Origin of the sequence: Paenibacillus sp. FSL H3-0457 (genome assembly GCF_037981725.1) — a bacterium.
GTDB lineage: Bacteria > Bacillota > Bacilli > Paenibacillales > Paenibacillaceae > Paenibacillus > Paenibacillus amylolyticus.
In genome coordinates, this window is sequence record NZ_CP150283.1 from 3460291 (window position 1) to 3690976 (window position 230686).

The 230686-nt window shown below is 43.4% G+C and carries 184 protein-coding genes, 2 pseudogenes and 1 riboswitch (2 of these 187 running past the window's edge); of the genes and pseudogenes, 135 read left to right on the forward strand and 51 right to left on the reverse strand.

All coding sequences use genetic code 11. From position 1 onward, the window contains the following. Positions 1–129, reverse strand: the 5' portion of a protein-coding gene (locus MHH25_RS15380) for a GNAT family N-acetyltransferase (RefSeq protein ID WP_340020410.1). 501 nt of this gene lie to the left of the window's left edge; 129 of the gene's 630 nt are visible here — the first part of the coding sequence; its start codon is at positions 127–129; the stop codon falls past the left edge of the window. Positions 130–302: 173 nt separating this feature from the next. On the opposite strand from MHH25_RS15380, the gene MHH25_RS15385 reads away from it, so the two are divergent. The 3 genes from MHH25_RS15385 to MHH25_RS15395 all read left to right on the forward strand — a co-directional run bounded on the left by MHH25_RS15385 (position 303) and on the right by MHH25_RS15395 (position 3906). Continuing rightward, the gene (locus MHH25_RS15385) at positions 303–1610 is read left to right on the forward strand and encodes an AraC family transcriptional regulator (protein ID WP_339199807.1); all 1308 of its coding nucleotides are present in this window, start codon (positions 303–305) and stop codon (positions 1608–1610) included. A gap of 146 nt (positions 1611–1756) precedes the next feature. Further along, positions 1757–2497, forward strand: coding sequence for a type I methionyl aminopeptidase (map, locus tag MHH25_RS15390; protein WP_036615705.1), 741 nt, complete (start codon positions 1757–1759; stop codon positions 2495–2497). A gap of 170 nt (positions 2498–2667) precedes the next feature. Further along, positions 2668–3906 carry a DUF418 domain-containing protein gene (locus tag MHH25_RS15395; RefSeq protein ID WP_340020411.1) on the forward strand — a complete coding sequence of 413 codons (1239 nt, stop codon included), beginning with the start codon at positions 2668–2670 and terminating at the stop codon, positions 3904–3906. Positions 3907–5137: 1231 nt separating this feature from the next. Here MHH25_RS15395 and MHH25_RS15400 read toward each other — a convergent pair. After that, positions 5138–5995 carry a LysR family transcriptional regulator gene (locus MHH25_RS15400; RefSeq protein WP_036615694.1) on the reverse strand — a complete coding sequence of 286 codons (858 nt, stop codon included), beginning with the start codon at positions 5993–5995 and terminating at the stop codon, positions 5138–5140. A 138-nt stretch (positions 5996–6133) separates the two neighbouring features. Here MHH25_RS15400 and MHH25_RS15405 point away from each other — a divergent pair, with 138 nt between their 5' ends. The 3 genes from MHH25_RS15405 (at position 6134) to MHH25_RS15415 (ending at position 9573) form a co-directional block, all read left to right on the forward strand. Next, complete coding sequence (locus MHH25_RS15405; protein ID WP_340020412.1) at positions 6134–7231, forward strand: NADH:flavin oxidoreductase; 1098 nt, start codon at positions 6134–6136, stop codon at positions 7229–7231. A gap of 432 nt (positions 7232–7663) precedes the next feature. Then, complete coding sequence (locus tag MHH25_RS15410) at positions 7664–8551, forward strand: arginase family protein (protein WP_036671243.1); 888 nt, start codon at positions 7664–7666, stop codon at positions 8549–8551. Between the two features lie 170 nt (positions 8552–8721). Next, on the forward strand, positions 8722–9573 hold the full coding sequence (locus MHH25_RS15415) for an arginase family protein (RefSeq protein ID WP_036616104.1): 852 nt from the start codon (positions 8722–8724) through the stop codon (positions 9571–9573). Between the two features lie 386 nt (positions 9574–9959). On the opposite strand, the gene MHH25_RS15420 is transcribed toward MHH25_RS15415, so the two are convergent. Both MHH25_RS15420 and MHH25_RS15425 read right to left on the reverse strand, forming a co-directional pair. Then, positions 9960–11843, reverse strand: coding sequence for a beta-glucoside-specific PTS transporter subunit IIABC (locus tag MHH25_RS15420; RefSeq protein ID WP_340020413.1), 1884 nt, complete (start codon positions 11841–11843; stop codon positions 9960–9962). A 227-nt stretch (positions 11844–12070) separates the two neighbouring features. Then, positions 12071–12913, reverse strand: coding sequence for a PRD domain-containing protein (locus MHH25_RS15425; RefSeq protein ID WP_036671246.1), 843 nt, complete (start codon positions 12911–12913; stop codon positions 12071–12073). Between the two features lie 272 nt (positions 12914–13185). Between MHH25_RS15425 and MHH25_RS15430 the strand changes: the two genes are divergently transcribed. Next, on the forward strand, positions 13186–14508 hold the full coding sequence (locus MHH25_RS15430; protein WP_340020414.1) for a 6-phospho-beta-glucosidase: 1323 nt from the start codon (positions 13186–13188) through the stop codon (positions 14506–14508). Between the two features lie 150 nt (positions 14509–14658). Here MHH25_RS15430 and MHH25_RS15435 read toward each other — a convergent pair whose 3' ends face one another. Together MHH25_RS15435 and MHH25_RS15440 are read right to left on the reverse strand one after the other, a co-directional pair. After that, the gene (locus MHH25_RS15435) at positions 14659–15624 is read right to left on the reverse strand and encodes a LacI family DNA-binding transcriptional regulator (RefSeq protein WP_036615679.1); all 966 of its coding nucleotides are present in this window, start codon (positions 15622–15624) and stop codon (positions 14659–14661) included. A 232-nt stretch (positions 15625–15856) separates the two neighbouring features. Further along, on the reverse strand, positions 15857–16300 hold the full coding sequence (locus MHH25_RS15440) for a MarR family transcriptional regulator (protein WP_076253214.1): 444 nt from the start codon (positions 16298–16300) through the stop codon (positions 15857–15859). Positions 16301–16416: 116 nt separating this feature from the next. Here MHH25_RS15440 and MHH25_RS15445 point away from each other — a divergent pair, with 116 nt between their 5' ends. The 8 genes from MHH25_RS15445 (at position 16417) to MHH25_RS15480 (ending at position 22998) form a co-directional block, all read left to right on the forward strand. Next, positions 16417–17169, forward strand: coding sequence for an SDR family NAD(P)-dependent oxidoreductase (locus MHH25_RS15445; protein WP_036615677.1), 753 nt, complete (start codon positions 16417–16419; stop codon positions 17167–17169). A gap of 45 nt (positions 17170–17214) precedes the next feature. Further along, complete coding sequence (locus MHH25_RS15450) at positions 17215–18030, forward strand: SDR family oxidoreductase (protein ID WP_340020511.1); 816 nt, start codon at positions 17215–17217, stop codon at positions 18028–18030. Between the two features lie 202 nt (positions 18031–18232). Next, on the forward strand, positions 18233–18625 hold the full coding sequence (locus tag MHH25_RS15455) for a metalloregulator ArsR/SmtB family transcription factor (protein WP_047843023.1): 393 nt from the start codon (positions 18233–18235) through the stop codon (positions 18623–18625). Further along, complete coding sequence (locus MHH25_RS15460; RefSeq protein ID WP_076317853.1) at positions 18622–19488, forward strand: aldo/keto reductase; 867 nt, start codon at positions 18622–18624, stop codon at positions 19486–19488. The genes MHH25_RS15455 and MHH25_RS15460 overlap by 4 nt, the downstream gene beginning before the upstream one ends. A gap of 576 nt (positions 19489–20064) precedes the next feature. Next, positions 20065–20301 carry a ribbon-helix-helix protein, CopG family gene (locus MHH25_RS15465; protein WP_076317852.1) on the forward strand — a complete coding sequence of 79 codons (237 nt, stop codon included), beginning with the start codon at positions 20065–20067 and terminating at the stop codon, positions 20299–20301. A 27-nt stretch (positions 20302–20328) separates the two neighbouring features. Beyond that, positions 20329–21453, forward strand: coding sequence for a DNA polymerase III subunit beta (dnaN, locus tag MHH25_RS15470; RefSeq protein ID WP_076317851.1), 1125 nt, complete (start codon positions 20329–20331; stop codon positions 21451–21453). A gap of 337 nt (positions 21454–21790) precedes the next feature. Beyond that, positions 21791–22414, forward strand: coding sequence for an effector binding domain-containing protein (locus MHH25_RS15475; protein ID WP_340020415.1), 624 nt, complete (start codon positions 21791–21793; stop codon positions 22412–22414). Between the two features lie 137 nt (positions 22415–22551). Continuing rightward, the gene (locus MHH25_RS15480) at positions 22552–22998 is read left to right on the forward strand and encodes a GNAT family N-acetyltransferase (protein WP_340020416.1); all 447 of its coding nucleotides are present in this window, start codon (positions 22552–22554) and stop codon (positions 22996–22998) included. A gap of 103 nt (positions 22999–23101) precedes the next feature. Here MHH25_RS15480 and MHH25_RS15485 read toward each other — a convergent pair whose 3' ends face one another. Beyond that, complete coding sequence (locus tag MHH25_RS15485; protein WP_076253112.1) at positions 23102–24451, reverse strand: response regulator; 1350 nt, start codon at positions 24449–24451, stop codon at positions 23102–23104. Next, complete coding sequence (locus tag MHH25_RS15490) at positions 24451–26160, reverse strand: histidine kinase (RefSeq protein WP_340020417.1); 1710 nt, start codon at positions 26158–26160, stop codon at positions 24451–24453. The genes MHH25_RS15485 and MHH25_RS15490 overlap by 1 nt, the downstream gene beginning before the upstream one ends. A gap of 317 nt (positions 26161–26477) precedes the next feature. On the opposite strand from MHH25_RS15490, the gene MHH25_RS15495 reads away from it, so the two are divergent. The 5 genes from MHH25_RS15495 to MHH25_RS15515 all read left to right on the forward strand — a co-directional run bounded on the left by MHH25_RS15495 (position 26478) and on the right by MHH25_RS15515 (position 32953). Further along, positions 26478–27362 carry an ABC transporter permease subunit gene (locus MHH25_RS15495; protein ID WP_036616097.1) on the forward strand — a complete coding sequence of 295 codons (885 nt, stop codon included), beginning with the start codon at positions 26478–26480 and terminating at the stop codon, positions 27360–27362. An 18-nt stretch (positions 27363–27380) separates the two neighbouring features. Then, complete coding sequence (locus MHH25_RS15500) at positions 27381–28250, forward strand: carbohydrate ABC transporter permease (RefSeq protein ID WP_315935497.1); 870 nt, start codon at positions 27381–27383, stop codon at positions 28248–28250. 255 nt (positions 28251–28505) lie between these two features. Continuing rightward, positions 28506–30191: a hypothetical protein gene (locus tag MHH25_RS15505; protein WP_340020418.1), complete on the forward strand. Its 1686-nt coding sequence runs from the start codon at positions 28506–28508 to the stop codon at positions 30189–30191. A 71-nt stretch (positions 30192–30262) separates the two neighbouring features. Beyond that, the gene (locus tag MHH25_RS15510) at positions 30263–31981 is read left to right on the forward strand and encodes a discoidin domain-containing protein (protein ID WP_340020419.1); all 1719 of its coding nucleotides are present in this window, start codon (positions 30263–30265) and stop codon (positions 31979–31981) included. Between the two features lie 30 nt (positions 31982–32011). Then, on the forward strand, positions 32012–32953 hold the full coding sequence (locus tag MHH25_RS15515; RefSeq protein WP_340020420.1) for a family 43 glycosylhydrolase: 942 nt from the start codon (positions 32012–32014) through the stop codon (positions 32951–32953). A gap of 78 nt (positions 32954–33031) precedes the next feature. Here MHH25_RS15515 and MHH25_RS15520 read toward each other — a convergent pair whose 3' ends face one another. From MHH25_RS15520 to MHH25_RS15530, 3 genes are all read right to left on the reverse strand, one after another. Further along, positions 33032–33559: a DinB family protein gene (locus tag MHH25_RS15520; protein ID WP_340020421.1), complete on the reverse strand. Its 528-nt coding sequence runs from the start codon at positions 33557–33559 to the stop codon at positions 33032–33034. Between the two features lie 146 nt (positions 33560–33705). Then, positions 33706–35727: an ATP-dependent DNA helicase gene (locus MHH25_RS15525; protein WP_340020422.1), complete on the reverse strand. Its 2022-nt coding sequence runs from the start codon at positions 35725–35727 to the stop codon at positions 33706–33708. Between the two features lie 60 nt (positions 35728–35787). After that, positions 35788–37278 carry a PLP-dependent aminotransferase family protein gene (locus MHH25_RS15530; protein ID WP_340020423.1) on the reverse strand — a complete coding sequence of 497 codons (1491 nt, stop codon included), beginning with the start codon at positions 37276–37278 and terminating at the stop codon, positions 35788–35790. A 147-nt stretch (positions 37279–37425) separates the two neighbouring features. On the opposite strand from MHH25_RS15530, the gene pdxS reads away from it, so the two are divergent. The 4 genes from pdxS to MHH25_RS15550 all read left to right on the forward strand — a co-directional run bounded on the left by pdxS (position 37426) and on the right by MHH25_RS15550 (position 41635). Further along, positions 37426–38310: a pyridoxal 5'-phosphate synthase lyase subunit PdxS gene (gene pdxS, locus MHH25_RS15535; RefSeq protein ID WP_340020512.1), complete on the forward strand. Its 885-nt coding sequence runs from the start codon at positions 37426–37428 to the stop codon at positions 38308–38310. Between the two features lie 249 nt (positions 38311–38559). After that, the gene (locus MHH25_RS15540; protein WP_340020424.1) at positions 38560–39630 is read left to right on the forward strand and encodes an ABC transporter substrate-binding protein; all 1071 of its coding nucleotides are present in this window, start codon (positions 38560–38562) and stop codon (positions 39628–39630) included. A 212-nt stretch (positions 39631–39842) separates the two neighbouring features. Further along, complete coding sequence (locus tag MHH25_RS15545; RefSeq protein ID WP_340020425.1) at positions 39843–40502, forward strand: TetR/AcrR family transcriptional regulator; 660 nt, start codon at positions 39843–39845, stop codon at positions 40500–40502. Continuing rightward, entirely contained in the window at positions 40499–41635 is a 1137-nt protein-coding gene (locus MHH25_RS15550) for a choline esterase (RefSeq protein WP_340020426.1), read from the forward strand. Before MHH25_RS15545 ends, MHH25_RS15550 begins: the two co-directional genes overlap by 4 nt. 144 nt (positions 41636–41779) lie before the next feature. Here the strand turns inward: MHH25_RS15550 and MHH25_RS15555 are convergent, their stop codons facing one another. Continuing rightward, on the reverse strand, positions 41780–42118 hold the full coding sequence (locus MHH25_RS15555) for a cupin domain-containing protein (RefSeq protein ID WP_074095159.1): 339 nt from the start codon (positions 42116–42118) through the stop codon (positions 41780–41782). A gap of 79 nt (positions 42119–42197) precedes the next feature. Further along, the gene (locus MHH25_RS15560) at positions 42198–43025 is read right to left on the reverse strand and encodes an AraC family transcriptional regulator (protein ID WP_340020427.1); all 828 of its coding nucleotides are present in this window, start codon (positions 43023–43025) and stop codon (positions 42198–42200) included. Positions 43026–43228: 203 nt separating this feature from the next. Here MHH25_RS15560 and MHH25_RS15565 point away from each other — a divergent pair, with 203 nt between their 5' ends. The 6 genes from MHH25_RS15565 (at position 43229) to MHH25_RS15590 (ending at position 50640) form a co-directional block, all read left to right on the forward strand. Then, positions 43229–44698 carry a HAMP domain-containing sensor histidine kinase gene (locus tag MHH25_RS15565; protein ID WP_340020428.1) on the forward strand — a complete coding sequence of 490 codons (1470 nt, stop codon included), beginning with the start codon at positions 43229–43231 and terminating at the stop codon, positions 44696–44698. A 6-nt stretch (positions 44699–44704) separates the two neighbouring features. Then, positions 44705–45397 (forward strand): response regulator transcription factor, encoded by a 693-nt coding sequence (locus tag MHH25_RS15570; protein ID WP_340017463.1) that lies wholly within the window; start codon positions 44705–44707, stop codon positions 45395–45397. Positions 45398–45516: 119 nt separating this feature from the next. Further along, the gene (locus MHH25_RS15575) at positions 45517–47025 is read left to right on the forward strand and encodes an S-layer homology domain-containing protein (protein WP_340017464.1); all 1509 of its coding nucleotides are present in this window, start codon (positions 45517–45519) and stop codon (positions 47023–47025) included. A gap of 10 nt (positions 47026–47035) precedes the next feature. Continuing rightward, positions 47036–47740, forward strand: a complete 705-nt coding sequence (locus MHH25_RS15580; RefSeq protein WP_340017465.1) for an ankyrin repeat domain-containing protein — start codon at positions 47036–47038, stop codon at positions 47738–47740. A 312-nt stretch (positions 47741–48052) separates the two neighbouring features. Continuing rightward, positions 48053–48766, forward strand: a complete 714-nt coding sequence (locus tag MHH25_RS15585) for a glycoside hydrolase family 16 protein (RefSeq protein WP_036615630.1) — start codon at positions 48053–48055, stop codon at positions 48764–48766. Between the two features lie 188 nt (positions 48767–48954). Beyond that, positions 48955–50640 carry an extracellular solute-binding protein gene (locus MHH25_RS15590; protein ID WP_036615629.1) on the forward strand — a complete coding sequence of 562 codons (1686 nt, stop codon included), beginning with the start codon at positions 48955–48957 and terminating at the stop codon, positions 50638–50640. Between the two features lie 157 nt (positions 50641–50797). On the opposite strand, the gene MHH25_RS15595 is transcribed toward MHH25_RS15590, so the two are convergent. Further along, positions 50798–52438, reverse strand: coding sequence for a response regulator (locus MHH25_RS15595; protein ID WP_017688357.1), 1641 nt, complete (start codon positions 52436–52438; stop codon positions 50798–50800). 11 nt (positions 52439–52449) lie between these two features. Beyond that, positions 52450–54159: a sensor histidine kinase gene (locus MHH25_RS15600; RefSeq protein ID WP_340017466.1), complete on the reverse strand. Its 1710-nt coding sequence runs from the start codon at positions 54157–54159 to the stop codon at positions 52450–52452. Positions 54160–54371: 212 nt separating this feature from the next. On the opposite strand from MHH25_RS15600, the gene MHH25_RS15605 reads away from it, so the two are divergent. The 9 genes from MHH25_RS15605 (at position 54372) to MHH25_RS15645 (ending at position 66295) form a co-directional block, all read left to right on the forward strand. Further along, on the forward strand, positions 54372–55256 hold the full coding sequence (locus tag MHH25_RS15605) for an ABC transporter permease subunit (protein WP_100527900.1): 885 nt from the start codon (positions 54372–54374) through the stop codon (positions 55254–55256). Positions 55257–55271: 15 nt separating this feature from the next. Then, positions 55272–56150 (forward strand): carbohydrate ABC transporter permease, encoded by an 879-nt coding sequence (locus MHH25_RS15610; RefSeq protein WP_017688354.1) that lies wholly within the window; start codon positions 55272–55274, stop codon positions 56148–56150. Between the two features lie 43 nt (positions 56151–56193). Next, complete coding sequence (locus MHH25_RS15615) at positions 56194–60651, forward strand: carbohydrate binding domain-containing protein (protein ID WP_340017467.1); 4458 nt, start codon at positions 56194–56196, stop codon at positions 60649–60651. A gap of 135 nt (positions 60652–60786) precedes the next feature. Beyond that, complete coding sequence (locus MHH25_RS15620) at positions 60787–60915, forward strand: DUF6254 family protein (protein WP_219845137.1); 129 nt, start codon at positions 60787–60789, stop codon at positions 60913–60915. Between the two features lie 364 nt (positions 60916–61279). Further along, entirely contained in the window at positions 61280–62578 is a 1299-nt protein-coding gene (locus MHH25_RS15625) for an NCS2 family permease (RefSeq protein WP_340017468.1), read from the forward strand. Positions 62579–62742: 164 nt separating this feature from the next. Further along, positions 62743–63720, forward strand: coding sequence for an alpha/beta hydrolase (locus MHH25_RS15630; protein ID WP_340017469.1), 978 nt, complete (start codon positions 62743–62745; stop codon positions 63718–63720). A 141-nt stretch (positions 63721–63861) separates the two neighbouring features. After that, positions 63862–64629 (forward strand): MerR family transcriptional regulator, encoded by a 768-nt coding sequence (locus MHH25_RS15635; protein ID WP_152683053.1) that lies wholly within the window; start codon positions 63862–63864, stop codon positions 64627–64629. Positions 64630–64641: 12 nt separating this feature from the next. Then, positions 64642–65286 (forward strand): GNAT family N-acetyltransferase, encoded by a 645-nt coding sequence (locus tag MHH25_RS15640; RefSeq protein ID WP_340017470.1) that lies wholly within the window; start codon positions 64642–64644, stop codon positions 65284–65286. Beyond that, positions 65279–66295: a CocE/NonD family hydrolase gene (locus MHH25_RS15645; protein WP_340017471.1), complete on the forward strand. Its 1017-nt coding sequence runs from the start codon at positions 65279–65281 to the stop codon at positions 66293–66295. The genes MHH25_RS15640 and MHH25_RS15645 overlap by 8 nt, the downstream gene beginning before the upstream one ends. Before the next feature lie 110 nt (positions 66296–66405). Here MHH25_RS15645 and MHH25_RS15650 read toward each other — a convergent pair whose 3' ends face one another. Continuing rightward, complete coding sequence (locus MHH25_RS15650; protein WP_340017472.1) at positions 66406–67758, reverse strand: MATE family efflux transporter; 1353 nt, start codon at positions 67756–67758, stop codon at positions 66406–66408. A gap of 136 nt (positions 67759–67894) precedes the next feature. Here MHH25_RS15650 and MHH25_RS15655 point away from each other — a divergent pair, with 136 nt between their 5' ends. Then, complete coding sequence (locus tag MHH25_RS15655; protein ID WP_036671320.1) at positions 67895–68578, forward strand: TetR/AcrR family transcriptional regulator C-terminal domain-containing protein; 684 nt, start codon at positions 67895–67897, stop codon at positions 68576–68578. Between the two features lie 46 nt (positions 68579–68624). Here the strand turns inward: MHH25_RS15655 and MHH25_RS15660 are convergent, their stop codons facing one another. Beyond that, entirely contained in the window at positions 68625–69512 is an 888-nt protein-coding gene (locus MHH25_RS15660; protein WP_100527888.1) for a LysR family transcriptional regulator, read from the reverse strand. Positions 69513–69669: 157 nt separating this feature from the next. On the opposite strand from MHH25_RS15660, the gene MHH25_RS15665 reads away from it, so the two are divergent. Continuing rightward, positions 69670–69834, forward strand: a complete 165-nt coding sequence (locus tag MHH25_RS15665) for a hypothetical protein (protein WP_156946122.1) — start codon at positions 69670–69672, stop codon at positions 69832–69834. Beyond that, complete coding sequence (locus tag MHH25_RS15670) at positions 69824–71002, forward strand: MFS transporter (protein WP_340017473.1); 1179 nt, start codon at positions 69824–69826, stop codon at positions 71000–71002. Before MHH25_RS15665 ends, MHH25_RS15670 begins: the two co-directional genes overlap by 11 nt. Before the next feature lie 29 nt (positions 71003–71031). Here MHH25_RS15670 and MHH25_RS15675 read toward each other — a convergent pair whose 3' ends face one another. Continuing rightward, entirely contained in the window at positions 71032–71433 is a 402-nt protein-coding gene (locus tag MHH25_RS15675; protein ID WP_336757993.1) for an extradiol dioxygenase, read from the reverse strand. 121 nt (positions 71434–71554) lie between these two features. After that, complete coding sequence (locus MHH25_RS15680) at positions 71555–72214, reverse strand: metalloregulator ArsR/SmtB family transcription factor (protein ID WP_340017474.1); 660 nt, start codon at positions 72212–72214, stop codon at positions 71555–71557. A gap of 165 nt (positions 72215–72379) precedes the next feature. Here MHH25_RS15680 and MHH25_RS15685 point away from each other — a divergent pair, with 165 nt between their 5' ends. The 6 genes from MHH25_RS15685 (at position 72380) to MHH25_RS15710 (ending at position 78979) form a co-directional block, all read left to right on the forward strand. Continuing rightward, a complete protein-coding gene (locus tag MHH25_RS15685) occupies positions 72380–73738 on the forward strand; it encodes an MFS transporter (RefSeq protein WP_340017475.1) in 1359 nt (452 codons plus the stop codon). A gap of 349 nt (positions 73739–74087) precedes the next feature. Then, positions 74088–74447, forward strand: coding sequence for an iron-sulfur cluster assembly accessory protein (locus MHH25_RS15690; RefSeq protein ID WP_017688344.1), 360 nt, complete (start codon positions 74088–74090; stop codon positions 74445–74447). A 21-nt stretch (positions 74448–74468) separates the two neighbouring features. Beyond that, positions 74469–74756: a Fe-S cluster assembly protein HesB gene (locus MHH25_RS15695; protein WP_339176703.1), complete on the forward strand. Its 288-nt coding sequence runs from the start codon at positions 74469–74471 to the stop codon at positions 74754–74756. 122 nt (positions 74757–74878) lie between these two features. Further along, on the forward strand, positions 74879–76318 hold the full coding sequence (locus tag MHH25_RS15700) for an MFS transporter (RefSeq protein WP_340017476.1): 1440 nt from the start codon (positions 74879–74881) through the stop codon (positions 76316–76318). 70 nt (positions 76319–76388) lie between these two features. Continuing rightward, a complete protein-coding gene (locus tag MHH25_RS15705) occupies positions 76389–77612 on the forward strand; it encodes a macrolide family glycosyltransferase (RefSeq protein ID WP_076327546.1) in 1224 nt (407 codons plus the stop codon). Between the two features lie 137 nt (positions 77613–77749). After that, positions 77750–78979 carry a multidrug effflux MFS transporter gene (locus tag MHH25_RS15710; RefSeq protein ID WP_340017477.1) on the forward strand — a complete coding sequence of 410 codons (1230 nt, stop codon included), beginning with the start codon at positions 77750–77752 and terminating at the stop codon, positions 78977–78979. Between the two features lie 165 nt (positions 78980–79144). On the opposite strand, the gene MHH25_RS15715 is transcribed toward MHH25_RS15710, so the two are convergent. After that, entirely contained in the window at positions 79145–80119 is a 975-nt protein-coding gene (locus MHH25_RS15715) for an HTH domain-containing protein (protein WP_340017478.1), read from the reverse strand. Positions 80120–80224: 105 nt separating this feature from the next. On the opposite strand from MHH25_RS15715, the gene MHH25_RS15720 reads away from it, so the two are divergent. The 4 genes from MHH25_RS15720 to cls all read left to right on the forward strand — a co-directional run bounded on the left by MHH25_RS15720 (position 80225) and on the right by cls (position 83310). Continuing rightward, a complete protein-coding gene (locus MHH25_RS15720; RefSeq protein WP_036671335.1) occupies positions 80225–80704 on the forward strand; it encodes a GyrI-like domain-containing protein in 480 nt (159 codons plus the stop codon). 177 nt (positions 80705–80881) lie between these two features. Then, entirely contained in the window at positions 80882–81229 is a 348-nt protein-coding gene (locus tag MHH25_RS15725) for an S-Ena type endospore appendage (RefSeq protein WP_156946123.1), read from the forward strand. Between the two features lie 84 nt (positions 81230–81313). Further along, positions 81314–81658, forward strand: a complete 345-nt coding sequence (locus MHH25_RS15730; RefSeq protein WP_036671336.1) for an S-Ena type endospore appendage — start codon at positions 81314–81316, stop codon at positions 81656–81658. Between the two features lie 212 nt (positions 81659–81870). Beyond that, positions 81871–83310, forward strand: coding sequence for a cardiolipin synthase (cls, locus tag MHH25_RS15735; protein WP_253508632.1), 1440 nt, complete (start codon positions 81871–81873; stop codon positions 83308–83310). A 163-nt stretch (positions 83311–83473) separates the two neighbouring features. Here the strand turns inward: cls and MHH25_RS15740 are convergent, their stop codons facing one another. The 3 genes from MHH25_RS15740 to MHH25_RS15750 are packed head-to-tail and all read right to left on the reverse strand — an operon-like array spanning position 83474 to position 87136. Beyond that, positions 83474–84595, reverse strand: coding sequence for a Ger(x)C family spore germination protein (locus MHH25_RS15740; RefSeq protein ID WP_340017479.1), 1122 nt, complete (start codon positions 84593–84595; stop codon positions 83474–83476). Then, positions 84592–85680: an endospore germination permease gene (locus MHH25_RS15745; protein WP_340017480.1), complete on the reverse strand. Its 1089-nt coding sequence runs from the start codon at positions 85678–85680 to the stop codon at positions 84592–84594. Before MHH25_RS15745 ends, MHH25_RS15740 begins: the two co-directional genes overlap by 4 nt. Continuing rightward, positions 85673–87136, reverse strand: a complete 1464-nt coding sequence (locus tag MHH25_RS15750) for a spore germination protein (RefSeq protein ID WP_340017481.1) — start codon at positions 87134–87136, stop codon at positions 85673–85675. Before MHH25_RS15750 ends, MHH25_RS15745 begins: the two co-directional genes overlap by 8 nt. A 232-nt stretch (positions 87137–87368) precedes the next feature. Between MHH25_RS15750 and MHH25_RS15755 the strand changes: the two genes are divergently transcribed. The 11 genes from MHH25_RS15755 (at position 87369) to MHH25_RS15805 (ending at position 109346) form a co-directional block, all read left to right on the forward strand. Then, a complete protein-coding gene (locus MHH25_RS15755; RefSeq protein WP_340017482.1) occupies positions 87369–89669 on the forward strand; it encodes a stalk domain-containing protein in 2301 nt (766 codons plus the stop codon). A 116-nt stretch (positions 89670–89785) separates the two neighbouring features. Further along, positions 89786–92071: a DEAD/DEAH box helicase gene (locus MHH25_RS15760; RefSeq protein WP_340017483.1), complete on the forward strand. Its 2286-nt coding sequence runs from the start codon at positions 89786–89788 to the stop codon at positions 92069–92071. A 276-nt stretch (positions 92072–92347) separates the two neighbouring features. Beyond that, positions 92348–93295, forward strand: coding sequence for an ABC transporter permease subunit (locus MHH25_RS15765; protein WP_211083411.1), 948 nt, complete (start codon positions 92348–92350; stop codon positions 93293–93295). Between the two features lie 13 nt (positions 93296–93308). After that, a complete protein-coding gene (locus MHH25_RS15770; RefSeq protein WP_036615551.1) occupies positions 93309–94178 on the forward strand; it encodes a carbohydrate ABC transporter permease in 870 nt (289 codons plus the stop codon). 65 nt (positions 94179–94243) lie between these two features. Continuing rightward, positions 94244–95830: an extracellular solute-binding protein gene (locus tag MHH25_RS15775; protein ID WP_340017484.1), complete on the forward strand. Its 1587-nt coding sequence runs from the start codon at positions 94244–94246 to the stop codon at positions 95828–95830. A gap of 93 nt (positions 95831–95923) precedes the next feature. After that, the gene (locus MHH25_RS15780) at positions 95924–97663 is read left to right on the forward strand and encodes a histidine kinase (protein ID WP_340017485.1); all 1740 of its coding nucleotides are present in this window, start codon (positions 95924–95926) and stop codon (positions 97661–97663) included. Further along, complete coding sequence (locus MHH25_RS15785; protein WP_340017486.1) at positions 97663–99273, forward strand: response regulator; 1611 nt, start codon at positions 97663–97665, stop codon at positions 99271–99273. Before MHH25_RS15780 ends, MHH25_RS15785 begins: the two co-directional genes overlap by 1 nt. Before the next feature lie 97 nt (positions 99274–99370). Beyond that, positions 99371–101602 carry an FAD-dependent oxidoreductase gene (locus MHH25_RS15790; RefSeq protein WP_340017487.1) on the forward strand — a complete coding sequence of 744 codons (2232 nt, stop codon included), beginning with the start codon at positions 99371–99373 and terminating at the stop codon, positions 101600–101602. Positions 101603–101619: 17 nt separating this feature from the next. Continuing rightward, positions 101620–102828: a GDSL-type esterase/lipase family protein gene (locus MHH25_RS15795; RefSeq protein ID WP_340020513.1), complete on the forward strand. Its 1209-nt coding sequence runs from the start codon at positions 101620–101622 to the stop codon at positions 102826–102828. A 228-nt stretch (positions 102829–103056) separates the two neighbouring features. Beyond that, positions 103057–108120, forward strand: a complete 5064-nt coding sequence (locus MHH25_RS15800) for a hypothetical protein (protein ID WP_340017488.1) — start codon at positions 103057–103059, stop codon at positions 108118–108120. Positions 108121–108458: 338 nt separating this feature from the next. Then, complete coding sequence (locus MHH25_RS15805) at positions 108459–109346, forward strand: cation diffusion facilitator family transporter (protein WP_076327531.1); 888 nt, start codon at positions 108459–108461, stop codon at positions 109344–109346. A 126-nt stretch (positions 109347–109472) separates the two neighbouring features. Here the strand turns inward: MHH25_RS15805 and MHH25_RS15810 are convergent, their stop codons facing one another. The 4 genes from MHH25_RS15810 to MHH25_RS15825 form a co-directional block, all read right to left on the reverse strand. Continuing rightward, positions 109473–109943, reverse strand: coding sequence for a ferritin-like domain-containing protein (locus MHH25_RS15810; RefSeq protein ID WP_036671366.1), 471 nt, complete (start codon positions 109941–109943; stop codon positions 109473–109475). 106 nt (positions 109944–110049) lie between these two features. Then, positions 110050–110490: a CBO0543 family protein gene (locus MHH25_RS15815; protein WP_047843083.1), complete on the reverse strand. Its 441-nt coding sequence runs from the start codon at positions 110488–110490 to the stop codon at positions 110050–110052. A gap of 250 nt (positions 110491–110740) precedes the next feature. Further along, positions 110741–112117 (reverse strand): MmgE/PrpD family protein, encoded by a 1377-nt coding sequence (locus tag MHH25_RS15820; protein WP_340020514.1) that lies wholly within the window; start codon positions 112115–112117, stop codon positions 110741–110743. A 163-nt stretch (positions 112118–112280) separates the two neighbouring features. Continuing rightward, positions 112281–113240, reverse strand: a complete 960-nt coding sequence (locus tag MHH25_RS15825) for a LysR family transcriptional regulator (protein WP_340017489.1) — start codon at positions 113238–113240, stop codon at positions 112281–112283. A 232-nt stretch (positions 113241–113472) separates the two neighbouring features. On the opposite strand from MHH25_RS15825, the gene MHH25_RS15830 reads away from it, so the two are divergent. Genes MHH25_RS15830 through MHH25_RS15845 form a run of 4 tightly spaced genes read left to right on the forward strand, consistent with a single transcriptional unit; the run spans position 113473 to position 117953 of the window. Then, positions 113473–114030, forward strand: coding sequence for a DJ-1 family glyoxalase III (locus MHH25_RS15830; RefSeq protein ID WP_340017490.1), 558 nt, complete (start codon positions 113473–113475; stop codon positions 114028–114030). A 12-nt stretch (positions 114031–114042) separates the two neighbouring features. Beyond that, positions 114043–114597 carry a DJ-1 family glyoxalase III gene (locus MHH25_RS15835; RefSeq protein WP_036615521.1) on the forward strand — a complete coding sequence of 185 codons (555 nt, stop codon included), beginning with the start codon at positions 114043–114045 and terminating at the stop codon, positions 114595–114597. Positions 114598–114624: 27 nt separating this feature from the next. Beyond that, positions 114625–116526: a glucose PTS transporter subunit IIA gene (locus MHH25_RS15840; protein ID WP_340017491.1), complete on the forward strand. Its 1902-nt coding sequence runs from the start codon at positions 114625–114627 to the stop codon at positions 116524–116526. 11 nt (positions 116527–116537) lie between these two features. Further along, complete coding sequence (locus tag MHH25_RS15845; protein ID WP_340017492.1) at positions 116538–117953, forward strand: 6-phospho-beta-glucosidase; 1416 nt, start codon at positions 116538–116540, stop codon at positions 117951–117953. A 114-nt stretch (positions 117954–118067) separates the two neighbouring features. Here the strand turns inward: MHH25_RS15845 and MHH25_RS15850 are convergent, their stop codons facing one another. Further along, complete coding sequence (locus tag MHH25_RS15850) at positions 118068–119429, reverse strand: alkaline phosphatase (RefSeq protein WP_036615516.1); 1362 nt, start codon at positions 119427–119429, stop codon at positions 118068–118070. A 355-nt stretch (positions 119430–119784) separates the two neighbouring features. Between MHH25_RS15850 and MHH25_RS15855 the strand changes: the two genes are divergently transcribed. The 12 genes and pseudogenes from MHH25_RS15855 to MHH25_RS15910 all read left to right on the forward strand — a co-directional run bounded on the left by MHH25_RS15855 (position 119785) and on the right by MHH25_RS15910 (position 133112). Further along, the gene (locus MHH25_RS15855) at positions 119785–121599 is read left to right on the forward strand and encodes a family 43 glycosylhydrolase (RefSeq protein WP_340017493.1); all 1815 of its coding nucleotides are present in this window, start codon (positions 119785–119787) and stop codon (positions 121597–121599) included. 231 nt (positions 121600–121830) lie between these two features. Beyond that, on the forward strand, positions 121831–122145 hold the full coding sequence (locus MHH25_RS15860; protein ID WP_036615511.1) for a metalloregulator ArsR/SmtB family transcription factor: 315 nt from the start codon (positions 121831–121833) through the stop codon (positions 122143–122145). Further along, positions 122142–124610, forward strand: coding sequence for an FAD-dependent oxidoreductase (locus tag MHH25_RS15865; RefSeq protein WP_340017494.1), 2469 nt, complete (start codon positions 122142–122144; stop codon positions 124608–124610). Before MHH25_RS15860 ends, MHH25_RS15865 begins: the two co-directional genes overlap by 4 nt. A 144-nt stretch (positions 124611–124754) precedes the next feature. Further along, complete coding sequence (locus MHH25_RS15870) at positions 124755–125081, forward strand: metalloregulator ArsR/SmtB family transcription factor (RefSeq protein ID WP_340017495.1); 327 nt, start codon at positions 124755–124757, stop codon at positions 125079–125081. 77 nt (positions 125082–125158) lie between these two features. Beyond that, positions 125159–126453 (forward strand): annotated as a pseudogene (locus MHH25_RS15875) (arsenic transporter). 38 nt (positions 126454–126491) lie between these two features. Further along, positions 126492–126911, forward strand: a complete 420-nt coding sequence (gene arsC / locus MHH25_RS15880) for an arsenate reductase (thioredoxin) (RefSeq protein ID WP_340017496.1) — start codon at positions 126492–126494, stop codon at positions 126909–126911. Positions 126912–127162: 251 nt separating this feature from the next. Then, on the forward strand, positions 127163–127981 hold the full coding sequence (locus MHH25_RS15885) for a helix-turn-helix domain-containing protein (RefSeq protein WP_340020515.1): 819 nt from the start codon (positions 127163–127165) through the stop codon (positions 127979–127981). A 24-nt stretch (positions 127982–128005) separates the two neighbouring features. After that, positions 128006–129178, forward strand: coding sequence for an MFS transporter (locus tag MHH25_RS15890; protein WP_076210591.1), 1173 nt, complete (start codon positions 128006–128008; stop codon positions 129176–129178). Positions 129179–129408: 230 nt separating this feature from the next. Next, on the forward strand, positions 129409–129993 hold the full coding sequence (locus MHH25_RS15895; RefSeq protein ID WP_243391313.1) for a TetR/AcrR family transcriptional regulator: 585 nt from the start codon (positions 129409–129411) through the stop codon (positions 129991–129993). A gap of 158 nt (positions 129994–130151) precedes the next feature. After that, entirely contained in the window at positions 130152–131021 is an 870-nt protein-coding gene (locus MHH25_RS15900; RefSeq protein ID WP_340017497.1) for an NAD(P)-dependent oxidoreductase, read from the forward strand. 28 nt (positions 131022–131049) lie between these two features. Further along, on the forward strand, positions 131050–132102 hold the full coding sequence (locus MHH25_RS15905) for an LLM class flavin-dependent oxidoreductase (RefSeq protein ID WP_340017498.1): 1053 nt from the start codon (positions 131050–131052) through the stop codon (positions 132100–132102). A 56-nt stretch (positions 132103–132158) separates the two neighbouring features. Next, complete coding sequence (locus MHH25_RS15910) at positions 132159–133112, forward strand: alpha/beta hydrolase (protein ID WP_340017499.1); 954 nt, start codon at positions 132159–132161, stop codon at positions 133110–133112. Between the two features lie 399 nt (positions 133113–133511). Here the strand turns inward: MHH25_RS15910 and MHH25_RS15915 are convergent, their stop codons facing one another. Beyond that, positions 133512–134321, reverse strand: coding sequence for an AraC family transcriptional regulator (locus MHH25_RS15915; RefSeq protein WP_282321317.1), 810 nt, complete (start codon positions 134319–134321; stop codon positions 133512–133514). Positions 134322–134456: 135 nt separating this feature from the next. On the opposite strand from MHH25_RS15915, the gene MHH25_RS15920 reads away from it, so the two are divergent. Next, a complete protein-coding gene (locus tag MHH25_RS15920; RefSeq protein WP_076317792.1) occupies positions 134457–135878 on the forward strand; it encodes a family 43 glycosylhydrolase in 1422 nt (473 codons plus the stop codon). Between the two features lie 123 nt (positions 135879–136001). Here MHH25_RS15920 and MHH25_RS15925 read toward each other — a convergent pair whose 3' ends face one another. Continuing rightward, the gene (locus MHH25_RS15925; RefSeq protein WP_076317791.1) at positions 136002–136916 is read right to left on the reverse strand and encodes an AraC family transcriptional regulator; all 915 of its coding nucleotides are present in this window, start codon (positions 136914–136916) and stop codon (positions 136002–136004) included. A gap of 216 nt (positions 136917–137132) precedes the next feature. Between MHH25_RS15925 and MHH25_RS15930 the strand changes: the two genes are divergently transcribed. From MHH25_RS15930 to MHH25_RS15960, 7 genes are all read left to right on the forward strand, one after another. Further along, positions 137133–138008, forward strand: a complete 876-nt coding sequence (locus MHH25_RS15930; protein WP_076317790.1) for a fumarylacetoacetate hydrolase family protein — start codon at positions 137133–137135, stop codon at positions 138006–138008. 21 nt (positions 138009–138029) lie between these two features. After that, positions 138030–139496, forward strand: a complete 1467-nt coding sequence (gucD, locus tag MHH25_RS15935; protein WP_036671416.1) for an alpha-ketoglutaric semialdehyde dehydrogenase GucD — start codon at positions 138030–138032, stop codon at positions 139494–139496. A gap of 16 nt (positions 139497–139512) precedes the next feature. After that, positions 139513–141489: a YjhG/YagF family D-xylonate dehydratase gene (locus MHH25_RS15940; RefSeq protein ID WP_339187126.1), complete on the forward strand. Its 1977-nt coding sequence runs from the start codon at positions 139513–139515 to the stop codon at positions 141487–141489. 62 nt (positions 141490–141551) lie between these two features. Continuing rightward, positions 141552–143168: a glycoside hydrolase family 43 protein gene (locus tag MHH25_RS15945; protein WP_340017500.1), complete on the forward strand. Its 1617-nt coding sequence runs from the start codon at positions 141552–141554 to the stop codon at positions 143166–143168. A gap of 313 nt (positions 143169–143481) precedes the next feature. Further along, positions 143482–144705, forward strand: a complete 1224-nt coding sequence (locus MHH25_RS15950) for a sensor histidine kinase (protein ID WP_340017501.1) — start codon at positions 143482–143484, stop codon at positions 144703–144705. Further along, positions 144702–145349 carry a response regulator transcription factor gene (locus MHH25_RS15955; protein ID WP_036615473.1) on the forward strand — a complete coding sequence of 216 codons (648 nt, stop codon included), beginning with the start codon at positions 144702–144704 and terminating at the stop codon, positions 145347–145349. Before MHH25_RS15950 ends, MHH25_RS15955 begins: the two co-directional genes overlap by 4 nt. A gap of 112 nt (positions 145350–145461) precedes the next feature. Then, the gene (locus MHH25_RS15960; RefSeq protein ID WP_340017502.1) at positions 145462–146736 is read left to right on the forward strand and encodes a choline esterase; all 1275 of its coding nucleotides are present in this window, start codon (positions 145462–145464) and stop codon (positions 146734–146736) included. A 220-nt stretch (positions 146737–146956) separates the two neighbouring features. Here the strand turns inward: MHH25_RS15960 and MHH25_RS15965 are convergent, their stop codons facing one another. Continuing rightward, complete coding sequence (locus tag MHH25_RS15965; protein ID WP_340017503.1) at positions 146957–147316, reverse strand: DUF3221 domain-containing protein; 360 nt, start codon at positions 147314–147316, stop codon at positions 146957–146959. Positions 147317–147489: 173 nt separating this feature from the next. Between MHH25_RS15965 and MHH25_RS15970 the strand changes: the two genes are divergently transcribed. Both MHH25_RS15970 and MHH25_RS15975 read left to right on the forward strand, forming a co-directional pair. Continuing rightward, positions 147490–147792, forward strand: coding sequence for an immunity 53 family protein (locus tag MHH25_RS15970; RefSeq protein WP_340017504.1), 303 nt, complete (start codon positions 147490–147492; stop codon positions 147790–147792). 41 nt (positions 147793–147833) lie between these two features. Next, positions 147834–148205, forward strand: coding sequence for a hypothetical protein (locus MHH25_RS15975; RefSeq protein ID WP_340017505.1), 372 nt, complete (start codon positions 147834–147836; stop codon positions 148203–148205). Between the two features lie 285 nt (positions 148206–148490). Here MHH25_RS15975 and MHH25_RS15980 read toward each other — a convergent pair whose 3' ends face one another. Then, positions 148491–149105, reverse strand: a complete 615-nt coding sequence (locus MHH25_RS15980) for a TetR/AcrR family transcriptional regulator (protein ID WP_036615461.1) — start codon at positions 149103–149105, stop codon at positions 148491–148493. A gap of 176 nt (positions 149106–149281) precedes the next feature. Here MHH25_RS15980 and MHH25_RS15985 point away from each other — a divergent pair, with 176 nt between their 5' ends. Beyond that, positions 149282–150019, forward strand: a complete 738-nt coding sequence (locus MHH25_RS15985) for an SDR family NAD(P)-dependent oxidoreductase (RefSeq protein ID WP_036615458.1) — start codon at positions 149282–149284, stop codon at positions 150017–150019. Positions 150020–150147: 128 nt separating this feature from the next. Here MHH25_RS15985 and MHH25_RS15990 read toward each other — a convergent pair whose 3' ends face one another. After that, on the reverse strand, positions 150148–151020 hold the full coding sequence (locus MHH25_RS15990; RefSeq protein WP_340017506.1) for an AraC family transcriptional regulator: 873 nt from the start codon (positions 151018–151020) through the stop codon (positions 150148–150150). A 208-nt stretch (positions 151021–151228) separates the two neighbouring features. On the opposite strand from MHH25_RS15990, the gene MHH25_RS15995 reads away from it, so the two are divergent. The 8 genes from MHH25_RS15995 (at position 151229) to MHH25_RS16030 (ending at position 168245) form a co-directional block, all read left to right on the forward strand. Continuing rightward, a complete protein-coding gene (locus MHH25_RS15995; RefSeq protein WP_340017507.1) occupies positions 151229–157612 on the forward strand; it encodes a GDSL-type esterase/lipase family protein in 6384 nt (2127 codons plus the stop codon). A gap of 275 nt (positions 157613–157887) precedes the next feature. Beyond that, the gene (locus tag MHH25_RS16000) at positions 157888–159600 is read left to right on the forward strand and encodes a histidine kinase (RefSeq protein WP_340017508.1); all 1713 of its coding nucleotides are present in this window, start codon (positions 157888–157890) and stop codon (positions 159598–159600) included. After that, on the forward strand, positions 159597–161003 hold the full coding sequence (locus MHH25_RS16005) for a response regulator (protein WP_340017509.1): 1407 nt from the start codon (positions 159597–159599) through the stop codon (positions 161001–161003). Before MHH25_RS16000 ends, MHH25_RS16005 begins: the two co-directional genes overlap by 4 nt. Before the next feature lie 251 nt (positions 161004–161254). After that, positions 161255–162991 (forward strand): sugar ABC transporter substrate-binding protein, encoded by a 1737-nt coding sequence (locus MHH25_RS16010; protein WP_340017510.1) that lies wholly within the window; start codon positions 161255–161257, stop codon positions 162989–162991. 61 nt (positions 162992–163052) lie between these two features. Then, a complete protein-coding gene (locus MHH25_RS16015; RefSeq protein ID WP_253508706.1) occupies positions 163053–163967 on the forward strand; it encodes an ABC transporter permease subunit in 915 nt (304 codons plus the stop codon). A 13-nt stretch (positions 163968–163980) separates the two neighbouring features. Then, positions 163981–164874, forward strand: coding sequence for a carbohydrate ABC transporter permease (locus MHH25_RS16020; RefSeq protein WP_100527586.1), 894 nt, complete (start codon positions 163981–163983; stop codon positions 164872–164874). 22 nt (positions 164875–164896) lie between these two features. Then, positions 164897–166525 (forward strand): alpha-glucosidase, encoded by a 1629-nt coding sequence (locus MHH25_RS16025; protein ID WP_340017511.1) that lies wholly within the window; start codon positions 164897–164899, stop codon positions 166523–166525. Between the two features lie 52 nt (positions 166526–166577). Further along, the gene (locus MHH25_RS16030; RefSeq protein WP_340017512.1) at positions 166578–168245 is read left to right on the forward strand and encodes an alpha-glucosidase; all 1668 of its coding nucleotides are present in this window, start codon (positions 166578–166580) and stop codon (positions 168243–168245) included. 94 nt (positions 168246–168339) lie between these two features. Here the strand turns inward: MHH25_RS16030 and MHH25_RS16035 are convergent, their stop codons facing one another. The 4 genes from MHH25_RS16035 to MHH25_RS16050 form a co-directional block, all read right to left on the reverse strand. Further along, the gene (locus MHH25_RS16035; RefSeq protein WP_340017513.1) at positions 168340–168621 is read right to left on the reverse strand and encodes a GNAT family N-acetyltransferase; all 282 of its coding nucleotides are present in this window, start codon (positions 168619–168621) and stop codon (positions 168340–168342) included. Further along, positions 168614–168865 (reverse strand): (4Fe-4S)-binding protein, encoded by a 252-nt coding sequence (locus MHH25_RS16040; RefSeq protein ID WP_036616061.1) that lies wholly within the window; start codon positions 168863–168865, stop codon positions 168614–168616. Before MHH25_RS16040 ends, MHH25_RS16035 begins: the two co-directional genes overlap by 8 nt. A 270-nt stretch (positions 168866–169135) precedes the next feature. After that, the gene (locus tag MHH25_RS16045; RefSeq protein ID WP_282321295.1) at positions 169136–170890 is read right to left on the reverse strand and encodes a methyl-accepting chemotaxis protein; all 1755 of its coding nucleotides are present in this window, start codon (positions 170888–170890) and stop codon (positions 169136–169138) included. Positions 170891–171132: 242 nt separating this feature from the next. Then, a complete protein-coding gene (locus MHH25_RS16050; protein WP_340017515.1) occupies positions 171133–171972 on the reverse strand; it encodes an alpha/beta hydrolase in 840 nt (279 codons plus the stop codon). A gap of 151 nt (positions 171973–172123) precedes the next feature. On the opposite strand from MHH25_RS16050, the gene MHH25_RS16055 reads away from it, so the two are divergent. Then, positions 172124–172987, forward strand: a complete 864-nt coding sequence (locus tag MHH25_RS16055) for a LysR family transcriptional regulator (protein ID WP_083657022.1) — start codon at positions 172124–172126, stop codon at positions 172985–172987. A gap of 18 nt (positions 172988–173005) precedes the next feature. Here the strand turns inward: MHH25_RS16055 and MHH25_RS16060 are convergent, their stop codons facing one another. Beyond that, positions 173006–173410 carry a VOC family protein gene (locus MHH25_RS16060; protein WP_340017516.1) on the reverse strand — a complete coding sequence of 135 codons (405 nt, stop codon included), beginning with the start codon at positions 173408–173410 and terminating at the stop codon, positions 173006–173008. Between the two features lie 307 nt (positions 173411–173717). Between MHH25_RS16060 and MHH25_RS16065 the strand changes: the two genes are divergently transcribed. Further along, positions 173718–175457, forward strand: coding sequence for an ATP-binding cassette domain-containing protein (locus MHH25_RS16065; protein ID WP_036615424.1), 1740 nt, complete (start codon positions 173718–173720; stop codon positions 175455–175457). Positions 175458–175527: 70 nt separating this feature from the next. Here MHH25_RS16065 and MHH25_RS16070 read toward each other — a convergent pair whose 3' ends face one another. Then, the gene (locus MHH25_RS16070) at positions 175528–175914 is read right to left on the reverse strand and encodes a hypothetical protein (protein WP_036615422.1); all 387 of its coding nucleotides are present in this window, start codon (positions 175912–175914) and stop codon (positions 175528–175530) included. A gap of 335 nt (positions 175915–176249) precedes the next feature. On the opposite strand from MHH25_RS16070, the gene MHH25_RS16075 reads away from it, so the two are divergent. The 5 genes from MHH25_RS16075 (at position 176250) to tenA (ending at position 184641) form a co-directional block, all read left to right on the forward strand. Beyond that, complete coding sequence (locus tag MHH25_RS16075) at positions 176250–178208, forward strand: beta-glucoside-specific PTS transporter subunit IIABC (protein ID WP_340017517.1); 1959 nt, start codon at positions 176250–176252, stop codon at positions 178206–178208. A 72-nt stretch (positions 178209–178280) separates the two neighbouring features. Continuing rightward, entirely contained in the window at positions 178281–179723 is a 1443-nt protein-coding gene (locus MHH25_RS16080) for a glycoside hydrolase family 1 protein (protein WP_036615418.1), read from the forward strand. A gap of 17 nt (positions 179724–179740) precedes the next feature. Next, on the forward strand, positions 179741–180592 hold the full coding sequence (locus MHH25_RS16085; protein ID WP_076318155.1) for a PRD domain-containing protein: 852 nt from the start codon (positions 179741–179743) through the stop codon (positions 180590–180592). Between the two features lie 296 nt (positions 180593–180888). Then, positions 180889–183561 carry an endo-1,4-beta-xylanase gene (locus MHH25_RS16090; RefSeq protein WP_036615417.1) on the forward strand — a complete coding sequence of 891 codons (2673 nt, stop codon included), beginning with the start codon at positions 180889–180891 and terminating at the stop codon, positions 183559–183561. Between the two features lie 206 nt (positions 183562–183767). Next, positions 183768–183865: riboswitch (TPP riboswitch) on the forward strand. 113 nt (positions 183866–183978) lie between these two features. Next, the gene (gene tenA / locus MHH25_RS16095) at positions 183979–184641 is read left to right on the forward strand and encodes a thiaminase II (RefSeq protein ID WP_083669638.1); all 663 of its coding nucleotides are present in this window, start codon (positions 183979–183981) and stop codon (positions 184639–184641) included. 210 nt (positions 184642–184851) lie between these two features. Here the strand turns inward: tenA and MHH25_RS16100 are convergent, their stop codons facing one another. Genes MHH25_RS16100 through MHH25_RS16120 form a run of 5 tightly spaced genes read right to left on the reverse strand, consistent with a single transcriptional unit; the run spans position 184852 to position 187165 of the window. After that, positions 184852–185148, reverse strand: a complete 297-nt coding sequence (locus tag MHH25_RS16100) for a spore coat protein (RefSeq protein WP_036615415.1) — start codon at positions 185146–185148, stop codon at positions 184852–184854. An 11-nt stretch (positions 185149–185159) separates the two neighbouring features. After that, positions 185160–185360 (reverse strand): hypothetical protein, encoded by a 201-nt coding sequence (locus MHH25_RS16105; protein ID WP_076210515.1) that lies wholly within the window; start codon positions 185358–185360, stop codon positions 185160–185162. Positions 185361–185391: 31 nt separating this feature from the next. Continuing rightward, positions 185392–186528: a zinc-dependent alcohol dehydrogenase gene (locus MHH25_RS16110; RefSeq protein WP_036615410.1), complete on the reverse strand. Its 1137-nt coding sequence runs from the start codon at positions 186526–186528 to the stop codon at positions 185392–185394. Beyond that, positions 186525–186911, reverse strand: a complete 387-nt coding sequence (locus tag MHH25_RS16115; RefSeq protein WP_036615408.1) for a spore coat protein — start codon at positions 186909–186911, stop codon at positions 186525–186527. Before MHH25_RS16115 ends, MHH25_RS16110 begins: the two co-directional genes overlap by 4 nt. 11 nt (positions 186912–186922) lie before the next feature. Next, positions 186923–187165 carry a hypothetical protein gene (locus MHH25_RS16120; RefSeq protein ID WP_036615405.1) on the reverse strand — a complete coding sequence of 81 codons (243 nt, stop codon included), beginning with the start codon at positions 187163–187165 and terminating at the stop codon, positions 186923–186925. Between the two features lie 188 nt (positions 187166–187353). On the opposite strand from MHH25_RS16120, the gene MHH25_RS16125 reads away from it, so the two are divergent. The 5 genes from MHH25_RS16125 to MHH25_RS16145 all read left to right on the forward strand — a co-directional run bounded on the left by MHH25_RS16125 (position 187354) and on the right by MHH25_RS16145 (position 192991). Then, entirely contained in the window at positions 187354–187638 is a 285-nt protein-coding gene (locus MHH25_RS16125) for a hypothetical protein (RefSeq protein ID WP_036615403.1), read from the forward strand. A 253-nt stretch (positions 187639–187891) separates the two neighbouring features. Further along, entirely contained in the window at positions 187892–188977 is a 1086-nt protein-coding gene (locus MHH25_RS16130; RefSeq protein WP_174806471.1) for an L-dopachrome tautomerase-related protein, read from the forward strand. Between the two features lie 344 nt (positions 188978–189321). Continuing rightward, on the forward strand, positions 189322–190782 hold the full coding sequence (locus MHH25_RS16135) for a spore germination protein (protein ID WP_036615397.1): 1461 nt from the start codon (positions 189322–189324) through the stop codon (positions 190780–190782). Next, positions 190779–191894: a GerAB/ArcD/ProY family transporter gene (locus MHH25_RS16140; protein WP_076253194.1), complete on the forward strand. Its 1116-nt coding sequence runs from the start codon at positions 190779–190781 to the stop codon at positions 191892–191894. Before MHH25_RS16135 ends, MHH25_RS16140 begins: the two co-directional genes overlap by 4 nt. Positions 191895–191896: 2 nt before the next feature. Next, positions 191897–192991: a Ger(x)C family spore germination C-terminal domain-containing protein gene (locus tag MHH25_RS16145; RefSeq protein WP_339193460.1), complete on the forward strand. Its 1095-nt coding sequence runs from the start codon at positions 191897–191899 to the stop codon at positions 192989–192991. Positions 192992–193109: 118 nt separating this feature from the next. Here MHH25_RS16145 and MHH25_RS16150 read toward each other — a convergent pair whose 3' ends face one another. Together MHH25_RS16150 and MHH25_RS16155 are read right to left on the reverse strand one after the other, a co-directional pair. Next, positions 193110–193451, reverse strand: coding sequence for a nuclear transport factor 2 family protein (locus tag MHH25_RS16150; RefSeq protein ID WP_036615388.1), 342 nt, complete (start codon positions 193449–193451; stop codon positions 193110–193112). Between the two features lie 28 nt (positions 193452–193479). Next, positions 193480–194274, reverse strand: a complete 795-nt coding sequence (locus MHH25_RS16155) for an SDR family oxidoreductase (protein WP_339193463.1) — start codon at positions 194272–194274, stop codon at positions 193480–193482. A 176-nt stretch (positions 194275–194450) separates the two neighbouring features. Between MHH25_RS16155 and MHH25_RS16160 the strand changes: the two genes are divergently transcribed. From MHH25_RS16160 to MHH25_RS16175, 4 genes are all read left to right on the forward strand, one after another. Then, entirely contained in the window at positions 194451–195332 is an 882-nt protein-coding gene (locus MHH25_RS16160) for a LysR family transcriptional regulator (RefSeq protein ID WP_339193464.1), read from the forward strand. A gap of 228 nt (positions 195333–195560) precedes the next feature. After that, on the forward strand, positions 195561–195710 hold the full coding sequence (locus MHH25_RS16165) for a hypothetical protein (RefSeq protein WP_164783315.1): 150 nt from the start codon (positions 195561–195563) through the stop codon (positions 195708–195710). A 397-nt stretch (positions 195711–196107) separates the two neighbouring features. Next, positions 196108–197700, forward strand: coding sequence for a glycoside hydrolase family 32 protein (locus MHH25_RS16170; protein ID WP_340017518.1), 1593 nt, complete (start codon positions 196108–196110; stop codon positions 197698–197700). A gap of 66 nt (positions 197701–197766) precedes the next feature. Continuing rightward, positions 197767–201570, forward strand: a complete 3804-nt coding sequence (locus MHH25_RS16175; RefSeq protein ID WP_340017519.1) for a GH32 C-terminal domain-containing protein — start codon at positions 197767–197769, stop codon at positions 201568–201570. A gap of 134 nt (positions 201571–201704) precedes the next feature. On the opposite strand, the gene MHH25_RS16180 is transcribed toward MHH25_RS16175, so the two are convergent. Continuing rightward, positions 201705–203363, reverse strand: coding sequence for a PucR family transcriptional regulator (locus MHH25_RS16180; RefSeq protein ID WP_076317772.1), 1659 nt, complete (start codon positions 203361–203363; stop codon positions 201705–201707). 202 nt (positions 203364–203565) lie between these two features. Here MHH25_RS16180 and MHH25_RS16185 point away from each other — a divergent pair, with 202 nt between their 5' ends. The 6 genes from MHH25_RS16185 (at position 203566) to MHH25_RS16210 (ending at position 210763) form a co-directional block, all read left to right on the forward strand. Further along, complete coding sequence (locus MHH25_RS16185) at positions 203566–204825, forward strand: amidohydrolase family protein (RefSeq protein ID WP_083669634.1); 1260 nt, start codon at positions 203566–203568, stop codon at positions 204823–204825. A gap of 23 nt (positions 204826–204848) precedes the next feature. Further along, the gene (locus tag MHH25_RS16190; RefSeq protein WP_076317771.1) at positions 204849–206069 is read left to right on the forward strand and encodes an amidohydrolase family protein; all 1221 of its coding nucleotides are present in this window, start codon (positions 204849–204851) and stop codon (positions 206067–206069) included. A 333-nt stretch (positions 206070–206402) separates the two neighbouring features. After that, the gene (locus tag MHH25_RS16195) at positions 206403–207335 is read left to right on the forward strand and encodes an ABC transporter permease subunit (RefSeq protein ID WP_036615375.1); all 933 of its coding nucleotides are present in this window, start codon (positions 206403–206405) and stop codon (positions 207333–207335) included. A gap of 17 nt (positions 207336–207352) precedes the next feature. Continuing rightward, complete coding sequence (locus MHH25_RS16200) at positions 207353–208234, forward strand: carbohydrate ABC transporter permease (protein ID WP_076317770.1); 882 nt, start codon at positions 207353–207355, stop codon at positions 208232–208234. A gap of 56 nt (positions 208235–208290) precedes the next feature. Then, the gene (locus MHH25_RS16205; RefSeq protein ID WP_340017520.1) at positions 208291–209784 is read left to right on the forward strand and encodes an ABC transporter substrate-binding protein; all 1494 of its coding nucleotides are present in this window, start codon (positions 208291–208293) and stop codon (positions 209782–209784) included. A gap of 16 nt (positions 209785–209800) precedes the next feature. Then, positions 209801–210763, forward strand: coding sequence for an amidohydrolase family protein (locus MHH25_RS16210; protein WP_076317768.1), 963 nt, complete (start codon positions 209801–209803; stop codon positions 210761–210763). 736 nt (positions 210764–211499) lie between these two features. Here MHH25_RS16210 and MHH25_RS16215 read toward each other — a convergent pair. Next, positions 211500–211880: a hypothetical protein gene (locus MHH25_RS16215; RefSeq protein ID WP_051447390.1), complete on the reverse strand. Its 381-nt coding sequence runs from the start codon at positions 211878–211880 to the stop codon at positions 211500–211502. 367 nt (positions 211881–212247) lie between these two features. Here MHH25_RS16215 and MHH25_RS16220 point away from each other — a divergent pair, with 367 nt between their 5' ends. The 11 genes from MHH25_RS16220 (at position 212248) to MHH25_RS16270 (ending at position 223526) form a co-directional block, all read left to right on the forward strand. After that, the gene (locus MHH25_RS16220) at positions 212248–212397 is read left to right on the forward strand and encodes a hypothetical protein (RefSeq protein WP_179086457.1); all 150 of its coding nucleotides are present in this window, start codon (positions 212248–212250) and stop codon (positions 212395–212397) included. Positions 212398–212975: 578 nt separating this feature from the next. Further along, positions 212976–213143 (forward strand): hypothetical protein, encoded by a 168-nt coding sequence (locus MHH25_RS16225; protein ID WP_155985137.1) that lies wholly within the window; start codon positions 212976–212978, stop codon positions 213141–213143. 21 nt (positions 213144–213164) lie between these two features. Further along, a complete protein-coding gene (locus MHH25_RS16230; RefSeq protein WP_076317767.1) occupies positions 213165–213689 on the forward strand; it encodes a DUF3841 domain-containing protein in 525 nt (174 codons plus the stop codon). A 329-nt stretch (positions 213690–214018) separates the two neighbouring features. Beyond that, on the forward strand, positions 214019–214501 hold the full coding sequence (locus MHH25_RS16235; protein ID WP_017688279.1) for a MarR family transcriptional regulator: 483 nt from the start codon (positions 214019–214021) through the stop codon (positions 214499–214501). Positions 214502–214521: 20 nt separating this feature from the next. Continuing rightward, a complete protein-coding gene (locus MHH25_RS16240; RefSeq protein WP_338706116.1) occupies positions 214522–215097 on the forward strand; it encodes a nitroreductase in 576 nt (191 codons plus the stop codon). A gap of 17 nt (positions 215098–215114) precedes the next feature. Then, positions 215115–215600: a nitroreductase family protein gene (locus MHH25_RS16245; RefSeq protein WP_036615363.1), complete on the forward strand. Its 486-nt coding sequence runs from the start codon at positions 215115–215117 to the stop codon at positions 215598–215600. 590 nt (positions 215601–216190) lie between these two features. Next, positions 216191–217057: a sugar ABC transporter permease gene (locus tag MHH25_RS16250; protein ID WP_338706117.1), complete on the forward strand. Its 867-nt coding sequence runs from the start codon at positions 216191–216193 to the stop codon at positions 217055–217057. Between the two features lie 17 nt (positions 217058–217074). Then, positions 217075–217953, forward strand: a complete 879-nt coding sequence (locus tag MHH25_RS16255; protein WP_338706118.1) for a carbohydrate ABC transporter permease — start codon at positions 217075–217077, stop codon at positions 217951–217953. A gap of 36 nt (positions 217954–217989) precedes the next feature. Then, positions 217990–219147: an RND transporter gene (locus MHH25_RS16260; protein WP_340017521.1), complete on the forward strand. Its 1158-nt coding sequence runs from the start codon at positions 217990–217992 to the stop codon at positions 219145–219147. Positions 219148–219187: 40 nt separating this feature from the next. Next, complete coding sequence (locus MHH25_RS16265; RefSeq protein WP_340017522.1) at positions 219188–220519, forward strand: extracellular solute-binding protein; 1332 nt, start codon at positions 219188–219190, stop codon at positions 220517–220519. Between the two features lie 94 nt (positions 220520–220613). Next, a complete protein-coding gene (locus MHH25_RS16270) occupies positions 220614–223526 on the forward strand; it encodes a hypothetical protein (RefSeq protein WP_340017523.1) in 2913 nt (970 codons plus the stop codon). A 168-nt stretch (positions 223527–223694) separates the two neighbouring features. Here MHH25_RS16270 and MHH25_RS16275 read toward each other — a convergent pair whose 3' ends face one another. After that, positions 223695–224639: an NAD(P)-dependent oxidoreductase gene (locus MHH25_RS16275; RefSeq protein ID WP_340017524.1), complete on the reverse strand. Its 945-nt coding sequence runs from the start codon at positions 224637–224639 to the stop codon at positions 223695–223697. Positions 224640–225009: 370 nt separating this feature from the next. On the opposite strand from MHH25_RS16275, the gene MHH25_RS16280 reads away from it, so the two are divergent. From MHH25_RS16280 to MHH25_RS16290, 3 genes are read left to right on the forward strand one after another with little or no spacing between them, the layout of a single operon-like run. Next, complete coding sequence (locus MHH25_RS16280) at positions 225010–225165, forward strand: hypothetical protein (RefSeq protein WP_179086456.1); 156 nt, start codon at positions 225010–225012, stop codon at positions 225163–225165. After that, positions 225125–225871, forward strand: a complete 747-nt coding sequence (locus tag MHH25_RS16285; RefSeq protein WP_340017525.1) for an ABC transporter ATP-binding protein — start codon at positions 225125–225127, stop codon at positions 225869–225871. The genes MHH25_RS16280 and MHH25_RS16285 overlap by 41 nt, the downstream gene beginning before the upstream one ends. Continuing rightward, positions 225855–227483, forward strand: a complete 1629-nt coding sequence (locus tag MHH25_RS16290; protein WP_340017526.1) for a hypothetical protein — start codon at positions 225855–225857, stop codon at positions 227481–227483. The genes MHH25_RS16285 and MHH25_RS16290 overlap by 17 nt, the downstream gene beginning before the upstream one ends. Positions 227484–227748: 265 nt before the next feature. Here the strand turns inward: MHH25_RS16290 and MHH25_RS16295 are convergent, their stop codons facing one another. Next, positions 227749–229305, reverse strand: a complete 1557-nt coding sequence (locus MHH25_RS16295) for a BCCT family transporter (protein ID WP_036671491.1) — start codon at positions 229303–229305, stop codon at positions 227749–227751. A 336-nt stretch (positions 229306–229641) separates the two neighbouring features. Further along, positions 229642–229782 (reverse strand): annotated as a pseudogene (locus MHH25_RS16300) (nitroreductase family protein); the annotation flags it as partial. Positions 229783–229924: 142 nt separating this feature from the next. On the opposite strand from MHH25_RS16300, the gene MHH25_RS16305 reads away from it, so the two are divergent. Beyond that, on the forward strand, positions 229925–230686 hold the 5' portion of the coding sequence (locus MHH25_RS16305; RefSeq protein ID WP_076327475.1) for an NADP-dependent oxidoreductase. The gene runs 174 nt beyond the window's last position; 762 of the gene's 936 nt are visible here — the first part of the coding sequence; the start codon lies at positions 229925–229927; its stop codon lies beyond the right edge, outside the window.

Sequence of the window (230686 nt, forward strand, 5' to 3'; positions counted from 1 at the left end):
TGCTTGTTTTTTCGTTTTTGCATAAAACCAACGATGTGTTACTTTCAATGGAAAAGCTTCGTAAAATAAATGAGCAACTTGTTCTTGTTGTTGTGCATTAAGTTGCTGTGTGATTTGAATTTGGTTCATTCATATCTCCCCAATCCTTCATTTAAGATTTTGTTGATGTTCTATCATTTATTTTCCTAAAATGCAGAAGCGTGGACAATTCACATTTCTTTGAGTTGTGGGTTCATTTCTTAGATTTCCTTTGTATGTTGCTTGCGACTCGTTGGATTGGAGTGGAAGGAGGAGATCACAAGATGAGTGGTAGGGGTTATTTCACCGACAGTTCTCCCATGAACGTACAGTTTCTAAATTTCAAAGATGAACCGTTCCGATGGCATAATTCCATTGAAGTGGTGATTATATTGGAAGGTAGCATTCATGTTGCCATTGCAGATGAGAAAAAAACATTAGGTGCTGGTACAATAGAAATTTTCAATATCAATCAAGTTCACCGTCTATGGCAGACCGATGAAAACAATGTCGTCCTCCAAATAAATATCGATGCTGCATTTGCAAAGGAATATTACCCTGATTTATCCTATGTCTGGTTTGCGCATGAATTTAGCCCTGGAGCATATCTAGGTTTAGAACGAGCAGAAGGAATCATTGAGGCCATATGCATGTTAATAACTCCAATTGTAACTAAGAGTGAGATGCCATTTTTCACGTTAAAGAATACAGTCGAACAGTTATTGGACCTGCTTATTATGAATTTTGATGCGAAAAGAATGTTCGAAGGGAACCCAACCAAGCTGCAACGAATAGGAAGAATATATGATTACTTATTCAATAATAGGGGGTTTATTAACAAGGCATCTTTGAATGATATCGCCAAGCACACAGAGGAATATTTGAATTTGGATTATTTATCATCACAATTCAAGTTATTAATAGGAGATACGCTGCAAAACTTGCTTCATTACTTGCGCATTGAGCACGCAATCAAACAATTATTGACGACAGATCGAAGTCTGGTAGAAATATCAATTGAGAGTGGTTTTTCTTCACCCAGATATTTTTATCAACGATTTAATAAGATTTTCCCGGAAGGACCGAAAGCATTTCGTGAACAACATAAAAAGAAACAGGAGATGAAAGATCACTGTAGGGAAATCATCGATCCAGCATTAGTTTTTGCAAGACATCGTAGATTATTTGAAATTCCTGAGACGATAAACAGCGAACTAAATAAATGGATTCACATCGATATATTTGGACATGATGAACAAAATTCAACTTCTCCATATTTGATCAAGCTATCTGAATTAGTAAAAGGTGATTCACATGCGTATCTTAAGAAGATCCTTCAGGAAAATAACGTAAGCCCCAACAACATTTTTCGATTTGAAGAAACTTTGGATAATGCAAACCGTGACGATTTTCAAGTTTTGACATGGCTGCTCAACCAATTCAGGGAAAACGATATCTTGCCTGTATTTATCGTCAGGACTAGTAGTAACTCTATTCTAGAACAGATAACCACCATACAAGGACTACTTCAAAACTATACGCTCACTTATGGCGCAGAATATATGAAGGGATGGAGAATTGAACTTCAATAATACGAAGGTACAAGAGAATAACCACACTCATAATGTTGATAAAAAAGTTGCGAAGCTTTGCTGCTTTGGATATGATTATCTAATGTGCAATCAAAGATAACACTTATGTAATCAATTAATGATAAAAGATAGTGAGGTAAGAAAAAATGATCGCAAGAACAGAAGAAGATTTTAATGGCTTGAAGGAAATTGGCAAAATTGTAGCTTCTATTCGAGATGAATTGGTTCAAAGAACCATCCCAGGCATAACGACTAAAGAACTTGATGATTTGGCAGGAGAGCTTTTTGAGAAAGCTGGCGCAGTTTCTGCTCCAAAAAGTGAATATAATTTCCCGGGATTTACTTGTATTAGTGTTAATGAAGAAGTGGCACATGGTATTCCGGGAGATCGGGTTATTCAAGAAGGGGACATCGTCAATATTGATGTGTCGGGCTCCAAGAACAGTTATTTTGCAGATACGGGACTCTCGTTTGTCGTAGGCGAAGGTGCAGAAGTGTTAACGAAAATATGCGACGTTGTTAAATTGGCATTTGAAGCAGGTCTAAAAAAAGCAAAACCAGGCTCCAAAAAAAGCGGAATCGGGAAAGCCGTATTCCAAACTGCTAGACAGCATGAATTAACGGTTATCAAAAACCTTACAGGACATGGTGTTGGACGTGGAATACACGAAGCACCTGACCACATCTATAATTATAATGATCCATCGGATGATGAATTGTTAAAAGAAGGTATGGTTATCGCATTCGAGCCATTTATTTCAACTTCAGAAGAAGAAGTAGTCCAAACTGGAGATGGCTGGACCTTTGTTACTAAAAACAGCTATGTAGCTCAAATAGAACATACCATTATTCTTACTAAAAATGGTCCGATTATTGTCACTCTTTAAGGTGTTCAAACTGAAAGTCGCTAAATTTAGCGACTTTTTTTGTTTTTGTTTTATTGGTACGTCAAAGTAAATCAAAATATAAACGTTCGCTTATTAATTTATGTTGAAATTATGGAAGGATTTAACGTATATTTAGATCTGATCTTTATGTTATAGACAGAGGTGATTGATTGAGCACATCAAAAAAGCGCGTTCAAGTCATTGATGGACTGCGTGGATTCAGTTTGGTCGGCATTGTGCTGGCGAATATGCTGGCTTTCCAATATGGAATGTATGGCCAGAGCAAACCCCAACTGTTCGGGATTGGCGGAGCAGATCAGGCTTTCCTCTCATTCCTGCTGATCACTGTGGTGGGAAGTTTTATGCCGATTTTTGCATTTATGTTTGGCTTTGGAATGGTTAAGCTCTCGGAAAGCCTAAAATCACGAGATTTACGACCAAAGTGTCATCTGGCACGCCGTTTTCTACTACTGTTTGGAATCGGATTACTGCACATCATCTATCTGTGGGAAGGGGATATCCTTACATTTTATGGTGTACTCGGTTTCTTCTTGCTCATGTTCCTTAATCGGAAGCCCAAAACGCTGCTCATATGGGCGGTACTGCTACTCATGGGAGCGGGCATACTTGGTCTCCCGGCATCTAATCCGATGAACCCGCTGGCGATTGAGTCCATTCATATGGAGAACTACATCATTCAAAGTCAGGATGTATACGGCAACGGCACATACGCGGAAATCAGGAATTTCAGTAATAACGGCGATCCATTCGGCGGGGATTTGGAGCTGTCATTTGCCCTGATAGCCCTGATGTTAGCACCACTCATGACGGTGCCGATGTTCCTGCTCGGCATGCACGCTGCCAGAATAGGCACGTTTAGCGATCCCCAAACGATGCGAGCTATATATCTTCGCCGGGCATCATTATTGATTCCGGTAGGTCTGATACTCAAAGCATATGGTGTATTGGCGCCACAATTGGGTGCGGAAGGTTGGCTCGGAATCGGAATCGGGGGGACGCTTGGAGGAGCGTTGCTTGCACTCGGATACATATACGCATTCGCGCTGTTGTATGCTGGAAACCGCCGTTTCAGCCTGATGGGCAGGTTCGAGGCGGTCGGCCGTCTCTCGTTGACGAATTATCTGATGCAGAGCGTAATCTGTACAACAATTTTCTATGGATATGGCCTGGGACTGTTTGGAAGTGCTGGCGTGTTTATCGGAGCAATTATTGCATTTGCAGTCTACGGCATTCAATTGTGGCTCAGTCCGCTATATCTTAAGAAATTTAGCAATGGACCTGTCGAGTATATCCTACGGATTTGGACTTATCTGTCCTGGAAAGGGCAGCCAAGAAAGAAGAAAAGATCAAATTTAACTACGAATGAAAACGCGCCTGGTGTCCAGTAAGCATAAAGTGTTATCGTGAAACGCAAAAAGAAGCTCGTTCCACCAAAAGAAAGGGCTTCTTTATGCCGTAACGATCATCTTCCTAATGTTTCCTGTTATAATTAGTAATTATTTATAGATTCAACATATCAACCCTAATACATAAGCTAACTAATATAGTGCGGGCAGTGGTAAGTTAATGCGAAATGAAAGATGAAGCATATACATTCAACTGTTTCCACTCAAGCTTGAAAGGATCATTATTGTGCTAAAAATAATTAATTTTCTTCTTTTCTTGCTGATCATTTGGGTAGTCATCTTTTATCCTTTTCGTTTTGCTTGGTTTGAAGGTTTGAAACAGATTCCTGCAGATCTTCATGTTATTTATTTACTTTTCTTGTTCTTTGGGTATCTGATCTGTTCATCGGCTATGGGACTTATGGTTGGCAAGATGTTTTTTAAACGAAAAGAACAGTGAGTATGTGTAAGTATGGAGGTTGGAGAATTATGAAGTTACATACTAAAAGACTTTCTCAAGAAATAGAAGATCTGCACTCAGGGAAATATTTTTCATAGGATACTCTGCTGGAGATTAGGTATTCAAGAGTTTAAATCGTTGGTTTTATAATATCATTCAAAGTCGCTAAAGCAGCGGCTTTTTTTGTTTATTCATGTAATTGCCTATCTAAAAGGTTGAGGGGAAAGAACTTATTACAATGATCGATTAGATAATTTTTGCTTTGAATAGGTCTCCATTCGCATCCACTAGTGGGGTGGAAGCAATGAAGGAGTTTGCTACATTACAGCCTTACGCCTGTCCTGCCCAGATTATTGACTTGGGTAGTGACTAAGCGAATCTGGAAAAGATTATGGATGCGAGACCTGATGTCATCGTAACCTTTAATGGTTCGGTCGATACCATATACTATGAGTTGATGTCGAGGGACAAGAACATTGTGTCATTTCGGATTAGATTGAAGCGTGGTTGACCACTTTCTTGAATATGCCTTGGATGATTTTATGATTTGTATATTTGTTCCTATTAGATAAGTTGATACATTTACCTGAGGATTTGAGCCCCAGCGCTAATAAATGTTCTATCGTCGTTGATATTTAACAAAAATGTGAAAGATGAAACACTTATTTTTAGTAGATATCCCAAGATTTTTTGAGTAAGGAGTTTCTATTATGCACATAATAATAAGCCAGCTATTATATTTAATAGCTGACTTTCTTTTTATTCAAAAGTGAGCTATTCCCAATTAGCTGCGTGTTTTTGAATTAGATTAATCATCTGTTTCATTGCAGGTGAAATCCACTTATCTTTGTGATATGCCAAATATGTGGATATTGTAGGGCGGTCAGACCCAACTTCTTCGCCTTGAAATTTTTTGGATTTTAATTCTTCTTTGACAGAAAAGTAAGGAACCATCGAAATGCCTAGTCCGTTTTTCACACATTGCTTAATCGCTTCGATACTTTGGAACTCTATACTGTTCATAACATCGACTTTTTTATAATTGATGTAATCCTTGAATACAGATTTGTAACTGCAGCTACGTTCCGTATATAACACAGTTCCTTTTGCATGGTTTTTCTCATGAGGGGGACTAATAAGGACCATTTTTTCTCTCACCAAACGTTCGCAGTGTAGTTCGGGAGCCCCCCATCCCTCTTTTTCTAAGGCAACAAGAAGGTCAATCTCACCATTTTGAACAGCTTGAGAGACATCTTGGTAGTCAAGTGATTTGAGCGAAAGGTTAACTTGCGGATATTTCTCACCATACTCAACCAATAAAGAAGGGATGCGACAGATCATTAAGGATTCCGAAATACCTAGTGTCAAATTTCCCGAGGGCTCATCATTTGAAGTAAGTGCTTGCGTATACAACTCAATAATTTTATGAGCATACGGCAGAAATTGATGTCCGTATTGTGTGAGCACAACTTGTTTACCTAAGCGATCAAAAATAGGCTTACCGAACTCTTCCTCCAATTCTTTAATATGTGTCGTGACAGAAGATTGAGCATAACCGAGATGTTCAGCTGCTTTCTTAAATCCTCCTTTTTCAACAATAGTTTTTAATGTAATCAAATGGCGGAGTTCCATAGATACCCTCCTAAAGTGAGTTCATTTTTAATGAACTAAAGATTCAATAACATCAATTTTACTGTTCATTTCATTCATTTTATAATGTTCATATTCTGAAAGATATATAAACATAATTGTTAAAGGTGGATGGTTAACTTGGTACCAAAAAATAAATTGTTTGAACCTGTCAACGTTGGTTATAACTTTCTAAAAAATCGTGTAGGAGTAGCTCCAATGACTCGTACGAGTGCTACTCCGGAAGGTCTTGCCACGGAGCAGATGGCTGAATATTATGCGTCTTTTGCTCGTGGAGGTTTTGGATTTGTCATTACAGAAGGAACATACACAGATCAATTGTACAGTCAATGTTACTTTAACCAACCTGGCTTGATAAATGAAGAACAAGCTATTGCTTGGAAAAAAGTCGTGGATACTGTACATGAAGCGGATGCTGCAATTATAGTTCAGCTTGAGCATGCAGGAGCACTTTCTCAAGGAAATCGCTTCAGTTCCCATAACCTAGCTCCTTCAGAAGTGCAACCTAAAGGAGATCCTTTGGCGTTCTATGGTGGAGTTGATAAATTTCCTACTCCGATAGCTGCAACAAAGCAAGATATCGAACAAGTGATTCAGGGATTTGTGGAATCAGCAATCCGGGCAAAAGCAGTAGGGTTTGATGGTGTTGAAATTCATGGAGCCAATGGTTACTTGCTTGATCAATTCTTGACCGACTACACTAATGAACGATCAGATGAGTATGGCGGTTCGACCGAAAATCGGGTACGGCTTTTAATTGAAGTTTCATCTGCAGTCCGTAAAGCCGTTGGACCGAATTTTACAGTAGGTATTCGAATTTCTCAAGCCAAAGTCAATGACTATATCCATAAATGGGGTGGAGGTGAAGCAGATGCTAAAGTCATTTTCGGTGGATTAGGGCAAACCGGGCTTGATTACATTCATGTGACTGAATATAAGGCATGGAAGCCTGCTTTCGAAGAGAACGGGCCTTCATTGGTACAACTAGCTAAAAGATTTTCAGGTAAAATTGTCATTGCCAACGGTCAACTTGAAGATCCATTAAAAGCATCTGAAATCATCACTGATGATAAGGCTGATCTCGTGACATTAGGAAAGGGAGCTCTAGCTAACCACGATTGGGTTACTAAAGTTAAAGAAGGTAAGCTACTAGCTGAGATGAGAGAGGATAAGATACTGCGACCAGATGCAACGATCAAAAATTTTGAAATCCTTTAATGGGAACAGACAAAAGTATTTTACTCAATTATTTCAAACTGAGGATGTCATACTATCTGTGTAGAGCTCTCAATCAGTGGTATGCATTCTTGACACCAAATAAATGGCTTTCAGAACTTATTGAGCAATAATAGTATTGCCATAGGTCGTTTTAAACGGATGACCTGTGGCAATTAAGGTAGAAAACAGACATTCAATTAGTGGGTTGCAATTATATACTAATTAATATTGGGAAATATCCATTTCAAAGTGATTTTAACGTTCTTATTCAGATAACAACGAAAGATGCCTGAATCTTTGATACCGCCTGTGGAATTCATCTATAAGTTACACACTATCTTTTTGGAAAGTACCTATCATAAAAGTGCGTACTATTCATAATATGTGACTCATGTATACTAAATTGTACCTCGATGTAAAGGAGAAAAGATCATGAAAAGCAAAGAAAATTCGACAACGTTGCGTATGTTAATGCCTCAATGGCAAGGGGGAGATAATCCTAATTACTCCTTTGGAGCTGAGCTTCTTGAATGGCTCGCTCCAGAGAATAACAAGCATATAACCGTTAAAGTACCTGTTTCAATGAGCGATGATACCCCCTTGGAAAAAGAGGAAGGTATTATAGGTGATATTGTGGGAAAAGAGCAATTATTAAATCAACTTGATGCGGCAAATCATTTAATCAAAGCATATCAACCAGACCGAATTGTCATGTTTGGGGGAGACTGTTTAGTGGAGCAAGCCCCATTCGCTTATTTAAACGAACGTTACAGTGGTGAGTTGGGATTACTTTGGATTGATGCGCATCCTGATATAACAACACCAAAAGAATACTACAATGGTCATACTTATGTATTGGGTAATCTATTAGGTGAGGGAGCTCCTGAATTCGCTGCTAAAGTAGATAAGCCTTTTCGTCCAGAGAACGTAATGATCGCGGGAATAGATCAACCGACTGGCCAAGAATCGGAACTAATTTCAAGATTATCAATTAAATCAGCGTCCAGTTCTCAATTAAAAGAAAGTAGCAAAACTGTGCTGGATTGGATCGAAACGAATAGGATTAAATATTTGGTGATTCATTTGGATCTGGACGTTCTTGACCCGAAAATTTTCAGATCATTGCTCTTTGCAAATCCGTTATCAGACTTAGAGATTGATTTTCCTATGGGCAAAATGCAACTTTTTGAGGTAGCAAAATTGATCAATGAAGTTAGTGATGTCACTGATGTAGTTGGTCTCGGGATAACCGAACATCTTCCATGGGATGCAATAAACTTAAAACAACTACTTCAGAAAATGCCTATCCTTAACGATTAAGATGCTAATGCTTCAAAAGTATGCGCTTAATGAAAGGGACCATCGATATTAAGGAACAGAAGCACTTTCTTCATATAGTTAGTCTCCTTAGTAGCATTCATAAGAACTACATCTGTATTAGATAGGAGAACAAACAAGTGACTGATAATAAAACTGTTAAAACGTTACGCATGCTAATGCCCCAGTGGCAGGGAGGAAACAAACCAAGTTATATTCTTGGAGCTGAGCTCCTAGCATGGTTAGCTCCAGAAAACAATAATCATACGACAGTTAAAGTACCTGTATCCTACAGTGAAGATATGACTCTCCACACAGAGGAAGGTATTTTAGGAGGAATCGTAGGTAAGAACCAATTGTTGAATCAACTGGATGCAGCAACTCATCTAATTGAAGCTTATAAACCCGATCGAATTGTTATGTTTGGCGGGGATTGTTTGGTTGAACAAGCGCCATTCGCCTATTTAAATGAGCGTTATAATAGTGAAGTTGGACTATTATGGATCGATGCACATCCTGACGTGGCAACCCCAGAGGTGACGCCCAACGGGCATGCTCATATATTAGGAAATCTGTTAGGTGAGGGAGCGCCAGAATTTTCTCAAAAGGTTAAAAAGCCTTTCTTACCGAAGAACGTTATGTTAGCGGGACTTGTTCAAACAACTGAACATGAATCGGAACTTATTTCTAGGTTATCTATTAGTTCAGCAACTAGCGCCGAATTAAAGGATAATAATAAACCAATATTGGACTGGATTTCAGAAAATCAAATCAAATACGTAGTAATTCATTTGGATTTGGATGTACTTGATCCGAAGATTTTCAGGTCATTGTCATTTGCTAAGCCGCTGTCTGACAAAATTCATACTCGTATGGGTACGATGCAACTTACAGAGCTGATAACTTTAATACAAGAAGTTAGCTTGTTAACTACGGTTGTTGGACTAGGTATCACAGAACATCTTCCATGGGATGCTATAAACTTAAAAAATTTACTTAAGGATATGCCAATTCTAAAAAACTAAAAGAGAGTTTTTGAAAATTGGTAGATGTACTGATGATTATATATACTTGAGCAATTTTAGCTAATCGCTCATATAGATTAGAAATGTAAAAATCACAACAAAACTGCTTCGTCTTCATGAAACAAGGCGTTTGGTATTATCTAGTTAAGCGTGGAGTCAGAGATGCCTACTGGTCCAAGAGTTTCATCCGACATCGTGATTGGCAAACCGAAAACTTCCATGGGAATTTACAATTGTAGCTGATAAATAAACGGAAAGTGCTATCCAGAGAAAAACCACTCCTTTGCCGGAGTGGCTTCTTTGGATCATACGGAATAAGTGATTTAGTAGACAGTTATATAACCCGAAAATAGTTCGATTACCGACAGGTAATCCATCTCCAATCGTTAGACTACCGCCGACATTAGATAATCGCCTTGCTTCACTTCCTGTTCGGTAGTTTTTAACACGTCCAAGTAGTTGGCAGAGTTGGTAACGATGACTGAGGTGGCAGTGATGTAACCCGCTGTCCGGATTTGCTCCGCGTCAAACTCTACAAGCAGTTGCCCGCAAGAAACCCGATCGCCCTCTTTAACTTTTTTCTCAAAAAATTGTCCTTTTAGCTTTACCGTATTCACTCCAATATGGATCAGAAGCTCCATGCCACTGTCCGTGGTCAGACCGAGCGCATGACCGGTAGGGAATACGGTGGTTACGACACCATTGATTGGCGATACCAAAATTCCATCAGTGGGTTCAATGACAAGCCCCTGTCCCATGGCACCTGAAGAGAAGGCGGGATCGGGCAAATCTTCAAGTAGCTGAACACTGCCTTTAAGCGGACTCACAATGATTTCCTTGTTTAACCGAGATTCACTTGGCTCAATCGCTTGTTTTTCCTGTCCAGAAGTTTCAATCTGCGGCTCCTCAACAGTAGCCTCAAGATCCTTGAATCCAAGCAGCAACGTGAGTAGAAAAGCCAGGACAAAAGATACGGAAACACCGATCACAACCGAGGCGAACCCCGTTGTCACGTAAGTAGGAAAAGCGAGCAGGCTGGGAAGTGAGTAAGCGACTGCCCGACCACCCCCGACTCCGATAATTGCGCCCCCGATCGCTGCGGAAATACATGCGTAAATGAACGGTTTTTTCAATCGTAAAGTAACTCCGTAAATGCCTGGTTCCGTAATTCCGAAAATCGCAGTAATCGTAGCAGATCCGGAAAGGGTTTTAAGCTGTGAATTGCGGGTTTTCAGCATAACGGCGAGCAAAGCACCGGCTTGAGCCAGCACGGCTGCGGTCAACATCGGGCGCATTAAATCATAGCCTATTGTCGCCAGATTATTAAGTGTAATTGGAAGAAAAGCCCAGTGGAGTCCAAAGATAACAATGACCTGCCAGAAACCACCAGTGACTGCTCCTGCCAACATTGGGCTGAATTGCATGAGTGAGGTAAAACCGCTAGCTAACCCCTGACTAACACTGTTGCCGATCGGTCCAAAAGCAAGAATGGTAAGCGGGACGACAATTAGAAGCGACAGCATCGGCACAAGAATATTGCGGATAGACTGGTGAATAATCGAGTTGAACCATTTTTCTATATGAGATTGAACCCACACCGCCAGAAGGATTGGAAACACGGTGGAAGTGTACATCACAAGCACAATGGGGATGCCTAAGAAATCATAAGTTTGACCGCTATTAAACGCAGCGGAAATGGTCGGAAAGACCAGGGCTCCTGCAATAGCCAAGGATACGTTCATATTAGCTTTGAATTTCCTTGCGGCAGTAACTGCCAAAAATATGGGCAAAAAGGTGAATACACTGCTTGATGCCGCGTTTAAAATTAGATAAGTTCCTGAGGTGTCATCTAGCCAGCCGAGCGCCACAGACAAAACAACCAGACCTTTGAGCAATCCAGCTCCAGCTAGCGCACTGAGCAGCGGGGAAAAAACACTGGAAATAAGATCTACGGTTTTTCCGAATATTCCTGTTTTTTCTGCATTCTCTTTAGTATCCGTTTTGCTGCCGCCATCTTGAAGGTTGGTGTGCTCCATGATTCCTTCATAAACTTTGGACACGTTGTTGCCGATGACGACTTGAAATTGACCGCCGCTTTTCACAACGGTGATGACTCCAGCTGTATTTTTCAACGCCTGTTCATTCGCTTTTGTATGATCTTTCAGTGTGAATCTAAGCCTGGTTGCACAGTGATATACATCATTCACATTAGATTCACCTCCAACAAGTTCAATAACACGTATGGACAGTTCTTTGTCTTTATTACTCATAGCATATTGCCTCCTTCATGATGGGTAATTGATCTCAGGTTGTGAGCTGTTCGTTCCTGATGTGCCGGCTTACATCGTTTCACTTCCAAAAAGCAGCAAAACCTGAACTCGTGGCAAAATAAAAAGAAAAATCATTTTGCCATCAGTCCAGGTTTTGCCTGCTTTACCAGTCACAATCCTTTATCCTAATGTGTTGTATATGAAGTTTTAGCTTGAAAGAAATAGGGCTATAAAGTGCTTCGTTCAGTAAGCCGCTGGATATGAATGGTTAAGTAAACGAATTCATCTTTGTTTAAGGACTGTACATACGTTTTTTCTAAGTACTCGTTGATCTTGCAAGTGCAAGAAAAGGCTCTGACATAAGTCTTTTTCACCTGCTGATATAAAAAATCTTCGCCGCTTTGGTGAATCTCGTGGCGCAATAAGCGCATGGCGAAATATTGAAGGTGTGTTAAGAAACGCGAATAATTTAAGCTCGATTCATCAAGAACGGTGCCGTAATGGTACGTGACGATTTTCAAAATCTCGTTGACAATTTCAGTCATCTTTATCGTCAATTTCATTTCAGTGCCGTCAAGTCGGGCATTGACGACATGTAAGGCGATAAACCCAGCCTCATCTTCCCCGAGCGAAACCCCAATCATGTCGCTGATTAACTGCAGAGCATCCAATCCGATACTGAATTCCGTTTTATAGAAACGTTTAATTTCGAACAGCATGGCATTTTTAATCTCCATACCTTTGTTCTTACGTTGGATGGCAAAACTAATATGGTCGGTTAACGACAGATAAATATTGTCGCTGAGTTCAGTACCAAGTACATGGTTGGCGTGTTTTACGATCTCGTTCACAACTTCGAAATGAACGGCGGGTAATTCATGTATCAGTTCAGCCATTTTTACAGCAAATGCATGCTCGGCTAAATGGAAGATTTTATCGATCTTGTGTTCATCGACCTCATCACCTGCACTTTTTTGGAAGGAGATGCCTTTACCCATAACGATGACTTCCTTCCCCTTTGTATTGCGGGTCAGCAGAAGGTTATTGTTTAATACTTTTTCAATAATCATGTGCATCGGCTCCTTGTTTTCTGCAATATGCATAAAAAAAACCTAAGATAGTTCAAACGCCGCCAATTGGTTAACGGCATTCAAACTTTCTTAGGTATTGCCCGAATCAACGGTCACAATCCTTATTTGAGGTAACTATAGCACAAGTGATAAAGCGGTTTCAAGTTACAAATCAATCCCATTTAATTCCACTAAAAAAGTTCTTGACATGTAATGCATTACACAAGATAGAGTCCAAATTGAGAACACAATAGAACAAGGAGGACTTCAAAATGAAAAAGGGATTAAAAATTGTGACGATTGGCGGCGGATCGAGTTACACCCCAGAATTGATCGAAGGTTTTATCAAACGGCATCATGAACTTCCAATACGTGAATTGTGGCTTGTAGATATTGAAGCAGGAAGAGAGAAACTTGAAATTGTAGGAGCTATGGCTAAACGGATGGTAAAAGCGGCGGGAATCGACTGTGATATTCACTTGACGCTTAATCGAAGAGAAGCGTTGGCCGATGCCGATTTTGTCACCACCCAATTCCGGGTCGGCCTTTTGGAAGCTCGTATTAAGGACGAAACGATTCCGATTAGCCATGGGATGATTGGTCAGGAAACCAACGGAGCAGGTGGGATGTTCAAAGCATTCCGTACCATTCCGGTCGTTCTTGGAATTGTTGAGGACATGAAGGAACTTTGCCCAGATGCTTGGTTAATCAATTTCACGAACCCTGCGGGAATGGTAACGGAAGCTGTGCTCCAATATGGTAAATGGGAGAAGGTCATTGGTTTGTGCAATGTTCCGATTATTTCCTCCAAGAATGAAGCTGCTGTTCTGGAAAAAAATGAAGAGGAACTGTTCTTCAAATTTGCCGGTATTAATCACCTTCACTGGCACAAAATTCATGACCGAGATGGTAAAGAGCTAACTAAACAGGCCATCGAAAAGCTCTACGGTCCTGATGCCGAGCCAGAAAAAATGGTAGAAAATATAAAAAGTATGCGTTTCTTGTATGAGCAAATTCTCCAACTGGGTATGCTGCCTTGTCCTTATCACCGGTACTATTACATGACCGACAGCATGCTTGAAGAGGAAGTAGAAGCGGTCAATGGCGAAGGAACTCGTGGGCAGGTTGTGAAACGCCTGGAGGAAAGTTTGTTTGAACTTTATAAAGATCCTAACCTGAATTACAAGCCTAAGGAATTGGAAAAACGCGGAGGTGCTTATTACAGCGACGCAGCTTGTGAAGTTATTAATTCCGTATATAACAACAAGGGAACGCATATGGTAGTCAACACACAGAACCGCGGAGCAATTAGCGATCTACCATATAACAGTGCCATCGAAGTTACAAGTATCATTACAGCCCATGGTGCAGAGCCTGTTCACTTTGGCGCATTCCCGTCCGCCCAAAAAGGGCTATTGCAGGTGATGAAGGCAATGGAGGAACTGACGATCGAAGCAGCGGTCACAGGAGATTATGCAACCGCTCTACAAGCATTCACACTTAATCCGCTCGTTACCAGCGGTGACATTGCTAAGGTAGTTTTAGATGAAATGTTGGAAGCGCATAAAGAACATCTTCCGCAATTTCACAAATAATTTATTTAGAGATTGAAGTCATTCAGGCCTGTCCCTCATATAGGGACAGGCCTGAATGTTGTTCGTTCATGAAGTTTAACGGGATGGAAGAGAAAAGAACTCATGATCTCAAATGGGCTCTTTTCTTCGTTTACAAGGATGGATGTTGTTTTATGTAGATTTTCGTTCAATCAGTCTAAACTGAAGAGGATGAAGATTGGATGCCGAATTTTCCAGCATATTCATAATAATATTAAAGGCATTCTCTGCTTGTTTATCCACGGGGTAATGGATCGTTGTCAGATCCAGCAGGTGAGCGCTGTCTGTATTATCAAATCCCATGATTCCCACATCATCCGGAACCGAAAACCCCGAGCGTTGAATCTCCGTTAAAATACCTGCTGCTACCTCATCAGTCGAACAGGAAATGGCATCCGGCTTGTCCGTTTGTTCTATCCACCATCGCGCTATTTCCTCACCATCATGAATGGTGACTTTATTATGAAATTGCGGAAAGCCAGTGTTCTTCAACCCATGCTTCTGTACAAAATCCTCATAAGCTCTTATTCGCTCCAAGGTATTCTGTCCTTTGGACGAATACACGTTCAAAATTTTACGATAACCTCTGGCATACAGATATTCGAGACCCAGCGTATAACCTTGATATTGGTCCATAAATACGGACGGTATGGTGTCGCTGGTAAGACGCTGCCATGTTACAATTGGCCCATATTTCGTATAGGATTCGATGATATCCCACTCAATCGTCCGTACCAGACAAAGAAGGGCATCCACCTGTTTACTGCGTAACATTTCAAGCGCTACAAGCTCCTTATCACGATCTCCGTCTGTCATAAAAAGCATAATGTTGAATCCGTATTTTTGGGATATCATGTGGAATGAACGGACAAGTGACATCAAAAGGGGATTGTAAGTAACACCCATAACACCGATGACTTTTGTCGCTCCATTTTTTAAGGACTTTGCATTCGAATTAGGGACATAATCCAATTGCTCAATGATGTTCAAGACTTTTTCTCTTGTTAAATCGCTTACATAAGGATGTCGATTAATTACCCTTGAAACGGTTGCTGTAGAAACGCCTGCAAGACGTGCAATCTCTTGAATATTTGCCATCTGATCCACCTCATCATAAGGATAGCACGATTTTAATTGTTTACAAGGTAGAGGCCATCATCTCGATTTGTGACCAGGTAATGGCATGTTAGATGTTGAGAACAAAAACTTAAATCCTCACAAAGTGACACGTATTTTTCATATACCTTCTACGTTGGTTGACAAACCAAAACCACGTTTGTTAGAAGCTCGCCTTTAACAAACGTGATCGAGACGGCGGCTAGATAAGACGCTAAGAGCTTGAGTTTGTCCTTTCCGCCAGTTTAGTAATCAACTCGATATCTTGTTCGGTTAATTGTTCAAAAAAATGTTTGCGTATTGCCTTGGAGAGGTAGGGACGGGCATCATCTAACATTGATTTTCCAGAAGAAGTGATACTGACTTGTACTCCACGATCGTTGTCTAATGGTTTCTTCATCACGAGTCCACGTTTTTCCATACGCTTCAGATGATGAGATAATCGACTTTTATCCCAGTCCATAGAGTCGGCTAATTCCTGTTGGCGAAGGCTACCATCCCCAAAAAGGACTAATCGGTCCAATACTCCAAAATCACCCTCTGACAATCCTGAGTGATCGGCCATATCTTTGACGATACGACCGAAGATGGTTTGAAAGGAACCTTTCCACATATGCCATATTCGCATTTCTTCTTCGTTAAGTTCATTTTTATCCATAGGAGCATAATAACATGGTTGACGCGTCAACTTCAATGTGCTAAATTTGATCCAAGGTTGACGCGTCAACTTAGTTCATATGGACCCACCAATCACAAAAAAAGGAGATTATAACTATGCAAGATAAACCTGTCGCTCTGGTCACCGGGGCTAATAAAGGTATCGGCCTTCAAATTGCGAAGGATCTCACGAAACAGGGATTCACCGTGCTCGTTGGATCTCGCAGCCTCGAGAATGGAGAAACTGCCTCAAAAAGCATCGGTTCAGATTCACACGCTCTCCAGCTCGACGTTACAGATGAAAACTCCATCGCTGCTGCTGCAGAACGTATTCGGGACGAATTTGGTCGTCTCGATGTACTCGTGAACAATGCGGGGATCTCGCACGCAGGCAGATCGGGTGAACCATTTCCAAACGGTGGCGCAGCGAGTGGTCTTTTGACCGTTGCTTCGCTTGAAGATATTCGTACAGTTTATGAGACTAATGTTTTTGGTGTTATTGCTGTCACGCAGGCGATGTTGCCACTTTTGCGGGAGGCCCCGGCAGCACGTATCGTCAACATAGGCAGTACCGGGGGGTCTCTTAGCTGGAACTCTATTCCGGAAAACTCGCATCGTGCGATGTTTGGTGCCTATTCGGCATCAAAATCAGCTGTTCATGCGGTGACACTTGCCTTTGCATTTGCCCTTGAATCAACAAACATCAAGGTCAATGCGGCATGTCCTGGCTTCACATCCACTGCGCTTAATAATTTTGCTGGTACTCGTAGTGTTGAACAAGGGGCTAGTGAAGCGGTCCGGCTGGCGATGATTGGAGCGGATGGCCCAACAGGAACATTCTCAGATGAGGATGGACCCATTGCTTGGTGATCATAGTTATACAATGAGGGTGAGTAACTTAAGGAGGATTTCATGATGCGCGTTTTCGTAACAGGAGCAACAGGCTACATCGGTTCCGCTGTCACCAGCGAACTTATTGAAAGGGGGCATCAGGTCATCGGTCTCGTGCGTTCAGACAGTAGTGCAGCGAAACTAAAAGAGTCCGGGGCCGAAGTACACCGCGGTGACATCAACGATCTTGACAGCCTCCGTAGTGGTGCAGCTGCTGCGGATGGCGTCATTCATCTGGCATTCCATCACGACTTCTCGAACTTCGCTGGAGCACTCACAACAGATCTGCATGCCGTAGAAGCGATGGGGGCGGCACTTGAAGGATCTGGCAAGCCGTTCGTAATCACCACACATGTGAATGGAGTGGCAACGGAGAACATGGTGTTAGCGCTGGCAGGGCGTGGAGTGCGTACATCGATTGTAGAGCTTTGTCCATCGGTACACGGTGAGGGTGACACAGGATTTGTGCCGAGCCTGATCAATATTGCCAAGATTAAGGGCTTCTCAGCCTATGTGGGAGAGGGGAACAACCGCTGGCCGGCTGTGGCGCATCTATATTGTCTGGCGTTAGAAAAGGCACCCGCTGGTTCACGACTAGATGGGGTCGCAGATGAAGGAGTGCCATTTTGCGACATCGCGAGTGCTATTGGTGAGCAGCTGAACGTACCTGTAGTCAGCATTTCACGCGAAGAGGCAGATGCCCATTTTGGCTTTCTCAGCACACTCGCATCGCTCGATATCCCGAGATCAAGCATTGCAACTCAGGAACTTATGGGATGGCGGCCAGTGCAACCTGCACTGATTCCCGACCTTAAACAGTCTCATTACTTCAACAACTGATTGGAATTTTCACGCCTTTTTAAAAAAATAACAACCATTAATAGAAGACACTCCATTCGTCAGGGGTGGCTTCTTCTTTTGCTAATGTATTCTTAAGACGTGGAAAAAATAGGTTCTTGAATTTCTTTCCCGATGTACAGCCGAATCCGAGATTGTGATAGGCTGTATCTACAAAAGTATTACACATTCTAAATGGGAGGGGATGATTTACCTGGATCAGGAACTTGCGACCACGATTGCTATCGAATTTAAGAACAATCAGAAGGTGTTGAATGCGATCGGTGACGAAACCCGGCAAGCCATCCTCATAGCCTTGATTCAAGGGCCGCAAAAACCCGGCATGCGCGTAGGAGAGATCAGGATGAAAACTCATCTTTCCCGACCGACCGTATCACATCATCTGAAAATATTGAAAGAATCACAGATAATAAGTGTTCGTAAAGAAGGAACTCTCAACTATTACAGCCTTGACTCCGGTAGCAAGTTGAAATTGTTGAAAAACCTGGTGAACGAGATAGAAAAGTTGCTAACGCAATGTGAAGAACAAGCATCGGAACAACAATTAGAAAAAACGGGGAGGGGGAGTTGCGAATGAATCAGACAGTCGCAGCGGCAAACGGAGTGGACATTCCTCAACTCGGGTTCGGCCTATATAAGATCAAAGACGGGGGGACCTTCGAAAGGACTGTCGAGGAGGCTATTCGAATGGGTTATCGCCATTTCGATACGGCCAAAATTTACGGTAATGAAGCGGCGCTAGGTCGGGTCATCCAAAACAGCGGCATTCCCAGGGAGGAGTTCTTCATTACCTCCAAGGTATGGACGACAGACCTGGGGTACCGTGCGACGAAAAAGGCGTTCGAGCAGACTTGCCAGAAGCTGAACGTAACATATCTCGATATGTATTTGATTCATTTTGCCGGTCCTCAATACGTGAACGCCTGGAAGGCGATGGAAGAGTTATACGACGCAGGTAAAATCAAAGTTATAGGTGTAGCCAATTTCGAGATCCGGCATCTGGAGCATCTGAAGAAACATTCCCGGATTTCGCCGATGGTAAATCAGATCGAGACCCATCCGGAATTTCCGCAACACGAATTGCATGATTATATGGTTCGACATCGGATTCTGCATGAGGCTTGGGGACCGTTGGGGCAGGGAAGCAAAGCGCTGCTGGAGCATCCGGAGCTGGTGGCAATTGCCCTTTGCCACCAGAAATCGGTTGCGCAAGTCATTTTGCGCTGGCATCTGCAACGCGGAATTATTGTCATCCCCAAATCATCGAATCCTCAACGGATAAAAGAGAACAAAGAAACATTCGACTTTGAGTTGAATGAGAAGGAAATGGAACAAATACGACGGTTGGACACGGGTAAGAGATATTCCGTAAGTCCAAATGGCTACATGGTCAACCCGTTTTATATCAATTTGATGAAATTATTTATTCGTTCTCATTGATGGATCATAATTCGATTTTGAACAACAACCGGATACTCAAATCTGGTGGTCATTCCCCAAAAGCTTCTTTCTTCCCGAACATGAAGCGACACTTCGATTCCCGAAGTTCAGTTGAGTATATAAAAAGGTGTCTATACGTAATTATTTTCTTGGGGCTGTCCTGTGAGTCATGAGCATGACCGGGTACAGCCCTTTGTCAGGATTATACAGTTCTAACGGACCTAGCACACGCTATTTGCTCTCATTTGCATAGGTTTGAATTCTAACGAATCATAGAGACGTTATTTCATCGAGTTGGTCCATTTATTTGATGTTTAGGCGGTTTACGATGGAATTAAGTTAATGAGGTTCGTTACATGCTGCGTTCCTTAAAAATCCGCCGTTTAAAGTGTGGTAGGTTCGTTAGCGCTTGAAGCGAAGGGAATTCCTTTTGAGATAGTCCCAGCTTTACATTCGATGAGTTGTTCTTCAGCAATCGCTTTTGAAATATTGTAAATCCATGTAGAGACATGATAATATGAGAAGAGATCCATTTGAATGAGGTTACCTAAATCAAAATGAAGGAGCGTCATTATATTGAACAATAATAAGGTTAAAGTTGGTGTCGCTAATAAAGAAGGGCAGTTAGGTTTTGTCTTTTCGAGAGGTGGTCTGCGAGAAGGTTCCGGGAGAAAGAGTATAGGTGTGACTAAAAAAATATCTTTAACTCTAACAGAGGACATGTGGGGGGAAATCGAAAACCATTGCACAGAGCATAAACTTTCTCGTTCGGAGGCTATTCGTAACATCATTGAGTCCTTCTATACAAAATAATTTTTTTATTCGAGGTAGGTGAGGTCTTTGCTGGTAGAGATAACAAAAAATTCTCTTATGAATGCCATACAATATGTGATAAAGGCAGTAGCAGCGAATAGTCCAATACCTATTCTTCAAGGAATACATATTCAAGCAGGTGCAGATGGCGTTACTTTTACGGCAAGTAATACAAGTATGACGATACAGTCTATGATTGTTCAAGATGATGTTTCTCTGACTGTAAAAAGAACAGGGGCTATCGTTATACCATCGCGTTATTTTCACGATATTATTCGTAAATTTAATGATGACAAAGTTATACTTGAAATTAAAGAGCCAATGATTCTTTCGATTGTATCCGGTCATTCTCAATTACGTTTATGCGGGATGGACCCTACAGAATTCCCTTCCATTGATGATGGAGAGGCGTTCCCTTCTACTAAACTACGCATTAATACTTCCTTACTTCGTTCGACTATTAAACAGCTAGCAATCGTAGCATCAACGTCCGAGACCAGCCCCATATTAACAGGAGTTTCTTTGGAATGCAGTAATGATTGTCTTAACTTAATTGCTACAGATGGAGTGCGGCTTGCATACCGCGCTTTGCATTTAGAAGACGCTACCCACAACAGTTTGAACGCTATTATTCCAGCGAAAAATCTATATGAATTATCGAAAATATTAAACAAAACAGATGACACAACTGAAATTGAAGTGAGTAATAATCGAGTTAAATTCGTGACAACTGGACTGAAAGTGGAGTCTGCTCTTATTGAAGGAACGTTCCCATCCATAAAGAATGTAATCCCTCAATCTTATTTGTGTGAAATCGCAGTTGATACAGCATGTTTGTTGAGAGCAGTTGAATGCGTAACTGTAATGGCTAGTGAACAAGTGATTAGATTAGTAGCTAATGCAGATACATTAAAACTATTGTCCAAAACAGCCGATGTTGGAGATATTCACAATGAAATTCCACTATTAGAGATGTGTGGGGAAGAATTTGTGATATCACTAAATGGAAAGTTTTTTATCGATATACTTCGTAACATAGATTGCGAGAGTATCCGATTAAGATATGCAGGAAAAACGAGTCCCATCGTCGTACTTCCAGATGATTCGCTCATGTCTACTCTGTTCTTGATTACTCCAGTGATGACCCGGTGAAGCGTATCATCCATAGAGCAAGTTTTTTACTGACTTTTTCGTGCAGAAATTGCAAGGTATTCATTATTTATTTCCCATAAAATCACCTTGAAGGGAGGGAGTAGGATGGATTGGTTGGTCAGGATGAATAGTGCCATGGAATATATCGAAACAAATTTAGCGGACACTATTTCATATGAGGAAATAGCACATAGAGCCTGTTGCTCTACCTATCATTTTCAAAGAATGTTTCCATTTATTACTGGCGTAACGTTATCGGAATACATTCGACGTCGACGGTTGACATTGGCGGCATTCCGAACTGCAGACAACAGGCTCAAAGGTTATTGATGTAGCTATGAAATATGGATATGATTCGCCGGAGGCGTTTGCACGCGCCTTTAAGAATCTTCATGGTATTATGCCTATATCCGCGCGTGATACAGGCGTTTCTCTAAAAGCCTATCCTCGAATGTCCTTTCATATTTCAATAAAAGGGGATGTCGAAATGAATTACCGTATTGAGCAAAGAGATTCTTTTGAGATGTTTGGAGTATATGGAATTATAAATGCAGACCAGAAAACAGCGTTCTCTGAAGTTCCTCTATTCCGTATAAAATGTGATGATGATGGCAGCGTTGATATGATGAACGACTTACTGGGACGTTTTGGTGACACCATGTTACACGCCGCCCTTTATGATCACACTAAAGAATCTTTCAAATACATGATCTGTTATCATGTACCTAAGGGGCTTGAGATTCCGGAGAGATTCACAAAACTTGCTATCCCAACATTAACGTGGGCGGTATTCCCGGAGCCGCAGTGTGATATGCAAAAACTATGGGAACGAATCTATTCTGAGTGGTTTCCGACATCTGAATACGAACAGGTTGAGGGCCCTACTTTCGAAATGTATTATGGAATGGCACGGCATGGGAATGGTTCAGGAGAAATCTGGATACCGGTGAAGAAAAAATAACCCTCTTATGAGAGCGAATTGCAGGCGTTAACGAAGATGTAAACTGAACAAATCTAGATTAATAAAGGTCATCCCCACAAAGGATGGCCCTATAACTTGCCGTTGCAAATAGCGCGGAGAACCTTAACACAAATAGTATGGATATTAAAATTCGAGAAATTATATCAGATGATTATGCTGAAGTTGTTCTTTTATGGAATGATGTACTTGAAATTCGTAATGTTAATGATGCAAACTTCCTAGTGACTATGGAAGAGATGAATAAGGCCGGGAATTACAAAACATTTGTCGCATTGATAGAAAATAATGTGGTCGGTTTTGTAACTATTGTACAGTCATTATCTGTAGGAGTTCCAATTGGTTATCTACATATTCAGGCGCTTGCTGTTAAAAGGGAGTTGCAAAATAGAGGGATAGGTACAAAACTACTAAGACAGACTGAAAATTATGCTAAAGAACGGGGAATATCAAGTATTATTTTATGCAGCGGAATGAAGCGAACCGACGCCCATGCTTTTTATGAGCATAACGGCTATGACAAAGATTCATATTGCTTTGATAAGGTGATCGACCTAACCCATTAATTGTACTAAAAAGACCCAACTCACTCTGTAAACACAAGAGTGGAAGTTGGGCTTTTTCGGTAATGCATTGGACATATCCATTATGTAACATATTCAACCGAAGTCATTGATGGATCATATTTCTGCGGTACTGGTAGGGCGTAACTCCATATTCCACTTTGAACAACTGGATAAAATATTGATTTTTTCGGTAACCAACCATCTGGGCTATATCGGCTACACGGAGTTCCGAATCTTGAAGCAGTTGAGAAGCCTTCTCCAACCTCTTCCTGGAGATGTAGTTTGACACATTTTCGCCCGTTTCTTGTTTAAACAGTTTGGAGAAGTAAACGGGATGGAGATGTGCAACTTTCCCCAGTTCGTCCAGGCTAAGGCCATGTGACAGATGGTCTTCGATATACGTTTGTACTTTGTCAACGATGGTTTGAATGGACATCTGTTTGTTGTTTCTGATCCGACTGACCCGATCCATGAGAGTTGAGGATAGTTCATCAGGATACCGTAACTGGTTGAATATCCACTCCACGGTTTCAGAGGGATCGCGATCCTTATCCGTTAGATATACATATAGAATGGTCTCCATGAGAAAGATTATTTTTTGTTTATGGAGATGGAAGTGATCATATTTTTTAATGATATTTCCCGCGGACTCCCAATCACCGCATGACGGAGAATGGTTGAATATGCCATTGAAGTCGTCTGAGTATACGTCCTCATTAAGAAAGAACCTGTAGAACATCTGTCGGGTCAAATTTCGATCAGTCAACAAAAATGGAGGAGACGCGACCGATTGCTCCAGTTTGATGGTCAGTTCTGCAGCAGCTTCTTCCGGAACCAGACCGAACAGTCCCGTTCCCGCAGCCCACACGAGACGATCCAATTTGTCTCCGACAGCATGTTTTATAGCATCCTCATGTTCCTGTGTGAAACCCTCCAGCTTGAAGCAGCACATACGACGATGACCTAAAAATTCAGTATACGCATCATATTGCTTCCTTAATGTCTCATTGTGAACAAGCAAGGAAAGCAGATACTCCAATCCATCGAAGTTCTCCCATGCAACAGATTGAGCGGGCTTAGTCTTTGTAATATTGTTGATGGCTTTGGACATGGCTTTCTCCACATCATCTTTGTCGACAGGTTTGAGCAAGTAGTCCAGCGCACCTAAACGGATTCCTTGTTGCGCATATTCGAACTCGGAGTAGCCAGAAAGGATGATCACTTTGGTTGGCAAGTTATGTTGGTGGATATGTTGAAGCAGATCAATACCGGAAACCTCAGGCATTCGTATGTCAGTGATCAGAATATCGATGTGGTTTTGAGTCAACATCTCTCGGGCTTCAATCGAATTGGTCATCGTCTCGATCTGATCAATGCCAAAGGTGTTCCAATCGAGCAAGTGCTTCATATACTCAACGACATAATGTCCGTCATCCACAATTAATAATCGCATTAGTTATCTCCTTTCACCACGGGAATGCTGATGAGCAGCAGAACGGACAAGCCGCCCCAATCATTAGTAGTAAAATGTAACCCGCTATGTTCGCCGTACGTATTTTTCAGACGTTGATTTACATTCCAGAGCCCTACGCCTTTAATTCCTTCAGGCGGGGTATCACTCTCAAGCCGGGCCTCCAGGCTACGGATATCATCCAGTGAAAGACCTTTGCCATCATCGGAGACCTTGATCGTTATCGCAACCTCCGTCTGTTTTACTTCAATCGTCACCCGATGGGCACCTTGTTGTCCTTCAATGCCATGTTGAATCGCATTTTCAACCACTGGCTGGATGATCAGCGGCATGAGGGGCAGGGAGGACAGTTCTGGCGGCAAATCAATGCTGTACTCCATTTTTTTGCTAAGAGCCATAATGATCAAGAAATGTTCCGCAAACTGAAGCTCGCTTTCCAGCGTGACTTCATGCCGGTCCAACTTGGTTAAATAACGATAATATTCAGCTAGATGTTTGCTCATGCGCATGACAGAATCAGGTGAGAATTGAGCCACCGACATGATGAAAAACAAACTGTTGTACAAAAAATGGGGATTGATCTGAGCCTGGAGTTGTTGAAGTTCCGCACTTCGTCTTAGTTCCGTTTCAGTCTTCAAGGATACGAACAGATCCTGGATCTCGGTAACCATATGATTAAAACTTCTGAACAGGCTGTAAAACTCTCTATCCGTATTTTCGGTAATACGAGTATTATGATTGCCTTGTTCGACCTGTGAAAACTTCCGCTCCAACAAACGAATATTACGGTAGTAGTTCCGATAAAACGTAAAGATCACAACCAGACCAAGCGTGAAAACGGCTAAAATGCTAGCAAAAAAAACTTTACGGTTGCGGTCAATCGGTTGCAGAAAATCATTCGTCTGTGTATATGTAATCAGGTAGGCGTCGATTGATTCAATATATCGGGAAAGAACATAATAGTCGTCCGACTTGGTGTGATAATCATATTTCAAAGTGATCTCCGGCTGTGGAGAAATCATTTCAGTAACCGCTTTCAATAGATCGTTGTCGACTTCTTTCTCACTCCATAACTGATGGGAATTAAACCAAAAAAAAGCGTTTGAGCTGTCGTTGTTCACAGCCTTTTTCAGCAGATTTTTCAAATAATCGGTATTCAGCTTTACACCAACGACGTACTGAGTCGGTTCATTTTGTCCGGATTTTTGGATGTAAGGGTAGAGGGCAAAGTAATACAAGCTATTGCCGACGATCTGCCATCCCCGTTGATGAACATCCTTGAACGGAAGTCTCGCCTCCGGCGTACTGTTGGTGGACAGAAACGTTTCTTCAGACTTCCAGTAAATGCCGATCGATTCAATCGATCGACTGGATAGGAGCGTTTGCCGCAAGCGATCAACAATATCGTTTTTCTTCATTTGGGAATCGTAATTGCTCAGTTCGATAACATGCCTCTGATAAAATCGGACATCACTGTCAGCTGCATATTGAACTCCGTACATGTTAGCCTCGTATATAATCCCGTCCAGAATGCCTTTCACATAATCAAGCTGGTTTTTGGAAGCGCCAATCAGATTTTCTTCAAGTGTCTTGGAGCTTAATCGGTTCATCACGAAAAACAAACTTAACGTCAGCAGCAGAAAAAAAACAAAGAAATAGATGAATCGCTTCATATACATTTTTCTGATCATATGTGTTTCCTTTCATATCGCCAAACGCAGAAGTGTAAAATCCAGATCGGATTAACTTTAATATAAGCCAAACCTTCGAAAAGCGGAAGAGCAGCAAGAGTGATAAATGAAAGCGGTTTTAAAGTGCTTCAGGGTGGGGTGATGATCTTGAAATTTTGGCATTTTGGAGTGAGAGCGCTTTTGTTAAGCTTATCTTCAAGGATCGCTTTCAAAAAGCCATCATAGAGGAGGTATGCAACATTAACGAGATTGTACCCGCCAGATCTGCGAAAAAAACAAAAACAAAGCTATCCCAGCGGACTTCATTCAAAAAGGAAATTAAGAAAAGCTGGCCTTTGTACGTACTGTGTATTCCCGCATTTGTGTTTGTCTGCATCTTTTCTTATGGCCCGATGGTAGGTTTGCTCATGGCATTTCAGGACTACAAACCATGGCTGGGCATCACAGGTTCACGGTGGATCGGGTTAGATAATTTCGAACGAATTTTCCAGTACAAAGAAGCCACACAAGCGATCGTTAATACGTTAATTATCGCCGTTTCTAAAATTATCGTTGGTATTATCGTTCCGATCGTCATGGCTATTCTACTGAGCGAGATCCGAAATATGGGCATTAAGAAAAGTGTACAGACACTGGTGTATCTGCCGCATTTCTTGTCCTGGGTTACTGTGGCAGGGTTGATGATTGACATTCTGGGATTAGACGGAGGAATCAATCACATCTTGACACGTATTTTCGGGAACGATCCCATTTACTTCTTGGGTGATCCTGATCTGTTTCGATTTACGGTTGTGATCAGCGATGTGTGGAAGAGCTTTGGCTTTGGCATGATTGTTTATCTGGCGACCATTGCGGGAATTAATCCATCTTATTACGAAGCGGCCGAGATCGATGGTGCCACACGCCGGCAGCAAATTCGATACGTAACTTTGCCTAGCATGTTGCCCATGATTATCGTCATTTCTACGCTGAGTCTGGGCAATATTCTGGACGCGGGCTTTGATCAGGTTTTCAATCTGTACAATCCACTTGTCTACAGTACGGGAGATATCATTGACACCTATGTCTACCGTTCATCCTTGTTAAACGGGCAATACGGCTTCGGGACCGCTGTAGGACTGTTCAAATCGGGAATTAGCTTGATCTTGATCGTTGTCTCTTACAGGCTGGCCTATAAGTATGCCAATTACAAAATATTCTAACAAGGAGGGAGAGGGATTATGTACCATAAAACGACAGGTTATAGAGTATTCTCCTATTTTAATTACGTGTTTATGATACTGGCGGGGCTGGCGTGTTTCCTACCACTGCTTCATCTATTGGCGCAATCGCTCAGCAGCAAAGCGGCCATTAGCGGTAATATGGTTTCATTTTGGCCGGTGGGGTTCAATGTGGACGCCTATGTAAAAACGTTCAACAATTCTAATTTCAACGGTGCCATGCTAACATCCATCACTCGAACCGTATTGGGTACAACCATCAGCATGTTTATTCTTACCTGTGCAGGATATGCCCTGTCCAAGGAATTCCGGGGACGCAATGTGCTCATGTGGTTTTTTATCTTTACCATGCTCTTCTCGGGGGGATTGATACCTTCTTACATATTGATCACAGCCCTTGGATTAAAGGATACCATCTGGGCGCTTGTGTTACCGGGCGCTTTTGGTGCTTATAATTTGATTCTTCTCGTCAATTTTTTCAAAACGATTCCCAAAGCCCTGGAAGAAGCAGCTTTCATTGACGGAGCGTCCTTCTTCGTAATTCTCAGCAAAATATATTTACCATTATCTCTGCCTGGCATCGCGACCGTATCCTTGTTCATTATGGTAGGGCACTGGAACTCCTGGTTTGACGGGATTTTGTACATGTCGGATGCAAGTAAGTACCCGTTGGCTTCGTTTTTACAGACGGTCGTCGTGCAGAGCAATATGCAGAATATGGCGATGAGCCAGTCTGAGGTTGCCGCAATGTCTGAACAGAGCATCAAGGCAGCCCAAATTTTTGTAAGCACGCTACCGATCATTTTGGTCTATCCTTTTTTACAACGATATTTCGTGAAGGGAATTGTACTAGGAGCCGTCAAAGAATAGTTAGGATGACGAAAAATTGGATCGCTATATATGTTCAACTAAAATTTACACGATAACGGAGAGGACAGAAGAGACCTGAAGAAGCGGAGCGTTCGCCTTTATTACCAGAATTTCACCTTTGTAAAAGTGAATCAAAAATTCTGGGAATAACAGCGATCGGAAGGTTGTTCTGTCATCGGAGTGCCAGTGTAAATATGCAATTAGTTGAACTTATATAGAAAACAAATTGAGTATGAGTGAAGGGGGCATGTTTCCATGAAGAAAAGAACTGATTTATGGAAAATGGTAAGTATGGTTATGCTGTCGGCTGTTCTTATGGCTGGCTGTAGCAAAGGGGAGAGTGCTTCCGAGACCGCACCGGCATCGGTGCTTAAAGACGGAAAATATGATCCACCGTTTACAATCACCATCGCCAAACAACAGGATGAAAATGCTGGAAAGTACATCAACGGTGAGACGTTGAATGACAATGTATTGACTCGCTGGGGCGAACAAAATCTGGGTATCAAAATCCAAACCACCCTGCTGGGAGGTGATGCTTCACAATATAATACCAAGCTGCGGCTGGCGTTGACGGGTTCCGAGAAACTACCAGACGTTCTGCCTGTCTATGATACCATGCTGGTCAATGATCTGATCGAGTCGGGGCAGGTCAAGGAGATTACAGAAGACATCTCAACCTACATGCCTGACCGGATAAAAGAAATATACAAACAATACCCAACCACCTTCAATCCAGTGGTTAGGGAGGGTAAGGTCTACGGGATGGCGATTGCGCCGAATCTGACGGAAGGCGAAGTCATGTTGATCCGCCAGGACTGGTTGGACAGGTTGAATTTGAAAGCGCCAACAACGATTGATGAGTTTGAACAAGTCATCGCGGCGTTCACCAATGAGGACCCAGATGGGAACGGCAAGAAAGACACATACGGCTTTACTTTTTCAGGTAAAGATTCCTACAATACGGGCTGGGTCAGCGATCCGGTCATGATTTTCAGCGCATACACGGGCAAACATCTTCCAAGGCAATGGCATAACGACAATGGCAAACTCACCTATGGATCTGTGGCTCCTGGCAACAAAGAGGCACTTGCCAAGTTACGCGATTGGTATGTAAAAGGGTACTTGAACAAAGAATTGGCCACCCAAGGGGCCTGGGATGCTCTGTCCGATTTTACGGAGGGGAAAGCTGGTATCATCATTGGTCGTCCTTGGCTTTACGACAGTGTGAAGGACGTGGAGAAAAATGTGGAGGGTGCAAAAATTAGTGCTTATCCGACCATTCAAGGCGTGAACGGTGATAAGACCTATCAATCCGCCCAGTTGAACGATGGTGTGTTCATGTTTAACAAGGATTTTCAGAACATGGAAGCCTTCTTCTTGTACTACGATAAAATGTACGATGCGGCGTTCAGCACCGGGGATTTCAAGTACGGGTACGCTCAAGGATACGATTACGATATCGTTAACGATGAAGTCACTTTTGATCCAACGAAATTCAATGCACCATTAGAGGCTGTACAAGGCGTTGGAAAAATGGCATTTACCAAAAATACACCGAGTGTTGATGGTCCCGGCCAATCCTACTACGATCTGGCGAATGGAGTTAAAGCCGACACGGGTGTCCTCATTCAGAGCGCCTCGAAGGATCAAACAACACAGGATGGATATCGGATTTCGTATGAAAACAGAGATGTTTTACTGCCAAATGAGTTTAACGGTCCGCCAACGCCAACGATGCAAAATGTGTGGGAACAGTTGACCACCATGGAACAGGAGACGTTCACCAAAATCATATATGGCAATGAGCCACTTGAAGCATTTGATACCTTTGTGAAACAGTGGCATGAAAAAGGCGGAGACACCGTGATCGAAGAAGTTAACGAATGGTACAACCAAGCCAGCGAGACGGATGTAATGACACTGATGAATTTGAAATAAAGTCAAGTTTCACCTGGATCAGCCTTCCTACAACAGGAAGGTTGGTCTTCTAAAAAAGGAGATGATGAGACATGATCAAAGGTAAATCGTGGATGGCTATCGTCATTGCATTGATGTTGTTAACAGTGCATTTCACGTCCTCAGCTCAAACCGTTCACGCTGCTGCTGGTGAAGAGACCAAGATCGCCGCAACACTGTTTGTCCTGAAGAATGAATCCGAAGTATCCAATGCCAAAATTCATTGGGCACCTGTCCAGGGAGCGACTGCATACGAGTTATACAGATCAGAGAACAATGCGCCTTATACGTTATTACAGACCTTAACAGGTACAACGACGGATGATTATGAACTCAATATAGGTAACACATACAAGTATCAAGTGAAGGCATATGGCGGAACTTCCTTGTTAACCTCTGCTGTCTCGCCAGAATATACCCCTTACAGCCTTCCAGAGGACCTCACAACTTTTGATAACACAACGCAATCAACGCTTATGCTCCCGAATGAACTTAAAGTTGGAGACACCTACTACAGATTTAATTTCGTGCAAAAGTCATCAGGCGGTTTTGGCGAAATGATTCAACAGACATCAACGGATGACATCACATACGGTAACGACAAAGTGGTCCTGTCCTACACGGATCATCCCGATCTGGCGAATTCAAAATTTGAGGGGATCAATATCCTCTACCATGCGCCAACGAACAAGTTTGTTTTTTGGGCTCACTATGAAAACAGTACAGACTACACGCTTGCCAGAGTATCGGTGGCTTCAGCCACGCCTGGAGAAGACTTTACATTTCACAAAAGCTTTCGGCCGGAAGGGAACCAATCCCGGGATATCTCCATTTTCAAAGATGATGATGATTCGGCGTATCTAATCTCTACGGCCAATAATAATTCGGACACCATCTTATATAAGTTAACCTCCGATTGGTTGGATGTGGATCATCAAGTTTCTGTTATTTATCAAAATCAACACAGGGAACTGCCCAAGATGATCAAAAAAGATGGTATTTATTATTTGTTCTCTTCCCAAGCGGCAGGTTGGTATCCGAGTATACCCCTGTATTCATCAGCAACAAACATAGACGGAGATTGGTCTGAATTACGGACGATTGGTAACACGTCAACCTTCTCGGCGCAGTCGGGTTCCGTCATGCGGGTGAAGCCAGATACGGGTAACAACGTGGTCATGGTTGCGTATCGCTGGATGTTCGGCTGGGCAGGTACGCAAAATGGAACAACAGAGGAACGACTGCTTCCCGTTTGGTTCTCTGATGGTTACGCATTTTATGATTATTTTGATCAAGTCCTGTACAACACAAGCGATGATGTTGTCGTTCCCGTTCAGAATGGAAAACTACTGTCACAAGGCAAACCGGCAACAGCCCAAACGGCTACTGGAACAAACCCGGCAAGTTATGCTAATGATGGTAACTATCAAACCGAATGGGTAGGCACAGGCAGTTCCTGGCCACATTGGTGGAAGGTCGACCTCGGCTCCGTTCAACAGTTGAATAATGTGCAAATCTCCTGGTGGATGCAAAAAGGCTCCGAAGGTTATTACAAATACAAAATCGAGACCAGTACGGATAATGTAAACTGGACCGTGGCATTGGATCGAACCAATAATACATCTTACGGTTTCACATCAGATACGCTATCGAGCACTGCTGCCAGGTATGTACGAATTAATATGCAAAATGCGGCACTTCATAACAACCCCAACAATTGGTACACGCCAAGACTTTGGGAAGTGAAGGTATTTGGATCGGAGACCAATTAACGATGTTCTTAAAAGAAGAGAGGTAACGGTGTGAATAATCAATTAACCAATGGTGGCATCTGGAATGATTCAAGCGGTAATCCAATCCATGCTCATGGTGGACATATGTTATTCCATGATGACTATTATTACTGGTATGGCGAAGATCGGAGAGACGATATATATGTGAGTTGTTACCGTTCCAAAGATCTATTCAACTGGGAGTTTCGAAACCATATCTTGACCACCTCTACACCAGCTGCACCCATTCGAGTTCGGACAAATCTGGCATTAGTGAACGATAAAGGTGGAAAAGTAAATCTCGAACGGCCTAAAGTGCTTTTCAACGCGGTGACCAAAAAGTTTGTACTCTGGGCTCACTATGAGAATGGTAACCATTACAACGATGCCGCATGCGCCATTGCCACATCGGATTCTCCGGATAGTCATTTCGTGTATCATGGCAGCTTTAATCCGTACGGGTATATGTCGCGTGACTGCACGCTCTTTCAGGACGAAGACGGGGCAGCGTATTTTATTTCAGCTGCCAGAGACAATGCAGACCTGCACATCTATCGTCTGCAGGAAGATTACCTTAATGTCGAAAGTCTTGTCGGAAAGCTGTGGCAGGGGGAATATCGGGAGGCGCCAGCTGTCTTCAAACGGAAAGGGAAGTATTATATGGTGACCTCATTTTGCACGGGTTGGGCTCCAAATCAAGGGAAATACGCGATGGCTAATACGATGGATGGACCATGGGGGATGCTCAGCGATTTTGGCGATGAAACGACGTACCAAACGCAACCAGCGTTTGTGCTGAAACGATCAGAGGAGGAGTACCTGTACTTTTCGGATCGCTGGAACGGATCGGATTATTTTCAATCTAGCTATGTGGTACTGCCCATTGAATTCAATGGGGACATTCCGATTCTGAATGATTATTCCACGTTATCTTTGCGAGAAGACGCACATCTGATTCATTTTGAACGATAATTTGAACGATAAAACGACTGATGAGAAAAGACTTTGTTCCTACAGCGAATGTAGGTTCAAAGTCTTTTTGAATGAATTTTATAATTTCAAATCCAACGAATAACGATCGCGAAGTACTGAACAATGGTGGAGCTCATGTCCAGCCATAACAAATGCAATCGATCGAGCTGAAGCAGGATTATCACTGACAATCCCTCTACAGAGCCATGCTTCCGGGGTGAGGCGACGAAGCATAAGAATGGTTGAGCGGCGTATGACGGCATATTCTTCGCTCAAATCTGCCAGGGTATACGCATTGAAAGGGTGGGTCTGCATAAGCACGTCCTGATCGTAGCCGGGATGATTCGCTTGCTCACCTCTGGCTATGCGAAGCAATCGGCTGCTCATGATGCGTTCGTTATCCAAAAGGTGACCGATGACCTCTTTCACGCTCCATTTGCCTTCGGCGTAGCGATAATTTGCTTGCTCCTCTGTCAATGAAGAGAGCAAAGTTGGTATGATATTGGCTTGCAGCTCTAAGCGTTCGATGATGTTCCCTTCAGGAACAAGCTGGATGTACCCTTCATAATAAGCTGCATATTCCTCTGTAGTTGGTCTTTCAACCATGGTAATGCCTCCTTTGGAATTCGTAAATCTGGAATATATTGTAGCATAAATCTTACTTCCAGCATTAAAATTGGCCCTTCCGCTTGATAGGTGGAAGGGCCGTTTTATGTGATTTGAACAGTTTATAGCGTTTGGGTGTACCACTTCTAATCCGTACGTCGTATCCTTTTATTTTGGACAAACTTCTCCAAAACCGCAAAATCTTCCGTCACTTTTTTGAACGGCAACGTGTCCAGCACCTGTTCCCGATAACTCTTTTTACCCGCTGTGCTGAGACGGGAGTCAAGTATGCTGAGTATGCCAAGGTCCGTTTCACTACGAATCAAGCGTCCCGTTCCTTGCCGTAACCGCAGAAGCATGTCCGGTACAAACACCTTCATGAACGGATTCTCTGATACAGATGCCTTATATTCATAAACAGGATCTGAAGGAACAGGGAAGGGCAGCCGGAAAATAATGACCTGTGACAGGTCAGACCCCTCGATATTCACACCTTCCCAGAATACACCAGTACCCAGGAGTACACCTTTACTTTTCCTGAAATCGGCGATGACACTGTCCTGGGAAGATCCTTCTTTTTGAACATGGACTGCCCATGTGTATTCATTAGCCTTTGAGATCAACTTTTTGTGAATGTACTTCATGTCCTCTTTTGCTGAAAAAAGGACGATTGTTCTTCCTTGAGTTAGATTACAGAGTTGAACCAATTCCTTATAAGCTGCTTCAAGATAGATTTCCCGCTGGTCATGTTGGTAATAGGGAACTTTGTTCGAAATATACATCATGGCATGGTTGGTGTAGTCAAAAGGGGAGGGTTGGCGCTCTAGGAAATCTCCCTTATAACCGAGGGAGTCCGTCATATAAGAATATTGTTCCTCCAGCGTATCCCCGCCTTGGCACAGCGTTGCTGATGTTAGGATTACAGGTACCTTGCCATTAAATAAAGCGTATTTCAGAAATTGGCTTATATCTTTGGGACAGATGCTGATTGTGGTTACTCTAAGGGGACTGCTTGCCCATAAAAGATAGTTGTCCTCAAATTCAGATAAGACACTAATAAGGGTAATTAGCCCGTTGATGGCTTCAAAAGCGTCATCGATCTCCCGCTCGTGGCGTGAGGTCAAAATGGAAAGGCGCAGACTGAGATCTTTTAAATCGTTTAAGACTTGGTTTAACGGTATTCCTTTGATTTCCGACACTTTGATTCGGTCGTTATCCTGCTTGGCATGGTGGAGCAGATCCGCGTTTACCTGTTTGAAGATGCGCTCAGCGCAGTTTTTGATGAACTTGGATTGTGAGAAGAGACTTTTATCCCCGGACTGCTTCGTGAGAAGCTGCACCGTGGTATCCAGAATGCGGCAGATTCTCCGATAAGTGAACTCAAGTGTTCTGGCATCCCGAACTTTTGTTTCCAGATTATGCGCTTCATCAATGACGATCAGAGCAGGCTGTTCCGAGATGATGCTTTTAGTTCCTTCTTTTTTCTTCATCAAATCCCGTATGAGCAAGTCCTGGTTTACGATAATAAAATCAATCTCGTGAGCTTTTGCATTTAATTTCGCTCTCATATCGTAAAACAAACATGCAGTTTTATGATGACAACGTTCAAATTTGCAATCATTCACGGAAACGTGGGACCATTCGGCATCACTAACACCAGCTTTAATATCGGCTCTTTCATCAATTTCATAATCTAATATGCGCTGCGCAAGGGTAGACACGGAGGAGTTAGCATCATCAAGACTGATCCATTCAGTTGCTCTACTTCGGCAGGCATACTGCCCCATGCCTTTTCCCACCACGGAGCGAACCGTTGAGAATCCCAACCGGCTACCAATAATCCTTAAATCTTTATGTATCTGTTCCGAGAGCTGAATGGAGGATGTCGCTATAATGACTGGTTTCTGAGACATTTGATTCGTGAGCAGACTTGGGATCAGGTACGCAAAAGACTTACCGATTCCGACACCAGCTTCAATCATGGCGTTATGCCCATGGATATAAGCATCGGCGATATCGAGAGACATTTCTTGTTGTCCGATTCGTTCTCTAAGGCCGATTCGGGGGAACCGGTCATAAATTCGGAAGATGGCGTTCACCAAAGAACGTTCGATTTCCTTGTCTGGTTCTTGCTTATTTATTTTATAAAGTTCATTTAACCAATTCATAACGATCGCCCCTCTTCCGAATGATGATCTTCTTGTACTACATTTTGGAGACGATTTACCTCACAATGCAGTTGTAACGGCATTTTTTAATCTGGATACGCCTTCCTGTAATTGTTCATCTGACAAATGTGCAAAAGATAAATAGATACCATACTTCATACCAACAGCCGTTGAACTGCTGACTTCTGAGTATACCACACCTTGTGACCGAGCTGATTCCCGAAAGGCCTCATAAGTGGACACATTACCTCGCCACCAGCCAAACACGTGGAGACCCGCTTCATTCTCCACCCAATCAAACCATGTAGAGAGGTGTTTGTTCAAAAGTTTGAGTAACAGATGGAATTTACGACTGTATAATCGATTCATTCTGCGCAGATGACGCTCATATTGACCGCTTGTCATGAATGCAGCTAATGCCCGTTGTTCGATCAGGTTGACGGGTCTTGGCTCGTATAATGCCTGTGCCTTTCTAAAGGTGTCAGCCAACGTAGGGGGAAGAACCACATAACCAAGTCGTACTTCTAAAGGCAAGGTTTTGGTAAAGCTACCCAGGTAGATTACACGTCCTGCTTTATCAAGTGTTTTCAGTGGTTCAACATGCATTCCGCGATATCGGAATTCACTATCATAATCATCCTCAACAATCATGGCATCATTTCGCTGTGCCCAGTCTAGCAAGGTTTGTCTGCGTTCCAGACTGAGCATTTCACCAGTAGGAAATTGTCGTGACGGCGTGACAAACAACATACGTGCTTCCCAGTCCTGGGGCACAACGCCCTGACCATCGAGATTAGCTTCAATCAACTTAGCACCCGCAGCCAATATGGCTTTAGAAATCCCGACATAACAAGGACTCTCTGTCACTACATAATCCCCAGGATCTGCAAGTAATTGAGTGAGTAGAGCTATAGCTTGCATGGAGCCTGCAGTTACTGCAATATGATCCGGATCAACTTGAATGCCCCGCATCCTCCGCAGATAGGCAGCAATGGCTTCTCTCAATTTTGGATCCCCGGTTGAACTAACCATAGCAGAGGTTGTTATCAGGTGATGCTCACGCTGCCTTATCTCTGCATACAATCGATTATTCCATTCATCGTAAGGAAACTTGGAGAAATCAGGTTGATATTTGCTAAAGTCGATCACTTCGTCGCTATTCATTCTGGAATCATGTGTATGAGCATTGGCTGGTGTATTTCTTTGAGTCGTCTGCTGTTCAAACTGCTGAATACGATTTCCCCAGGCGGATAAGTGATGCGTACAAGCTTTCTCGGTGGACGCATTATTGTTCAAATCCAACTGGTAAGCTACAAAGGTTCCTCTTCCATGCTCTGAATGAATGTAACCTTGAGCAGTCAACGTATCATAGACCTGATTCACGGTCCCTCTGGAAATGTGATACGTCGCGGCTAACTCTCGAGTAGAGGGTAACTTCTCGCCATGTATAAGATTACCTTCATGAATTGCATCACGAATGGCATGATAGAGAGCCTTCATCTTCGTATATTTTCGATTCAAATATGAACTGTAAGCTACATGAAATTGCATAGGACCTCCAGATTTATAAATGAAGTGGTACAATAAAAACAAAAAATATTGGATCTTTTTATATGACCATTCTCATTCTATACTAAATCATAGATTAGAGCGATGCCTTTATTGAAAACCACCCAAAAGTTACTTAGGAGGATTACAATCATGCAAACAGGTACAGATCGTGTAAAAAGAGGAATGGCTGAGATGCAAAAAGGTGGCGTCATCATGGACGTTATGAATGCAGAGCAAGCTAAAATTGCTGAGGCGGCAGGGGCAACAGCTGTTATGGCTCTTGAACGGGTACCTTCCGATATTCGCGCTGCTGGCGGTGTAGCTCGTATGGCAGATCCAACCATCGTTGAAGAGGTTATGAAGGTTGTATCTATCCCAGTTATGGCCAAAGCACGTATCGGTCATTACATAGAAGCCAAAGTGCTTGAATCCCTAGGTGTGGACTATCTCGATGAAAGTGAAGTTCTTACGCCTGCAGACGAAGTGTTCCATATCGATAAACATGAGTTTACTATACCATTTGTATGTGGAGCCAAAGATTTGGGAGAAGCTCTTCGCCGTATTGGTGAGGGTGCATCGATGATTCGTACAAAAGGTGAGCCTGGAACGGGCAACATTGTTGAGGCAGTTCGTCATATGCGTCTAATTAACAGCCAGCTCCGCAAAGTGCAAAACATGTCCAAAGACGAGCTGTACGCTGAAGCCAAAAATCTGGGTGTAGCTTATGAGTTGCTGCGCGAAGTTCATGAAAATGGAAAACTTCCTGTCGTTAACTTTGCCGCAGGCGGTGTAGCTACTCCGGCGGACGCAGCATTAATGATGCACCTGGGAGCAGACGGTGTGTTTGTAGGATCAGGTATCTTCAAATCCGATAGCCCTGAGAAATTCGCTCGTGCAATCGTTGAAGCTACAACACATTACACAGATTACAAACTGATTGCCGAAGTATCCAAAAACTTGGGCGCCCCTATGAAAGGGATCGAAATTTCTAAATTGGCTCCAGAAGAGCGCATGTCCAACCGCGGTTGGTAAGAGCAGATAGAACAACTGGAGAATAAATAGTATCAAGCAAAGCCGATCAATGGATACAAATTGATCGGCTTTTTTGGTTATTCTTGACGAAAGTAAAAGCAAAGACGGAGAGGAGAATGTCCATTTTCTTATCAATTGAGAATGATTATAATTATCATTTACGAGATTCGACATTTGCTGTATACTGAAAATAACTATTTTACATAATGCATAAATAGAAAATTAAGGATTTAAAAGGGAGAGAATTAAATGTCTACACGCTTTAAAAAAGGAATGTTATTTTGTTTTATTGCTGCACTTGTTGTTGTACTTGCAGCCTGCTCCAATAGTAGTGATGGTAGCGATCAGGCAAACAATAACTCGCAGCAAGCAGCGAAAAATGTTGCAACAGATGAGAAGAAATCGGATGCAGACGCTTCAGGTGCTGCTCAAACAACGTATCCATTAACCGTTTCAAACTATACAACAGAGAACGGCACATGGGTGAAGAAGGATCAAACGTTTGACAAGGTACCTGAACGAGTAGTTGCCAATACCCAGGGTGCAGCCGAGCTGATGATTCGCCTTGGTTTGACAGACAAACTTGTAGGTGTAGCTGCGTTGTTTGGTAGTGTACCTGAAGATATTGCTGACGAGTTTAAACAAATTCCTGTGCTTGCTGAAGGCTATGTAGGTAAGGAAGTGACCATAGGGGCTACGCCTGACCTGGTTGTAGGGCGTGGTGGATTGTTTGAGGATGCGGATTGGGGTGTTGGTACAGTAAGCAGCTTGAATGATATGGGGATCAAAACATATGTACAAAGCACCAGTGTTCCTGATGCATCGTTAGATAGTCTGTATCAGGATATTACTGAATTAGGTGAGATATTCAACGTACAAGCCAATGCAGCGGCATATATTGAGACGCTTAAAGCACGCGAGAATGCCTTGTCGGCCCGAGCTAGCGCTGAGACGATCAATTATGCATCATTTTCGGATAATGGTGATGGAACCATTGGAATTTACAACGGAAATGGAGATACGTTTATTGAAAGTGCAATGTCATTAATCAATATGCATAATATGCTGATTAATGAAACTGGCACACTCAGTCTGGAGAAGTTAATCGAGATTAATCCAGATGCAATGATTATTTCGAGGTATGCAGGTGGTATTGATCCTGAGCAGACGATTGAAAAGCTGCTTGCCAACAAACAGGTACAAAACATTAACGCAGTTAAAAACAAAAAAATCTACATTATTGATTTCAACAACTTCTGGGGTTACGGGGATTCCATCTTCACAGGTGTTGAAGGACTCGCTGATGATCTCGGGTTGTAATGAAGCCAAGGACAAAAACATAGTACCATTAAAAGTCGCTATTTTAGCGGCTTTTTTTGTTATCAGGGACCAAATTCCTGTCTAAAGCTGTTCCCGGTCAGCCTGAATGATAGCGAGAATGGAGTGAACACTCTATTTTAATACGATTTGACTTGTGAATGTATTATCGGTATAGTGTGAATCAGTTCACACTATACATTAAGGAGTAATCTATGCCAAAAAATACTTTCTTTCGTTTAGACGAAGCAAGGCGCGAGGAAATATCGAGTAGCGCAATGCATCTTTTTGTTGATAATCTTTACGAGGATATAACTATGAAGATGGTTTTGGATAGTTTGTCCATGCACCCCGGAACATTTTATCGGTATTTTGAAGACAAAGATGACCTTTATTGTCACTTAATACGTAATGTGACCCAGAAAAGAGCTGCATACTTCAGTAACAGTAATGAAGATTCCCTTTACAGCTATTTCCTTACTGGCTTATTTGGTAACGTTAATGGCATGGTGACCGAGCCACTGAATGAGTTGGAAATCAAACTGACTAAAACATTTTCATATATTCCTGAGGACATTTTGCTGAAAGTATATGTGAATGTCTTAAAGGGCGAGTCATTCCCCATGATCAAAGACATTTTACGCCGAATGAGGGTTGATGGATATCTCCGACCGGATGTTGACGACGACCTGATTTCTTTTATGTTTGAGTCAATGCAGCTTAATTTAATCTTGTTTTTTAGGGAATTCGATATTAAGGACTCTGAGCTGCAACATAAGATCAGCAAGTACTTTGCTGAATTTATGGGCCATGGGCTGCTTGAAGATCATAAATATTCTGAAATGGTTAGCGATCTCAAGGGGGAAAGAAAATGAAAACCTACAATGCATTTCCAGAACCAATTGGCGGCTATACTGTCGGTCGAACCCAGATGGATTTGGAGTACACGGCATCAGATTACTCCAAAAGAGAACTGACCGCTTTTGTGTACTATCCGTCTGACAGTAGCGAAGGTAAGACTACATCAACGTACATGTTTCCTGAAGTCTACGAGATGTTTAATGAGCAGCCACTTGTCACCGCGTTGAAGGATGTTTTCTCTATAGATATCAAGACCCAGTGTTACGACGACCTTGCTCTTTCTGGGAAGGAAAAGCGCTATCCAGTGTTATTCTATGTGTGCGGTGGAGGCGGTTCTCCAGAATGGAGTACAGTGCTCTGTACAGACTTGGCAAGCATGGGGTATGTTGTGGTAAGCATCGGCCATCAGAATAGCACGATGTATAAACGTAAAGATGGGCGCCTGTTTAATGTATCAAAGGACTTTTCGGATGTCATTACAGCCTTTGGTGAAGATCCGGAGATGCTGGCGTTAGCTGATAAGATGGAGATGCGGCCTGACGATGAAACTGCCATTGAGATGTGCCGTAACGTGCTTGCACTGCCGATACTTTCCAAGATAACAGAGTATAGTGAATCACAGGCAGAAGATGTAAGGTATGTAGCTGATTATCTTTACAAACTGGACTCTGGAGAGCTGAATTCCATCTTTAAGGGCAGATTGTTGCTTGACATCGGCATGGGTATAGTCGGACATTCCTATGGAGGGCCTACGACGGCGATGGTTTGCCGGGATGACGACCGGTTCGCCTGCGGGATTGGCTTGGATAGCGGTGCGTTTGGACTTCTTGACAGCAATCTTAAGAAACCCTTCTTGTTCCTGTTTTGTGAACCTAACTATAATATGAATGCGATTATTGGCGCTAACAATAGCATGGAAACCTATTATTTCTCAGTTGATCGTGTTGCGCATTTGGATTACTGTGACATCGTGTTTACCAGTGTTAATGAGGAACTCAGAGGTGAACGGGATGCTATGGAGATGCGAAATATTGTTACAAACTATGCGAAGAACTTTTTTGATTATTACATACTGCAGAAGGCAACAAGTGTGGAAAGCCTGGCATACGATGGTGTGGAATTGATCAAGAAGACCAGCAACAAGTGACATAACCGAGAGACTACTGATTAATATATGTCAATTAATGCATGTCGAAGAGCTAGCCGTACAGACGCAGAGCCGATAACCCTATTACGGGGTTATCGGCTTTTTGATACTGCAAATTAACTTCCTGGTTCCAATAACTGACGATTATTCCGCCTTAGTCCCGCCAGTGTTTACTTCGCTTCCAGGCTCCATCAACATGATATGACATTCCTTTTCGGCGGAAGGTTTGATCTCGACTCCTTTAGGGACAATATACATCTCGCCCTTGGAAATCTTCACTTGCCCATCACGAAAATCAATTATCATTTCCCCTTCGAGCACAAAAAATAACTTGTCAGTCTCCTCATGAACATGCCACTCAAAATCTCCAGCAATCTTAACGATCTTAAATTGATAGTCATTCATTTCACCAATGAGTTTCGGAGACCAAAGATCGTTTAATTTCGAAAATTCCTCATTTAATTTAATTGCTTGATAGTGCATCGTCATTCCTCCTGTGTATTAATCCTATATGTTCAGTATACTGATCTAAGCTTTGGTATAACATGGATGCCTATTGAAATCAGGATGGATTATTGATGAACTTCAGCCGATACTCCGTAGGAGAAATACCACATTGTTTCTTAAACACTCTGCTAAAATAAAAGGGGTCAGCAATACCAACGCTCTCGGCAATCTGTTGTACAGACGCATCACTTGCCAATAACATTTGCTGTGCCATGTTTATACGATATTTCAATACATATTCTGCTGGCCCCATACCTGCATGTCTTCTAAACACGTAGGAAAGTCGATTTCGATTAACATTATTTTGTTCTGCAAGTGATGCGACAGTCAGACTTTGATCATAGTGTTCTTGGATATAGGTAGAGACCCGTTCGAATAAAGTATCTGATTCACAACTATTTTGCCTATGATCAACACATATTAAAGTCTCATTCAGTACATCGCGAAACAGCATCTCTGTCTGAAACTTTGAAATACCTCCGCGCTGATTATACACATGCCAAAGACGCATGATTAATTCGATCAGACGTGGGGATTGACCCGTTGATAATTCAAAATGCTGATGGGAAAAGCTTGTCTCTTCGAGGTCCGAACTACATATCCGGTATAAAACGAGGATATATTCCCAGTCCGTTCTATGAAACACGGTTTGATCCAGTTTCATTTTCGCGCCCCCATGTACAACTTTTCCTGGTGAAAAAATATAGGGTGTACCATCAAATTGAAATTGTATTTTTCCTGTAAGAGGAAATACAAATCCAGGAAAAGAATCGGTATAGTCAGACTGGGGAACTCCTGGATTTCTAGCATATCGATATACTCCTTCGACTTGAAAAGGAATGTGTGCAAAATGCGCTGCTAACTGATTAACGTCTACTTTCACATTACGTACCTCATTTCAAAAGTGTTTGCCAGTCATTCTAAGATAAATCGTTGTGCACCTTACTCCAACATTATTGATAACGATTATCACTGTCAACATATATATTGAAAAAGAAAGCTCTTTTTTACATATGGGCAATAGAATCCATCTTGTGTTAACATGTGCACTAACTAATCCAATTGTTTGCTTGAGAAGGGGAACCCATGTCAATTCGAATAAAAATGCTGCTGTCCTTTACGGGCATGCTTGTTATAAGTCTACTGTTCATCCTGCTTACGGCAAGTCTGTATACGATTGCGGCCACAGGGGATCTACAGAGTTTCCGTGATATATACAAGGTACATTATCAGATCAACCCCCTGACTGAACAGGGAGAATCGATCTTTCAAGAGATGAAGTTTCTGGCCAAAAATGACCCGGATGACCTGCAGAACAAGGTTTTGCTGCGTGAATATGATATGAAGCTTCGAGCTGAGAAGTCAGGGCTCTACATCAGACGAGAGAATAGTCAGATCTTCGAATCACTGACCTTCAACCAGCCAGAACTGAAGCAAGCACTGCCTGCCTATGATCTTAACAATTATCAGATTCGGAGCACCTTCAATATTGGTGAGCGATTTTACGCGTATGCAAAATTTGATTTTCAATATTCAGATGGGGAACGGGGGAGTATCTTTGTCATTCGTGAGAGAAGCCCCTTTGCGGAGCTTACTCGCAAGTTGCTACCTGTGATGTCATTTCTGCTTATTGGCGTCCTCATCATTGCAAATCTGCTCTTGTTCCGCTGGATCACGCGCAGCTTCATTAAACCATTGAATCAACTACGAAGTTCAGCCGAACATATTAAGGATGGTAATCTATCCTTTAAACTTCAGCTAAACTCCAATGACGAGGTTGGTCAACTTAGCGAAGCGTTTGAGAGCATGCGGAATCAATTACAGCTCTCCTATGCGTTACGTCAGCAGGACGAAGTGAACCGCAAAGAGCTTATCTCCAACATTTCGCATGATCTCCGTACGCCGATTACCAATATCAAAGGGTACATTGAGGGTATTCGTGACGGCGTGGCTAATACTCCAGAGAAAATGGAGAGTTATGTTAATATCATTCACTCCAAAGCAGTTAGCATGGATAAGTTGGTGGATGAACTGTTTTTGTATTCCAAGCTCGACTTGAACCAAGAACCTTTCCTGTTTAAAACAGTTGATCTCGCTGATTTCCTTGAAGATAGCATTGAAGAGCTGAGATATGATCTGGAGGATAAAGGTGTTGCCCTGGATTGGAATAACCAGGTGTCTGGTCCCGCTATGGCTGCTGTGGATCCGGAGAAGTTAAAACGTACCGTTGTTAATGTAGTGGATAATGCACTCAAATACATGGAGAATGAACATAAACGATTCGAGATTACACTTCAAGCTGATGAGAACTGGATTACGATGGCGTTTAAAGATAATGGCAGGGGAATACCTGAAGAGGCACTGCCTTATATATTTGAACGCTTCTATCGTGCAGAACAATCCCGGAATTCCTCAACGGGCGGAAGTGGGCTCGGGCTAGCAATTGCCCGCCAAATCATTGATGGACATGGGGGCTTTATCTGGGCAGAAAGCCAGCCCAATGATGGCACGAGTATATATATCAAGCTGAAACGGCTGAATGAAGAGAGGGACTAATGAGTAATGGCAAACATTTTGATCATTGAAGATGAAACAACGATTGCGGAACTGGAACGGGATTATTTTGAGCTCAACGGATTTTCCGTGGATCTCTGCCATACTGGAGATGAAGGTCTGAAGCAGGCACTGGAGGAGGACTATAATCTGATCATTGTTGATCTGATGCTGCCGGGACTCGACGGCTTCGAATGTTGCAGGCGCATTCGCGAGGTAAAGGAAGTGCCCATCCTTGTTGTTTCCGCAAAAAAGGAAGAAATCGATAAGATCCGGACATTTAATCTGGGAGTGGATGATTTTATTACAAAACCGTTTAGCCCAAGTGAGTTGGTTGCACGAGCAAAGGCTCATTTGACCCGATACGAGAGACTACTTGGCAAAAACAAACCAGCTGAGCAGGATGAAATCCACATTCGCGGACTTCACATTGATAAAGGATCACGCCGCGTTTTTGTTAATGGAGAAGAGGTGGCGATTACAACCAAGGAGTTCGAGTTACTTGTATTTCTTGCGAGTCATCCCAACCGTGTATTCAGCAAATCAGATCTGTTCGAGCGGATCTGGGGCATGGATTCCACCGGAGACATTGCAACGGTTACCGTCCATATTCGCAAACTGCGGGGGAAGCTGGAGACAGACCCCAAAAATCCGGAGTATATTGAAACCGTCTGGGGTGCAGGCTACCGGTTTACTGCATAAGTTTCGCGAAAATTTAGAGCCAGTTTATATTTTGTTAATAACTTTAGCCTTGGGAGTTTCTTTTTGTCCTCTATTCTATAGATACAGGCAACTACAACCTATAGAGGAGGAATTCAACTATGAATTCTACAACCCGCAAAATCGCTACATTTCTAACCATAACTGCACTAGGTACAGCAGTGTTCCCGTTAACTGCGAATCAAGTACATGCAGCTACATACGTTACTAACATTGCGGCAACAACCACACAGCTTACCCAACAACAGATTGAAGCTGCTATCAAGGATCTGAATAGCTTGGGGATCATGAACGGATATGCAGATCAATCTATGGGTGAACATCGAGCAATTACCCGTGCGGAGTTAGCTTCATTGGTTTTCAAAACGTTTAATTTGGAGAGCAAGACGGGAGAAACCGTAGAATTGAAGGATGTGAATCCGAATGCATGGTATGCGCCATATGCGTCAAAGCTTGTTGAACTTGGCATCATGCAGGCTAACGATGGACAATTCAATCCGCAAACTCAAGTGTCGGATGCTGAACTCGAACAGGTCGTATCCAAAGCGATGCAACGTGATGTAAAGTCCGTTCACCATTGGATGAGCGAGTTCTACTCCGAGAACGGTACAGCAACGCGCGGCGAAACAGCAGTGCTGTTGCAAACTGCACACCAAGCTATTCCTTCGGAGCAAGCTCAAATCAAGAGCGTTAGATCACTGAATGCCATTACGTTAATTGTAACTTTTGACAAGCCGCTGACAGCAGCGAATGAAGCTTTTGCCAAGGCACAAACGGACTTTGCGTTTAGTGGCGGGTTGACGTTAACCAATATGCCCCGTTTGAAAACAGGGTCAATCGCGACTTACATCGTTCCAACGTCCGTACAAGATGCTGGTGAAGTGTACAACCTGACTTACAAAGGCCAAGACGCTGGTTCTTTTGAAGGCAGTGATACGAAAATAAACATGACAACGGTTAGTCAAGTAACGAATGATACATTCGAGATTGAAGCATTGCAAGTGAACAGTGTCGTGGATTATGGTTACATCATTTCGGCTTACAGTGGTGGTCGAGGAGCTAATGCATTTGTGCTGAATGATCAAGAGCAAGCAGGAGGCAAAACGTATCAAATCATCTCTTCCATGCAGGCAAGACAAGTTGTAATTACGCCAGAAGGTGGCGAGCCTATCGTTGCCAGATATGTCCCGTTCACGCAATCCACAGACGGTAAACAAGAACCGAAGTTCCGTTTGCCTGAGGGACAAACGCTGAAATCAGGTGTCACATATACGGTTTCTTCGGATTGGGCCAACATCGAAAATGCTTCATTTACGGCGAAATCGTTTGATGCACTAGTGGTTGCAAGTGCTCAAGCAGTGAGTGAAACCTCCATTGAAGTTACACTTGACCAGGACCCTGGGGATGAACTGTTCTCTGGTCGAAGTGTAACGTTAACTTCACCTAGCGGGGATGTTCTGACGGCCACTTATAAATATTCAAGTCGAAAAGGTGCGACGGGTGTATTCGACCTAACAAATGATGGGAAGTTGACTCCGGGTACTACGTATACAATAAACCCAGTTGGAGATTGGAGTATCGCTTCTTCGGTCACCTTGACACTGGAGTAAAGGAGGCAGTATGAGTAAATCTCTGATCATCGTTGTCCTGATAAGCAGTATGTTGATCGTTCAAGGCTGCGTGCCTGAAATGAGAAACGACTCCAACGTGGGGGAAAAGGCCATGACTTCAGCAGATGAACAGCTGTTCAAGGCAGTAGAGGACAGCGATACTGAACGCATCGAACAAATGATTCAAGCAGGTGCCAATATCAATGCTCAAGATCAGAGTGGACGAACCGCTACAATGATTGCAACCTACAATAATGATCTAACATCGGCTAAAGTGTTAATTAAAGCGGGGGCAGATGTGAATATTCAGGACGATATGAAAAATACTCCGTTTCTGTATGCTGGCGCTGAAGGATACTTGGATATTTTGAAGCTGACAATCGAGGCGGGAGCGGACCCAGCGATAACGAATCAATATGGAGGGACAGCACTTATTCCAGCTTCGGAGCATGGATATGTGGATGTAGTGCAAGAACTACTCACTCAAACTTCGGTGGATGTGGACCATGTGAATGAATTGGGATGGACAGCACTACTCGAAGCGATCATTCTTAACGATGGCAATTCTCTGCAGCAGGAGACGATACAATTACTCATTGACCACGGAGCAGACGTAAACATATCGGACCGTGATGGGGTGTCACCACTCAGTCATGCGAAGAATAATGGCTTCAAAGAAATTGAAGACATTTTGGTACAAGCTGGTGCGAAATAAAACCCTTTTAGGGTGAATAAATTAACAAACATGTTGAGATATATGTAAAAATGGTTTTCATGGAGCGCCTGATTCCTTCTATGCTGAAGGGCAGGCGCTTCATTCAATCCATCTTACGTGTATGAAACTGGCATAGTCTTAACATGAAATGATTAGATACGAGAACGAGGATCTTAAAAATTGAATATCTCTGCTTTGAAGTTTGCTATAGTGTACCACTATACTTCCAGATAAAATGGAAATACCAACCATGTAAGCGTTATCTATCATTGCGCTGCTTATACATGTTGGAATCATTCATGGAGGTGTATGATGAAGAGGAAGTCTTGGTATACTTTGGCGGTAACTGGTGTCATCTCTTTGTTTTTTTCGGTAAGCGCTTTCGCGGGTTATGTGTTCTGGGAACCTCTAACCTATTTTAACGCAAGTACGTGGCAAAAAGCGGATGGGTATTCCAATGGGAACATGTTTAACTGTACGTGGAGGGCTAACAATGTTAATTTTACAAGTGACGGCAAGCTTAAGCTTGGTTTGACCAGCTCTGCACAGAACAAGTTTGATTGCGGAGAGTATCGTACCACGAATACGTATGGGTACGGCTTGTATGAAGTCAGTATGAAACCTGCCAAGAACACAGGTGTAGTTTCCTCATTTTTCACATACACAGGCCCTGCACATGGCACCCAATGGGATGAGATTGATATCGAATTTTTAGGAAAAGACACAACCAAAGTGCAGTTTAATTATTATACCAATGGGGTTGGTAATCATGAGAAGATTATCAATCTAGGGTTTGATGCATCCCAGGGCTTCCATACTTACGCATTTGACTGGCAGCCGGGACATATCAAATGGTATGTTGATGGTGTATTGAAACACACGGCAACCAGCAATATTCCTAAAACACCCGGAAAAATCATGATGAACTTGTGGAATGGAACAGGAGTAGATAGCTGGCTCGGTCCTTATAACGGGGCTAATCCGCTCTATGCTGAGTACGATTGGGTTAAATATACGAGTAATTAAGCAGACTGAAGCAGCCGTTAGCGGCTGCTTTTTTCTATATTCAGGCATTGTATTTATTCAATATATGTATTCAATATCCAATATCCTAAATTAATGCAATAAATGTTGCAATATTAGTATGGGCATAAATATCAAAAATTCATTATGATTAACCTGTAAGCAACATTACATAGACTGGGGGAACGAAGTTGGACACAAGTAAAAAGAGACGAGTAGGCAGTTTGGTCATGATCGGTGTATTGGCCCTATCTGCAGCCTTGAGTGGGTGTAGTAACGGGAGCGATAAGAAAACAGAATCGAGTACACCAGCGACAACGTTGGAGCTCAAAAATGGGAAGTATGATCCACCAGTATCCATTACGTATTTACGACCATGGGGTCCAGACGTGAAGTTTAAGTCAGGCGAGGATCAGGATAACAACGTCCATACAAAATGGGCCAAGGAGAAACTCGGAATTGAGTTGAAAAACCAGTGGATATCTCCATCCACCAATAATGCATTTGAGACAAAACTGCGTCTATCGCTTGCTTCCAATGCGGACATGCCGGACATTATTTCGTATCGCGGCGAATTCAATCTGGTGCGTGAATTGATTGAGTCCGGAAAATTTGTCGATGCGGGCGAGTTGTTTGACAAATATGCCAGCGACACATGGAAAGCAGCCGTAAACGAAGATCCTTCCGTATGGTATCCATACATGCAAGATGGCAAAAAGATCGGTATTCCGATTCTGGACTATTCCTATAATGGTGATCCTGTCATGTGGATCCGTGAAGACTGGATGAAGAAATTCAATCTGGAAGCACCTAAAACGATAGATGATCTTGAAGTCATTATGGAAACGTTTACGAATCAAGATCCGGATGGCAATGGGAAGCAGGACACTTACGGACTCACCATTGGCTTCAAGAACTGGCTGAACACATGGATGTCAGAAGCTGGGTGGGTATTTGGCGCTTATGGTACAATGCCAAACCAATGGAATCTGACGGCAGACGGAAAACTTGAATACGGTTCCGTTACACCTGGTGCAAAACAGGCTTTGGCCAAATTACAGAGCTGGATGAGCAAAGGGTATATCCCGGAAGAAGCCGGCGTGTATGACGAGACAAAAGCAGCTGAAGAATTTACTGCCGGAAAAGCAGGTATTGTGGTTGGTCCTCACTGGATGCCATCCTGGCCGCTGGAGGATGTGAAGAAAAACAATCCTGAGGCTGAATACAAGGCGTATCCAATTCCTTCTGGTCCAAATGGTCAAGCAGGAAGACATGGTACGTCAAACGGAAATGGCGTAGTTCTAATTAACAAAGACATGAAAAATCCGGAAGCCTTTTTCACCTATCAGAACTATCTCTTTGATCACTATGCAAATCCTAAAGAGGGCGATGAGTTTGAGCATGGATTTGCGGAAGGATACGATTGGGTTATGGTAGATGGGAAACCATCAACCGATGCAAGTCTTACGGGTGGTTATGCTCCCGAGAAGTACACGTTGACTTTTGATGGAGCGCGTATTCCCAATCTAAGTATGACAACACTTGCCAAGCTGGCAAGTGGTGAAGAAGCAACTACACCGTTTGAGAAAAAAATCAAATCAGGTGTACCAGTACCTATGCTTGATGCAGCCAAGATTGTTTTGGATCAAAAAGATATCGTGTTCAATCAGATGTTTACTGGTGCACCTTCAATGACAATGCAGATGAACAATGACATTTTGACAAAGATGGAGAAGGACACCTTCTCTCAAATTGTATATGGTAAAACCTCCGTGGATGCGTTCGACTCATTTGTTGAGAAGTGGAAGTCTTCAGGTGGAGATCAGATTACGAAAGAAGTTAACGAGTGGTATGATTCCGTGAAAAGCGGAAAATAGGATGACGCAGGGCTGGCTGAATTGAATCATCGCGGCCACATAAGCACCAAAAAGGCATTGCAGGAGAAGATCTCCGGCAATGCCTTTTTGTATTTGATATGGAGAAGGGGGAAACCGGAGAGATTACTAGAACGTCAAGTCTGGTCTGTGTACTCTCTTAAACCGGCAGATTTTCCCGATATTCCTGCGGTGTAAGATCATAAAATTTCTTGAAAACTCGGATGAAATATGCGGTATTGTTGTAACCGACAAGTTCTGCAATCTCAAACACTTTGGCGGTTGATGTTCGCAAATGATAGGCTGCTTTCTCCATTCTTAACCGGTACACATAGGCAGTAAGTGCTTCACCTGTCTCCGCCTTGTATACCTTGGACAAGTAGACTGGGTGCAGATGCACATGGTCTGCAATTGCAGGCAGTGATACATCTCCAGCCAGATGAAGGTCGACAAAACTTTTGACGCTGCGCACAATGGTGCTGTGATTGTCTCTAAGCTCTTGTTCAGCATCATCTCGTATGTAATGAAGTGTACGCACGGACCAGTCCTGTAGCTGCTGCGCAGTGGAATAGCTGGGAGCTTGAAAGTAACGATAGGACTCTGCTGGTATCAAAGAAGAGATTTGTTTGCCATTTTTATGAATGATGTACGCAAACGCGCCCGCAATAGCAAAATACACCTCAAAAGTTGACTCAGCAATATCATGATGTTCATTGGAATGCAGCAGTTCCTCAAAAATGTGCTCGATTTTCTGTTCCACATCCTCAAAGCGACCAGCTTCGAGCAGGCTAATCAACGTTGGTGGCTGATACAGCGACCTGATCGTATGTAGAGGGTTGGCATCCGTTTCATCGGAAGCGGTGACAAACAAACCTTGCACCTGACCCATCCGTTTACGCATGGACATAACCGTTCGCTCATAGAGTTCTCCAATTTCGTGGGGAAACTTGCCCCAACTGGAGACGGAAATGGAGATTGCACCTTTCAGGTATAACTGAACATTGGTTTGAATCTGGGCAGCATACTGCTCAAGCAATGTCTGAGGCGTCTCACTCCTGCTATAACTCATCGTTGTGGAATGTTTCATGCTTACCAGAACAACAATGTAATCATGAACGTCTCGTGTGTGCCAGATATGAAAATGATTATGCATCACTTCACTTATGATATTACATATCGCATATTCCATTAGGGCCAGGTCGCCGTGCGCCATATCGGATAGATGTTTCTCCATACGGATAATCAACATGCCGAGATCTTCTCCTACGGAGTAGGGAAGCTCCAGCAGATCAAGCTTGTCTGCCAGCGTCTTCTGATCATAGACTTTTCCAGTCAGCAACTCATGCAGCATCGTGGATTGAAGCAATGGCAGATGATCCTGAAAGGCGTGTAAGGCTCTTTGATGAGATGCTGCGGTTTCCCACTTTTCTTTAATTCGATGAACAAGACGTTGCACGGATTCGATCAGATCTTCATCACTAACGGGTTTCAGTAAGTAATCAAAGCTTTCCTGCGCAATGGCCTGTTTCGCATATTCAAAGTCGGCGTGACCTGATAAAAGAATTGTCTGCACATGAGGCCACTTTTCATGAATCGCTGTAATCAGTGCAATGCCTGACATTTCGGGCATACGTATATCCGTAATTACAATGTCAATGTCGTGGTTGTCCATAATTTCCAGCGCTACTGCACCGGATAATGCTTCATGAACTGTACCGATCCCGCAGCTTTCCCACGGAATGGTCTCTGCCAGCGTTTCCACGACGGAACGTTCATCGTCAACTAATAATATTTGCAGCATGGGTCGTTCACCTACTTGTCTGTATTGTCGTGCCACGTGATGTTAACTTTAATCCCACCCATTGAAGAATGATCATAAGATAGTCCAGATCCTTCACCGTACAGAAAAGATAAACGCTGATGGACATTCCATGTACCACATCCCATATTCTCATCCAGCGGTTTAAGAAGATTATCTCTCAGATGATCAAGTTGTTTCTCAGACATGCCAAGCCCGCTGTCCTCCACGATAATTGTGTACACATCATCCTCGCAGTCCGCATAGATTTTAATCTCACCATCTACCGATTTGGGCTCCAGACCATGAATAATAGCGTTCTCAATAATAGGCTGGAGGGTTAGTCTGGGAACTGTTTTATCTAAAATATCATGGGGCACGTCGATTGTAAAATGCATTCGTTCCAGACGAAGTGACTGGATTTCCAAATAATTTTTGACCATTGTCAGCTCTTCACGAAGCGTGGCTTGATCCTTTTCGGACCTGGTTATGTATCGGTAATACTCCCCCAGATTCAGTGCCATGGCTACCACGGCCTTTTCATTTTTCATTCGGGCCATGTTCTTGATATAGAACAGACAGTTATATAGAAAATGCGGATTAATCTGCGATTGCAACTGTTTGAGCGTGGCTTCCCGACTTCTTAATTTCTCCTCATATACATTCTCGATTAATTCTTGAATTCGTTGAGCCATGATGTTGAAACGTGCAAATAACAGGCTGAACTCATTGCGTGCAGAATGATGAAGCCGAACGGAAAAGTCCCCGGTGGACAAGCGATTTGTCCCCTTAACCAACTGTAAAAGTGGAAGCTGCACACTTCGGTAGAGTGTATATAATACAACAACGCTCATCACGATCAGAACGGCAATTGAAGCGTAAAAGAGATTCCGGCTGCTCGTAATCGGTTTCAAAATTTGCTGCATAGGCACATAGTCAACATAATACCAGCCGAGGCTCTTGGATTGAATATAAGAGACGTAATATTCCGTTTTGTTCAACGTTGTACTGAATCCACCGCTGGCCTGCAGTTTTGCTTCTTTCAGGGAAGGCAGGATTGCGTTCAAGGTTTCCTTTCCAGAACTATTGCTAATTAATCCATAATCGGGATGGAACATGAACGGGTCACCTTTATTATTTAACTTGTTTTGATTAAGAAGTGCAGTTAAGTGATGAACTGGAAAACTGATTTTGGTAATCAATCTGGCTTTGCCAGGTCTCGCCATCGCTGTCGTTGGATCGGTGGTGTACCAGATAAACAGATTGTCGGCATAGGTCCAGGATTGCGAGAGAGGCTCCTTAAATTCATCATCCATGTACGGAATGTAAGCATAATAATCCGTTGATATCACTTTTTGCATCCTTGGGAAGTATAATGTGATGGTCGAATGCCATTTGCTTGCTGCGTTGTACAGATTCATTTTCTCCAGAATGGCGCTTCCAACTTTCACACGTTCATAGGGAATGTCCTTGTAGTCGGGACGTTGATATTCCTGAATACTCGAATCTTGCCCAATAGACATCCCATACAATGACAGTTGGTAAATATTGGATTCTACTGAATCAGCAAATGTTGAGAGATGATTCATCGTATTGTTTTGAATCTCGTGTTCGATAACACGCACGCTTTCCCGGTTCGAGTATGTATAGAGAAACAGCACCAGAATAAGCAACATCACAAACAACAGTGTAATTTTGGTAAAGACATTCAAGCGTGTGAACAAAGTCCAACCTCCTTAATCTTATTAAAATATTGATATCGTTGTTGCAATATTAGGATATAGATCACAAATTTCCATTGCTATAATTTTAATATACAAGTTCACGATGACTTGTAAAATACAAAATTTAGAACATGGGGGATGCAGGAGTGAAGGAACATACGTTAGAAACGCCGCATAAACGGCGCTCCACCAGGGTTAAACAGCGCTGGAATATGCAACGGAACTGGACCTTGCATATGATGCTCATTCCAGCTGTATTGCTGGCACTGGTGTTTCAGTACATACCGATGGGCGGCATTGTAATTGCTTTTCAGGATTTCAAACCATACTTGGGATTTTCTGAATCCAAATGGGTGGGTTGGGACAATTTCCGATATTTATTCTTATATCCGGACGTAGGTCAGGTGATCTGGAATACGCTGGTCATTGCATTTTTCAAAATCATCGCAGGACTATTCGCTCCATTCCTGTTTGCCATTTTGCTCAATGAAGTACGCTTGACGGCATTCAAGAGAGTAAGTCAAACGCTTGTGTATCTACCGCATTTCCTATCATGGGTTATTCTCGGTGGTATTCTGCTCGATATCCTGTCTCCTCAGGGCGGCATGGTCAACCAGCTTGTCGTAGCCTTTGGAGGAGAACCGATCTTCTTCCTGGGAGACGGTACATGGTTCCGGATAACGCTGATCCTCAGTGATGTGTGGAAAGAATTTGGTTTTGGTACGATCGTATTTCTGGCTTCTCTCTCAGGAATTAATCCTGCACTCTACGAGGCTGCCGAGGTGGATGGGGCCAACCGATTTAAACAGACGCTACATATTACGATTCCGGCATTAATGCCGATTACAATCGTACTGATGACACTCTCTATCGGCAATATCCTGAACGCCGGTTTTGATCAGGTGTTCAACTTGTACAATCCGCTTGTGTATGACAAAGGCGACATCATTGACACCTTTGTATATCGACTCGGGATTCTGAACGGGAAGATGAGTTTTGCCACAGCAGTAGGGTTGTTCAAATCTGTGGTTGCTACCATTTTGATTGTTATATCTTACAGAATGGCTTACAAACTAGCTAATTATCGAGTTTTCTAGAGAGGAGAAAAGGGCTTGTATTATAAAACAAAAGGATACCGCATATTCAGCATCGCTAACTATACTTTTCTTGGGATATTATCGATACTCTGCATTTTACCAATTATTCATATATTGGCTGTTTCATTCAGCAGTATGGCGCCAGCATCATCAAACCTGGTTACCTTCTGGCCCATCGGGTTCACAACGGACGCATATGTAAAAACATTCGGGAATTCAAACTTCATCAACTCCTTGATCGTATCACTTAAACGGACTGTAATTGCGACGATCATTGGTATGGTCATCATGCTCTTAACCGCATTTCCGTTGTCGAAGGAAGATATCAGTTTTAAAGGTCGCTCCTTATATACGTGGTTTTTCGTATTTACCATTTTGTTCAGCGGCGGTTTGATTCCAAGTTACATTCTGATCCAGAAGCTTGGCTTGATGAATACAATCTGGGCGCTTATTCTGCCTGGCGCACTGTCCGTGTGGAACGTTATTCTCATGATGAACTTCTTCCGCGGTCTGCCCAAAGAACTTGAGGAAGCAGCTTATTTGGATGGAGCAGGTCATATCAAAACGTTGATTCTGGTCTACGTACCGCTTTCACTTCCAGCTATCGCAACCTTGTCCTTATTTACGATGGTGTATCAGTGGAACTCCTGGTTCGACGGCATGATCTATATGTCCGATATTAAAAATTATCCACTTGCTTCTCTATTACAGACCATTATCGTTCAGCAAGATCTCAGCAAAATCAACGTCGATCCTTCCATGTTGGAGAATATTTCGCAGCGAACCGTACGCGCAGCACAGATCTTTATCGGCGCGCTTCCGATCCTGATGGTATACCCGTTTTTACAACGTTTCTTCGTTAAGGGGATCGTTATTGGAGCAGTTAAGGAATAGGCTATGCAAATGCAAGGATAACTGAGCTGAGGGAGGAAGAAGGATGAGAAAAGGACTGGCATGTATGGTGGCATGGAGTTTAATGGCTTCTCTCGTTTATCCAGCAACTGCTGGAGCAGAAAGTGTACAGGGTCAAGCGGAGGTGGGAAATGTGCAGGCGAAAAGCCTGCACTTCTCTGTTCCCTATACAGACCTGACGGGGCATTGGTCACAATCTGCAGTTACACGGTTGCAAGACTTGAATTTATTGAAAGGTTATACGGACGGTACATTCAAGCCCAGTCAGGTCATTAGCCGAGCTGAATTCGTGATGATTCTGGATCGGGCCTTTGGTTTCACCGGTAATGCGGCGACTGGTTCATATTCGGATATGACTTCAGACGATTGGTACTATGACGTGATGGTACGAGCGAATGGTTCTGGCATCATCGAAGGGACAGACCGTGAACATCTGTCACCACAACAACCGATTACACGCCAAGATGCAGCGGTGATGGTAGATCGAGCTTTTCAACTTTCAGCGGTTACAAATGAAGATAGTGAACAATTGAAATTTCAGGATGCAGATGATATTTCTAGTTATGCAAAGAAAGCGCTTACCTATCTAGTGAACGAAAATATTCTTAAAGGTTTCCAAGGCAAATTAAATCCCAAAGCACCGATTACACGAGCAGAGACGGCAACAATGTTGTCGGCGATGATTGCAGATGTAAAAAGCACTCCTGGAACATATGAGTCTCGGGTAGATGGCAACTTGATTATTAAATCAACGGATATCACGTTGAAAAATATGGTTGTCAATGGAAATCTACTGCTGGCAGAAGGCATAGGCGAGGGATCTGTTGTTCTTCAGGGCGTAACTGTTACAGGAAGTGTCATCATTAAAGGCGGAGGCAGTCATTCCATCAACATTAACAACTCCAAGCTGAAGCGAGTAGTCGTTGACAAACGTGGGGAACCCGTCAGAATTGCCATTACGGAAGAAAGCAACATTCAGGAGATGCATGTAAAGCAGAAATCCATTCTGGAGATCTCTTCAAACAGCCTGATTGATTCCATGAATATTCATGCAGAAGCGAGTCAGACTCGAATGGATACCAAAGGTACAATCCAAAAATTGAGTGTAGATGCCGATGATGTTGTGATCAACGGAGAGAAAGTAAAACAAGGATTGCGCACATCCATGGTGGGTGAAGCCCAACAACCTGCTTCATCGCAGCCTGGTGGTTCAACAAATGTGACAAGTACACCCACACCATCTTCTCCAGACGGGCAATCACCGTCTACACCATCAACACCAAGCAATCCTGCGGGCGAAAAACCGGTTCCAGCAACAACGATTCCGCATGATCAATGGGAGCTGGTCTGGAATGATGAGTTTAACGGGCCTTCGATTGATGCTTCCAAATGGACCGTGCAGGATACAGGACTCGTTTATAACAATGAAATGCAATATTACAGCCCGGATAACACTCGCATTACAAAAGATCAGAATCGAAGCGTGTTGCAGATTGAAGCAAAAAAGGGTCCGAAAAACGGTAAAGATTACAGCTCTGGCAAACTGATCTCCATGGGAAAAGGCGACTGGACCTACGGTAAAGTAGTTGTACGTGCGAAGCTTCCGATTGATAAAGGCATGTGGCCTGCCATATGGATGATGCCAACAGATGAAGCACATTATGGTGGATGGCCTGCCTCTGGAGAAATCGATATTATGGAGCTAATTGGTGGCAAAGAGAGTAATAACAAGGTATATAGCACATTGCATTATGACAGTGTGAAGCCTGACGGCTCCCATGGACATGATCAGGGAAGTCTTACTCTTCCGAAGGGAGAAACTTTCGCTGACGATTATCACGATTTCCAGGTGGAATGGTTGCCGGGTATGATTCGTTTCTATGTGGATGGAAAGCTGCATCATGAAGTGACCAACTGGCAAACGAAGGCCGCCGGCCAACCCGAGTATTATACGTTCCCTGCACCATTTGATCGTCCATTCTATCTGATTCTGAATCTGGCAGTTGGAGGAGACTGGCCGGGGGCACCTGAAAGCAACTTCACTTCCGAAAAGATGAATGTTGATTTTGTGCGAGTATATTCTTACAAAAATCTAGACACATGGCCTGATGTAACAACAAATCCCATCGAGCCTGTGCAACAGCGTGACCCACAAGCCGATGGCAATCAAATATACAATGAACGTTTTGCGGAAGGGTCTGAAGACAATGGAGTGCCTCTTCAGTGGAAATTCATCACAAATGCTGATGGAGCTGGCAGTGTCAAAGTTGTAACGGATGAGCAGAAAGGGAAAGCAGCAGAAGTTACCATTGATGCATCGGGTACTGAAAACTACTCGGTTCAACTCACTCAGATGCCGATGTACATCAAGAAAAACAAAAAGTACAAGATACAATTTGATGCGAAAGCATCTGCTAACCGTACGATCATGTCCAAACTGAACCAATTCGAAAAAAGTTGGACCAATTATTCGGGTGATAACACCTTTGCACTCACGACAGATTGGCAATCCTATGACTATACCTTCAATATGCGGGATGGCACGGATAACAATGCCAGATTCGAATTTAATCTGGGGTTGGATGATACAACCGTTTGGTTTGCCAATGTCAGGCTGATCGAGGTGGGTGAAGCTGATCCGTTAACTGTCGAACGAAACGCGCTACCTGATGGCAACTTTATTTACAATGGCACATTCGATCAAGGCAAGGAGCGTCTGGGATTCTGGTCAAGCAGCATTCACGGCAGTGCGGCAGCCAATATAAGTGTAAATAACTTTTCGAAATTCCCAATTATGGAGCGTCAGCTGGTTGTTGATGTTACTCAAACGAATAATGACCCACAACAAGTTTCGGTGAACCAACCGGATTTGAAACTGGAAGCGAATACAACGTATGGTTTCTCCTTAGATGCCAAGGCAGACACACCGCGAAGTATCGACATTGATGTTGTCAGCAGTAATGGGCATACAGTACAGGTTCATCAAGGACAAAACCTCTCCTTGAACCAAGAAATGAAAACATTCACCGGAGAAATCATCATTGGAGATGGAGCATCAATCGCACAATCCGAGCTAAAACTGTTATTCGGCAGTTCTAAAGGTAAGGTATATGTGGACAATGTTCGTCTGACGAAACGCGGAAAACCTCTGTCAGTGAATGGCTACGCACATGTACCTGCAACCGAAGCCTGGATGATGCAGGGCTTACAACTGGAAGACTCCGTAGAAGGAGGAAAACATGTCAGTTACATGGATCAGGGAGATCTGCTGCAATATAAAATCGATGTAGCTCACGACGGAGTATATGTTCTGTCTGCCCGAATGGCCAGTGGAAAAAGTGATTCCAAGGTTCAGTTCAGCATTCAGGATGAACAAGGGACAACCGTTGCACAATCAGACCTGAGTCTCGGAGACACGGGTGGATGGCAAGCCTATAAAACGGTGTATTTTCCAGGGGTCAACTTGACAGCAGGCAAACCCTATTATGTGAATTTTGAAGGAGCAGATTATAATACACGTTGGGTGGATATTTCACAAAACAAAATTCAGAACAGTGAGCTAACAGCTGATCTGAATCATTGGGAGCTGACTCCTAATCATCTGACAGCCTCTCATGACGAGGGCGAAGGATTAACGGTTAAATTGCCTGGTACAAGTGAACATTGGTGGGATGCTTTGTTGCAACAAGGTCAGATCAAACTGGATGCAAACAAAACGTACCGACTTACCTTCGAGGCATCTGCTTCAAGTCCTAAATCCATGCAAGCGGTTCTCTCTAAGAATGCAGGCGATTTTGTGAAGTATTTTGAAGAAGAAGTGGAATTAACTGCGGATCAAAAGTCGTATACTTACACCTTCACTATGGGGGATACCTCCGATTCGGCAGCCATGCTTGCATTTGGATTAGGATATCCGCTCTCTACAGGTGAACACTCGATTCACATCAATAACGTCCAATTATATGAAGTTAATCCGAATGCAGATCAAGGAGGGCAGCCTGCTCATGTTAATCTTATTCCTAATGGAGACTTCTCCAAAGGTAAGGAAGGTTGGTTTACCCATGCGGACGGTAATGCAGCGGACCTTGAGATGCAAGTTAGCAATCAACAGCTTCAAGCCAAGATTGGTCATGCAGGGCAGCATCCATGGGATCGTCAAGTCATCAATGAAGGATTTGGCATACAGCAAGGTTTTAAATATAAATTAACGTTTAAAGCCAAAGCGGAGAAGTCCAGGAAATTGGGATTGGGGATTGGATGGGTTGATGCAACTGCCAACTATGAATGGCATGGTTTTTTTGGGGCACGAGTTGATTTGACTCCAGAAGAACAGGAGTTCACGTTTACATTTGATGCAACAGAAGACAGCTATGCGAATACTCGAATTTCATTTGATCTGGGTAACATTGATGGTGAGCAAGATGGCAACACAACCGTCTCATTATCCGAGGTCAGCTTGATTAATTTGGGTCCTGCCAATTAACTTCTGAATTCTCTATATATTGTCTTATATGCTTGCCTAATTCTCTTATTACCTATGCATGCAGAATAAAGTTGTCCAGGAATGACATCATAAAGAAGTAGTAAACATCTCAGTTTCCAGAGGAGGATATCTTGTATGGCTGACCAGAAGAAAAGAAAAGAAGCTGCCTGGAAGTCACGAAAGCAAGAACAGCATCCCCATGGCAAAATCAAATCGCTAAAAGAATTATCCAGCGAATATGAAGAGAAACCTACTACGAATTAAGCAAGAGACTGTCAGTAAACATTGCTGGCAGTCTTTTCTTCATATATTGCAGACATTGAGCGATACGTACATACTCTATTCTAAAAACGAATGAACACAAGATATAATGTCTGTATAGTTCGTAAATAACTGTGAACAAATCGTTAATTCATTGACATTGCATGTAATTTTAATTAGAATACGAAATGGACTTCAGGTTGAAAACAGATATGAGTATCTTTATGTTTAGTTTAGAGCTTAGCTGTTGAATCTTTAAATCCTAACAACGAATATAGGAGCGCGAATATTACAATCCTATATGAAGATTAGGATTTTTTGTTTTTAGCTTTGGAGTATAATTTGAAAGTTGGAGGCTGGCTTTACCATGGACAAATGGTTCAAACTTAAAGAACGAGGCACGACCATCCCCACAGAAATTATCGCAGGGATTACAACATTCTTCACAATGGTATACATAGTTATCGTAAACCCAGGAATACTCAGCAGCACAGGCATGGACTTTAACGGAGTATTCATAGCAACGGTACTTGCAAGTATTGTGGGAACTCTGATTATGGGAATATGGTCCAATTATCCAATCGTCATTGCGCCGGGTATGGGCCTGAATGCATTCTTTGCCTATAGCGTAGTTGCCGGGTATGGCGTATCTTGGCAGGTTGCACTGGGAGCCGTATTTATAGCAGGGATTTTGTTTATTATTTTATCACTGACTTCATTCCGTTACATGTTGCTTGATGCAATTCCTGCTAGCTTAAAACATGCCATAACCGCAGGGATCGGATTGTTTATTACAACGGTAGGTTTGCAAAATGCCGGGATTATTGCCGATTCAGAATCGAATTTGATTACGATCGGGAACTTGGCTGAGCCGATGGCTTATCTGACCATTATCGGATTGATTATTACCGTTGTGCTGATGGCTTATAATGTGAAAGGTTACCTGTTCATCGGAATGGTGGTAACAGCGATACTTGCCTGGATCATGGGACTATTCCAAATGCCGGAATCGATTGTATCCATGCCGCAAGGCCTCGCGTCAACGGCTTTGCAACTGGATCTGGCAGGGGTATTCTCGAATGGCTTATATACAATCATATTTACCTTCTTGTTGATCACGCTGTTTGATACGACAGGCACGATGCTCGGCGTTGCTGAACAAGCAGGATTGCTTAAGGATGGTAAATTCCCACGCTCGCGTGGCGCATTATTGGCAGATGCCGTAGGAACAACCTCAGGTGCTTTGCTCGGAACAAGTCCAACATCGGCTTACATCGAATCCAGCACAGGGGTAGCTGCAGGAGGAAGAACGGGGCTGACCGCTGTAACGGTAAGTGTACTGCTTGCGCTGACCTTGTTCTTCACACCGATCGTAAGTGTAATATCAAGCATTCCGGCGATCACTTCTCCGGCACTGATCATTGTTGGATACTTTATGATTAACGTTATCAGCAAAATCAAATGGGATGATCTCGAAGAAGCATTCCCTGCCTTCCTGATTATCATCCTTACTCCATTGACGCATAGTATTGCGACAGGCATCGGCGTAGGTTTCATCTTTTATCCGGTACTCAAGCTGCTTCGTGGAAAAGGTAAAGATGTTCATCCAATCTTCTACATTTTTGCGGTATTGTTCTTCATTCAGCTTGTGTTCCTGGACCACTAAAACTGTCTTATCCTATGGAGAACTGCTCTCAACAAGCAGTTCTCTTTTTTATGTAGTTCATACTCCGTTCATATTCCCGTCACGAAGGGGACATCTTCCATGGTTACACTATACCTATGTCGCAAGAGCGGCTCTACAGATATAAACGACAGGAGAAGATGGAAATGGCAGAAGAAGTGGATGTAACAACAACGGGGACTAAGGGCCGTAAAAAACGGTACTTATGGTTGAAAATAATAGGTGGTATTGTCGGCGCGCTGGTGCTGTTCATGGGCATCACGTTTGTCGTTCATACGATAAGTAATGGGTCCGAGAAAAAGAAAATCGAATCGTACGGCCAATATGTCAATGTTGATGGGAAGAATATGAATGTATCCATTCAAGGTAGCGGTGAACAAACCATCGTGTTACTTCCCGGACAAGGAACACCGTCACCAGTACTTGATTTCAAATTGTTAATCGATGAATTAACTTCTGATTACAAAGTTGTGGCGATTGAGCCTTTCGGTTATGGGTTAAGTGACCAAACCGAAACGGAGAGAACCACCGAGAATATTGTTAGTGAGATTCATGAAGCTGTACAACAGCTCGGTATAGATCGTTATATTCTGATGGGGCATTCCATCACGGGACTGTACGCGGCGACTTATGTGAACACGTATCCGGATGAAGTCTCTGCTTTTGTCGGGATCGATAGCAGTGTTCCGAATCAACCTGGCATGGATGTTAAATTACCTTTGAACTTAATGAAATTCTTTCAAAAATCAGGCTTAATGAGAGTACTCAATAAAGTGAGTGGTGATTCATATGCATCACTTGACTATGATGAACATACCAAAGAACAGATGAAGTTGATTTCGAATCAAGTCTCGACAAATCCGACATTAGTAAATGAGCTTAAACATCTGGGTTCCAATTTCAAAAATGGAGAAAAACTCACGTATCCTAGTGATCTGCCAGTGCTTCTCTTTGTTCAATCCAATAACGAGAAAAACCCGCAGTGGATTCCGCTACATGAAGCACAAGCCAAACAATCCGCGCAGGGCAAAATGATCCCAATGGAAGGTTCACATTACCTGCATCATACCAAATACAAAGAAATTGCCGAGGAATTCAAATCTTACATGAAACAAATCCAATAGGATGATTGATTAATAAACTGCGGTACCGAATCTGGTGCCGTGGTTTTTTGTTATCAGGAGAGGCTAAAATAAAGACTTGACCTTAGGTCAGACCTAAGGTTTATGCTTGTAATATGAAAAACAGCAAAGGTGGTGAATTGGTTGAGTGATGAAATTACGATTAGTGAGCTGGCAAAGCTGATGAAAGTCTCTGTACATCAAATTCGATACTTCGAAGAAAAAGGGGTGTTACACCCTGCTTATATAGCAGAAAACCAATACAGGATGTATGGGGTAGATGAAATTTACCGTCTATCTCATATTTTATTGCTTCGCAAAATGGGACTGTCTGTTCAAATGATCAAGGAATGTTTGAGTAACCTGACAACCGTTCAAATCACATCATTATTTCGCCAAGCGTTAGCAGACACGGAAGCAGCCATCACTCAGCTTCAGCAAACAAAGCACCTTATCAGCAAGTTGCTGCAGGAGAAAGATCATATTCCACGTGATGAGGATCAAGTGACTTATTATATTGATACTCGTGAGGAGATTCACTTATCCCTGTGGTTCCATATGGAAGCGCAAGAGTACTTGCAAGCAAGGCAACTGATCCAACTTAAAGAAAACATTCCCAATTTATTTGAAGCCGACATCCATTATGCGTACGATGAGACGGACACCGTAGGAATTTATACACAAAAGGAGGGAGCGAACGATTTAGTTTTGCCTAGAGGAAAATACCTTTCTCGTCATGTATATGTACAAATTGAAACTGAACTCAAAGAACATATCAACGAATTTTATGCTTACGCAGAAGATCAGGGCTATCCCTATCACGGTCCACTTATTATGGTAGAAAAATCTTATTTATCTTTATTCACACCAGAAAAGCTTCATTATGAGCTGTTGTTACAAATGATCGATTAGGGGAGGCACACAGTGACAACTTCCATTCAGATAGAACCCGTTTGTCCCCAGTTTCATCAAGCTGTTGCTGAACTCATGGCTTATGGTTTTGGACACAAATTTCAAAAGATCACTTCATTGTCCATAACTGATCTGGCTTACGTATTTGAACAGTTGCTCAATCATCCGCCCATAGAAAAAAGTACTCTTCGAGTCATTGCACGTGAAAATGAGGAGATTGTTGGCACCATGTGCTTGAAATGGAAGGAAGCAGATAACAGAGCAGCAATAACAAGCGTTCGTGCCAATCCTCATTGGTGGAGCCACTGCAATAGAGTTGGCATGTGGAAACTGCTTCAGTTAATAACTGGTTTACATCTGCTGAAGCATACTCCTAAATTAGGCGAATGTTATGTGGAAGATCTGGTTGTACATCCACAGCACCAAGGCAAGGGAATTGGTACGCAGTTGCTTCAATGGGCACAGAAATATATGTTGCAATCCAAATCAATGTCATCTCTTAGCTTGCATGTGGCAAGTCAGAATCATCAAGCGATACAGTTATATGAACGCTATCAATTTCGCAAGCAGTATAGCACAAACAGCTTTCTGACCGGCCTGCTCTTAGGCGAAAACCAATGGCATTACATGATTTACAAAGGAGATAGTTATGTTTAATTGGAAAAAACGATACATCTCAGTTATTGTGGCAATCTTACTGATGGTTGGTGCAGGACTGTACATAGTCGATCAAAGTGATTTTGACATGGAGGAACAAACCATTGAAATTCAATCTCCACAGGGCAAGTTAACAGGTACGCTCACGTTACCCAGAAACCATTCAGGCAAGCTAGGTCTAGTACTGTTTATTCACGGTGACGGTCCGATAGACTCTACTCATGGTGAGGGATACAAACCGTTGTGGGAGCGACTGGCATCGATCGGGTATGCATCCTTGTCGCTAGATAAACGGGGAATCGGGGGTTCAGAGGGAAACTGGCTAGATCAAAGCATGGATGATCGTGTTGTGGAGGCACAGCAAGCTATTGCATGGGCGAAAGAACAATCCATCATTGATGATTCCAGAATAGGCGTATGGGGTGCCAGCCAAGCAGGCTGGGTGATTCCTAAGCTTGCTGGGAAAGAACATCTCGCCTTCAGTATCTTGGTATCACCAGCGATAAACTGGTTGGAACAGGGAGAATACAACACACGCAGCCAAATGGCGAAAGATGGTTATTCCACGGAGGAGATTCAAAATCAGGTCGATTATGAAAACCAGATTAAAGAGATTTTAAAGAAACATGGCACATATGAAGAGTACACCAAGATTGCTCGAGAGCATGATCTGATTTCCAAAGAACGCTGGAACTTCATAAAGAAAAATTTTGCTTCAGATGCCACGGCGGATTTGCATCATTTCAAAACCCCTGTACTACTTCTGCTTGGAGAAGAAGATGTGAATGTGGACATTGTTGATACAGAGCAAGCATACCGTAAAGGAATTCAGCCATCTTCCTTGCTTCATGTGAAAATCTTCTCTAATACAGAACATTCGATGTTACCAACCTCTATTGCAGGCTCGGAATGGAAACAATCACTACGATTTCTGTTTGCTCCGAGAAGCATTACAGTGGATGGGTATATGGATGAAATAGAACATATGTTGACCACTTCTTCCTTATAAAAGACGGTTTACGATCTCTTCGTATCACCAGATAGATAATTGTCATTTGGAAATGAAAGAGCAGGGTCAGGGAGCGCCCTTATCCTGCCTTTTTGCGTGTTATATGTTAATTACTGTGCCAAATGTTCCAGATCCGGCTGCAATTTGGTCCGCAAAACATATAACATGATGGCCCCAACTAGGAACGCCACGGCATCCGCAATAACGAGCGACCAGATCACTCCATGAAAGCCATTCATTTGATTAGCGATATACAATACAGGAATTAGTGTAATCCCTTGAATTATGGACATAACAAACGCGGCGGTTCCTTGGGCTGTTGCTTGGAAAATCCCCATAAACAAAGAAGTCATTCCTGTAATAAACAAGGATAAGAAGGTTACATGAAGAATGTAGCTACCCATTTCAATTAATTGCGGGTCAGTCGTAAATAAACCAATCAAGTGGTCAGAGATCAGATAAACAATAACACCGAACATGACGGCTAAGCCCAAAATAGCTTTGATCGTGAATCCAATCGTTTGTTTCATACGTAATTTGTTCGCTGTGAATGAGAAGGCAATCAACGGCACAACTCCCTCGCACAAGCCCATCAGAATAAATTCAGGGAATTGCAGTAAACGTGATGAGATTCCATACCCCGCAACGGCCTGATCCCCATATTCGACAAGAAAAAGGTTAAGAATAAGCGACATTGCACCCAAGAAGACACTCATAACAAAGACGGGAACACCGATTTTGAACACATTGCTCAGGATGTCCTTGGTCACCTTGAACCATTTCAGGGAGACGGTTAAGAATTGACTCTTATAACTCATATGGTAAGCGTAAAATGCACTCGCAACCAAGTTGGAGATGACGGTAGCAGATGCAACGCCAATCACACCCCAATGGAAGACAAAAATGAATAGTGCATCGAGGATAATATTTATAACAACACTGAGAATCATACCGGTCATAGAAGTCATTGCTGAACCTTCTGAGCGCACGATATTCTCCAGGGTGAAGAATAAGATGACGAAGGGTGAACCCATAAGCATAATCGTGACATACTCTTTCGTAAATCCGAAGGACTCTGGCGTTGCCCCCAGCCCATGAACGATTGGTTCAATCAGCGGGAGCCCAACGGCCATCACAATAATTCCGAGAACTAAACTGCTGTAAAAGGCAAATGAAGATACATGCTTCAGATCATCTACTTTTTTCTCTCCCAGCAAACGGGAGATGAATGTGCCGCTGCCTATACCAATTAAATTACCAAGGGCCATGATAACCGCGAATAAAGGTAAAGTTAATGCGAGTGCGGTTAACATTGCCGTATTACCCAGTGTGCCAAGGAAATAGGCATTCAAGATGGAGTAAATAACACTCATTGACGTGCCTAGCATCATTGGGACAGCAAAATGAGCTACGGCTTTGGCGATTGGTGCTTTTTCAAAGTAATGGAGGTTTTCTGCATCCATGTGGGTCACTACTTTCTTCGTTAATATTGATCTAATCTAACACCGTTAGATTGAGCCTTACAGTGTTAGATGTTATCATGAACTTATGAACCTGTAAAGCATAAACTTACACTGTTAGATTAAAGGGCGGATACCGATGAAAAAACAACAGCCTCAGATTTCGGAAGATAAGATTTTGGAAATTTCGTGGGAGCTTCTCGGGGAAGAGGGCATCGAGAAATTCAGCATGAGACGCTTGGCAGACAAGCTGGGGATTCAGGCTCCATCTCTATACTGGTACTTCAAGAGCAAGCAGACGCTCTACCAGCGTCTGGCCAACCAGATATCGAAAATTATTCTGGACGAGTTTCATACTGAAGGGGACTGGAAGGAGCAGATGGAGGGGCTTGCGGTGACGGTACGGAGTGTGCTCAGCAGATACCCGTGCTCCACACAGCTCATGATGATGACGTTGCCCCATGAACCGGACATGATCCGCTTCACCAACCGCATGTTGCTCTGCATGGAATCAACACCGCTAGAGCAAGAGCAGAAATTACAAGCCGTTCTTACACTGGTCAACTATGTATTCTATTTCGTTCTGGATGATTATCAGCATCAGCGCAATATCTCTGCTGTTATTAAGGACCAGGAAGCACTTCAGGGTGAAGAGATGATCCACCTTCTGGATTCTATGAGTGAGAAGGAAGCTGGACTCTTTAGCAGGATGTATAAGAACGGTCTGTTTGAGGTGATGGGAACCGACGGAGCTTTCGAGTTCGGCTTGAAGCTTATTTTGCTCGGGATTGAACAAGTCATAAAGAAACCCACCGAGAATTAAACTCCGGTGGGTTTCTTCTTGTACTCACGTTAATCCCTTTATCAGTCTAAAATTTAGCCTGAATTTCTTTTAAAAACAAATCCGCAGCAGTCGAAAAGACCTGATGTTTTTTCCAAACGATATTTAAGCCAGATTCAAGTCTTGGCTCTAGAGGTCTGAAGCAAAGATCGCTTTCACTGGACGTATTCACTATTTTATCTAGTGTTAATGCATAACCAATGCCTTCTTCAACCATAATGGCAGCATTATATGCAAGATTGTATGTAGTAACGACGTTTAATTTGTCAAAATCTTCGCCAAACCAGTCCGCAAACTCATTTTTTGAAAATGTCTGCTTCATTGACTGTCGTGAACAGATCAGTGGAACATGTAATAAATCTGTAGATCGAATCGTATCTTTGGAGGCGAGTGGACTTTCTTTTCTCATGACCACTCCCCAAACATCCTTGTCGGAGAAATTGATATAGTTATATTTGGAGACATCCGCTGGCTGGATTAGAATACCGAAGTCAAGGAGCCCCTTGTCGAGCCGCTCAGTTACATCATCTTCGTTGCCGCTGTATAGGTGATAGCGTATATTGGGATATTTATTCTGAACTTCTTTTGCCACTCTTGCAATCTGTTTCATGGCTTCCGTTTCTCCACCGCCTATATAAATATCTCCACTTATGGTTTCTTCCATGGATTCAAATTCTGCCTCTAATTTATCGACCATACCCACAATTTCTTCAGCCCTATTTCTTAAAAGCATACCTTCATCTGTGAGAACAATACTGTAACTACTGCGAATAAATAATTTCTTTCCCAACTCTTGCTCGAGGTCTTTCAATTGTCTGGACAAGGTGGGCTGCGTAACATGCAAGAAATCAGCAGCGCGTGTAATACTTCCTTCTCTGGCGACCGTAAGAAAATAACGCAATACTCTAATCTCCATCGTAACTCCTCCTTTATCCTTTATATTCTACAATAAACCTTACAGAAATGCCTTTCAAGCATAACTTGTTATAAGATATGAGTATTTGCTATGTGGTGTAAAAACGCTAAACTAAAAAGCAAGGCAACTGGAGAAGAAATTGAAAGGAATGAATGATATGGATAAGACAAAAGTATGGTTTATCAATGGCGCTGGTCGAGGTATGGGCACAACTATTGCTAAGGCTGCTTTAACTGCTGATGCAGAGCAGAAAATTGCCAACCTTCAGACAGAGATCAATGCTTACCGGGATCTCTCTAAATCCATGGCATATGACAACTAAACGAAATCACCTGCTTGTATTCATTCTGACCTTTGGTGTATTCAGTATTTTAAATACGGAGATGGGCGTAATCGGAATCTTGCCTTTGATTGCAGAACATTACGAGGTCAGTATCTCAACCGCTGGTTTGATCGTGAGTCTTTTTGCGCTTGCGGTTGCTATATCTGGCCCCATTTTGCCCTTATTATTTTCGGGCATGAACCGCAAGCATGTCATGTTGTTTGTACTTGGCATTTTTATTGTGGGCAGCCTGGTCTCCGCCATCACATCAAACTTTACGGTATTGGTCATTGCACGTGTCGTTCCGGCTTTTTTCCATCCGGTCTATTGCTCATTGGCATTTACGGTCGCAGCGGCGTCAGTCCCCAAGGAAGAAGCGCCGAAGGCAGTGGCTAAAGTATTTGTAGGCGTGTCGGCAGGCATGGTACTTGGAGTACCCCTTTCGAGCTTGATTGCCACCAGCACATCGTTGTTCTATGCGATGTTGTTCTTTGCCGCCGTAACGATCGTTGCATTTGTATCAACACTTCTTTTTGTGCCCTCAATGCCAGTTACGAAAAGAATCTCTATGGGTACTCATCTGTATGTATTGAGAAGATCCGTGATGTGGCTATCCATTGCTGGCGTGATTTTCATGAACGGAGCTGTATTTGGGGTCTATAGTTACCTTGCCGAGTTTCTGAAAACCGTGACAAGATATGAGTGGAACACCGTCAGTGTGTTGTTATTTCTATATGGCTTGGCCAATATGGTTGGGAACATGATAGCAGGGAAACTGCTCGCTAATTTCCCTTTAAGAACGATCAAGATGTATCCCATTGCATTAATAACGGTATACATCTTGTTGTTCACCTTCGGACAATTCAGTGTACCAACAGCCTTCCTTATTTTCATTTGGGGGACCATAGGAGGCATAGGAGGCAATATCACTCAATATTGGGTGGTATCGGCAGCACCAGAGGCACCCGAATTGTCGAATGGGATCTTTCTAACCTCTTCCAACCTGGGAACAACACTTGGTGCTAGTGTATGTGGACTAATCGTAACTGGAATAAGTACACAATATATTGTAGTTGGAGGAATCATGTTCCTTATCTTTAGTATCGTAACGAATTACTTCAGAATCTCCATGACTGGCCGATTCGAGGGCTCCAAAGTTGAAGGATAAGAGGCGGATGTAGTGATAGCCGTTATACATTACCGTTTCGGCATTTTGCTCTCATCCATATACAATAGGTTCCAGCGGTGACCGTCCAGGTCGGCAAATCCCGCGCCGTACATCCAGCCGTCTATTTCACTCGGCTTGCCAAAGATGCTTCCTCCGGCAATCTCTACTTTTTGAATAAAAGCATCAACTTCTTCTCTGCTGTCAGCACCAATGGAAAATATCACTTCTGCGCTATGGGAAGTATCTGCGGTTTTAGCACCTGTAAATTTCTCAAACGTTGCATCCGGAAACAGGAGAATCGTTGTTGAGCCTATGACAAGCTGAGCTCTCTCATTGCCAACATTCTCCCCATGGAATCCAATCTCATTGAAAAAGGTAGTGGATTTCACAACATCTTTCACCGGCAGGTTCATCCAGATTTTTTGTGACATGGCAGTAGCCTCCTAGAGTATATTTTCGACACTCTTACTATACTCTACCTCAATTCAAAATTACATAATCAGTTCAAAATCCAAACCAAAAGAGCAATCTCCAATGAGGTTGCTCTTTTGGTCATGACTTATTTTGCCTAACGGTGTATACGCAGTTTCTTCCTCCGGCTAGAATGTATTCTCCCCGTTCAATATGAACATTATCGCCTAGAACTGTTTTAAATAAATGTAACTCATTCTTGCATAACCCGGTACATACCGCGGCCGCTTCACAGATGGGGCAATGCTTCTCAATGAGTAGGAGACTGCCATCATCCTGCTCCTTAACCTCGGCCATATAACCTTCATTGGTACGAATTTCGGCCAATTTCTCCAATCTTTCTTTAACTCCTGATGAATCACCAAGATGCTGAAGATATTGTTCTTGCATATTTTTATTTCGAACATCCAGCAGCTTGTCCAGCCCTTCAGTACCAAAAGCCTCTTTCATCGAATTGATGAGGCTGACGGATAAATCGGAATATCCACTTGGGAAAAAACGATTAGCCGCGGGAGTTAATATCCATAACTTGGTGGGGCGACCCATGGGACGGGCCTCTTCCATAGTGGTAACCAACCCTTCTCCTTTTAGCGCATTCAGATGTTGACGAATAGCCATTCCGGATAACGAAAACTGAGAGGAGAGAGTGACAACATCCATTCCCCCGCGCTCTTTTAACAGATTAATAATTGCTCTCCGGGTACTGGTCGAGACATCTTTTTTGGTTTGATTTCCGCTCATGGTGCACCTCCTTGTGACGAACTGAATCTACATGACTAACTACATTTTAAACAAAAATGTTGACAAAGTCAAAGCCGAACTGTAGCTTAGACATTATAAACAAAAATGTTTACTAAGTATCCGGATACGATGTATACATACCAATTTTCTTGGAGGTCACATTTCATGTCGTCTAATCATCAAAGTATTTTCAGCCCGCGTTATTTTGCACTAACCATAGGGATTATTTTGTCAGTGATGGCCGTTGGATTCGAAGGTTTATCCGTCACCACCATTGCTCCTTCAATTGCTGGAGACTTGAACGGCCTTAGCCTGTTCGGATGGATATTCAGTACCTATCTGCTTGCGCAGATTATCGGAACGCTGGTCGTCGGTCGAATCATTGATAAAAGAGGACCTGCAGCACCGTTCACTTTTGCACTTCTGTTGTTTATCCTAGGGCTGATCGCTGCCGCAACCGCAGGCGACATGTATACCATGATAGGATCACGGGCTCTACAGGGTTTGGGTGCCGGAGCTATGATGACTTGTGTGTATACAGCTATATCGTTAAGTTACCCGGATGAGTTACGTGCCAAAATTCTTGGAGCATTTGGTACTGCCTATGTTCTTCCGTCCATGCTCGGTCCATATGTAGCAGGAGTTATCGCAGATCAGTGGTCCTGGCGCTTTGTTTTCTGGGGGATCTTACCTGTGCTGGTGGTTTCAGCATTGCTTAGTTTACCTGCCTTTAGGAAATTGAAAGTGCAGAAGACGGGAGGGGATAGCGGATCTTCATCCACTTGGATGGCGTTACTCTTAACGTTGGGTACAGGGATTTTCCTGGTTGGTCTAAGTAGGCTTCCGAGCATTATGGGATTTGTTTTAGTCGTGATTGGCCTGGTATTGATGATATTTCCTCTCCGTAAATTGCTACCGAAGGGAACACTTACGTTGCTCAGAGGAATGCCAGCTATTTTGGCAACACGTGGATTGTTCTTCGCTGCCTATACTAGTACACAGAATTTCTTGGTATTGGCTCTAATCGATGTGAAAGGAATTACACCTTCTCAGGCCGGATTAATTGTGGCGAGTGCAGCATTAAGTTGGTGTATCATTGCGTATCTGCAAGGACGGTGGGATGCGGCAGATCAGGGCAGTGGACGTCATATGAGAATTATTCTTGGCGTATTGTTACTTGCCATAGGGATTGCCATCGTATTTTGGGTACCTGTTGTGACCGTTACCATTGCAGTTATTGGTCAGATCATTGCAGGAGTTGGTATTGGATTGGCGCATCCGATTAGTGGTGTTGTCGCATTTTCCCAAACGGGGGAAGAAGGCGTGGGCCAAACCTCGGCAAATCTGCAATTTGCAGATTCTTTTACACCTGGTGTAGTGATCGGCATTGGTGGTTCCATTCTTGTCGTGTGTCAGGCTGGCGGTATGTCACTTCAATCCGGCTTAATTGTAGCCATGGGTTTCCATCTCTTGTTAATCATCACGAGTATCATTGCCAGCACTCGGATCTCACCACGAAGATGAATAAGGAAGTGGGTGTACAGACCATTGCTCACTGAAGATCCGAATAAACTATTTACAGCTTATCGCATCATCGGAACGAAATGGACGATCCATATTTTATGTGCTCTGTCTCAAGGCCCGAAGAGATTTGGTGAAATATTCGATAACATTCCTTCCATTTCCGAAATGATCCTCTCCAGACGTTTAAAGGGTCTTCAACATGATCATTTGGTCAAAAGAACAATACGAACACGCCCTACACAAATTATTTATGAACTTACGCCAAAAGGAGCTGCTCTTGCAGCATTCATACCCTGTCTAATGGACTGGGATACCAAATTTCAAAATGATACCACCGGGAGGAATAAAGATGATCATTGAGGTCAGTGATACAGCATCGGACAAAATCGTTGAGATCTTATCAAGTGCGGATATCCAAAATGCCTTTCTTAGAGTAGGCGTTGATGAAGGGGGATGCAGTGGTTTATCTTATACCCTTATCGTGGATGAACAGCAGGCAGAAGAAGACATTGTGTTAAATAAAAAGCAATTTAAAATATTGGTTCACGCAAACAGTATTCCATATATTGATGGTCTTGAGATTGACTATGAAGAGAGCGGAATGTTAGGTGGATTCACCATGAATAATCCAAATGCCAAAGTTTCGTGTGGATGCGGAGCCAGTTTCAGAATGGCCAATTATCGTGGCGAAGTGAAAAAATGTGATTAATGTAGGAAGGAGTGCAGAGCAATGATTTCATTTGTAGTATCTGAACAAGCAATTGATTCATTTAAGAATGAATGGGAATTGGAAGAGGACCAATATGTAAGGATTTACGCAAAATATGTCGGAGGAGGCTCCGATGCTTTTACAATTGGCATAAATGCGAGTGCTACACCGGTCGATCCCGCATTGGTTCAATCCATTGGAGGATTTCATTTCTTTGTTGAAAAAACAGATGCCTGGATCCTGGAGGATGAACTTCTCCAAATTGACTGTAATGAACATGGCATATTTTCAAGCAAAATCTCCTATTGAACATGGGAAACCCTATTCTAGACCATAATCTTACTTTTTAAACATTTAACTTTACAAAGTATAACACTTCATGTATATTCAGGGAGTAAAAAGGTTTATTTTACCATAATACCCATCAAATTATGGAGGTGTGGAAGACAAACAACAATCAGATTGGGATTTTTGATGCTCAGTACAGGGCGCCTACAATTGGGATTATGCTGGTTCTGGCAACCGTAGCTTTTGAAGGACTGGCTATCACAACGATTGCCGCGAAAATGGCACAAAGTTTAGATGGCATTCATTTATACGGTTGGATCTTCAGCGCATTTTTGTTATCTCAGCTTATTGGAACTTTGGTTATGGGTCAGCAGATTGACAAGCGCGGTGTTTTTACATCTATGCTGATATCTTTTAGTGTTTTTGTATTAGGAACTGTGGTCTCCGCTATTTCTTTCGATATGCACATGCTTATTGCCGGAAGAGCCCTTCAAGGTTTTGGAGCAGGGGCCCTGATCACATGTGTTTATACCTGTGTGACGTTACATTATCCAGATACGCTTCGTACTCAAATCCTGGCCGCATTCTCCATGGCATTTGTCCTGCCTACCTTAATCGGACCTTATGCAGCAGGGCTTATAGCTTCCTACATCTCGTGGCGATATGTTTTCTGGATCGTTTTACCCTTGATTGGAATAGCGCTCAGTCTCACATTCCGTTCTTTCCGTAATTTGCAGCTTCAGCAAGATCTGTCAGGTCCAGCGCGAGCAACCGACTCAAAGATTATGTATGCGATTCTGCTTGCGGTTGGAACGGGGCTGTTACTCACAGGACTTGGTATGATAACCGATTGGAAAGGCATAGTACTCACTTTGGCTGGATTAGTCATCATGATCCAACCAATGCGTAAATTGCTGCCAGTAGGGACTTTTTCGGTAAAAAAAGGATTGCCTGCTACTTTGGTATCGAGAGGGCTATATGTTGCTTGTTATTTTACAACGGAAAGTTTTGTGATCTTGGCGCTAACCGAAGTGAAGGGGTTATCAGCTGACCTTGCTGGCCTCATCGTAGCAGCAGGTTCTCTGAGCTGGTCCGCCGCAGCGTGGTTACAAGCCAAGCTTGATGCACGAGATCAAGGTCGTGCCCGAAAGGGTAGGGTCATGACGGGCATTGGGATTATGATCGTTGGAACTGCACTTGTGATCCTGGCTCTTATTTTGACGGACGGCGGGATTATACTCATCCTTCTCTCACAAATGATTACAGGGTTCGGTGTTGGATTGGCCAACCCTACAACAGCAGCCATTGCTTTACAACATGCCTTGCCCAGGAAAGAGGGAGAAATGTCTGCGAATCTGCAATTTGTGGATTCCTTCTATATGGGCGTAAGCATTGGCGTTGGTGGCGCTCTGATTGCCTTGTCCGAAACGTTACAGTGGGGCATATCGACAGGTGTTTTGATCGTGTTAACACTGCAATTATTATGGGTCTTGTTAAGTTTCTTGGCATCACTACGAATTACCAAACTCGTTCATCAAGAACATCATCCAATCAACCAAGTGAAGGATAACATCTCCATGTAACGGATGACGACCGCGTCGTTAAATACATCATGAAGAACGGGGGGACTAATTGCATCGGGAGGTGGGTAAGATGGCACGTGTATTAGTAGTCATTACTCCAGCTGAAGGACATGTGAATCCATCGTTAGGATTAGTTACTCAGTTGATAGACAATGGTGAGGAAGTCATCTATGTGTGCACGGAGGAGTACCGTTCCCGAATTGAACAAACCGGTGCCCAGATCATTACCTATCCGTTTCCACAAGATGCCTTCTCTCATGATCCGGTGTTGAAACCCCAAGAATACAAGCATTCTTATCAGTTCATTTATATGATGGTAAGCGGTATTATCCGGAGGATCATCCCCAATGTGCTACAGGTGATCGAGGATCAAAAGTTCGATTATATGATCTTTGATTCCCTGATGGGATGGGGAGGGACTATTCTTGCAGAAAAACTGGGAATTCCTGCGGTGTGCTCGATTGCGTCCTTTGCTTTTGTGGAGCCTCTGGGATCTAGCTCAGTTCTGAATGAGACGGAGACGAAGGAGCTTTATGAGGCTACGATGAAGATCACAACGGAGTTAGCTGAAGAGCTTCAAGTGAGTATTCCAGCCATGGAAGAGATTCCGGCACATACAGGTCAGTTAAAGCTCGTGTACACCAGCCGTTATTTTCAGCCGCAGGCAGAAAAGCTGGATGATCGTTTTATTTTCACGGGTCCTTCGATCATAACACGTCAAGATGCTCCGACCTTCTCGTTTGAGTTGCTTCGTGAACGGTACCCGCAAACCGTGTACATTGCTATGGGTACGATTCTAAATAAAAATTTGGATTTCTATCAGCTTTGCTTTGAAGCATTAGGGGACCTACCCGTGAATGTTGTTTTATCTTCAGGAAAATACACGGATATGGAGCCGCTGGCTGATCAAATACCTCCTAATTTTATCGTGAAGCCATACATTGCCCAGTTGGACATGTTGCAGCATACCGATGTTTTTATTACACATGCTGGAATGAACAGCACAAGTGAGGCGTTATATTATAACGTTCCAATGGTGATGATTCCATTAACATCGGATCAGCCTCTTGTCGCCAATCGGGTACAGGAGTTGGGCGCGGGTATTACTTTAAATAAACATAATCTCAATGCAACTAATTTGAGAGAGGCATTAACAGAAGTACTACACAATTCACTTTATAGACGGCAGGCTTACCTGATTGGTGAATCTTTAAGGCAGGCTGGCGGTTACAAGCGAGCCGCTGAAATGATTATGAGTCATATGGGTTCAGGCCGGGGGAGTTACACAATTTAAATGGTTTTCCATTCAAAGTCGCTTAATAAGCGGCTTTTTTTGGTTTTAATAGTCTTAAGACTTGACCTACAGTTAACTCTATGTCTTATACTCGATTAGGCTTGCAAATTATAAAGGAATTGGAGATTTTATTTATTATGGCGAAGAGCACGAATTGGAATGTTTTTGGACTTGCAGTACTACTAGGTTTATTTTCTACATTAGGTCCATTTACGATTGATATGTATTTACCGGCTTTTCCGGAGATTGCACAAAATATGAATACAACGGCATCACTTGTACAATTTAGCCTTACTGCTTGTTTATTAGGACTGGGTGTAGGACAACTCGTTATGGGTCCTTTGAGTGACGCGTACGGTAGACGTAGACCATTGTTGATCTGTATGGCAGCCTACATTATTTGTTCCTTGGCATGTGCTTTTGCTCCGAATATCGGACTATTGATTTTGTTTCGTTTCACGCAAGGATTTGCGGCTTCAGCTGGAATTGTCATTTCCCGTGCGATAGCTAGAGATCTGTATAGTGGACATGAACTCACTAAATTTTTCTCTTTGCTTTTGCTTGTAGGGAATTTGGGGCCTTTGGCAGCACCCATCGCGGGAAGTGGGGTTCTTTCATTCACAACCTGGATTGGCGTGTTTATCTGCCTTTCATTCTTGGGAATTTTCTTATTAATCATGACAAAGTGGAGCTTAAAAGAAACACACCCCGTCGAAAGACGTATAGTTCCTGACTTCAAACAGCAATTGGGTAATTACAGAATGCTTCTGCGTGACCGCAAATTTGTTGGTTACATGCTGGCACAGGGAATCATGACGGCAGGGGTCTTTGCTTATGTGGCCGGAACCCCATTCATTTACCAAAATATATATGGAGTTACACCCACAGTATTTGCTATATTATTTGCTTCAAACGGAATCAGCTTGATCATCGGATCTCAAATCGTGGGTCGATTGGCCAAACGTATCCCTGAGCAGACGCTGCTATTATCGGGACTATGGCTTGCTATAATAGCAAGTGTGGCTGCTTTGGTCGTAACCCTGGCTCATGGTCCACTTTTCGCATTGGTGATTCCATTGTTCTTCTTCGTATGCTCGATCGGCATTACATCTACAGCGGCATTCCCACTTGCCATGGAGAGTCAAGCTAAGATGGCCGGAAGTGCAGCAGCACTGCTCGGCGTTGTTCCTTTTCTTCTGGGTGCACTGGTTGCTCCTCTGGTCGGCATCGCGGGTGAGGACACTGCCGTCCCGTTAGGACTCACGTTATTAATGACCAGTATCATTGCGATTGTTACTTATTTCCTACTCGTTAAAAACGTCCCGCAGCATACACCTAATCATGCCCAGTCTAATGCTGACTTCTAGTATAGAAGGAACAGCTCGCCAAGCATTGGCGTGAGACATGAATGAATATGATTCCATTACAAGTCGCTAACACAGCGGCTTTTTTTGGTTTTCCGTACTGCCCCCTCAGCCTGAATTCAGGTAAGGCATTGTTAGATAATGGAGAGACTAGGGAGGAGGGGATGCTCACTGCTTCATTTGGAATAAGCTTAATCTCTCTTGTACAGCATCCAGAACTTCTTCCGGAATCTCCTTCACCTTGATATCTTCTCCTAGAAAAAGCAACCAATTGGTGATTTCGGTTAACTCTTCTGAGTTATGAACATTCATAAATGCCTTTAGGAGAGCCGTAGTCTGGTATGGATTTGTATAGGCAATTGAAAACTTTAAAGGATGGTATTTTTTGAATTGCGCAATTGCCTTTGGACCAAGTTCCAGAACAAGGTTGATAACTTCTTCCTGTGTATTTCGTTTGAGTTGTTCTACAATCTTTTTTGTACTCAGTCTTTTTTTCGCCGGGTATGCTTCGACATGGATGAGGTTGTCAACGGATACGATTCGTCTTTTTTCTTCCTCCAGGTCAAAACCTTCAATGATCCAATGGCCTTTTTGATGATGAAGGTGCAAGAGAACGATGGGATAGGACTTTGTTTTCTTCTCTTCTTGGACAGTAACTAACAAATAACGTTCTATAAGAAGAATTTGGATGAGTTTTTCCAAGGTAGGGTGAGGCAGGTCTGATAGATCAAGCAAGTCTGGATTATGGGGATTGGTCCCTTCAAAAAGCAATATTTGATTCAAATGCACAAGGTCATCTTGCTGATTTTCTGAGATAAGGCCCAATAATTTTTCAGCCAAAGATTGACGACTCTTTAGATAAGGAAGCTGTTGATTTCTTGTCGCCATAAAGGCAATGAATAACGCTTTGATTTCATTATCGGTAAACCGTACCGTGGGCAGGAGGGAGTTGTTCATGACAAAATAACCCCCATCCCGCCCAACTTCAGCGACAAGTGGCATTCCCATGGCTTCAATTTCTCTGATATCTCGAATGGCTGTCGAACGAGAAATATTAAATTCTCGCATGATTTCAGAGATGGTAAAGTGTGCACGGTTATTGATATACCGCGTGATGGTATTAATGCGTTCAACTTTTTTCATTGGGCCCCCTAAACAGTATCATATTCTGACATGATTTAAGGTTATTATAAACCTATCAAGTGAAAACACAAATCAATTGAAAATTGAAAGAGGACGGTGTAAACCATGAGTAATTATCACTTCGAAGAAAAAGAGAGCTTTATCGTGTTAGGTATTGGAACGGATCTTAAGAGTGACTATACAGACTATGTTGGCATCAGCAAGGAGAAGGCGGATTTTTGGTCCACGGTGAAAGAGGATGGAAGCCTGGACAAACTAAAGTCTCTGGCAACAAACGACTACATTTTTGCCGTAAACGAAGCAGTGAATAACCAGATGATGCATTATGCTGGTGTCATGACAGAACAATCTCTGCCAGAAGCAACGAGAGTAATCCAATTTCCTAAGGGAGAATACCTTGTTGTGAAGGGCGAAGCTGAAACGGCTGATGCGCTCAATAATATGCTTACTGGCATTGCCTTTGGTCAAGCCCTCCCCGTAGAAAAAGATTATGCCTATGTTGGCGGTCCAAATACAACAGTTGAAATGGGAGAGAAAAACGGTTTGGTATATGGTGAAATGTGGATTCCTGTTGTAAGGAACTAACGAGCAGGGGAGATTGGATAGTCGGTCGTATATCGTTTAAAGTCACGAACATAGTACTATTAAAAGCCGCTAATGTAGCGGTTTTTATGTTGTTCATTAGGAGCATAATCATACATGAAAACAGCAGATCACTAATAAAATAGATGAAAGGAAGAATTATGGAAGGGAGCAGTCTGAGTGAATACTCGTCTCGCTGAAACAACTATTTGTGGGGAGTTCCATATCAATTCAGCAACCATAACAGAGGTTTTAACCCTGTGGTCAGCATCTTCAACCTTAAACGTACATGGTACAGTAAGTATTTATAATCATAAACAAAGTAATTCATCTGTCTTTTTGAACATAATACATAATGAAGGAACGTGTTCGCTTCCTGTTCTACCGGGTAACACCTGTGCTTTTAGCTGTGCCGGAATGCATCATATTGAAGTGGAGATTGAAAAGAGCTTAAACAATATTGCAAGCGGTACATTTGGAATAGATATATACTATCAGGTTCTAAATGGAGAAGAAGATGAGGAATAGATGGAAACAAAGTTGGATTAGCCCGAACCACTACTATCTCCCCACATATATTTATAGAAAGAGTATTTTTAAGGAGGTTCATTAATGGCTCAAATTGGTAATTGTAATAATACGGTTTCTCCAGCGGTGGTAAACGATGCCGTATGTACTACGATAAGTTTGTCAGATACGGGTGGGACACCAACAATTATATACGAAAATTCCTCAACGTTTCTGATAAACGGAACTATTCTAATTGAGAATAACGGAGTGGGGGCTTCACCCACCGCTGCTTTGCTTATTGACGGTGTTCAAATTCCTGGTTTTGTCGTAGCCCCAGGTAGCAGTAGATCTTATACTGCACCAACAATTAATTCTATAAGTCTCATTGGAGCCGGTGCGGGAACAACAAGTATCAAAATTGCGTTCTCTTTGAATTACAGATTCTAAGTATAGGATATTTAATGTGAAATAATCCCTTCTTTTATAGGAAGTGGATTCTTTTTTTAGTTCGATGTCTAGTGATTATCATTTACTAGATTTAGTATTCCTCAAATATGTTATCATATTCTTTGTAATGACGGCTTCATTCGAGAACAGCTAAGTAATAAGCATTTTTTATTATTTACATAAAGTCAATGGAAGGCAGGAGATATAGCAGTATGGTCACGCTGATACTTTCGCTCGTTATGATTATAAACATATTACTCTCAGCGGTATTTTTGTTTTTTGAAAGGAGAGACATTGGTTATACTTGGGCCTGGCTCATGATATTTTACTTCATTCCTATTTTAGGTTTTATCGTTTATCTCTTTTTGGGACGTAACCTTAAAAAGAAAAATTTCTACGGACTTTCAGTTGAAGAGAGAAACTCCCTAAAGTTAATTGTCGAGAACCAGTTAGTGACATTGAAGGAGCAACGTAAGGAAAACAACCCCCTGCTCATGAAATATGCTGACCTGATTCAATTGAATCTCACATCATCCAATGCAATCCTAACCAATGACAATGAGATATTCATCTTCGATGATGGACAAGAGAAATTTGATTCATTATTTGCTGATATCAAGGAAGCCAAGAAAGAGATTAACATCCAATATTACATTATTCAACCGGATTCCTTAGGGAAGAAATTACGAGATGAATTAACTATAAAAGCTAAAGAAGGCGTAAAAGTGCGAGTTCTCTATGACGAAATTGGTTCAAAGAAACTTTCATTGAAGTTTTTCAGAGAACTGATCTCTGCCGGTGGAGAAGTAGAGGTCTTTTTCCCGTCACTGATTAGGCCATTAAATTTCCGTATGAATAATCGAAATCATCGAAAACTTTGTATTATTGATGGGGAGATTGCTTATATTGGCGGATTTAATCTGGGAAATGAGTATCTAGGCATGGATAAAAAGTTTGGATACTGGCGTGATACACATTTTAAAATGCACGGAGATGCCGTTAATCATATTCAAGGCAGGTTTATTTTGGATTGGAAACACGCCAGCAAATCCGATCAAGTAAGTTACGAACAATACTCCTTCAACACAGCAAGGCTTGATGGTTCAAGTCCAGTTCAGATTGTGTCTAGTGGCCCTAACTCACAGGTGGAACACCTGAAGAATATGTACATCAAGCTTATAGTAAATGCCAAAAAGAGTGTGTATATTCAAACGCCTTACTTTATTCCTGACAGCACTTTTATGGATGCATGTAAAATCGCACTGCTATCCGGGGTGGATCTGCGCATTATGATTCCCAATAAGCCCGATCACCCGTTTGTATATTGGGCGACTTGGGCGTATGCTGGTGAATTATTGGACTATGGAGCCAAGATTCTGTTGTATGATAATGGATTCTTACACGCAAAGACCATTGTAGTAGACGAAGAAGTCGCTTCAGTAGGGACGATGAATATTGATTCCCGGAGCTTTAGGTTGAATTTTGAGGTGAATGCAATTGTATATGACGAGCGAGTTGCGAAACAACTTCAAGAATTGTTTCATCAAGATAGCCAGTTAAGTACAGAACTTACTTCTGATCGTTATAGAAACAGGTCCCTTATTATAAAATTTAAAGAAGGAATATCACGTCTTCTTTCACCTATTTTATAGGTCAGCTTCACTGCCGATGTTATACTCAACCAGGCACGATAAAACTTTTCACTGAAGTGCTTCTTAACGACTAGAGTATTAGCAAATCCTTCTTTTTAAGTCAACAGTTAAAAGCTCTCTTCCAAATGGAAGAGAGCTTTCCCAATTGTACGACAGCATGTTATTAATTTAAAACGCCGCTGCCGACTATTGTAACCTTTACTTCCGGATGAAAACGAACTTGGGCATATTCTTTATTCCAGTTTAGGCTTTTCCATAAGTCCGGGTAATGGGCAATTAAATGTCTGCCAATACCGAAGGAATCACAACCACTTTGCTGAAGTGTCTTGATAATTTGTTCTGCGTCCTGAGTCATGTCATCGGATAACTGGCTGTTCAGACGTTCAATCGTGTCTTTTTCCTGAAGATGATTCATTGCATACTCAACGATCGTTACTGGAAGTTCGATACGGAGGTTCACATCAATTTGGCTATCACTTGCTACCTTTACCGCGAGTTTGCGCTTAATTTGTGCGATATTTGCTTCATAAGTGACATAGTTCCGCGGGTTGTTGGAAGGCCCTGGGTGGACCTTTTTGACAAAACGCGCTGTTTTATTCCATTTCCCACTCATAATAATGTATAGAGGAGCCTGTTCGGTAGTAAGACTCCCATTGAACCTTTGCCCATGAAACAGGGCGATTCCCCGAGCATCAATCTCCTCTCCATCCTTATATAGATAAGGCAGCGTAAAATCCTGTCCCGGATCCAGCATGGGAGGGAGAAGGGTCTCTAACGTCATTTCCGGAAAAATACATAATTCCTCCAGACTCTTAATTTTTTTGGTAATAAAATCACCAATCAATATGCTGCCAACTTTTTTTTGGTGTAACAGATCTCCGGCATCGCCATCCACAATTGCAATTTTCACATGTGAGGTTGGGTAATCGGGTTCCCGATATAAGACGTCCAGGTAGGGATAGATATCATTTTGTGCGAGTTTGTTGCCGTATAAGATCATCCCATATTTGAAAAACCGGATATCACCAGTCACTTTAGCGCGAATTCTATCTGTACTTTGACGGACGGATCTCCCGGTGCCTGAGTGGACTTCATTACCGCTGCTCCCTTGTTGACTCTCAGAATCATCGACAATTTCAAGCGTCTGTTTAATTTCACCCTCTGAGGTGATGTCAAACGCCGAAGCATTAGCCAGTCTTGCATCTTTTAAACTATCCTGATCCCAACATCCCGTCATCACCATGAGCAGGGTCAGCAGGATGAGGATTTTCCCCCGTTTACTCATATCATCTTCTCTTTTCGTTTCATTATATAAGATAGAACCAACAGGAGCAGAGGCAGGATCATGAGAAAAAAGTATGCCGATCTGTTGGCTATCGTACTAATTAACTCAAGTTTTTCCTTCTGTTGTGGCAGATAGGCAATTATGCAAGAAGCAAGAACGACATAAGGCACCGCTTTTTTATGGTGTTTTTGTTTGAAAAGATAACTTATACCATAGGATGCCGTATAGTAATAGCCACATATGGCCCCAAAAATGGAAATTAACCAGATAGGGAGGAACAGGAAATCGGCCCGATCCATTGTTCCGAGTGGGATAGAGCGGAGCAGATATATGACCGGTTCAGGCATTAAGTCAAGTTGCTGGGGGCTGAACGCCGTTGAACAAATGAACACGGTGAATGCATACAACAACACAACTACAGCACTTGCTAGAGCAACAGACTTGAGTTTGCCACCGCTGCTACCTTCAACCATAGGAAACACAACGAGAAAAAACTCGAATCCAAACATAGCCATTAATGTTTCGGTTGATCCACTAATGATATTGGGCCATCCTGCTTCGGTTAAAGGCAAAAGATATAACAGATTGACTTCCTTGAGTCCATAACTGATCAATACCATCATGGGCAAGACCAAAAAGGAGATGAGTACCAGTACTCGGGCAATGATTCGTAATTTTTGTCGAACCAAATAGATACTGCTGAACAAGAAGAGGGCTAATATAGCCCATCGAGGCGTATCCTGCAGCATCCAGCGGTTAATCACACTGTAGGCGTTCACCAGAACAGAAGTACCCATTAACAGGAAATATCCAACGTAGGCAATGATCAGTAACTTGCCAATCCATTTACCCGTAATCAGCGTTACAATGTCATAAATGGATGAACTCGGGAATCTTCGCATCAAAAGCCAGCATAACAATATGACAAGTTGGATCAGGAACCCTCCAAGGAATACAGAGATCCACCCACCGCCTTTAGAGATAAGGTGTATACGGTAAGGGAGGGACAGAATATCTACACCGATCTCAAATTTCAAAATGAGCAAGAATAATTGTCCCCGAGTGATTGTTGTTTCCTTATTCACGTTTTTTCCAACTCCTAGAGAACTTCTGCTGATTCAGCCGCCGCGGGCGGGCATCATGAGGACGCCCGCGAAGCGCCCAGATGGGGAATCGAATCCATACATCCTTCATGTCAGCTAATCGGAAAGGGGCCACTGGAGCAAAATAAGGCGATCCGAAGTTTTCCATCTTACAGAGGTGAATGGTTAGAATCACCAGACCAAATGCGATGCCGATATATCCAAAAAGCGCCGCTCCAATCATCATTGGAAAGCGGAGAATACGGACTGCCGAACTCATCTCATGCGAAGGCACCAAAAACGACGAGATAGCAGTTAGTGAAACCACAATAATCATTGTATAGGAGACAAGCCCCGCACGAACGATAGCATCTCCGATAACCAATCCGCCAACGATGCCGATGGTCTGGCCCACTCGGCTGGGAAGTCGGACCCCGGCTTCTCTCAATACTTCAAAGATCAGTTCAAGCAGCATTGCCTCTACAAGTGCAGGAAAGGGGATGTTCTGCAATGATTTCTTGATTGTGTGTGCCAGCTCGATCGGTAAAATAGCAGAGTGAAAAGAGATGGTAGCAATATAAACAGCAGGTAATGTAAAAGCAATGACAAAACTCATCATGCGAATTAACCGTAAAAAGGAACTGACAATCCAGCGACCATGGTAATCATCCGGACTTTGATAAAAAGCAAAAAACGTAACTGGAGCAATAAGAGCTGAAGGACTTCCTTCGGCAAGTATGGCGACACGTCCTTCCATCAAGTTGGCAATAACCCGGTCAGGTCTTTCTGTATTGAGCTGCTGGGGAAACAGAGAGAAGGGGTTATCCTCCATAAACTCTTCAATAAAACCTGGAGCGAGCACCATATCTGAAGATATGGACGTGATTCGCTCTTTTACTTCGTTCACTAACTCCGGATTGGCCAAGTCCTGAAGATATACAACTGCAATTTTGGTATGTGTCTTCTCGCCGACGTTAAAATATCGAACGATTAGAGATGGACTAATAATTTGTCTACGGATCAGATTCAAATTAACCGAAAGCTGCTCTACGAATCCATTGTGCGGCCCTCGAATAACGCCTTCATTCTCCGGTTCGGTTGTGCTTCGGACATACATTTTCTCGGTAGAAAGAATGTAAAACTCCGGGTACCCATCGATTATGTAAAGACATTTCCCTTGAATAAGTGAATCTATTCCACGTTGCAGATCCGTATCTTTTCGACTTTCTAAAGTGGTGAACGATGGGTAGATTTCCGAATGAGCTTGGCTATTCAATGCTGTTAAGACATGTGTTTGAATGATCTCCTGATCTGCAAGTGAATCGATATAGAGAAGCACACTCTGTACACCATTAAGTAGAAGCTGTTGTTGTTTCAAATCGTCAGTACAGTAGAGGGACTGTTCCACATAAGAAATATTCATTTTTAATTCAGAAAAAGCCTGATTGGTTGGGGTCATTGATCCACCTCTTTATAAAATGCGACATGGATTATCTTGTGCAAAATCAAGACTATTATGCAATAGGCGCTTCTTATTCAAAGAACTTATAACCAAACATTGAAAAAAAAGTTGCACAAAAATCCATAATTTACAATTCAATTAGAAACTTTTTCCTAAATCTAGCGTCTAATACTATGACTTTTTGAGGGGTTATACATTACTAGAGAGTAGAAGGAGCCAAAGACAACACATGAATATGAAGAAGAAATTATCCATTTTTACCGCTTTAGCCGTTTTCCAAGCATTTGCAGTCGGTTCTGTGAGTGCGCAATCAGCACCGCAAGGTGACACCGCGTCAGTAAACACAGCCAATGTAGAATCAGTTGAGGTGTTACAGCAAGAGCAGCCGATTGCAGAGCGTGAAGTGAAGACGGAGAGCAATAACAAATCTATCAATACTCCGCCCACTGAAGCCAAGGACACTCAAACCTCAACCGGCACTGAGGCAACACCCAAAACAGATATCGAGAAACCTGCATTGGATGGGGGAGAGACCCCTGCAAACGAAACGGGTACAAAACCTGTAGTTCAAGAGGAAACCCCTGAGAAGGTTGAAACGCCAGCTACGCCTGCTCAGATAGAGCAACCATCCGTTGATGGGACGTCTCCTGCAGTAGCAGGTGGAAATCTGACGTTGTACATGAATAGCAACAAAATGGAACAGGATGGAAAAACGTATCTTGCTGGACAGCCAATGGCTGTAAAAAATGGTGTATCCTATGTTGCAATCCGTGCGCTGGTTGACCGTGTGGGATATGGCGTCAAATATGATAACAAAACCAAGGAAACCATCATTATTAGTGGTGAAGATGAACTCCGATTCAAAACTAACAGCAAGGACTATACGGTAAATGGAGAGACCAGAACGATGAAAGGCCCTGCTTATCAGCAAAAAAGTACATTCATGGTGCCGTTAACTTCCATTACTCAAGCTCTGAACATCACCTATAAAGTGAATCAGTCGGCTAAAACGGTTGTTTTGAATCTTAATACAAAACCTGTTGCAAGCTTTACCATTTCCCAAAAGGAAATTTTTGCGGGTGATCAAGTAGACTACGTGACTTCTTCCAGTTCACCTAATGGAATGGATATCGTTGACGAACGCTGGACTGGTCGCCAGGATTCATTTGATCAAGCAGGTACATATACGATTTCATATCAAGTACAGGATTCCAATGGTCAATGGAGCGATCCCTATTCAACTACGATTGAAGTTTTGGCTCCTAATCTTCCTCCTGTAGCCATGTTCGCCACGGATAAAGAAGAGTATAAAATGGGCGAAAAAATAACATACACAGACCAAAGTACAGATGATGAAAATAATATTGTTAAAGCGGCGTGGGAGAACAATTCACTTGCGTTCTTTGAACCGGGTCCAAAAACCGTGACTCTTACGGTAACTGACAATCACGGTGCTACGAACACGTACTCCAAAGTCATCACCATAACCAATGAGACCTTATATTCATTTACCGATTTTAATTTACTCTTCACGCCGGTAGGACAGAAGTTCACCTTTAACGGCGGTGAAGTGACTACGATGGAGAAAGTGCCTTATACGTACATGGATGAGCCAAGTTTGCTGATCCGCAGTAACAGTCCGGAAACTGTGAATACGGAAGGCATTGTATATAAAGAATCATCTTCGGGGCAGACCCGTTTCATGATTCATCACGTGAACAATACAGGTAAAAGAGTAAAAATGTATGTGATTGCAACCAATAACAATCCAAATCCAGCGGTATTTGAACAACAGAATATGGGCTTTGCCGGACCTACTCCGTATGCTACCGTAGCTGGGAAATTGTCTATTGATAAATGGTTCAAGTCGATTCAGACTGGAGCGGATCAAAAGAAAGAGTACCTTCAACCTGGGGAAAGCAAACTCATTTTGACCGAACTTAATAAAACGCCGATGAAAGAAGGACAAGTCATCTCTCTCTATTCGGACGCTTATAGTGATTATTCCTTAGACTATAACGTTATCCTGGTGGAAGAAAATAAAGATCCGTTCGAAGCTCTGCCATTGCTACCTGTGCTTGATCGTGACGGAGTGCACAACCGTGGTACGTACCCGAATGCGACTCGCGTTATAAAGTACGATGAGCACGTGGGAATCAAACCTGCCCGTCTGCCACTTGGTGACAATTCAAGCGATCCCAATCTGGTAGGAACAGATCCGATGGCTTACACAGACGCATCCAATGCGGGTAATTTCGGCGTATTGTACAAAATCACGCTGACCAATGTTGCACCACGTACGCTTATCTCCTTTAACCCTCGTGGAGGGAAGTACTCCGGAGTAGCTCTGGTGAACAATCAGTTGGTATCGATTGCCGATGGTAACGTTGCGGTTGCCAATTCAAGTGAACAAAGCGTGCTTTACCGCACCGGGTCAACTGGAGAGAGCGTAACCATTCTATTCTCTGCCGCGCCGGGAAGCAACCTGCCGGTCAATCTGCTCTTTACACCACTCCCATCGGAGAAGTAATGTAGGTTTCTCTTATAACGAATGGTTTGGTGGCACTTTAATCATCGACAAAAAAGACTCCATATGGAGTCTTTTCTTTTCACAACTTATTTCTACTAAGGAGGAATCAAATTCCGATGAATGTAGTCGTCAAGTTGATACGTGAATTCAAAGAGCGAGATAACCGGCGTTTGTTGAAGGATTATCGAGACAAAGTGGAGCTTATCAGGAAACGGAACTTGGAAGTTTGGGATGATCAGCACCTGCAAGCGGAATCTCTTCGGCTGCAAGAAGAAGCAAGATCAGGCAAGCCTTTGGATGATCTGCTTGTTGATGCTTATGCTCTAGTCTGCGAGGTTGCGAAGAGAACACTCGGATTACAGCCTTATGATGTCCAGATTATGGCTGCTATCGCTTTGCACGAGAGATTTTTGATCGAGCAGCATACCGGTGAAGGAAAAACACTCTCTGCCGTTATGCCTGTTTATCTCAACGCTTTGACAGGCAAAGGCGTTCATGTGCTTACTTTTAACGATTACTTGGCAAATCGAGATGCGGCGTGGATGGGCCCGATCTATCGCTTCCTCGGGTTAACGGTAAGCTCGGTTCAATCGGGCATGAGCCTATTCGAGAAACGGGAAGCTTACGCCAAGGACATAACCTATGTTACAGCTAAAGAAGCAGGGTTCGATTATTTGCGCGACACAATCGCATTTAATGAAGCTGATACCGTGCATCGTCCTTTCCATTACGTCATCGTCGATGAAGCAGATTCATTGCTTCTTGATGAAGCACGAGTGCCGTTAGTCATTAGTGGCGATTCGAGTGCTTCCAAAAGTGATGGCGTTCTTTTCGCAGAAGTGGCCCGGCAGCTGCAGCCAGGAGAGCATTACGATTTTGACGAGTTCCAGCGGAACGTTTACTTGAATGAAGCGGGTGCTGCAAAAGCAGAGTTGCTGCTGGGATGTGGCAATTTGTACGATAGCCATAACAGTCATTGGTTAACGTCATTGAATTGTGCGCTGCATGTGGAATCGTTATTAAAAAAAGACGTTGATTACATCGTCAGGGACGGTGTAATCGAGCTAATCGAAGAACACACCGGACGCGTGGCCGAGAACAGGTATTTGCCAGACGGGCTACAAGCTGCGCTGGTGGCAAAAGAAGGGTTGCAGTGGAAGGCCGGTGGGAGAATTCTCGGCACGATCACTATTCAACATTTTATTAGCCTGTATTCGGGAATTTGCGGAATGACGGCTACGGCGCATGCTTCAGCAATGGAATTTGAGGATATCTATGCGCTGCAAGTCGTGCAAATACCGCCAAACCAGCCAAACATACGGATCGATCACAAACACCGAATTTACACCCATAAAGAAGCCAAATATAAGGCGCTTGTACAAGAAATCTCTTCCGTCCATAGGGTAGGACGCCCCATTCTTATTGGTACGTCAAGCGTCGAGGAATCTGATATGCTCGCGGAGGCGCTTACCATTGCTGGCGTACCTTGCCAGGTTCTGAATGCAAAAAACGATGCAAAAGAAGCCGAAATCATCGCTAAAGCGGGAGAAATAGGCGCGGTAACGGTATCTACGAATATGGCAGGGCGCGGCGTCGATATTCGTCTCGGTGGCGGTAATCCCGCACAGGCAGAAGTGGTTGCCAAACTGGGCGGATTATACGTGATAGGTACATATGTGAACGAAAGCATGCGGATTGACGACCAGTTGCGCGGACGTTGCGGCCGCCAAGGTGACCCTGGGTCTTCCGTATTTTATATTAGCCTGGAGGACGAGTTGATGCTTCGCTTTGGCATTCATAAACTGTTTCGCGCTCCAAATCAGGACGAGGTTCTTCATGATCCGGCGCTCCACAGCAAAATCGAGCATATCCAGCGCGTTATTATAGGTCAAAACTTCGATATTCAGCGGGAATTGAACTGTTATTCGGATATGGTGGAGGATCAGAGGCGAATTCTATATGAAGAACGGTTCGGAATTTTGAAAGCTGAGAGACTGATGAGTCCATCGGAGCGGCGTGTACGGCTTTTTTATATCGACGAGTTCTGGGCTGACCATCTGGCATTTGTTTCTTACATTCGTGAAAGCATTCATCTCGAGAGCATTACCAGTCGTAACCCAATCGACGAGTTTCATACGCAAATCACCCAAGCATTCGAGCAAATTCCGGCTAAAATAGATCATGAGTCGGCAAATATGCTTAGAAAACTTGGAGGTTCGAATGATCCCGAGAAATGGGAACAGTTCGGTCTGAAGAGTCCTATTTCGACTCGAACCTATATGATCAACGATCAATACAGCCAAGATAAGCGCAGCTCATGGACCGGAACGACGGTATTTGCTTTTTGGGGCAGTAAGATTTTGAAGCTATTACTGAAGCCAGTATATAGGATGTCAAAATAGTGATGGGAGCGTGACGATCGATGAACAATAATTGTTGAATTCGATTATGAAACTGAGATTTTTTGGGGAGAAGTATAAATACGGCATTTGAAAGTCGCTATTATAGCGGCTTTTTTTTATTTTAGTAGAAAAGTTCTTGTCTCACCTGCCGGGATTAGCTGTTGGAACGAGCCAGGCACACTTCCTTAAAATCTTATAAGAAATTCTTGATATTTCAGAAATTTATCCGATAGGCGGGTGCTATTATACAAATACAAACAAAGACAAGGTGATGAAATGCAAGCAAAGTTGGCAGCGGACGCCATTCCCATCTCCAAAAAGCGAAAGACATGGATAAGGACGATACAAAGGTACAAAGTGATGTATGCTCTCTTATTACCAGCCTTAATTTACTTTGCGGTATTCAAATACATTCCTATGGCGGGAATTATGATTGCTTTTAAAAACTACAACCTGGCTTTGGGACTATGGGATAGCCCATGGGTGGGATTCAAAAATTTTACGGATTTTATGAACGGCGTTTATTTCTGGGACATCATGAAAAATACGATTGTTATATCGCTGTATAAGCTATTGTTCGGTTTCTCCGCGCCCATCGTGCTTGCTTTACTCCTCAATGAAGTGTATAGCCAATGGTTTAAGAAAATCGTACAGACGATCACTTATTTACCTCATTTTCTATCATGGGTCATTGTGTATGGAATTATGGTAGCATTACTAGCCCCAGGCGATGGTCTCTTTAACATGATTTTGAAGGATTTAGGTGTTGAACCCATCTCGTTTCTAACCGAACCTGCCTGGGGCAGAATGCTGATCATCTTATCTGAAGTATGGAAGGATATTGGATGGGGGGCGATTTTGTACCTTGCCGCCTTGGCAGGAATCGATCCAAGCTTGTATGAAGCGGCTCGAATGGATGGTGCATCCAAATGGAGACAGCTCTGGCATATCACGTTACCTGGTATTCGAGGAGTCATTATTCTGATGCTGATTCTTAAATTAAGCCATATCCTGGATGCGGGTTTTGACCAAATATTCATGTTTGCCAACACCTTTAACCAGGAGAAGATCGATATTATCGACACATGGGTATACCGGGAAGGGTTGGAGCGTCTTAAGATTGGCTTGGCTACTGCTGTAGGATTGTTTAAAGCTGTCATCGGATTTGCTTTAGTGTTGGCAGCGAATAAGCTCGCCAAAAAATTCGATGGGCAAATCTGGTGAGGTGGTCTTTAGAATGATCCATATGACAATCGGGGAAAAAGTCTGGCAAACCGTCGTTTATGTAGTTCTTATTATATTATCCCTACTGTGCGTGCTGCCCTTTCTATATGTGGTTGCTGTCTCCGTAACACCAGAATCGGAAGTATTAAGAAGAGGGATTGTGATTATACCAGAATCCTTTACCTTTCTGGCCTATAAAGAAGTATTCATTTCTCATGGAATCTGGCAGGCGTATAAAATTACGTTGTTCCGAACGATTGTAGGGACTGCGTTAAACGTGTTTTTTACGGTAATCGCGGCCTACCCGTTATCCAAAAAATATTTGCCCGGAAGAAGTCCATTTTTACTCTTCATTGTGTTTACCATGATGTTCAGTGGGGGATTAATTCCGACTTATTTACTAATCCGCTCTTTGGGATTGTTAAACAGTCCTTGGGTATTGATTATTCCAAATCTCATTAGTGCATTTAATCTGGTGATCATCAAAGGTTTTTTTGAACAATTACCTGGTGAAATTGAGGAATCAGCGAGGGTAGACGGTGCCAGTGAACTTCAGACGTTATGGCGGATCATTTTACCCCTGTCCTTACCCGTACTGTCCACCATTTCCTTATTCTACGCAGTCGGGCATTGGAACAGTTATTTTGATGCCATTGTATATATCAATGATTCCAACTACATGCCACTTCAAGTGATTTTGCGTAACATCCTGCTTAACGTTGCAACTCAAAGCGCTGATTCGCTCGCCAATTCCGGGGCTGTCAGTACGTTCGCTGTGCAGATGGCTACAGTAGTTGTAACTACAGTCCCGATATTGATCGTTTATCCATTTTTGCAAAAGCATTTTACCAAAGGTGTACTCCTGGGATCCGTTAAAGGATAAAAGGTGTACCAACCTAACTTATTACGGGGAAACCGTGATAATATACAAGCAAAGGAGAGGTCAATATGCAGCGTAAAAAGATTTCATTTGCTATTCTGTCGGCAATCTTAGGACTTGGAACGCTTTTGTCAGGATGTGGGGGAAATGAAGAAGTTACATCGACAAATTCGGGTAATTCGCAAGGCCAGACTGGCCAGTTTGCAACCAAAATGAAAATCTCAATGTTTAACCAAGGCACTTTTAATGCTGCTGCTCCGGTACCTCCACGTGATGAAGATATTCAACGCCAAATGTTGGAAAAAGAGATGAACATCGACTTGGAGATGATGATTCCTCAGGCTGGGCAAGCAACAACCAAACTGAATACACTCATTGCAGGCGGGGATATTCCAGACTTGATCTTCTTGAAAAGTCGTGCTGATCTTGCGCAATATTACGACCAAGGAGTTCTTGCGGATTTAACACCGTATATGGACCAATTCCCTGAACTACAGAAACGGTTTGGCACCGACTCATGGGAGGCAATGTCCTATCAAGGAAAAACCATTGGAGTTCCAGGCTATGATAATGTAAACGGTATCAGTCGAAGCTTCTTTATCCGTAACGATTGGCTGAAAAAGCTGAATATGGAGGTACCAACGACACCTGATGAGTTGTTCGAAGTTATGAAAGCCTTTACAGAGAAAGACCCGGACGGGAATGGCAAAAACGATACGTACGGATTCATCGGCGGTATGAATAAAGAAGGTAATCTGCAAACCTATGGCTTTGATAGCTTGATGTGGATGTTTGGCGTCAATCCTCCTTCAGCCGTTGAGATAAAAGATAATGAACCGGTATTTCTGTTTATCGATCCCAAAATGAAAGAGGCGCTTGCTTACATTAATAAAATGATGGCAGCCAAGGTGGTTGACCCGGACTGGGTGACGATGAATTCGCCTGATCTGTTGGACCAAAAGATGTTTAAGGGTAGAGTTGGCTTCATGATCAGAGATGCTCGCAGACTGGAGCCGGATTATCAGCAGAAAATGAAAGAAATTAGTGGCGAGGTGCCGGAATGGATCGTTATTCCTCCGATGAAAGGTCCTTACGGTGATCAAATTGTAGAGAGAAAATCATTCCAAGGTAATTCATGGGCCATATCCGCAAAAGCGGACGAGGATAAAATCATTCGGATCTTGTCCATGCTGAATTATCTCTTTACGGATGAAGAAGCTTATCCAAACTTTGCATACGGAATCAAAGGAATCCATTGGGATGTCGTAGACGGCAAGATCAAAAATAAAACCTCCGAGTTATCAAAGGAAATGAAAGAGAAGTACCTGTGGGTCGATCATTATAGAATGCCGCGCCGTGGTGATGATGCGGAGTACTTCAGTTTCCAGAATCCGAAGACAGCGGAAGCTTTCAAGGATAATCAGCAATATGTGGGGCCAACGCTGCCCGGAAATTTATTGACCCCAGACCCAAGCGATAGCTTGGATGCTGACCGCACACGCTTCATTAATGAAAGCTTGGTTAAATTTATGACGGGCAAAGAGCCTCTTTCCAACTGGGACAATTTCCTCCAGACGCTGGATACCAAGTTTGACATGCAGAAATATAAGGAAACAGCAATCCAGCAATTTAAAGAAGCCGGCCTTATCAAGTAAAAATAAACGAAGAGAGAGTGGCTATTCGTAGCCCCTCTCTTTATTAGCATATGCTATTCTTAGTTTAAAACGGAACTAAAAGGAAGATGATGGATGCGAAGAAGAATCAGCTTGCCTTTAAAATTATTTTTTATCGTGTTTGCCTTTGTATTAGGCTGCATCATCTTGATAAGCCAATTGTCTTATCGCTATGTCCAAAAGGAAATAAGAACCAATGACATTTTTTACACCAATCAAATACTAGACAAGGTTGACCAGTATTTTACCGTTAATTTTTCCTCCTTCCAGACGATTCTCTTCTCAGTGGAAACATCAGTGAAAGCCAACATTAACAATACCGAAGTGATTAAAAAGCAATTAAGGGAGCTGTATGAACTCAACAGTATTTATGTCAGTAATATTTATTTGATCAAAAGCGATTTATCCATTCTGGGCGGAAGTACACCTACTCGAATATTCGATGAACCTTTATCTGAAAGAGCACCTTTATTTGATGCGGCTGACAAAAATAGAAGGACTACCTTTGTTAGTGAACCTTACAAATCGAAGTATTCCGGCTGGACCGTTACGATGGTTCGATATCTGAACGGTGCTCCGTTTCCTATGGCTATTGCGGTTGATTTGGATCTAAATGCCATTGAAGAAACCTTGTTCAAGATTAATAAACAGGAACAAATGAATCTGGCTCTGATCACTGCGTCAGGTAAGATCATTGCCGGATTTTCTGAAAATAAAGGACCTCTGAATATTCAAGATCATTCTTTTTCGATCGGAGAGACGTCAGCGGAAGAAATTCTGGATACGACAGAAACAAACCTTCAACTGTTTACCAACGATGGTATTCCGGTCTCCCTTTTGAAAAAACCAACGGAGAAGTTCAACTGGACCATCATCTCGATCAACGATGAATCACGCTTAAAAGCAGCGTTGTCCAGATTGGAAACCTATTACCTCGAGTTGCTCGCTGCAGGTCTTATTTTAAGTTTGTTCATTTCTTTTTTGGTTGCCAAATATATAAGAAAACCACTCTATACGCTCAAAACAAAAATGAAGCAGGTGGAACAAGGTATCCTTACAACAACAGTTACGATTAATCGAAACGATGAGTTTGGCGATCTTTCACGAGCATTCGATCGTATGTTACAGCAAATTGTGGAACTGATTCGCCGGGCCGAGCTTCATAATGAACTTGAGCGGAAGCTGGAAATCCAAGTGTTACAGTCTCAAATAAACCCACATTTTCTGTATAACACACTTGGTTCAATCAGCAATGTGATACGTCTCGGACAAATAGAGAAAGTAGATGTGGTGATCGGGTCGCTCATTTCATTATTGGAGTACGGGATAGACGACGCTTCAGAGAAGGTTTCCCTACGCCAGGAATTACGCAATGTAGCAGACTATATTGAGATCCAGAACATTCGGTATAACCGAAACTTCCACTTGATTGAAAATATCGAAGCAGGACTGATGGATTTCCCAGTTTTCCGAATGCTGCTACAGCCCCTTGTGGAGAATAGTATCTTCCATGGTTATAACGGAGGGGGAATTGAGGGGCCAATTACGATTCATGCGTACAGGGAGGACAGCATCGTCATCATCGAAGTTATTGATCAAGGAGAGGGAATTCCAGCTGATAAAATAAAACATATTTTAATCTCAGAACCGAGTGAAGAGGAAGTAAAAAGGAAAAGAATCGGACTGAATAATATTCATGGGCGAATAAGACTCCACTACGGAGATCAATTCGGGCTGGATATCATTAGCATACCTAAGGAAATAACCCGTATACGCGCTGTATTCCCGGCAGAATTGCCAAAAGGAGATGCATAATGGGGAGAGACTATACCTGCTTCATTGTTGACGATGAAGACCTGATCATTCAGCGATTGGAATTGTTTTTTAATGAACTCTCTCATAGGGATCGACGATTTGTTCTGGTGGGCAAAGCGAATAATGGGCTGAATGGGATCGAGGAGATCATAAAACTTAAACCGGATATCGTCATATCCGATATTGTAATGCCGCGAATGGACGGAATCTCCATGATTGAGCAGCTCAAGGCGGAGCTCCCCCATACCCAATACATACTTCTGACCGCCTATTCATCCTTCGAATACGCTCAGCGGGCGATTCAAGCCAACGTATTGGAGTACATTGTAAAGGTTCCGCTGCGGGAAGCCGATTTGAATCGAGCGTTGGATAAGGCAGCCGGAATTTTAAATGAGTTTGAGAAAAAAGAGGCGGAGTTTCACTCATTAAACGTATCCGTGCTTGAAAATAAATACAGAGTCCGCAAGCAATTTTTTAACGAATTGATCCGAGGTGAAATTCCTTCTCATCGGGCATCAGATTTTGCCAATTGCATGCAGTTTCATTTCTTTCAAGCCAACTATTGCTGCTTCATCGTTGAGATGAATACGTACGAAAGTTTCCGAAACGAATACGCGGCCGCAGATCAAAACATCTTGAAGTATGCGATAACAAATATCATCGAAGAAACAGTGATGAATGGTAGCAGTGGCGTAGCTGCGGATCTGTCCGATAATCGTTTTATTGGCTTTTTATCCTGGGAAAATAACCGCAGTGATATGGAAACGGAATATGCTTGCCTGTCCTTGGGAGGGCAGATCATCTCTCATTTGCATCAATATTTGAATAAAAGGGTGTCTGTCGCTTTTGGAAGTCCACACCGAGGTTGGGAATCGATCAAACAGGCGTATACGGAAGCAAAAAATGTGAGTGAGGATTTCTATTATCATACCGAAAAAGTCGTAAAAACACCGATGCATCGGTTCCAATACCATAATGACAAAAAAGCAGACTTTCAGCAGAAGCTGGCTGATTTTCTTATACGGCTGAAACGAAAGATTTCCAAGGAAGAGCTGGACAATGCACTCGCCGATCTATCGCAATTTATTACGGACCATAAAATTCACAAGTCTATCATGGCGCCAATGATTAGAGATTTGTACAGAGACATTACCGTGAAATTTAAATCGGGGAATAAGATGGCCACGGAAGTTCCAGACTTCCCCATGGAATTTATGGCTTTTCAGGAGCAGCTCGCCTATATTGGCGACTTCACATTCGAATACGTGCATGCGGGCCAACTATTACATCGTGCAGAAATTATGAGTGCAATGCATTATATAGAGACAAACCTGAAACAACGTTTAACGTTGGAGGCAATTGCCGAAGAAGTGAATTTAGCACCATCGTATTTTAGCAGCTTATTCAAAAAAACAATGAACGAAGGCGTGATCAGCTACATTAACCGTAAAAAAATCCATCTCGCCCTCGAGTTGTTAAACGTTCGAGATTATTCATTATTGGAATTGTGCGAGGAAGTAGGCATCGTCAATGAAGGGTACTTTTGCAAACTTTTTAAAGAATATACGGGGGATACACCTAAGCAATATCGGATAAAAATGACACGGTAGGAATTCAAATAAGGATACAAAAAAATGTATGATTTTTTCGCGAAATCCTGTAAAAAAAAAGGGGTCAAAACCATTACCATGATAGGAGCATCTAATCATGGAGGTTATCAAAATGGAGCTTATGAAATCAGATGTAACCGTCATAGGTGGAGGAATTGCCGGGATATGCGCTGCCATTGCTGCCGCACGCCAAGGGTTGCTGGTTTCACTTATCAATGATCGGCCAGTTCTGGGTGGAAATGCGAGCAGCGAGGTCAGAGTTCACATTAACGGGTCGGCATATCTCGGAAACAGTCCATCCTATTATGCTCGCGAAGGCGGGTTGGTGGAAGAACTCAAACTGAAGATCTTTCATTATAATCCGTTATACAACAAAAAGCTTATGCTTTCACTTTCGGATACGGTCTTGCTTGACATGGTGTATGATGAGCCCAACATTTCTCTATTTCTGAATACATGTGTGCATGAAACGGGCATGGAGAACGGCAGAATTCAATGGGTGGAGGGCCTTCAATTGGCTTCCGAAAGAAAATTTCGTTTTGAAAGCCCAACCTATATCGATTGCTCCGGTGATGGAATTGTTGGATACCAAGCAGGTGCTCACTTCCGATGGGGAAGAGAGGCGAAGCATGAATACCAGGAGGAGCTCGCTCCAGAAGTGGCAGATCATTACACGATGGGTGATACGATTCTGTTTCAAGCCCGTGACGTAAACTATTCCGTTCCTTACAAAAGGCCAGGCTTTGCGTATGATATTACGAAGCTGGAGTTTTTTGATAGTATCAGAAAAGGATTAAACCATCGATCTTTTCCAAGGAAAATCAACGGGCTTGGCGGATTGTGGTGGCTGGAATACGGCGGACATATGGATATTATCAAGAATAATGAAGACATCGCCTTGGAACTGCGGAAATTGGTTTACGGGATATGGGATTATATCAAAAATAGCGGTGAGTTTGATGATGTAGACAACCTTATCCTGGATTATGTATGCCCGATTCCGGGAAAGCGGGAGTCGAGACGGTTTATAGGTGAACACATGCTGTCTCAGAACGATCTTACAACAAAGACTCATTTCGAAGATGCGGTATCCGTCGGAGGTTGGTACATGGATCTGCATGCAAATAAAGGCATCTACGATGAAGGGCCGGCTACCGCGTGGAACTTTGTGCCGGGATTGTATAATATCCCTTTTCGCAGCTTATTTTCACGCAATATTCCTAATCTCATGTTCGCTGGCCGCAATATAAGCGCTACTCATGTGGCTTTTGGATCTACAAGGGTCATGGCAACCTGTGGTTGTATGGGGCAGGCGGTAGGAACGGCTGCTGCGTTATGCGTAAAATATGATACAGACCCTGGGGACATCGTCAAAGCACATATGGATGAGCTTCAGACGCAGCTGCTTCGCGACGGGCAAACGATTGTAGGGCTTCAAGAGCCGTTAGATCCTTATTTCACAGACGGATTAACGATTCGTGCCTCGTCTCAGCGAAGCTATGAACAACTTTATCCAACCGAAGAGATCTCCTTGGAGAAAGCGTTATGTTTGGTCTTGCCGATTATGACATCCGTGGCTGAAAGCGTGCAGATCAAAATTAAAAATAGATCCGAGCATTTGGAAACGTTGCAAGTGAAGCTGTTTGGCGGGGAGCGGAAGGAAAACTATATTCCCGCCAACGAACTGAAGGGCTACAACTTGGTGATTTCAGCGGGTCACGATGACTGGATTACACTGGAACTCAGCTGCAAGAAGCCAGAAGACGACAAAATCTACATCGTATTGGAAGGTACGGCGAGCCTTGCCGTGTATGGCAATGAAGAGAAAATGACTGGAGCGGTGAGCTTCCTTTATAGACCGGAAGAGCCATCCAGGCTGAAGAAGCTTAATAAGAGCATTTGCTTCAAAGACCTGATACCATCCCAGGATATGTATAATCCCGCGAATGTCGTCAACGGCTTCTCTAGACCTTATGGTCTGCCTAACGGCTGGATTTCGGAACGTACGGAAGGACAGGAATGGTTGGAATTTGGTTTTGCAAGCCCCAAGAATCTGGACGAGATCCATCTTGTTTTCAATTCGCAGCTAAATTTGGAACATTTCGACGATCCGATCGAGCCATTGATTCAAGACTATGATGTGACCTTAACCTTAGAAGACGGAACCGAGAGTGTAACTAAAGTCCGTGGGAATTATCTTTCGTTGAATAAACATCAGGTGCATGCAACTGGTGTAACCCGAATCCGGTTTGATTTCTGTGCAACGTATGGTTCGCCTTATTATGAAGTGTTTGCTGTGAAATTTTTTGCTCCTAAAAACACTAAGTGAGGGCGGGTGAAGTCGTGATGAAGGAATTTTTCCCACGAAGAGGGCTACCTAATGTCATTCAGAAGTTGGAAAATGGGGAAACAGTAACAATCGTTTATTTTGGCGGCAGTAATACACGTTCGAAAGGATACAGGGTCATGACGGCGGATTGGCTGCGGGGGCAATATCCCCATGCCGATATCCACGCTGTGAATGCAGGCATTGATGGGACAGGATCGGACCTCGGCTGCGCCCGTTTGGAGACAGATGTACTGCGTCATCAGCCTGATCTCGTGTTTGTTGAATTTGTTGGCAACGATGGCGGAGTGCCCGAATCCAAAGCGCGGATCGAAGGCATTGTCCGACAGATTCGCAAGCGGAGCCGGTTTACCGATATTCTGTTTGTATATACGGTTAAGGAGCGGGACTTGACCTCATTTCAATCCGGCGAGTACCAGAAGGGCGCTCTTATGCAAGAGGAAGTCGCCGACTATTACGGCATTCCTTCCATTCATCTGGGCGTAGCGGTCAGTCAATTGGTTTCGGATGGAAAGCTTATTTTTACTTCAAGAGCAGACGTGTCCATCCCCGGAGCCGTTATTTTCACGCATGATTCGATCCATCCGACGATTCCCGAAGGACACCAGATCTACACAGATACAATCACCCGGTCGTTAGAGAAAATCAGAGAACTTCGAGATCACGTGGGAAAAGTCGAACATCACTTGCCGCAGGACCCCTTGGTCCCGTCCAATCCTTGGGAGTATGCAACCATGCTGCCACTGGATCGTCTTACTCATTTTTCCGCAGGGTGGTCTTACATGACCCCTGATGATTTTCCTTTAGTGCGTGAGTATGATTGGTTGTTCCCCGGTCTGTGGCGAGCAGTTGATCCTGGAGAGGCGATCACAGTGGAGTTTGAGGGAACCCACATCGGGCTATTTGATATCGGGGGGCCGGATTCTGGCCGATTGAAGGTGTCGGTGGATGGAGGGGAACCCTTCCTTATTGATCGATTCACACCCTATAACGATCATAATCGAAATCAATATGTTTTCTTACCGGAGCTACCAAATGGGAAACATACAGTTCGCTTTGAGATCGATCACGAGAAAACTGACAAAGCGGCCGTGTTTGAGACAAGTGGCAATGAACGAAGTATGGAGCATATTAGGCAGCATCCAGCTTGGTATGATCAAACGGTCATTCAGCTTGGAAAATTGTTATTGGTGCAGCCGCCATTATAATTGATGGATTCACTTGGGACACTTGGAAGACCTATATTCTATCTGACTGCAACTGAGCAATCAATTAGGATGTAGGTTTCTTTTTTTACTTAAAATCGTATAAGAAATTCTTGAAATGAAAGAAATTTCACCGTAATCTAACATGCTAAGATAAAAACGACAGAGCGGGATTAGGCAGATAACTCATTTTTGGAAGCGTTATCATTATGAGGAGAGGCTGTGAATTGTATGGTCAAAAGGAAGCTGTTTTTCTTCATCGTTTTCATGTTGACGGTCGTAGTTCCTTCCAGCCTGATCGGAATAAGGACCGTTTATGCGGAGACCTTACCTTATCAGACGATTATCATCGATGACGGGAGTATCAAGATCAATGATGTTGTGACAGCTGATGCGGGTAACGAGAACAATGGATATGCGGCTCCAAATTGGACTACAAGCACAGGGGTGAAGGGGTATGATCTTTCCAGCACCAAATATACGAGTACAGCAGGCAGAACGATAACATGGAATCCACGCTTGGAAGCAGGAACCGCGAAAATATCGTTCTATAAGCTGGATTGGGCGGATAAGGCTGATAGCAATGTAAAATTCGAAATTGTTCATAATGGAACAACGGATGTAGTCTTTATGGATCTAAGACCCTCATCTGGCGCTCCCGCAGGGTGGGTTGATTTGGGAGAGTACTATTTTTCTGGAGTTGGTGAAGAATTCGTTCAATTGACCCGTTCTACCGGCACCACAAACACGATCCTTACACGCGCGGATGCGGTCAAGTTCGAAGGGAATATAACGCAGAAAGAGCCACATAAGACAATCATCATTGATGATGGGAGCCTCACAATTGATCATGTCGTTACGGTTGATTCCGGCAACGCTAATAACGGATTCTCCGCTCCATATTGGAGCACAAGCGCGGGAGTGAAGGGATACAATAATTCCAGTTCCAAATTTACAGACGCTGTAGGTAGAAGCATCACCTGGAATCCACGCTTGGAAGCAGGGACGGCGAGAATATCGTTCTATAAGCTGGATTGGGCGGATAAAGCAGATAGTAATGTGAAAATTGAGATTGTTCATAACGGGATAACAGATGTCAAGTTTATGGATCTAAGACCTTCGTCAGGTCCATCGGTTGGTTGGGTGGATCTGGGGGAGTATGAGTTTAGTGGTGATGATAGCGAATTTGTCAGGCTGACTCGAACACAGCCTTCTACGGGTACAATTATTACGCGGGCTGATGCAGTCAAGTTCGAGGGGAATATCCGTCAACAAGAGCCACCGCTCCCCCCACTAAGGAGCCGTACCTTAGCAAATCTTAGTTACACAGAGAAAGGCAGCATCGAAAATGCGAACTACAAAGCAACCTTCCATGAGGCAGTATGGGATGGAGGCAAATCCATCGTTCGTGACATGTTCTACAAAAACACGGAGACAGGGAACTGGGTTCCAATCAATAATGAATCAGAACGACTTGAGGAGCAATGGGTTTTATTGGACGGGAATGCGGGGAGCCGAACCAATTACTATGATACGATGAACAAACGCTGGATTACATTCGACGGGGTCCATTTTCCCGACAGCCACACGGCGGTATTGACCGATTCTACGCATGGCAGTGATTACGATTTTGAAGTGAACTGGTCCATGGCAGGGGATAAACCAGATGTTTCTTTTGCCTTTACGCCTCGCCGCGATGGCAATTATGTGATTGGATATCAGTCCTTCACAACAGAGGCAGTCTCGGGCATCAATGAAGTGTTAAATGGATTCAGGTCACATGCCAAAATGGTAGGTACGGTGGAATCAACAAGTTTAAGAGAGCTGAGCGCTCCGATGAGCCTGGTTGAGAAAAAAGATGGTTCGGGAAATCCATTAACGTATGGCGTATTTGTACCTTCGGCAGAGCTTCCGGTTGAATTTGAACCGACGGGAGGTGTGACGAAACAACGGCTTGGCATGAGCCTGGTCAACAACGAAGGCAGTGTGCAACCAATCCTGTATGCCCCTCAATTAGGGACTTATTCGCAAATGACCGCAGAAAGCACGTATCAATTTCATATGGGGCTAATCGCTCAAAAAAGCAATCTGTATGAGTCCTACACGGATATTCTTCGCAATGATTATGGTTATTCAGCTTACCGGGAAAATGTGTCAGATCAGTCGCTTACTGACGCGATGTTTAATATGATTGATCTACTTAAAATTGAGCCGCAAGGGGACGACTCTGTGAATTATGTACCATCACCCAGCGGGTGGTGGAGCCGTGCCAAGGGTTTTATTGATATCGAAAACGAGGATAGCGTCCGAACAAGCTCAAATGCAGTTCTTTTGGGAGCTTATTATTTAACTGGGGACGACCAGCTTTACGATACGAGAGCACTGCCGTCCGTCCAGTATGGCGTATCGCGAAATGGTATCGGTTGGTCGCCAACGCAGAAGAAAGTATACGGTGTGCCTTCGTTATGGAAAATGGCTACTCTGCCTTTTGATGTTTCAAGCGTAGCGGCAGTTAATCAGATGATGGGCACTACAGCTGGTATTGGGGCGCTGGCACAGGAAGAATACCTCGTACGTGACCCGGATCAGAAAGACCGCGGGCCTGTCATTCAGCCCCTGATGATGTATCGGATGACGGGAGATGCACAGTATTTGCAAGCTGCGAAGGATGCAGCCGACAGTTATATCACGCAACATATCGATACGCCTTCATCCGTCGATGTGAGTAAAAATGAGTTCATTTATTATTACAGCAAGCTGTGGATGGAGATCTTGGAGCTATATGAGGAAACTCAGGATCCCAAATACTTGGATGCCGCCTATAAGGAAGCCAAACGCTATGCAACAATGTTTGTTGCTCGTCCAGTCCCTGAAGGTGACGTTACGATTCCGCAGCCGGAGACATATAATTATGCGGAGTCGTTCCATTGGCCGGAAAGTGGTAAATTTCAATATCCTAGGCTCAAGCTTCCCGAAGATATTGCCGGAGGTGTTCAAGCGGAGCGTTGGCTTGTTTCACCGAGCGGATTGACGTTTGAAGCAGGAAGTACAACCGGCTATTATCGGATGAATGCTCAGGAAGCTCCGTTCATGCTGAGATTGTCGCTTTATACAGGGGATGAACTGCTACAGGATATTGCTCATAATGCGGTTATTGGACGATATTCCAGTTATCCAGGTTATTATTATAAAGGCTTCGCCGTTAGCCAACTTGAACCGGACTTTCCTCTGGAAGGCCCAAGCGGGGCTACATCCATCTATTATCACCATATCCCGGGGCAGCTCGGGCAAACGATGGATTATTTGATCAGCGAACAATCATTGAAATCGAACGGCAGTATTACGTTTCCTTCCGTTTTTGAAACGAATTTTTTATGGTTCAAATATCACCTCTATGGGAATAAACCAGGTCAATTTTATGGTAATTCGGACGTTTGGCTCTGGATGCCTAAGGGGATTATTAAGACCAACCATCCTCAATTGAATTGGATAACGGGTGAGAGCAGGGATAAATTTTACATCGGATTAAGCAATGCATCGTCTGAAGAAGTTCAGACTCCAATTGAATTAAACGAACAGATCATTGGATTCAATCCGGCGCAGGATTATACCGTAACGATCATCCGCGACAATGGCACACCAGAGCAAACGGTAATGAGTGGTGGAATCATTCAAGCCACGGTTTCAGGCAAGGGCATCACCGCGATCATTGTAGAGGGACTCGATATTGATGTACCGCTGCATCAGGTCAGAACGGCAGATACATCGGATGCAAGTTATTTCTTTGATACCCACAGTCCAATTGATGCGGTTAAAGGCATGCTGATCGTTAAGCCTGACGAAACGGTTTATGATGCTTATGTACAGGCCAAAACAACGAAACCAGCGACAATCCACTATTCCTTGGATGGCGGGGCAACGTACACGACCATCCCAGATACGATCTATCCGATGGAATGGTCGATACGAGTGAATGATTTATCCCAAACTTTCACGTATTACGTGGAATCGGAGGGGAAACAAACCCGCAAGCGGACACTTTATCTGCCTGATCAGGTAACGGAAACTCCAGTCCAACCCGATGGGCAGGATAGCTCAACCATCATTGTGGATAATACAGAGGCGGAGACAGAAGGCGTCTGGATAAGGGATACGACGGCTAACGATTATTATTATGATAACTATGTGTATGCCAAATCTACGACCGGCACAGCGACAAGCAAAATGAGATGGCGGCCTGAGCTGCCAGAAAGTGTCACTTACAGTGTGTATTATAAGATTCCGCAAATCACGGCTGCGAGTGAAAATTGGGCAACAAATGCCTCATTTACCGTTTATCATAGCGGCGGCTCCGATACGGTGACAGTTGATGAGACAACAGCGAATGGTACTTGGGTGCACCTGGGGGATTATCCTTTTGCTGCAGGCGATAGCGGGTACGTGGAACTAACCAATAAGGCCAATAAGTCCAGAGTCGTTGCCGATGCAATCATGTGGGTGGACCCAAACAGGGTACCGCAATTGGAGTCTGCTGTGATCCTGTCCGATCGGAACGAACTGCAGATGACTCAAACCGCACAACTGAGCGTAACCGGTTATTTGGATAACGGTTTGGTCGGTGATCTTACACAGGCCGATGTGCAGTATTTCGTTGATCGTACGGATCTGGCCGAAGTGAATAGCAGTGGGGTGTTGACCCTTCTTAATCTTGATGGAGACACGGATCACATTGAGGTATGGGCTACTGTTACGATTGACGGAGTGACCTTAACCACACCACCTTTGAACATCACGATCAGGGACCTAACGGTTATCGTCGATAGTACAAATACAACGGGGTTATACACGACAGAAGGGTCGTGGAGCCAAAGCAATTTAGCTGGATACAAAATTGGGGTTAAATCCCGCTATTCAACAGTTCAAGGCTCATCAGCAACGTGGAAAGGCGAGTTTCCAGAAGGTAAATATACGGTCTCGATCTACAAACTCGTCCATACGACGGCAAACGATAACAATGTCAAAGTGGAAGTGAAACATAAAGCGGGTACCGAGGTCACCTATATCGATGCAACGGCCGGCTCATCGGGTTGGGTTAATCTGGGAACGTTCGACTTTACGGGTGACGGTAGCGAGTATGTCCGGTTAACCAGAGTTTCGCCTACCACGGTAGACCCGCCAACGCTTCCTGCGGATATGATCTATACGAGGGTTGACGCAGTTATGTTCGAACGGCATTCCGATGATTCGGAGCAGCTTGCCAATGAGGCGCCAGTTGAATCGACACTTTCTGAATAAGGGCAGTGATTTATGAATGGAAGTGGAACAACGGTACGTGATGTTAAACAAATGATTGTAAAATAACGCTAAGAGCCGAGTGGATCAGAACGATCCATTTGGCTCTTTGTGTCTAAGTGTAAGAAAGTGTGGTTACAAGGGAAGGCAGTCGGCCACCTTCCTCTTACCACCCATTAATCACTTAAGTTTGCCAAATCCAACTTTTTTGGATGCTCGTAAAAAAATTGCCGCGTTCAGATTATGTTTCGTCACACTCAAAACGTTTCTCTAGACCCACACAAATCTTCAATGGTACCATCATACACGTGCTTGAATTGAAGATTGCAGGAGGATATCATGTGGATCAACTTAAATACGATAATCTAAAGCTGGGGGAGCGCGGAGCTATCATCAGCATTATCGCCTACATATGTTTGACCGTATTAAAACTGATCGTTGGCAATATGGCCGGATCAGAAGCGCTCAAGGCGGATGGATTAAACAATGCCACCGATATTGTGGCCTCAATAGCTGTACTGATCGGTTTGAAGCTTGCCCAACGCCCAGCCGACACAGATCATACATATGGTCACTGGAGAGCAGAGACCGTTGCGTCACTTGTTGCTTCTTTCATTATGATGGCAGTAGGTTTACAAGTACTGTTTCAAGCCATTGGTTCTGTGTTTCAGGGTAAACATGAATCTCCGGATATCATCGCTGGGTACACAGGCATTTTCTGCGCAGTTATCATGTATCTGGTCTATCGCTATAACAAGAGACTTGCTACTCGTATTAAAAGTCAGGCAGTCATGGCTGCAGCTCGAGATAATATCTCCGATGCCTGGGTGAGCACCGGTACGGTCATTGGGATCGTGGGTTCCCAGTTCGGCCTCCCATGGCTGGACCCTGTAACGGCTGTCATTGTAGGTTTCCTGATCTGCAAGACCGCTTGGGACATTTTCAAGGAAGCCACACATCATCTGACGGATGGTTTTGATGTTGAACTGATTCAGGAGTACAAAAAAACGATTGCCGGAATTGACAGCGTAGAGACAGTTAAAGACGTGAGAGCGCGGAATTATGGCAATAACGTCGTAGTAGACGTTGTCATAACAGTTGATGCTGAGCTGGATCTTCAACAAGCACACGATATCTGTACAGACGTGGAGAACGAGTTAATGGAGGAACATGACGTATACACCGTTCACGTTCATGTGGAACCTGATACGTTGGAAGAGTGCATTTAAACTCAGGATTATAAAAGAGCGACTCGGCAAAGCAAAAAACCAGTGAGCTTTAATTATTCACTGGTTTTTTGCTGATTTCAATTTTCATTTTTAAAAGAATACGCGCGTTGTTTATCCCATACATGACTATCTCGGCAAATTATAGGTAATCAGATTGTTATATTTATCCGCATGTTTCTGTTCGTCCAGGATGATTCCCCACACCGTGTCTTTATATATGCCATAAGGGAGACCAAACCATATTTTTCTATACTTTTCCACGGCCGCCAATTCACCCTGAAACGCCTTTTGCAGTCCGGCAAGATAAGAGGTGACCGTCTCAACCGGCTCACTGCTTATGCCCGTAATCTCCTGACCTGTCAGATCCTTGTACATTTGGCGGAACATTTGATTATGTCCGCGTTCATCATTGCGAATGCTCGTGATGATGGCAGCCTGATTGGCATCGGGTGACAACTGAATCAGTGAATCATAGAACACCTCATCGTTTCGTTCTCCTTGCACAGCCGTTTTGATTAATTCGAGTGCTTCGGCTGATGATGTTGCCCATACCGGAGTAAAAGTGTACCTGTAACCATAAGGATATGCCACATACATTAAGAATCCCTCCAAGACAAATATGAGTTAAGATATGCACGTATGCCCATCAGCGTTAACCCATATCATCTGTCCTGCCTTATTTGTGGAAAGCTTCAGTAAAACTTCACTTGGTATACCTCAATATTTTACTGTAACCATAAGCAAGAACAAATGGCAGGAGATATGACACAAAGGTCCAAATTATGTTCCATCCATTAAAATAGATGACATGCCCCATCATTTTGGCAACCCATTCGATTAATGTCAGCGACAATGATGCAACAAGAATCGCCAACCATGGCTTGGCGCCTTTTTCTGAAATCATATACATCATCAGGCAACCAGCGATCGGATAGACTCCAAGATCCATTGGAAGAGCAGCCAAGGATTGATTATGAGTATTCGGCAGAATATTCCAGAAGTAATTAAACCCGATATTGTTGATGGATGCTGAAATAGCCACACCAAGTGGATAATATAGAATAAGGATTGTAAAGTTCCGACGCAGAATCCATACACCCAATATAATGGGAATGACCATACCCAACAGAATGTTTCCTAACATGCCATTTTCCTCCAAAGCTTTGTTACTTCTGTAGTTTCACTATAAGCGGCATCAGCATTTATCGGATTTCTCTCACTTCAATACAAGTGGTGTTGTATAAGTTAACCAACTCCATGGTTTATAATGCATATTAGCAAATTCGAAATAGGCATGTGTGAGTCCAAACGTTAAAAAGGCCGCTTATCCAACAAGGGTAAGCGACCTTTTTTAGCGCATTTAGTAAACTTACATTAATGCAGTTTAAATTCGTTTAAAAACGGAGTAGCTTATCCACATGATTCATATGTTCCAGATTACGAATAAACTCGAATCGTTCTTGTTTGTATCCATCAAAAGGTGTGCCTGCAAGAAATTGATTGAATTTCTGTTCAAGCATATTCCAGCCAAACGGAGTTTCCATATCGCCTAGAGGTACAGGCATCCACCGTTCATATATATTGCCATCATGGGTTGTTATAACAACATGGGCAGCGCAAAAATGAGTTGGATGATCAGCCAGATATTGCTGCACTTCATCATCCAGGGTTACTGTAATTTTTTGCACCAGTTCCTGAACCTCCGGATCGGTAAAGCTATTGAATATTAATTCCTCTGAGTCCATACGACCGTATTTGAGAGCCACGGCTGAAGTGAATTGTGTGCTGGCCTGTGCTCCGATTGCGGTCTTGGGCTTAGGATTTGTCAGACGATATACAAATGAAGAGGTCCTCACATCAACAGACTTGATCTTGGATGGTGTTAAACTATAGTCTTCTCGAAGTTCCAACATAGCATCCAGAGTGGCGTGTAATCCACGCTGGCAGGCATGACGTTTGAAATAAATGTAAGTCACTTTAAAATCAGTTCCCAGTCCTTCCAGCACATGACTTGTGTCACAATGCCCGCTTGTTCCTTTGAAGGCCTGGAAGAATCCATATTTTCCTTCCAAAGCTGCATCAGGACCTGTGAAACCACAGGATGCCAGTCTCACGGCCCTTAATCCGGTCAATGCCGCCCAGCCGCTGCATAAAATTTTCCCTGAAGTTCCATCATTCTGATATTCAATCAAACCTCCTGTGAACAGAGAAGCAATCCCCATCGCATCCTTGGTCTGCTTGGCATCTGCATTTGTTAATTTACTTACCAAGGCCGCTGCTGCGACAGCGCCGCATACCCCGGTAGCATCAAATCCTCTTTCCCGGTACATAAATGGATTGATCGCTTCGCCTAACCGAGCATATACGTCATAAGCCGCAACAATGGCGGTGATCATCTGTTTGCCATCGTTTCGGTGAAGCTGAGCCATACTTAGCAGGAGCGGAACAAGCACAGATCCAGGGTGACCCATGGCGTGGCGATAGCCGTCATCCAGGTCTGCACAACGTGCCATCATGGTATGAATGAAGACAGCATGATCTGTGCTAGTGCGGACATCCTGTTCACCAATCAATGAGACCAAGTCTTCATTTTTAATAATAGAGTCTGCCAATCTTGCATATTCCAAAATACGTTCACTTGTTTCAGAGTATCGACCAAATACCATATTACCGTAAGAGTCCAGTATTACCTGTTTACCTACTTCGATAGCCCTCTCGGAGAGATCCTCATATTGAAGACGGGTTATGTAGTTGGCAAGTTCTACAATCATATGATTCACAACAGTTCACCTCGTTATTTTGACTTCAATCCGCAAATACACGGGAAGTTTACATAACAGAAATATAAAGTTGTCATGATGTTGAACTCAAGCACAAGTTAACTGCACTAACTCAACTTTTGTATGCACATAAGTAATTGAACGCCAATATGATTCAATTGCTTTGATGTAATGAAGGGGTGCAATAACGTTTGACTATTTTTTTAAAATCCTCTACGTAAGAGGGGAAAATTTTAGATTTGTGATAGATCAATGCGAGCGGGTGAAGATAAGAAAAATCAGCGATTGGAAATACATGAAGGTGAGAATTCGTATGATTAGACTCATTTAATGCATGAATCCCTGAAAGATACATCGTTAATGAAAAACTGGCCGCGTAATCCTCAGCACACAAAAGGTGATGGATATCCGGTTGCGTCAATTCGTTAATACAATGCAGGGATATGTTACGTTCAGCGAGATGTTTATCGAGCAAAATACGGGAATTGAAGTTTTTCTTATTCAGAACAAAGGGGACATGTTGAAACAGACTCAAATCCGCGCCCTGATTAAATGTTTCGATGCACTCGGGATATTGATCAGGGAAATACTGCTTGAGCAAATTGTCCGAGATCACCATGTACATCTGCTCAAGCAGAATCGTTTCATACTTTACATTTTGCGTTACGATATTGTCCACACCCGAGAGAAACAGATCCAGTGAATTGTTTAACACCATCTCCTGCATTTGCGGTGAGGTTGTACGATGAATTTTAAGCTCCACTTTGGGATGCAGGGCATAAAATTCTTTTAATAATTTCGGCACGATAATGGGATAGCGCCCTTCGGTAACGCCAAAATGAATCGTGCCTGACTTATCCTCTTTAAGATCAGTAAGTTGATTCTCCATATTTAGATCCAGCAACTCAATTTGACGTAGCGTATCTTGCATAATTTTCCCCGCTGCTGTCAGCGCAATTTTAGGTTTTCTTTCGAAGAACGCAACACCATGTTTTTCTTCCAAGCTTTTTAGGTATTTGCTGAGTGATTGATGGGAAATATATAGTCGTTTCGCTGCATTGGAAATGTTTAACTCTTCGGACAGAACCAAAAAATATTTATAGTTATTAAGCATGCATACCTCCTGAGGTAATCTTTTGTGTGACTCTGATGTAAACACTATAGATGCAACACGGTTAAAGATCATCATACTGCAACTATTAGTTACATACAAGCAATCTAAATGTGCTTTGGGGTTGCGAATATCTATGATAAATTATGAATGTATTCACGATGTCCATAGCGGTGTAAGCGTGAGCAATATGCAAATGTCTGCTCCAAAATATAATTAACAGGAGGTTATGTGCGTGAGTAAAGTTGCAGTTCTATTAGCAAAAGGATTTGAAGAAAGTGAGACCCTGACGATTGTTGATATTTTGAGAAGAGCACATATCGAATGTCACATGATTAGTACAGCGGGTGAAATGGTTCGTGGTAGTCATGACATCGTGGTCAAGGCTGATGCGCTCATCAGTGAAGATGTTAAAACCTACGATATGATTGTACTCCCTGGAGGAATGCCTGGGGCCGCTAATCTTCGTGATGATGACCATGTAATTCAACTTATTCAGGAAATGAACCAGTCCGGCAAATATGTAGCAGCCATGTGTGCGGCACCCCTTGCACTAGCCAAAGCAGGTGTGTTGGAGAACAAAAATTTTACCGCTTATGTAGGTTATGATCAGAAAATTGAAACCAGCGGTACTTTTAAAGAAGATATTGTTGTTAAAGATGGAAATCTGATTACAAGCCGCGGCCCCGCGACGTCTTATGCTTTCGCTTTTGCATTAGTGGATGCCTTAGGCGGAGACAGTATGGCTGTCAAAAATCGTATGGTTTATTTCAATGCATTTGATGCTGAATAGGAGGGAACTGAAATGACGAATAAAGTAGCAGTATTGATGGCGGAAGGTTACGAAGAGGGAGAAACGCTGACGATTGTTGATATTTTGAGAAGAGCTGGATTAACCTGTGACACGTTTTATTTTGGCGATAAGCTGGTTAAGGGCATGCACGGCATCTTTGTAGAAGCAGACAAACCTTTTGGCGAAGAAGTAAAGCAGTATGACATGATCGTTCTGCCGGGAGGCCGCCCAGGTGGACAAAACCTGAAGGAAAATCCGGATGTGATTGACATGGTGCAGTACTTCAATCAGAACAATAAGTACATTGGCGCAATGTGTTCCGGTACGGTGGTACTGTCCGATGCCAAGGTCATTGAGGGAAAACAGGTAACAGGTTATGTAGGGTACGCTGAGAAATTGATTGGCGGCATCTTCAAGGATGAAGTCGTCGTAGCTGACCAGAATCTCGTTACAAGCCAAGGGCCTGCAACACCTTATCCATTTGCATACAAAATTGCAGAAATCTTCGGCAAAGATACATCAGGCCTACGTGAAAAGATGTTATACAACTTTGCCGGAGGCAAGTAAAGACAGCTAAGAGGGCGGGGGAATCATATGAAAACAGAGGAATTGGCTAAGGAGATTATCGCTAACATTGGACAGGATAATATTACGTATGCCACGCATTGTGCAACCAGATTGAGATTCAACGTAAAAGATGAGTCTCAGGTTAACTTGAAAGCGCTTGATCGACTGGAAGGTGTCCTGCGAGCCCAGTTTAACAGCGGTCAGTTACAGATCATCATTGGCGCAAAAGTGAAAAGCGTTTTTGACGCAGTAAGTGAAAAGCTTGACTTGGAAAATCAGGACATTGAAGTGAAAGCAATACAACAAAAAAAGAATGTGATTTCCCGAGTCGTGGAAACGGTGGCAGGCATATTCGGGCCAGTCATTCCAGTGTTGATTGGGTGCGGTATGGTGAAGTCTGTGCTTGCAATCCTGACGACAATGAATCTTCTTGAGACAACAAGTGGTGCGTACCAAACCTTTAGTCTGATTAGCGATCTTATTTTCTATTTTTTCCCCTTCTTCCTTGCAGTCAGCGCGGCCAAGAAGTTCAAAACCAACGAATATCTGGCTGTGGCCCTTGCCGGGGCTTACATGTATCCCACCATTATGGAAGGTGCAGCAAAAGTGGCAGAGGCGGGTGTTACCAGTTTAAGCTTTTTCGGCCTTCCATTATTGCTCGTGAACTATAAATCAACGATCATTCCGATTATTATTTCGGTTTGGGTGATGAGCTACGTCTACCGATTTGTTAATAAGCGAATACCCGATATGTTTAAAATTTTGTTTGTGCCGATGATTGTGTTGTTCATTATGGTTCCACTTGGATTAATTGTTTTCGGACCTTTAGGAACCTACTTCGGCAGTGGAGTTGCTCAAATTGTAACGTATTTGTATACGGTGAATGGCGTCATTGGTGCATTTTTATTTGGAACATTCAGACCCCTTCTAATTATATTTGGCATGCATTACGCGATTACTCCAATTAACAGCCAGCTGATTGCTGAATATGGATACTCGGTAATTTCACCTGCAAACTTGACTGGAAATCTGGCTCAAGCCGGGGCATGTATTGGTGTATTCCTCTTATTGAAACATAAAACGAGCAAATCCAGTGCTCTATCCAGTGGTGTAACGGCGATGTTTGGTATTACCGAACCGGCCATCTTCGGATTCAACCTTAAGTACAAGCGTCCTTTTATCTGTGCGATGCTTGCAGGAGGTATCGGAGCAGCTTACATCAATTTCTGGGGTGGAGGAGCAACGGCTCTGATTCTGCCAGGTATCTTGGCCTTGCCAACCTATATCGCTGACAGTTATATACACATCATTATCGGGGTAGCAATCAGCATTACGCTTGCACTGGTTGCCGTCTTGATCTGGGGAATTGAAGAAGAGATTCCAGCTCCAGTTACTGCAAGTGTTGGCAATGGAACAGATGGTTCTGCTGCCGCTAATGCGATTGCGGCGACCTCAGAATCCCATGCTTTGACTCGACCAACCGGAACACTAATCATTGGCTCTCCGATTAACGGAACAGTTAAAAATATAACTGAAATCGACGATCCCATCTTTGCTCTGGGGAGCGGTGCTGCAGTTGAATCAATCGATGGCAAAGTATACGCGCCATTTGACGGTAAAGTTGTATCGCTGTTCCCAACCAAACATGCCATTGGACTGATGTCGAATGAAGGAGTGGAGATGCTTGTTCACGTAGGGATTAACACCGTCAAGTTGAAAGGAAAGCATTTCACAGCTTATGTGCAGCAGGATCAGGTGATTAAGCAAGGAGATCTGCTGATCGAATATGATCATGAAGCTATTCGGGCAGCAGGATTTGATACGGTCGTGCCCATCATTATATCCAATACTTTTGAATATCAGAGTGTTGAGCAGATTGCTGAGGATCGGGTTGTCCAAAACGAAGCATTGTTACGCATTCAGGCTTAGAGGTGGTAAATATGAGTAAATTATCTGAAGACTTTCTTTGGGGAGGCGCTGCAGCGGCCAACCAGTTAGAAGGTGGATGGAATGAGCGCGGCAAAGGAGTCAGTGTTGCAGATGTCATGACAGCAGCAACACATGGCTTGGAGCGAAGAATTACACAGGGAATTGAGGAGAATGTATATTACCCTAGTCATCAGGCTAGTGATTTTTATACAAGATACAAGGAAGATATTCAGTTGTTTCATGAGATGGGATTCAAATGCTTTCGAACCAGCATCGCGTGGACACGGATATTTCCAAACGGAGATGAGACGGAACCGAATGAGGAAGGTCTGCAATTCTATGATGACTTGTTTGACACCTGTTTGGCATACGGGATTCAGCCAGTAGTCACCATATCTCACTTCGAAATGCCATATCATCTAGTGACGGAATATGGGGGATGGCGCAATCGTAAATTGATTGACTTTTATTTAAACTTCTGTGAAGCAGTCTACACCAGATATCGGACTAAGGTTAAATACTGGATGACGTTTAACGAAATCAATATGATTGTGCGCAAGCCATGGAAACCGGGAGGCATTCAGTGGAACGATGGGGAAAACAAACTTCAGACCATGTACCAGGCTGCGCATTATATGCTGATAGCCAGTGCCAAAGCAGTCAAACTCGGTAAAGAGATCAACCCGGACTTTATGATCGGTGGCATGTTCCTTCATCCAACGTCATACGCAGCTACATGCGACCCTGATGATGTGCTTGCCCAGGTCAAAAAACTTCAACAAGCTTACTTCTTTCTCGATGTGCATGTCAGAGGCAAATATCCGCGCTCATATTATGGGTTCCTGAAGCAGCATCAATTGGAAATTGAAACTGCTCCTGAGGATGAATTGATTCTGAGAGAAGGAACCGTAGATTATATCGGATTCAGCTATTACTCCAGCTCTGTCGTTATGGCTAATCCAACCGATCAGGACAAGAGTGAGGGGAATGAAATAAGCGGTTATAAAAATCCGCTCTTGCCTGCCAGTGAATGGGGATGGCAGATTGATCCGGTAGGTCTCCGGATTACATTAAACTGGCTGTATGATAAGTATCAGATCCCGCTATTTATTGTAGAGAATGGTTTAGGCGCAGTGGATACGCTCGAAGAGGATGGGGCAGTGCATGATCCATATCGGATTGATTACCTTAGACAGCATGTGAGTGAGATGAAAAAAGCGATTCTGGAAGACGGAGTTGAAGTGATAGGTTACACTCCCTGGGGTTGCATTGACCTTGTCAGTGCCGGAACAGGAGAGATGAAAAAGAGATATGGCTTAATCTATGTCGATAAAGACAATGATGGAAAGGGTTCATTAAAGCGAGTTAAAAAAGACTCTTTCTACTGGTATAAAGAATGTATTAAAAGTCAAGGGAAGATAATATAACACTTCGTCAAGTACACGAATGATCAATTAAAAGCCCTTGTCTCCATCGGCAACCAATGGAGACAAGGGCTTAAGCTTTTTCAAAGATTAACCGAAATTTATTAGAGATTTTTTTTACTGGTGCTTGCTGAGAATATCAAATATGATCTTGGCATTATCTGTGTTGTCGATCAAACCAGCGAAGCGATGACTTGCCGGGCCGTAGGCATAGACCGGAACATCTTCACCTGTATGTCCACCTGTTGTCCAGCCGGTAAATGAACGGTTATCAATAATCGCTTCAATAGCATTATCAATCTTTGTTACATCCGCACTTTTGGCTGCTTCGTTCACCGATTGAATCTCTTCAGGTTTCAACTCCAGTTTGAGATAACTTTTCAGTGTTTCTTCAACCGAAGCACCTTTTGCAATTTGTGCTGCCATGAAGTCAGGTGTGCGCAGTGCAGCTTTGATTGGGTCTACGAAGAAGTTGTATTCTCCGTCTTTTCCAAGCGTAAGTCCGCCCGTGGAGTGGTCGGCAGTAGCTACGACAAGTGTTTCACCGTCTTTTTTGGCAAAATCAATAGCTGCCTGAAATGCTGCTGCGAAATCATCCATTTCACTCATCGCGCCAACGATATCATTATCATGTCCTGCCCAGTCAATCTGGCTACCTTCGACCATTAGAAAGAATCCTTTGTCGTTCGAACTGAGGCGATCAATCGCTGTATTGGTCATCTCAGCCAATGATGGAGTTGCAGCAGTACGATCAATCAACTTGTCCAGACCTCCGTCCGCAAACAGTCCAAGAACTTGTTGATTCTTATCAGCGAGGAGAGAGGAACGATCCGTCACATAGCTGAATCCGGCCTTCTGGAATTCCTTTGTAAGGTCACGACCCTCGCGTACAAAATTGGATTTCCCTCCACCCAGAAGTACATCCACCTTATGCTTGCCATTAATCAACTCATCATAATAATCGTCCGCAATAGCATCCATATTTTTTCGACTGATATCATGGGCACCAAATGCAGCTGGTGTGGCATGAGTGATCTCCGACGTAGCCACGAGTCCGGTGGCTTTCCCGTTTTCTTTGGCCTGCTCAAGTACGGTTTTGACTTCCTTCTGCTCAGGGTCAACCGCAATGGCCGCATTGTATGTTTTCACGCCCGCGGACATGGCCGTTGCCGCGGAAGCGGAATCCGTCACATTTTGTTTATCATCATCCGGATAGGTCATTTGTGCCCCAACCAGATAAGGGTCGAATACGGTTTTGTCCATGCCCTTCGTTGAAGGATCATCTTTCATATAACGGTAGGCTGAAGTATAAGAGGTCCCCATGCCATCTCCAATGAGGAAGATGATGTTCTTGATTTGTTTTTTCTCCACACTTACAGCTTGAACGGCACTTGCTTGTCCGGCGGACAAGAGAGTAGAAGCCGATACAGCCAGAGTCAGCGCTACCGCTGGTAGTACTCTTTTGGATAATTTCACAATGATTCCTCCTCGTAATATCTCAACAACAAAAATGAATGCATGAATCTATATTCATTTGTTCATCATTAAGAAGATTAGCATTTATATGTAAATGAACACCAAGAACTTTGTATACCTGAGGTAAAATAAACAAAATAAAGGGGATGTGATAATTCTTTGCATGAGGAGCAAGTCAAACATTACAATCAAGGCAATGTGTTTCCGCTGAAAGATTCACATGATCTGCAACATACGAGATTACAAAAATATACTCATTCCGCTATTTTTGAAGTATGATACAACATAAGTAGAACGCTTTCATTTTTATATTACTGTTAGTATAAAATCAATTTCATTTTCAGGAGGCTCTTTACCATTGATCAAAACAACTCCAACTTATGATGGGTATCTCTTTGTACATTTTATTGGCGAACAACCAGACGGAGAGCAGGTTTATTTCTCCTATAGCGAGGATGGCCTTCACTGGAAGGATCTTAATGGCGGCTCGCCTGTGCTGTTTTCCGACCTTGGAGAAAAAGGGGTACGGGACCCGTTTCTGGTTCGTTCAGTCAACGATAATAAATTTTATCTGATTGCTACGGATCTCCGCATCGCAAGCGGCAAAGGATGGACTCATGCCGTTAATGCCGGGAGCCGTGACGTAATTATATGGGAATCCAGCAATCTCGTAAACTGGTCATCCCCATGGAACGTTACACTAGGTGTTGAGGGCGCTGGATGTGTCTGGGCACCAGAAGCTGTGTATGATGAAATGGCAGATGAGTTTCTTGTATTCTGGGCTTCTGCGACGCAGGAACCTCAGGAGCAAGAACGAAAACAAAAAATATACAGCGCTCGTACAAAAGACTTTCGTACGTTTTCTGCATCGGAAAAATACATTGAGCGGGATAATCATATTATTGATACAACGATTCTTCCTGCGGATGGCTCTTATTATCGATACTCCAAGGATGAAACAACCAAAAACATACGGGTAGAAAAAGGAGACTCTCTCGACAAAGGGGCATTTGTTACACTTCAAGCTCCGGTACTGGAGGCTATGGCAGGTGTGGAGGGACCTCAAATCTTTAAATTCAATGACCGGGAGGAATGGTGTCTGATTGTTGATCGATTTGCTGAAGGCAAGGGTTATCTTCCTCTGCTGACTACAGATCTGGGAAGTGGAGAATTCCGAATCGTCCCTGATGGTGAATTCGATATGGGAACGACTCAAAAGCGGCATGGAAGTGTCCTGCCAATCACAGCTGAGGAGTGCAGCCGGCTTCTCGCGGCTTTTGGGGATGGTCATCAGGTGCTTCCCGGGCAATATGCCGATCCTGATGTCGCACAGTTTGGGGATCGCTACTATATGTATCCAACAACAGATGGCTTCGAGGGGTGGTCGGGGACACAGTTCAAAGTGTTTTCTTCTTCAGACCTGAAGCATTGGCAAGACGAAGGTGTTATCCTTGATCTGGGAACAGAGGATGTCACCTGGGCAACCGGTAATGCCTGGGCACCGGCAATTGCCAGCCGTAACGAAAAGTTCTATTTTTATTTCTGTGGCAAAATGCTGAACGGCGACAGTGCCATTGGCGTTGCTGTAGCGGATACACCGATTGGACCATTCCTGGCCGAGTCGCAACCTTTGATCACAATGGAGCAGTTGAAACGTCTGGGCATTGCTATGGGCCAAGCTATTGATCCCTCCATCTATGTCGAAGATGATGGAAGACCGTATCTGCTATTTGGCAATGGACATGGTGCCATTGTGGAGCTTGGTGAAGACATGATAAGTGTCGTTGAGGACACAATGAGCAATCTGGCGGGCTTGCATGATTTTCGTGAGGCTGTAACCGTGCTGAAGCAGGGTGGACTATACCATTTTACGTGGTCCTGTGATGACACAGGCAGTGAAGACTATCATGTGAATTACGGTACGGCAGAGCAATTATATGGTCCAATTACCTATCGATACCCAATCCTGAGCAAAAATGTCGAGAAGGGCATGCTGGGAACAGGTCATCACTGTATCTTTAATGAAAATGAAACCGGTCAACTACGGATTGCCTATCACCGTTTTGTAACACCACTGTCCAGATTCTCCTCTGGAAAGGGGTATCACCGCGAAATATGTATGGACCCGCTTCTTTTTGGTAAGGACGGACTGATTCAGCCTGTTATACTCTAAAATAAGCAATTCAATTGAATCGCTATTTAATGAAGGCTTGATACAGCATGAATGCCTGTCAAATGTCGCTTTTAGCGGTTTTGGCAGGCATTTTTATCATCCACCTGGAACAAGCAAAGCCGTAGGGTTGAGCGGGTATGCGACTTATTAAACGCATTAATTCCAGAATACATTTGACAGGCGAATCAATAAATCGTATTATTACGATATAACGATTTAGGAGGAATACTTTTGAACACTCCCGCTTTTGACAGCAATAACATTAAACAGTTCGATGAACCTGCTAATCTGCTGAAAGCTTTATCTCACCCCATTCGTTTATGCATTGTGCGCGGACTGATGATGAAAAAAAAATGTAATGTTTCTTATATGCAGGAATGTCTGGATCTTCCCCAATCAACAGTCTCACAACACCTCCAGAAACTTCGTAGTGCAGGCATTGTTGCTACGGAGCGGAATGGTCTTGAAGTGAACTATGTGCTTGCCGATCAACGGGTTGAACAGATTATCAAAACTTTATTTGAAAAGGATGATTGTGAATCATGAGCAAAAAAGTACTCATTGTTGGCGGTGTAGCTGGAGGTGCATCTGCAGCTGCACGCCTTCGCCGTCTGGATGAACATGCCGAGATTATTATCTTTGAGAAGGGACCCTATATCTCATTTGCCAATTGTGGTTTACCTTATTATATAGGTGGCACAATCGATGATCGAGAGCGTCTGCTGGTGCAAACGCCAAAAGGGATGGCAGATCGCTTTCGTATCGATGTGCGTACAAGAAGTGAGGTCGTAGCTATTGATTCGCAGAAGCGAGTGGTTAAGATACAATCCCAGGAGCGCGGTGCATATGAAGAAAGCTATGACGAGTTGATATTGTCACCAGGTGCAAAACCGATCATTCCCGATCTGCCGGGTAAGGACAATCCACTAATTTATACCGTACGAAGTATTCCTGATATTGATCGGATCAAAGAACAGATAAGTTCTTCTAACAACAAGTATTCGATCGTCATAGGCGGTGGATTTATCGGCGTAGAAATGGCTGAGAATCTAAAGGAAGCTGGTCTGGATGTAACGCTTATTGAGGGGAACGCACAAGTACTCACACCCTATGATACCGAGTTAGCAGCCGCATTAGCACAGGAAATGGAAAATCATGGTGTAAACCTGCTGTTTTCCAAACGTGTTCAGGGATTTCATTCCCTAGAGCAGGGCATAGGGGTTGAACTTGCCGATGGTCATGTGTTGACAGCTGACATGGTTATTCTTGCGATAGGCGTAATGCCGGACACCTATTTTTTGAAAGATAGCGGCGTTTCACTGGGTGCACGTGGACATATTATCGTAAATGAAGCCTTGGAAAGTAGTGTGCCACATATTTATGCTGTTGGGGATGCCATCGAAGTAACGGAAACTATTCATGGTACGAAGGCAACGATACCACTTGCCGGACCTGCCAACAAACAAGGCCGTATTGTTGCCGACCGTATCGCAGGGCTTCAATCTACCTACAAAGGAACACAAGGTACGTCCATTATCAAAGTATTTGGAATGACCGCAGCTACGACAGGCAGTAATGAAAAAACACTACAGCGCCTGGGCGTGGACTATCAAACCGTTATCGTACACCCTGCTTCTCATGCATCGTATTATCCAGGTTCAAGCGCAATTACTCTTAAGCTGCTGTTTACTCCGGAAGGTAAAATTTTGGGCGCACAAGCAGTCGGTTATGATGGAGTGGATAAACGAATTGATGATATTGCTGTAGCCATTCATTTTGGAGGACATGTACGGGATTTAACAGAGCTTGAACTGAGTTACGCACCACCTTATTCGTCTGCCAAAGATCCCGTGAATATGGTTGGATATGCAGCAGAGAATATGATCACTGGACGTGTTCAGACGTTCACCTATAATCAACTGGCTGATCGTCAGCCGGGGCAGTCGATACTTCTGGATGTTCGCAGTGAAATTGAGCATCAAAATGGTCATATTCCGGACTCAATCTCTATTCCAGTTGATGAGCTTCGTCAACGTTTAGATGAATTAGACCCATCCAAAGAAATCTGGCTATACTGTCAAGTCGGCTTACGTGGTTACACTGCTTCGCAAATTTTGCGCCAGCATGGTTTTAGTGTAAAAAACTTGAGTGGTGGTTATAAAACATACCGTCAAGCCCAGTTTAAGCCTGCTACATTTACTGCTGCAAAAAAAGACCGTCCTGAACCTGTGATAGACGCTAAGGAAAAGGAGTCTTTTCCCGCTGCCTCAACACAGCCGCAACGTATTGATCATGAGTTGAACGTATGTGGATTAAGTTGTCCTGGTCCGCTAATTCAGGTTAAGCAGAAAATGGATCAACTCTCGAACGGGGAAACACTTCGCGTGAAAGCTTCCGATCCAGGATTCTATGAAGATGTCAAAGCATGGGCGACAATGTCGGGTTCCACAATCTTGCAGTTGGAAAGACTGAAAGGCGGTACGATTGAGTCTGTCATTGCTAAAAATGCAGCACAACCCGTATCCAATGCCCCAATCAGCGATCCTGCCAGCACGATGGTTGTTTTCAGTGGTGATCTGGATAAAGCGATCGCTTCACTCATTATTGCAAATGGCGCAGCAGCCAGTGGACGGAAAGTAACCCTATTTTTCACGTTTTGGGGATTGAGTATTATTCGCAAGCAGCAACCGCAGAAGTTATCCAAAACTATGATCGGCCGTATGTTTGATATGATGTTACCTCGCGGGAGCCAGAAGCTTGGCATGTCCAAAATGAATATGCTCGGAGCAGGCCCGAAGATGATCCGTGGTTTGATGAAAAAACATCATGTGCCTTCGTTGGAAGAATTGATAGAGAGCGCAATTGTACAAGGAGTAGAGATCGTTGCCTGCCAAATGTCCATGGATTTAATGGGAATTCAGCGCGAAGAATTAATAGACCAAGTCAAAATTGGTGGTGTCGGTTACTATCTTGGACAAGCATCACAAGCCAATCATAATCTGTTTATTTAAAAAAAATTATCACAAACTCCAAAAAGCGTTGATTCGAATTCGAACCAACGCTTTTTGGACTTAATCATCAAGTAAACATTGACTTCATTTTTTTGATATTATAATATAAGCATACACTTATATGTGATTGAAGGAGGAAGTGCTATGGATTCTATGCAAGAGGTAGCGGATAAGCTTAAATTGCTGGGTGATAAAACACGTCTTACTATCCTTACACTCCTCAAAGAACGTGAATGGTGCGTGTGTGAATTTGTAGAGATTTTAGACATGTCACAACCTGGAATTAGTCAACATTTGCGCAAGCTGAAGGATCAAGGCTTGGTTAAAGAAAATAAACGTGGTCAGTGGGTATACTACTCTTTAAATGTAGAGAATACACCCTATATTACATCTGTCCTGAAATTGATGCCAGATACAGCAACTATTCTTAAATCGTTAAATAAAGAAAACTTTACTTCAGGGTGTAATTAATTTTTGTTCAATATATAAGCATATCATTATATACAAATACAAAATTAAGATGAACTGAAAGGGGGGGGGATATGGTTTTGTTTTCTACGCTGTTAGCCTGCATCATCTTTTTGATTACACTTGTACTCGTTATTTGGCAGCCTAAAAGCCTGTCCATTGGTTGGTCTGCTTGCGGCGGAGCAATCCTTGCTTTATTTGTGGGTGTGGTCAATTTGGAAGATGTATGGGATGTGACACAAATCGTATAGAACGCCACGCTTGCTTTTGTGGCAATCATTCTGATCTCATTAATTCTGGATCGTATTGGCTTTTTTGAATGGGCTGCCTTACATATGGCCAAAGCCGCTCATGGCAATGGTGTACGAATGTTTGTCTACGTCTCCATTCTGGGAGCGGTGGTTTCTGCTTTCTTTGCCAATGATGGAGGCGCACTGATTCTGACGCCGATTGTTCTAGCCATGGTACGTGACTGAATTTCGATGAGAAAAAAGTATTTCCATTTATTATCGCCAGTGGATTTATTGCGGATACAACTTCCTTGCCGTTGGTTGTAAGTAACCTGGTCAACATAGTGTCTGCCGATTTCTTTGGTATTACGTTTATGGAGTACGCAGGAAGGATGTTTGTTCCAAATCTGTTCTCACTGGCGGCGAGTATCGGTGTACTGTATCTCTTTTTTCGTAAGAGTATTCCCAAACGATTTGATGCGAGTGAATTGAAACCTCCGGTAACTGCCATTAAGGATATGAAGATGTTTCGGTTGTCATGGGTGGTATTAGGGGTTCTTCTCATTGGATACTTTACCAGTGAATTTATCGGAATTCCCGTTTCCCTTGTGGCAGGTATTGTCGCGATATTCTTCCTGATCATGGCTTCCCGGAGTTCTGCTGTACCGACTACATTGGTTGTCAGAGAAGCACCTTGGGCCATCGTATTTTTCTCCATCGGCATGTATGTCGTGATTTATGGTCTACGTAACGTAGGTTTGACCGATCTGTTGGCCGTAGTCATTCAGGCTGTGGCTGATCAAGGATTGTTTGCTGCAACAATGGGTATGGGCTTTATCGCGGCAATCATCTCATCCATGATGAACAATATGCCTACCGTGTTGATTGATGCGCTTGCCATTGATGCAACAACGGCTACAGGAACGGTTCGGGAGGCGCTCATTTACGCCAATATTATTGGATCAGACCTGGGTCCCAAGATTACCCCGATTGGTTCACTCGCGACCCTGCTTTGGCTTCATGTGCTTAGCACGAAAGGCGTCAAGTTCTCATGGGGCACTTACTTCAAGACAGGTATCATTATCACTGTTCCGACTCTGCTTATTACGCTAGTGGGTCTGTATCTGTGGTTAAGCATTCTATAAAAGCAATCTATAATTCAAGTAACGAGGAGACGATGAACATGAGTAAAAAAACACTGTACTTCCTGTGCACAGGTAACTCTTGCCGGAGTCAAATGGCCGAAGGCTGGGCCAAGAAATATCTGAGTGAGGACTGGAATATCTATAGCGCAGGAATTGAGGCCCACGGTCTGAATCCAAAAGCGGTTGAAGCCATGAACGAAGTTGATCTGGACATTTCAACTCAAACCTCGGACATCATTGATTCAGAGTTGTTGAACAACGCTGATTTCGTAGTCACGTTGTGTGGGGATGCAGCAGATAAATGTCCAATGACGCCTCCACATGTGAAACGAGAACACTGGGGATTTGATGATCCTGCCAAAGCGCAAGGGTCAGATGAAGAGAAATGGGCGGTATTCCAAAGAGTTCGTGACCAGATCGGGGAACGCATTAAAACATTTGCTGAAACCGGAAAATAATACAAACCTGCCTGAGCAGGATAATTGAATGCGTACCAAGAGAATGCCACGTTGAGTGGCATTTTTTTGTTCAAAAAAAATGAACGTTTCATTCAGAAACGGTTCTTTGACTTACATTTAACAGCAACATAGAGTGATGACAAGGACGGTGGTTGATTTAGCTAGGTAAATGAGAAGCATATACACCCTTGACTTTCCCCTGTACGGGAAACTATATACTCGCATTATGTTAAAAGATTGGAGATGATATGTTGTTCAAAATCAGTGCGTTTTCCAGGCTAAGTAGAGTCTCATTAAAAACACTGCGTTATTATGACCAGATTGGCATACTTAAGCCGAGAAAGGTAGATCACGATACGGGTTACCGTTACTATTCCGCAGATCAACTTCTCGAGCTTAACCGAATCTTCATTTATAAAGAATTGGGGTTCACGTTGCCACAAATCACACAGCTGTTACAGGAGCATATTACATTGGAGAATATTCAAGGCATGTTTAAGCTAAAAAGAAGCGAAATTCAGCAGATTATCGATACGGAACAAGCCAAACTCGTCCGGATTGAGGAACGCATGCAGCTTATAGAGGAAGAGGGGCACGTCGAAACTGGGCAAGAAATCCGAATCAAAGAGGAAGGTGCTCGGCAGTTTCTTTTTCAGACAGGGTGCGGGAGGGAAGAGGAGATCCCGAGTTTATTTCATCAGTTTGATCAATCATTAACAAAAGAAATGCGCCAACTGATCGACGGACCTCAGGTTGTTTTGTGGAAAGAAATCGCAGGACAAGAGGAAGAGTTCGAGTTTGAAATAGGTTACTTCTTAACCTGTGAGCTGCGATCACCTCCCGACCCATTTCAACAGCGGACTCTTCCTGCCGAGCCCATGATGGCCACCATAGCTTATCGTTCCAATGCCACCTTTGCCTGTAAAGCCTGTGTTCATCTAGCTACATGGATTGAGAATAATAACTATCAGATCAAGGAGAACGGAGCTGGTAGGGAATTATATTTACCCTTATCTCAAGAACAAGATGTACAGTTTATAGAAATACAAATTCCAATACTAAATAGATAACTAGAGAAGACGGAGTGGATTAAAGTGAAAAATAAATGGATTATATATATCTTGGCATTGGCTGTTTTTCTGATTGGAACCCTTGAATACATTATTACAGGAGTCATTGAAATGATCGCCTCAGACTTGAGCGTATCTACTTCCGAAGTGGGTTTACTGGTGACTGTATTTGCTCTGGCAGCGGCCATTATCGCTCCGATTCTCATTGCAATTACAATAAATATGGATCGCAAGAAGTTACTGTTGTCCGCCCTCAGTGTGTTTATTGCCAGCAACGGACTTATGCTTGTTGACCTTTCTTATGAAACTTTACTATGGGTGCGAATTATTCAAGGGGCTAGCGGAGGAGTGGCTACCGTAGTAGCGATGGCCGTATCGACACGACTGGTTGAAAAAGAAAAAAGGGGCAATGCCATCGGCATCATTTTGATGGGGCTAAGCAGTTCGCTAGTGCTCGGTGTCCCATTGGGCACATTTTTTAGTGAAATGTTTGGATGGAGAGTTCTATTTATATTCATTGGATTGTTAAGTGTTCTTCCATTACTTATTATCTACAAAAAGGTTCCGGCAATCAAAGAGGAAGAAAAGATCACCCTCAGAATGCAGCTCTCCATTTTAAAAAATCCACTCATTCTGACTGCCTTGCTTATTACATTATTGTATATCGGCGGCTATTCGACACTGTTCACGTATATTACGCCTTTCTTGCAAGCTACGTCTTCTCTTTCCATGACCGAGATAAGCGGTGTTCTGTTTCTCGCGGGAATTTGCAGCTTTGTGGGATCAAAAGTGGGCGGACAATTGGCAGATGCAAAGGGATCAAAGTTTACAATTTGTCTAGGCCTTCTGTTACAAGGCATAACTCTTCTTTTGTTTGCTCTAGCTGGAGTTAATCTTATGATGTTAATCTTGGTTTTAATGATTTTTATGTTAGCAACGTGGAGCATATCTCCGGCCCAGCAACTATATCTGGTTACACTGGCACCTCGTAATCCCGACATTGCCCTTAGCGTAAATACGTCGTTTATCCAATTTGGTTTTGCATTGGGATCTGGATTAGGTGGGATTGTGATCAGTCGTACATCTGTCCTGTATTTAAATTGGTTGGGGTTTGGAGCTGTAGGAATTGCTTTACTTCTTGCCATACTGCTATTTAAGAAATCGAGAAGCAGGACTGGAACTCCAGATCCAGTGTAATTTCAGTGATGGGTAAATTCTTGCTTATGAGTAAAATAAAAAGAGGATCTCTTCAGCATTCACTGCTCAAGAGATCTTTTTGGTGTATAACAAAGTTAATATTTTTGGAGTTAGATGTAAAATATAGCTCATATATTATTCAATGGATAAATTTTTAATAACGATTAACAACCGGCAAGATTCTTTTCTGGACTGATCAGTTCAGATATGTTATATTTCTGAAACGGGAGGTGTTACTTATCGCCAGGACTAAAGAATTTGACAAAAATCAAGCGTTACACGAAGCGATGCTGTTGTTTTGGAAAAAAGGATACGAGGCTGCTAGTATACCGGATTTACTGGAAGTGATGGGCATTAGCCGATCCAGCCTTTATGATACGTTTTCCGACAAGCAAACCTTGTACAGAGATGCTCTGGAGCATTATAAAAAAGGGAGTTCCAATAAACAGACCATTCTTGACCAAGCGTCCAACGTTAGAGAAGGAATTCTTCAATTTTTTGAGTATCATATTGCTTCAGCATACGATACCAGCCTACCGGGCGGATGTTTTGTAACAAATACAGCAACAACATTGGAGTCACCAGATGAACAGATAAATGTCTTGATACAGACTAGTTTTTCGGATTTGGAACAAGCATTTTGCGAGCTTTTGGAAAAGGGCCAACAATCGGGAGAGATAGATAAAACAACAGATATCAAAACATTGTCTTATTTATTGCTGAATTTACATCAAAGCATAAATATTATGGCCAAAACAGGTCAAAATCCAGAACGTGCAAAAGAGATGATTAGCTTTGTAATTGCAGGGATATAATTTTTTTTAGCAATATTGGAATGATTGTTCCGTTATTATATTCCTCATATTTTGAAGGTGTCATTTGAAGAGTATCTGTAAGACCATAATTTTTTAATCATTCCGGAACATTCATTCCGTTATCGAAACAATCCATCAACAATAAGGAGATGCAACCAATGAAGGTATCGTTTATTGGACTTGGTAATATGGGGCTTCCAATGGCACAAAACCTGTTGAACGCGGGGTATGAATTAGTCATCTTTAATCGGACCCCTGAAAAAGTTGAACCGTTAATAAAACAGGGAGCACGTTATGTCCAAACACCACTAGAGGCAGCGAAAGAAAGCAATCTTGTAATTACCATGTTATCTGATGATGCTGCTTTGAGAGAGATTGTTGAGGAACCAAATGGAGTTCTGAACGGATTATCTGAAAATGGAATTCACGTATCTGCCAGTACGATCAGCGTAGATCTGGCTCGGAAATTATCCGCTTTGCATGCGGAGAGACACCAGCACTTTGTGTCTGCCACCGTAATGGGGCGCCCGGATGCCGCTAAAGCAGCTACATTGCGCATTATTTTAGCTGGTCCTGAACATGCAAGACAACGAGTACTTCCCATGTTAACAGCACTAGGTCAAGAGATATTTGAGATCGGGGATCGTGGCGAAGAAGGTAACATTGTCAAAATAGGCGTTAACTTTCTAATTGCTTCAATGCTGGAAGCTTTGTCGGAAGCGCAGCTCATGGTTGAAAAGCACGGCATTAAGCCGTCCCGATATATGGATGTTGTGAATGCTCTTTTTCAATCTCCGGTATATCAGAACTATGGCGCGATCATGACCGAACAGCGGTTTGAACCAGCCGGTTTTAATATGAAGCTCGGGTTAAAGGATGTTGCATTAGCTATCGAAGCAGCCAAGTCAGTTCAAGCTCCACTACCTTTAGGTCAGCTTATTCATCAACACCTCTCTGAAGGAATTACCCATGGTTATGGTGAGTTGGATTGGACGGCTTTAATCCGTTGTCTTGAGCATTCCTCTTAAGGAAAGAAAATCTAAGGAGAGATTAATTATGGAAATAGGTGTTACTTCATTCGTAGAAACAAAGCCTGATACTAAGACCGGAGTTGTGATGAGTCACGCACAGCGATTGCGAGAAGTCGTGGAAGAAATCGTCCTTGCAGATCAGGTAGGACTTGATGTGTTTGGCATAGGTGAGCATCATCGTGATGATTATGCAGCATCTTCACCAGCAATGGTGTTGTCCGCTGCCGCGCCCCTCACAAAACGGATTCGATTGACAAGTGCTGTGACGGTCCTATCTTCAGCAGATCCTGTCCGTGTGTTTCAGGATTTTGCCACGCTTGACGGTCTCTCCAATGGACGTGCCGAGATTATAGCGGGTCGAGGTTCCTTCATTGAGTCCTTTCCACTGTTTGGTTATAACATGCATGACTACGAGGATTTATTTAATGAAAACATTGAATTGCTTCTTAAATTACGGGAATCCGAGAAAGTAACATGGAATGGAGGCCATCGACCAGCGATACATAATCTGGGGGTATACCCGCGTCCTGTTCAGAATTCTATACCTGTATGGATTGGTAGCGGAGGTACTCAGGAGTCTGCCATACGTGCTGGAATTCTAGGTCTGCCACTAGTTCTGGCAATTATCGGTGGTAATCCAACGAAATTTGCGCCACTTGTAGAACTGTATAAAAAGGCGGCAACTCATGCTGGTCATGATGTATCACAGCTTCGGGTAGGTTCACATTCTATCGGATTTGTTGCAGAAGATACAGAAAAGGCCGCAGAACTCTTTTTCCCGTCCACTCAGTACGGCATGAATAAACTCGGCAAAGAGCGGGGGTGGGCATATTACGATCGTTCCAGCTATGACGCTGCCCGCAGCTCTGATGGTGCGTTGTATGTAGGGGATCCGGAAACAGTTGCTCAAAAAATTATTCATCTGCGCAAGCATGTAGGAATTACACGTTTCATGATGTATGTTCCCTTAAGCACGATGCCACATGAGTTGGTAATGCAGGCTATAGAACTGCTCGGTAAAGAGGTTGCACCGCGAGTACGAGAGGAAATTTCCAAGTGGGAAGCTGAAATGAGATAAGGATTAACTAAAAAACATAAATGAACGAATTCATTATTATATTTGGAGGAATTATCATGAGTATTGAGACACGTATATTACCAGAATTAAGAGAGGTATATTCACAATTTCCAGGGTTTGAATTGGAGAAAAATTTAGAGTGGAGCAGAACCTTAGTATCGGCTGCATCGGTGAAAAAATCAGAGCATGTAAACACAACTAGCCGGAAAATTCCGAGGGATGGAGGTGAGATGCTGGTCAAAATTTATGAGCCAGCCGAACGAACGAATGATTTACTACCAGCCATGTTATGGATTCATGGGGGTGGGTACGTGTTAGGACATCCAGATATGGACGACAAATTGTGCGAACGTTTTGTTCAGACAGCAGAATGTATTGTCGTATCAGTCGATTATAGGCTCGCTCCTGAGCACCCTTATCCTGCGGGGATTGAAGATTGTTATGCTGGATTGGTATGGATGACGGAGGAAGCAGCAATGCTTGGCATTGATGTGAATCGGGTTGCGATTGCCGGTGCTAGCGGTGGCGGAGGACTGACAGCAGCACTCGCGCTGATGGCACGTGATAAAGGAGGTCCGTCTATTATCTTCCAAATGCCATTGTATCCGATGTTAGATAATCGTAACATCACGCCATCTAGTCATGAGATTACAGAAGAGGGTTCAATCTGGAACCGAACGGACAACGTGGCTGCTTGGAATATGTACCTTGGTGAGGAGAACGATATCAGTGGAAGTTCTTCTTATGCAATACCTTCGAGAGCAGAGAGCTTGGCCGGATTGCCACCAGCCTATACTTGTGTAGGTCAGCTCGATCTATTCCGAGACGAGACGATGGAGTATGTGGCACGATTAGCACAAGCAGGTGTGGATGTAGAATTTCACCTCTATCCAGGTTGCTTCCACCTTTTCGAAATTCTTGCTCCAGAAACAGAAGTGAGTCAACGTACTGTTAAGGGTTATATGGATGCAATGGCTCGTGCACTTCATCCCAATAGAACCCTTAATTAAGGATTGATGAATCAGAACCTTTTAGGTTAAATAAAATTTATAATAGGAAACTTTATGTCAGAAGAAGTCACTAAATTAGTGACTTCTTTTGTTTGGAGATATAAGTATAGATAAATAATCCAAAAAGTTCGAAATGGGGTTAAGCTCCAGGATTCCAATCAGGAAGACTCTTGGATTTGGTCTTTCCAATGTATGTCATTATAAGGTATCACAATATGATAATTGATCAATCATGCTTGAGAATATGTCATTGCATCATACAGTCTAAAACCTTAACTTAAAATGACAGCAGAGAACGCTAACAACCTCGATGACGTTTATACCGATTAAATGGCTAAAGTATGTAAACGCCCATTGGACAGAGTGGGAATTTTTCCATTGATCTAAAGCACATCCCCCTTAAAAGTGAGATTTATATCCCAACTCTGTTAAGTCAGCCGGGACACCTTCACGTCGTTTATGAAACTGTTTAGGCGAGGAACCGGTCATTTGTTTGAACTGCCTGCAAAAATGCTCGACATTACGGTAACCGCATCGATCGGCAATCTCTGCAACCGTATACAAATGATGTCTAAGATATTCTTTGGCCAAACGTATTCTGCTATGAATAACATCCTCCATACACGAGAGGCCAAACGATTTCTTGTACATCAACTGCAGGTACCCCGGGCTGACGTTTATGATCTTCGCCATTTCTGATATTGTCCAAGGATGGCTGGGATGGTTATGAATTGCCGTTCGAAGCTTCAACAAAGGATAGTGCTGAGGACTAATATCCTCTTGGACACAAGACTCAAGCAATTTATTGAACAAGGTTCGCAGCAAGCAATTGATCGATGATTCCCGGTAATCGTTCTGAAAGGAATGCTCTGCAACAAGCAATTGGAACAGCTTATGACAGTATTCCGGATCATCCAGCGGGAAAGGTGTGCCTGGCGGAAGGGAGGTATCGGTTACAAACGGTTCATCACTTTCAAAACGAATCCAATCATTTATATAGCGCTCTGAACAAGCCCGATAATATATTTTTTGATACGGTTTGAAAAGTACAGCACAATGAGCCGGGTATTCCTTAAGTTGTCCATCAACCCAAAACTGGGCAGGGGTCTGTGTAATGACTAATAACCAGGCATCATGTCCTTCAGGGATATCAAAAACAAAATGATTCTGATGTACCGCGTCACATTCAACGTAAAAAATAGATGTCATGGTTCTTCCCCTTTATCTTTAAGTTGTAGAAAAGAATAACCCATACTCTACTTAAGCTATTTTCTATTATACGAGAGTTATCTTTATTTCATAGAACGAATGTACTATTACGATGATATGAGGAGTGTAGCTGGAATGAACAAGCAGGGGTTCAACCCATATCTTCCATCCTGGGAGTACGTACCTGATAGTGAGCCTTATGTATTCAATGAAAGAGTGTATGTGTATGGTTCACATGACCGTTTTAACGGACATGCCTTCTGTCTGAACGATTATGTATGCTGGTCTGCACCCGTGAATGACCTTGGGAATTGGAGAAATGAAGGGGTGATCTACCGAAAAACAGATGACCCGCTGAATCCGAATGGCCATATGTGTTTATATGCGCCAGATGTTACGCTGGGTCCCGATGGGCGGTATTATCTGTATTATGTGCTGGATAAGGTACCCGTTGTTTCGGTGGCTGTATGTGATGCACCTGCCGGTAAATATGAATTCTATGGTTATGTACAATATGACGACGGCACTCGTCTGGGCGAAAGAGAAGGGGACGAGCCCCAGTTCGATCCCGGCGTGATGACTGAAGGACAGCACACTTATCTGTATACCGGCTTCTGTGCGGCCGGAGACCAATCAAGACATGGCGCGATGGCCACGATGCTAGGTCCGGATATGCTGACGATTGTGGAAGATCCTGTATTCGTAGCACCGAGCGAGCCTTACAGTGAGGGCAGCGGTTATGAGGGCCATGAATTTTTTGAGGCGCCTTCCATCCGGAAAAGAGTTGATACCTACTATCTGGTGTATTCCTCCATCGTTATGCATGAATTATGTTATGCCACCAGCCGATTTCCAAATAAAGGATTTACATATCAGGGCGTCATCGTAAGCAACTGTGATCTCCATATCGACTCCTACAAACCTGCTGACAAACCCATGTATTATGGAGGCAACAACCATGGCAGCATTGTGGAGATCAACGGAGACTGGTATGTCTTCTATCACCGTCATACCAATGGGGACGCATTCAACCGGCAGGGCTGTATTGAGAAGATATCTTTTGCAGAGGACGGCAGCATTCCTCAGGTGGAAATGACCTCCTCTGGTCCAAGTGGGAGACCGCTTGAAGGAAAAGGCGAGTACCCCGCATATCTTGCATGTAATCTTTTGACCAAAGATGATCAGAAGTACACTGGAGGTTTCGGGGCAGGAGCCTGGCTGGACAGCCGCTTTCCAAAGATCACCCAAGATGGTAGAGACGGTGATGAAGAAGTCGGATATATCGCCAATATGGTTGAATCCGCAACGGCAGGTTTTAAATACTTTGATTGCCGAGGAATTCGCCAGGTCTCGATCAAGGTACGGGGATATTGTCACGGGGTATTTGAGGTCAAAACCGCATGGAACGGTCCTGTCCTGGGTACAATCCCGGTACATTTCACCAATCATTGGAAACCCTATTCAGTCGAGATGACCATTCCAGATGGTATACAGGCTTTGTATTTTACGTACAAAGGTTCTGGAAGTGCAAGCCTTGCATCATTTATTTTAGCGTAATCCTCAAACACATGATCTGAGCAATCCAGACAAAACAAAGCAGCTGCTGGTCATCCAGTAGCTGTTTTGTTGACCGATCAGCCTATGCGGCTCAGACAATTTTGGGGGGTTATGATTAAACTTTTAGTCATCCACAACGTTGGCTTCTCCTTCCTGCTGCGAATGGCTACGATATTCGCTTGGCGCGATGCCTGTCCACCGCTTGAATTGGCGGCTAAAATGCGCATTGGTCTTATACCCCAGCATCATCGCAATATGATCTATGTTCAGGTCGGTTTGCTTTAACAGCCGCTGCGCTTCGTTCAGAAGGGTTTCGGATAGAAACTTGCGCGGAGCGATGCCGTATACCTGCCGAAAAATACGATTAACCTGTGACGGGCTAATGCTCAGCGACTTGGCAATGTCCTGAATCCAGGTTCGATCGCTCTCCTGAATTTCCCCGTGAAGATGGATATATCTTACCGAATCCTCAATGTGCTCAGCAATCTGATGGGCAATGGTTTCTTTTCTCGACAACGTAACGGAGGCTTGCTGAGATAACTGACCGACCAGGGAACCGAGCAGTTCAAACACGGCGGCATGTACCTTCATTTGTTTGGAGGAAGTTAGCGAGCTAGACAAATGCTCTGTGGCCAGACCATACAAGGTAGACAGGGAAGGGGAGAGCCCCAGAGCCAAATTCGAATTTGCCGGATAATAGATGTCTTTGCAACGGTTAAGTTCTCTGCAAAAGGATGTATCGTGTATGCTGAAATGCACGGAAAAATAAGTGAACCCCTCCGGTCCGGCTCCGGTGCAAGAGTGGGTCATACCAGGCCGGATGAACAGAAGGTCACCAACCGACTGACGATAAGACTGCCCGTTGACAACCATGTTCATCTGCCCGTCCATCATCCAGTGCACTTCATACATTGAATGTTCATGAGACGGATAAGTCCAGCTGGAATCTACTTTTCTTGCATGCAGCCCCAATAATTGAAAAGACATGCGAACATCGGGTAGACGACCTAAATACACAGCATCCGAAAGCTTGGTCACAGCAAACCAACCCCCTTGTACTATTCTATATTCCAACATCCTGTCATCGGATTATCCTCGTAAATTATCTTTAGTTTAATGGATCTAACCTCATCTTAACAGAAAAAAATGCGTGAAAAGGGTAAATCGTCGGAGTGATTAGAACATCGTCATGAACCATAGCGGGTGCTATGGTAGTATTATCAACCCGATGGGGAAAAATGGAGGCAAGCTTGAATGAGAATTATTCGATTTCTGGACGGACAACAGAAGTGGCTGGCAGCCGTTACGGATGATGAACAAGCGTATCGTTTGCCACAAGCAGATTTTATGACTTTGATCCATCAAGCAAGAAAGCAGGGGATTTCTCCAATTCAACTTGTTGAAAGCGCTTTTAAACCATCAAACAAGTTAACTGACGATTGGACTTCCTTACATCTAATCACTCCATTGGAAGCTCCGGAAGTATGGGCGGCGGGTGTGACTTATCAGCGCAGCCGGGAAGCGCGAAATTATGAAGCAACGGAAGGCAAGCTAGATGCAAAGACCTTTTACGATAAAGTTTACGATGCCGAAAGACCGGAGATCTTTTTTAAATCTACAGCGGCCCGCACCGTCGGGCCCAATGAGGCTGTCACACTTCGCAGCGATTCCAATTGGCAGATCCCTGAGCCGGAGCTGGGGTTGGTGCTTGCCGGGGATGGCAGCATTGTGGGATACATCGTTGGCAATGACATGAGTTGCCGCGATATTGAAGGGGAGAATCCGCTATATCTACCGCAAGCAAAAATGTGGCGCAATTCCTGCTCGATAGGGCCAGCCATTCGTCTAGCGGAAACGGTGCAGAATCCATATGCGTTCAGCATCGTCTGCGAAATATATCGCGAAGGTGAAATAGTTGTCAAAAGCGAGGCAAGCACAAGTGAGTTAAACCGAAAACTCGATGAGCTGGTCTCTTTTCTGGCCAGAGATAACGATCTCTTTGACGGTACGGTGTTATTAACAGGCACAAGCATTGTGCCCCCTAATGATTTTACACTTGCACCAGGGGACCGCATTGAAATATCCATTAGCGATATCGGGACACTTATTAATCCAGTCATTTCAAACTAATGTACAAGGAGGATGAATACAATGACCACATTTCAGGTAGAGCAGACATACAGCAATTACATTAACGGAGAATGGGTGAAGGCGACATCCGGTGAAACCGAACCGAGCATCAACCCGGCGAATCGGAAGGAGGTAGTTGGCTACGTACCCACCTCAGGCGTAGAGGATCTGAACCGGGCTGTTGCAGCGGCGAAGGAAGCAGCAAAAGATTGGCGGAGGTTATCGGGCGCGGAACGCGGAAACTATCTATTTCAAGCAGCCAATGTGCTGGAACGCCGGGCCGATGAAGTTGCAGAGGCGATGACCAGGGAAATGGGCAAAACACTCCCAGAAGCTAAAGGAGAGACACTGCGCGGTGTAGCAATCTTAAGGTATTACGCCGGAGAAGGCATGCGAAAAACCGGGGATGTCATTCCATCAACGGACAGCGAAGCACTGATGTTTACGACTCGCGTACCCCTTGGCGTTGTTGGGGTTATTGCTCCTTGGAATTTCCCAGTAGCCATTCCGATTTGGAAAACGGCTCCGGCCTTGATTTACGGTAATACGGTTGTGTTGAAGCCTGCTCAGGAAACTGCGGTCACTGCAGCTAAAGTAATGGAATGTTTTGAAGAGGCGGGCATTCCGGCAGGCGTTCTTAATCTGGTATGCGGCAGAGGCTCAGTGATCGGATCTGCACTTGCTGAGCATCCGGATGTGGGCGGAATAACGTTCACAGGTTCCAATGAAGTGGGCAAACGGGTCGGCGGCGCAGCACTGGCACGTGGGGCCAAGTATCAACTTGAAATGGGTGGGAAAAACCCGATTATTATCGCGGCTGACGCTGACCTGGATTTGGCTGTGGAAGCCACGATCAGCGGTGGGTTGAAATCGACCGGGCAAAAATGTACGGCCACCAGCAAGGTCATTATTGAACGAAAAGTATACGATGCTTTCAAAGAAAAGCTGCTCTCGCAAATCCAGGAAATCCGGCTGGGTGACGGCATGTCTTCTGGAAGCTGGATGGGTCCATGTGCAAGCGAAGGACAGCTCAATACCGTGCTGAGTTATATTCAAAAAGGCCAAGATGAAGGTGCTGTTCTGCTCACTGGTGGAAAAAGAGGGGACGGTCCGGGATTAGAAGAGGGATTCTATGTGCAGCCGACCGTATTTGAAGGGGTCGAATCCCATATGTCCATCGCCCGGGAAGAAATTTTTGGCCCGGTTCTGGCCTTGATTGCGGTAGATTCCCTGGAGGAAGCCATCGAAGCGGCTAATGATAGCGATTATGGCTTGAGTGCTTCCATCTATACACAGAACGTCGGAGCCATGTTGTCTTTCATCCGGGACATGGATGCAGGACTGGTCAGAATTAATGCAGAAACAGCCGGCGTAGAGCTGCAGGCTCCGTTTGGCGGAATGAAGATGTCAAGTTCACACTCCAGAGAACAGGGGCAAGCGGCTATCGAGTTTTTCACGGCCATCAAAACGGTCTTTGTGAAGTCATAAACTGTGGGAGGCTATCATGTACGAACAGATTACGTCGATTATGGGAGAGACCGCGTCCAACTGCTTCGATATCATAGCACATGCTCCAGGGGCTGCCGGACGTCTGCCTTTAACGGATGATTTGCTGCGGAATGCTCCAAGCGGCGACTTGTTCGGCATGTCCCAGAATGTTGGAATGGGCTGGAAGCCCGGGGAATTGAACGGAAAACAATTTCTGATCTTGAGTACACAAGGTGGCATACGCAATGAAGACGGCAGCCCGGCAGCACTCGGTTACCATACCGGCCACTGGGAGGTCGGCCTGCTGATGAAGGCTGCCGCAGAAGAACTGTCAAGCCGGGGAGGAATCCCGTTTGCTGGATATGTCAGCGATCCGTGTGACGGCAGATCACAGGGGACAACCGGCATGTTTGACTCGCTTCCGTACCGGAACGATGCCGCTATGGTATTTCGCAGACTGATTCGCTCGCTGCCAACTCGTAAAGGCGTGCTTGGTGTCGCCACTTGTGACAAAGGTCTTCCAGCGATGATGCTCGCACTTGCCGGCATGCCGCAATTGCCTGGTGTAATCGTTCCCGGTGGCGTCACACTTCCGCCTACCGATGGAGAGGATGCCGGTAAAATTCAGACCATCGGTGCACGGTACGTCAACGGGGAACTTTCTCTGGAAATGGCTTCGGATTTAGGATGTCGAGCTTGTGCTACACCGGGAGGAGGCTGTCAGTTTCTAGGTACCGCGGCTACGGCCCAGGTTGTAGCAGAGGCACTGGGTATGACAGTGCCACATGCCGCGCTTGCACCTTCCGGGCAGCCCATCTGGTTTGAAATGGCGCGCCAATCGTCACGTGCACTCATCCATATGGAGTCACAGGGGATGAGGATGGCAAACATTGTCACTGATGCATCCATTCGCAATGCGATGACCGTTCATGCTGCGTTTGGCGGATCGACCAATCTGCTTCTTCACATACCGGCGATTGCCCATGCCGCCGGTTTAACCGTACCCACGGTACAGGACTGGATACAGGTCAACAAAAATGTTCCAAGGCTGGTTAGCGCCCTGCCAAACGGACCGATCTTTTATCCGACCATACGTGTCTTTCAGGCAGGAGGTGTACCGGAGGTCATGCTACACCTCAGACAGCTTGGTCTGTTGGATGAGTCTGTACCAACGGTTACAGGTACTTCATTGGGTCAGGTACTGGACTGGTGGGAATCGTCGGAACGCCGTCATCTCATGCGGAAGCAGTTAAAAGAGCAGGACGGCATCGATCCGGACAGTGTCATCATGAGTGTAGAACACGCTCAGCGGCTTGGAATCTCATCGACTGTAACATTTCCAACCGGGAATATCGCTCCAGAAGGTTCTGTCATCAAATCCACCTCTATTGATCCTGCTGTACTGGATGAGCATGGCGTATACCGTCATCGTGGCAGAGCAAAGGTGTTTACCACTGAACGTGAGGCGATCCATGCGATTAAGACCGGAGGTATTCTGGCTGGCGACGTTGTTGTGCTTCTCGGGCGAGGTCCATCGGGAACTGGAATGGAGGAGACGTACCAGCTTACATCTGCGCTTAAACATTTGCCTTTTGGCAAATACGTGTCACTGATTACGGATGCCCGGTTCTCGGGTGTTTCCACCGGAGCATGTATTGGTCATGTTGGCCCCGAAGCGCTGGCAGGCGGACCGATTGGCAAGCTGCGGAACGGAGACCTGATTGACATCGCGGTTGATCGTAACACGCTGGAGGGTAGCATTAACTTTGTCGGAGAAGGCGAATTGGAGTTTTCACCGGAGGAAGGTGCTCTCATCCTGGCACAAAGGCCCTTTCATCCAGATATGAGGCCTGATGAAGCTTTGCCGGATGATACAAAGCTCTGGGCTGCATTGCAATCGGTCAGCGGTGGGACTTGGAGAGGGAATGTATATGATGTCGAGCGGATCATAACCGCCCTGGAAGCCGGCAAAAAAGCGCTAGGCTGGTACTGATATCTACCTTTCGTGAATCTGCTGTTGTACAGATCATTACTTTCATACCGGAGGTTTCTTCCATGAATAAGATCAAGAAAATGATCACCAATCCCATCCTGCCCGGTTTCCATCCCGATCCGTCCATCTGCCGAGCAGGGGAGGACTATTATATCGCCACTTCCACCTTTGAATGGTTCCCTGGTGTACGGATTCACCATTCCCGGGATCTGGTTCATTGGCGGCCCATCGCTTCTCCGCTGACTCGTGTAACGCAGTTGAACATGGAGGGCAACATTAATTCCGGAGGCGTATGGGCACCCTGTCTTAGTTACGACAACGGTGTGTTTTACCTGATATACACCGATGTCAAAAGCCGGGTAGGCGCTTTTAAAGATACCCACAATTACCTTGTGACAGCAACGGATATCGAGGGACCTTGGTCCGAGCCGGTTTATCTGAACAGCAGCGGTTTTGATCCTTCCCTGTTTCATGATGAAGACGGACGCAAATGGCTGGTCAATATGATATGGGATCACCGTAAGGGCAAAAACCGGTTTGCAGGCATCGTTCTTCAGGAATATTCCGTCCAGGAACATAAGCTGATCGGACCGGCCATGAACATATTTAAGGGAACAGAATTAGGCCTGACCGAAGCACCCCACCTGTATAAACACAAGGACTATTATTATCTCATTACGGCTGAAGGTGGAACCGGTTATGAGCATGCGGTTACCTCAGCACGTTCCCGTACGTTACAAGGTCCTTATGAGGTCGATCCTGCCAATCCGATCCTCACTTCATACGGCAGACCGGATTTAGCTATGCAAAAGGCAGGCCACGGTAGTCTGGTCGAAACGCATACCGGCGAATGGTACATGGCTCATCTGGTCGGACGACCCGTTCAGCACAAATATTGCATTCTTGGACGTGAGACCGCACTTCAGCCATGTACGTGGAGTGAGGACGGCTGGCTGAGACTTGCGAGCGGTGACCGATATCCGGAGGTTCAAGTGCCTGCACCGATGATCCAGTCCCATCCGTTTGAGCCGATTGCTGAAATGGATCATTTCGATCACTTTGAGCTTCTGCATGATTGGAATACACTTCGCATTCCACCCGATTCGACTTGGCTCAGCTTGACGGAACGTCCCGGTTACTTACGATTGCACGGCATGGAGTCGATGAGTTCAACGCACAGGCAAAGCATGATCGCACGGAGACTTCAGGCCTTGAAGTGTGAAGCCGAGACGTGTCTGGAATTTGCGCCGGACCATCCACAGCAAATGGCCGGATTGATTTTGTACTACGATACCCAGGACTATCTCTACTTACGTGTAACTTATCATGAGGAGAAAGGGCTCTGCCTGGGGATCATTCAGTCCAAATACGGGGTATACGACGAACTGCTGGAGGATATTCCGCTAGAGTTGGTGAGCACGCTCCGTTTAAAGGTTGTGGTGGATCAAGATCGCGCCCGCTTTTATTATGCGTTAAATACTGATTCATCCTGGAATACAGCAGGCGGGTGGGTTGATATCACACATCTGTCCGATGAATCTCCGGAGTATATCCGGTTTACGGGAACCTATATCGGTCTTTGTGTGCAGGATCTAGGTGGAACCCGAAAACATGCCGATTTTGATTACTTTATGTATAAAGAAACAAAGCATGCAGCTGGTGTATTGGAAAACATGTGACGGTCTTTAAAAAGGCACATTATTCCATATGATCAGTTGATAGCGTTAGTGACAAAAATGGAAACCAGCATGGAATGAACATGGAAAGTAAAGCAGCAGAATAGAGGAATATATGCTCGCAGAAGTAAAGGAACAGGGCATAGTGCGGAACAGGAAGGCTGCGTGGAATTGTGACGATTCTGCTGGGGCTGGACTTCGAGACACTTCGTACATTAACATAGATGGAGTGAGATAATGATCGGTACAGTAATGTACCGTTTTTTTGTGTTTAGGAAGATTGTTTTGAGATAGTACCTGATAGAGGTGATCAAGCATGAGTGATTATTCGATAAACAAACCGTATACAAGCTCCCGATCTGATATTCAAAATGTTCTGCGTGATTCTCGTCTGCCTGCTTTGATCTGGGGCATTCTGATTTATTTTTCTGCATTGTACTCCCAGCTACCGATGTTGCCCACATGGTTTGAATTTATGATGTTTACAGTTCTCATTCTGGTTCACATTCTGCTGCATTGGTATGCCGGATACGTTGTCGATCGAAGACCCTGGATTTATTTTGTGACACAAGGATGTATTGTCTGGGGGTGTGCGTTATTCATGCCTAATGCTCATTCTCTCATTTTTGTAAGTCTATTGACGGCTTTGGCCGGTCAGAGTATTGGCGTATACGCTCAACGGATGAAGGTGCTTCTGGTATGTACCTTTTACTGTACCTTGTTTTCTGCCTCCCTGGTTTGGCTCGGGACTACCGAGGATTTGCCATCTACAGTACCATCGCTCTTCTTCATCATGTTTTTCGTAATCGGCTATGCTGCTTTGTTCTATAAACAAGTTCGTGCCAAATTGCGGACCCAGTCGTTTTTACGTGAATTGGAACGAGCGCACAGGAAAGTGGAGGAGCTAACGATTGCCAATGAACGTCAAAGGATGGCCCGTGATTTACATGATACCCTTGCACAAGGGCTGGCAGGTCTTATCATGCAGCTTGATGCCGTGGATGCGCATTTAGAAAATGATAATAACCATCGTGCCCACGAGATTGTTCAGTTGTCAAAAGCCCAAGCAAAGCGCACGCTTTCAGAAGCGAGAAGCGCAATTGACGACTTGCGTTCGTATTCTGCAGAGGTCATAGATATTTCTAAAGCAGTGAAGGAAGAGGCTGAACATTTCTCACATATAACAGGGATTCGTGTTGTCACTCGGTTATCGATGCCCCATCTGGTGGTGCCGAAGTTGATCTTCGAACATAGCTTACATATCATCCGAGAATGCTTGGCCAATACAGCTAAATATGCTAATGCTACGAATGTAGAAATCGTGGTTGCTGCACGGGAAAAGGAAGTCGAGCTAAACATAACGGATGACGGAATAGGGTTCGATACCAACCTCATCGAGAGACAATCCGGTAGTTATGGTTTAATTGGTTTATATGAACGAACTCGAATTATGGACGGGGAGATCGAAATTGAAAGCGGAAAGCAAGGAACCCAAGTTTCTGTTCGCATCCCATTACAGCAGGAGGAAACCAACGCATGACTATCAAGATTCTTATCGTGGACGACCATTTCGTCGTTCGGGAGGGACTTAAGCTGATCCTGGAAACCAATCAAAGGTACGAGGTAATTGCAGAAGCATCTAACGGTAAGGAAGCGATTCGACGGGTAGATACTTACAATCCGGACATAATTCTATTGGATTTAAACATGCCTGAAATGGGCGGCCTGGATACCATGACAGCGCTCAGAGCTAAAGGAATGGATATACCGATCATTATTTTGACTACATATAACGAGGATGAAATGATGATCCGCGGGCTGGCTTTAGGTGCTAAAGGGTATTTGCTAAAGGACACGGGAAGAGAGATGATATTTCGCTCGATTGATGCAGCGATGCGGGGGGAAACGTTGCTACTTCCGGAGATCAGCGAGAAAGTATTTGCTCACAAGACATCAGAAAAGGCGAAAGAGTCATCCTCCGCGAGGATATCTCTTACAGACAAAGAGCTGATCGTGCTTCAAGCAATTGCCCGTGGCTCTCGAAGTAAAGAGATCGGCTTTGATATGGGCATATCCGAACGGACTGTAAAGACTCATTTAACGAGTATTTACAATAAATTGGGTGTGGATTCGAGGTCGCAGGCCGTCGCCGTCGCCGTAGAGCGTGGAATATTGCATTTATAATCAAACATTTCATAGATTTGCCCGATCGTACACTTGGGTCTTGCCCTTTTGTACGATTTTTTATTTTTCTCATCCGTTTATGATAGTTGCATGAATACAAATTGGAGGAGAAATGATGAAAAAAAGACTGACAACGATTCTAGCAACTGTTCTCTCACTGACCATGCTCTCCGCTTGCAGCATCACTAATAGCGGGACTTCAACACAGGAGGAAATTCCGAAACCTGAAAATAACGTTGCTTCCGCACAGAATGAGTTTCCGAAACCAATGGGAAGTTATACGGTCGGGCGTACACAGATGGACTTCAAGTACACAGCATCAGACCAATCAGAAAGAGAACTGACAGCATTATTTTTCTATCCGTCCGACAGCAATGAGGGCAAACCAACGGCAGAGTATGCATTTCCGGAGTTTCATTCACTGAGGGATGAGCTTTTGGTTAGATTAGGGGGCACCGCGGGTGGTGAGCAGCTTTTTGATTCCAATTTCAAGACATGGTCTTACGACGATCTGGCCTTGTCTGAAAAGGAAAAACAATATCCGGTTTTATTCTTTGTTCATGGCGCAGGCGCTTACCCACAGCAAGGCACTTTGTTCGCACAAGACCTGGCAAGCGCCGGCTATATTGTGGTATCCATCGGCCATGCCGAAAGTGGCGTGTACAAACTTAAAGATGGACGAACGATGGGTATGTCAGAGAAATTTATGGACGAAGTAACGAAATACGGAATGGAAGCGGCCACCCTAACCCCACCTGAAATTGTGACAGAGAAGCTTGAGGAAGAAGAAGCTATTGAGATTGCTCGCAAATTAACTTCCGCGCCTGAAGCAGTCAAGTTTGCTAACTATGCCGTTTTACAGAGCGAGGATATTCGATATGTTGCAGATAACTTGTACAAAATGAATACAGGTGACATGGAATCTATGTTTAAAGGCAGATTGCAGCTTGATCTCGGTATGGGTGTGTTCGGACATTCTTTTGGAGGAACGACAGCGGCAATTGTTAGCCGTGACGATGACCGATTTGTCGGCGCTGTAAACCTTGACGGTAATATGTTAGGTGCCTTGGATAGTGATTTTAAGAAACCCTTCATGCAGCTCAGCACTGTACTTGCCTATAATACGAATGCATTTCTTCTTGAATCCAACAGCAAGGACACCTACTTTGCCATTATTGATAATGTAGTCCATGGTGACTTCTCCGATTCCTTGTTTACAACTACGGATAAAGCATCCAGAGGAACCCGGGACGCGATGGAACAGCGCAACATTATCACTTCTTATACAAAGGCGTTCTTTGATAAATATATGTTGAAAAAGGATGCGGATATTGATAGCCTTACCTTTGACGGCGTAGAGATGATTAAAAAACCTCAAAAGCCTTAGTATTGATTTGCCTGAATTTCGGGAGGGTTTATCGCGTAATAAAAGGAGAGAACCGGGTGGTCGGATTTAACTGCACGTGATTCAACTCTGATCTTGAAATTAAAATGATAAAGAGACCTTACTTTTGCTTTAAAACGTTAAGGTCTTTTTATCATTTGGGGAAATATATTTCGAATGAGAGAATGATACATAACTTAAAATAGTTCATATTTAATAAGTTTTAATCATTGATTTGTTCAATACTCACAACCGTTCTAATGGGTGGCGAGGGTTCTAGTTGGTCAAAGCCAGTAGTAACTCTTACTCTTTGCCCTACCTCAATTGTTTCATATGTTTCTCTATTGACCAAATAATACGAACCTTCCTGGTCTTGTGCTAATTCTATAAAATCCTCAAGATTTCCATTCTCCAGGTCTTCCTTACTTACATTTTGAAGAACAAGAAATTTGTACTTGTCATTTTCATCTGTTTTAAATACTACAGTGCCCTCGAAAACTGGATAATTCTCTTTCTCATCCTTGTTAGAACAGCCCGAAAGTATAATCATACTAATGAAGATAAACAATATTATTTTTTTCATAATGACCTCCTTGATTTGAAATAAAGTTTTCCCCTTGTTTTTAAGTATACCCTACGTAAAAAAAGCAAATTATTACTAAAAGGTAATTCATACGAAAAAAGTATGCAACATGGCATGAGAATTCCTTTAAATAATAAGTCCCTAGAGTAGAAAAAACAAAAAAAGAGGTCACGATGATGGATATGCTAAAATGGATTCAAAGCTGGTATTATGAAAACTGTGACGGTGATTGGGAGCATTCATACGGTGTGCGAATTGATACGGTGGATAATCCTGGTTGGTCTGTCGAAATCGATTTGACGGATACCTATTTAGAAGATGTGCCATTTGATTCGATTGAAGAAGAGAGAAATGAAGAAGATTGGTTCTACTGTATCGTGAGAGATGGAGTGTTTCACAGTGCAGGGGGAGCAAAAAATTTAGAAGAAATGCTTAATTGCTTCAAAAATTGGGCTTCAAGTTTGGATAGAAGTTAATAATGCACTAACCATCGGGAGTAATCTAAGGAGAGAATCGGATGTATCTAAAAGAATTTGATTTGGATTTACCGTATATTGTAGATGATGAAAATATTGAATCTATAATAAAAAAACAAAAATGTGAGTACAACGAAGCAACCTCCAGGATTGAAGATGGTATCTGGAAAGTGATTGGTAATGCTCCAATACCTAGGATGACATTTCCCATGTACAAAGAGGAAACTGAAGATGGATATACATTGGTAGATCATAAGGGTGATATTGTGACTGAAACTCCCAGTGCTTCACAGATTGAAGTTGCCTCCGAACTGGAGTCTTGGTCACCTGTTAGTTTAGAAAAAGCAGTCATTGCTAGATTTGTAACTGGAGAATGGGCCCCGTATTATAATGATTTAATTTATACAGAGTAGTCTATGTTCAATGGTCTAGAGAAAAGTACATAGTCCAATTACCGCTTGGGCTTGTATCTAATTAATTTTCACTTAGGCATGCATTTATCTTGAGGATTTCATTCCTCTCGTGTAAATGACATGCCCGTTTTTATTTATGCTTTAAATCCCCTTGTGATTTTGCGTCCTGTTGGTGTCTGGGCATGTCCCTGAGTAATCAGGAGCATCTGCTCCATCTGCAACTAGCCTGTTATCTAAAGCAGACATATCGTTCATCGTGATGTTCACAAATCAACTTACTTGAGATCAAGATTCAAACGTGTTACCGACATAATGAAAAGAGTGAATATGCGTTTTGGTGAGATCAATTACGTTTTTGATAAATGCCTCACGTGATTCACGATATCCGCTTAATATCCAATTGTTTAATAGTCCAAAAAAACCGTAGGCGGTGTAGTACTTGAAATAGTCCATGTTCACTGGGGAGTTGTTGATCGTCTCAAAGACAAATTGCTCCTGATAGATTTTGAGTATGGTTTGTGGGAAGCCTGTATGTAAACCGGGTAACGTATCATCGTATTGAATCAACTCGAAGAAGTCACGGTGTTCGTAGATATAATCCACGATTTGAAAAGATTCGGCATCCAGCTTGTTTGTTGAAACCTTTTGACCGTGCCAATAAGGTTTGCCTACTGCGCCCCTCAATCCTTCGAGTGTCATAATCAACAACTCTTCGGCGAGAATATATTTATCCTGGTAGTGTAAATAAAACGTGCTGCGATTATAGCCCGCCTGATCAACGATGTCTTTGACAGAAACACCATGGAATCCTTTTTTCTTAATGAGCTGAATCAGAGCAGTTTTTAGGTGCTCCTTGGTTCGATTACGATGTTGAGATGTCACAATAAGTTCATTATTCATTCAAAAAAACTCCTATAAATATAGACATAGTTTTATAAAGTGTCTACGAGGTAGACACTTGGTCACATCTTAATGATTGGAATGTTACAATTTTAAGCATAAAATAAGTTTTGTAAACATCATATAGCACTATTTATATAGGCGCTATTCAAAATATTATACTGGGGGATTTATTCATGGGCAAACTTCAAGATAAAGTTGCAGTCATCACAGGAGGAGCATCCGGGATTGGCGCAGCGACAGCTCGCTTATTCGTTTCCGAAGGAGCTAAAGTGGTCTTGGTGGATCTAAATGAAGAAAAAGGTAAGGCGTTTGAGCAGGAACTGAAAGCGCTTAAAGCAGAGGCTCTCTTTATTAAAGCAAACATAACAAGTGAAGAAGAGGTTTCTGAGATTTTCAAACAAACCGTAGAAGCATTTGGTCAAGTCGATATCGTATTCAACAATGCGGGAATCGGACGTGTTCATCCTACGCATGAGCTTGATTATACCGAATGGCGCAATACAGTCAATGTTGACCTGGACGGCGTATTCTTGGTTGCACGTGAAGCGATTCGCGAAATGCTCAAAATTGGTGGAGGTACAATCGTCAACACGGCTTCCATGTACGGATGGGTTGGTTCACCTGGCTCTGCAGCCTACAATGCAGCTAAAGGCGGCGTTGTGAACCTGACTCGTTCGCTCGCGCTGGAGTATGCTGAGCAGAATATTCGGGTGAACTCCCTTTGCCCAGGCTTTATCGATACACCGATTATCCCGGAAGAGAGCAAACAAGCACTTTCAGCGGCAACACCAATGAAACGTCTGGGTCAAGCAGATGAGATGGCCAAAGCCGTTCTGTTCCTGGCTAGCGACGATTCTTCATATATGACAGGAAATAGCTTGATCATAGACGGAGGATACACCGCTCAATAAGTGTAGCAATTATCGAAGCACACAAAGAACATAGTTCCATTAAAAGTCGCTATTCTAGCGGCTTTTTTTATTGTATTGATATAAGAGCAGTTCCCAATTCAAGGACAACTAGCAAACAGCGAGGTTAGCTATTCATAATAGATGGCCTCATAAGGAAACACTAACTTATTAAAGCGATATTCTTTGGGCGACATGGACATATATTGACGGAAAACTTTGCCGAAATAGCTGGGACTCTCAAACCCGCATTGTTGACCAATTTGAGAAATCGGAAGTTCCGTTGTGCGGAGTAGTCGGATTGCAACCTCAATGCGTCTGTCTTTGAGATAGGCTAGCGGTGATGTTTTCTCGGATTTCTGAAATAACCTGCACAAGTAGTGTTTATTGATATCGCAATGGCTGGCTAGAAGATCCAACGTCAATGGAGATGCATAATTCTCTCGGATGAACTTTTTACATTTCTCAATCGTTGTTATGGATAGGGCACCGATATCCTTCTCCGCATCCCGACTCGTCTGTACTAGGATAAGCAACCACCGATAGACTTGCATGGACAAGCGATACTTGTCCGTAACCTTCTCTTGATGAATCAAATGGATAATTTGCCATAACTCTTGAATCAAGGGAGAGTCCGCGTTTCGTCGAATGACATGCCCCTCATTATCATGCATCATATCCCAAATTCGGTTAGCTTCATCCCCGCGAATGTTGATCCATATAAATTCCCATGGCTCGTTGTTCTCTTGTTTATAGTAATAGCAATGTTCTCCTGCAATTTTGACAAGTAGGGCATGTCCCTTCGGTAAAAGGAGCGTTTGATTGTCAATATCCAGATAACCCTGGCCATTAAGTGTGTATTGAAAAACGACATGCCCCGGGTCCGGTCTATCATCACTTGGACAACGATATTCCTCGCTAGAAACGATCTGCCATCCAATAGAGTCCAGTGTCATGATTGATGTATCGTCATTACGAAAAGCATAAGAAACCGTATGAACCATCGTTTCATCTCCTTCCTAAAAAAGTCAATTATCTTATATAATACGTCACATTTTTTAGATTGTCTGTCTTTTTTTAGACCTGTAAGATAAATGTAAGCGGTAACATAAAAAGGAGGTGGCTGTAAATTGTGTTCATATGACAACAAGCAGGGCAGGATCGAACTGATGATTCTAAAAATGAATTTTTAGATAAGGGGGAGTTAATCGAATGATCCGAAGAACTGTTTCCATCCAGAAATCGATGTTTGTATCTTTTTTAGCACTCCTTATGATTATTTCACTGGCTGTTCCTCCGGCGCCGATACGTGCAGAGTCATCAAGCAGCCAGCCGGGTCGCCAAGCTGAGTATCTTAACCGGGGTTTGGTTGCGGTTCTTGTAGACAACGGCGTTTTTTTAAGCTGGAGGTATTTAAACAACGATCCAGATGATATCGCTTTTAATATATATAAAAATGGAACCAAAGTGAACACATCGCCCATAAGCGATGTGACAAACTACGTGGACACCACTGGTTTCGACAGTTCGCAATATCAGATCTCCACCGTTATTGCAGGCAAAGAGCAAATGCAACCGGAGGTTGTATCGGTCTGGCATAACGATTATCTACCTATTCCGCTCGATAAACCGGCCGATGGTCGGACTAAGGATGGCGGAACGTACTCCTATTATGCTGGAGATGCTTCCGTAGCTGACTTGGACGGGGATGGCGAGTATGAAATTGTCTTCCTGTGGAGTCCAAGCAATTCCAAGGACAATTCGCAGGCGGGTTATACGGGGAATGTCTATATCGATGCCATCAAACTGGATGGCACCAAGCTGTGGAGGATTGACCTGGGAGTCAACATCCGCGCCGGAGCGCATTATACGCAGTTAATGGTGTATGACCTCGATGGCAACGGAAAGGCTGAGGTTGTTGTCAAGACGGCGGACGGCACAAAGGACGGCCAAGGCACGGTCATTGGTGACGGCACGAAGGATTATCGCAACGACGGCGGATACATACTCTCAGGTCCAGAATATCTCACGCTGTTTAACGGTGAGACTGGCGCGGCTGTATCTACCGTGAACTATGATCCTCCAAGAGGCAACGTCAGTGATTGGGGTGACGGCTATGGCAACCGTGTAGACCGTTTCCTTGGCGCCATCGCTTATCTGGACGGTACGAAGCCAAGTGTCGTGATGAGCCGGGGTTATTATACCCGCACAGTGCTTGTTGCTTATGATTATGTTGGCGGGGAACTCGTCAAACGCTGGACGTTCGACACAAACGAAGCAGGATCACAATATCAATCACAGGGCAACCATAATCTAAGTGTGCTGGATGTCGACAAGGACGGCAAGGACGAAATTATGTTTGGCGCCTTGGCCATTGATGATGACGGCAGCTTGCTGTACAGCACCGGACTCGGCCACGGTGACGCCATGCACGCCGGCCAGCTCGATCCGAACCGGGAGGGCTATCAGGTCGTAAGCGTGCATGAGCATTCTGATGCGGCATACGGTCTGGAGATGCGCGATGCGGCAACAGGTGAAATCCTCTGGGGTGAGAAAACAGGTTTTGACACCGGTCGCGGGATGTCGGCGGACATTGATCCGAACTATCCAGGTTACGAATCATGGGCCACGACCGTTACCAACGGGCAAAGTGTACCTGTAACCAATACCTATTCTGCAGCAGGAGAGGCTATCTACACCGTGGACGAAGGGCCCAAAACCGCCAATTTCGCCATCTGGTGGGATGGAGATCTTCAGCGGGAGCTGTTGGACCATGAGTGGGATAATAGCACAGCCAAAGGTATTCCACTCATCTATAAGTGGGATTACCAAAACAAAAAGCTGAATGAAATCTTCCGGGCGACCGGTACGTTAACGAACAACCATACCAAAGGCAATCCGGCACTTCAGGCGGACATTCTGGGCGACTGGCGTGAGGAGCTTCTGCTGCGGAGCGAAGATAGTTCGGAGTATCGTCTCTACACAACGACCATTCCTTCAGACTATCGCATCCCTACGCTGATGCAGGACCCTGTATATCGACTTGGCGTAGCCTGGCAAAATGTAGCCTACAACCAGCCGCCTCATACCGGCTTTTATCTTGGAGCGGAAGCTACAGCATTCCCTAAAGCCGATCTGACTCTGACCCGCGAAGCTGAAATGCTGGAGCCGGTCTACCGCTTTAATTTCGGTACAGAGACTGCGTCAGGAAGTACGAACATACAGGATACGCTCTACGCACAAGATCCGGGATACGGCTTCAAGGATACAAGTGGTGTTAGGGTAGGGGCAAATCAGGTCTCGGTCGCTACAGGTACGACATTTGCTGTTGACCTGCCAAATGCAAACTATAAGGTGACGCTGCGATTGGGCAATGATGCAAATGACTCGAACGTTGGAGTCAAATCCGAATTCGTCCAGAAGCTCGCCTTAACCAATGTGACAGCAGGAGCACCACTGGAGTATTCCTATGATGTTGCATTGGTGGATGGACAGCTCGATCTTCTCTTCACGGGTACAGCCATAGACATCCAAGACGTCAGCATCGAGAAATACCCAGAGAAAGCGGCTGGTGCGGCAACAACGATCTATATGGCTGGTGATTCAACCATGCAATCTTACAGTGAAGCGCAGGCTCCTCAAGAAGGATGGGGCCAACAGTTCGGACGTTATTTCTCCAATGGGGCAGTCGTCGTGAACGATGCGATCGGTGGCCGAAGCAGTAAATCGTTTATGGTAGACGGTCGTCTCGATACGACCCTGCAGCGAATTAAGCCGGGGGACTTCTTCTTCATTTCCTTTGGTCATAACGACGCGAGTGCAGGGATACCGGACCGTTACGCATCACCAGAGGACTATAAGATTTACTTGGCTCGTTATGTAAATGGTGCCAAACAGCGCGGCGCTACACCGGTATTGCTCACTCCGGTTGGACGCAGAGATTTCAACACGGTGACTCAAGAATTCAACGTCAGCTTCCCGGCATACGTTCAGGCTGCCAAAGAAGTGGCAGAAGAGCTTGACGTGCCGCTGATTGATCTGAGCAAGTTAAGTATTGCGTACTACGACAAAATTGGTAATACCGCTACGGAAAAAGTATTCCTATATGCTAATCCGGGTGAATATCCAAAATACCCGAATGGGATCAACGATAATACGCATTTCAGCAGCTATGGTGCACAGAAAATTGCCGGACTCGTTGCTGGTGCAGTCAAAGACATGGAGCTGAGCATTTCATCACTGGTCATCGACCCGGATATTTCCGAGCCAGAGCCAGAGCCGGAAGCCCAGCTATATGAGGAGGATTTTGAAGGCGACGCTGCCAACTACCAATATGCGATGGTCAATGCCACGGGTATTGCAGGAACCATGACGGGAACCGTTGTTGACCAGTCCGGAAATAAGGTACTGTCCGTCGCGGGTTCCGGATCGGGCAATCGGGCCAAGGTATTCCGTCTGTTCGATGCCGTAAACGGCGATCAGGTGAACGTGAACTTTGACTGGCAGTCCGGTAATGTGAGTGCCTATCCATCAGAAGGTCATCTCACAATACAGGATTCAAACGAAAATGCCCTGTTCACGCTGTATACCAAAACCGGAAGCACCAAAATTCATTATTTTGTCGGTGCATATAACCCAGACTACGGCACAGGGGATACAGCCATACCCGAAGGGGGAACGGCTACAGATATTTCCAAGAACCAGTGGGTCAATGTGGATGCAACCGTTAATTTTGCCGACAAAACATTGGATCTGACATTAACGAACCTAGCCGATCCGACAGTTACCCAAACGATTGCAGAAATCTCGCTGAGTTCCGGTGCATATGCGGACAACGTCAGATCCATGCGGTTCCTGGGAACGAGAAAAGGCGGTGGAGGCACGTTGAACTGGACTACCCAGATCGACAACGTGCGGATTGAAGGCACTCAGCTCTCTTCAGAGAGTGGCGATCAGACGGCCTTAATCGCTCTGTACGATGAGATCAAAGCAATTGATCTGTCGGAATATACAGATGCATCGAAGGCCGTGGTGAACCGGGCTTTGGTAGCTGCGGAAGCTATATTTAATACGGAAGCCACGCAGGCTCAAGTTGACCATACGTTTAACATGTTAACTGTTGCGAAGGATTCATTGACAAGTGAACCAAACGAAGAGATAAGTGAATACAAATTTGACTTTGGTTCTGGCGACGCAGCCGACGGATACATCAAAGTAGATGCCAAAAGAGCGTACATTGAAGGCAATGGGTACGGCTTTGCTGATACTGCACTCACCAAAGATGAGAACCGGGGAACCGGAGATTTGCTCAAGGAGGATTTCACACGAGTAAACGGTACCTCTTTCCTGGCGGAAATGCAGCCGGCGAATTACCGGGTAACGATGACCATCGGGGATGCGGAGGAATCAACCAGCGCAAATGTCGTTGTAGAGCAGATGACAAAGCTGCCGCTTACAAGCATTGCCAAGGGCGAATTCAAAGAAATCACGTATGACGTTGCCCTGATTGATGGGGTATTTAACTTCAACTTTACCGGAAATGCACCGAAGATCAATGCGCTGAAGCTGGAGCGACTGCCAGATCACAGTGCAAGTGATAAACCAGTTATTTATTTGGCCAGCGATTCCACGGTGGCCAATTACGCGGAAAACTATCGTCCGCAAGCGGGCTGGGGAGAAACGTTGGGTGAATATTTTGATCCAAATGAAGTCAGTATTGATAACCGGGCAGTTGGAGGTTTGAGCAGCAAAACCTTCCTGGTCGGCGGATATCTCAACGATATTTTACTCGACATTCAAGAAGGCGATTATCTATTCATGCAGTGGTCTCATAATGATTCCACACCTTCACGTCCAGAGCGTTATCTGACACCAGAGCAATTTAAGGTATATCTCAAAGAATACATTAACGGTGCTCTGCAGAGAGGGGCAATTCCAGTTCTGGTCACGCCAGTGAATCGTCGTGATTTTACCGGAGAGGTGCTGAACAAAAGCTTCCCGGAATACGTACAGGCGATGAAAGAAACGGCGCAGGAAACGGAAACGCTTATCATCGATCTGAACCAAGCCAGTTGGGAGCATTTCCAGGAGCTTGGCACTGAAGGAACCAAATCGATATTCATGTGGGTAGGCACAACGGAAGACAATACACATTTGCAGATGAATGGCGCAATCAAGGTGTCTGAACTCGTAGCACGACTTGTGAAGGAATTGAATATACCTTTATCTGATTTTGTTACGTTGGAAGGAGAATCTCCGGAGCAGAAGGCCCCGCATACTATGGCAACTGTGGAAGGAGAATTGCAGAACGGCTGGTATACTTCTCCGGCACAAGTAACCTTCACAGCAAGCGATGAAGATTCCGATATCGAAGGGACCTATTATCAAATTAATGGTGGCGAAACGGTGAGTGGCACACAGTTGACCCTAACTGAAGAAGGAACACATACCATCACCTACTGGAGCGTCGATGTTGACGGTAACAAAGAGAGCGAACAGTCTTTGTCCATATCCATTGATCTCGTACCTCCAACCATTGAAATTCATGGTCAAACCGAATACACCATTGATCAGCAGGTGGAAATTGGCTATACAGCCTCCGATTCGGTATCCGGTGTAGAAGAACCAGAGGGTGTGCTTCTCGACACACCTGCGTATACACTGGAACCCGGACTGAACCAGGTTACGGCAACCGTCTCCGATTTGGCTGGGTGGGAACAGACGGTAGAATATAGTTTTGCAGTTATTACTACATTCGACAGCCTGATTAATCTGACCAACACCTTTGCTGATGAATCGATCGATCCTAATGCCAGCATTCTTGCTGATCAGCTCACAAACACGTTACAGCAGGCCAAACAGGCAACAAACGATCGTGAAGGAGCAAAAGCGCGTCAATTGCTTGCATCCTACGGTAATGACGTTCAAGCAGCTAGAGGAACCGTATTTACGGATGAGCAGACAAGTGTGCTGATTAAGTGGGAGGAATGGCTCCATCAGACAACGCCACTTGCAAACGGTGCCCCAGGCACTCCGGTGTTATCTGATAATAATGGTTACGACACAGGGCTCAAAGACGGCGACTACACGATCACGATGAATCTATGGTGGGGTAATAACGGCAATCAGTTCAAACTGTATGAGAACGGTGAATTGATTAAGGAAATTTCTCTGGTCGATCAATCCCCGTCCGCCCAATCTGTTCAAGTTGATATTACTGGAAAGAAAAATGGCACCTATATCTATACTGGAGAATTGATCAATGCACTGGGTTCAACCATGAGTGTTCCACTGACAGTCATCGTCACGGATGCTTCCCCGGGGCAAGCCGTTCTGTCGAACGACAACTGGGACGGTGACGGCAACTATAATGTCACCATGAATCTGTGGTGGGGAACAAACGCAGCCGAATACGAACTTTACGAAAATGGTGTATCGATTGACACACAATCGCTGCAATCTCATTCGCCTGGTGCACAGTCTGCGGTTACCTCAATCTCTGGAAGGGTACCCGGTATCTACGAGTATGAAGCTGTACTTCGCAATTCTTCAGGGGAAACCAGATCACACAAATTAAATGTGACGGTACGAGAGTAGACTGAAATGTTTGAGCATTCCATTAACAAGAAGTGATTACAACTGAAGTAATGTACGCATATAAAAGTGCTATTCCTCATCATTTTGAGGAGTAGCACTTTTTGTATATGCACAGTATGAAAGCGTTTGACTTATTTGAATATCAATCTATAATGATGAAAGGAAATTGGACTTGGACAGGATACAGACAGCCTGTCCGCTTGAATGTATATTCAGAGCAAGCTTCCATACGCAGGAGGCTTGCTGTTTCATTTTCAGAAGGAGAATAGGTTCCCATGACACTTAAAAAAAGAATCTTTTTACTGTTCTTTCTCAGTGCGTTTATCCCCTTTATCAGTATATTTGCAATTTCTTATTATACGATCGACTCCATTTTCGCAAATAAGATCGATGATGGTATCCGCAGCAATTTACAACAGGTGACATCCTCATTGGAGAATTCCATCACCAATCTGAATCATGTGACGCAACAATTATCTTACAGGGGTACTTTAGGCAAAAGAATGGATGAATTCTTGAATCCGTCCTCCGATATCTTCGAACTGATTGAGGCCAGGGACGAAATAAAGAACGAGTTAAGTGTTGTCACCTTCACCAATCCTAATATCGGATTAACCCTGTATTACTTTCAAAAAGAAGGTACTACTCAGTTCGGCAACTTTCCAATCAAGGATCGTTTCTCTCCTGAGTCTCTGCCTGTGCTCTTCCAAACCTATGGCATTAAGTACTATGGCCCCCATATGAGTATGAACCGATTTGATGATCAACTCGTTCTATCTGCTATGCGAAAAGTACAACTTTCCGAGAGGAGCGACGTGTTCATTTACGTAGAATCAGGCTTTCGTCTCACACAGGATATCTTGGGCTACAATCAATACAACGGCGCATTATCTCATCTCATCCTGGATGGTGAAGGAAACATTGTGTACAGTGAAATACCGGAAGCCGTGAAGGTAGGGGAGAATTTCTCCAGCTTTACGGTCGATCCTGCCAAGGACGGAATATCCCGCGGGTATCACTGGTTCAAGGAGGATTCCTCACAGAAATGGAGTGTCGTATCGGTCATTTCGCAGTCTCAATATCAACAGGAGAAAAACCAGTGGTTGCTGCAAATTTTGCTGGTCGCTTTATTTTTCCTCGGCTTTACCGTGTTTCTTGCTTGGCTCCTGTGGAAGATGGTCTACAAACCTCTCGGTCTGTTTCATTCGGAGATCAATGGGATGTCCAAAAATCCACAAACAAAAGGGAGCCGAGCTCGCACTCAGATTCCTGAATTTGATTTTCTGTTGGGTGAATTTTCGAATATGCAGCATCAGATTGGTGACCTCTTCAAGGAAGTTCAGCAGAAAGAGAAGATTCGTGCAGACCTGGAAGTGGAAAAACTGCTCTATCAGATCAACCCGCACTTTCTAATGAATACGCTCGATACGGTGCACTGGCTGGCCGTCATGAACGGACAAGGAGAGATCGACAAGCTGGTGCAGTCATTGAATAAGCTGCTCTATTACAATCTAGGCAAATTAGGGCAAGTATCCACCATGGAAGAGGAGATCGATGCGTTAAGACAGTATCTGATTTTGCAGCAAATTCGCTATGACTTTGAATTTGACGTTCGCATTACTGCAGATGAACAAGTGCTTCAAATTCCTGTGCCCCGCTTTATTCTGCAACCGCTGGTTGAAAATTCGTTATATCATGGATTGAGTGACGAAGGTTTTATTCAGATTGAAGTGACATGCACTTCAACGTTGAACATTATGATACAAGATAATGGTGCAGGTATGACTGAGGAAACCATTCATAATCTGCTGAACAATCGTGAAGCTGAACAACAAAAAGTAGGGATGGGCATCGGACTCAATTATGTTCACCGCATGTTAAAGGCACAGTACGGGGACCAAGCACAACTGGTGATTGAGAGTGAATTGGGAACAGGGACAAGCATACTGCTCGTATTGCCTATTAAAGGAGAAGATATCTCGGCATGATTAAGGTATTGATTGTAGATGATGATAAGCTGGTACGCAAAGGTATTAGCTCTGCGATGCCATGGAACGAGTTCGACATGGAGGTTGTAGGGGAAGCAAGCAACGGGTTGAAAGCGCTGGATTTTCTGAAAACCCAACCGGTCGATCTGATGCTAACGGATCTTGCGATGCCCGTCATGTCAGGGATCGAACTGATGCGAGCTGCGAGGCAGCTCTATCCTGAACTTCATATCGTTGTGTTAACACTGCATCAGGATTTCGATTATATCCAGGAAGCGCTAAGACTCGGAGCCATCGATTATATAGCCAAAGTGCAGCTGGAGAAAGAGCAATTCGAACATGTTCTGCAACGGATTCATACCCGAATTAACGGGTTGACAAGCACGATAAGAAAGATGCCTTCACAGAATGAAATCAATTTCCATTATCGAAATGTGTATGCACTTGTTTCACAAGATCGGAAATCAGAGCATAAGTGGCCAATGGAGCTAACTGCGCATGAAGATGAGATAAGATGGGAGGTTGAGCGTAATAGCTGCATGTGGGCTGTACCCCCGTCCGAAGAGGATCAACTATTTCATCAATTGAAGGAATGCCTGCATCAAGTTCCCCAGTGTACGTTGTTGGTTTTGTCTGATGTACAAGAGCGAACATGGTCGCAAATCAAAAACTGGATTATGAATTATACAGAGACGTCTTTATTCTATGTTTACAACCCCAATAACCAAGTCATTGCCGTTTCGATGAATGAGGAAGATACATGTTCAAAAGAACCGCAGGATGAGGACCTTGACCGGATTAAACAAAGTTGGTTCCAAACCCCATGGACCCACCACGACAGTTACTATAACCAACTCATTGACCAGTTTATATCCTTACGATTACATAAAGGTCAGTTGATGGGATTGCTGTACTCAATCGTGATGGAATGGAACCACCTTTTTGCCCAAACTACGCTTGGAAGAATCGCGATGATCCATTCTTTCGAGTCTTGGTACGAGGTTGAAGAATGGATCAAACAGACTGCTGCAAGCATTCGCAAGGCTGATGAACAGACTTCGTACTCACAGGAAATCATCGATGCCGTGAAAAAAGCGGTGATGATCGTGCAGCAGGATTTGGAACAGGCCTATACAGCTTCAGGTCTCTCCCAACAACTCAATATCAGCCGAAGTTATTTCAGTCAATGTTTCAAAGATTTGATGGGGAAAACCTTTAATGAGTACTCCCGCTTCATCCGGGTAGAGAAATCCAAAGAGTACTTGCTCAATACAAATAATACGATTTTCTGGATTGCGGAGCGAGTGGGTTATTCGGATGAAAAATATTTCAGCCGGATTTTCCGCGAACTGACAGGTCTTCTGCCAAGCGAATATCGGCAGCTAGGTAGAGGAAATAAATAGCCGACAGTCTCCTGTTTTAGGAGCTGCCGGCTTTTGTTTTGATCGAGAAGAGGGGTAGATAGACAAATGTTGGTCAGTAGGTAGGGTAAATGATCACAAGTTAACCATACTTCATCATACGGACTGAAAACTGTAACCATTTCTCTATCCAAACGGACGTGTAATCCCTATCTCGATTGGCCTTCACTTCAATTTATAATGAAAGCGTAAACAAATATGTTGAACATCAGAATAAAGGGGAATCGAACTAGATGAGAACAAAATGGTCTATGAAAAGCAACCGGTTGACGAAGCGTCTCGCTGTGCTGTCCATGTCTGCCTTGATGGTTGCAACCCTCGCGGCATGTGGAGACTCTTCCACTCCTCCTACTGCAGAGGAAGCAGGCAAATATGAGGTAACGCCTGGAGATCCGTTCAGTGCCTATAAAGACGAAATTACCGTAACCATGGGAAGGGTAACCACAGCCAATCCCAAACTGCCGGCTGGTGATACCTATGAGAACAACGCATATACTCGGCTGGTCAAAGACACGTTTAACGCTCAGATTACAGATCAATTTGAAGCCAATGGTGAAGATTATAGTCGTCAAGTATCGCTTGCCATCGCATCCGGGGAATTGCCTGACATGATGCGTGTTGATTCCAAAGACGAACTGAAAGAACTGGTGGATAACGATCTGATTGAGGATCTGACCGCCATCTATGATCAATATGCCACAGATAACATTAAGCAGATGTACGATTCCTATGATGGGCGTGCATTAGACAATGCAACGATTGATGGACGTTTGATGGGACTTCCGGCGACTTCCCTGGATTCCGCACCAACAATGGTTTGGGTTCGTCAAGATTGGCTGGATCTGCTGGGGATTCAACTGGATGCAGACGGAGACGGCGCCCTTTCACTGGATGAAGTGGAGAAAACAGCGCTGGAATTTCTGAAAAGAGATCCTGGCCAATCCGGGAACCCGGTAGGTATTCCATTTGTGAACACGATGAATACAACAGATTATAATGGCTCTGCTTATACGATGCTGGGTGTGGCCTCAACCGAGGGAGCATTCCCGCAATATTGGATGAATGGTGAAGACGGCAAAATCGTGTATGGTTCCACGACAGAAGAAACGAAGAAAATGCTGGGCACCATGGCGGATTGGTTCAAGAATGGCATCATTGACCCGCAATTCGGAACCCGCACGTTTGATGATATTACCGCACTCTACGCCAATGGCCAAAGCGGTATCGCCTTTGGACCGTGGCATATCCCTGACTGGGGACTGATCAGTGCAAAACAGATGGATAAAAATGCGAAATTTTCGGCTTATACGCTGGAGGATGCAAACGGCAAGGTCAACGTGGCGCATGCCAACCCATCCAATCAGTTTATCGTGGTGAGAAAGGGATATGAACACCCTGAACTGGCGGTTAAGATTGTAAACCTGTTCTACGATAAACTGGCAAATGATAAAAATGCCGCAGCAACCATGCCGGAAGCTGCCAAGTATCAGGAGACCGGGGTAGACGGTTCAACGAGACCGTTTAATATCGAAGTCAATTCGGCTACATCGCTACTGGATGATTACTCTGACGTTGTTCGCGGGATTAAAGGAGAGATCAGCCTGGATGAGGTTCGCACTACAGAATCGAAGAACAATATCGGAAGCATCAAAACCTATTTGAGCGACATGGATACGGATGATGTGACTGCTTGGTCCAAATATCATTCGCGGATCAACGGTGTTGGACTGATCGACAAACTGACACAAGAAAACAAATTTGTATGGATGACACCTGCTTTCTCTGGCACTACACCAAGCATGAAACAGACGTGGGCCAATCTGACAAAGTTGGAGCAGGAGTCGTTTATCAAAATTGTAACGGGTTCAGAACCGCTCGATTATTTCGATACATTCGTCAGCAATTGGAAGAAACAAGGTGGTGATCAAGTCATTCAGGAAATTGAAGACGAGATCGCATCGAAACAATAGACATCCATGAACAGTAGCAGGGCTGCGATACGCAGCCTTTCTTCAGAAAAGGGGTTCATCCATGAAACAGGGGAATTGGAAAGCGAGAGGGCGGCTCGGCCCAGGTGCCATGTACCATATGATGATGCTTCCGGGCATTTTGTTTTTGCTTGTATTCAGCTATGTTCCAATGGTCGGCATCATTACGGCGTTTCAGGACTATATACCGGCCAAGGGCATGTTTGGCTCCGAATTTGTAGGCCTGAAGCATTTTATGTATATGTTCAAGCTGCCGGATATCGCGCAGGTCGTCAGCAATACGTTGGTGATTGCGATTGGCAAGATTCTGCTCGGAACGATGATGGCCATCATTTTTTCCGTTTTATTAAATGAAATTCGTATCAAATACGTTAAAAAATCCGTGCAGACGATTGTTTATCTGCCACACTTTCTATCCTGGGTTGTACTGGCATCGGTTGTTGTCAACATGTTCAGTTTGGATGGCATTGTGAATCAAATGATGGCGTTTTTTGGCCTCGAAAATATTAATTTCCTTGGCAGCAACACCTGGTTCCAGCCACTGATTATCGGTACAGACGTATGGAAAGAGTTTGGTTACAGTTCCATCGTTTATCTGGCTGCAATTACGTCCATTGATCCCGGTCTGTATGAAGCGGCAGGAATGGATGGAGCAAGTTGGTGGAGAAAAGTGTGGCATATTACATTGCCAGGCATGCTGCCTATTATTCTGCTCATGGGCGTAATGAGCTTGACCAACATTTTGAGCGCCGGTTTCGATCAAGTCTATAATCTGTATAACCCGGTTGTCTATGAGTCAGGCGACATTCTGGATACTTATGTCTATCGGATCGGTCTCGTTGGACGACAGTATAGCTTCGGTACGGCAGTTGGCTTGTTCAAGTCCGTCATCGGTATTGTTTTGCTCATGTCTGCCAACCAGTTGGCCAAAAAATATACGGACCGAAAAATATTCTAAGGAGGCCAAACCTGTGTCCTATTCTGCAAACTTAAAAGATCGAATTGGCCGGTTTGCCATCTATGCCATCGTCATCATGCTGGCATTGGTCTGCCTTCTTCCGTTATGGAATATCGTCGCCATTTCATTCAGTAGCAGCGAGGCGGTATCCGCGAATGCTGTAGGTCTCGTTCCAGTTAATTTCACAACAGCAGCGTATACCAAAATTATCGAAGATGCACAGTTCTGGCGCTCCTTTGGTATATCCGTTCTACGTGTTGCGCTAGCTCTTGTGCTTAACATGATTCTGATTATTTTAATGGCTTATCCGCTATCCAAATCAAAAAGAGATTTTAAAGGCAGAAACATTTATATGAATATCATGATTTTTGCCATGTTGTTTAGCGGAGGCATGATTCCCAGTTACCTGCTGATCAAAAACCTGGATATGCTGAATACGATCTGGGCACTTGTTCTGCCAGGCGCTGTCCCGATATTCAGTGTCATTCTCGTGATGAATTTCTTCTCCGCTGTACCTAAAGCGCTTGAAGAAGCAGCATTCATCGATGGGGCCAATCCGCTCCAGGTCTTGTTCAAAGTGTATGTTCCCGTATCCATTCCTGCACTGGCGACAGTCGCCTTATTCAGTATCGTGGGTACGTGGAATGACTTTTTCGGCGGGTTGATCTATATGACCAAAGTCAGTAATTATCCGTTAATGACCTATATTCAGTCCCTTAACGTGAATATTGCTGATTTGCTTCAAGCCGGCACCAATTCCAGCGAACTCAGTAACCTGACTGAAATATCGAACAAAAACCTGAATGCAGCCAAAATCGTAGTTGCTGTTATCCCGCTATTGCTGATTTATCCGCTGCTGCAAAAATACTTTGTGACGGGCATTGTCGTAGGATCTGTCAAAGAATAACCTTAGAAAGGTTGAATGGAACATGGAAAATAAAAAGTGGTGGAAAGAAACCGTTGTATATCAAATATATCCACGCAGCTTTCAAGATCGTAATGGTGATGGAATTGGCGACTTGGAGGGCATTGTATCCCGATTGGATTATTTGCAGCAACTCGGCATCGGTGCGATCTGGTTATCACCTGTCTGCAAGTCTCCTCAAGATGATTACGGATATGATATCTCAGATTATCAGGACATCGATCCGATGTTTGGGTCTTTGGAAGATATGGAACAGTTAATTCTGGAAGCCAAGAAACGAGACATTCGAATCATCATGGATTTGGTGTTGAACCACACTTCGGATGAACACCCCTGGTTTCTAGAAGCCAAAAAAGGCAAAGCCAATCCGTACCATGACTACTACGTCTGGAGAGATGGCGTGGAAGGAACACCTCCGAACGACTTGGGTTCCACCTTTGGTGGTTCAGCCTGGGAATGGGTGCCTGAGATCGGGCAATATTATTTGCATCTCTTTTCCGTAAAACAGCCTGATCTCAATTGGGAAAACCCCAAAGTCCGGCAGGAGATATACAACATGATCAATTGGTGGATCGACAAGGGTGTGGGTGGTTTTCGCCTTGACGTGATCGACTTAATCGGTAAAGAACCGGATTTGAAGATTACGGGAAACGGACCTAATCTGCATAAATATATCAGGGAACTGAGCAAGGAGACGTTTCAAAAAGCGGAAGACCTGCTAACCGTTGGAGAAACATGGGGCGCCACTCCGGAAATCGCCAAACTGTACAGTAATCCAGACGGCAGTGAGTTTTCAATGGTCTTCCAATTTGAACACATCAGCTTGGATGAACAAGAAGGCAAAGGAAAGTGGGATCTTAAACCTTTGGATGTGATGGCATTAAAAACAGTGCTGTCCAAATGGCAGACAGAGCTCAAGGGTGACGCCTGGAACAGTCTGTTCTGGAACAACCATGACTTGCCTCGAATCGTGTCACGTTGGGGAAATGATGGAGAATTCAGAGTTGAATCGGCTAAAATGTTGGCTACCCTTCTTCATGGCATGCAAGGTACGCCTTACATATATCAAGGTGAAGAGCTGGGTATGACGAATGTTCAATATGCGATCGAGGATTATCGGGATATTGAATTGCTCAACTTTTATAAGGAAAGAATGGAGAAAGGTTATCCTGAACAAAGCGTGATGGAGTCGATCTACGCCAAGGGCCGCGATAATGCACGCACACCTATGCAATGGGATACTTCCGATAACTCGGGTTTTACACAAGGGGAACCTTGGATTAAGGTGAATCCAAATTATAAGCAGATCCATGCCGAGGAAAGTTTGAATAACCCTGAATCCATATTCCATTATTACCGGAAGTTAATCCAACTCAGAAAAGATCATGAAGTCATCGTATATGGTGATTATGAGCTGATCTTTCCAGAGAACCCAGACGTGTTTGCTTATACCCGAACGTTGAATAGTACGACAATTCTTGTGGTATGCAATTTCCAAGGATATACGACTGAACTTCCGCTTCAGGAGCAATTGACAGGGTCCTATCAGCTTTTGACAGCTAACTATACAGGTGAACTCTCGGAGGGCGAATTACGTCCATATGAAGCCAGAATGTACCTTATCCATGATTAAAGCATATTACGTTATATAATGTTCAGTTCTCAAGAAAGAAGGATTATATTCAATGAAAAGAGTATGGTGGAAAGAAGCAGTAGCTTATCAAATCTATCCGAGAAGTTTTATGGATTCCAACGGAGATGGGGTTGGTGACATCAAGGGGATCATATCTAAACTGGATTATATTCAAGATATCGGTATTGATCTGATATGGATCTGTCCGATGTATAAGTCACCTAACGACGATAATGGTTATGACATCAGTGATTACTGTTCCATTATGGATGAATTCGGCACGATGGCGGACTTTGATCAATTACTGCATGAAGTGCATCACCGCGGCATGAAACTCATCATGGACTTGGTGATCAATCATACAAGTGACGAACATCCGTGGTTTATTGAATCCAGAGCTTCACTGGATAACCCCAAACGGGATTGGTACATCTGGAGAGATGGGAAGAATGGAGACGAACCGAATAACTGGGAGAGCATCTTTGGCGGTTCTGCATGGGAATATGATGAAGTCTCCGGACAGTACTATCTCCATCTGTTCTCCAAGAAACAACCAGACTTGAATTGGGCAAATCAGGAAGTTCGGAAATCCATATATGAAATGATGAATTGGTGGCTGGATAAAGGGATTGATGGTTTCCGTGTGGATGCAATCAGCCATATTCACAAAGAAGAGGGCCTCTTGGATATGCCAATCCGAGAAGGCGTCAAGTACGTCTCTTCATTTGAAAAGCATATGAATGTCAAGGGAATCCAGAGTTATCTGCAAGAAATGAAAGAGAACACATTATCCAGATATGACGTGGTGACTGTTGGGGAAGCAAATGGAGTTAAGGTGGAGGACCAAGAAGATCTGCGGGATTGGATCTGTGAAGTCAGAGGGAAATTTAATATGGTCTTTCAATTCGAACACCTGGACCTTTGGAAAAACAGCACAGACAGGCAACTGGATGTTCCCAAACTGAAAAACGTCTTGACCAAGTGGCAAAAATCACTGGAAGGCGTCGGTTGGAATGCATTGTTTATTGAAAATCACGATCAACCTCGCAAAGTTTCATCTTGGGGAAATGATACGGAGTATTGGTATGAAAGTGCCACAGCACTTGGAGCCATGTACTTTTTCATGCAAGGAACCCCTTTCATATATCAGGGGCAAGAGATAGGCATGACAAACGTGGCTTTCCCTTCGATAGAGGATTATAACGACATAGCCGATCGGAATTTATATCAGATCAAACGCGAAGAGGGGATGTCGCATGAGGAGATCATGAACATCATCTGGGCATCGAGTCGCGATAACTCCAGAACGCCGATGCAATGGTCTTCGGCCAAAGAGGCCGGGTTTACCAGCGGTACGCCATGGCTGAAAGTGAATGACAATTACGTCCATATTAATGTAGAGAAACAACTCCAGGAACCAGGTTCCATCCTTCACTTTTATAAAAAAATGATTCAGATGCGAAAAGAGCACGATACGTTGACTTATGGTATTTATGAGCTTCTTATGCCGGATCATCCGAGTGTATATGCATATACACGTACACTGGCAGACCAACAGGTGCTGGTAGTAATCAATCTCTCTGAACACGTCGTCGAGCTTGAGGAAGATGAGTTTGGCCTCAACTTCTCAGAGATCTGGCTTACCAACTATGAGAATGGATTGCTGCCACTGGTGTTGCGACCGTTTGAAACTATTGTTGGATTAAGCGATAAAGTTTAATTAGGATACGAAAAAGGCGTCTATATCATGGTCTGAATGATATAGACGCCTTTTATTGTTGTGTAACCACATGAAAATCAGTTTCGAATATTCGTTATTGATGGAGAACATCCGCGTATTCGGAGATACGTTCGAAACGTCCCTTGGCAAACGGGCATAAAGGTAAAATTTTAATACCGTTTTCCCGCGCGTATTCCACCATCGCTTTGATAAGTTCATCGCCAAGCCCTTGTCCGCGGTAAGCATTTTCCACCAAAGTGTGATCAATGATGTATAGCTCTGGACTCGAGATTACATAGGTCATCACCGCAGCAATATCATCGTTATCTTGAATAAGGAATCTTTTATTGGCAGGTTCATGTTCTACGTTATGCATGTTCATCCTCTTTCTTTGTTGAATATTCACCGTCCAGAAGCTTATACGTCAATGCTCCACTTGGACATGTGTCAATATGCCGGGCAATGGCCTCCGAAGTGTCACCATCAGGATCAACCCAAGGACGCTTGCTTAAATCAAAAACAGCAGGAAGGCCCTTTACACAAATACCAGAATGAATGCAGACATCCGAATTAAACATAACCTCGATATCTTTACCGTAATATAATTTCTCTTTAACCATAATGCATTCACATCTTTCACTGTTGAGTTTGAGTTTGTTTACAGATCGATATCCCAGGCATCCATGGTAAGTCATGTCTGGCAGGCTCTTAATGTTCGAATTATAAATGAGGAATCATTATTAAGTCAACGTGACGAATCTCCTAATTCGTTGGTGGAAGCTACTGATCAGAACCCTGAGTCCTCCGAAAAATTAACGCTCCAAGAAAGTTACGTTTCCGGCGGCGATTCTAAATTGTCATCTAACAACACCCTTAATGAGATTGGGAAATTATTTAGTGACTTCGATCTGAAATTGATCGGAATATGATTTGAGGTTGCCTGCAAGACCAGCGAGTTCCCCGGAGATGTTCGACAGTTCGCTTGCCGATCGCTGCTGCTCCACAGCACTAGCCGTGACTTCTTCGGCCATGGCTGAAGTTTCCTCGGTTGCGGAAGCAATATAACTGAGATTCTGTTCCAACTCCTGACGAATAGAGTGCATATCCATCGTCCGGCTGTCCAAACTCTGAGCCAACTCATGCACTTCGGTCGATAAGCGGCTAACCTGTCCAAATGCCTGGAGACAATCAGCGATTTGTTTCTCCTGTTCCTTAACAGCTACCATATTCGCATCAAAATGACTGCCCATCCGATGTATCTCTTGAACAAATGAACCCAGGATCTCATCAATCTCCTGGATCGAACGTTCGGATTGTTGAGCGAGCTGTCCCATTTCCCCAGCAACGACTGCAAAGCCTTTACCCGCTTCTCCAGCCCGGGCTGCTTCAATTGAAGCATTCAGGGATAGTATTTGAGTTTGTTTTAAAATGTTGTGAATCTGACCGCTAATAGAGGAAGCGAGTTCGGATTGAGTCGTCAGAGACCTGGAAATATCCTGTTGATGCTCAACACGCTTGGCATTCTCTCGGCCCTTCTCAAGCAGAACCTCATGTTCACGTGTAACTTGTACTTGAACAGAAGATAGCTGCTCTGAAGTATAAGTAAACTGTTTCACATATGAACCTACTTCATCCATTATTTTGCCGAGATTCTCTGAATGCTGGACGGAGTGTTCTGTCTCTTCAGCCTGTTTCATTGAACCTATGGCAATTTCCTCGATCGCTCTGGAAAGTTCTTCGCTCTGACGCTGGTTTGTCTGAGCGGTTTCCGAAATATCTTTTGATGACTGCTGTAATGTATTTGAACCTTGCTGTATTCCCATCAGAATGTTCGTCAATTGGGCAACCATGATGTTAATCAAATCACTAATGTCACCGAGTTGATCATTGGACATGTGTGTGGATACGACTTTGAGATTCCCATCAGCAACCTGCTCGAGACTTGACTTAATATCGCGTACTTGTCTAAGAATACCTCGTACTACGAATAACATCATGACCAAAGAAAGAATCAGTACAACCACAAAAATCGGGATAATGGTCTGATAAGCATTATTCACAGATGTCGCGGAGACTTGATTCACTGCTCCAGCAGAAATATCAATGCCCAGATAGCCAATGACAGCACCTTGCGAATCCTTGATTGGTGTAAAGGAGGACAATAGCTGTCCCCAAGTTGGATCATCTACAATGCCTGTTGTGACGACTTCACCGCGTAACAAGCGTTCCTGAATCTGGGGATTGAATTCCATTGCAGTGCCGTAAGGACTATATTCCGTATCGTCCCAATTCGCTCCATCTACGGTGTAGATCCACCCGTCCGAAGTTTTGTTATACATATAAACATACAAGGCTCCCGATTGAAGCCTAACTTTAACGAGTTCGTCCCTAAGACTTTTATATTCGTTGCTCTCCTCTGAAGCAGGAGAAGATAATGTCTTAATTAATTCCGACTCCTGACCTAGTTGAGAGGCGGTATTCACAGCCAGCTGCTGATTGTTATGCTGCATGGTCATTAATGATGCATTTTCACTGGAGTCGATGGTTGCCCATATGATTAGACCGCCCATGGCCAGTAGCGGAACCAGAATAATCAAATACAGTTTGAACCTTAAATCCATCTTTTTTTTGCGAGTCTGTTTCACGTACGGTTCCCCCTTGGATGTAATAAAGTAAATATGGCTATTCGTATAACCCCATACTATTTATCGTAATATTGAAGGGGGAAATGAAGACTAATCCTAAATTTGTATATACATATACGCAGATTATAAACTAACAGTATGCAAGGACACCTTGCCATTAACCAAAAAAAGGCTCCACCAGCTTTATGCCAGTGGAGCGCTTAATTTTTCTCTTAGAGATTCTGTTCAATATACAAACCTACTCACGGATGTTTATTGCAGAAACGGTCGATATAATCAGAACATTGCCCCGGCTCATCTTCCATTACGAAATGACCAGCTTTGGGAATGACATGTAGGCAGGCATGGGGAATATCCTGGACAAGCCTCTTTGCGTACATAAGGGGCTGCCATTCGTCTTCTTCCCCCCATAAAATTTGAACGGGAACTTTCAGCTTGGGTAAATCTGTTCCATAGGATTCAGTATATTTTGCATTATAATGAGCTACCTGATGGGAGAAAAAAGAGGCTTTGCCCAATGAACCTGTATGGGGTTCCAGATATGCATCCAGTGCATTGCCAGTCATAAGCTCTTTATTATACACTGCCATGGATAATTGTTTCTTTAGCATGGTATCAAAATCAGCACGGGACATTTGTTCAACCTGTTCAAGCTGTTCTTCGATAATTTTCTTCCAGGTTGGTGAGGGCCACGAATCATAGCTGGGCATGTTGAGTAACGTAAGCGATTGTACACGTTCAGGCTGTTCCAAGGCCAGTTGGACTCCGACAATTCCACCTAGATCGTGGGCTGCGACATGTAAACGATCCATTCCGAGTGCGTCTAAAAGCTGACTAAACAGCGTATATTGTGCTGCCACAGAAGTATCTGCTTCGAGGGGTCTTTCGGATGCTCCATATCCCAGAAGGTCATGAACGTAGACTTTGTACCCTTTTTGAACCAGAGCGGGTATTACTTTTCTCCATTCATAGCTATAAGACGGTGTTCCATGAAGGAGCCATATGGGAGAGCCTTCTCCATATTGTTCATAAGCGATTCGATATCCATTAATCAAGATGGATGACGTTGCTGCTGTTTGCATAGTGATTACTCCCTTCCATAAACGATTGAAATTAAAAATGAAATGGGCTCTTAATGAGCTACATTGAATATAAACGATTGCTTTCCATTAGTTAAATTGATAGTTTATATGTAAACGATCAGTTTTAATGATGTTAAAAAGAAGGGAGCCAATGATGGAAATACGTCATTTGGTCACATTTATTACAATTGTGGAACACGAGGGATTTACCAAAGCTGCTGAGCATCTTGGATACGCGCAATCTACAATTACATTGCATATTAAGGCGTTGGAAGAGGAGATTAACTACCCTTTATTTGATCGAATTGGTAAGCGGGTTATTTTAACGGAGACTGGGAAAAAATTGTTGCCACATGCACAGAAAATGCTTGAGCTGTATCATATGATTAAGGAAGTGACTGCTGCACAAGGTGAATTAACGGGTAATATCGTGATCAGTATTGGGGAAACGTTATTGATCTATCGTTTTCCTCCTATTATTGAAGAGTTCAAAAAATTGCATCCTCATGTCAACATCGAGTGGCACCAATTAGATTCCGTACATTATAAAGAGAATTTGATGCAAGGCAAAAGTGATATTTCCTTCATGTTGGGGACAGAGGTTCATGATCCCAATCTGTACAGTGAGAAATTGGCTGAGGAGCCCATGATGTTGCTGTACCCCAATTCATTTGAGCTACAACGGGACATTGTACGAAGCAATTTACTTTTTACCGAAAGAGGTTGCGGTTATCGCACATTGTTTGAACAATGCATTGAAGAGTATCAGATTGGGATTACTTCCAATATTGAATTCTGGAGTATTGAAGCTGTGAAACAGTCGATATTGAGCGGTATGGGCATATCCTTGTTACCTCGAATTACGGTAGAGAAGGAGCTGAAGGAAGAAAAACTTTCAGGTCAGCAGTACAAACAAAATCTAGCTACGCAGTTGCTGTATCCCAAAAACAAGTGGATCTCTCCCCAAGTAGAAGCATTTATTGAGATCGTTAGAAAGCATGCCTCCCTTTGGTAAGCTCATTTCAACTGTCCTTTATAACCTACCACTGAACCGTTGGATTGCTTCCTCGGTCACCGGCGTGAAGAGATTAACCAGATTACCGTCAGGATCGCGAAAAAGCAAAGCACGATTCCCCCAGAGCATTGTGGTAGGTTCCTTTACCCACTCATCAACAAACGGCTTCAAGCGCTCGTATTCGGCATCAACATCGTGGACGTGGAACTCAATAATGACAGTACGATTGTTGGCCGCCACAGCGGAACCAGCGCCAAACAGTTGCACCGTTTGGGAGTGGCCGATCGCTAGAGTGCACGATGGCATAACGAGTTCGGCAAAGACAGGTGCAGGGCGTTCTGCTGAAACACCCGTAATTTTCTCATAGAACTCGACAAGACGATCCACGTCATCAGTAATGATACGCACAGAAGCAAAATTCACGAGATATCATCCTTCCTATAATAAGTAATACATTTTGGATCAAAAACACTTCGCATTTACTTTTACTCCTTTACAATTGCTTACTCCAACTATACAAATACACTACTGACAACAGTATGTCAGTAGTGTTTTACGAAGAAACCACCGTCCACTAGCCATCATTCTATAGAACGTATTAGAGTTTCAAAGTGAGGGTAAGTGCTAAAAATCGATTGTACTTGGTGGTAAACAGTGTTACTCTAAAAGTCTGTGTTCGACAATATATTTAATATTAGCCACCAATTTAGTTGTAAAGAAAGGTAACACTATGATAAAAGTTGAAAACCTATCCTTCTCATTTCCACAAAAGGAACTATATAAAAACATTTCATTTACGTTTGAAGAGGCACAACATTGTGCTTTTATCGGAACAAGCGGCAGTGGAAAAAGTACATTGATCGATATCCTGATGGATCCGGAACGATATTTGTTCGAGGGCAAGTTAGAGATAGACCCCGATTGCAGAATCGGGTATGTGAGTCAGTTTTTGCAAGTAGACAAAACAAAAGAAATGACCGTTTTTGAATATATCGCAGAAGAATTCATCAAGATACAAGATGAAATTACAGCGATTTATGCGGAGATGGCCACCACATCGGATATGGATTCCCTGATGGAAAAGCTTCAATTGGCTTTGGATGCATTCGAGGCGATGGATGGGGATAATTACGAAAAAAACATCAATAAACAGTTAAACCTTGCCAACCTCATGAAGCTCAAAGATCTTAGTATATCCGCCGTAAGCGGCGGGGAATTCAAACTTATTCAAGTGATGAAGGAAATGCTGAATCGTCCAGACTTCATGATTATGGACGAACCTGATGTATTTTTAGACTTTGAAAACCTGAACGCGCTTAAAAAATTGATTAACACACACAAGGGAATGTTGCTGGTCGTTACGCACAACCGATATCTGTTGAACCATTGTTTCAACAAAATCATACACCTAGAAAACACAGAGCTCCAAGAGTTTGACGGGCGATATATCGATTACAACTTCTCACTGCTTCAGTCTAAGATCGAACTGCAAGAAATCGCAGTTGCTGAAGCTGAGGAAATTGAGAGATACGATCACATCATCGACAATCTTAGAGAGATCGCCACATATAATTCCGAAGCCTCCAGAGGCAGAGCGTTAAAAGCCAGAGTCAAGTTTCAAGAGAGATTGGAAGCACGTCGAATAAAAGAGCCATTTGTCGATATCAAACAGCCGAATATCCGTTTTGGAATCGATAAGGAAATGGAAGACACCGTTGTGGTTAACGTCAATAACTATAACGTTTCCTTTGACGAGTTGCTTTTGGAAAATGTGAACTTTGAGATCAAATCTACAGATAAAGTAGCCCTGATCGGTCCTAACGGTACCGGGAAAACGACTTTACTCCGAGAAATCTTTAAAAATAATCAGGATGCCATTGAAATAAATGCTGATGTTAAAGTGGCCTATTTATCTCAGGTTCAAGGCGAAATGCTAAAAGATTCGAATACCATCCTAAATGAATTCATTGATTCCGGCTTTCAAACGTATGATGAAATTAGATCGTATCTTCCAAACTATGGCTTTGAAGGAGAAATCCTTGATCAAAAGATTGAATCGTTATCTGGTGGAGAAAAAAACATGCTTCAACTGGCTAAAGTTTCTGCCAGTCAAGCCAACGTATTGCTCCTGGATGAACCGACAAGCCATTTAGACATCTATACACAAATCGCATTGGAGAAAGCCATTGAAGACTACAAAGGTGCGATTATCATGATTTCTCATGATTTCTATTCGGTTGTAAATGGTATGGATTATGTTTTAATTATCGAGGACAAAACGATTAGTAAAATGAGTATAGAAGAATTTAGACAGATGATTTATGCGAGTCATTTTGATGAAAACTATCTAGAAAATGAACAAAAGAAAAAGTCTGTTGAAATGAAAATTGAATTGGCTTTAAAAGATACTAATTTTGAACTTGCAAAGAGTTTGGTTGATGAGCTAGAAAAGCTGATTAAGTTGCTTTAGACAAGGTGAATATTCCAAAAATCTAAATCCCCCTGTATGTGGATTAATCCGCATACAGGGGGATTTACTTCTAGAAACAGCTAAACGAGCTGATTCGCTGCAGATCAATGCCGGTGTATAGCCAGAAGAAGCCATTCCAACGGAAGCCAGCCACCGAGTTTCTACCTACAAATACCGGGTACATCCAGAAGCCGGGACCACGATCCGGCCAAATATATGTGTAGCGAAACAGGCAGCCGGATATGGCTCTTGGATCTACCGCATATAACGAAGCGGGTTGCTGTGGAACGAATGATGGTGGCGGTCCGGTAGGTGCCTGCACGCCTTGTGGTCCGCCACCACCTCCACCCCCGGGGAACGATGGCGGACCAGGAAATCCGCCGGGTCCTCCTGGTCCTCCGGGACCCCCAGGTCCGCCAAACCCTCCACCAGGTCCAAAAGGAGGTAAAAATGTCATATCACATCACTCCTGTTCATTAGTCTAATGTATTGTATGTAGGCAAATGAGAAGGGGAATGGGTGGAAGCCTATAGAAGGCTGCTAATAATCAAGTCGAATCAAGCAAATTAAAATGCAGAAAAATGTCGAATAAAGTGATTGCTAACTAATTTATTGTGTGATATTATGATCCAGTAAACGTTTACATCGATAACGAATTGAATATTAGCAGTGTTTGGCTGTTACTGGTAAAGCAGGCATGACCAAAATGATTTTGCATTTTCCTTATGTGAGTAGGGGAGGGCATATCGTTTTGGTCTTTTTTATATCCAAATTCAGAAATGAGGCATTGGTATGGATTATCGCAAGTTGGGACAAGAGATAACGGAATTGGTTGGGAAGAAAGAGAATATCGCTCGGCTTACGCACTGCGCAACTCGACTTCGGTTCGAACTGCACGACATCTCCAAAGCGGAGACAGAAAAACTCAAAGCACTTCCAGGTGTCATTACCGTTGTGAACAATGGTGGACAATACCAGGTCGTTGTGGGCAATGAGGTGCAGCAGGTCTACCGAGTTATCACTCAGCAGATGGGTTCGGCTACCCGAAGTGCGGACTCCAAATCGAATTCTGGCAAAAATAACGGACCAAAGCAAAAACAGAGCTGGATCTCCAGATTCATCAGCGTGATCTCAACAACATTTACTCCGGTAATTCCGGCAATCATTGGCGCAGGTATGATCAAAGCGATATTAGCCGTACTTGTGCTGACAGGCCTCGTAACGACGGAAAGCCAAAACTACTATATCCTTAATACCATTGCGGACGCGGCTTTTTATTTCATGCCTATTCTGCTGGCTTATGGAGCTTCCATTAAATTTGAAACAAGTCCCATTCTGGCGATGACAGTTGCCGGCGTGTTATTACACCCGGGATGGAGCGCCCTGATGGCGGAAGGAAAAGACGTGTTTTTCATCGGTGTGCCAGTTCGACTAACCGATTACGCGGGCTCCGTACTGCCGATTATTATCGTCGTTTGGCTCATGTCCTATATTGAACGTTTCGCGGATCGGGTATCGCCCTCAATGATCAAATTTTTCACGAAACCAATGATTGTACTATTGATTACAGCACCACTTGCATTGTTGGCGATTGGGCCTTTCGGAACGTACCTGAATGATCTGGTTGCGATGGGTGCAGAAGCGATCAATGCCAGAGCCAGTTGGCTGATTCCGTTGTTAATGGGAACTTTGCAACCATTCCTGATCGTAACAGGTACCGCATGGGCCATGACGCCGATTGCAACTAGCCAACTGACCAAAAATGGATATGAAATGATCAACGGTCCCGGAATGCTCGCGTCCAATATTGCTCAAGGTGGGGCCACCCTTGCTGTAGCATTGAAAACCAAAAACAAAAAACTGAAACAGCTCGCTGCTTCATCCGGTTTCACCGCTGTGCTGGGCATCACGGAACCATCCTTGTACGGTGTAACGCTGAAACTGAAGAAACCCTTAATTGCCGCAATGATCGGTGGTGGTGTAGCAGGGATATACGCTGGTCTGACCGGATTAGTACGTTATGCCTTCGTGTCTCCAGGGCTTGCCGCGTTACCTGCATTCATTGGCAGCAATCCGATGAACATCGTTCATGCCATTGTGACTTGTATGATCGCTTTTATCGTTACCTTTGCTCTGACATGGATCATTGGTTTTGAAGATCCAGTGGAAGATGAAGAAGAAGGAACTACCAACGTTAACGATGACAAGACACTTTCCGGGCAGCCTGTTCAAGACAACAGCCCAAGCACACAGTCTTCTACAATAACAAATGCAAATGTACCGAGCCAAAATGAATTACGTCCACTTACGATCGCCAGCCCGATGCAAGGGGAATTAGTCCATCTAGACCGTGTACCAGACGATGTCTTCTCTTTGGGATTACTGGGTAAGGGTGCTGCCATTATTCCTGCCAAAGGAGAACTGTATGCACCAATCGCAGGTGAAGTTACGGCTTTCATGGACTCCAAACATGCGGTCAAATTAAACGGTTATGATGGAGAAGAGGTGCTCATTCATATTGGAGTGGATACCGTCAACCTAAAGGGGAGACATTTTGACTCTTCCATTAAAGTAGGGGATCGCGTACAACGGGGTGACTTGTTGATCCGCTTTGATATCGATGCCATCAAGGCAGAAGGGTATGAAGTCATAACCCCGATCATTATCGCCAATTCGGATCGTTTCTCGGATATTAAGCTGGAGAAGCAGAATCCTGTGGAGGTTGGAGCAACCATTATCCATCTTTCGTAACAAACGTAATACGATACTTCATATGGTCCGTCATATATCATGATCAACATTTAAAATGAAGGAGTGCTTGAGATGTTATATCAACAGATCAAACCATTCCCCAATGAATTTCTGTGGGGAGGGTCTACCTCGGCCTATCAAGTGGAGGGAGCCTGGAACAAAGATGGCAAAGGCCTGTCCGTCATCGATATGTGTGATCATCCGGCTGGAACCGCCGATTTCACGGTTGCGAGCGATCACTATCACCGGTTCAGAGAAGACGTGAAGCTTTTTGCAGAGCTGGGCCTCAAAGCATATCGTTTTTCAATTGCATGGACTCGAATCTTGCCTTCAGGCACAGGGACTGTTAATGAGAAGGGACTCGATTTTTATCACCAATTAATTGACGAATTGCTGCTCCATGGTATTGAGCCCATTGTGACCATGTACCATTTCGACTTACCCTACGAGCTTGAGAAAACCGGAGGATGGAACAACCGGGGGACGATCGATGCCTTCGTCGAGTATGGGCGTATCTTGTTTGAGCATTACGGGCATAAAGTGAAATATTGGTTGACCATTAATGAGCAAAATACGATGATTCTTCATCCAGGTGCTATTGGTACACCAAAAGGCGGGCGTTTGCCATCCAATAAGGAACTGTATCAGCAAAATCATCACATGTTTGTAGCTCAAGGCAGAACGATGCGACTATTTCATGATATGCTCCCGCAAGGTAAGATCGGACCTGCTTTAAACATGACTTCCATGTACCAGGCAACCTCCAGACCAGCCGATGCAGTCGCTGCTCATAACTGGGAGACGATTCGTGGATGGGGTTTTCTCGACTTATCGGTGTGGGGACGGTATAATCCATTATTCTGGAGTTATTTACAGGAACGCGGCATCGAGCCGGTTATTGAGCAGGGTGACATGGAAGATATCCAGTTTGGCCGCCCCGATCTGGTAGCAATCAACTACTACTCGACGGCAACCATTGCCGCCAGTATGGGCGATGCGTCGGATGTTACAGCTCGTGCGGGTGATCAGCAAATTATGCTTGGCGAGCAGGGAGTATACCGGGCCGCGGAGAATCCTTATACGGAAAAAACGAAATATGGTTGGGTCATTGACCCGGTTGGCCTAAGGCTGACATTGCGTAAGGTATGTGAACGATATGGTCTCCCTATTCTAATTACGGAAAATGGTATTGGAGCCCCGGATGTACTTGAGGCAGATAACACCATTAACGATACGTACCGGATTGATTTTATCGAGAAACATCTGGAACAGATCAGACTGGCTCTAACGGATGGAGTAGATGTGATTGGTTATTGCCCTTGGTCCGTTATTGACTTGGTAAGCACACATCAGGGGTATGGGAAACGTTATGGAATGATCTATGTAAACCGCGGTGAACAGGATCTGAAAGACTTGAAGCGTTTGAAGAAGAAAAGCTTCTCGTGGTATCAAGAGGTCATTAAACAGAATGGCAGATGTATCGGAAATTCGGATCAGGCGGTCACGAAAGAATAAAGGATCGTGATGAATGCATGAGAGTAATCAAAATATTAAATAACAGCTTGCTTCTGACCAAAGATGAACAGGGACAAGAGATGATTGTCATGGGAAAAGGGTTGGCATTCAAAGGCAAAGTCGGCGAGCGGCTGGATGAAGAACACATCCAGAAACGATTCATTTTGCAAAATAATCCGTCTGCCCAGGCTTACGTACGAACCATCGAAAACATGCCAGAAAAACATGTGAATGTCATAAACAAACTGATTACCAATGCAAAAGAAAAGCTGTCTCTTGACGATCAAATCTTCTTCACGCTTATGGATCACTTGTCATTTGCCATTGAACGATGGAAAAAAGGTGTAGCATTACAGAATCGCATGTTATGGGAGATCCAGAGGTTTCATCCTGTCGAATTCGAACTGGGCCTTGAAGCCGTTCAGATGCTGAATCTAGAATTGGGTATCGAACTGCCGGAAGAAGAAGCAGGGAATATCGCTTTTCATTTCGTGAATGCCCAAACGCATGAACAGAATATGGAGCGAACGATGCAATCCGTTAAGATGTTAAAAGATATTTTTAACCTGATTCAATACACCTTTGATATGCAATTGAACAAAAATTCCATCCATTATGTGAGACTTGTCACACATTTGCAATTCTTCATCCAGCGTTTACAAGAAGGACGTCTGGGCAATTCGGCGAAAGATTTTATATTTCAACACATGGTGAAGGAGCATCCGTTTGAATACAAATGCGCGGAGATGATTAAAACCTACGTGCAGAATATGCTGGATATCTCCATATCAAACGAGGAATTATTATATTTGATGATTCACATAGCTCGAATTGTGCAGGAGGATCAGGGTCACGAGGGACGATTATAAAACAAAGTTTATATGCCTGTTAGCAGACAGGAAAAAAGATACTTTCTAACGATGACCGTTTTCTCGTATTTTATCGGGAAACGGTCTTTTATTTTTGCAAATATGTAGCGGTTTTTTGATATCCCTTGCGAACGAACTCCAGCTTCCTAAACCCACACGAGATTACCAAGTGATAACATTTTATTGTAATTATTGTAAATTTGTTATATGTAAGCGTTATCCAAAGAGCTATAATCTATTTATCTGGATGTTAATCCGTTCAGAAATACTTAGACCAAATCAAGAGGAGGAATTGTATGAAACGGTTAGGTCAATGGAATATAACGGCCTTGGTTCTTGTGCTCGTACTCGCCATGCTTCCATTTACGAATGTCTCACATGCAGCCAAAGCAGTTACGGAAGTGGAGGGAGGTCATTTGAGTACAAACTTTGAAGACGGTACACTTCAGGGGTGGACTCCACGTACAGGTAACGAAAGGCTGACAGTGACACAGCAGGAAGCACACGAAGGTCAGTCCAGTATGCTGGTCGCCAACCGTGAGCGTTCCTATCATGGACCGATGTTATCCATGAAGGATCTGCTTAAGCGTAACCAAGAGTACGAAATTGCGGCATATGTAAGACTTACTCAGGAGCCCACCACGGATCAAACATTACAGCTCACCACATATAAAAAAACAACTGCCGAAAGCTGGAACCCAATCGGTAGCGTGAAAATTGCCAAAGCAGAATGGAATACATGGCACAAAATCACCGGAAAATTTCAGTATAGCGATGATCCCACTGAATTGAATTTGTTCATCGAAACACCCTACATCTCTGAAGATAGCGTAGATACGTTATCGTTCTATGTGGATGATGTATCATTTACTCTGGCCGAGCAACTGGAGATTGAAGAAGGGATTCTGTCTCTGAAAGACCTGTATCAAGATGATTTCCCCATTGGTGCAGCGGTGTATCGCTGGCAGTTGGAAGGCGCATATGGACAACTGCTCACAAAGCACTTTAACAGCTTGACCGCAACCTACGAGATGAAACCGAAGTACATGTCTCCTTCCGAAGGTGTTTATGAGTTCGAGGCAGCCGATCAATATGTTCAGTTCGCCGAGGAGCATGGTATGGGCGTACGCGCACATGCGTTGTTGTGGCATATTGATGCAGCAGAGTGGATGTTCAAGGATCCTCAGGGTAACCCTGCGAGTCGAGAATTACTACTTGCCCGGATTCAGGATTACGTTGAAACCGTCATGACCCGATACAAAGGTAAGATCTATGCCTGGGATGTGGTAAACGAGGCGATTGCGGATAGCAATGGTGATGCCAACGGTTTACGTAAAAGTCCCTTTTATGAACTAATTGGTCCGGATTATATTGAGAAAACCTATGAATTCGCTCGTGCAGCCGATCCGAATGCCAAATTATATTACAACGAATACTTCACGGAAATCTCTGAGAAAAGAGAGCATATGTATCAGTTGGTCAAACGACTGAAAGAGAAAGGGCTCATCGATGGTGTGGGTTTGCAATCCCACTATAACCTGGAATCCCCGCCCATCAAGGAAATTGAAAAAACGATCAGCATGTTCGCCGAACTTGGATTGGATATTCAGATCACGGAACTGGATGTGGATAGCGGAATTCCATTTGGTGAAGAGATGTCCGATGAAGTTGCAGTAAAGCAGGCGTATCGATATAAGGAACTGTTGGATTTGTACAAAAAACACAAAGACCACATTTCTTCAGTTACCTTATGGGGACTCCAAGATGAGAAGTCTTACAACAACCAGGCTATGCTGTTTGATTCAGCCCTGAAGGCCAAAAAGGCATACTGGGGACTCGTGGATGAATCCAGTTTGCCTGTGTTGACGCAGAGAGCCGTCTCACTTTCGGGTAAACCGGATATCAAAAAACAGACACAAGATCCGCTCTGGAACAAAGCGGTGTCTACTCCACTGAAGGGTGACTCTTCGGGATCAGCCAGTTTCCGCACTTTATGGGATCATAGTAACCTGTATATCCTCGTGGATGTACAGGATGCAAAGGCAGATGTGAATGACAGAGTAGATATCTTTGTTGATCTCAATAATGGCAAGACCACTTCATATGAAGCAGATGACCGACACGTAATCATTAAGCGGTCGGGCAAAGCTGAGGGTGTGGAGCAGCGTTCATATCGTGTACGCGAGACAAAAGCCGGATATCAGGTTGAATTGTCCATTCCGTGGGGTGGTATCCAAGTCGGATCAGAATATGAAGCCGGATTGGATATCCGTGTGACTGATGGCGGTTCAAGTGGGACACAACCTTATAATCCACTGTACTGGAATGATAGAACACAATCTCAGGAACAGGATACAAGCAAATACGGCGTGATTCAACTCGCCCCTATGCCCAAATCTGCACAAGCTGTGCAAGGGATTGTTCAGATTGATGGGAAGAAAGACACATCATGGAATAAGGCTGCACCATTTGAAGTAAAACGGTTGAACCAGAGCGAAGGTGCAGAGGCAGTGGCTCGCGCAATGTGGTCAGGTGAGTATCTATACCTGCTGATCGACGTCACTGATCCAAACATCATTACAGATAGTATCAACCCATGGGATCAGGATTCGGTTGAGATTTTCCTGGACGAGAATCACCAGCGCACACCGTATTTTCAATATGATGATGCCCAGTTCAGAATCAGTGCAGACAATGTGGGAACCTTTGCAGGGGGTGCCTCACCTGGACGCCTTGTAAGTGCTGTGAAGAAAACAAATAAAGGATATCTCGTAGAAGCCAGAATTCATTTACAATCATTGACGCCCAAAGCAGGAAATGTTCTCGGTTTCGAGCTCCAAATTAACGACAACCAGGGCGGAGGTAAGCAGAGCGTAGCCAAGTGGAATGATACGACCAATGAGAGCTGGAGAAATACTTCCCAGTACGGAATACTCACTTTTGTCGGAAAGAACAAACTCGGGCATTAAACCATCGGCAGTAGTTGCAAGAATAGAAACCATCATAACAGTGGCTGAAACTCAACCATTGTTGTGATGGTTTTCATCGTTTACATACGTCACCAAAGGTGATGAGGGGCGATACAATCTTCCTTGACTATATTTAACAGCCCTTGATATACTAAATGGATGTTATTTTATCTTTTATGGGAATAGGAAAGTAATCAACTACATACAACCGTTTGCGAGGGAGCCTTAACCGGCTGAGAGGGTGTTAAACCGACCTTACCTGATTTGGATAATGCCAACGTAGGGATGCAACGATGAAACACTGTACTTGGGTAGCTCATGCGAACCCCCTTGTTTTAGTGTATTTGTCTGCGAAACATCCATAGGATGTTTCGTTTTTTTGTTTTTAAATACGTACATTATGAATTGGAGGAACACATGTTGACTATTTCAGAGAGACTATATCAGGCAGCACAGCCTGTGTGGAAGGAATGTCTTGAGCATCCCTTTGTTAAAGGAATCGGAGATGGTTCCTTAACGGTTGAACAATTTCGTTATTATTTGCTGCAAGACTACTTGTACCTGTTCGATTATGCCCGCGTATTTGCACTAGGTATTGTCAAGTCGCACGACCCCAAATTGATGCAGTTTTTTAGTGAAAACGTAGATAACATCCTGAATGGTGAAATGAAAATTCATCGTTCTTATATGGAGCGATTAGGAATTACAGAGGATCATGTTTTCCAGGTAAAACCTGCCCTGAAAAATGCAGCCTATACTAACTATATGCTCTCTGTTTCCCATGCGGGTGGCATAGCAGAAGTACTTGTATCCATTCTGGCCTGCTCATGGAGCTATGCAGAGATTGGTCAAGTCCTTGCCCAAAAGCCAGGTGCAGCTGAGCATCCTTTTTACGGAGAGTGGATCACAGGATATGCTTCCTCTGAATACAACAGCAACAATCAATCCCTAGTGACGTTAACTGATAAGCTATTAGAAGGCTGTAGCGAGGGAACGTACCAACGGATGGAGGATATTTTCGTGATGTGCAGTCGCTTTGAGCTTGATTTTTGGGAAATGTCATGGAAGCTGGAGCCTTAAGTTCACTGTAGTCAATTAAAGTAGAGAGCAGCGGCCATAAACAGTCTCAGGATAGAAATAAGTAGAATACGTAAAGGAACGCTTGCAATAAGCGTGTTTCGTGACGATGCCAAAAAAAGGGCGGATAGTATCCGCCTTTTTTCATTGTTGAAATTCTTGACACAGGGACATTTTGTTCTCTGAAGTCTCTGGCTAAAATCAAAAAGGGTGTCAGGACGGAATGTTCATAGCAGTCTGAATGTTTTTCAGATCGAGCTGAATTTGCTCTGCAATATGGTAAGGGTGGTATAAACCATGCTGCACCATGTAATTTGATATCTTTTCATGAGAATCTATGGCTTCATCGAGCTGTTTCATCAAAATTTGTTTGATTTCGGGGGTGGCACATTCGGTCACAGCCATGGCGTAGTTTCTGACACCGCTCTTGGCGTTCATCAAAAAATCCATTGCGATCACGTCATCGGTCAGCGTATTAAGACCAGTCATGTGTTCTAATATTGGGTTCATTTTTTTATCTCCTATACAGTCGCTTTAGACAGCACTCCACCGAGCTCCTGAAGCTGCTGTTGTGATAAGATCGCATCTTGTTGCAAAATTTGCTTGAGCTCCGGGTCGGTTACCAGAGCTTGCATGGTCTTGGATTTAGTCATACAAACCGTCTTGAACGCAGCTATTTCATGTACCTCGAGCATCTCATGCAAAGCGTATGTGGAATCCATTCAGATTGTCCTCCCATGTATCTATTCATATTTAAGGCTTTAAGATGACTTTAATGCAATCGTCCGTTTTTGTATCGAACACTTCATAGCCCCGTTTGGCCTCGCTGAGCGGAATGACGTGCGTAACAATGTCGCCAGGGTCCACTTTGCCAGACGTAACCAACTCGTACATGTATGGCATGTAGTGAATGACCGGAGCTTGTCCGGAACGGATATTCACGTTTCGCTGCATGATATCACCGAGCGGGAATCCGTTATAACGTCCGCCGTATACCCCAGTGACTTGAATGGTGCCACCTTTGCGAACAGCCTGAGATGCAATGATAAATGCGCTCATGGTGCCGCCTTGCAGTTTCATACCGCTGGCTAGAAATTCAAGATCGCTCATCTTGCCGTCCATTCCTACCGCATCAATGACAACATCGGCGCCGCCTTTGGTCATTTCCTTGAGAGTGTTCCCAATATTCTTATCCTGTTCGAAGTTTACTATTTCCACATTGTTTGTTCGCTTCGCATGCTTTAAGCGGTAATCGACATAGTCGACGGCTATGACCCGCTTAGCTCCTTTCAGCCAGCAGAACTTCTGGGCTAGGAGTCCGACCGGGCCGCAGCCGAGCACAATGACCGTATCTCCATTTTTAACGCCGGCGTTATCTACGCTCCAGAATGCCGTCGTCATGGCATCGGCGATCAAGCTTAGCTTTTCGTCCGGTTGTTCGCAGTTTTCAGGGATCTTAAAGTGGGTAAAATTAGCAAATGGGACCCGTAAATACTCCGCTTGCCCGCCGGGATATCCGCCGGTCGTTCCGGAGTAGCCGAAATATGCGCCCATATCCCCGTGTTCGTTGGAATTGTCACATTGGCTTTCCAGCTGATTTTTGCAAAAAAAGCATTCTCCGCATGCGATGTTAAACGGGATGATTACGCGGTCGCCTTTTTTTACCTTGGTCACGCCAGGGCCCACTTCTTCTACGATCCCCATCGGCTCATGTCCGATGACATAGTTTTCCTGAAGGTTAGGGATCATCCCGTGAATAAGATGAAGGTCAGAACCGCAAATCGCGGTACTGGTGATCTTTACGATCATATCGTCCGGTTTCACAATCTTCGCATCCGGCACCTCTTTGACCACGACATTTTTAACCCCTTGATACGTTACCGCCTTCATGCTTTATGTCCTCCAATATGTTCATCTGGGGTCCGATCAAACATCCCTTTACGTGACGTATCACCCGGGAACAGATTCATCTGCCCGATCATCACCGTATTTTTCGCCGAAAGCTGATCGAGTTGGTACTGTTCGTTCAGCTCATAAGGATGAAACCATTTTTTGCGAATCATGAGCTCCGAAATTTCTTGGTGCATTGAAATTCCCTGCTTCAGATGAGTATGCAACAGGGCTCTTACATCCGGTGAAGCCGTTTCCGTCAGGGCGATGGACAAATTACGTACACCCTCCTTGGCACGAAGAAGGAAGTCCATGGCAAAAGTCATATCTGCCATTTCCGGCATATTCAATGAATTAATCGGATCTAAATAATCGGTATTCATCTGAGTTCCCCTTAATGTGTTATAGGTGTCGGATTATTCGGAACGGGTGCTTGAAAAGGAGCTCTTGCGTAGATTGCTTGCAGCTCAGCAATCTGTTGTATGGATTGAATTACGTCTTTCTGCATTAATGCTTTTAGCTCTTGGTCAAAGACCAGGCCTTGCATAAGTTTCGACTTAGCGATGCAGAGCGTTTTGAAGTTTAACGCTTCATGCAGTTCCATCGATTCGTGCGGCGCTAGCGTTGGATTAGCCATTCAGAAATGATCCCCTCCTTTTTCATCAAGATTAGATTTTCCAATGCATCGGATCTTATACTAATATGGATCACCGGAGAGGTAAGATCCGAATATTCCCATACAGTCGCAGGGATATAAACAAAATCTCAATCCCATACTTATTTCTGTTTAAATGAATGATCTTACTCATGGAAGGAGGAGTCACGGTGCCCAATAAAAACAAAATTGATCTAGCAACCGAAAACGCAAGAAAACCAGCAGAAGATGCACTTAACTCGAGTGGTAGTAATACGCTGGAGCAGCATGCATCTAACGCGGTTTCTAAGGTGCAGACGGCTTTAAATCAGGCAATAAGCTCGTTAAGTGAATCTAATGCGGCAACAAATTCACAAGCGTTGGAGATTGCCAGGCAGCAATTGACCCGAGCAGAGGAATTTTTAGATCAAGCGATAACTTCAGCCAATGCATTAGGTTTACCGGACCAACAATAAAACGGTTTTGGTACTGATAAGCTTGGCAAAGTTTTGCGTTGACGATCGGAAGAAGCATTTTTCCTAGAGCACATATAGTTAACGTCAACATGCTTCGGCTTACGCCGAAGTTTTTTTGTATTTTTAAATGTATCGGACAATTTCAAAATCGAGGTTAAAAAAGAATGATTAAGGGCCAGGCATTAGAAAAAGTCTTGAACATAATTATAGGTAATATCTATTCAACTATGTTGAGGAGGACATCATACAGCCTATGTTACCTATGGAAGAATATTTTGGTAAGTTAGAACTCGTTCATTCCTTTTACGGGGCTATGCCTACAGGCGTTAGTGTATCCGAAACCGGGCGTACCTTTATTTGCTTTCCAAAATGGGGAGATGACGTTAGATTTACGGTAGCGGAAATTGTTGATGGTCAGATGCAACCTTATCCTAATGAAGAAACGAATTTGATCAACCCATTGAATATCGTTATGTCCTTCATTAGTGTCCAGAGTGTTGTTGCAGATGGAAGGGGAACCCTGTGGGTACTGGACACGGCTGCACCAAATTTTTCAGAGCCTATTAAAGGAGGGGCAAAATTAGTCGCGGTAGATTTAGAAACAAATACAATTAGAAAAGTATATACATTTGCAGATGATGTAGTCTTGCCGACAACGTATCTAAATGATGTCCGATTTGACTTTCGTGTAGGAAAAGCAGGTTACGCATATATAACGGATTCTTCTTCCAATGGTCCAGGCGCTATTATCGTCGTAAATTTAGAAAACGGAAATGCGTATAGACGGTTGCATGGAGCAAGCTCGACCTCACCCGATCCGTATTTTGTGCCGAAAGTGGAAGGTAAAATTTTGATGAATCGAAACGCGGATGGTTCGACATCTCCGTTTCGATTGGCCTCTGATGGTATAGCGATTTCCCCTGATGGAAAAATGTTATTCTATTGTCCATTAACCAGTCGCCAGTTATTCTCTATCTCAACAGAATCGTTAAGAGACAGAACGATACCGGATTTTAAGTTAAGTGATCTTGTGCAGTATTGGGGAGAGAAGGGTGCATCTGATGGGATGATCACAGACGCTAAAGGAAACGTTTATGCTGGAGATTACGAAAACGATAGTATTCGAAAGATATTGCCAAATGGAATCATGGAAACCATCGCCCATGATCCCCGAATTTTATGGCCGGATACTTTTTCTATTGGTCCGGATCAATACTTATATGTAATTGTGAACCAATTACATAGGCAGGCCAGATTTCATTACGGAAAAGACCTGCGACAAAAACCCTATAGTCTACTACGCATGAACATTGATGAATTACCTGCTCCTACCTTTTGATACATCCCACTTTTCAAAGCAGATTTTAATAGCAGATTATTCAGTTCATTTTGCGGGACCGTAGGCCCTTTATCTAAGGGCAATATAGTAATTCTAATGAACTTAAGATAGGGACAGGTATCAGTTGATGCCTGTCTTTTTGTTTTTTGTCGCCCAAGAGGAAAGCCGGAGACAGATACAAAGGGTAGGGTACCATAATACACTCATTCGATTAAGATTAATCTGGTAGCATGTTGTTCCCGATATTGCTGTTAAACTACAAATTGCCGGTCGTATGATTTTTCGATTACAGGACAAGATATTAACCTTATCACCATTTTATTACTTTGATAAAGGAGACGACCATGGTTGAAAAACACGAGCCTCAAATGAAAAATCATCAAAAGTCTACATGGCTTGATGATTTAAAACAGATATTAAACCATATGGAAGATGCCGAAATCATTGAGCACAAAATAGGTACGAGTGCTTCAGTCCATCTTTTATTTATAAAAACATTAATAGATCAAGAGCGTTTAAACGAGGCGATTATTCAGCCACTTCATCAATCAGGCGGAAATTCGCTTCCTTCATGCATAATCAATTCTGATGTTTCAGAAGTTATATCGATCGAAGATGCTGGGCAAAAAATAATGCAAGGATATATTCTTCTATACGATTCAGTCAACGATCAATGGCTAGGCATACAGTTGGAAAATCCTCTTGGCCGGGCAATTGAACCTTCCCAAACGGAAACGGTTATATATGGAGCGAAAGATAGCTTCAGCGAACAAATCGATAATAACATTACAATGTTGCGCAGACGTTTGCCTATAACGACATTAAAAACGGAAAGCTTCACTATAGGATCACTGAGTAAAACAAAAGTTGTGTTAATGTACATAGACGGAATAATTAATCCGGAATTTGTTTCCCTTGCAAGAGAGAAAATTGAAAGTGTGGATTTCGATCAGTTTTTAGACTCCGCACAGCTTGCAGCTTTTATTGAAGATCATAACCATACGGTCTTTCCCCAGTTTCTACAAACGGATCGGCCGGATGCCTGCGCCTTCGCCTTAGGTGAGGGTAAGCTGACTTTATTAGTCTCCAATTCACCGTTTGCTTTAATTTGTCCCATTACATTATTCCATCTATTCCAATCGCCAGAAGACTACTTCCTTCGTTGGCCGGTAGCCAGTTTTTTACGTTTAATGAGGTATGGAAGTTTTATTATTTCTTTGACGATGATTCCTTTTTATGTTGCGTTAACGACATTTCATTACCAAATGGTTCCGCTGCCGATTCTCTTCGTATTATTGGAATCGAGAAGCAAATTGCCCTTTACTCCGTTTGTGGAAGGAATTTTCATGATCGTAACGCTGGAAATCATCAAAGAAGCAAGTTTGCGAATGCCGACCAAAACCAGTCAAACTCTAGGGGTTATCGGTGGTATTGTCATTGGACAAGCGGCTGTAGAGGCAGGCTTTGCAAGTAAAGTATTAATTGTTTTGATGGGTATATCCGCTATTGCTTTCTTTTTAGTTCCCAATTATCAAATGACAAAATCCATGGTTCTGTTGCAATTGCTTCTTCTTATCCTTGCATCGTTTCTTGGGCTGCCAGGAATCGTGGTCGGGATAATCGGCATTCTTGCGCATCTCCATGCATTAACGTCATTAGGTCAACCTTATTTAGCGCCGCTTTCACCTTTTTATGGGAAGGATTGGATTGACCTCTTTATTCGCGGGCCTTTGATTTGGATGAAAACGCGTCCGCATAATCTAAAACCACTACAGAAATGGCGACAGGAGAAGATGAAGAAATGAAGACTTTATCCCTATTCAATCAAACTTCCACCCTTGGCGGCATCCATTTCCTTTTATTAGTTAATCGAACGCAAATGCATTATTTTATTTTAATCATGCCGGTTTATTTGGTTCATTCCTATATGGTTTGGGGAATTGTCGCCTTGGGGCTACTGTCCCAACTTAATTTGATGATGCTATCCAAATGGTTTACTTCCAGTTATGCATCGAAAGGCTATCAAGGATTTGTACAGCTTTTTGGGAAACGGGCGGTTCAAGTTTTCGCAATACTTGGTTTTGTAATAATACTGTTAAAAATTTCAATCATCACACTGGGTTACGTTGAAATGCTCCATAATTTTATATATCCATCAATGAATAAAAAGTGGCTGATCCTAGTTATTCTTTCGATCAGTTTATTTGTGGCTTCACATGGCATGGAAAAAACATTGCGTTTTGTCGTTATCGCCTTTCTTTGCGGGGCGTGGATCTTAATCATGTTTATTCCCTTTTTCTTTCCAACGATTGCAAATTACCGCGATTTGTATCCTCTAATCCCCACCGAATGGTCAGGACATTCATGGCAGGGCTTGTTGTTTATTTGGTCGGCATTTTCCGGTCCAGTATATTTGGCCTTTATGGTTCCATGGTTAAGCTCCAATAAAAAAATATCAAAATATCTTGTCATTGGAAACATGCTGACGATTATGGAATATTCATTATTGTTCATTGCTTCGGTATTGTTTTACGGTTCAAACTTTTTAAGCAAGATCAACTTTCCGGTAGTATATATGGGAAGTTACATTCAAATGAGTGGTTTAGAACGAATCGATTACATCCTTATCTCTTTCCATATGTTTAATTATGTATTTGACATTTCAATTCTTTTGTTGTGTTTATATGGAGCTGGAAGAGTCTTTATGAAAAAAATGAACAAAAGCACTACTCGGATCGGATTATTGTCGAGTTGGTTTGTCATTTTGATAAGTATTATCATAATGGATCAATGGTTATGGCAAACGGTTCCGGGTCAAAAGATGTTACTGAACATTCAAATCTGGCTTGGTGCATTCATTTATTTACTTGTTCCTACGATCCTTTTCACTATGGTTAAACGAAAGGAGAGTGTGTAGGCATGATACCATACAAGCATTATGGTTTATTGGCGATTGTAAGCCTTATGTGGATGGCCGGTTGCTCTTCTCCATATGCCGAGAACAATATCATCGAAGAGATCGCTCCGGTAGTTTTCTGGTCGGTTGACAAGGGGACGGAGGGGAAGTTTAAAATCAGCACTTTAGTGCCACCACTCATCAAAGAAAAAAAACGCTTTCTCTCCAAGGAAGTTGATCTGTTAAAACAGGGGGGCAAGGAGTTTAATTTAATTTATTATCGGGAATTAAAGCAGGGGCAGCTGCGAATGTTATTAATCAATGAGGAACTGGCAACAAAAGAAGGCATTGAAAAGCTGATCAATACGATATTGGTTGATCCCGATATTTCAATGCATGTCTATTTATTGATTGTCAGAGGCGATTTTGATGAATACATAAAAAATCAATTGACGAAGCAAGAAAACCAAGATTATTTTCTTTATCGGATGTTAAAGCATTACGAGGAACATAACCAAGGTGAAATGAGCATTGTCAATATTCATCAATTCATGAAGATGTTATATTCCCCTCTTAAGGATCCGATCCTGCCGGTTTTTCATGCGGATAAAAACAATTTCAATTACGTAGGAACGGCCTTTTTCCAAAATGATAAAGAAGTAATGGTTACTCAAGACGTAAGTGATGAAATTTTTCAACTTCTGGATAACGATCATTTCTTAAAAGTCTTGGCCATTCCAAAGTTATCTATCAGTTTGGGACGTGTTCGATCCAATATTCGCATGAAACTATCAAGTGACTATTCATCCTTGTCTTTACATGTGGGATTGAAAGGAAGAATTGAGGAATACCAGGGAGAACAGAATATACAAAGCGAGGAACAATTGGAACATTTAATTCATGAGATTGAGGTATACCTTGAGGAACAAACGTCAGAATTATTAAAAAGTATGCAACGGTTGAGAGTGGATCCCTTAGAGGTCGGAACACATTCACTTAAGCCTTTTTCTAAACCAATAACGGAAGAGCAATGGTTTAGATATTGGGAAAATATGAAAATTAATGTTGACTTCGACATCAAAATACAGCCTTTGATTAATGTTGAACGGCTGTCGTGATTTAAAAGATGCCCCCTACATGATCAAATACATCATTGTGGGGGCATCTTTTTGTTCAAATCATGTACAAAGAGAGCTTATTACTGCAGCCCGTGGCGGACAAGCCATTTGGATATCTTTAGAAAATGGAAAGTCTAATGATCTTATCGTCAACAATAACAAAATGATAATCCAATAATAGCGGATCGGGTAGACCCGTCTTATCGTAGGTACCATCCAGCTTGCATGTTAACACAATTTCATCACCTATTTTTTTGGCTTTTGTTGGCTCTAACGTTACATTCGCCGCGAAATGGTTTTGATCACTCCATTTCCGAATCGCCTGTTTGCCATTTCGCTTTTTTCCTTCATCCATCACAACGGCATTTTCTGAAAAACAATCTACAAATACTACTGGGTCTGGCTTGTTAGATGCAGTAATGTATTTGGCAATTACAGACGGTAAATGATTGAGATCCATATTGTTCTCTCCCTTTATTAATTAATTATTAGACGGTAGGGATAGTTCCCCCATCTATGACATATTCACTACCTGTAATAGATGCTGCTCGGTCTGAGACCAGAAATGCGACCAGCTCAGCGACTTCTTCAGGAAATCCTGGCCGACCAATTGGAATACCTCCGAGTGAAGTCATAAGTTGTTCGAGCGCACTTTCTCGACTTCCGGTTTGCGTTGCGATCCGATCAATTAATGCGTCAGATGCTTCTGTCTGAATAAATCCGGGAGACAATGTATTGATGCGAATTCCTTGAGGGGAAAATTCATTCGATAATCCCTTGCTATAATTAGTCAGCGCGGCTTTGGCAGATGCATAAGCCAGTGTAGTTTCATATAAAGGCAAACGTCTCTGGATGGAAGTGAAATGAAGAATAACACCTGAATTATTTTCTAACATAAGTGGAATTAAGCCACGATCAAGTCGAACTGCTGCGAGTAAATTCCAATTTAATGTATGAAGCCAATCCTCATCACTCAATACAAGTGCGCCTCCTGGTGGTGTCGTTGATCCACCTACGCAATGGACAATAATATCGATACCTCCAAGTTGTTCTTTTACTGCTGAAATTATTTGCTCTACACCCTCAGTTGTGGCGACATCTGCTTGAACAAATTTGACCGAATTTGGCAAGTCAGCAGATAGGGAACGGGCAGTAGTAAGAACTGTAGCTCCGCCGTTTGCAAGTCTTTTCACAACTGCTTGCCCCATTCCCTTTGTTCCTCCGGTTACAAGCACCCTTTTACCTTTAAATTCTGATACAGAGAACTCAAACTCTTTATGCATAACTATTCCTCCTAGTGATGGTATTCAATGATTAATTTGAAATTGCACTGTCTCTAAACCTTAATGTGTAGTTCGAGAGGAGCTAGAACTAATACTACACTTGCTACTTTCATAACGTCCAATTTATTATAATAATAGAAATGATGAATATTATTAATATATGGAGGGGTGTTTTAATGGAACTTACACAATTGGAATACTTTATGACCGTTGCACAGCTTGAACATATGACCTTAGCCTCCAAAAAACTCGGTATTACTCAGCCAGCGTTAAGTCATGCAATTGCCAAGCTTGAAAACGAGATAGGAGCTCCTTTATTTGAGAGAAATGGACGAAATATTAAGCTGAACCGGAACGGTACTATGTTCTCTAAATGGATTGGTAGGGCCCTACATAATATTGAAAATGGTCTAAAGGAAATCGAAGAGTGGTCCAACCCGGATACTGGTGTGATTACGTTGTCTTATCTAAATATTCTCGGTGTTGAATTGATCCCTAGCCTAATTCGGAGTTATCAATTGAAGTATCCCAAAGTTCGGTTCGAATTGACACAAGGGAACTTAGGAGATATTGATGAACATCTGGAGCAAGGATTCTCGGATATTATGATTACATCGAGGGAATCTAGTTTGAATAATCATCACTGGAAGACGATTAAAAATGTTCCTTTATACATTGTTGTTCCCTCCCAACATCGTTATGCAGATTGTAGCGCTCTTAGTTTGACAGAGCTGTCTGGCGAGCCTTTTATTGGATTGAAAAACAACTGTGGATTAAAAGCAACGATCATATCCCGGTTCCGACATACCGGATTTTTTCTTGCTTCGGCTTATGAAGCGGAGGACCTGATCACTGTAGCCGGTTTTATAAAGTCGGGTCTAGGTGTATCAGTACTGCCTAAGACGCTGGGGTTGATGTTAGATGAATTGGTCTGGATCCCTATCATTGATGAAGGATGGTACTGGGAAATAGGATTAAAGTGGAGAGATGATCATAATATTTCCCCAGCAGCGAAAAGGTTTATTGAATATGTGGATACTTTACATCAAGGAGAATGACCGCCAAATTTTTTAGTTTTGAAAAGAAATTCTGAGAAAACAATCATACTTTATTGTATTTGAAGACAAGGTAAAAATCCTTTTACAATCATTGGCAGTACGTTATAATACAATCACCAGGTAGATTACCCAACAAAAAAGTGAAATATTGTAATATCTAGTCACACCCGGCTCATCATAGTTCTTTGAGCCGCATAACACAACATAATAGATATTGGAGGAATGGTTATGGTCAAGAAGAAAATTTCCACAGCCCTCAGCGCAGCTTTAATTGTTTCTATGCTGGCTACTGGCCTAATAGTCACTATCCAAGGTAACACAACGTTAGAGGTAGCGAAGTCAGCAGGGGATAAAAAGGTTGAAGTTGTTAAAGCATAAGCCAGCCGTTAATTTATTTAGAACATGTTAAGAGACAAGAGCATAATCCTATTGAAGTCGCTATTTTAGCGGCTTTTTTTGTTTTATCGGTAAAATTAGGTTTAATACTAACGATATTTTGCTGAACAAGTAAAGAGAAGTTTAGATACAACCTTTTTTACATTTGTAAACCAATGGGTTTAAAGCAATAAAAAAAATGAATAAGTCAACTTAAATTAAAAATTGTTATTTTCTATAATCAGTCATAAATTGTGCAAATGTAAACTAAAACAGATTTATACATAAAAAATAGTGTTCATTTATACAAAAATAATTTGACAAATGAAAACAGGTGGCTTATTTTGTTAATAAGGAATGCATATTACTTTTTTTAGATCTTAAATAGCCTTAAGGGAGCGTGAATAAAATTAAAAAAGTACATCTATCAGGTGAAAATAATATCAGCAAAGATCCAGAAAACTTTATTTATAAAAATGAATACAGACCGCAAATACATTATTCCCCTAAGGGAAATTGGATTAACGATCCTAACGGAATGGTTTATTACGAAGGAGAATATCACCTTTTCTACCAATATACTCCCCATGATACGCAGCCTGACTTCGACAGAATGCATTGGGGACATGCAGTAAGTAATGATTTAGTACATTGGGATGAACTCCCACCAGCCATCTCACCTGGGGAAGATGGAGCGATCTTTTCGGGAAGTGCGGTAGTCGATAAGAACAATACAAGCGGATTCTTCAACGAAGCAGGATCAGGATTGGTTGCAATTTATACTAATAATGGTAACAACGCTCAACCCGGTAAACCGCAGGTTCAAAGCATCGCTTACAGTAAGGACAATGGTCGAACCTGGACAAAGTATGAAGGTAACCCTGTTTTATTCCCCACGGAGACGCTAGACTTTCGAGACCCAAAAGTATTCTGGCATGAAGAATCCTCAAACTGGGTAATGGTTCTTGCTGTAAGTGACCATGTAGAATTTTACACATCTTCGAATCTTAAGGATTGGCTTTTTGCAAGCGGTTTCGGTTCTGATATTCCAGGCATACATCGTGGGATTTTTGAATGTCCTGATGTTTTTAAACTCCAAGTGGATGAGGACCCTAATACCACTAAATGGATTCTGACACTAAGTGTCGGAGATAGAAATGGCGTAAATCCAAACGATTCAGAACCACCCGCAGGCGGTTCTGGCATGATGTATTTTATAGGTCACTTTGATGGTAAGGTTTTTACACTAGATGAAACATTGGAATCATTCGATACAATCCAATGGATAGATTACGGATCTGACTTTTACGCGGCCGTGACCTGGGATGGTATACCGAATGAGGATGGGCGAAAGATTTGGGTCGGCTGGATGAATAATTGGCGTTATGCTTCCACTCTTCCTTCTAAAGAATGGCGTGGCCATATGTCCATCCCACGAGAGATTCAGCTCAGGACGTATTCGGAAGGACTTCGCTTAATTCAAGCACCCATAAGTGAGTTAAATCAACTTAGAAGATCAATTCTGTCTCTACAAGACATTACGATTAAACCAGATATGAACGTTTTGTCTGATGTTTCTGCTACAAAGATGGAAATTATTGCGGAATTCGAAATCGGTAATGCAATAGAATTTGGGTTCAAGGTGCGAAAGTCTTCCTCTTCCAACCAGGAGACAGTCATCGGATATAATGTCTTGAATGAGGAGTTGTTTGTCGATCGAACGAAGTCAAACGCTGTTGATTTCCATCCCGATTTTGCTACAAAACACAAGGCCCCTATGAAGCCAGAGCATAGACGGATACAGTTGAGCATCTATGTTGATTGGTCAAGTGTAGAGATCTTTGGCAACAATGGGACAACTATCATTTCAGACACGATTTTCCCCGACTTGGGAAGTAGAGGGCTGGAACTCTATGCCATTGGCGGAGAACTAAAGGTCGTGTCGCTTCAAATCAATGATCTCGTAAGCATTTGGGAAAATCAACCGAACTGAACTGGTTGTCCAAAACCAATTAAATTTGAACCAACTTCACAATATTATTAGAAAAGAGGGTATGGAATGAAAGATAAATCTAAATTCGCAATATGTCTTCTGATGGCAACGGGATTAACTCTGACTTCAAACGGGATTTTTACATCTAAATCAATTGCGGCTAGTGCTGTACTTGCTGATCAGGAAACAAATAAACAGGCAAAGGAGGAGCTTGATATTTTTGAAAGCGTATCCAAATCAAATACCAATCTGATAGGCTGGCAAGTGAAAGGAAAAGGAGGATTAGAGGATACTTCAGAAGGAATCTTGCTAACTTCACAGCCTAAAGAAAATGTAATGGCCATCTCAGAGACAGTGTCCGATGATTTTATCTATGAAGCTGATGTCATGATCAGGGATACGAAGGCGGATGCAACATTGTTGTTTCGATCTAATGAGGATGGCTTTAGCTCGTACATGCTGCAAATCGTTCCGGACGCAGGCCTGATTCGGTTAAGAGATGCAAGAAATGGAGATGGGAAATTAAAGGAGGAGCGTAAAGTTTCTGTTGAAATGGGGCAAATCTATCATCTCAAAGTGAAGGCAGTGGGTTCCTCGCTAAAAGTATATTGGGGCAATCAATATAAACCATTAATTGATGTTCAGGACATTTCGTATCAAAGCGGAAAGCTTGGACTCCATGTATGGGATGGATCCGCCTTGTTTTCGAACATCGTGGTGAGCGATCTGAAAGGTAATTTGGGGCCGGTGATTTCTAGCAAGGGAAAATGGCAACCTGATATCAACGGCAAAAGAGGGACGGTAGAACAGGGGAGCATAGCACAGCAAATCTATAACAAAGAGGCGACTGATATGGTCTATGAAGGGAATATTACCCTTCGTCCTGATTCTATTGCAGCTCTCGCATTTCGATCTTCAACCGATGGAGCTGAAGGATATGAAGCTACTCTTACGAAGGAAGGAGATCAGGTCCGTGTAAGTTTGACGAATACAAAAGGAACAGTAATTGCAAGTTCGCAACGTACTTATCCGAGTCAGATGGGAGCCAAACATCATGTGGAAATCAAGGCAAAGGGAGATCGAATTCAGGTCTTCCTGGACGGATACACTACGGCCGCGATTGACGTGAAAGATTCAACCTACAGGAGTGGAAGTACCGGAATCGTCGTAAAAAAGGGGACGGCTTACTTTCAGGATACTTATGTAACGGAACTGAGCCAATATTACAATGAGATATATCGTCCACAATATCATTACACGCCAATACGTGGTTCAGCGAGTGATCCGAATGGACTTGTCTACTTCGAAGGAGAATATCATCTCTTCCATCAGGATGGAGGAACATGGGCGCATGCGGTAAGTAAAGATATGCTGAACTGGAAACGGCTTCCGATTGCACTTCCCTGGAATGATCACGGACATGTCTGGTCTGGGTCGGCTGTTGCGGATATGACAAATGCATCTGGTTTATTCGGAGATTCAGGAGGCAAGGGCCTTATTGCATATTATACTTCCTTTAACCCAGATAGCCCGAATGGGAACCAGCGTATAGGTCTGGCATACAGTAAAGACCAAGGTCGTACTTGGGAGTATTCGAAGGAACGCCCGATTGTGATCGAGAACCCGGGTAAGAGCGGAAATGAAGCTGGGAATTGGGATTTCCGCGATCCGAAAGTGATCCGTGATGATGAGAATAACCGCTGGGTTATGGTTGTGTCCGGAGGAGATCATATTCGTTTCTACACGTCAACGAACTTACTTGACTGGACATTGACAGATAATTGGGGATATGGGGATTACGTCCGCGGAGGCGTATGGGAATGCCCTGATTTGTTCCAGCTTCCGGTAGACGGAACGTCACAGAAGAAGTGGGTTATGATGATCAGTACAGGAGCGAATCCCAGAACAGGCGGATCAGATGCCGAGTATTTTATCGGTCATTTAACAGCTGATGGTAAATTCGTGAACGATAATCCGGCGGGTAAGGTACTAAGAACAGATTTTGGTAAAGAGTTTTACGCTTCGATGTCTTTCGCTAACATGCCTGATCATCGCACAGTGATGATGGCGTGGATGACGAATTGGGACTATCCGTTCGCTTTCCCAACGTCCAATTGGAAAGGTGAACTAACCATTCCGAGAGAAGTATCATTGGTAACAACCAAAGATGGAATTCGGATGACGCAAAGTCCAATCAAAGAATTGGAATCACTGCGTAAACCTTTGTACTCTGCTTCTAACAAGTCGGTGAGTCCTTCTTCCGGGAATCTGCTAAAAGGTATTATTTCAGGTGCTTACGAAATTGAAGCTGAAATTGAAATCCCTGAAACCAGCACAGCGACCGAGTTTGGCTTTAACATTCGTGAGGGTGCAAATCAGAAGACGGTCGTGGGTTATAAGGCAAGCGATAGTAATATGTTTGTGGACCGAACTGCATCCGGTGAAACGGATTTTTCTAACCTATTTAGTAAGAAACATGAAGCGCCTACGCAAATGGAGAATAATCGGATCAAGATGCGTATTCTTGTGGATGAATCTTCTGTTGAAGCCTTTGGTAACAACGGCAAAGTCGTCTTTTCAGATGTAATATTTCCGGATCCTGCTAGTAGAGCGATGAGTTTTTACGTGAAAGGTGGGAATGTGAACGTTGTTTCCTTGAAAGTGCATCAACTTCAATCTGTCTGGAATGAGGACATTCCTTCAAAAGCTCAAATAAAGATGGATACGAGGGTTCGGGAACTGGGGGTAGGCGAGTCGGATACACTGCAGGCGATGGTCGAGTATGGCCCAGGTCTAGGCGTTCAACCGCTGAAGTGGAGTTCCAGTAATAACGACGTAATAGCCATAGACTTGGTAGACAATTCACATGCAGTTATTAAGGCAAAAAAAGAAGGGGAGTCCACAGTCACTGTATCTACTCCGAATGGTAAAGCTTCCAGTAGTGTGCTCATTAAAGTCTCAGGTGGCGAGTTCCGGACAAACCTGAGTGGATGGACTAAAGATCTGTCTGCTGCTTCATGGTTAGTTAGTGAACATGGGATTCGTGGTAAGTATTTTAGCGATGCGAATTATATTGCCAAAGAGAAGGCTGGGAACTTTACGTATGAAGCAGACATGATGCTCGGTGAAACAGGAGGGGCAGGTTCTATTTTGTTCAGGGCTAGCGAAGATGGTCGCAGTGGTTATTATCTGAATCTAGACCCTAACATGAAGGCCATTCGTCTGTTCTATAAAATCAATGGAGGATTTGAAGAACGGCAGGTTCTTGCAAAAGTACCAACGTTCATTCAGCCAGGTCATACGTATAAGGTGAAAATAGAAGCGAATGGTCCGCATATTGTCGTTCACGTGGACAGTCAAAAAGTGATAGATATCATGGATGGTACTTTTGCAGAAGGCCACTTTGGACTCCATGTTTTTGGCGGCTCCGCATCTTATCAGAACGTCAATGTCAGCAACGGTGAAGCTGCAAACCTCACCAAGTCCAGCCTTGTAAATGCCGCAACGCAGAAATCCATTTACACAGCTAACCTTGTCAACGGAGAGCCGGTTACCTTGCATGATGCAAGTGCAGCTTCCACCCAGAAGTGGGTATTTGTTCCGACAGGCGACGAAGCCGGTTCGTATTCAATTCGTACTACGGCCGGTCAGACACTTGATCTGGATATAGGGCAAAACAAACTTCAGCTGTATCATTACTTAGGGTACAACAACCAGCGTTGGGTCCTTCACGAGAACAAAGACGGATCAGTTCATATTACTTCAGCTCATCATCAAAAAGCATTAGAGGTATCGGAAGATGGTACCGAACTCTTCTTAAGTGAACTGAATCCATCACTTGATCGACAAAAGTGGATATTAACGAAATAATAAATTTATTCCATGATGGCGTATCTCATAGATATTCCAATAAAGAAGTGTCGCGAGACAGGAACATGTTCAATTCAAGTCGCTATTATAGCGGCTTTTTTTGTTTTAAGCTTGTCCCAAGGCAAGGACAAATTTTATTGAAGTAGCAGAGGTTCGATGGCTATCGCTATGCGGATTCGTAAGCTTTCAGTTGGATCTTTGAGTTTCACACCCAGGATTTTTTCACACTTTTCCAGTCGATACACCACCGTATTTCGATGAACGAAAAGTTGCTTGGATGTTTCGACAAGCTGGCATTGTGTATCGTAAAAAGCGTTTAAGGTGCGCAGCAACTCTTTTTTTTCATGTTCGTCTGCAATCTGCAGCAGTCCGTTTAAGGTCGCGTCGTAAAATTGTTTCAGTTCATTGTGGGGAAGCATGTGGAATAAATATCCGATGTCCTTGGCTTGGTAAGATTGGACGAATTGCTTTCGTTTTAGCCAGTAGCCGAATTGCATTGCATTAACCGCTTCTGTATAAGAATGACGAACGCCGAGTACATTTGTTGCAGGTTTGCCAATGCCGATAGACAGACTCAGTCCAGTCTCATGATGCAGCTCTCTAAGCATTCCTGACAGCTGCTCGGTAATTTTCGCCTCATCCCACCCCGACTCAGGGATAGATAACAGAAGACAGTAGGTATCATGTTTGGTAAACATGACGAAGGAATGATCTAACCCACCAAAAACACGTTTGATGTGCTCGTATTGCTCCTCTTGCTCCGTGACATTATCTCCTTTCGGAGGCGCCGACCCTTCGTAATTAGGAAATCTTTGATGCATGTGATGCACCTCGTCATTACGCATGGTCAGCACGACGCTTGAACGCCCCTTGATAAGCCCACATCTCTTGCCGCGGTTCAGCGCCTCCTGCTCAGAAGTGATATATCCCTCAATCAGATCGGAGAAGAATTCGTTTTTGTGCCTGCGGGAGCGCTCTTTGACAGCCTGTGATTTGGTCAGCTCCATTCCAATGACGTTGGAGGCCTGCTCAAGCGTCAGACCAAAAAGTCCAGTCCATTGATCCGGCGAATGAAAGGATAACAAATAGCCTTCGTTGCGGTAAGTTTTTACTGGATATACCAGCATGCAGCAACGCTCTCGGACTGATGGGTTGATGAAGCACAACGAAGTGGGACTAGAAATATCGGACAAGTCTTGAAGTGTATTTACAGCGGCTGCAGTGAGTTCAGCAACACTTGTATTCTGGCTGGAAGCAGAGATAGTTTGCCATTTGTAGTTTAACAGAACGACTGGGGATGAGAACAGTTTGGACAGAGAATCGATAATGCTGGAAATTCCTTTGCCGCGCATGATCATCTCGGAGAATTTTTTGTGGATGCTGAGTGCATACTGCAGTTCGTCGCTCTTGTTATTCAGAATCACACTGGTCGATCGCTGCAAAATTTCGCCGAGGGATAGACGGACATCGGAAATTTCGATGATGGGAAATTCGTTCTGATCCGCTTCCCAAAGTATTTCATCAGGGATCGGCAATTCAAATCGCTTGGTTTTGATGGCCAACCCCGAGCACTTAAGACGCTGCATGTCCCTGATTAGTTGAATAAACATCTCTGGCTGCTGTTTCATGAAAAAACCGTTGGTCAGCAAGAGCTCGTTTGGCCTTAGAAAGTGAATGATATCCGGACAGTCCATAATGTTGACCGTTTGAACCTCACGTACTAGACCCTTATGCCCCGTAATCACTCTGGCATCATCGTAAATGCCGTTTTTCAGCAAATCTGTCAGCAGCACATCGACCCATCCCTTTCTGGAACAAGTTATTTTATTGTTAAGTAATATAACACTACGATCATGTGGAGTAAATATCTTTGGTTTGATCATCCAAGATTGCTAATTATTTTTATCCTTTTCATCCAATGATTTCTCAGAAAGAGTGAATTATGCTTAAAGTGTGTCTTGCGTGTAATAAAAGCGTACATGAACGGAGGATGTAATGATTGATCTACTTATCACAGATACGGTGATTTCCGGGGCTGAAAGGCGAATGGATGTCGGGATATCCTCAGGCAAGATTGCATTTGTCACGCCATGCGGGGAAAGGAAAACCGAAGCGTCTCGTGTAGTGCGGGGCAAAGGAGGCTTATTGCTGCCCGGATTCGTCGAGCCGCATATTCATTTGGAAAAAGCATATTTGCTAGATTCCATGGATCGGGAGGCGGAGTCTCTCCAGGACGCGATTCAGATAACATCCAAACTGAAAAGTTCGTTCACAAGGGAGGACATGTATCGTCGCTCGCTGGTTGTCATTCGGGAAGCCGTCAGGAATGGTGTAACCCATATGCGTTGCCATGCGGAGGTTGATCCGATTCTTGGACTCAGAGCTGTCGAATCTGCTCTTCGTCTCAAACAATCCTTAAAACATCAACTGGATTTACAGGTAGTTGCCTTTCCGCAAGAAGGGGTGTTCAAGAGTCCGGGAACTGCTGAGCTGATGGTAGAGGCCATTCGTATGGGAGCCGATGTGATTGGAGGAATCACTTATCAGGATGCAGACCTGGGGGAGCACTTGGATTTTGCATTTGGTCTGGCAGGGAAGTACGGAAAACCGTTGGATTTTCACGCGGATTTCTCGGTCGATTCCAACGACCGTGCCGTTGTGGAAATTGCAAAAAGGACAATTGCTGCAGGCATGCAGGGGCATGTAGCCGCCGGACATGTAACCTCGCTCGGTTCCCTCCCTGAACACGAAGCTTCGGCTATCGGGGAGCTTCTGTGTCTTGCCGGAATCAGCGTCATTACGCTGCCGATGACGGACCTCTTTTTGAATGGAAGAGAAGGTCCAGAAGGTTATCATAGAGGTCTGACTCCCGTGAAACTGCTGCAGGATTGTGGAGTGAATGTGGCAATTGGCGTCAATAATGTGCGCAACCCATTCACGCCGTTTGGCAAAACAGACCCAATTGAGGTTGCCTGGCTATTGGCGATTACTTCGTACATGGGTGGCAAACGGGATGCGCTCATCTTGGCCAACATGCTGACGCATAACGCAGCACAGGCGTTAGGCATTGATAATTATGGCGTTAAGGTTGGCGCTCCGGCTGATATGGTATTGTTCCGAGAGCGGTCGGAAAGGGAAGTTCTGCTTAATAAACCGGAGGCCCGCACGGTTTGGAAATCGGGATTACAGGTAGCTTGTACTGACTCAAAACTTTTGGAATTACCGTGGTTGTCGGATGGGATGGAAACAATCTAATTATGAAGTAAGGGGATGGAGTTATGGAGAAAGGCTTAACACTCGTGAAAAATGTCAAATGGTCGGAAAACCTGTTTGATCTAACGATTGAACAAGCAACTGGACTTATTGTCAGCATTGAGACTGCCGGAACGGATGCGGATCTCACATCTGTAAATATTGCCGGTAGGCCGACAACCGTCATTGACGCGGATGGGCTGCACTATGTACCGCCAATGACAGATATGCATACCCATCTGGACAAGCATTTTATTGGTGAGCCGTGGAAATCTTTGCAGCCGTTTGTCACGCTGCCCGGCCAGTTGGAATTTGAGAAAAGTATGTTGGGGGAACTACCGACCGGGGCGGGAGAACGTGCGATACGAATGTTGGATTTAATGTTAGCCCAAGGTACAACGGCAATCCGCACACATGTTGACGTGGATCCGCAAATTGGCCTCTCTCATCTTGAGGAGGTCTTGGAAGTGCGTGAGATGTACCGGGGACGCATCGATATGGAAATTGTGGCGTTTCCCCAACAAGGCCTGCTTCGATCCGACTCCGTTTCCGTCATGCGGCAAGCGCTTCGTGCTGGAGCCAACTATGTTGGCGGTGTGGATCCGGCCGGACTGGACCGCCGAGTGGATGCCAGTCTGGAAGCCATGTTTGAACTTGCGACAGAATTCTCTGCGGGCATCGACTTGCATCTGCATGACCCGAGTCATCTCGGAATATACACGATCAGCCGCTTCGCCGAACTGACAGAACAAGCCAGTATGTCCGGCCGTACCGCGGTAAGCCATGCCTACTGTTTGGGCCAGGTTGGGGAAACAGAGGTGCGCTCACTCGCAGAAAGGTTGTGTGCGACCGGCGTAGCCATCATGACGAGTGTGCCCATTGACAGGCCTATGCCCCCCATCAAACTGTTGATGGAAACGGGAGTGTCCCTGCATATCGGTTCCGATAACATTTTGGATTCGTGGAGCCCATTCGGAAATGGCGATATGCTCTCCCGTGGGTCACGTCTCGCTGAAGCATCCGGTTGGGTAGAAGACTTCTGGTTGCTAGAAACGTACAAGCTTATTTCCAATGCGCCATTAACTCCAAAAGTGGGTGAACGAGGTACTTTCTCGTTGGTAAATGCCATAAATGCGATGCATGCGTTGGCGGCGGCACCTCCACGCGAAGCTGTATTTTCGGGTGGTGTGCTTGTTGGTGGTCGAATGTTTCCCAACAGCAGACAGATGGCAGCCATCCATTCGTAACAATCTTTAATTATACATGAAGCAGCGCATCCTTTTTCAGGTGCGTTGCTTTTTGACATGAAAAGGCTGATCACAGGGCTTATAATACGTTGCTTAATGCAGTGAATGTGATAATACATAACATTAAAATTTAGACAGGCTTTTCTTTTGGTGTAATAATCCAAATGAAATCATTTTTTTTAGTGAATCACACCAATGACTGAGGCTTCCTTACATCGTATTATTCATATAAGAACAATTTTGAGTCACATAAACTGACATTCATAGAATAGGAGGGATATTGGAGGAGTTACACAAACCAAACATCATTGTTACGAACAGGGGGAGAGAGACATGCGTCGAGGTTTCCATGCAAACCGCATCCAAAACATCAGAAAGCATGGGCTGTTATTGGTCATGATTTTGCCAGGCATCGTCTATCTGTTCATCAACAATTACTTGCCCATGTTCGGCATTGTGATTGCGTTCAAAGATATCAATTTTGCAAAAGGAATCTGGGGAAGTGACTGGGTAGGCTTCGATAATTTCGCCTATCTGTTCCAAACGCAGGATGCTTGGGTGATTACCCGAAACACGTTACTTTACAACGGCGCATTTATCGTGCTTGGAACAGTACTCTCCATAGCTGTGGCCGTATTGTTGAACGAGGTAAAAAAGCGATTTGCCTCCCGACTGTATCAAAGCATCATTTTGCTGCCCTATCTGATCTCGATGGTCATTGTCGCTTACTTGGTTCTGGCATTGCTCAACGAGGAAAACGGATTCGTCAACCATTACGTGCTTCCTTTACTGGGGATAGACCCCGTGTCGTGGTATGCGGATTCCGGTAAATGGCCCTTTATACTAAGTGTCGTATATCTGTGGAAAAACGTCGGTTATACATGCATTGTTTATCTGGCCTCAATCGTAGGTATCAGCCAAGAATATTATGAGTCCGCTACGCTGGACGGGGCATCCAAGTGGAGGCAAGTCTGGAGCATTACCCTTCCTCTGCTTAAACCCACGATGGTCATTATGGTGCTTCTTGCAGTGGGACGCATCTTCAACTCCGATTTCGGATTGTTCTATCAGGTTCCGCTGAATTCGGGTGCACTGCAAACGACTACCGATGTCATTGACACATACGTTTATCGTGGATTGATGACTTTTGGGGATTTCGGAATGTCATCCGCTGCCGGACTGTACCAGTCCATTGTCGGTTTTCTGTTAGTATTAACGACCAATGCGATCGTTCGTCGCAAAAACCGGGATTTGGCGCTGTTTTAGCTAAGGGGGAGGACAACATGTATTCAAATAGGATATATCAAATGGCTGTTCACCTCGTGCTCATCATGATGGGAATCGCTGCAGTGTTTCCGTTTATACTTCTGATATCCGCTTCCCTAACCGAGGAACAAGCCATTATCAGGGATGGTTATCGTTTATTACCGGCTCAATTCAGCTTCGATGCTTATGTGTATCTGTTTAATCAGTATTCGTTGATTCTGCGGTCGTATGGAATTACGACGTTCATCACGGTCGTGGGCACGGTCGTTGGATTATTGATCACAACCCTGGTCGCTTATCCGCTATCCAGAAATGTGCTTCCATTTCGTTCGTTCCTGTCATTCTTCGTATTTTTCACCCTGCTTTTCAATGGGGGGCTGGTGCCGATGTACCTGATTTATACGGACCTCTTCCATTTGAAAGATACCATCTGGTCGCTAATCATCCCAAATTTACTGACCAACGGGTTCTACATTTTGTTGATGCGCAGTTTCTTTTCCACATCAATTCCCGGCGAAGTCGTGGAGTCAGCCTATGTGGATGGAGCCAACGAATGGATTATTTATTGCAAAATCGTTCTCCCGCTTGCTCTTCCAAGCCTGGCAACCATTGGTCTGATGCTCATGATCTCGTATTGGAACGATTGGTTTAACGGTCTGATCTTCATCAATGACGGAAGCCTCTACAGCATTCAAAACCTGCTTAATCGAATGTTGTCTGATGTCCAGTACTTGCAGCAAAGCAGTTTGTCTGGTCAGACAGCGGTTGTCTCATCCGTACCTCTCGGCAGTGTGAGAATGGCTATTGCCGTAATCGGTGTGTTGCCGCTGATCGCAGCGTATCCGTTTTTCCAGAAGTTCTTCGTCAAGGGATTGACCATTGGTGCCGTAAAAGGTTAGTTATGCTTCGTATCCAAGATGTCTCATCCAAAAGCAAACATGGGGAGTGAATGAAGATGTTCAGAAAAAGATTGCCTGTGGGTTTCATAAAGGTAATGTCCTTAATTTGTGCGGCCCCTCTATTGTTGACGGCATGCGGAAATCCAGACAGTAAGGACGGAGCAGAACCTGGGAAAGCTTCAGCAACAGACATGTATGAAGTGGTCATGACGTATCCGGCTTTTGGGGATGTAACGGATGTTAAGGAAATTCAGGAAGCCATCAGTGATATTACAGCGGAAAAGGTAGGCGCCACCGTGAAGCTCTTGCCTGTTAATGGATCGAACTATGCCAATCAAATGAACTTGATGCTGGCGGGCAGCGAGAAACTGGATCTGGTGTATACCAGCGTGTGGTTCGGCCTTGAATCCCAAATCGGCAGGGGGCAGTTACTGCCCATGGACGAATCGTTGAATGAATTTGGTAAAAAGATACTGGAGGCTATTCCGGAGGAAGCCGCAGAAGCCGGGAAGATGAATGGTGAAACATATGGCGTTCCCAGCATTAAAGCTTGGGCACTTTCCCCCAGTTTTGTGATGGACAAAGAGCTTGCCGATAAACATGCTATTGACCTTAGCGCCATAAAAACTTGGAATGATATCTCTGCTGTATTGCAGCTTATCAAGGACAAGGAGCCGGGTGTCACGCCGATTGTCAGCTATACCTCGCAGGAAACACCCGGACAAGCCATGCTGAATTTTGATCCATTGGGAACAGCACCTGGCGTACTGGATTTTGGTGGGGAGGACTTCACCGTGCAGAACCTTTTTGCGACTTCGCGGTTCTCCACAATGGCTGACCTGATGCGTGATTGGTATCAAAAAGGTTATTTCAGCAAAGACGTCGCAACGTCACAGGAAACGGGCTCCAATCTGATCAAGGCAGGCAAAGCCTTCTCGTATATCCGGAATATCAATGAGTGTTACTCGGAATCACTTGCGGCTGGGACTGAACTTGTATGCGTACCCCTTGAGGACTCGTATATGACGCGTAATAGCGTAGCTTCCAACATGATGTCTTTGGCAAGGAACAGTGAGCAGCCGGATAAGGCGATTCAAGTATTGGAACTGTTTTACTCGGACGAGGCAGTCATTAATCTGTTTACCAACGGAATTGAGGGCAAGCATTATGTTAAGCAGGATAATGACCTGATCGGCAAGCCGGATGGCGTTACTGCAACAGGATACGATTCAAACCAATATGCCGTGGGGAACAATTTCCTGTCCTATATATGGGAAGGGAACGATCCTGACATGTGGGAGCACTTGAGGGGCGAAAATGAGAGTGCCGTAAAATCAAGGGCGATGGGTTTCAGCTTCGACATCAATCCGGTCAAAACACAAATTACCTCGGTGGCCAACGTCCAAAACCAGTATGATGCAGGCTTTCAGACAGGAACTTTTGACCCGTCAGAACTGGGTGCTTATCTCGACAAACTAAAGAATGCAGGCGTAGAGAAAATATTGACGGAAAAGCAAAACCAGTTAAACCAGTGGCTTGAAAATAAATAGAAGGAGCTGATCACGCATGTTTAATCCTGTCATTGATGTTCACCACCATATCATCTCTAAAGAAATGCAACGAAAGCAGCGGGAGTTGGGAATGGAGATTCCAAGTTTTATGCCAAAGTGGACGCCCGAGATCGGGATGCAAAAAATGGATGTATGTGACATCTCGTTTTCATTCCTTTCAGCCCCGTCAGACCTGACGTTCATCGACCAATCTTCTGCCAACGCATTGGCACGTAAAATGAATGAAGAGCTCGCATCGTATGCTCAACTTTATCCTGAGCGGTATGGTGCATTTGCAACGCTTCCACTCCCCGATCCCGCAGCAGCCATGGAAGAAACATTGTATGCACTTGATGTTCTCGGGATGGATGGTGTTGCAATGCTGACAAGTTATCAGGGGAAATATTTAAGCCATCCAGATTACACCGAATTGTTAACCGAATTGGATCGGCGCAGTGCTGTTGTGTTTCTGCATCCAATCCTCATACCGCAAAAAATCGCTGGGCTTAGTCCTGCATTGCTTGAGGGCACCTTCGATACAACGCGGGCTGTCACTACGATGGCTGTTCATCGCATTTTCGACCAATATCCATCCATTACGTTCATTCTTCCCCATACAGGGGGCATGGTGCCGTATATCAAATGGAGAATTGCGCTTGCCGCCATCGGGCAAGATTCGATTCAGGTTGAAACAACACCGGAACAATTTCAAGCTGAAATAGCCAAACTGGACCACCTTTATTATGATTCCACGTTGAACCTCGGCACGATCCAAAAGTTGATTGCGCCTGATCGGATTCTGTTCGGAGCGGACATACCTTGGCCAGCGGACAGCGTCCTTCGGATACAGCGGGAGTCGGTATTCCATGAAGCACAGCAGGTTAGCGAAGAAAACGCGAAAGCTATCGCTTATGGCAATGCCTTTCGTCTATTTCCCCGTATTTCTAAGCTTTTTGATATAGAGAAAAAGTTAATTTAAAGTGACGGGAAGCGATAAATCAACATTACAAAACAATAGTTTAATCTTTCATGACAATGTAACAACAAAACAATCGTTCTTGAAACGGTTGTTTTGTTGTTAACACCCATTAGTTACATTCTGGTTCCTATCTAATAAAAAGGTGCCTACTTTTCAAGTAGTATGAGACATTTTAAGATTAAACGAAAGGTGGTTAAACAGAGGGCGTATGTAATGAACAAAAGTTATATGCAACGTTGCTTTGACGTAATAGAGATCATCCCGAAGGAGTTGCAGAGAATATAGATCGCACCATTACTTTGTAGAAGATATGCATAGTGTGATCGTCAAATTAACCGATTAAGTGGGAGATTCATTGAAAGTAATTGAGGGGATGGTAGCGCCATGCCAATTGAAATCAAAGACATTGTAGTGTTTTAATGAGTAAGCTTCAAGATCATAGTTTAAACTTTAATTTTAATCTAGGTATTCTTCGAGTTGCTGACGAGTTGAAGACATTAACTGGCGAAACCATCTTTATCGGTGTCTTGAATGATGATTCCTTTTATTAAAGAGCTCGAGCAAATTAAAAAATCGGGTTTTGCGGTAGATAACGAGGAAGCCGATCAAGGAGCAAAGAAAACAGAATAACCCTTCTCAGAAATGAGGTGGGTATCCTGTTTATAGATGTTGGCATTTTAAAGTGCCCTCAATCATCATGGAGAGCCTTTTTTTGGGGGAGTAGTATAGTTTAGTGTTAATCATCTGAACTAGTGAGTAGAAATTTTCCGATAATATTCTCGTTGCTATCGTACAAGTTTATATACTTATCGACTTTTGGTTCATTCATACTCTGAATTGCTTCTTCGGGAGTTTGTGGCAAATCTTGATTCATATCTGAAGTCTTGATGTAACCTTCAGTTCCGTCTACACCAAAAGCCTTAACTAGATCTAATTCTGTTTCATCATGATAAATAAATGAACCATATGTTTGACCGTTATCATTGATTTTTATTTCCATTTGATCTTTAGAGGGACTAGTATCGGCAGATGCAGCTCCCCAGCCATAAACTCCTATTCCAATCCCTAAAGCACAAGTCACACCAACTGTAATTAATTTTAGTGATTTTGTTTTCATTAGAATATCCTCCTAATGTTGAATGAATGGTGTTTTAGAACCACCGTCATATTCATACTTACCAGACTGTCAAACGGCAAACACTGCCTCAGTTTCGTAATCCCCAGATCCTTAACTCCAGTAGAATCTATTAAATTACTCAATTTCAAATTAATGTAACATTTAATGTCGTAATTGTAAACCATTTTTAGGTTATTTAGATTCTTATGTAACCACGGAAAATTCACTGGCATATTCAGTCGCAATAGAGGGCAACCGGAGGAAGGAACAAATCCTTTTACAATCATTGTCAGTACGTTATAATACAATCACCCGATGGATTACCCAACAAAGTTAAATATTGTAATTAGACATTGGAGGTATGGTTATGGTCAAGAAGAAAATGTCCAAAGCCCTCAGCGCAGCTTTAATCGTTTCTATGCTGGCTACTGGCGTGATAGTCGCTATCCAAGGTAAAACAACGTTAGAGGCATCGTCAGGTGATAAAAAGGTTGAAGTTATTAAAGCACAAGCGTGACCTTACTATGAAGAAGCTTAGGTGCGACTATATCGTCCCAATTAGGGCATATTCGAAGCACCTGATGCGAAAACCTCAGCTCGGTTAACCGAGCTGAGGTTTTTTCATTATCATTATGAATTGATGTCGAGGGACAAGATCATGGTGCGCAATTACCAATTATTCATTGGCACCTCGTGCAGGTACCTGGGCAATTTTACGATGGCATTCAGCCACCACTTGGCATGCCTTACGGATGGATTCGATTTCATAATCACTTTTTAAAATGATCATGTTCGTATCAGGCCCCATTCGTAATAGCTTGCATACTTTTGTTCACAGTTTGTCATGTCAGCTAGAAACCGTTACGATGTGTTATATGGAATTTATCTTTGTGGCTCAATCAGTTATAGAAAAGAGAAAGGACAAGCGGCATGATACAAAGAGAAGGGAATGTAGCTTGGAACGCCAACTCAGAATATATATGGTGAGCAACGGGACTTGTTTAAGGAATTAAGCAAAAAAGATGAGTTATCTGTACTTCAGAGAGATCCAAAACTTATCTTAGTTGAACTATATTTTATAAGGAGACACGTAAGATGGAATTAAAATTTAGGGAAAAGGCTCTGTTATTTTATTTGATCGAGGCTAGATACAATGATTTGGAGTTACGAGAGGAGCAAGTATATCAGGAAATTGAAGATCTATACTTTAAATTTAAAGATGAGTTAGAAAGAGAATATGGGGAAGACTGGCGAGAAATTTAAAGCAAGGAGGTACCCAAAAAAATGATTTATTGGAGTATGCAGACATTAGAGGTTTGGAAACAAGCCCAAGAAACAGGTTACTTGGAGGGAAGCTCTGAACACTTAATGTTTCCAAAACAATACATATGGATGATGGAACAAATGAAAACAAGATTACCTAATTATAAAGGTGAGTATCCAATCTGGCTATGGATCAAAAAGCCGGATATGAGATCTACCGGACATTTTGAGGGAGGAACTAAATGCGTAAGATTGACCATTGATCTCAAGGAGACAGATGTACTAATATCAGATCTTGATAGATGGAACCTGGTACTGAACAATGGATTTTGCTCTGATAATGAACATGAAGAAGGTGAGTTTAATAAGGGGATACTAGAAATGACGAAAGAAGAAAGTTGGGAGCGGATTTTTGATTTAAATCGAGCGGTTGATGTTAATTGGACAGGTAATGGTGCATGGCTTCAGGGAACTACGGGACGAATCTACTTAGAAAAAGTGAAGAGAGTAGAGCAATATATTAGTCGTAAATCAAAGTTATACTAATAACAATTATAACAATAAGGTAAATAAGACATATCATGACCTCTTTTCAAATGTTGTTGGGGGAACATTGAAAAATCCTTCCCTTTAATCGTTACTTACAATTCCAAGTTAGGATATGGCCAATAGCCTAAATGTGTGAGGGCTAAAGTCATTAATCTGGTGGTTTAGTACTCTAAACTCATCATTCATAATGTCAGAGAATATAGTTGATAAGCATTATCATTCATGATATATTGTTAACCAGTAAACTAAATATAAGAATTTATTTAGAATAACTCTATTTTTAAAAGAATATTTTTGTTTACAAGTAAATAAGGAGCGATCAAAGAATGATCTCAAAAGATCGAACAAAACAGTTGCTTTATGACCAATTTATCCGTTTTTTACATGTGTATGAGAACCACAAGGATACAGAAATCGAGCATTTCCTAAGTATCGCCCAGCGTGAAAGCATCGAGAAAATCCCTCAGCATTTGACCGCGGTTCATATGATAGATTGCATAGGCAAGCATGAGCCCATTAACAACACGGGTATTGCCGAGGCGATGAACTTGTCCAAAGCAAGTATCACCAAAATTGGCAACAAACTGCTCGAGGAAGGATTCGTCAAACGTACGAAAATGAACGACAACAAAAAGGAGAGCTATTTCCGGTTGTCACCGCAAGGCAAAAAAATCTTTGAATTGCATGAACGTCTGCATATACATGAGGCTGAGCGCTTCTATCGTACTCTTGACAAATATTCGGAAACGGAGCTAAAAGTAATCCATCAATTTCTACAAGACAGCAGTATAAATATTGAATCCAGATAGAACAAAGGAGAGTGAAGCATATGAGTCTGGCGGAATTGATCAGGGAGCGCAGGAGTATTCGTAAATGTAACTCTACGCCGGTGGACCAGGAGTTGGTTGTTGAACTACTGCGTAAGGCTATACGGCTTCAACCATTTGTTGAGTCTGGCTCATGGCGTGTAGTATATGCCGGAACTCCAGAAGCACGCAAACGGTTGGTGGACTGCATGCTGGAACAGATGTCACAAAGCAAGCTCGGCAAGCTGATTCCAGGGAAACTTCTGGATGTTTTTAAAAAGAGATTTACCGATATTCCTGCCCACGTCATTGTTATGTCGACTGTAGGACCGAATCGTCTGACCAATGACCGTAATTATGCGGCTACCTGTGGGGTGATGCAGAGCTTCCAACTGTTGGGCTGGGAACGAGGGTTAGGAATGTTGTGGGATACAGAGTCCATGATTCAGCATAAAGGGTTCTTCAATGGAATTGGCTTACGTGAGGATGAAAGATTTGTTGGTATTCTTCATATAGGGTATTACGACAAAGCGCCAAGAAGTCGGAAAAGGACACCAGCCGAGCAGAAGTGGACCGTATTGCGAGGGCAGCCTACATAGAAGAGGAGGATAAGAAAATGAAATTGTCAGATTTGGAAGGAGACATGGACGGTCCGATTGAGTTTTTGGATCAACCGGTATCGCAGGACCTAATCCTTGAGTTGCTCAATCATGCCGTATGGGCGCCAAATGATGGCCTCCGAGAGCCGTGGCGATTTATCTTTGCTGATAACCGGTATGGGGACATCATGCAGGGATTACAGAACCAGGCTCCTGCGTATCTTCTGGTCTTGGTGAAGGAAGAGGCGGATCAATATAAGCGGGAAGAGGACTTTGCAGCTGTCTGTTGCCTAATTCAGAATTTCCGCTTGCTGGCTCATGAGCAAAGTCTGGGTGTGCGCTGTACCTTGCATGACTGGATGTACGACCCGAGCCGTACTGAAATGTTTGGTGTACTGAGTAACGAGCGCATTGCTGCGGTTCTGGAATTGGGATACGGTGCAAATCAGTGGAAAGGAAATACGAAGTTACCTGAGACTCAACTTCATTTTGAACTGCTGTAGGGGTGGATATGATGGGATGAGACTCCAAATGGAAAACCTCGGCTCGTCATCGTCTTGAGCCGCTTATTACATAATAAATATAGGAGGTATGATTATGGTCAAGAAGAGAAAATGTCCACAGCACTCAGTGCAGCTTTAATCGTTTCTATGCTGGCTACTGGCGTAACAACGTTAGAAGTAGCGAAGTCAGCAGGGGATAAAAAGGTTGAAGTTATTAAATAAAGCATACGCGAGACCTTCTAGAAAGTTAAAAGAACCTCAGCTCGGTTAACCCGGCTGAGGTTCTTTTCTTTATCATTATGCATTGAAAAAATGCAGACCTAGATGAAATAAGAATAGAAAAAAAGTAAAGTGATTTCGCGGGGCAAGAGCTTCTACCAAGTGCCTATTAGGCGTATCTAATCGTTATTTTGCCCTTTAATTCGTTAAGCTGTTCACGAAACCGCAAAATCAGTAAGAAACTTTAGAATTTTTTAATATCTTACCACTATTTTCTTAAACACTCTTTTCTAAAATGAGTGGAAGGGAGGCAAAACAGGAAACAGAATGAAAGACTAAAGTTAACAGTGAAAGGATGAATTTAGAAAACCATGAAAAAATGGCTCCGTAAGGATGCTTCGGCGGCCATGTTCTTCCTTGTGCCAAGCGGCATCGGATTTGCACTCTTTTACCTTATCCCGTTTGCCATGGGCGTGTATTATTCGTTTATGAGCCATTCGGTAGACGGTCATTTTGTGGGACTCGATAATTATCGTGAGCTGCTCGGAAGTGCTTCTTTCCTCAAAGCAGCTTCCAACACGTTATATTTCAGTACGATCAGTGTTCCACTTATGATCATGCTGTCATTGGGGCTCGCGATGCTTCTACATAAAAATGTCTATATCCAAAAATGGCTTCGAACAGCTTATGTGATGCCGCTTGTTGTGCCCACCGCCTCGATCATCATGATTTGGCAGATCCTTTTTGATTGGAACGGGTCCCTTAACGCCTGGCTGGATAGTTTCGGATACGGACGGGTGGATTGGATGAAATCCGAATCGGCACGTATAGTCGTGATTATGGTCTATATATGGAAGAACATAGGTTACAACGTTATTTTATTCCTTGCCGGACTTCAGCAAATACCGAAGGATTACTACGAAACGGCTCGAATTGAAGGTGCTGGTCGTTTACGGCAATTTCGGAGTGTTACACTGGTTTATCTGACTTCGACGATGTTTTTTGTAGTGATTATGTCCATTATTAACTCATTTAAAGTGTTTCGGGAAACGTATCTCATTGCTGGCGGTTATCCCCATGACAGTATTTACATGATGCAGCACTATATGAATAATATGTTCATATCACTCGACATTCAGAAACTAACCGCAGCGGCATCCTTGATGTTTGTCAGTATACTGCTGATCGTTCTAGCTCTGTTTGCGATGGAGCGTCGGCATCGGCAGTACATGGAGTAGGAGGTGAAGCAAAGTCTGTGCGAATAGTCTACATATTGAAAAATGGTGTATTAACATTCATCCTGAGTGTTATTGCCTTGATCTTAATATCACCAATTGTGATTATATTCACAAATTCGATGATGACAGAACAGGAAATTGGGATCAATTATGGCCTCATCGGGCAAATGAATGAAGCAGCCGTAGGTAGAGACGATGCATTTGCAAACCTGAAGCTGATTCCGGATAAGGTCTCCTTTGCACAGTACGGGAAGGTATTTATCGACAACCCGAAATTTATGATGATGTTCTGGAATTCAGTGTTCATGGTCGTACCGATTATTGTAGGTCAGACTCTTGTTGCGGCTCTGGCTGCCTATGCATTCTCCAAGCTAAAATTTCGCGGCCGGGATTCTATGTTTTTGGTATATGTCATGACGATGCTCATGCCATTCCAAGTCACGCTGGTACCCAATTACATTATGGTCGATATGCTTGGGATGCTGAATAGTACGAGTGCCATCATTCTTCCTGGCATCTTCGCAGCTTTTGGCGTGTTTATGCTCAGACAATTCATGCTGGACATTCCCTACGCCTATATTGAAGCTGCCAAAATGGACGGAGCAGGACATTTAAGGATATTTGTTACGATGATTGTTCCGATGATCAAGCCAGGATTAGCCGCACTTGTGATTTTGCTCTTCGTTGATTATTGGAACATGGTGGAACAGCCTCTTATTTTTTTAGACAACCCGTTCAAGCAGCCGCTGTCCGTCTTTTTATCCACGATTAATCAGAGTGACAAGGGTATTGCTTTTGCTGCATCCATGCTCTATATGGCCCCGATGGTGATGGTATTTCTGTATGCGGAGTCGTATTTCATTGAGGGTATTCAATTATCCGGAGTTAAAGGTTAACTTTTCAGTGCTGGTTTTGGGAGGAGAAGAAAGGATATGGAGTTAAATACAGGGGCTGTTGAGCAAAGACGAAAGCGAATCATTCTAGTCGTGTTCATAAGCTTTATGGGATTGCTACTGCTCTTCACATTGTTCAGCAATACGCTGCAATCGCTGACCTTACCGAAAGTGACTACGGAGCAGCCAAAAATGGGAGACATCCAGTTAGTTATTGAAGGTAGCGGAATCCTTCAGCCGATCGCTGAAGCCAAGTTATCCGGTTCAACCGAGCGGAAGACTCAGCAGATTCTTGTGAAAGAAGGCGATCGTGTAAAGAAAGGACAGAAGCTCGTCACCTATGATAGTCAATCGACAAAACAAGAAATTGAACTTGAAGTAACAAATCTGGATAAGCAGAAGATCGAGCAGCAGAATCTTCAGGACCAGTTCATCCAATCGTCCCTCGAAGAAGATGAACTTAAGCTGCGCAGCGCACAACGTGAAATTGAAAAAGGCAAACTTGATATTGCTGCGCAGGAGCGCAAGATCAACGAAATGAGAGAACAACTGACCAAAGATCAGGTACTGATCGCTCCGTTCGACGGTATTATAACGAAGTTGAACGCGGTAGAAGGACTGGCTTCCGCAGGCGAGCCAGATATCATTGTCTCAAACAGCGGGCAAGGGTACAAGTTCGAGGTTAATGCGGATGCAAAGCGTTTGTCCAGGTTAGGGATATCCATCGGAGAGCGGATCAAGGTAGAGGTAGATACAGATCAAGAGCGGCAAGCCAACAGCATGGACGGCATCATTGAAGAAATCATTAATGCAGAGCCACTTATAGAGGGAGCATCTGATGAAGGAGCGGGGATGGTAACCCTCCCTCAAAAGATCCTTCGTATTAAGCTCCTCGATGCCGAACTGAAGGGAGGTGAGCAGGCTCGGGTTAAAATCGAGAAAAGTTCTCTCGATCAAGGGCTGCTTGTTTCCAATGAAGCTATTCATCAGGACCGGGAAGACACTTATGTTTTTGTAGTCGAGGAGCAGCCGGGGGCACTCGGTAATGTATTTGTTGTTCGCAAAGTCAAGATTGAGTCCAGCGAGAAGAATGACAAAGAAACGATGATCCAAACCGACATCATCTATGCAGAGGATAAGATCATTCTGAAAAGTAGCGAGCCTCTGCAAGATGGCGACCGTATCCGCTTGGAATAGTGAGACGTAACAATAAGAAGAGTTCAGGAGGAATTATACAATGAAAAAGTGGATTTTGATCCTTTCTATGGGGGTTCTTATCACGAGTTTAACCGCATGCAGTTCCGGGGGAAGTAGTACAGCGGATAAAGTGACATCGAAAGATGGAAAAACAATCCTTACCCTTTCTGTGACAGAGTCGACCCCATTCTATCAAACAGTGGAGAAAAAGTTCGAAGAGAAATACCCGGACATCGATCTGCAGATCAATGCATATAAGACGGGAGAACAATGGGGATCAGGGGACTACGAGAAGTATCGGAATTCTATGAATACAGCCATGTTATCGGGAAAAAGCATGGATATCATTGAAGTTGATGACCTCCCATTCAAAGAATATGTAAGCAAAGGTGTTCTTCTCGACATGAACGACTTGCTCAATAAAGATCAGACATTGGATAAAGACGATTTGCAAATGAATATTTTGGACGGTTTGAAGGTGAATGATGGAATGTATACCGTACCTTTGGGGTACATGTTACGAGCATTTGTAGGAGATGGGGAAATGCTGAGCAACGCTAATGTTAAGTTTGATGATAAGACTTGGAACTGGAAAGAGTTTGAGAAGGTTTCAAAGGAAGTAATCCAAAAGAAAAGCGGTACCGATGAGGTTTATGCGTTAGCGTCCTACCCGCCCGAACTCCTCTTTCAGGAGATGCTTGTTGAGAACTACGCTGCATTTGTCGATCCTTTGGCCAAAAAGGCAACATTCGATTCTCTCGAATTTGTGAATCTGTTCGAGCAGGTTAAACAAATGTACGAGGAAAAGATTGTGACATCGGAAGAAGCAAAGCCGGGCAATCAAATGTTCAATTCCACGTCAATTACGTCGCCAATTGATTTTATCGAAGGTCCCTACATGATTTTTGATCAACCCAAGCTGCTGCAATCACCGCAGGCGGGAGAAACCGGAGATCGAAAAGGCTCGCGAGTAGCTACTATAAAACAGTTCGCAATCCATGCTAAATCGCCCGTAAAGGATGAAGCCTGGAAGTTCATCAGCTTCTTATTGTCGGAAGAAGTGCAAATGCTACAAGATCGAGAAGGATTCTCGATGCTTAAATCCATGAATGAAAAGAAAATTGATGATCTTCAAGAAAAAGTTAAAAATGGCGAATACAAGCTTCCAAATGGGGAGATGGCAAAAGTATCGGATGAACAGTTCGCCGTGTTTAAACAAATTGTTCAATCCGCCGATCAATATGTAGATCTGGATGTTAAAGTGTTAAGTATTGCCGGAGAAGAGTCCGTTGCATTCTTTAGCGGACAGAAAACTGCCGAGGAAGTAGCCAAACTGATCCAAAACCGGGTCACAACTTATCTAAACGAATAGGTAAATGGCGGGAAGCAGCCTGCATTCGTGCGCTGCTTCCTGCTTCACAGAATGAAAAGCGGGCAAATGTCTTTTTATACAGGGAGGTAGATTCATGTATAGGCCGAAAAAAACAGTTGTGACAATACTACTCAGTGCCGCCGTGTTGGGTCATTTCATGGCCCTTGACGTATACGGGGCATCCACGGCTGATCACCTCGTTTCCAAATCTGCTGTAGCCGCGTCTGGTCTGACATTAGATCAACTGGGATCAGTTTCGTTGAAGCAGAGCGTCCATGTAAAGCTGACCGGGACGGATGTTTATACTCAGCCAGGTGGAAGTATTCTCATATATACGCTTCGTTACAGTAACAGCAGCGGCAATAGGGTGGATCTTATCGATTATTTTTCCAAGATTTCTACGCCGAGTGGTACGACTATAAAAGGAAAAGCAGTGACCCGTGATGCTGATAAACGAACGGTGCCTGCGAACAGCAGCCTGTCTGTGACGTACTATGCAAACATTGGAAACTCGACAAAGGTCAACGGGATCAAAATTTCCATGTTCGGATGGGATTTTAACAGCGCAAATTATCAGAAAAAGCTGGGACAATTCACGATTCCTGCTCAGTACTCATCTATAATTCCGATAGGTAAGAGCAAAAAGATTACAATAAATAATCTTCCTGTCACAGCCAAGGTGGATACCTTGCAGAGGTATAAAATTAATGGAAAAGTGTATGTTCAATTAGGACTCAGGCTCTCGAACGGAGGAACCAAGATGCTAAGTGACCCTGGATATAAAGCATATCTAAGGTCAGCGGGCGGTTCAACATTTGAGCTTGTACCCGATTCAGCCAGCTCCGGCTACAAACTTCAGTCTCAGGAGAGCAGAGTCATCAGTTATTGGGCTGAGATACCCTCCACGATGAAGACACATGGCATGACTCTGCAGCTTGCGCAGGAAGATGAAGTATTGAAGATCCAGATCCCAGTGCAATCGTTCAACCTTCCCGATGCAGCCCCGGATGTTGCTGTAGTGAAGGGCAAAAGCACCAAGATCATGATGAAACAGCAGCCAGTCACGGTCAAGGCGGAACGGATGCAGCGAATGAATCATAATGGAAAAGTATACATGAGAGTGGCCGTTCAATTTGCAAACGGGGGCAAGAAGGTACTAAGCGATCCCGGATATAAAGCACAACTGAAATCGGCCGGGGGCTCAGTATTCGATCTTGTGCCTGAGGATGATACAGGGAGTAATTTCAAGATCCAGCCAGGGCAGAAACGAACGATATATTATTTGGCAGAGGTTCCATCCAACCTTAAAACAGAACTTATGACGATGCAATTTACGCAAGAAGACGAAACGTTGAACATGATGCTACCAGTAAAAACCTTCAAACTTCCAGCTGTTACCGCTGATAAGCCTGTGCCGGATTATGGCATCAGAAAAATTTCGGTGAACCATCAAACGATTGAAACCCAGTTGAAATATGCTTCTGTATATACTGAGAACAATACTGGCAAATGGAATATTCAATTCCGCATTAAAAATCTCAGTGAAAAATCCGTGAAGCTGCCAGCTTATGAGCTTTCCATCTTTACGGATGAAGGTTATAGCATTCCGGTGAATGCCAAGGCATTTGACCAACAAACGCTGAAGCCGATGGAGGAGAAGCTTATCGATCTGGATGTAGATGTGCCATTGCATATAAAACAGAATACGCTGCAACTGCAATTGACGGAGCCTGCTACGGAAGGGAAGATTAGCTTCCCGACGGCCCTTTATAAAATTCCATATGCTCAGGAAGGCAAAAGCCATCAGGGCTCAGAGAATATCATCGAGAATAGTCACGGGACATTTGGCGTGAAGCTTAGCTCATATCAGCGGCTGCCATGGGGAGATAAAGATCAGATCGTAGCCCGAATCAGCATTCGTAATACCAAAACGACGACCGTGCAGCTGCCTGTGTTAAAAGCAGCAATAAATGCTGGAATGCGGGATCTCAGTAATACAGGCCAAATCGTGGTACAGGATAACCAAACGACCTTGGCGCCCAATGAAATCGTGGAACTCTATATCCTTGCCAACATACCGTATTCGTATAATTTCAATCAATTACGAATTGAGCTCCAGGAAACAGCAGGCGAGGACATTACTAAATTTCTGTCGTTGAACTTTAACGCGTTCAACAACGCTATGAGCCTGGTTCCTGCAGGCGACTCTTATCCCATCCATACTCCGGGCAAGAAATCAGAAGTCCGTGAACGCTTGACCACCATTTACCATGACGCTAAGTCCAATCTAATGTACACGGAACTGGAAATGACCAACCAGGAAAAACGGCAATCCAAGCAGTCACAGTTAGTTGCTTACTACAAAACACCAGATAACGAGTATTTTGAGGCAGAGGTTAGCCAATCGTCCGCCAAAACCAGTCCGAAAGGGAAAAACCTGGTGACGGTCTGGAGCAAGCTTCCACTAAATGTGAATACTTCGCAGCTTGAACTGTATGTCGGAGAAGGGGTTGCGAATGGAAAGATGGCAGATGTGGGGGATGAACTCACGGGCTCTATTAATACTGTTCGTTTAGCACTTAGCCCTAGAGTTGTACAACCAGCAACGAATCTGCAACATGTGGAATTGTTTCCGTATCAGCTCAACATTACGAGAGGTGAGGGAATGCTTAGCGCAGCGAAAGATATGCTTAATATCGTTATTTATTATGATCTCTTAAGAAATGGAGATTATGAGACAGGTTCTACTGACCATAAGCTCATTATGGAAGTCATTGACCCGAGCGGGAAATCCATAGAGAAGGTATTAACACTTGGTACCGATTTAACCGTTGGCAATAATAAATCATACTTCATGAACTTGAATACCAACTTAAGCAAAATCATAAATAGTGGGACAGTTCGAATCAATCTGTATGATGAGTTCCAAGGACGAAGAATATTGCTCGGAAGTCAAGTCTATCCATTCATATATGAAGAGCAGGCCAATAAACCAGATAGCGAATAAAGATAATAATATACAAGCTGTTGGAGGACAACATCTCTGAAGATATGATACTATATTTTCGGAGATGTTTTTTGTCGACGGACAAGAACATACTCCCATCAAGGTCGCTTTTTTAGGCGACTTTTTATTTTATCGGTACACGGGGAAAGGTACCCCTGCACCAAAACATCATAACTGATTGAGCTTGCTTTCAGGCTCTTCACCATTTTCTACACGTTTTATATTCTTTATAAAGAAATCAAATCTTGTTTTATGAAATTTCCGACCATCAGGCATTCCTGCTGTATGGGGAGTAAGTATCACATTACCCAGATTCCGGAGCTTGCTGTCAATAGGAAGCGGTTCAGATTCAAACACATCCAGGCATGCGCCTGAAATATCCCCGTTTTTTAATGCATCAATCAAGTCTCTTTCGTTGACAATGCCTCCGCGGGCTGTATTGATAAAAAGAGTGGTATTTTTCATTTTTTTGAATGCCGCTTTGTTGATCAGCTGTTTGGTTTGCTGATTCAAGGGTACATGTACACTGACTATGTCCGATGTGCTTACAAGAGTATCAAAATCCGTCATTTTCACAAAACCGTCCGATTGTGCAGTGGCATTTCTCGCATAAGCCAGCACATTCATATCAAAAACCCTGCAAAACGCAGCAACTTTTTTTCCAATAGCACCCAAACCGATAATTCCAATCGTTTTTCCTTTTAACTCACTCCCTACATAGTCCAATTGATTCTCATCCATCTTGTTTTTCATGAAAGAGTCAAGAAACGGTATGTTTTTATAATAAGACAATATCAGTGCCATTACGTGTTCGGCCACTGCCTGTGCATTTACTCCTCCAGCATTGGCTACCCAAATGCCGCGCTGTGTACAGGCAGGGACATCCACATTATCAAATCCTGCACCCGTCTGTACCAATTTTATTTTTTTTGCGTTAGAAAGCAGACTGTGATCCACTTTAATATGTTCAGGGATGAGTACCTGGCAATCTTCAATATGATCCAGCATTTCTTTTCCGGGCGGAACAATTACAACGTTCCAGTCTTGCGGAAAACTCCTTGCAATATTTGATTTTGAGGTCTCGCTAAAATAGCCCACTATGAGAATCTTCATTGCTAAACCACCTTTCATAAGCTATACCATTCTTCGAATAAAACCGTTGATGCTCGTCATTTTATCCTTTTAATACAATTTTATCAAGAAAATCTCATCACGTTCTATTGAACCGGAGTGGAGAAAGTGAGTTTGGAACAGTTGCATCAAGCCAAATCTAAATTAACGTCTGCGGGGATTAACCCGGGAACTGTTTAGATGACGCATTAATATATTGGAGCGGGAACGTTTATAGTGTTGTATCAAATATTCTTTTATATGTAAATACAAGGAATTATAGCGTTCAAAATAGAATATTAGTTTAGTGTGATTGTCTATTTCTAATATTAGCTATATCCTTTTATGAAAAAAATCGAAGGGATTGATACGGATGAAAACTAAACAATTATCGGATATGAATAAAAACGTGAACAATGGCATGGTTGGTTTTATTGAATTTTCAGGTAAACAAATAATGAATTGGTTTGAAAGCGAGGAACAAATAAATGGAATTGGTCTTACAAAATGTAGAGAAGAGTTTTGGTGAAAAAAAAGTATTAACTAATTTAAATTTTCAATTTGAAAAGGGAAAGATCTATGGCCTTCTTGGGCGCAATGGGGCCGGCAAAACAACGTTATTCAATTGTTTAGGTGGCGAGATCCAAGTGGATGGCGGCAAAATGAAACTTGTCAACGAATCAAAATCGCGTGACTTGGAAATGGATGATGTAGGATACGTATATTCATTGCCACTGTTACCAGAATTTCTGACGGGATATGAATTTGTACGTTTTTTTATTGATGTTAACGTAGATGTAATTGAAGGACGAGGAAACAATATCGATGACCTGTTTGATATGATGCACATTGCGCAGGATGACCGACATAAGCTCATTAAACATTACTCGCATGGAATGAAGAATAAAGTTCAAATGTTGTTATTTTTACTCATAAAACCTACAGTGATTCTGTTGGACGAACCTTTAACTTCCTTTGATGTCATCGTTGCGAGTGAGATGAAACAATTGTTACGTGATATAAAAAAAGATCATATCCTAATTTTCTCGACCCATATATTGCAATTGGCAACGGATCTGTGTGATGAGTTAATTATTTTAAATCATGGGAGTTTAACACGGATTTCACCCGAAATCCTTACTCAGTCCGACTTTGAAGAGCAGGTAATTGAATTATTACGGGATGAAAGCCAATATGGAAGTACGAAGGAGAACGCCGATGACGGGAATGATTAGTACAATTTCTCGCATCTGGCAGTTACAGATGATTACGTTGGTCAACCGTTTGATCTATTTCACGCAAAAGTTACCGTTTGTAGGGAAATTAATCAGTGAACAAACTTATGCTGCTTTTCGGACTAAACGTACCATCGGTGCAATTGCGGTTATTTTATTATTTGTCGCTGGGTTATTGGAAAGCTTATTATATTTCGGGGGAATGTTTGCATTGCCCATGCTCTTATGGACGGAAGATGTTAATCGTACGGAGCATTTTACCCTTCTTCTTCACATGTATTTTTGCATAAGTGGCGTAATGGCTGGGATAACGAGTGCACAAGTCTTGGAATCAAACAAAATGAAGTATACATCTATACGCCATATGCGGATAAACCCAACCAAATTTATGCGAGCTACGCTATTTTATCGGTATACGACATTTTTCTTCTATCAAGGGATTGCAATGACTCTGGTTGCCGTACTCTTTAAATTCTCAATTACTCATGCATTGCTGGTTGTGGGAATGATGACTTTTTGGCGAGTGATATGTGAATTTTTACATTTGGCATTATTTAAATGGAAAGGCATTATTCTTGTACAGAAAACATGGGCTACGAGTCTGAGCATGTTGCTGGCACTGACTTTTGCTTACCTTCCTTTCACAAAACTGAACTTTCCTCTATTTGGATCTGTGATATTTGATCAACCGGGGCTTTTGATACTGATATCGTTATCTGGGGTTATCTGTGGGTATATTTTACTAAAACATACGGATTTCACATCTGCAGTGCGCGCAGTAACAAACCATGCTGATCCATTGTTAAATCCAGAAATACGGATGGCTGATCTTCAACAGAGAATGGTTCAGTCAAAAGAACATGATCTTAGCAGGCCAACCTCGTCTAACCTTCATCTCAACGAGCAGCGCATATTAGAAAAAAACGGATACGAGCAATTACACGAAATTTTTGTTACCAGGCATACCGCTCTCCTCCGCGCACCGTTCCACAGACGTTTATTGGCTATTATGATCATAGGCATACTCCTACCTTTGTTGGTACTCATTTTCAAAGATCATCTTTCACTAAATTCAATTGAAAGATACTCACCTTTAATCATTATGGTCATGCTAAATATGACAGTAGGTGGCCAGATTTGTAAGGCTCTATTCTACCATGTTGATAAGCCGCTGATGCGCTATCCATTTTACCGCCAGCATGCGAAGAAGCATTTTCTGTTAAGGTTTAGAAGTATATTAAGGATAAATCTAAAGTTAGGTTCTTGTTTAGCAGCTGTAATAAGTGTATCTATACTTGTATTAACTGGAGGACAGGATATCAGTTTGCTACTTCCTATCTGGGTTATAACCATTGCACTGGCTGTATTTTTCTCAGTACATCATCTGTTGTTATACTATGTAATTCAACCCTACACAACGGAGTTGGAAACCAACAGTCCTCTTTTCTCATTCGTAAACGGCCTTGTTTCATTGAGTTTTGTTGTGGCGATGTTTCTAGGTCCTACACTATGGGGACTAACGGCTGTCATCACGGTGTTGACTTTAGCCTATCTATCCAGCGCTGTCTTTCTCGTATCCAAATATGCTCAAAACAATTTTAGAGTGAGATGAGAAGGCGATTTAAAGTTTTGAGATCGTTATCGTTGTAATTTGTTTTTATCCCCGGGTATAAATACTAAAAGCATTGAGTCTCAACCCCCACGAGAGCCTATGTAATGTAGGAGGGAAGAGATTCAATGCTTTTTTGATTTAGAGAGGGTTGAATGTTCGGCAAGTTCTGCAACTTGTTGAAATGGTATACATAGCTAAAAGTGAAAACAATGCAGTGAATTGGCCAAACGATCTACTATATTTTTGTTCCAGGGCAAAGCAGATATTACCTGCCGGAAATTTCATTCAGCGAGATTTCTTGTTCCTCCAGCAGTCGTTTCAGCTTTTGGCGCTGCCGTTTTTCCTTCTGACGGCGCTCTTTGTCCTCAGCCTTTAGAGCCTTGAGCAGGGAGAAACACATACCGATAAGGACAATAGCGAACGGCAATGCGGTTACAATGGATGCCGTCTGGAGGCCAGTTAACCCCCCGCTAATTAGCAGTACTACCGCGATGGAGGACTGCATGATTCCCCAGGTTAATTTCACTCTTGTACTTGGGTCCAGTTTGCCATCTGAAGTGAGCATGCCCAGTACAAAGGTAGCTGAATCAGCCGACGTAATAAAGAAGATCATGATCAGCATTGTGGCGATGAATGCCACGATCGTGCCCAAAGGCAGCTGCTCCAGCATAAGGAATAAAGCGGTTGTCGTATCTTCCTTGACAGCCTCCGCCAGATGAGCGGCATTGAACAATTCCATGTGAAGTCCTGTTCCGCCAAAGACGGAGAACCAGATAAATCCGAAAAGACTTGGAATAACCATGACGTAAATTACAAATTCCTTTATGGTTCTTCCTCTGGATACCCTTGCGATAAAAGTGCCGACAAAAGGAGCCCACGAGATCCACCATGCCCAGTAAAATAACGTCCATGCTCCAATCCAGGTTTCTCTTGAGAACGGCGTCAGTCTCAAACTCATGTTAATAATATTCTGCATGTAACTGCCCAAGGTTGTTGTGAATGTGTCAAATATAAAAGAAGTCGGTCCAGTCACCAATACAAACAACATCAATAACAAAGCTATAACGAGGTTGACGTTGCTCAGAATCTTAATACCTTTATCCAGACCGGAGGTTGCCGAGATTAAAAACAGTACGGTTACAACGATGATAATGACAACCTGAGACAGAGTCGAGTTAGGAATACCGAATAAGTGATTCAGACCCCCGCCGATCTGAAGAGCACCCAATCCAAGCGAGGTCGCAACACCAAAGATGGTGGATATGACCGCCAGAATATCAATAACCTTACCAAGCCAGCCAGCAGCAAGACGCTCACCGATCAGAGGAATAAAGGTGGAACTGATCAGCCCTTTGTATCCTTTCCGGAACTGGAAGTAAGCAAGCGCTAAACCGATGACGGTATAGATAGCCCAAGGATGCAGCCCCCAGTGGAAAAAGGAATAACGCATTGAAAGTATGGCTGCTTGCGTTGTTTCGGGTACCGCCCCCTCAGGTGCAGATAAATAGTGGGACAGCGGTTCAGCAACTCCCCAGAAAACCAGCCCAATGCCCATACCCGCGCTAAACAGCATGGACAGCCAGGAAACCGTAGAATACTCCGGCTCATCATCGTCATCCCCAAGCCTAATACCGCCAAATCGGCTGAACGCCAGATAAAAAGCAAAGATCAGGAAGAACAGTGTCGCTAGCAAATAAAACCAGCCAAAATTCTGAATAGAGAAGTTGTAGGCAACATTAGCCACATCCGCCAGCTGATCAGGAGCGACGGCTCCCCATATTGCAAACAGTGCAACGATGATAATTGTGATTGTAAATACCATGATGAGACCTCCATTATGTAAGCTTCAGCCAACTGTTTCCTTAGTATGTGCTAGTCCAACTTGTAATATTTCGAAAAGCTAGCTGTTGATAAATTAAAACAAACCGCCATGTAATGAAACACTCAGCGGTTTGCTTTGATCTTGCCTGAATAATATATGGCCTATAATCTCTTGTTAATCTGAGATATTGTATCATCTCATCTAACTAGTTTTATTCATTTATGAAAAGAAATCTGAAGAAGGCTGACTGTCATCGTAAATTTACAGATCCTTCAGATTAAATTGCATGCGTGTAAGCATGTCGGTCATCATTGCAACTTCTTCTTCACTGATTCAGGAAGGGGCAGTGCTAGCTTCATTGATGATTTGAGTCATTTCTTCCCTGCTGATTTTTACGGATGAATCGTATATCTTAATGGAGCGGCGTCCATAAATAATTTCGTTAAAATCGTTTATTTGTTGGTGTACACAACTCAAAATCCCTAAAGCTTTTGCATAATTTTATCCTGGTTGTTTAAAAATGAGTAAGGATCATATGCATGAACCCCAGTGACTAGATACAAATAAATAATCAGGAATAGCACGTAAAAGGCTATTAGCTTAGAGGAGTGATACAAAAATGAAAGCAGTTGTGATTAATCAATATGGAAGTAAAGAAGAGTTAGTTGAGCAGGAAGTGAATAAACCGAGGGCAGAAGCCAATCAAGTGGTTGTAAAATTAGAGGCTACATCCATTAATCCAATCGATTGGAAATTAAGAGAGGGTTACTTAAAAGAAATGTATGATTGGGAATTTCCTATTATCTTAGGCTGGGATGTAGCTGGGGTCATAACTGAAATTGGTTCAAACGTTACCAAATGGAAAGTTGGGGATCGAGTATTCAGTCGTCCTGATACAACACGATTCGGTTCGTATGCTGAATATACAGCAGTTGATGAACACCTTCTGGCAAAACTACCTGATTCAATCTCATATGAGGAAGCTGCGGCTGTACCTTTGGCTGGTTTAACAGCATGGCAGGTACTGTTTACTCATGGCGATCTAAAAGAAGGTGAAACCGTACTTATTCACGCTGGAGCTGGTGGTGTAGGTATGTATGCCATTCAATTAGCAAAAAATGCCGGCGCTCATGTTATCACAACAGCAAGTGAAAAAAATCATGAACTTCTTTATTCGTTAGGTGCTGATCAGGTCATTGATTACAAAAAGGAAAACTTTGAAGAGATTCTAAAAGATATAGATTTAGTGTTTGACACGATGGGTGGAGAAGTAGCTGAAAATAGCTATAAGGTGCTTAAGCCAAATACCGGAAGACTGATTACCATTGTTGGTGAACCCAATCATGATACTGCTAAGTCTCACAATGTATCGGCAAAGGGG

Bases quoted from the DNA above. Each gene is read 5' to 3' on its own strand.
- MHH25_RS15780 (WP_340017485.1), top strand. From the start codon at position 95,924: ATGCGAAGAAGAATCAGCTTGCCTTTAAAATTATTTTTTATCGTGTTT.
- MHH25_RS16225 (WP_155985137.1), top strand. From the start codon at position 212,976: ATGGAATTAAAATTTAGGGAAAAGGCTCTGTTATTTTATTTGATCGAG.
- MHH25_RS16055 (WP_083657022.1), top strand. From the start codon at position 172,124: ATGATGGAAATACGTCATTTGGTCACATTTATTACAATTGTGGAACAC.
- MHH25_RS15645 (WP_340017471.1), top strand. From the start codon at position 65,279: ATGTTTAATTGGAAAAAACGATACATCTCAGTTATTGTGGCAATCTTA.
- MHH25_RS15620 (WP_219845137.1), top strand. From the start codon at position 60,787: ATGGCTGACCAGAAGAAAAGAAAAGAAGCTGCCTGGAAGTCACGAAAG.
- MHH25_RS15835 (WP_036615521.1), top strand. From the start codon at position 114,043: ATGACGAATAAAGTAGCAGTATTGATGGCGGAAGGTTACGAAGAGGGA.
- MHH25_RS15770 (WP_036615551.1), top strand. From the start codon at position 93,309: ATGATCCATATGACAATCGGGGAAAAAGTCTGGCAAACCGTCGTTTAT.
- MHH25_RS15525 (WP_340020422.1), bottom strand. From the start codon at position 35,727: ATGAATTGGTTAAATGAACTTTATAAAATAAATAAGCAAGAACCAGAC.
- MHH25_RS15510 (WP_340020419.1), top strand. From the start codon at position 30,263: ATGATCAAAGGTAAATCGTGGATGGCTATCGTCATTGCATTGATGTTG.
- MHH25_RS15975 (WP_340017505.1), top strand. From the start codon at position 147,834: ATGTATCTAAAAGAATTTGATTTGGATTTACCGTATATTGTAGATGAT.
- MHH25_RS16260 (WP_340017521.1), top strand. From the start codon at position 217,990: ATGGAGTTAAATACAGGGGCTGTTGAGCAAAGACGAAAGCGAATCATT.
- MHH25_RS15685 (WP_340017475.1), top strand. From the start codon at position 72,380: ATGTCGTCTAATCATCAAAGTATTTTCAGCCCGCGTTATTTTGCACTA.
- MHH25_RS16195 (WP_036615375.1), top strand. From the start codon at position 206,403: ATGCGTCGAGGTTTCCATGCAAACCGCATCCAAAACATCAGAAAGCAT.
- MHH25_RS15605 (WP_100527900.1), top strand. From the start codon at position 54,372: ATGCAACGGAACTGGACCTTGCATATGATGCTCATTCCAGCTGTATTG.
- MHH25_RS15440 (WP_076253214.1), bottom strand. From the start codon at position 16,300: ATGGATAAAAATGAACTTAACGAAGAAGAAATGCGAATATGGCATATG.
- MHH25_RS16275 (WP_340017524.1), bottom strand. From the start codon at position 224,639: ATGAAGATTCTCATAGTGGGCTATTTTAGCGAGACCTCAAAATCAAAT.
- MHH25_RS16185 (WP_083669634.1), top strand. From the start codon at position 203,566: ATGATTGATCTACTTATCACAGATACGGTGATTTCCGGGGCTGAAAGG.
- MHH25_RS16240 (WP_338706116.1), top strand. From the start codon at position 214,522: ATGAGTCTGGCGGAATTGATCAGGGAGCGCAGGAGTATTCGTAAATGT.
- MHH25_RS16085 (WP_076318155.1), top strand. From the start codon at position 179,741: ATGAGAGTAATCAAAATATTAAATAACAGCTTGCTTCTGACCAAAGAT.
- MHH25_RS16040 (WP_036616061.1), bottom strand. From the start codon at position 168,865: ATGGTTAAAGAGAAATTATATTACGGTAAAGATATCGAGGTTATGTTT.
- MHH25_RS16210 (WP_076317768.1), top strand. From the start codon at position 209,801: ATGTTTAATCCTGTCATTGATGTTCACCACCATATCATCTCTAAAGAA.
- MHH25_RS15715 (WP_340017478.1), bottom strand. From the start codon at position 80,119: ATGAAAAAAGTTGAACGCATTAATACCATCACGCGGTATATCAATAAC.
- MHH25_RS16135 (WP_036615397.1), top strand. From the start codon at position 189,322: ATGGTTGAAAAACACGAGCCTCAAATGAAAAATCATCAAAAGTCTACA.
- MHH25_RS15425 (WP_036671246.1), bottom strand. From the start codon at position 12,913: ATGATTATTGAAAAAGTATTAAACAATAACCTTCTGCTGACCCGCAAT.
- MHH25_RS16140 (WP_076253194.1), top strand. From the start codon at position 190,779: ATGAAGACTTTATCCCTATTCAATCAAACTTCCACCCTTGGCGGCATC.
- MHH25_RS16050 (WP_340017515.1), bottom strand. From the start codon at position 171,972: ATGCAAACAGCAGCAACGTCATCCATCTTGATTAATGGATATCGAATC.
- MHH25_RS16115 (WP_036615408.1), bottom strand. From the start codon at position 186,911: ATGAATACCGATTATTTAGATCCGATTAATTCATTGAATATGCCGGAA.
- MHH25_RS16035 (WP_340017513.1), bottom strand. From the start codon at position 168,621: ATGCATAACGTAGAACATGAACCTGCCAATAAAAGATTCCTTATTCAA.
- gucD (WP_036671416.1), top strand. From the start codon at position 138,030: ATGACCACATTTCAGGTAGAGCAGACATACAGCAATTACATTAACGGA.
- MHH25_RS15575 (WP_340017464.1), top strand. From the start codon at position 45,517: ATGAATTCTACAACCCGCAAAATCGCTACATTTCTAACCATAACTGCA.
- MHH25_RS16165 (WP_164783315.1), top strand. From the start codon at position 195,561: ATGGTCAAGAAGAAAATTTCCACAGCCCTCAGCGCAGCTTTAATTGTT.
- MHH25_RS15545 (WP_340020425.1), top strand. From the start codon at position 39,843: ATGCCAAAAAATACTTTCTTTCGTTTAGACGAAGCAAGGCGCGAGGAA.
- MHH25_RS16120 (WP_036615405.1), bottom strand. From the start codon at position 187,165: ATGGCTAATCCAACGCTAGCGCCGCACGAATCGATGGAACTGCATGAA.
- MHH25_RS15385 (WP_339199807.1), top strand. From the start codon at position 303: ATGAGTGGTAGGGGTTATTTCACCGACAGTTCTCCCATGAACGTACAG.
- cls (WP_253508632.1), top strand. From the start codon at position 81,871: ATGGTCACGCTGATACTTTCGCTCGTTATGATTATAAACATATTACTC.
- MHH25_RS15775 (WP_340017484.1), top strand. From the start codon at position 94,244: ATGCAGCGTAAAAAGATTTCATTTGCTATTCTGTCGGCAATCTTAGGA.
- MHH25_RS15900 (WP_340017497.1), top strand. From the start codon at position 130,152: ATGAAGGTATCGTTTATTGGACTTGGTAATATGGGGCTTCCAATGGCA.
- MHH25_RS16110 (WP_036615410.1), bottom strand. From the start codon at position 186,528: ATGAAGGCGGTAACGTATCAAGGGGTTAAAAATGTCGTGGTCAAAGAG.
- MHH25_RS15420 (WP_340020413.1), bottom strand. From the start codon at position 11,843: ATGAGTAATAAAGACAAAGAACTGTCCATACGTGTTATTGAACTTGTT.
- MHH25_RS15955 (WP_036615473.1), top strand. From the start codon at position 144,702: ATGACTATCAAGATTCTTATCGTGGACGACCATTTCGTCGTTCGGGAG.
- MHH25_RS15690 (WP_017688344.1), top strand. From the start codon at position 74,088: ATGATCATTGAGGTCAGTGATACAGCATCGGACAAAATCGTTGAGATC.
- MHH25_RS16000 (WP_340017508.1), top strand. From the start codon at position 157,888: ATGACACTTAAAAAAAGAATCTTTTTACTGTTCTTTCTCAGTGCGTTT.
- MHH25_RS15695 (WP_339176703.1), top strand. From the start codon at position 74,469: ATGATTTCATTTGTAGTATCTGAACAAGCAATTGATTCATTTAAGAAT.
- MHH25_RS15660 (WP_100527888.1), bottom strand. From the start codon at position 69,512: ATGGAGATTAGAGTATTGCGTTATTTTCTTACGGTCGCCAGAGAAGGA.
- MHH25_RS15680 (WP_340017474.1), bottom strand. From the start codon at position 72,214: ATGAGCGGAAATCAAACCAAAAAAGATGTCTCGACCAGTACCCGGAGA.
- MHH25_RS16250 (WP_338706117.1), top strand. From the start codon at position 216,191: ATGAAAAAATGGCTCCGTAAGGATGCTTCGGCGGCCATGTTCTTCCTT.
- MHH25_RS16025 (WP_340017511.1), top strand. From the start codon at position 164,897: ATGGAAAATAAAAAGTGGTGGAAAGAAACCGTTGTATATCAAATATAT.
- MHH25_RS16145 (WP_339193460.1), top strand. From the start codon at position 191,897: ATGATACCATACAAGCATTATGGTTTATTGGCGATTGTAAGCCTTATG.
- MHH25_RS15760 (WP_340017483.1), top strand. From the start codon at position 89,786: ATGAATGTAGTCGTCAAGTTGATACGTGAATTCAAAGAGCGAGATAAC.
- MHH25_RS15815 (WP_047843083.1), bottom strand. From the start codon at position 110,490: ATGTTAGGAAACATTCTGTTGGGTATGGTCATTCCCATTATATTGGGT.
- MHH25_RS16190 (WP_076317771.1), top strand. From the start codon at position 204,849: ATGGAGAAAGGCTTAACACTCGTGAAAAATGTCAAATGGTCGGAAAAC.
- MHH25_RS15970 (WP_340017504.1), top strand. From the start codon at position 147,490: ATGATGGATATGCTAAAATGGATTCAAAGCTGGTATTATGAAAACTGT.
- MHH25_RS15705 (WP_076327546.1), top strand. From the start codon at position 76,389: ATGGCACGTGTATTAGTAGTCATTACTCCAGCTGAAGGACATGTGAAT.
- MHH25_RS15410 (WP_036671243.1), top strand. From the start codon at position 7,664: ATGAAAAGCAAAGAAAATTCGACAACGTTGCGTATGTTAATGCCTCAA.
- MHH25_RS15540 (WP_340020424.1), top strand. From the start codon at position 38,560: ATGTCTACACGCTTTAAAAAAGGAATGTTATTTTGTTTTATTGCTGCA.
- arsC (WP_340017496.1), top strand. From the start codon at position 126,492: ATGAGTAAAAAAACACTGTACTTCCTGTGCACAGGTAACTCTTGCCGG.
- MHH25_RS15750 (WP_340017481.1), bottom strand. From the start codon at position 87,136: ATGACCCCAACCAATCAGGCTTTTTCTGAATTAAAAATGAATATTTCT.
- MHH25_RS15965 (WP_340017503.1), bottom strand. From the start codon at position 147,316: ATGAAAAAAATAATATTGTTTATCTTCATTAGTATGATTATACTTTCG.
- MHH25_RS15555 (WP_074095159.1), bottom strand. From the start codon at position 42,118: ATGCACTATCAAGCAATTAAATTAAATGAGGAATTTTCGAAATTAAAC.
- MHH25_RS15675 (WP_336757993.1), bottom strand. From the start codon at position 71,433: ATGTCACAAAAAATCTGGATGAACCTGCCGGTGAAAGATGTTGTGAAA.
- MHH25_RS15655 (WP_036671320.1), top strand. From the start codon at position 67,895: ATGAAAAAACAACAGCCTCAGATTTCGGAAGATAAGATTTTGGAAATT.
- MHH25_RS16220 (WP_179086457.1), top strand. From the start codon at position 212,248: ATGGTCAAGAAGAAAATGTCCAAAGCCCTCAGCGCAGCTTTAATCGTT.
- MHH25_RS15700 (WP_340017476.1), top strand. From the start codon at position 74,879: ATGGAGGTGTGGAAGACAAACAACAATCAGATTGGGATTTTTGATGCT.
- MHH25_RS15570 (WP_340017463.1), top strand. From the start codon at position 44,705: ATGGCAAACATTTTGATCATTGAAGATGAAACAACGATTGCGGAACTG.
- MHH25_RS15840 (WP_340017491.1), top strand. From the start codon at position 114,625: ATGAAAACAGAGGAATTGGCTAAGGAGATTATCGCTAACATTGGACAG.
- MHH25_RS16205 (WP_340017520.1), top strand. From the start codon at position 208,291: ATGTTCAGAAAAAGATTGCCTGTGGGTTTCATAAAGGTAATGTCCTTA.
- MHH25_RS15585 (WP_036615630.1), top strand. From the start codon at position 48,053: ATGAAGAGGAAGTCTTGGTATACTTTGGCGGTAACTGGTGTCATCTCT.
- MHH25_RS15825 (WP_340017489.1), bottom strand. From the start codon at position 113,240: ATGCTTAATAACTATAAATATTTTTTGGTTCTGTCCGAAGAGTTAAAC.
- MHH25_RS15985 (WP_036615458.1), top strand. From the start codon at position 149,282: ATGGGCAAACTTCAAGATAAAGTTGCAGTCATCACAGGAGGAGCATCC.
- MHH25_RS15485 (WP_076253112.1), bottom strand. From the start codon at position 24,451: ATGCGATTATTAATTGTGGATGACGGACATTATGTCGTTGAGTATATG.
- MHH25_RS16100 (WP_036615415.1), bottom strand. From the start codon at position 185,148: ATGAACCCAATATTAGAACACATGACTGGTCTTAATACGCTGACCGAT.
- MHH25_RS15865 (WP_340017494.1), top strand. From the start codon at position 122,142: ATGAGCAAAAAAGTACTCATTGTTGGCGGTGTAGCTGGAGGTGCATCT.
- MHH25_RS16270 (WP_340017523.1), top strand. From the start codon at position 220,614: ATGTATAGGCCGAAAAAAACAGTTGTGACAATACTACTCAGTGCCGCC.
- MHH25_RS15740 (WP_340017479.1), bottom strand. From the start codon at position 84,595: ATGAGTAAACGGGGGAAAATCCTCATCCTGCTGACCCTGCTCATGGTG.
- MHH25_RS16010 (WP_340017510.1), top strand. From the start codon at position 161,255: ATGAGAACAAAATGGTCTATGAAAAGCAACCGGTTGACGAAGCGTCTC.
- MHH25_RS16160 (WP_339193464.1), top strand. From the start codon at position 194,451: ATGGAACTTACACAATTGGAATACTTTATGACCGTTGCACAGCTTGAA.
- MHH25_RS15460 (WP_076317853.1), top strand. From the start codon at position 18,622: ATGAATCAGACAGTCGCAGCGGCAAACGGAGTGGACATTCCTCAACTC.
- MHH25_RS15920 (WP_076317792.1), top strand. From the start codon at position 134,457: ATGAACAAGCAGGGGTTCAACCCATATCTTCCATCCTGGGAGTACGTA.
- MHH25_RS15435 (WP_036615679.1), bottom strand. From the start codon at position 15,624: ATGGCAAATATTCAAGAGATTGCACGTCTTGCAGGCGTTTCTACAGCA.
- MHH25_RS15630 (WP_340017469.1), top strand. From the start codon at position 62,743: ATGGCAGAAGAAGTGGATGTAACAACAACGGGGACTAAGGGCCGTAAA.
- MHH25_RS15450 (WP_340020511.1), top strand. From the start codon at position 17,215: ATGCGCGTTTTCGTAACAGGAGCAACAGGCTACATCGGTTCCGCTGTC.
- MHH25_RS15810 (WP_036671366.1), bottom strand. From the start codon at position 109,943: ATGTATGTGGCATATCCTTATGGTTACAGGTACACTTTTACTCCGGTA.
- MHH25_RS15430 (WP_340020414.1), top strand. From the start codon at position 13,186: ATGAAAAAGGGATTAAAAATTGTGACGATTGGCGGCGGATCGAGTTAC.
- MHH25_RS15765 (WP_211083411.1), top strand. From the start codon at position 92,348: ATGCAAGCAAAGTTGGCAGCGGACGCCATTCCCATCTCCAAAAAGCGA.
- MHH25_RS15995 (WP_340017507.1), top strand. From the start codon at position 151,229: ATGATCCGAAGAACTGTTTCCATCCAGAAATCGATGTTTGTATCTTTT.
- MHH25_RS15785 (WP_340017486.1), top strand. From the start codon at position 97,663: ATGGGGAGAGACTATACCTGCTTCATTGTTGACGATGAAGACCTGATC.
- MHH25_RS15595 (WP_017688357.1), bottom strand. From the start codon at position 52,438: ATGCTGCAAATATTATTAGTTGACGATGAACGTTCCGTCGTGGAAACG.
- MHH25_RS16090 (WP_036615417.1), top strand. From the start codon at position 180,889: ATGAAACGGTTAGGTCAATGGAATATAACGGCCTTGGTTCTTGTGCTC.
- MHH25_RS16005 (WP_340017509.1), top strand. From the start codon at position 159,597: ATGATTAAGGTATTGATTGTAGATGATGATAAGCTGGTACGCAAAGGT.
- MHH25_RS15960 (WP_340017502.1), top strand. From the start codon at position 145,462: ATGATGAAAAAAAGACTGACAACGATTCTAGCAACTGTTCTCTCACTG.
- MHH25_RS15615 (WP_340017467.1), top strand. From the start codon at position 56,194: ATGAGAAAAGGACTGGCATGTATGGTGGCATGGAGTTTAATGGCTTCT.
- MHH25_RS15505 (WP_340020418.1), top strand. From the start codon at position 28,506: ATGAAGAAAAGAACTGATTTATGGAAAATGGTAAGTATGGTTATGCTG.
- MHH25_RS16295 (WP_036671491.1), bottom strand. From the start codon at position 229,305: ATGGTATTTACAATCACAATTATCATCGTTGCACTGTTTGCAATATGG.
- tenA (WP_083669638.1), top strand. From the start codon at position 183,979: ATGTTGACTATTTCAGAGAGACTATATCAGGCAGCACAGCCTGTGTGG.
- MHH25_RS16215 (WP_051447390.1), bottom strand. From the start codon at position 211,880: ATGAAAACAAAATCACTAAAATTAATTACAGTTGGTGTGACTTGTGCT.
- MHH25_RS15550 (WP_340020426.1), top strand. From the start codon at position 40,499: ATGAAAACCTACAATGCATTTCCAGAACCAATTGGCGGCTATACTGTC.
- MHH25_RS15480 (WP_340020416.1), top strand. From the start codon at position 22,552: ATGGATATTAAAATTCGAGAAATTATATCAGATGATTATGCTGAAGTT.
- MHH25_RS16065 (WP_036615424.1), top strand. From the start codon at position 173,718: ATGATAAAAGTTGAAAACCTATCCTTCTCATTTCCACAAAAGGAACTA.
- MHH25_RS15455 (WP_047843023.1), top strand. From the start codon at position 18,233: ATGATTTACCTGGATCAGGAACTTGCGACCACGATTGCTATCGAATTT.
- MHH25_RS15400 (WP_036615694.1), bottom strand. From the start codon at position 5,995: ATGGAACTCCGCCATTTGATTACATTAAAAACTATTGTTGAAAAAGGA.
- MHH25_RS16200 (WP_076317770.1), top strand. From the start codon at position 207,353: ATGTATTCAAATAGGATATATCAAATGGCTGTTCACCTCGTGCTCATC.
- MHH25_RS15755 (WP_340017482.1), top strand. From the start codon at position 87,369: ATGAATATGAAGAAGAAATTATCCATTTTTACCGCTTTAGCCGTTTTC.
- MHH25_RS16105 (WP_076210515.1), bottom strand. From the start codon at position 185,360: ATGGATTCCACATACGCTTTGCATGAGATGCTCGAGGTACATGAAATA.
- MHH25_RS16150 (WP_036615388.1), bottom strand. From the start codon at position 193,451: ATGGATCTCAATCATTTACCGTCTGTAATTGCCAAATACATTACTGCA.
- MHH25_RS16030 (WP_340017512.1), top strand. From the start codon at position 166,578: ATGAAAAGAGTATGGTGGAAAGAAGCAGTAGCTTATCAAATCTATCCG.
- MHH25_RS15520 (WP_340020421.1), bottom strand. From the start codon at position 33,559: ATGGTTGAAAGACCAACTACAGAGGAATATGCAGCTTATTATGAAGGG.
- MHH25_RS16130 (WP_174806471.1), top strand. From the start codon at position 187,892: ATGTTACCTATGGAAGAATATTTTGGTAAGTTAGAACTCGTTCATTCC.
- MHH25_RS15625 (WP_340017468.1), top strand. From the start codon at position 61,280: ATGGACAAATGGTTCAAACTTAAAGAACGAGGCACGACCATCCCCACA.
- MHH25_RS15940 (WP_339187126.1), top strand. From the start codon at position 139,513: ATGTACGAACAGATTACGTCGATTATGGGAGAGACCGCGTCCAACTGC.
- MHH25_RS16070 (WP_036615422.1), bottom strand. From the start codon at position 175,914: ATGACATTTTTACCTCCTTTTGGACCTGGTGGAGGGTTTGGCGGACCT.
- MHH25_RS15945 (WP_340017500.1), top strand. From the start codon at position 141,552: ATGAATAAGATCAAGAAAATGATCACCAATCCCATCCTGCCCGGTTTC.
- MHH25_RS15530 (WP_340020423.1), bottom strand. From the start codon at position 37,278: ATGCAATTTCATGTAGCTTACAGTTCATATTTGAATCGAAAATATACG.
- MHH25_RS15820 (WP_340020514.1), bottom strand. From the start codon at position 112,117: ATGATTGTAGAACTTGCCAACTACATAACCCGTCTTCAATATGAGGAT.
- MHH25_RS15910 (WP_340017499.1), top strand. From the start codon at position 132,159: ATGAGTATTGAGACACGTATATTACCAGAATTAAGAGAGGTATATTCA.
- MHH25_RS15845 (WP_340017492.1), top strand. From the start codon at position 116,538: ATGAGTAAATTATCTGAAGACTTTCTTTGGGGAGGCGCTGCAGCGGCC.
- MHH25_RS16290 (WP_340017526.1), top strand. From the start codon at position 225,855: ATGACGGGAATGATTAGTACAATTTCTCGCATCTGGCAGTTACAGATG.
- MHH25_RS16280 (WP_179086456.1), top strand. From the start codon at position 225,010: ATGAAAACTAAACAATTATCGGATATGAATAAAAACGTGAACAATGGC.
- MHH25_RS15415 (WP_036616104.1), top strand. From the start codon at position 8,722: ATGCTAATGCCCCAGTGGCAGGGAGGAAACAAACCAAGTTATATTCTT.
- MHH25_RS15490 (WP_340020417.1), bottom strand. From the start codon at position 26,160: ATGATCAGAAAAATGTATATGAAGCGATTCATCTATTTCTTTGTTTTT.
- MHH25_RS15730 (WP_036671336.1), top strand. From the start codon at position 81,314: ATGGCTCAAATTGGTAATTGTAATAATACGGTTTCTCCAGCGGTGGTA.
- MHH25_RS15665 (WP_156946122.1), top strand. From the start codon at position 69,670: ATGGATAAGACAAAAGTATGGTTTATCAATGGCGCTGGTCGAGGTATG.
- MHH25_RS15650 (WP_340017472.1), bottom strand. From the start codon at position 67,758: ATGGATGCAGAAAACCTCCATTACTTTGAAAAAGCACCAATCGCCAAA.
- MHH25_RS15720 (WP_036671335.1), top strand. From the start codon at position 80,225: ATGAGTAATTATCACTTCGAAGAAAAAGAGAGCTTTATCGTGTTAGGT.
- MHH25_RS15500 (WP_315935497.1), top strand. From the start codon at position 27,381: ATGTACCATAAAACGACAGGTTATAGAGTATTCTCCTATTTTAATTAC.
- MHH25_RS15790 (WP_340017487.1), top strand. From the start codon at position 99,371: ATGGAGGTTATCAAAATGGAGCTTATGAAATCAGATGTAACCGTCATA.
- MHH25_RS15710 (WP_340017477.1), top strand. From the start codon at position 77,750: ATGGCGAAGAGCACGAATTGGAATGTTTTTGGACTTGCAGTACTACTA.
- MHH25_RS16285 (WP_340017525.1), top strand. From the start codon at position 225,125: ATGGAATTGGTCTTACAAAATGTAGAGAAGAGTTTTGGTGAAAAAAAA.
- MHH25_RS15475 (WP_340020415.1), top strand. From the start codon at position 21,791: ATGAAATATGGATATGATTCGCCGGAGGCGTTTGCACGCGCCTTTAAG.
- MHH25_RS15445 (WP_036615677.1), top strand. From the start codon at position 16,417: ATGCAAGATAAACCTGTCGCTCTGGTCACCGGGGCTAATAAAGGTATC.
- MHH25_RS15990 (WP_340017506.1), bottom strand. From the start codon at position 151,020: ATGGTTCATACGGTTTCTTATGCTTTTCGTAATGACGATACATCAATC.
- MHH25_RS15980 (WP_036615461.1), bottom strand. From the start codon at position 149,105: ATGAATAATGAACTTATTGTGACATCTCAACATCGTAATCGAACCAAG.
- MHH25_RS15930 (WP_076317790.1), top strand. From the start codon at position 137,133: ATGAGAATTATTCGATTTCTGGACGGACAACAGAAGTGGCTGGCAGCC.
- MHH25_RS15670 (WP_340017473.1), top strand. From the start codon at position 69,824: ATGACAACTAAACGAAATCACCTGCTTGTATTCATTCTGACCTTTGGT.
- MHH25_RS15800 (WP_340017488.1), top strand. From the start codon at position 103,057: ATGGTCAAAAGGAAGCTGTTTTTCTTCATCGTTTTCATGTTGACGGTC.
- MHH25_RS15870 (WP_340017495.1), top strand. From the start codon at position 124,755: ATGGATTCTATGCAAGAGGTAGCGGATAAGCTTAAATTGCTGGGTGAT.
- MHH25_RS15915 (WP_282321317.1), bottom strand. From the start codon at position 134,321: ATGACATCTATTTTTTACGTTGAATGTGACGCGGTACATCAGAATCAT.
- MHH25_RS15795 (WP_340020513.1), top strand. From the start codon at position 101,620: ATGAAGGAATTTTTCCCACGAAGAGGGCTACCTAATGTCATTCAGAAG.
- MHH25_RS16245 (WP_036615363.1), top strand. From the start codon at position 215,115: ATGAAATTGTCAGATTTGGAAGGAGACATGGACGGTCCGATTGAGTTT.
- MHH25_RS16175 (WP_340017519.1), top strand. From the start codon at position 197,767: ATGAAAGATAAATCTAAATTCGCAATATGTCTTCTGATGGCAACGGGA.
- MHH25_RS15565 (WP_340020428.1), top strand. From the start codon at position 43,229: ATGTCAATTCGAATAAAAATGCTGCTGTCCTTTACGGGCATGCTTGTT.
- MHH25_RS16155 (WP_339193463.1), bottom strand. From the start codon at position 194,274: ATGCATAAAGAGTTTGAGTTCTCTGTATCAGAATTTAAAGGTAAAAGG.
- MHH25_RS16075 (WP_340017517.1), top strand. From the start codon at position 176,250: ATGGATTATCGCAAGTTGGGACAAGAGATAACGGAATTGGTTGGGAAG.
- MHH25_RS16235 (WP_017688279.1), top strand. From the start codon at position 214,019: ATGATCTCAAAAGATCGAACAAAACAGTTGCTTTATGACCAATTTATC.
- MHH25_RS16080 (WP_036615418.1), top strand. From the start codon at position 178,281: ATGTTATATCAACAGATCAAACCATTCCCCAATGAATTTCTGTGGGGA.
- MHH25_RS15950 (WP_340017501.1), top strand. From the start codon at position 143,482: ATGAGTGATTATTCGATAAACAAACCGTATACAAGCTCCCGATCTGAT.
- MHH25_RS15580 (WP_340017465.1), top strand. From the start codon at position 47,036: ATGAGTAAATCTCTGATCATCGTTGTCCTGATAAGCAGTATGTTGATC.
- MHH25_RS16015 (WP_253508706.1), top strand. From the start codon at position 163,053: ATGAAACAGGGGAATTGGAAAGCGAGAGGGCGGCTCGGCCCAGGTGCC.
- MHH25_RS15905 (WP_340017498.1), top strand. From the start codon at position 131,050: ATGGAAATAGGTGTTACTTCATTCGTAGAAACAAAGCCTGATACTAAG.
- map (WP_036615705.1), top strand. From the start codon at position 1,757: ATGATCGCAAGAACAGAAGAAGATTTTAATGGCTTGAAGGAAATTGGC.
- MHH25_RS16265 (WP_340017522.1), top strand. From the start codon at position 219,188: ATGAAAAAGTGGATTTTGATCCTTTCTATGGGGGTTCTTATCACGAGT.
- MHH25_RS16230 (WP_076317767.1), top strand. From the start codon at position 213,165: ATGATTTATTGGAGTATGCAGACATTAGAGGTTTGGAAACAAGCCCAA.